General features: G+C 33.1%; 201 protein-coding genes, 3 tRNA genes, 6 pseudogenes and 1 riboswitch (2 of these 211 only partly in view). Of the genes and pseudogenes, 47 read left to right on the top strand and 163 right to left on the bottom strand.

Going from position 1 to position 230,686, the window contains the following annotated elements:
* The 7 genes from smc to fapR all read right to left on the bottom strand — a co-directional run.
* Positions 1-3,226, bottom strand: the 5' portion of a protein-coding gene (gene smc / locus KA900_RS03220) for a chromosome segregation protein SMC (RefSeq protein WP_103373754.1). 344 nt of this gene lie to the left of the window's left edge; only the first 3,226 of its 3,570 coding nucleotides appear in the window; the start codon lies at positions 3,224-3,226; its stop codon lies beyond the left edge, outside the window.
* 531 nt (positions 3,227-3,757) lie between these two features.
* The gene (rnc, locus tag KA900_RS03225) at positions 3,758-4,474 is read right to left on the bottom strand and encodes a ribonuclease III (RefSeq protein ID WP_369967697.1); all 717 of its coding nucleotides are present in this window, start codon (positions 4,472-4,474) and stop codon (positions 3,758-3,760) included.
* 310 nt (positions 4,475-4,784) lie between these two features.
* Positions 4,785-5,018, bottom strand: coding sequence for an acyl carrier protein (locus KA900_RS03230; RefSeq protein ID WP_019467939.1), 234 nt, complete (start codon positions 5,016-5,018; stop codon positions 4,785-4,787).
* A 240-nt stretch (positions 5,019-5,258) separates the two neighbouring features.
* Positions 5,259-5,996: a 3-oxoacyl-[acyl-carrier-protein] reductase gene (gene fabG / locus KA900_RS03235; RefSeq protein WP_096810124.1), complete on the bottom strand. Its 738-nt coding sequence runs from the start codon at positions 5,994-5,996 to the stop codon at positions 5,259-5,261.
* The gene (gene fabD / locus KA900_RS03240) at positions 5,989-6,915 is read right to left on the bottom strand and encodes an ACP S-malonyltransferase (protein ID WP_096810125.1); all 927 of its coding nucleotides are present in this window, start codon (positions 6,913-6,915) and stop codon (positions 5,989-5,991) included. Before fabD ends, fabG begins: the two co-directional genes overlap by 8 nt.
* Positions 6,908-7,894 carry a phosphate acyltransferase PlsX gene (plsX, locus tag KA900_RS03245; RefSeq protein ID WP_096810126.1) on the bottom strand — a complete coding sequence of 329 codons (987 nt, stop codon included), beginning with the start codon at positions 7,892-7,894 and terminating at the stop codon, positions 6,908-6,910. Before plsX ends, fabD begins: the two co-directional genes overlap by 8 nt.
* Positions 7,887-8,456 carry a transcription factor FapR gene (gene fapR, locus KA900_RS03250; RefSeq protein WP_096810127.1) on the bottom strand — a complete coding sequence of 190 codons (570 nt, stop codon included), beginning with the start codon at positions 8,454-8,456 and terminating at the stop codon, positions 7,887-7,889. The genes plsX and fapR overlap by 8 nt, the downstream gene beginning before the upstream one ends.
* Positions 8,457-8,756: 300 nt before the next feature.
* Here fapR and KA900_RS03255 point away from each other — a divergent pair, with 300 nt between their 5' ends.
* A complete protein-coding gene (locus tag KA900_RS03255; protein ID WP_210139301.1) occupies positions 8,757-10,316 on the top strand; it encodes a M4 family metallopeptidase in 1,560 nt (519 codons plus the stop codon).
* Positions 10,317-10,419: 103 nt separating this feature from the next.
* Here KA900_RS03255 and recG read toward each other — a convergent pair whose 3' ends face one another.
* The 5 genes from recG to KA900_RS03280 all read right to left on the bottom strand — a co-directional run bounded on the left by recG (position 10,420) and on the right by KA900_RS03280 (position 16,426).
* Positions 10,420-12,465: an ATP-dependent DNA helicase RecG gene (gene recG / locus KA900_RS03260; RefSeq protein ID WP_096810129.1), complete on the bottom strand. Its 2,046-nt coding sequence runs from the start codon at positions 12,463-12,465 to the stop codon at positions 10,420-10,422.
* A gap of 1 nt (position 12,466) precedes the next feature.
* Positions 12,467-13,336: an L-serine ammonia-lyase, iron-sulfur-dependent, subunit alpha gene (gene sdaAA / locus KA900_RS03265; RefSeq protein WP_096810130.1), complete on the bottom strand. Its 870-nt coding sequence runs from the start codon at positions 13,334-13,336 to the stop codon at positions 12,467-12,469.
* A gap of 13 nt (positions 13,337-13,349) precedes the next feature.
* Positions 13,350-14,015, bottom strand: a complete 666-nt coding sequence (gene sdaAB / locus KA900_RS03270) for an L-serine ammonia-lyase, iron-sulfur-dependent subunit beta (protein WP_096810131.1) — start codon at positions 14,013-14,015, stop codon at positions 13,350-13,352.
* A gap of 366 nt (positions 14,016-14,381) precedes the next feature.
* A complete protein-coding gene (gene fakA / locus KA900_RS03275; protein WP_115342214.1) occupies positions 14,382-16,040 on the bottom strand; it encodes a fatty acid kinase catalytic subunit FakA in 1,659 nt (552 codons plus the stop codon).
* Between the two features lie 14 nt (positions 16,041-16,054).
* Positions 16,055-16,426 (bottom strand): Asp23/Gls24 family envelope stress response protein, encoded by a 372-nt coding sequence (locus tag KA900_RS03280; protein WP_096810143.1) that lies wholly within the window; start codon positions 16,424-16,426, stop codon positions 16,055-16,057.
* Positions 16,427-16,662: 236 nt separating this feature from the next.
* On the opposite strand from KA900_RS03280, the gene rpmB reads away from it, so the two are divergent.
* Positions 16,663-16,851, top strand: a complete 189-nt coding sequence (rpmB, locus tag KA900_RS03285) for a 50S ribosomal protein L28 (protein ID WP_002483503.1) — start codon at positions 16,663-16,665, stop codon at positions 16,849-16,851.
* A gap of 80 nt (positions 16,852-16,931) precedes the next feature.
* On the opposite strand, the gene KA900_RS03290 is transcribed toward rpmB, so the two are convergent.
* From KA900_RS03290 to gmk, 21 genes are all read right to left on the bottom strand, one after another.
* Complete coding sequence (locus KA900_RS03290) at positions 16,932-17,567, bottom strand: thiamine diphosphokinase (RefSeq protein WP_103372970.1); 636 nt, start codon at positions 17,565-17,567, stop codon at positions 16,932-16,934.
* A gap of 5 nt (positions 17,568-17,572) precedes the next feature.
* Positions 17,573-18,217 (bottom strand): ribulose-phosphate 3-epimerase, encoded by a 645-nt coding sequence (gene rpe, locus KA900_RS03295; protein WP_115342215.1) that lies wholly within the window; start codon positions 18,215-18,217, stop codon positions 17,573-17,575.
* Positions 18,218-19,093, bottom strand: coding sequence for a ribosome small subunit-dependent GTPase A (rsgA, locus tag KA900_RS03300; protein ID WP_107644159.1), 876 nt, complete (start codon positions 19,091-19,093; stop codon positions 18,218-18,220).
* Positions 19,094-19,296: 203 nt separating this feature from the next.
* Entirely contained in the window at positions 19,297-21,351 is a 2,055-nt protein-coding gene (pknB, locus tag KA900_RS03305; RefSeq protein ID WP_096810165.1) for a Stk1 family PASTA domain-containing Ser/Thr kinase, read from the bottom strand.
* Complete coding sequence (locus KA900_RS03310) at positions 21,348-22,091, bottom strand: Stp1/IreP family PP2C-type Ser/Thr phosphatase (RefSeq protein ID WP_096810170.1); 744 nt, start codon at positions 22,089-22,091, stop codon at positions 21,348-21,350. Before KA900_RS03310 ends, pknB begins: the two co-directional genes overlap by 4 nt.
* A gap of 4 nt (positions 22,092-22,095) precedes the next feature.
* Positions 22,096-23,190, bottom strand: a complete 1,095-nt coding sequence (gene rlmN / locus KA900_RS03315; protein ID WP_096810176.1) for a dual-specificity RNA methyltransferase RlmN — start codon at positions 23,188-23,190, stop codon at positions 22,096-22,098.
* 3 nt (positions 23,191-23,193) lie between these two features.
* Positions 23,194-24,501, bottom strand: coding sequence for a 16S rRNA (cytosine(967)-C(5))-methyltransferase RsmB (gene rsmB / locus KA900_RS03320; protein ID WP_229719049.1), 1,308 nt, complete (start codon positions 24,499-24,501; stop codon positions 23,194-23,196).
* A gap of 2 nt (positions 24,502-24,503) precedes the next feature.
* Entirely contained in the window at positions 24,504-25,436 is a 933-nt protein-coding gene (fmt, locus tag KA900_RS03325) for a methionyl-tRNA formyltransferase (RefSeq protein ID WP_096810179.1), read from the bottom strand.
* On the bottom strand, positions 25,429-25,917 hold the full coding sequence (locus KA900_RS03330; RefSeq protein ID WP_096810184.1) for a peptide deformylase: 489 nt from the start codon (positions 25,915-25,917) through the stop codon (positions 25,429-25,431). Before KA900_RS03330 ends, fmt begins: the two co-directional genes overlap by 8 nt.
* A gap of 711 nt (positions 25,918-26,628) precedes the next feature.
* Positions 26,629-27,318 carry a GNAT family N-acetyltransferase gene (locus KA900_RS03335; RefSeq protein WP_107644156.1) on the bottom strand — a complete coding sequence of 230 codons (690 nt, stop codon included), beginning with the start codon at positions 27,316-27,318 and terminating at the stop codon, positions 26,629-26,631.
* A 529-nt stretch (positions 27,319-27,847) separates the two neighbouring features.
* Positions 27,848-29,122, bottom strand: a complete 1,275-nt coding sequence (locus KA900_RS03340) for an amidohydrolase (protein WP_096810192.1) — start codon at positions 29,120-29,122, stop codon at positions 27,848-27,850.
* A gap of 12 nt (positions 29,123-29,134) precedes the next feature.
* Positions 29,135-30,649, bottom strand: a complete 1,515-nt coding sequence (locus KA900_RS03345) for an AbgT family transporter (protein WP_096810193.1) — start codon at positions 30,647-30,649, stop codon at positions 29,135-29,137.
* A gap of 62 nt (positions 30,650-30,711) precedes the next feature.
* A complete protein-coding gene (locus KA900_RS03350; RefSeq protein ID WP_115342217.1) occupies positions 30,712-32,154 on the bottom strand; it encodes a M20 family metallopeptidase in 1,443 nt (480 codons plus the stop codon).
* A gap of 427 nt (positions 32,155-32,581) precedes the next feature.
* A complete protein-coding gene (locus tag KA900_RS03355) occupies positions 32,582-32,779 on the bottom strand; it encodes a hypothetical protein (RefSeq protein ID WP_096810197.1) in 198 nt (65 codons plus the stop codon).
* 270 nt (positions 32,780-33,049) lie between these two features.
* Complete coding sequence (locus KA900_RS03360) at positions 33,050-33,520, bottom strand: GNAT family N-acetyltransferase (protein WP_096810200.1); 471 nt, start codon at positions 33,518-33,520, stop codon at positions 33,050-33,052.
* Positions 33,521-33,830: 310 nt separating this feature from the next.
* Complete coding sequence (locus KA900_RS03365) at positions 33,831-34,022, bottom strand: hypothetical protein (protein WP_210139302.1); 192 nt, start codon at positions 34,020-34,022, stop codon at positions 33,831-33,833.
* A 117-nt stretch (positions 34,023-34,139) separates the two neighbouring features.
* A complete protein-coding gene (locus KA900_RS03370) occupies positions 34,140-34,322 on the bottom strand; it encodes a CsbD family protein (RefSeq protein WP_096810203.1) in 183 nt (60 codons plus the stop codon).
* A 372-nt stretch (positions 34,323-34,694) separates the two neighbouring features.
* On the bottom strand, positions 34,695-37,103 hold the full coding sequence (gene priA / locus KA900_RS03375; protein ID WP_115342218.1) for a primosomal protein N': 2,409 nt from the start codon (positions 37,101-37,103) through the stop codon (positions 34,695-34,697).
* 1 nt (position 37,104) lies between these two features.
* On the bottom strand, positions 37,105-38,307 hold the full coding sequence (gene coaBC, locus KA900_RS03380; protein WP_115342219.1) for a bifunctional phosphopantothenoylcysteine decarboxylase/phosphopantothenate--cysteine ligase CoaBC: 1,203 nt from the start codon (positions 38,305-38,307) through the stop codon (positions 37,105-37,107).
* Positions 38,308-38,693: 386 nt separating this feature from the next.
* Positions 38,694-38,894 (bottom strand): DNA-directed RNA polymerase subunit omega, encoded by a 201-nt coding sequence (gene rpoZ, locus KA900_RS03385; RefSeq protein ID WP_096810311.1) that lies wholly within the window; start codon positions 38,892-38,894, stop codon positions 38,694-38,696.
* Positions 38,894-39,517 (bottom strand): guanylate kinase, encoded by a 624-nt coding sequence (gene gmk / locus KA900_RS03390; RefSeq protein WP_096810313.1) that lies wholly within the window; start codon positions 39,515-39,517, stop codon positions 38,894-38,896. The genes rpoZ and gmk overlap by 1 nt, the downstream gene beginning before the upstream one ends.
* A 159-nt stretch (positions 39,518-39,676) precedes the next feature.
* Between gmk and KA900_RS03395 the strand changes: the two genes are divergently transcribed.
* Positions 39,677-41,377 carry an Rqc2 family fibronectin-binding protein gene (locus KA900_RS03395; RefSeq protein ID WP_119488210.1) on the top strand — a complete coding sequence of 567 codons (1,701 nt, stop codon included), beginning with the start codon at positions 39,677-39,679 and terminating at the stop codon, positions 41,375-41,377.
* Between the two features lie 542 nt (positions 41,378-41,919).
* Here the strand turns inward: KA900_RS03395 and KA900_RS03400 are convergent.
* From KA900_RS03400 to bshC, 31 genes and pseudogenes are all read right to left on the bottom strand, one after another.
* A complete protein-coding gene (locus KA900_RS03400; RefSeq protein WP_096810316.1) occupies positions 41,920-42,327 on the bottom strand; it encodes a VOC family protein in 408 nt (135 codons plus the stop codon).
* Between the two features lie 121 nt (positions 42,328-42,448).
* On the bottom strand, positions 42,449-43,303 hold the full coding sequence (locus KA900_RS03405) for a YitT family protein (RefSeq protein ID WP_096810317.1): 855 nt from the start codon (positions 43,301-43,303) through the stop codon (positions 42,449-42,451).
* A gap of 812 nt (positions 43,304-44,115) precedes the next feature.
* Positions 44,116-44,301 carry a hypothetical protein gene (locus tag KA900_RS03410; RefSeq protein ID WP_096810318.1) on the bottom strand — a complete coding sequence of 62 codons (186 nt, stop codon included), beginning with the start codon at positions 44,299-44,301 and terminating at the stop codon, positions 44,116-44,118.
* A gap of 22 nt (positions 44,302-44,323) precedes the next feature.
* Positions 44,324-44,935, bottom strand: coding sequence for an orotate phosphoribosyltransferase (pyrE, locus tag KA900_RS03415; RefSeq protein ID WP_103372934.1), 612 nt, complete (start codon positions 44,933-44,935; stop codon positions 44,324-44,326).
* Positions 44,928-45,632, bottom strand: coding sequence for an orotidine-5'-phosphate decarboxylase (gene pyrF / locus KA900_RS03420; protein ID WP_210139303.1), 705 nt, complete (start codon positions 45,630-45,632; stop codon positions 44,928-44,930). Before pyrF ends, pyrE begins: the two co-directional genes overlap by 8 nt.
* Before the next feature lie 101 nt (positions 45,633-45,733).
* Complete coding sequence (carB, locus tag KA900_RS03425) at positions 45,734-48,907, bottom strand: carbamoyl-phosphate synthase large subunit (RefSeq protein ID WP_210139304.1); 3,174 nt, start codon at positions 48,905-48,907, stop codon at positions 45,734-45,736.
* Positions 48,900-50,000, bottom strand: a complete 1,101-nt coding sequence (locus KA900_RS03430; RefSeq protein ID WP_115342221.1) for a carbamoyl phosphate synthase small subunit — start codon at positions 49,998-50,000, stop codon at positions 48,900-48,902. Before KA900_RS03430 ends, carB begins: the two co-directional genes overlap by 8 nt.
* On the bottom strand, positions 50,000-51,274 hold the full coding sequence (locus KA900_RS03435; protein ID WP_115342222.1) for a dihydroorotase: 1,275 nt from the start codon (positions 51,272-51,274) through the stop codon (positions 50,000-50,002). The genes KA900_RS03430 and KA900_RS03435 overlap by 1 nt, the downstream gene beginning before the upstream one ends.
* Positions 51,258-52,172: an aspartate carbamoyltransferase catalytic subunit gene (locus tag KA900_RS03440; protein WP_096810324.1), complete on the bottom strand. Its 915-nt coding sequence runs from the start codon at positions 52,170-52,172 to the stop codon at positions 51,258-51,260. Before KA900_RS03440 ends, KA900_RS03435 begins: the two co-directional genes overlap by 17 nt.
* Before the next feature lie 31 nt (positions 52,173-52,203).
* Entirely contained in the window at positions 52,204-53,511 is a 1,308-nt protein-coding gene (locus tag KA900_RS03445) for a uracil-xanthine permease family protein (protein WP_115342223.1), read from the bottom strand.
* Positions 53,512-53,802: 291 nt separating this feature from the next.
* The gene (gene pyrR / locus KA900_RS03450; RefSeq protein WP_107644081.1) at positions 53,803-54,330 is read right to left on the bottom strand and encodes a bifunctional pyr operon transcriptional regulator/uracil phosphoribosyltransferase PyrR; all 528 of its coding nucleotides are present in this window, start codon (positions 54,328-54,330) and stop codon (positions 53,803-53,805) included.
* A 530-nt stretch (positions 54,331-54,860) separates the two neighbouring features.
* Positions 54,861-55,778 carry an RluA family pseudouridine synthase gene (locus tag KA900_RS03455; protein ID WP_115342224.1) on the bottom strand — a complete coding sequence of 306 codons (918 nt, stop codon included), beginning with the start codon at positions 55,776-55,778 and terminating at the stop codon, positions 54,861-54,863.
* 12 nt (positions 55,779-55,790) lie between these two features.
* Positions 55,791-56,267, bottom strand: coding sequence for a signal peptidase II (gene lspA / locus KA900_RS03460; protein WP_096810328.1), 477 nt, complete (start codon positions 56,265-56,267; stop codon positions 55,791-55,793).
* A gap of 137 nt (positions 56,268-56,404) precedes the next feature.
* The gene (locus tag KA900_RS03465; RefSeq protein WP_096810329.1) at positions 56,405-57,199 is read right to left on the bottom strand and encodes a VOC family protein; all 795 of its coding nucleotides are present in this window, start codon (positions 57,197-57,199) and stop codon (positions 56,405-56,407) included.
* Between the two features lie 334 nt (positions 57,200-57,533).
* Positions 57,534-60,284, bottom strand: coding sequence for an isoleucine--tRNA ligase (gene ileS / locus KA900_RS03470; RefSeq protein WP_096810330.1), 2,751 nt, complete (start codon positions 60,282-60,284; stop codon positions 57,534-57,536).
* 241 nt (positions 60,285-60,525) lie between these two features.
* On the bottom strand, positions 60,526-61,155 hold the full coding sequence (locus tag KA900_RS03475; RefSeq protein ID WP_119487923.1) for a DivIVA domain-containing protein: 630 nt from the start codon (positions 61,153-61,155) through the stop codon (positions 60,526-60,528).
* Positions 61,156-61,298: 143 nt separating this feature from the next.
* A complete protein-coding gene (locus KA900_RS03480) occupies positions 61,299-62,072 on the bottom strand; it encodes a YlmH family RNA-binding protein (protein WP_115342225.1) in 774 nt (257 codons plus the stop codon).
* A 118-nt stretch (positions 62,073-62,190) separates the two neighbouring features.
* Entirely contained in the window at positions 62,191-62,481 is a 291-nt protein-coding gene (locus KA900_RS03485) for a YggT family protein (RefSeq protein ID WP_096810333.1), read from the bottom strand.
* A 12-nt stretch (positions 62,482-62,493) separates the two neighbouring features.
* Positions 62,494-63,087, bottom strand: a complete 594-nt coding sequence (locus KA900_RS03490) for a cell division protein SepF (RefSeq protein ID WP_119487924.1) — start codon at positions 63,085-63,087, stop codon at positions 62,494-62,496.
* Positions 63,088-63,092: 5 nt separating this feature from the next.
* Positions 63,093-63,767 (bottom strand): YggS family pyridoxal phosphate-dependent enzyme, encoded by a 675-nt coding sequence (locus KA900_RS03495; RefSeq protein WP_119487925.1) that lies wholly within the window; start codon positions 63,765-63,767, stop codon positions 63,093-63,095.
* Positions 63,768-63,785: 18 nt separating this feature from the next.
* Positions 63,786-64,574, bottom strand: coding sequence for a peptidoglycan editing factor PgeF (pgeF, locus tag KA900_RS03500; RefSeq protein WP_115342227.1), 789 nt, complete (start codon positions 64,572-64,574; stop codon positions 63,786-63,788).
* A gap of 223 nt (positions 64,575-64,797) precedes the next feature.
* On the bottom strand, positions 64,798-65,973 hold the full coding sequence (gene ftsZ, locus KA900_RS03505) for a cell division protein FtsZ (protein WP_096810337.1): 1,176 nt from the start codon (positions 65,971-65,973) through the stop codon (positions 64,798-64,800).
* A 29-nt stretch (positions 65,974-66,002) separates the two neighbouring features.
* The gene (gene ftsA, locus KA900_RS03510; RefSeq protein WP_103372924.1) at positions 66,003-67,409 is read right to left on the bottom strand and encodes a cell division protein FtsA; all 1,407 of its coding nucleotides are present in this window, start codon (positions 67,407-67,409) and stop codon (positions 66,003-66,005) included.
* A 105-nt stretch (positions 67,410-67,514) separates the two neighbouring features.
* A pseudogene (locus KA900_RS03515) lies at positions 67,515-68,369 on the bottom strand (cell division protein FtsQ/DivIB); the annotation flags it as partial.
* A 51-nt stretch (positions 68,370-68,420) separates the two neighbouring features.
* A complete protein-coding gene (gene murD / locus KA900_RS03520; protein WP_119487927.1) occupies positions 68,421-69,770 on the bottom strand; it encodes a UDP-N-acetylmuramoyl-L-alanine--D-glutamate ligase in 1,350 nt (449 codons plus the stop codon).
* 1 nt (position 69,771) lies between these two features.
* Positions 69,772-70,737, bottom strand: a complete 966-nt coding sequence (mraY, locus tag KA900_RS03525) for a phospho-N-acetylmuramoyl-pentapeptide-transferase (RefSeq protein ID WP_210139306.1) — start codon at positions 70,735-70,737, stop codon at positions 69,772-69,774.
* A 206-nt stretch (positions 70,738-70,943) separates the two neighbouring features.
* Complete coding sequence (locus KA900_RS03530) at positions 70,944-73,277, bottom strand: penicillin-binding protein (protein ID WP_210139307.1); 2,334 nt, start codon at positions 73,275-73,277, stop codon at positions 70,944-70,946.
* Positions 73,258-73,662 carry a cell division protein FtsL gene (gene ftsL / locus KA900_RS03535; RefSeq protein ID WP_096810343.1) on the bottom strand — a complete coding sequence of 135 codons (405 nt, stop codon included), beginning with the start codon at positions 73,660-73,662 and terminating at the stop codon, positions 73,258-73,260. Before ftsL ends, KA900_RS03530 begins: the two co-directional genes overlap by 20 nt.
* A gap of 14 nt (positions 73,663-73,676) precedes the next feature.
* Positions 73,677-74,612, bottom strand: coding sequence for a 16S rRNA (cytosine(1402)-N(4))-methyltransferase RsmH (rsmH, locus tag KA900_RS03540; RefSeq protein WP_119487928.1), 936 nt, complete (start codon positions 74,610-74,612; stop codon positions 73,677-73,679).
* 14 nt (positions 74,613-74,626) lie between these two features.
* Positions 74,627-75,058, bottom strand: a complete 432-nt coding sequence (gene mraZ / locus KA900_RS03545) for a division/cell wall cluster transcriptional repressor MraZ (protein ID WP_096810345.1) — start codon at positions 75,056-75,058, stop codon at positions 74,627-74,629.
* Between the two features lie 149 nt (positions 75,059-75,207).
* Positions 75,208-76,821, bottom strand: coding sequence for a bacillithiol biosynthesis cysteine-adding enzyme BshC (gene bshC, locus KA900_RS03550; RefSeq protein ID WP_115342232.1), 1,614 nt, complete (start codon positions 76,819-76,821; stop codon positions 75,208-75,210).
* A gap of 284 nt (positions 76,822-77,105) precedes the next feature.
* On the opposite strand from bshC, the gene KA900_RS03555 reads away from it, so the two are divergent.
* Positions 77,106-77,546, top strand: coding sequence for an N-acetyltransferase (locus tag KA900_RS03555; protein WP_096810347.1), 441 nt, complete (start codon positions 77,106-77,108; stop codon positions 77,544-77,546).
* Between the two features lie 280 nt (positions 77,547-77,826).
* Here KA900_RS03555 and KA900_RS03560 read toward each other — a convergent pair whose 3' ends face one another.
* The 5 genes from KA900_RS03560 to KA900_RS03580 all read right to left on the bottom strand — a co-directional run bounded on the left by KA900_RS03560 (position 77,827) and on the right by KA900_RS03580 (position 82,514).
* Entirely contained in the window at positions 77,827-78,513 is a 687-nt protein-coding gene (locus KA900_RS03560; RefSeq protein WP_107644582.1) for a YjjG family noncanonical pyrimidine nucleotidase, read from the bottom strand.
* A 159-nt stretch (positions 78,514-78,672) separates the two neighbouring features.
* Positions 78,673-78,807 carry a beta-class phenol-soluble modulin gene (locus KA900_RS03565; protein WP_096810349.1) on the bottom strand — a complete coding sequence of 45 codons (135 nt, stop codon included), beginning with the start codon at positions 78,805-78,807 and terminating at the stop codon, positions 78,673-78,675.
* Positions 78,808-78,844: 37 nt separating this feature from the next.
* The gene (locus KA900_RS03570; protein WP_096810350.1) at positions 78,845-78,979 is read right to left on the bottom strand and encodes a beta-class phenol-soluble modulin; all 135 of its coding nucleotides are present in this window, start codon (positions 78,977-78,979) and stop codon (positions 78,845-78,847) included.
* A 42-nt stretch (positions 78,980-79,021) separates the two neighbouring features.
* Positions 79,022-79,156, bottom strand: a complete 135-nt coding sequence (locus KA900_RS03575) for a beta-class phenol-soluble modulin (protein ID WP_096810351.1) — start codon at positions 79,154-79,156, stop codon at positions 79,022-79,024.
* 1,735 nt (positions 79,157-80,891) lie between these two features.
* Positions 80,892-82,514, bottom strand: coding sequence for a BCCT family transporter (locus KA900_RS03580; protein WP_210139308.1), 1,623 nt, complete (start codon positions 82,512-82,514; stop codon positions 80,892-80,894).
* 271 nt (positions 82,515-82,785) lie between these two features.
* Here KA900_RS03580 and KA900_RS03585 point away from each other — a divergent pair, with 271 nt between their 5' ends.
* A complete protein-coding gene (locus KA900_RS03585) occupies positions 82,786-83,217 on the top strand; it encodes a GNAT family N-acetyltransferase (RefSeq protein ID WP_103373263.1) in 432 nt (143 codons plus the stop codon).
* Between the two features lie 1,230 nt (positions 83,218-84,447).
* A pseudogene (locus KA900_RS14750) lies at positions 84,448-84,615 on the top strand (transposase); the annotation flags it as partial.
* A gap of 228 nt (positions 84,616-84,843) precedes the next feature.
* Here the strand turns inward: KA900_RS14750 and KA900_RS03590 are convergent.
* The 13 genes from KA900_RS03590 to zapA form a co-directional block, all read right to left on the bottom strand.
* Positions 84,844-84,917, bottom strand: a tRNA-Arg gene (locus tag KA900_RS03590).
* A 239-nt stretch (positions 84,918-85,156) separates the two neighbouring features.
* Positions 85,157-85,666 (bottom strand): metallophosphoesterase family protein, encoded by a 510-nt coding sequence (locus KA900_RS03595; RefSeq protein WP_096810353.1) that lies wholly within the window; start codon positions 85,664-85,666, stop codon positions 85,157-85,159.
* Positions 85,666-86,247: an XTP/dITP diphosphatase gene (locus KA900_RS03600; RefSeq protein WP_096810354.1), complete on the bottom strand. Its 582-nt coding sequence runs from the start codon at positions 86,245-86,247 to the stop codon at positions 85,666-85,668. Before KA900_RS03600 ends, KA900_RS03595 begins: the two co-directional genes overlap by 1 nt.
* A gap of 17 nt (positions 86,248-86,264) precedes the next feature.
* The gene (gene racE / locus KA900_RS03605; protein WP_096810355.1) at positions 86,265-87,059 is read right to left on the bottom strand and encodes a glutamate racemase; all 795 of its coding nucleotides are present in this window, start codon (positions 87,057-87,059) and stop codon (positions 86,265-86,267) included.
* 261 nt (positions 87,060-87,320) lie between these two features.
* Positions 87,321-88,133, bottom strand: a complete 813-nt coding sequence (sdhB, locus tag KA900_RS03610; protein WP_096810356.1) for a succinate dehydrogenase iron-sulfur subunit — start codon at positions 88,131-88,133, stop codon at positions 87,321-87,323.
* A gap of 2 nt (positions 88,134-88,135) precedes the next feature.
* Positions 88,136-89,899 carry a succinate dehydrogenase flavoprotein subunit gene (gene sdhA / locus KA900_RS03615; RefSeq protein WP_210139309.1) on the bottom strand — a complete coding sequence of 588 codons (1,764 nt, stop codon included), beginning with the start codon at positions 89,897-89,899 and terminating at the stop codon, positions 88,136-88,138.
* A gap of 40 nt (positions 89,900-89,939) precedes the next feature.
* Positions 89,940-90,551, bottom strand: a complete 612-nt coding sequence (locus tag KA900_RS03620; protein ID WP_096810358.1) for a succinate dehydrogenase cytochrome b558 subunit — start codon at positions 90,549-90,551, stop codon at positions 89,940-89,942.
* Between the two features lie 337 nt (positions 90,552-90,888).
* Positions 90,889-92,673, bottom strand: a complete 1,785-nt coding sequence (gene uvrC / locus KA900_RS03625; RefSeq protein WP_096810359.1) for an excinuclease ABC subunit UvrC — start codon at positions 92,671-92,673, stop codon at positions 90,889-90,891.
* 229 nt (positions 92,674-92,902) lie between these two features.
* A complete protein-coding gene (gene trxA / locus KA900_RS03630; RefSeq protein WP_019469293.1) occupies positions 92,903-93,217 on the bottom strand; it encodes a thioredoxin in 315 nt (104 codons plus the stop codon).
* Positions 93,218-93,299: 82 nt separating this feature from the next.
* Positions 93,300-95,648, bottom strand: coding sequence for an endonuclease MutS2 (locus tag KA900_RS03635; protein ID WP_119487804.1), 2,349 nt, complete (start codon positions 95,646-95,648; stop codon positions 93,300-93,302).
* Between the two features lie 9 nt (positions 95,649-95,657).
* Positions 95,658-97,370 carry a DNA polymerase/3'-5' exonuclease PolX gene (gene polX / locus KA900_RS03640; protein ID WP_096810361.1) on the bottom strand — a complete coding sequence of 571 codons (1,713 nt, stop codon included), beginning with the start codon at positions 97,368-97,370 and terminating at the stop codon, positions 95,658-95,660.
* A 112-nt stretch (positions 97,371-97,482) separates the two neighbouring features.
* On the bottom strand, positions 97,483-98,004 hold the full coding sequence (locus tag KA900_RS03645) for a CvpA family protein (protein ID WP_103373526.1): 522 nt from the start codon (positions 98,002-98,004) through the stop codon (positions 97,483-97,485).
* Positions 98,004-98,270 carry a cell division protein ZapA gene (zapA, locus tag KA900_RS03650; RefSeq protein ID WP_096810363.1) on the bottom strand — a complete coding sequence of 89 codons (267 nt, stop codon included), beginning with the start codon at positions 98,268-98,270 and terminating at the stop codon, positions 98,004-98,006. Before zapA ends, KA900_RS03645 begins: the two co-directional genes overlap by 1 nt.
* Before the next feature lie 305 nt (positions 98,271-98,575).
* On the opposite strand from zapA, the gene rnhC reads away from it, so the two are divergent.
* Complete coding sequence (rnhC, locus tag KA900_RS03655) at positions 98,576-99,514, top strand: ribonuclease HIII (RefSeq protein WP_107644530.1); 939 nt, start codon at positions 98,576-98,578, stop codon at positions 99,512-99,514.
* A gap of 87 nt (positions 99,515-99,601) precedes the next feature.
* Here the strand turns inward: rnhC and pheT are convergent, their stop codons facing one another.
* The 6 genes from pheT to KA900_RS03685 form a co-directional block, all read right to left on the bottom strand.
* A complete protein-coding gene (gene pheT, locus KA900_RS03660; RefSeq protein WP_119487805.1) occupies positions 99,602-102,004 on the bottom strand; it encodes a phenylalanine--tRNA ligase subunit beta in 2,403 nt (800 codons plus the stop codon).
* Complete coding sequence (gene pheS, locus KA900_RS03665) at positions 102,004-103,062, bottom strand: phenylalanine--tRNA ligase subunit alpha (protein ID WP_210139310.1); 1,059 nt, start codon at positions 103,060-103,062, stop codon at positions 102,004-102,006. Before pheS ends, pheT begins: the two co-directional genes overlap by 1 nt.
* A gap of 333 nt (positions 103,063-103,395) precedes the next feature.
* Complete coding sequence (locus KA900_RS03670) at positions 103,396-104,136, bottom strand: TrmH family RNA methyltransferase (protein WP_096810367.1); 741 nt, start codon at positions 104,134-104,136, stop codon at positions 103,396-103,398.
* A 17-nt stretch (positions 104,137-104,153) separates the two neighbouring features.
* Positions 104,154-105,095, bottom strand: coding sequence for a M23 family metallopeptidase (locus tag KA900_RS03675; RefSeq protein ID WP_115342293.1), 942 nt, complete (start codon positions 105,093-105,095; stop codon positions 104,154-104,156).
* Positions 105,096-105,221: 126 nt separating this feature from the next.
* Positions 105,222-105,395, bottom strand: coding sequence for a 50S ribosomal protein L32 (gene rpmF, locus KA900_RS03680; protein ID WP_096810369.1), 174 nt, complete (start codon positions 105,393-105,395; stop codon positions 105,222-105,224).
* A gap of 80 nt (positions 105,396-105,475) precedes the next feature.
* Positions 105,476-106,012 carry a YceD family protein gene (locus KA900_RS03685; protein ID WP_096810370.1) on the bottom strand — a complete coding sequence of 179 codons (537 nt, stop codon included), beginning with the start codon at positions 106,010-106,012 and terminating at the stop codon, positions 105,476-105,478.
* 126 nt (positions 106,013-106,138) lie between these two features.
* Between KA900_RS03685 and KA900_RS03690 the strand changes: the two genes are divergently transcribed.
* Positions 106,139-107,272 (top strand): nucleotidyltransferase, encoded by a 1,134-nt coding sequence (locus KA900_RS03690; protein WP_210139311.1) that lies wholly within the window; start codon positions 106,139-106,141, stop codon positions 107,270-107,272.
* A 256-nt stretch (positions 107,273-107,528) separates the two neighbouring features.
* On the opposite strand, the gene KA900_RS03695 is transcribed toward KA900_RS03690, so the two are convergent.
* From KA900_RS03695 to rsmD, 3 genes are all read right to left on the bottom strand, one after another.
* Entirely contained in the window at positions 107,529-108,089 is a 561-nt protein-coding gene (locus KA900_RS03695; RefSeq protein ID WP_348634573.1) for a MepB family protein, read from the bottom strand.
* A gap of 182 nt (positions 108,090-108,271) precedes the next feature.
* The gene (gene coaD, locus KA900_RS03700; protein ID WP_096810373.1) at positions 108,272-108,757 is read right to left on the bottom strand and encodes a pantetheine-phosphate adenylyltransferase; all 486 of its coding nucleotides are present in this window, start codon (positions 108,755-108,757) and stop codon (positions 108,272-108,274) included.
* Between the two features lies 1 nt (position 108,758).
* Entirely contained in the window at positions 108,759-109,301 is a 543-nt protein-coding gene (gene rsmD / locus KA900_RS03705; RefSeq protein WP_096810374.1) for a 16S rRNA (guanine(966)-N(2))-methyltransferase RsmD, read from the bottom strand.
* Between the two features lie 67 nt (positions 109,302-109,368).
* Between rsmD and KA900_RS03710 the strand changes: the two genes are divergently transcribed.
* A complete protein-coding gene (locus KA900_RS03710) occupies positions 109,369-109,758 on the top strand; it encodes a DUF7147 family protein (protein ID WP_103373004.1) in 390 nt (129 codons plus the stop codon).
* A 93-nt stretch (positions 109,759-109,851) separates the two neighbouring features.
* On the opposite strand, the gene KA900_RS03715 is transcribed toward KA900_RS03710, so the two are convergent.
* A complete protein-coding gene (locus KA900_RS03715; RefSeq protein ID WP_096810376.1) occupies positions 109,852-110,103 on the bottom strand; it encodes a YlbG family protein in 252 nt (83 codons plus the stop codon).
* A 128-nt stretch (positions 110,104-110,231) separates the two neighbouring features.
* Here KA900_RS03715 and KA900_RS03720 point away from each other — a divergent pair, with 128 nt between their 5' ends.
* A complete protein-coding gene (locus KA900_RS03720) occupies positions 110,232-111,149 on the top strand; it encodes a glycerophosphodiester phosphodiesterase family protein (protein ID WP_096810377.1) in 918 nt (305 codons plus the stop codon).
* A gap of 79 nt (positions 111,150-111,228) precedes the next feature.
* Here the strand turns inward: KA900_RS03720 and KA900_RS03725 are convergent, their stop codons facing one another.
* The 4 genes from KA900_RS03725 to cyoE all read right to left on the bottom strand — a co-directional run bounded on the left by KA900_RS03725 (position 111,229) and on the right by cyoE (position 115,048).
* Entirely contained in the window at positions 111,229-111,663 is a 435-nt protein-coding gene (locus KA900_RS03725; RefSeq protein WP_096810378.1) for a YlbF/YmcA family competence regulator, read from the bottom strand.
* Positions 111,664-111,674: 11 nt separating this feature from the next.
* Positions 111,675-112,724, bottom strand: a complete 1,050-nt coding sequence (locus KA900_RS03730) for a CAP-associated domain-containing protein (RefSeq protein WP_096810379.1) — start codon at positions 112,722-112,724, stop codon at positions 111,675-111,677.
* Between the two features lie 926 nt (positions 112,725-113,650).
* Positions 113,651-114,112: a DUF420 domain-containing protein gene (locus tag KA900_RS03735; protein ID WP_096810380.1), complete on the bottom strand. Its 462-nt coding sequence runs from the start codon at positions 114,110-114,112 to the stop codon at positions 113,651-113,653.
* A gap of 24 nt (positions 114,113-114,136) precedes the next feature.
* Positions 114,137-115,048 (bottom strand): heme o synthase, encoded by a 912-nt coding sequence (gene cyoE / locus KA900_RS03740; RefSeq protein ID WP_096810381.1) that lies wholly within the window; start codon positions 115,046-115,048, stop codon positions 114,137-114,139.
* A gap of 286 nt (positions 115,049-115,334) precedes the next feature.
* On the opposite strand from cyoE, the gene KA900_RS03745 reads away from it, so the two are divergent.
* A complete protein-coding gene (locus KA900_RS03745; RefSeq protein WP_096810382.1) occupies positions 115,335-116,243 on the top strand; it encodes a COX15/CtaA family protein in 909 nt (302 codons plus the stop codon).
* A gap of 252 nt (positions 116,244-116,495) precedes the next feature.
* Here the strand turns inward: KA900_RS03745 and KA900_RS14980 are convergent.
* From KA900_RS14980 to KA900_RS03760, 4 genes and pseudogenes are all read right to left on the bottom strand, one after another.
* A pseudogene (locus KA900_RS14980) lies at positions 116,496-116,708 on the bottom strand (IS5/IS1182 family transposase); the annotation flags it as partial.
* A 557-nt stretch (positions 116,709-117,265) separates the two neighbouring features.
* Positions 117,266-120,721, bottom strand: a complete 3,456-nt coding sequence (locus KA900_RS03750) for a pyruvate carboxylase (protein WP_210139312.1) — start codon at positions 120,719-120,721, stop codon at positions 117,266-117,268.
* Positions 120,722-121,088: 367 nt separating this feature from the next.
* Positions 121,089-122,324: a cell division peptidoglycan polymerase FtsW gene (gene ftsW / locus KA900_RS03755; RefSeq protein WP_103373728.1), complete on the bottom strand. Its 1,236-nt coding sequence runs from the start codon at positions 122,322-122,324 to the stop codon at positions 121,089-121,091.
* Positions 122,325-122,672: 348 nt separating this feature from the next.
* On the bottom strand, positions 122,673-122,948 hold the full coding sequence (locus KA900_RS03760) for an Fpa/YlaN family protein (RefSeq protein WP_096810385.1): 276 nt from the start codon (positions 122,946-122,948) through the stop codon (positions 122,673-122,675).
* A 343-nt stretch (positions 122,949-123,291) separates the two neighbouring features.
* Between KA900_RS03760 and KA900_RS03765 the strand changes: the two genes are divergently transcribed.
* Both KA900_RS03765 and KA900_RS03770 read left to right on the top strand, forming a co-directional pair.
* Positions 123,292-123,774, top strand: coding sequence for a hypothetical protein (locus KA900_RS03765; protein WP_119487808.1), 483 nt, complete (start codon positions 123,292-123,294; stop codon positions 123,772-123,774).
* A gap of 1 nt (position 123,775) precedes the next feature.
* Complete coding sequence (locus KA900_RS03770) at positions 123,776-123,949, top strand: DUF2197 domain-containing protein (protein WP_096810387.1); 174 nt, start codon at positions 123,776-123,778, stop codon at positions 123,947-123,949.
* Positions 123,950-124,816: 867 nt separating this feature from the next.
* Here the strand turns inward: KA900_RS03770 and typA are convergent.
* Positions 124,817-126,664: a translational GTPase TypA gene (typA, locus tag KA900_RS03775; protein ID WP_207606617.1), complete on the bottom strand. Its 1,848-nt coding sequence runs from the start codon at positions 126,662-126,664 to the stop codon at positions 124,817-124,819.
* 100 nt (positions 126,665-126,764) lie between these two features.
* On the opposite strand from typA, the gene KA900_RS03780 reads away from it, so the two are divergent.
* Entirely contained in the window at positions 126,765-126,956 is a 192-nt protein-coding gene (locus KA900_RS03780) for a DUF5325 family protein (RefSeq protein WP_096810389.1), read from the top strand.
* A 201-nt stretch (positions 126,957-127,157) separates the two neighbouring features.
* Here KA900_RS03780 and KA900_RS03785 read toward each other — a convergent pair whose 3' ends face one another.
* A complete protein-coding gene (locus KA900_RS03785; RefSeq protein ID WP_107644347.1) occupies positions 127,158-127,979 on the bottom strand; it encodes an inositol monophosphatase family protein in 822 nt (273 codons plus the stop codon).
* Between the two features lie 251 nt (positions 127,980-128,230).
* On the opposite strand from KA900_RS03785, the gene KA900_RS03790 reads away from it, so the two are divergent.
* Entirely contained in the window at positions 128,231-128,842 is a 612-nt protein-coding gene (locus KA900_RS03790) for a YktB family protein (protein WP_210139313.1), read from the top strand.
* A 100-nt stretch (positions 128,843-128,942) separates the two neighbouring features.
* Here the strand turns inward: KA900_RS03790 and KA900_RS03795 are convergent, their stop codons facing one another.
* On the bottom strand, positions 128,943-129,455 hold the full coding sequence (locus KA900_RS03795; RefSeq protein ID WP_103372888.1) for a DUF4064 domain-containing protein: 513 nt from the start codon (positions 129,453-129,455) through the stop codon (positions 128,943-128,945).
* Positions 129,456-129,673: 218 nt separating this feature from the next.
* Here KA900_RS03795 and KA900_RS03800 point away from each other — a divergent pair, with 218 nt between their 5' ends.
* Positions 129,674-131,017 carry an Nramp family divalent metal transporter gene (locus KA900_RS03800; protein ID WP_210139314.1) on the top strand — a complete coding sequence of 448 codons (1,344 nt, stop codon included), beginning with the start codon at positions 129,674-129,676 and terminating at the stop codon, positions 131,015-131,017.
* 43 nt (positions 131,018-131,060) lie between these two features.
* Here the strand turns inward: KA900_RS03800 and auxB are convergent, their stop codons facing one another.
* The 11 genes and pseudogenes from auxB to KA900_RS03855 all read right to left on the bottom strand — a co-directional run bounded on the left by auxB (position 131,061) and on the right by KA900_RS03855 (position 143,150).
* Entirely contained in the window at positions 131,061-132,236 is a 1,176-nt protein-coding gene (auxB, locus tag KA900_RS03805) for a lipoteichoic acid stability factor AuxB (RefSeq protein WP_096810394.1), read from the bottom strand.
* A 74-nt stretch (positions 132,237-132,310) separates the two neighbouring features.
* Positions 132,311-133,377, bottom strand: a pseudogene (locus KA900_RS03810) (ABC transporter substrate-binding protein).
* A 2-nt stretch (positions 133,378-133,379) separates the two neighbouring features.
* A pseudogene (locus KA900_RS03815) lies at positions 133,380-134,184 on the bottom strand (ABC transporter permease).
* Positions 134,185-134,189: 5 nt separating this feature from the next.
* A complete protein-coding gene (locus KA900_RS03820; protein ID WP_103372890.1) occupies positions 134,190-134,993 on the bottom strand; it encodes an ABC transporter permease in 804 nt (267 codons plus the stop codon).
* Positions 134,980-136,079, bottom strand: a pseudogene (locus tag KA900_RS03825) (ABC transporter ATP-binding protein). The gene KA900_RS03820 and the pseudogene KA900_RS03825 overlap by 14 nt, the downstream one beginning before the upstream one ends.
* A gap of 704 nt (positions 136,080-136,783) precedes the next feature.
* Positions 136,784-137,062, bottom strand: coding sequence for a UPF0223 family protein (locus tag KA900_RS03830; protein ID WP_115342299.1), 279 nt, complete (start codon positions 137,060-137,062; stop codon positions 136,784-136,786).
* Between the two features lie 251 nt (positions 137,063-137,313).
* Positions 137,314-138,720, bottom strand: a complete 1,407-nt coding sequence (gene lpdA / locus KA900_RS03835) for a dihydrolipoyl dehydrogenase (protein WP_096810397.1) — start codon at positions 138,718-138,720, stop codon at positions 137,314-137,316.
* 3 nt (positions 138,721-138,723) lie between these two features.
* A complete protein-coding gene (locus tag KA900_RS03840) occupies positions 138,724-140,013 on the bottom strand; it encodes a dihydrolipoamide acetyltransferase family protein (RefSeq protein WP_115342300.1) in 1,290 nt (429 codons plus the stop codon).
* Between the two features lie 150 nt (positions 140,014-140,163).
* Positions 140,164-141,141 carry an alpha-ketoacid dehydrogenase subunit beta gene (locus KA900_RS03845; RefSeq protein ID WP_210139315.1) on the bottom strand — a complete coding sequence of 326 codons (978 nt, stop codon included), beginning with the start codon at positions 141,139-141,141 and terminating at the stop codon, positions 140,164-140,166.
* 3 nt (positions 141,142-141,144) lie between these two features.
* Positions 141,145-142,257, bottom strand: a complete 1,113-nt coding sequence (pdhA, locus tag KA900_RS03850; RefSeq protein WP_096810400.1) for a pyruvate dehydrogenase (acetyl-transferring) E1 component subunit alpha — start codon at positions 142,255-142,257, stop codon at positions 141,145-141,147.
* A gap of 266 nt (positions 142,258-142,523) precedes the next feature.
* Complete coding sequence (locus KA900_RS03855) at positions 142,524-143,150, bottom strand: YkyA family protein (protein WP_096810401.1); 627 nt, start codon at positions 143,148-143,150, stop codon at positions 142,524-142,526.
* A gap of 123 nt (positions 143,151-143,273) precedes the next feature.
* Here KA900_RS03855 and def point away from each other — a divergent pair, with 123 nt between their 5' ends.
* A complete protein-coding gene (gene def, locus KA900_RS03860; RefSeq protein WP_096810402.1) occupies positions 143,274-143,825 on the top strand; it encodes a peptide deformylase in 552 nt (183 codons plus the stop codon).
* 50 nt (positions 143,826-143,875) lie between these two features.
* Here def and KA900_RS03865 read toward each other — a convergent pair whose 3' ends face one another.
* The gene (locus KA900_RS03865; RefSeq protein ID WP_096810403.1) at positions 143,876-144,148 is read right to left on the bottom strand and encodes a hypothetical protein; all 273 of its coding nucleotides are present in this window, start codon (positions 144,146-144,148) and stop codon (positions 143,876-143,878) included.
* A gap of 487 nt (positions 144,149-144,635) precedes the next feature.
* Here KA900_RS03865 and KA900_RS03870 point away from each other — a divergent pair, with 487 nt between their 5' ends.
* Positions 144,636-144,851 (top strand): DNA-dependent RNA polymerase subunit epsilon, encoded by a 216-nt coding sequence (locus KA900_RS03870; RefSeq protein WP_096810404.1) that lies wholly within the window; start codon positions 144,636-144,638, stop codon positions 144,849-144,851.
* Positions 144,851-146,722: a ribonuclease J1 gene (gene rnjA, locus KA900_RS03875; protein ID WP_096810405.1), complete on the top strand. Its 1,872-nt coding sequence runs from the start codon at positions 144,851-144,853 to the stop codon at positions 146,720-146,722. Before KA900_RS03870 ends, rnjA begins: the two co-directional genes overlap by 1 nt.
* Positions 146,723-146,837: 115 nt before the next feature.
* Here the strand turns inward: rnjA and KA900_RS03880 are convergent, their stop codons facing one another.
* The 3 genes from KA900_RS03880 to KA900_RS03890 all read right to left on the bottom strand — a co-directional run bounded on the left by KA900_RS03880 (position 146,838) and on the right by KA900_RS03890 (position 149,953).
* Complete coding sequence (locus KA900_RS03880) at positions 146,838-147,497, bottom strand: potassium channel family protein (protein WP_096810406.1); 660 nt, start codon at positions 147,495-147,497, stop codon at positions 146,838-146,840.
* 87 nt (positions 147,498-147,584) lie between these two features.
* Positions 147,585-148,601 carry a cytochrome d ubiquinol oxidase subunit II gene (locus KA900_RS03885; protein ID WP_096810407.1) on the bottom strand — a complete coding sequence of 339 codons (1,017 nt, stop codon included), beginning with the start codon at positions 148,599-148,601 and terminating at the stop codon, positions 147,585-147,587.
* Entirely contained in the window at positions 148,601-149,953 is a 1,353-nt protein-coding gene (locus tag KA900_RS03890; RefSeq protein WP_115342301.1) for a cytochrome ubiquinol oxidase subunit I, read from the bottom strand. The genes KA900_RS03885 and KA900_RS03890 overlap by 1 nt, the downstream gene beginning before the upstream one ends.
* A gap of 199 nt (positions 149,954-150,152) precedes the next feature.
* Between KA900_RS03890 and KA900_RS03895 the strand changes: the two genes are divergently transcribed.
* Positions 150,153-150,386 (top strand): glutaredoxin family protein, encoded by a 234-nt coding sequence (locus KA900_RS03895; protein ID WP_096810409.1) that lies wholly within the window; start codon positions 150,153-150,155, stop codon positions 150,384-150,386.
* Between the two features lie 539 nt (positions 150,387-150,925).
* On the opposite strand, the gene ptsP is transcribed toward KA900_RS03895, so the two are convergent.
* The 5 genes from ptsP to auxA all read right to left on the bottom strand — a co-directional run bounded on the left by ptsP (position 150,926) and on the right by auxA (position 156,539).
* Entirely contained in the window at positions 150,926-152,641 is a 1,716-nt protein-coding gene (ptsP, locus tag KA900_RS03900; protein ID WP_108909419.1) for a phosphoenolpyruvate--protein phosphotransferase, read from the bottom strand.
* A gap of 1 nt (position 152,642) precedes the next feature.
* The gene (locus KA900_RS03905; RefSeq protein WP_096810411.1) at positions 152,643-152,909 is read right to left on the bottom strand and encodes a phosphocarrier protein HPr; all 267 of its coding nucleotides are present in this window, start codon (positions 152,907-152,909) and stop codon (positions 152,643-152,645) included.
* 164 nt (positions 152,910-153,073) lie between these two features.
* Complete coding sequence (locus tag KA900_RS03910) at positions 153,074-153,616, bottom strand: DUF697 domain-containing protein (protein ID WP_096810412.1); 543 nt, start codon at positions 153,614-153,616, stop codon at positions 153,074-153,076.
* A 57-nt stretch (positions 153,617-153,673) separates the two neighbouring features.
* Positions 153,674-154,843 (bottom strand): class I SAM-dependent rRNA methyltransferase, encoded by a 1,170-nt coding sequence (locus KA900_RS03915; RefSeq protein ID WP_119488110.1) that lies wholly within the window; start codon positions 154,841-154,843, stop codon positions 153,674-153,676.
* Positions 154,844-155,237: 394 nt separating this feature from the next.
* Complete coding sequence (gene auxA, locus KA900_RS03920) at positions 155,238-156,539, bottom strand: lipoteichoic acid stability factor AuxA (RefSeq protein ID WP_115342302.1); 1,302 nt, start codon at positions 156,537-156,539, stop codon at positions 155,238-155,240.
* 239 nt (positions 156,540-156,778) lie between these two features.
* Here auxA and graF point away from each other — a divergent pair, with 239 nt between their 5' ends.
* From graF to KA900_RS03940, 4 genes are all read left to right on the top strand, one after another.
* Entirely contained in the window at positions 156,779-156,913 is a 135-nt protein-coding gene (gene graF / locus KA900_RS03925; RefSeq protein ID WP_194445642.1) for a glycopeptide resistance-associated protein GraF, read from the top strand.
* Positions 156,914-157,549: 636 nt separating this feature from the next.
* Positions 157,550-157,651: riboswitch (TPP riboswitch) on the top strand.
* Between the two features lie 75 nt (positions 157,652-157,726).
* A complete protein-coding gene (locus KA900_RS03930) occupies positions 157,727-158,302 on the top strand; it encodes an ECF transporter S component (RefSeq protein ID WP_119488078.1) in 576 nt (191 codons plus the stop codon).
* Between the two features lie 12 nt (positions 158,303-158,314).
* Entirely contained in the window at positions 158,315-159,730 is a 1,416-nt protein-coding gene (locus KA900_RS03935) for an ABC transporter ATP-binding protein (RefSeq protein WP_210139316.1), read from the top strand.
* A complete protein-coding gene (locus KA900_RS03940) occupies positions 159,723-160,529 on the top strand; it encodes an energy-coupling factor transporter transmembrane component T family protein (protein WP_107644373.1) in 807 nt (268 codons plus the stop codon). Before KA900_RS03935 ends, KA900_RS03940 begins: the two co-directional genes overlap by 8 nt.
* Before the next feature lie 437 nt (positions 160,530-160,966).
* On the opposite strand, the gene purD is transcribed toward KA900_RS03940, so the two are convergent.
* The 11 genes from purD to purE are packed head-to-tail and all read right to left on the bottom strand — an operon-like array spanning position 160,967 to position 172,198.
* Positions 160,967-162,205: a phosphoribosylamine--glycine ligase gene (purD, locus tag KA900_RS03945; RefSeq protein WP_115342304.1), complete on the bottom strand. Its 1,239-nt coding sequence runs from the start codon at positions 162,203-162,205 to the stop codon at positions 160,967-160,969.
* A 23-nt stretch (positions 162,206-162,228) separates the two neighbouring features.
* Positions 162,229-163,707 carry a bifunctional phosphoribosylaminoimidazolecarboxamide formyltransferase/IMP cyclohydrolase gene (gene purH, locus KA900_RS03950; protein WP_119488080.1) on the bottom strand — a complete coding sequence of 493 codons (1,479 nt, stop codon included), beginning with the start codon at positions 163,705-163,707 and terminating at the stop codon, positions 162,229-162,231.
* Positions 163,708-163,722: 15 nt separating this feature from the next.
* Positions 163,723-164,289 carry a phosphoribosylglycinamide formyltransferase gene (gene purN, locus KA900_RS03955; RefSeq protein WP_119488081.1) on the bottom strand — a complete coding sequence of 189 codons (567 nt, stop codon included), beginning with the start codon at positions 164,287-164,289 and terminating at the stop codon, positions 163,723-163,725.
* A gap of 2 nt (positions 164,290-164,291) precedes the next feature.
* The gene (purM, locus tag KA900_RS03960) at positions 164,292-165,320 is read right to left on the bottom strand and encodes a phosphoribosylformylglycinamidine cyclo-ligase (RefSeq protein WP_096810421.1); all 1,029 of its coding nucleotides are present in this window, start codon (positions 165,318-165,320) and stop codon (positions 164,292-164,294) included.
* Complete coding sequence (gene purF / locus KA900_RS03965; RefSeq protein ID WP_096810422.1) at positions 165,313-166,800, bottom strand: amidophosphoribosyltransferase; 1,488 nt, start codon at positions 166,798-166,800, stop codon at positions 165,313-165,315. Before purF ends, purM begins: the two co-directional genes overlap by 8 nt.
* Complete coding sequence (gene purL / locus KA900_RS03970) at positions 166,779-168,968, bottom strand: phosphoribosylformylglycinamidine synthase subunit PurL (protein WP_119488082.1); 2,190 nt, start codon at positions 168,966-168,968, stop codon at positions 166,779-166,781. The genes purF and purL overlap by 22 nt, the downstream gene beginning before the upstream one ends.
* A complete protein-coding gene (purQ, locus tag KA900_RS03975; protein ID WP_096810424.1) occupies positions 168,961-169,632 on the bottom strand; it encodes a phosphoribosylformylglycinamidine synthase I in 672 nt (223 codons plus the stop codon). Before purQ ends, purL begins: the two co-directional genes overlap by 8 nt.
* Positions 169,632-169,892, bottom strand: coding sequence for a phosphoribosylformylglycinamidine synthase subunit PurS (gene purS, locus KA900_RS03980; protein ID WP_096810425.1), 261 nt, complete (start codon positions 169,890-169,892; stop codon positions 169,632-169,634). The genes purQ and purS overlap by 1 nt, the downstream gene beginning before the upstream one ends.
* A 2-nt stretch (positions 169,893-169,894) precedes the next feature.
* Positions 169,895-170,596: a phosphoribosylaminoimidazolesuccinocarboxamide synthase gene (gene purC / locus KA900_RS03985; RefSeq protein WP_096810426.1), complete on the bottom strand. Its 702-nt coding sequence runs from the start codon at positions 170,594-170,596 to the stop codon at positions 169,895-169,897.
* Positions 170,596-171,729: a 5-(carboxyamino)imidazole ribonucleotide synthase gene (gene purK / locus KA900_RS03990; RefSeq protein ID WP_096810427.1), complete on the bottom strand. Its 1,134-nt coding sequence runs from the start codon at positions 171,727-171,729 to the stop codon at positions 170,596-170,598. Before purK ends, purC begins: the two co-directional genes overlap by 1 nt.
* Entirely contained in the window at positions 171,716-172,198 is a 483-nt protein-coding gene (gene purE / locus KA900_RS03995; RefSeq protein ID WP_119488084.1) for a 5-(carboxyamino)imidazole ribonucleotide mutase, read from the bottom strand. The genes purK and purE overlap by 14 nt, the downstream gene beginning before the upstream one ends.
* A gap of 204 nt (positions 172,199-172,402) precedes the next feature.
* Between purE and folD the strand changes: the two genes are divergently transcribed.
* The 7 genes from folD (at position 172,403) to rihC (ending at position 179,512) form a co-directional block, all read left to right on the top strand.
* A complete protein-coding gene (gene folD / locus KA900_RS04000; protein ID WP_096810429.1) occupies positions 172,403-173,260 on the top strand; it encodes a bifunctional methylenetetrahydrofolate dehydrogenase/methenyltetrahydrofolate cyclohydrolase FolD in 858 nt (285 codons plus the stop codon).
* A gap of 607 nt (positions 173,261-173,867) precedes the next feature.
* Positions 173,868-174,185 carry an immunoglobulin-like domain-containing protein gene (locus KA900_RS04005; RefSeq protein ID WP_119488085.1) on the top strand — a complete coding sequence of 106 codons (318 nt, stop codon included), beginning with the start codon at positions 173,868-173,870 and terminating at the stop codon, positions 174,183-174,185.
* Between the two features lie 267 nt (positions 174,186-174,452).
* A complete protein-coding gene (gene qoxA, locus KA900_RS04010; protein WP_210139317.1) occupies positions 174,453-175,574 on the top strand; it encodes a cytochrome aa3 quinol oxidase subunit II in 1,122 nt (373 codons plus the stop codon).
* Positions 175,574-177,562, top strand: a complete 1,989-nt coding sequence (qoxB, locus tag KA900_RS04015; RefSeq protein ID WP_096810432.1) for a cytochrome aa3 quinol oxidase subunit I — start codon at positions 175,574-175,576, stop codon at positions 177,560-177,562. The genes qoxA and qoxB overlap by 1 nt, the downstream gene beginning before the upstream one ends.
* Positions 177,552-178,157 (top strand): cytochrome aa3 quinol oxidase subunit III, encoded by a 606-nt coding sequence (qoxC, locus tag KA900_RS04020; RefSeq protein WP_096808058.1) that lies wholly within the window; start codon positions 177,552-177,554, stop codon positions 178,155-178,157. The genes qoxB and qoxC overlap by 11 nt, the downstream gene beginning before the upstream one ends.
* Entirely contained in the window at positions 178,154-178,444 is a 291-nt protein-coding gene (gene qoxD, locus KA900_RS04025; protein ID WP_096808059.1) for a cytochrome aa3 quinol oxidase subunit IV, read from the top strand. The genes qoxC and qoxD overlap by 4 nt, the downstream gene beginning before the upstream one ends.
* 159 nt (positions 178,445-178,603) lie before the next feature.
* Complete coding sequence (gene rihC / locus KA900_RS04030) at positions 178,604-179,512, top strand: ribonucleoside hydrolase RihC (protein ID WP_096810433.1); 909 nt, start codon at positions 178,604-178,606, stop codon at positions 179,510-179,512.
* Positions 179,513-179,581: 69 nt separating this feature from the next.
* Here rihC and KA900_RS04035 read toward each other — a convergent pair whose 3' ends face one another.
* Positions 179,582-180,760, bottom strand: coding sequence for a serine hydrolase domain-containing protein (locus KA900_RS04035; protein ID WP_210139318.1), 1,179 nt, complete (start codon positions 180,758-180,760; stop codon positions 179,582-179,584).
* Positions 180,761-180,779: 19 nt separating this feature from the next.
* Positions 180,780-182,438, bottom strand: a complete 1,659-nt coding sequence (locus KA900_RS04040) for a phospho-sugar mutase (protein ID WP_103373093.1) — start codon at positions 182,436-182,438, stop codon at positions 180,780-180,782.
* A 485-nt stretch (positions 182,439-182,923) separates the two neighbouring features.
* Between KA900_RS04040 and KA900_RS04045 the strand changes: the two genes are divergently transcribed.
* The 4 genes from KA900_RS04045 (at position 182,924) to KA900_RS04060 (ending at position 190,136) form a co-directional block, all read left to right on the top strand.
* Positions 182,924-184,237, top strand: coding sequence for an LCP family protein (locus KA900_RS04045; RefSeq protein ID WP_103373569.1), 1,314 nt, complete (start codon positions 182,924-182,926; stop codon positions 184,235-184,237).
* Between the two features lie 22 nt (positions 184,238-184,259).
* Positions 184,260-184,730, top strand: a complete 471-nt coding sequence (locus tag KA900_RS04050; RefSeq protein ID WP_096810437.1) for a DUF2538 family protein — start codon at positions 184,260-184,262, stop codon at positions 184,728-184,730.
* Positions 184,731-184,809: 79 nt separating this feature from the next.
* A complete protein-coding gene (locus tag KA900_RS04055) occupies positions 184,810-185,232 on the top strand; it encodes a GNAT family N-acetyltransferase (protein ID WP_096811227.1) in 423 nt (140 codons plus the stop codon).
* A 221-nt stretch (positions 185,233-185,453) separates the two neighbouring features.
* Positions 185,454-190,136, top strand: a complete 4,683-nt coding sequence (locus KA900_RS04060) for a glucosaminidase domain-containing protein (protein ID WP_210139319.1) — start codon at positions 185,454-185,456, stop codon at positions 190,134-190,136.
* A gap of 369 nt (positions 190,137-190,505) precedes the next feature.
* On the opposite strand, the gene KA900_RS04065 is transcribed toward KA900_RS04060, so the two are convergent.
* The gene (locus KA900_RS04065; protein WP_096810439.1) at positions 190,506-190,928 is read right to left on the bottom strand and encodes a MarR family transcriptional regulator; all 423 of its coding nucleotides are present in this window, start codon (positions 190,926-190,928) and stop codon (positions 190,506-190,508) included.
* A gap of 202 nt (positions 190,929-191,130) precedes the next feature.
* Between KA900_RS04065 and KA900_RS04070 the strand changes: the two genes are divergently transcribed.
* Complete coding sequence (locus KA900_RS04070) at positions 191,131-192,135, top strand: acyltransferase family protein (RefSeq protein WP_096810440.1); 1,005 nt, start codon at positions 191,131-191,133, stop codon at positions 192,133-192,135.
* Between the two features lie 120 nt (positions 192,136-192,255).
* Positions 192,256-193,413, top strand: coding sequence for an aminotransferase class I/II-fold pyridoxal phosphate-dependent enzyme (locus tag KA900_RS04075; RefSeq protein ID WP_096810441.1), 1,158 nt, complete (start codon positions 192,256-192,258; stop codon positions 193,411-193,413).
* Positions 193,414-194,253: 840 nt separating this feature from the next.
* Here KA900_RS04075 and menB read toward each other — a convergent pair.
* Genes menB through KA900_RS04095 form a run of 4 tightly spaced genes read right to left on the bottom strand, consistent with a single transcriptional unit; the run spans position 194,254 to position 198,885 of the window.
* A complete protein-coding gene (menB, locus tag KA900_RS04080) occupies positions 194,254-195,072 on the bottom strand; it encodes a 1,4-dihydroxy-2-naphthoyl-CoA synthase (protein ID WP_096810442.1) in 819 nt (272 codons plus the stop codon).
* The gene (gene menH, locus KA900_RS04085) at positions 195,065-195,871 is read right to left on the bottom strand and encodes a 2-succinyl-6-hydroxy-2,4-cyclohexadiene-1-carboxylate synthase (RefSeq protein ID WP_210139320.1); all 807 of its coding nucleotides are present in this window, start codon (positions 195,869-195,871) and stop codon (positions 195,065-195,067) included. Before menH ends, menB begins: the two co-directional genes overlap by 8 nt.
* Positions 195,858-197,540 (bottom strand): 2-succinyl-5-enolpyruvyl-6-hydroxy-3-cyclohexene-1-carboxylic-acid synthase, encoded by a 1,683-nt coding sequence (gene menD / locus KA900_RS04090; protein ID WP_096810444.1) that lies wholly within the window; start codon positions 197,538-197,540, stop codon positions 195,858-195,860. The genes menH and menD overlap by 14 nt, the downstream gene beginning before the upstream one ends.
* Positions 197,533-198,885: an isochorismate synthase gene (locus KA900_RS04095; protein WP_103373399.1), complete on the bottom strand. Its 1,353-nt coding sequence runs from the start codon at positions 198,883-198,885 to the stop codon at positions 197,533-197,535. Before KA900_RS04095 ends, menD begins: the two co-directional genes overlap by 8 nt.
* Positions 198,886-199,069: 184 nt before the next feature.
* Between KA900_RS04095 and KA900_RS04100 the strand changes: the two genes are divergently transcribed.
* Entirely contained in the window at positions 199,070-200,008 is a 939-nt protein-coding gene (locus KA900_RS04100) for a 1,4-dihydroxy-2-naphthoate polyprenyltransferase (RefSeq protein ID WP_103373398.1), read from the top strand.
* Positions 200,009-200,088: 80 nt separating this feature from the next.
* On the opposite strand, the gene KA900_RS04105 is transcribed toward KA900_RS04100, so the two are convergent.
* Positions 200,089-200,646: a GNAT family N-acetyltransferase gene (locus tag KA900_RS04105; protein ID WP_096810447.1), complete on the bottom strand. Its 558-nt coding sequence runs from the start codon at positions 200,644-200,646 to the stop codon at positions 200,089-200,091.
* A gap of 175 nt (positions 200,647-200,821) precedes the next feature.
* Here KA900_RS04105 and KA900_RS04110 point away from each other — a divergent pair, with 175 nt between their 5' ends.
* The 3 genes from KA900_RS04110 (at position 200,822) to KA900_RS04115 (ending at position 202,408) form a co-directional block, all read left to right on the top strand.
* Complete coding sequence (locus KA900_RS04110; RefSeq protein ID WP_046208085.1) at positions 200,822-201,034, top strand: TM2 domain-containing protein; 213 nt, start codon at positions 200,822-200,824, stop codon at positions 201,032-201,034.
* Between the two features lie 110 nt (positions 201,035-201,144).
* Positions 201,145-201,234 (top strand): SAR1012 family small protein, encoded by a 90-nt coding sequence (locus KA900_RS14875; RefSeq protein WP_249776154.1) that lies wholly within the window; start codon positions 201,145-201,147, stop codon positions 201,232-201,234.
* 550 nt (positions 201,235-201,784) lie between these two features.
* Positions 201,785-202,408 carry a DUF4352 domain-containing protein gene (locus KA900_RS04115; protein ID WP_103373396.1) on the top strand — a complete coding sequence of 208 codons (624 nt, stop codon included), beginning with the start codon at positions 201,785-201,787 and terminating at the stop codon, positions 202,406-202,408.
* 260 nt (positions 202,409-202,668) lie between these two features.
* Here the strand turns inward: KA900_RS04115 and KA900_RS04120 are convergent.
* The 3 genes from KA900_RS04120 to KA900_RS04130 all read right to left on the bottom strand — a co-directional run bounded on the left by KA900_RS04120 (position 202,669) and on the right by KA900_RS04130 (position 203,553).
* A tRNA-Ser gene (locus KA900_RS04120) sits at positions 202,669-202,757 on the bottom strand.
* A 2-nt stretch (positions 202,758-202,759) separates the two neighbouring features.
* A tRNA-Asn gene (locus KA900_RS04125) sits at positions 202,760-202,834 on the bottom strand.
* Positions 202,835-202,989: 155 nt separating this feature from the next.
* Positions 202,990-203,553: a competence protein ComK gene (locus KA900_RS04130; protein WP_096810450.1), complete on the bottom strand. Its 564-nt coding sequence runs from the start codon at positions 203,551-203,553 to the stop codon at positions 202,990-202,992.
* Between the two features lie 251 nt (positions 203,554-203,804).
* On the opposite strand from KA900_RS04130, the gene KA900_RS04135 reads away from it, so the two are divergent.
* Positions 203,805-204,023 (top strand): IDEAL domain-containing protein, encoded by a 219-nt coding sequence (locus KA900_RS04135; RefSeq protein ID WP_096810451.1) that lies wholly within the window; start codon positions 203,805-203,807, stop codon positions 204,021-204,023.
* 84 nt (positions 204,024-204,107) lie between these two features.
* Here the strand turns inward: KA900_RS04135 and lplA are convergent, their stop codons facing one another.
* Positions 204,108-205,097, bottom strand: a complete 990-nt coding sequence (lplA, locus tag KA900_RS04140; protein WP_115342310.1) for a lipoate--protein ligase — start codon at positions 205,095-205,097, stop codon at positions 204,108-204,110.
* 197 nt (positions 205,098-205,294) lie between these two features.
* On the opposite strand from lplA, the gene KA900_RS04145 reads away from it, so the two are divergent.
* Positions 205,295-205,480: a YkvS family protein gene (locus KA900_RS04145; RefSeq protein WP_002508073.1), complete on the top strand. Its 186-nt coding sequence runs from the start codon at positions 205,295-205,297 to the stop codon at positions 205,478-205,480.
* Positions 205,481-205,484: 4 nt separating this feature from the next.
* Positions 205,485-206,087: a CPBP family glutamic-type intramembrane protease gene (locus tag KA900_RS04150; RefSeq protein WP_096810453.1), complete on the top strand. Its 603-nt coding sequence runs from the start codon at positions 205,485-205,487 to the stop codon at positions 206,085-206,087.
* A 166-nt stretch (positions 206,088-206,253) separates the two neighbouring features.
* Here KA900_RS04150 and KA900_RS04155 read toward each other — a convergent pair whose 3' ends face one another.
* From KA900_RS04155 to KA900_RS04185, 7 genes are all read right to left on the bottom strand, one after another.
* Entirely contained in the window at positions 206,254-207,762 is a 1,509-nt protein-coding gene (locus KA900_RS04155) for a bifunctional metallophosphatase/5'-nucleotidase (RefSeq protein ID WP_119488129.1), read from the bottom strand.
* 210 nt (positions 207,763-207,972) lie between these two features.
* Entirely contained in the window at positions 207,973-209,331 is a 1,359-nt protein-coding gene (locus KA900_RS04160) for a TrkH family potassium uptake protein (protein WP_103373095.1), read from the bottom strand.
* An 18-nt stretch (positions 209,332-209,349) separates the two neighbouring features.
* Complete coding sequence (locus tag KA900_RS04165) at positions 209,350-211,110, bottom strand: S1C family serine protease (RefSeq protein ID WP_210139321.1); 1,761 nt, start codon at positions 211,108-211,110, stop codon at positions 209,350-209,352.
* Between the two features lie 406 nt (positions 211,111-211,516).
* The gene (locus KA900_RS04170; protein WP_096810457.1) at positions 211,517-212,314 is read right to left on the bottom strand and encodes a TerC family protein; all 798 of its coding nucleotides are present in this window, start codon (positions 212,312-212,314) and stop codon (positions 211,517-211,519) included.
* 365 nt (positions 212,315-212,679) lie between these two features.
* Complete coding sequence (locus KA900_RS04175) at positions 212,680-214,242, bottom strand: peptide chain release factor 3 (RefSeq protein WP_115342313.1); 1,563 nt, start codon at positions 214,240-214,242, stop codon at positions 212,680-212,682.
* 12 nt (positions 214,243-214,254) lie between these two features.
* Positions 214,255-214,494, bottom strand: a complete 240-nt coding sequence (locus KA900_RS04180) for a YueH family protein (protein WP_103373097.1) — start codon at positions 214,492-214,494, stop codon at positions 214,255-214,257.
* Complete coding sequence (locus tag KA900_RS04185) at positions 214,484-215,968, bottom strand: UDP-N-acetylmuramoyl-L-alanyl-D-glutamate--L-lysine ligase (protein ID WP_210139333.1); 1,485 nt, start codon at positions 215,966-215,968, stop codon at positions 214,484-214,486. Before KA900_RS04185 ends, KA900_RS04180 begins: the two co-directional genes overlap by 11 nt.
* 353 nt (positions 215,969-216,321) lie before the next feature.
* On the opposite strand from KA900_RS04185, the gene KA900_RS04190 reads away from it, so the two are divergent.
* A complete protein-coding gene (locus tag KA900_RS04190) occupies positions 216,322-217,497 on the top strand; it encodes a diglucosyl diacylglycerol synthase (protein ID WP_115342314.1) in 1,176 nt (391 codons plus the stop codon).
* Complete coding sequence (gene ltaA, locus KA900_RS04195; protein WP_182478052.1) at positions 217,475-218,677, top strand: lipoteichoic acid biosynthesis MFS flippase LtaA; 1,203 nt, start codon at positions 217,475-217,477, stop codon at positions 218,675-218,677. Before KA900_RS04190 ends, ltaA begins: the two co-directional genes overlap by 23 nt.
* Before the next feature lie 129 nt (positions 218,678-218,806).
* Here the strand turns inward: ltaA and KA900_RS04200 are convergent, their stop codons facing one another.
* From KA900_RS04200 to KA900_RS04210, 3 genes are all read right to left on the bottom strand, one after another.
* Positions 218,807-219,316 (bottom strand): YjcG family protein, encoded by a 510-nt coding sequence (locus tag KA900_RS04200; protein WP_096810462.1) that lies wholly within the window; start codon positions 219,314-219,316, stop codon positions 218,807-218,809.
* A gap of 85 nt (positions 219,317-219,401) precedes the next feature.
* The gene (locus KA900_RS04205) at positions 219,402-220,148 is read right to left on the bottom strand and encodes an esterase family protein (RefSeq protein ID WP_096810463.1); all 747 of its coding nucleotides are present in this window, start codon (positions 220,146-220,148) and stop codon (positions 219,402-219,404) included.
* Between the two features lie 99 nt (positions 220,149-220,247).
* Positions 220,248-221,819, bottom strand: a complete 1,572-nt coding sequence (locus KA900_RS04210) for an alanine/glycine:cation symporter family protein (RefSeq protein WP_115342316.1) — start codon at positions 221,817-221,819, stop codon at positions 220,248-220,250.
* Positions 221,820-222,152: 333 nt separating this feature from the next.
* Here KA900_RS04210 and cozEa point away from each other — a divergent pair, with 333 nt between their 5' ends.
* Positions 222,153-223,238 (top strand): lipoteichoic acid biosynthesis protein CozEa, encoded by a 1,086-nt coding sequence (cozEa, locus tag KA900_RS04215; RefSeq protein WP_103373248.1) that lies wholly within the window; start codon positions 222,153-222,155, stop codon positions 223,236-223,238.
* An 848-nt stretch (positions 223,239-224,086) separates the two neighbouring features.
* Here cozEa and fabI read toward each other — a convergent pair.
* From fabI to KA900_RS04250, 7 genes are all read right to left on the bottom strand, one after another.
* A complete protein-coding gene (gene fabI, locus KA900_RS04220; RefSeq protein WP_096810466.1) occupies positions 224,087-224,857 on the bottom strand; it encodes an enoyl-ACP reductase FabI in 771 nt (256 codons plus the stop codon).
* A 216-nt stretch (positions 224,858-225,073) separates the two neighbouring features.
* Positions 225,074-226,912 (bottom strand): monovalent cation:proton antiporter family protein, encoded by a 1,839-nt coding sequence (locus tag KA900_RS04225; protein WP_096810467.1) that lies wholly within the window; start codon positions 226,910-226,912, stop codon positions 225,074-225,076.
* A gap of 8 nt (positions 226,913-226,920) precedes the next feature.
* Entirely contained in the window at positions 226,921-228,249 is a 1,329-nt protein-coding gene (gene mgtE / locus KA900_RS04230) for a magnesium transporter (protein ID WP_369967584.1), read from the bottom strand.
* A gap of 83 nt (positions 228,250-228,332) precedes the next feature.
* A complete protein-coding gene (locus KA900_RS04235; RefSeq protein WP_210139322.1) occupies positions 228,333-229,187 on the bottom strand; it encodes an RluA family pseudouridine synthase in 855 nt (284 codons plus the stop codon).
* Positions 229,187-229,996: an NAD kinase gene (locus KA900_RS04240; RefSeq protein ID WP_096810470.1), complete on the bottom strand. Its 810-nt coding sequence runs from the start codon at positions 229,994-229,996 to the stop codon at positions 229,187-229,189. Before KA900_RS04240 ends, KA900_RS04235 begins: the two co-directional genes overlap by 1 nt.
* Positions 229,997-230,007: 11 nt before the next feature.
* The gene (yjbM, locus tag KA900_RS04245; RefSeq protein WP_096810471.1) at positions 230,008-230,643 is read right to left on the bottom strand and encodes a GTP diphosphokinase; all 636 of its coding nucleotides are present in this window, start codon (positions 230,641-230,643) and stop codon (positions 230,008-230,010) included.
* A 16-nt stretch (positions 230,644-230,659) separates the two neighbouring features.
* Positions 230,660-230,686, bottom strand: the final stretch of a protein-coding gene (locus KA900_RS04250; RefSeq protein WP_096810472.1) for a UPF0738 family protein. Its footprint extends 321 nt past the window's final position; only the last 27 of its 348 coding nucleotides appear in the window; the start codon falls outside the window, past its right edge; the stop codon is at positions 230,660-230,662.

The following is a 230,686-nucleotide window of genomic DNA, read 5'->3' on the forward strand; positions in this document are numbered from 1 at the left end:
GTACGATAATATCTACACCTGCTGATAAATAATCATCATCTGTCAGACGTAATTCCGCCTGTCCACCACCGAATAATGATTTAAATACTTCTGAAAAATGGCTTTGTACTGCATGAAAGGTAGTTTTAAATCTATCTTTTACCTCTTTATCCATTTCTTCTATTAGCTGTTCTAAAGTTGCTTTAGCAGCTCTTAAATCTGCACGTTGATCATTCAAGAATGTGTAACGTTCATTAATTTCTTCAAACTGCTCAATTGCATTTAAATTTACAGGACCTAATTCTTCGATTGACATTTTAGTTAATTTAACTTTTTTACGCAACGATTCAATGTCTTCTTCTAAAGTGTATAATGTGCTTGCACGTTCATATGTCAGATGGTATTGCTCACTGAGATGATCAATCGCATGGTTAATTAATACATCTAAACGAGATTGCTCAGCTTTAATGTCTTGGTAACGATTTTCGATTGATAAAATATCTTGGTTTGCTTCTTGTAATTTCTGTTCTGTCACTTCGATTGTATCATTCAACGATTGTCTTTGTGATTTAACAGTTTCTAAATCTTCCGTTAATTGGTTCTTATCACTTTTACTTTGTTCAATGTTGTTTTGAATTGTTTTAAAAGCTTTTTCCCCGGTCATTTCATCCGAATTAAATAATTCAATCTGTTCTTTTAGTTTTTGCTTTTGATCTGTGAGTTGTGTCAGTTGATTATTTAATCTCTTTTCAGATTGTTTTTGAGCGCTTAATCTCTCTTTAATCACTGCTAAATCAGATTGTTTTTGATGTAATTTTTGTTGTATTTGCGTTGTGCTTTCTTTACCTTCTTTAGACAGTTTTGTATAAAGATGGATGTCGCCTTCTAATTTTTGCAATTGTTTTTTAATGATTGCTAACTGTTCTTTTTTTTCATTTAATGTTTGCTTACTCGTTTCGCTTTGGTAGCCATCATTTTTTTCAAATTCAAATTCTTCGTGTTCATTTTTTAAATGTGCTTCTTGTTTACGTAATCTATCCAGTTCTAAATCATACTCATGAGCACGCTGTTTTATGGCATTATAATGTTGACTTGTATCAAAATAAGTATTACTTAACGCCTCAGATTCTTCTTTAATAGCTTGAAATTGCTTTTCAAATGTAACAGTTTGTTGCTGGTAATCCTCTAATTGGGCACGCATAGTCGAAAGTTCATCTTTTTGAGATAGTATGCTCTTTGTTTTACGTTCGCCACCACCAGTCATTGAACCTCCGGGATTTACGATATCTCCTTCGAGCGTTACAATGCGTGTGCGATAACGAATTTGTCTCGCTAATTCATTGGCATTTTTTAAATTATCTACAATTATTGTATTACCAAGCAGGTTTTGGATAATATGTTTATAATCCGCTTCAACTTGTATCGCGTTTGATGCAATATTGATAAACCCAGTAGCGTTTTCCGTTATATTTAAAATATCATGTGCTACGTGACGTGGTTGAATAACATTTAATGGTAAAAATGTCGCTCTACCGAGTCCGTTCTGTTTTAAATATTGTATTGCTTGTCGGCCATCCTTTTCAGAATCTACAATAATATGTTGTAAAGAAGCACCAAGTGCCGTTTCGATTGCTTTAGTTAAATTGGATGGCACATTGATTATTTCTGCAACTGCGCCTCGTATACCAGATAATTTATTGTTTTTAGCCTTCAATATATGTTTTACGCCATTAAAGAAATAACTATATTCTTCTTGTTGTGTTGCTAAACTATCAATACGTGATTTTAATTTCTCATTAAACCTATAAGCTTGGTGTAGCTTTTCTTCATGCTCGTTTTGTTGATTCTTTAGTCGTGTTAATTTCTTTTCATATTCGGCCAAATGATTTTCCGCTTTTTTAAAATCTTTATGCGCGATCATACTTTGTTTCTCTGTTTCGCTAATTTGATTTTGAATGTTTTTTAATTCTTTATATGCATCTAATAGTCGAGAATCAAGTCGAGATTGCTTATTTTCATTTTCTTGAATTGTATGTTCTAAAAAGCGAATGTCATTATTAACATCTGATTGTTCTGATATAAGTTGGTAATACTCATCTTTAATTGCTTCTAATTTTTCGTCATGTTGTTCATCAGATACATAGAGTTGTGATTCATATTGTTGTATTTCTTCATTCAACGCTTTTTGTTTCTCTTTTAACTGCGTAAGTTGTTCTTTCGCATCTACTTGCTCTTGTTGGATATTCGTAATTTGAATCTCGAGGCTTTCTTGTTCTTCTTCAAAACGCGCGTTGGTTTGTGATTGATTTTTTTTACGTTCTTCCAACACATTTAATTGACCAGCAAATTTTTCGACTTCTTCTGTTGCCTTAACGAGTTGGTAATTCAATGATTCTATTTTTTCATCTAATTGCTGTCGTTCAGATTTATATTTATTTAGTGCTTGTGTGTGTTGTACTTTTTCTGCATCTTTTGCAGCTTGTTGACTTTTCAAATGATTTAAATTTTCATCGAGCTCATGAATATTTTGGCTATATTGTTCAATATCATAAACCGTTACTAATACATCACTTTTTTCCATTTCATTAGATAAATGTTTGTATTCTTTTGCAATTGCCGCTTCCTCTCGTAAAGGTTCGACGCGACCTTCTAAATCATACAAAATATCTTCTACACGTGTAAGGTTATCTTCTGTTTGATCTAATTTTTGAACAGAATTAGCTTTTCTTTTTTTATATTTTAAAACACCCGCAGATTCTTCTAGTATTTGTCTTCTATCAATTGGCTTAGCATTGAGTATTTCATCAACCCGACCTTGAGATATAATACTAAATGCTTCTTTACCTAATCCTGAATCTAAAAATAGTTCGATAATGTCTTTGAGCCTTGCACGATCGTTATTTAAATAATATTCACTTTCTCCACTGCGGTATAAACGACGTGTCACAGCCAGTTCTTGTGTATCAACATTTAACTTACCTGAACTATTGTCTAATTTTAATCTTACTTCAGCAAAATTTTGAGCTTTTCTATGTTCAGCACCGGAAAAAATAATATCTTCCATTTTAGCACCACGTAGTGATTTAGCAGATTGTTCGCCTAACACCCACTTGATTGCATCCGTAATATTACTCTTACCACTACCATTAGGTCCTACTATTGCTGTGACGCCTTCATCAAACTGTACGTTGGTATGTTCAGCAAATGATTTAAAGCCAAAGGCATCAATTGATTTCAAATATACCATGCTATTCTCCTTTAAAGTGTTTCTTAGGTGCGGGATAGAAACTGGGGCTTATATATGCAAATATAAAATTAGTAATTGTGACTAGTTTGAAGCACTTTATATCAAACTTTAAAGTACTATTGTAAAAGAATGCCTTCTATAGCTATCCATCTTAAAGTTAGCATCGTTTATGTGTATACTTAGAACTATGTAATACTCTTAGCTTAAGCGTTTTTCCTAGTCATCAATGCCTCAGGAAGACAACGAATTTTTTAAAAAGTTTAAATTTCTGTCTTAACCCCATCTACTCATCCTCGCATAATTAACGTGTCAATAAATTTGGTACAAATACGCTTAAATCTCAACATCTATTGTACAGTTATAATTTAATATTATATTCCAGTATTTATAACAAGTTCATTATGGTTCGTCTTTTAGAAATACTTATACATTCGTTTATTTTTACTAATGTTTAATTAAATTTTATTTATCATATATTATGAAAGTTTGCATTAATGTTGTATAGTTCACACAATGCTTTACTATTTGTTATTATAATTCTTTATTTTTCAGAAGTTTATAAGCACTTTCTGCAGCTTGTTGTTCTGATTCTTTTTTCGTTTTGCCTTTGCCTAATGCTACAGGCTTGTTTTCTAAAATAACTTCAGAAGTAAATAAACGGTGATGTGCTGGTCCTTCCTCATTTACTAAACGATAAGTTACATCACCTTTATTTTGTCGATGCACAAACTCTTGGAACTGCGTTTTAAAATCGACGACGCCATCTAACTCATCTTCTTCTACAAATGGGAATATAACATTCTCTGCAAATTTCCACACCGACGTTAATCCTTGGTCTAAATATAGTGCACCTACAAATGCTTCAAAGGCATCTGATACAAGAGAGGGTCTTGTTCTGCCTCCTGTTTTTTCTTCCCCTTTACCCAATAAGATTAGGTCATGCAATTCAATTTTATTTGCGAATATTACAAGTGAGGGCTCACAAACAATTGTCGCACGCATTTTCGTTAAATTACCTTCAGGCAACTCTGGATATTTATCAAACAAATAGCGTGAAACCGTCAATTCTAATACCGCGTCTCCTAAAAACTCTAAACGTTCATTATGTTCTAATCGATTCATATTAAAATCATTAATGAAGCTCGAATGTGAAAAGGCTTGTTGGTATAAATCCACCTTATCAAAGGGTAAATCTAATTCTTGCATTTTTTTAGAAAATTTTTCTTGGAATGCTTTAACCATTTCCATTTTTTTATGATTCGCCAATACATTTCCTCCTCAGTCAATCTTAATTTTGATTGTACTTATGCATTTACATTTTACGTGAATTTATTATAAAACTAAAGGAAAAACTGTTAATGATGCGCTATTTTATCCATAAATAAAAAGCCCAACAGGTGTTATATTTTCTAGTAAGCAATTTTGCCTAAACTTCCTATGCTAACCTCTAAATCATACAGAAATAGGTGGCAACGTTTCAAAAACAACAAATTTTTACTAAATTCTTTTTAAAATAAAAAATCTGAGCCGTAAAATCCACGACTCAGATATTTGCTCATTATTTTTCCATACTATTGATAAAGTTAACTGCATCACCAACAGTGTTGATTTTTTCTGCTTCTTCATCTGGAATTTCAGTACCAAATTCATCTTCTAATTCCATAACTAATTCAGCAATATCAAGTGAGTCAGCGCCCAAATCATCTTTAAATGAAGCATCTTGAGTTACTTTTTCAGCGTCAACACCTAAGCGGTCAACGATGATATCTTTTACTTTGTCGAAGTTTTCCACGTCGATTCACCTCCTTTAAAAAGTCTATAATAGACTTTTATATTTTCCCATGTTATCAATCGAAATACAAGTAGTATTTAATGAAATGGGGTTGTTATAAATATAATTTATTGAACCACAATTTTTTAGATGCTTTTCAATTAAAAATGAGTATTGAATGCATCATATACCTTAGAGCATGCCATACATTTTCAAGTCACTTCAAGTGATACAAAAATGATTTTCACGTCGTCTGGTATATTATTCCATAAACATGCCACCGTTAACGTGTATCGTTTGACCAGTGATATATTTCGCTTTATCTGATGCTAAAAATGACACAGTATTAGCGATATCTTTATCCTCTCCGAATCTTGATAATGGAATTTGTTCAAGCATTTGATCTTTAAGATCTTCACTTAACGCATCAGTCATATCAGATACGATAAATCCTGGCGCGACAGCATTCACTGTAATATTTCTTGAAGCAAGTTCTTTGGCTGCTGATTTTGTTAAGCCAATCACACCTGCTTTTGTCGCTACATAATTAGCTTGTCCAGGATTTCCTACTGCACCAACTACGCTGGATAAATTGATAATTGATCCGCTTTTTTGTCTTAACATTTGTGGCGTTACTTTTTGGATACAATTAAATACGCCTTTTAAATTAGTATCAATAACGTCATCCCATTCACTTTCTTTCATGCGCATTAATAAATTATCTCTTGTTATACCAGCATTATTAACAAGTACATCCACTGTACCAAACTGACTAACAACTTCTTTAATCATTGCTTTTACTTCATCACCATTTGCAACGTTAGCTTGAATCGCAAAACTTTCTACACCTTTTGCTTTGATTTCTTCTACCACAGCATCTGCTTTTGCTTTATTCCCAGCGTAATTAACAACAACATTGTAGCCTTCCTCAGCTAATTCAACTGCTATACTACGGCCGATACCTCTAGATGCTCCAGTTACTAATGCATTTTTAGTCATTTTCATTCCACCCTTTTACATCTTCTAATGTTTGAATTGAAGTAAGTTTTACATCTTTACTTAGCTTTTTAATTAAACCTGAAAGTACTTTACCAGGCCCAATTTCGATAAAATGATCAACGCCTTGGTCGATTAACCATTTTGTTGAATCTATAAATTGAACTGGAGAATACAATTGTTTAATCATATTATCTTTAATTGTTTTAGCATTCGTTTCACCTTTAGCGTTTACATTTTGAACGACTGGAAATGATGCATCACGCCATTCAAATTGTTCAATATAGTTGGCAAAGTCTGCTTCAATCACTTGCATCATTGATGAATGGAAAGGACCAGATACTGCTAAAGTCATCACGCGTTTAGCACCCATGGACTTCCCTTCAGCAGCAAGTTTATCGATCAATGTTTTATGGCCTGAAACAACAATTTGTCCAGGCGCATTTATATTCGCTGGTTCAATGATTTCATCATCTGTCGAAAGTTCTTTACAAATTTCATCCACCTCATTGTAGTCGAGACCCAACACAGCTGCCATACTACCTACACCATCTGGAAAAGCAGCTGCCATGAGTTGCCCACGTTTGCGAACAATTTTCACCGCATCTTCAAAATTCAATACACCACTTGCTACTAAGCTTGCATATTCTCCTAAGCTATGTCCCATCGTATAATCTACATCAACGTGCTCTAACGCGTTTAATAATGCTATACTGTGAGTTAATAAAGCAGGTTGTGTATTTTCAGTTTGGCCTAATTTGTCTTCAACATCTTCAAACATAGTTTCTAGAATATCAAAGTCCATTTGCGCTTGAGCTTCATTAAGAATAGACGTAGCTTTTTCATCATTGTTAAATAAGTCGTTAGCCATACCAACTTTTTGTGATCCTTGTCCTGGGAAAATAATTGCTGTTTTACCCATTTTCTGTCCCCACCGTTTCTCTCATTGTATTTACAATGTTTAATTCTCCAGCAACTTTAGCTTGACGAATCGCTGAATAAAATGCTTTTGCATTTGAACTACCATGCGCTTTCACGACAATACCATTTAACCCTAACAATACTGAACCGCCATACTCGGCATAATCCATTTTCGAAGTTAAATCATTCAAATCTTTACGCAACACAAGCGCTGCTAATTTGTTTTTAAAACTACTCAAAAGCGTAGATTTAAGCATTTTTCCTATAGATTTTGCTACACCTTCTAGATTTTTTAGAATCATATTTCCAGTATAACCATCTGTTACAACTACGTCTGCAGCATCATCCATTAATGCTTTAGCTTCAACATTTCCAGAAAAATGAAAACCTTGTTGTTCTTCCATTAAGTGATATGCTTTTTTAGTTAATGTATTTCCTTTTGCTGCTTCTGTACCAATATTAAGTAATGCAACAGAAGGTTGTTCAATATTTCGGATTTTTTGTGCATAAATATTACCTAATTGTGCATATTGTAATAAATGCTCTGCTTTTGCATCAGCATTTGCACCTACATCCATAAATACGAAACCTTTACCTGAAACAGTTGGTAAAGTTAATACTAATGCTGGTCTTTCAACACCTTTTATTCTACCTACGATAAATAATCCAGCAGACATTAAAGCGCCCGTGTTTCCTGCTGAAACACAACCGTCCGCTTCACCAGATTTCACCGCTTCTGCCATACGCACCATTGAACTATCTTTTTTTCTTTTGATTGCTCTAACAGGTTCGTCTTCCATTGTTATCGCTTCTGTACAGTGACGCACTTCCACGCGTCCGTGGTTAATGTCACATTTATTTTGGTCACCGAATAATATTATTTCTAAATCTTTAAAATCTTTGACCGCTTTTTCAACAGCTTCAAGAACGATGCCAGGCGCATCATCGCCACCCATCATGTCGATAGCTATTTTAACCATTTTGTTCATCCTCACTTGTATAATACATTTTAAAAGTACCCTTAAATACCAAAGTATCTTTGACGTACGAACATACTTTTATCATGAAATATTTATCTGTTATTTCAACAGCCTTTGCTTCTGCACGTACTGTATCATTTAACTTAACTTGTTTTAAAAATGTAACGTTACTTTCTTTAGTTAACACAACTGGTTTATGTATAAGTGCCACACATAGTGAATTAGCTTGAGCAAATAATACATGCCCTCTAGCAATCTCATTTCTAGTAAATACTGAATCTTCATCAATATTAATAAGAGAGATCGCTTGATGATCTGGTTCTACGTTGATCACATCACCTATGATTTCACTTCCATCAATAGATCGAATACTTTCGTGATTTTTTCTAGCAACAGATTTAATTCTTTTTCTTAACTCGGGAATATTTAAGTATGTACGATCCAATCTAATTGTTTGAATACTGACCGAAAAAAGAATACTCAAATCAAGATCCGTAATAAAGGGGTTTTTTTCTATTTCTTTTTTAATTGCCTCACGACGTTCCTGTTTTTTTAACTTCATAGTATTCTATCTCCCTATTTTTAGTACCAAGTCTTAAACATTCCTAACATATCATAACACTTTCTATTTCAATTGCTCAACTAAAAACGTACTACTTTTTATCATTCTATTTACTCAATTCTCAGTTCTTTCATTTCAAGCTTTATTTTAATAATTTCAAAAATAACATACAAACCACAAAGTTTTTATGTTAAATTAAATAAAAATATAATGTTTAATTAAAAAAGATGTATTTTATATATTAAATAATTTCATTAGAAATAATTGATTATTCATTTTATAATAAAGGGGTTAAGAACAATGAAAAAAGCAATAACAAGCACGCTACTCTCTGCTACATTATTCACATCTACTTCGGCCTTTAGTTTTGCAAAAGAAACAAATAGTGTGGTGCCAGAACAATTGGAATCATCAGACTCAACACATATTTCTAACCATACTGATGTAGAAAATTACTTACAAAATAACGCCTCATCTATCATTAATCGAAACCAGAAAACTAAAAATGAATCAATCAGTAAAAATGCGTTTAAACAATACAAAGTAATCAATAAAAACGTTGACACCACTGGCGCTTCACATTATGAGTTAAAACCAAAAATCAATAATATATTAGCGAATGATAGCACCATTAAAGTACATGTGAATCAACAAGGCAACGTCTCACTTATAAATGGGCATATCCATAGACAGCACATTGACATTAAAAACAAAGCTAACATATCACCATCCAAAGCTGAAAATTTAGCTTTTCAAGCAATTGGTAAACAAAAAAATGAAGTTAAAAATCTAAAAGGTTATAAAATTGTAACTCAAAATCAACTAGATATTAATAGTGAAAAAGGCAAATTAATACATAATATCGAATTAAATTATTTATCTCCTAAAGCCGCGCATTGGAAGATACAAGTCGATGCGAGCACCGGAGAGATTATAAAAAAACAAAACCTAATAAAACATGCAACAGCAGAAGGTTCTGGCACAGGCGTTAATGGTGATAAAAAATCTCCACTTTACTTAAGCAATGACAACGGACAATATTCATTAAACGACACAAGCAAAGATACTCATATCGAAACCAAAACAGCGAATGAAACTACAGATCAGTTTTCACAAATCACCCATGATTCAAATAATTTTGACAAAGATATTCAACGCGCAGGCGTCGACGCACATTTTTATGCAAACGAAGTTTATGATTATTATTTAGACAAATACGATAGAGAAAGCTATGACAATAAAGGCGCAAATATTAACTCTGTCGTACATTATGATAAAAATTATAATAACACTGCATGGACTGGACAATATATGATTTATGGCGATGGTGATGGTAAAACATTTAACCCACTATCAGGTGCTAAAGATATCGTAGGGCACGAATTAACACATGCCGTAACAGAAGAAACTGCTAATTTAGAGTACACAAATCAATCAGGCGCTTTAAATGAATCATTTTCAGACGTATTTGGCTATTTCATCGATCCAGATAACTGGCTAATGGGCGAAGATGTTTATACACCGAATCAAGATGGAGATGCTTTAAGAAGCTTACAAAATCCAGAAAAATATGATCAACCAGCACACATGAATCAATTTTATACTGGAACTGATGATAACGGGGGCGTACATATTAATAGTGGCATTCCAAATAAAGCTGCGTATCTTACAATCCAATCTATTGGCAAAGATAAAGCAGAACAAATTTACTACCTAGCATTAACGCAATATCTATCATCAAATGCTGAATTTACAGATGCAAAAATAGCATTAAAACAAGCTGCCAATGAACTATATGGCAAGAATGGTAACGAATCAAAAGCAATTGAACAAGCTTGGAATGATGTCGGCGTTAAATAAATGAATATATTTTCATTAAATAATAAACAGCAGTGTAGCGCTTTTAAAGCGTTTCTACACTGCTGTTTGAAATATATGAACTTACTACATGCGCATTGAACGCTTAATCAAAACTCGTATATAGCAAATTATTCTCGACAAATGTTCTAAGTCGTTCATATTCAGGTTCAAAAAATGTACCTGACTGAATAAGTTCTGCTGCTTCATCTCTAGCTACTTCTAGCATTTTATAATCTTCTACTACATTCGCTACCAAGAAATCTGGCAACCCGCTTTGTTTAACACCAAAGAAATCACCAGGACCTCTCATTTCTAAGTCACGCTCACTTAACTCAAAACCATCTGTAGTTTGTGTCATTATATTCATGCGTTCAATACCTGTTTCAGTCTTTGGTGAAGCAATTAATACACAATAACTTTGTTGTTCACTTCGTCCAACACGACCTCTTAACTGATGCAACGTTGATAACCCAAAACGATCTGCATCGTAGATCATCATAAATGTTGCATTTGGTACATTAACGCCAACTTCAACGACTGTAGTAGAAACTAAAATATCAATCTCATGATTACTAAACTGTTGCATCACATGATCTTTTTCTTCAGAAGTTAATTTACCATGAAGTAAGCCTACTTTATTTGAACCATAATAAGCTTGCATAGATTCAAATAATGCCACGACATTTTGTACGTCTTCCAAATGTTCGGAACTCTCTATTAAGGGGCATATCACATAAGCTTGTCTACCTTTGTGCAATTCAACGGTCATTTGGTGCAAGACACTTTCATACGCCTCATGCTTAGACCAAGACGTAATAATAGGTTTTCTTCCTTTTGGTAATTGCTTAATTGATGAAACATCCATTTCTCCAAATACAGAAATTGCTAAAGTTCTAGGAATAGGCGTTGCAGTCATAAATAATACGTTAGTCATAGCGCCTTTTTCTCTCAATAGTTGACGTTGGTTAACGCCAAATCGATGTTGTTCATCTGTAATTACAAGCCCAACGTTGTTAAATACAACATCGTCTTGTATTAACGCATGTGTCCCAATGATACAATCTATTTCATTGTTTTCGAGTTGTTCCAATAATAATTTCCTTTTTTTACCTTTAACTGAACCTGTTAATAAGGCAATGTTCATTCGATCACCAAATATTTCAGCTAAACTTTCAGCATGTTGCTCTGCAAGGATTTCAGTAGGTACCATCAATGCAGATTGATAACCAGCTGTTTTTAATGCATACATACAAATAGCAGCCACTACTGTTTTGCCTGAACCTACATCCCCTTGTAAAAGCCGATGCATACGAAGCGGAGCTTTTAAATCTCTAAAGATTTCATTTACACTTTGTTTCTGGGCATCAGTCAATTCAAAAGGTAAATCTTCTATAAAATTTTTAACTAAATGAATATCATAATCAATTTCAATTGCTTCATCCGATGTTTTCTCGAGTCGATTTAACCATTGCATTCTTAATTCGAACATAAATAATTCTATAAACGCATATGTTCTTCTTGCCCTTAACAATGATTTCTTGTCAGGTGCCATATGCAATGTTTTAATTGTATCTTCAAGCGTTTCAAGTTTATATTTCTGTCTTAATGTTTTAGACAGCCACTCATGGATAGTCACATGATCTAACACTTGACGAATCATATCGCGAAGCGGTTTTTGTTTAATACCTTCTTTAATGCGGTAAACAGGTTCAAATTGCGCACCCTCTATGACTTGTTGGTTAAAGAACATTCGGTTCCCATTAATTTCTTGTTTGTTTCTATTCCATTTCCCTTTAATTGTAATCGTTTGATGTAGCTCAATTTTCTTTTTTAAATAAGGTTGATTGAAGAATACGCATTTTACAGCAATATTATTAACCATTAAATGGACAGTTAGCTTAGATTTGTTTCTACCAAAAAAAGCGACAGTAGGTGTGGAATAAACTTCCCCAACAACTGTCACCATCGCTTGATCTTCTGCCTCATTTAAGTCAACTACAGTATTATCTTCATAACGCGTTGGTAAATATAAGATTAAATCCTCTACTGTATAAATATTTAATTCATTTAATACCGATAAGCGTTTTGGACCTAAACCTTTTATTTCAGCTAAAGGAAATGGACTTTCTATTAAATTGACTTTTGACATTTTAATCACCAAATATTTCTTGTTTTAAACGCTGCCCTGTTGGTGTGCCTGCTAAGCCGCCACGCCCAGTTTCACGTAATGCAGAAGGCATTGTTTGACCAATCTTATACATTGCTTCAATAACTTCATCCGTAGGTATTCTAGAAGTTACACCTGCTAACGCCATATCTGCTGATACAATAGCATTAGACGCGCCAGCAGCATTTCTTTTAACACATGGTACTTCTACTAAACCTGCTACTGGATCACATACTAAACCTAGCATATTTTTCAAACAAATTGCAAAAGCTTCAGAAGATTGTTGAGGTGTGCCACCTGCTAGTTCAACAGTTGCACCTGCTGCCATGGCAGCTGCCGAACCCACTTCCGCCTGACAACCTCCAGCTGCGCCTGAAATAGAAGCATTATTTGCAACTACAAATCCAAAGGCGCCAGAGCTAAGTAAGAAGTTCAACATATCTTTACGTGTAGGCTCAAGACGGGGTTTTAATCCAAATAAAACACCTGGAACCACACCTGCAGAACCAGCCGTTGGTGTAGCACAAATTTTACCCATTGCAGCATTGACTTCATTTGTTGCCACTGCCTTACTAACAGCATCTAATAATGTAGGCCCTGCTAAAGATTTTCCTGTTTTTAAGTATGCTTTAATTAATACCGCATCCCCACCGGTTAAACCAGTCGTGGATGTTACACCTTCTAATCCTTCATCTAAAGCATTTTCCATCGTTTGTAAGTTTTTATCCATATGTGCATATATTTCATCTTCTGATAATCCTGTAACTTCCATTTCTTGCTCTAGCATCACTTCATAGATTTTTTTATTTTCTGCCTCACATTTTTCAATAAGCTCTTTCACGCTTTTAAACATTGATATCCCTCCATTAAGCGTCGCCCATGAGTGAGACTGTCACTACACCATCGACGTTTTTAATTTTTTCTATTATTTCATCATTTATAGCATCGTCTAATTCACAAGTCATCAAGGCTTGGTCACCTTTTTCTTTTCTTGAAACTTGCATACTCCCCACATTGATACTCGAATCACCTAATATATTAGCTACGCGACCAATCGTGCCAAATGTATCTTTATGGAATACTAAAAGTGCTGGGTAATTGCCACTAATTGCAATACTAAATCCATTAATCGCGACAACTTCTATTTTGCCACCACCGATAGATACGCCTTCTACAGAAATTTCTTTATCTCCATCTCGCATATTAATCATAGCAGTATTAGGATGAGAACGTTCTTCTGTCATTTCAATAAAATTAACTTTCATTCCAATGTCCTCAGCAGTTTCTATGCTTTTTTGGATTCGATCGTCATCTGTATCATAACCTAATAGACCACCAACAAGAGCAACATCGGTACCGTGGCCTTTATATGTTTCCATAAATGAACCATAAAGGTATATATCAACTTGTTTTGGTGTTTCATTGAATAAGTCTCTAGCCACTAATCCAATCCTAACTGCACCCGCTGTATGTGACGATGATGGACCAACCATTGTCGGTCCAATGATATCGAAAACTGTTTTATATTTCATAAATTATACCCCGCCCTTATTTTTAATTGTTCTAAAGTGTTGCGCTTACATTTTATGGCATCTATATTATTATAACAAGTTAACTTAACATAATAAACTAATTCTGGTTGTGCTGCTTTTAATTTAATATTACCCAAAATGGCACACCATTTTGAACAAAAATTATATATAAGTAAAGTTTCAAAATCATTTATCTTTACTAGCGAATTTTTCAAATGAAATGCACCGATTTATTATACACTTTTTTCAACAAGATAGGTTAAATATGGCAACAATGTATTGCAAAAAGAAAAATATACGCAACTAGATATGATTATCTAATTACGTATATGGATTAAAATGTTATTTTTATCGACTCACTTAAAGCTATTCAACTGAAAACAGATATTGGTAAACGGGTTGATTACCTTGATGTTGGTCTATTTCTATATCAGGATATGTCGCTTCAATCCACGATTCAACGCTTGAAGTGATATCAGCATGCGCATCTTCTCCAACAATCATAGTGATAATTTCACTTTCATCCGTTATCATTTCTGCTAATAAGTTTTTAACTGTTTCAATCTGATCCTCATTACTTGTAATAATTTTATCTTCGACCAAGCCCATAAATGCATCTTTTTTAATCTCAACGCCGTCCACTTTTGTGTCTCTTACAGCATATGTAACAGAGCCTGACGTGACTATTTCTAATGATTCAATCATTCGCTTTTTATTGTTTGTCAACGTGTCTGCTACATCAAAGTTAAATAGTGCAGCAATACCTTGAGGTATCGATTTGGTTGGAATCACAACTGCTTCTGCTTCAACTATCGTCGCAGCTTGTTCACTTGCCATCATAATATTTTTATTATTTGGCAAGATAATTGCACGTTTACACTGAGATTGCTCAATTACTTTGACAATGTCTTCTGTAGATGGATTCATTGTCTGTCCACCACTGATGATATGCGTAGCGCCCATCGATTTAAACAACTCTGATATACCTTCACCCATAGAAATAGCGATAACTGCAGTATCTACTGTTGTCATATCTTGATTTGAATCAACATTTTGTCCTTTTTGTTCTTTTTTAACAACTTCTCGGTGTTGTTCGCGCATATTTTCAACTTTTAATTTAATTAATTCACCATATTGTTGTCCGTAATTAAACACATCTCCAGGTTTTTCAGTATGTACGTGAACTTTTACAATTTCATCATCATTAATCACTAATAATGAATCACCGTATTGACTCATATCTTCTCTAAAAGTATTTTCATCAAAGAATTTTTTATTTTTACCAAAACGGACCATCATTTCTGTACAATATCCATAAATAATATCTTCCGTATTGATAACGCCATGGAAATCATGCGCTTCGTTCACTAAAGTATCTGTATCTAATTTTTGTGTTTCTGCACTTATTGTTTCTCCTTTTAAAGCTTTAAGAAAGCCTTCATATACTACTACTAACCCTTTACCACCACTATCTACTACACCAACTTCTTTTAATACTGGTAATAAATTAGGCGTATTTTCTAGAGAAATTTTAGCTTGCTCTATAATATAAGTCACTAATTCAATACAATCTTCTGTTTCTGGGGCTTTTTCTAGACCTGCATCTGCTGCATCTCTAGCCACTGTTAAGATTGTACCTTCTACTGGTTTCATAATTGCTTTATATGCTGTTTCAACGCCAGCCTTAAAACTGTCTGCTAGTTGTTGTGTATTAATTTCATTATACTCTTCTAAATTTTTACTGAATCCTCTAAATAACTGCGATAAAATAACACCAGAATTGCCTCTCGCTCCCATTAACAGACCTTTGGAGAATGTTTTGCCTAGTTCACCTATATGTTGTGACAAATTCTCTTCTACTGCTTCTCTACCAGATGTCATTGTTAAATTCATATTTGTCCCTGTATCTCCATCTGGTACTGGATATACATTTAATGAATCTACTAAATCTGCATGATTAGATAAATTTTGTGCCCCTTGAATTATCATTTCGGCAAATAATTTACCATTTATTTTGCTAACCATTACGTTATGTCCTCCTAGTTTTTCGTGCCATTATCCACTCGCACACCTTGTATAAATATATTAATTGAATTTATTTTTACTTTTAATGTTTGTTCTAATGTATATTTCACTGTTGACTGAACATTGCTTGCTACTTCTGATATTTTAGTACCATAACTGACAATAATATACATATCAACATCTAACACGCCATTTTCTTCTCTGACAACAATGCCTTTTGCATAATTTTCATAGCCTAATATTTCAGCAATGCCATCTCTCACTTGTTGTCTAGAAGCCATACCAACAATGCCATAACATTCTACTGCTTTACTACCAACCACTGAAGCTATTACTTCGTTCGAAATATCAATACTACCATAATCATTTGTGATTTCTAATGTCATTTTATTGGGCCTCCTAGTTTATGGTTCTTATTTTAGCTTTGATACTTATCGTTTTTAAATTTAAAAAACACAATATTTATCCACAGTTTAGAATTATACCATAAAATGAGTGTAACAAAAGCATAAGCATTGTAAAGAAAATTTTTTCATTTTATTGCCATATCCTTTTATATGTGGTACATTATTCAGGTATGTAGTAGATACGTGTATTTATATTTATTAAAGGAGGTACTTTCATGGGCAAACAATGTTTCGTAACAGGTCGTAAAGCTTCAACTGGAAACAATCGTTCACACGCTTTAAATTCTTCGAAAAGAAGATGGAATGCTAACCTTCAAAAAGTTAGAATTCTTGTAGACGGAAAACCTAAAAAAGTTTGGGTTTCTGCACGTGCTTTAAAATCTGGTAAAGTAACTAGAGTTTAATAAATATAATGCACGAAAAAGACCAATCCTTATGTGGAGGATTGGTCTTTTTTTATTTCTTTAAAATGACTTTTTTCATATTAATCTTTACTTTTTATCATTAGCACACTACCCTTAGTAATTGATACAATCCCTTGTGCCTTAATCAGCTCATTAGATATGGTTAAGGTTGATCCTAATTGTAGGGACGCATGCTTCAATTCATATTTAAAGTTGGTTAATGAAATCATTGTAGGATACATTATAGGTATAAATGATATATACGGGTAATTAATATCTCGTTCAATATGATGCTCACCTGTAGATAAATATGAAATTTCATTTTGGTGATCGATTATTTTAATGGTAATTTGTTGTTGTGTATAGGCTGGTTTTTCTAGTATTTGTAAAGCGCCCATAAAATGATCTAAACGGCCGCCTGTTGCACCATATATATCAATCTCATTATAACCACAATCAATTGCTTGGCCGATACCTAGCGCTAAATCAGTATCGTCTTTTTCAGAAGCGTAAGGATTAATCGTGAGCTTATCTGATAAATAAGCTTTTTCCTCTTTCGTGATTGAATCAAAATCGCCAACTGCAAATGTTGGTATAATACCTGATTCGATTAAATTTAATGCACCTCGGTCAATACCTATCCAAGCTTCGTCTTCTTTTTTTTGTAAAATATTTTTGGGCAAATTTCGTTTACCACATAATAAATTGACTTTCATCGATTTCAACCTTTCAATATCTGAGTCGCTGATTGATAATCATCTTGTTTGAAGAAATAGGAACCTGCAACCAGCATTGTTGCGCCATGTTCTATTACAGATTTAACGGTTTCATCATTAATACCACCGTCTACTTCGACCTCAAATGTTAAATCAAGTTCTTTTTTGATGTTCGAAAGTTGATCAAGTTTGTCTAAGCTTTCTTGAATAAACGATTGTCCTCCAAAACCAGGGTTAACTGTCATTACGAGTACATAATCTACCATTTTCAACACAGGCGCAATGGACTCTACGGGCGTACCTGGATTAATCACTACACCCGCTTGCACATTTGCATTTTTTATTTGTTGAATTACTCTATGAATATGCGGTGTCGCTTCAACATGTACAGAAATCATATCTGCGCCCTGTTCTGCAAAAAGTTCTACGTATTTTTCTGGTTCTTCTATCATTAAATGTACATCTATTGGCAAACACGTACCTTTTCTTACAGCTTCTAATATAGGTAAACCAATTGAAATATTTGGAACAAATTGTCCATCCATCACGTCAAAGTGCACGCCATCCACGCCCGCTTTTTCTAAAGCTTTTAATTCTTCTTGTAGCTGTAAAAAATTTGCTGATAATAATGAAGGATATAATTTTGCCACTTAATATCTTTCCTTTCTATTTGAAATTTCATTGAAAATTTGTAAATAATGTTCATATCTAAACTGCGCTATATTACCATTTTCTAATTCATGCTTCACATTACATTTGGGTTCATTGATATGATTACAATCTCTAAATTTACATTGTTCACCATATGTATTGATTTCCATAAAATAATGTTTTACTTCTTCTTTTTGAATATGATTAAAATCTAATGCACTAAATCCTGGCGTATCAGCTATATAGCCATTGTTTCGTTCAAATAATTCTACATGTCTTGTCGTGTGTTTACCTCTATTTAAAGCTTTAGATATATATTGTGTTTCGATATTCAAATTTGGGAAGTATTTGTTTAATAATGTTGATTTCCCGACGCCTGATTGACCGCTTAATACAGCAAGACCGTCGCCCCATTGTGTAAAAACTTGATTAATATCCTCATCAATGCTAATAAATTGTGTTTTGTATCCCATATCTTCATATACTTTTAATAATTCTAAAATATTATCTTCTATTTTAGCTGATGTGATATCTCGCTTCGTTACTAAAATACGTGGTCTCATATGATAAGAATGAGCAATAACTAAAAACCTATCTAATAACTGAGTCGAAAAATCAGGCTCTACCGCACTCACCACTAATATGAGATGGTCTACATTACTGACTGGTGGTCTTTTCAATTCATTCTTTCGTTCATGAATATGTTGGATATAACCTTCTGTTATATTTTCAACATCGAAATCTACTACATCACCAACAATAGGAGAGATTTTATTTTTTCTAAATAAACCACGTGGTTTGGTATCGTACATTTCTCCACTGACGTCTACACGGTAAACGCCACTTAACGATTTTATGATGCGTCCTGTTTTCACTTAGGCACCCCTTCTTTTTTAAGCTTTACTTTTTATATTATATCAAAGGCCTTTTAATTTAAATACGATTTAAGACTAATTCAGTTAAAAATTAAAATTTCAAATAAATAACAAAGCACTATTTCTACACAGTATCAGTAGAAATAGTGCTCTGTTTTTGTTGGTTAATATGCTAAATCTTTTTGCTCACATGTTTCAATTCACTAAAAATCGTAAGGGATATCTTTATCTGCAACGACTTTACCATCCACACGGATCGTATAACCCGCCGTTTCACCTTCTTCGATTGTCATAGGAATAGTGACTGTCTTGTCATCTTTTATTTTGAAACTTTGCGCAGCTGACGTCCCTTCATCATCTTTATCACGTACATATACCTTTACTTCTTGACTCTCATCATCATCACCAGTATATGACACTTGGTATGTTTCTGTATATTCCTTGGTTTCTTTTTTCTCATCCTTATCAGAATCTGATGAGTCATCATCTTCCTTTTTCTCTGAATCTTTGTCCTCTTTTTTCTCTTTGGATTCAGGCTTGCCTGTAGAAACTACAAATTCTATAGTAGATCCTTCGTCAACTTCTTTATCTTTCGGTGATTGGCTAATTACGCTATCCTTATCGACCGATTTGTCTGAACGTTTTTCTACAGTCACTACTTTAAACCCTTTTGATTCTAATTCAGATTTAGCAGTTTTAAATGATTTGTCCTCATAGTCATCTACATATATCTGTTTTATACCTAGTGATTCTGTCAATTTAATATTGCTATTACTGATTTTCACTCTTTCGCCTGGTGAGATATTTTGTGTTTCAATTAAACCTTTTGACACATTTTGTTTGGTATAAGATTGATCGACTTGTGCGTCATCGATTCCTAAATCTTTTAATTTATCTAACGCTTCTGATTTAGGTAATCCATATAAATTAGGCATTTCTGCTGTTTTAGGGCCTTTAGATAAAACAATATCAACTTTGCTGTTTTGTTCTAAACGTTCACCTTTACCTGGCGTTGTTTTAATAATTTTATTTTCAGGATATTTATCACTATATTCACGTGACGTTTTACCTAAATCTAATTTATTTTCTTTTAGAATGCCTTCTGCTTCTTTTTCAGTTTTGCCTATCAAATTGGGAGTTTCTAAATATTTATTACCAAACATGCCCATAGCCATAAATCCAAAAAGCCCAAATAAAAGTAACACAATGATCAAACCATAGAAAAACTTTTTCTTTTTAGACCTCTTTTTAGGAGGTACTGCATATAATTGCTCTTCATTCGTTTGAAAATATTGTTGGTTAACAATTGGAATTTGCATTGTTTGGTGCATATTTTTCGATTTATCTTCTTCGCGTGATTGGTTGGCAATTTCTGCTTTATTAATAGGCACAGTTTTAGTATCCGCATCCACAGAATAGTATCTTGCTTCATTCATGCGTTCTTGTGATAACACCGTTGATAAATCTTCTAGCATTTCTTTAACAGATTGATAACGTTCTGCTTTATTTTTTTCTGTAGCTTTAAGTACGACATTACTTAACGATTGTGGTACTTCTGGTCGTTTATCTGTAACGTTAGGCATAGGATCTTGAATATGCTTTATGGCAATACTTACAGCCGTCTCACCAGAGAATGGGGGATGACCTACAAGCATTTCATATAAGACAACACCTATGGAATAGATATCAGTGCCATTATCTGTAGAGTCACCACGAGCTTGTTCTGGAGAAAGATATTGAACAGTACCTAAAACATGGTTAGTTTGCGTCATTGTTGTTTCACTCAAAGCTTTTGCAATACCGAAGTCTAATATTTTTAACGTTTGATCACTATTTATCAATATGTTTTGAGGTTTTATATCACGATGTACAATCTTTGTATCATGCGCATGTTTTATTCCCTCTATAATTTGTTCCGTAAAATTGATAACAGTTTGGATATCTAAAGGACGATGTTGTTGAATATATTCAGACAAAGTGGGGCCTTCTATACATTCCATGACTAAGAAGAAATATTCATCATTTTCAGTAACATCAAAAACGTTCACTATATTTTTATGTGAAAGTTGTGTTAAATTATGAACTTCACGCTCAAAACGTTTAATCGTTTCTTCTTTCTCACCAGAAGGTATTCTAATCGCTTTAATTGCTACCTTTCGATTCAAAATGGTGTCATCAGCTAAATACACTATACTCATGCCACCGCCGCCAAGTTTTTTAATCACTTTATAACGTTCACTTATTAGTTTTCCAATCATACCTTATCTCCTTCGATTTCTGCTAAAACAATGCTCACATTATCATTTGTATCTTGAGACAATGCCAATTCAATAAGATTTTGACCATGTGTTTCTAAATCTGTTTCTTGCATTAATGCTTCTTGTATCATGTGGTTTCTTACAAAATCTGTCAGTCCATCTGAATTCAGAAGTAGAAAATCATAAAAATTCGTTTTTTTAACAAAAATATCTGGTGTAACAACTTTATCCGTTCCCATCACTTTTGTAATAATATTTCTTTGAGGATGGTTAAATGCTTCTTCAGCACTAATTTGACCTAACATAACTAAATGATTGACGAAAGAATGATCATTTGTAACTTGTTCAATCTCTCTGCTATTTACTAAATAGCCTCTTGAATCGCCTATATTAGCTACAACAACATATTCATCAAATACAAGTGCACACACACAAGTCGTCCCCATACCTTGATATTCAACATTTTCCGTTGACATTTCGTACAGTTCGCGGTTAATAGCTTTTAATGTAGTTCTTAGCCAGTCTTCAGCTTGTTTAGGTTCAATTAAATTTTCCTCTTCAAAACGACGTTGCAATTCGTTCGTCACAAATTGACTAGCTACTTCTCCTGCTAAATGTCCACCCATACCATCACAGAGTACAAGTAATTGTTGTTCTGTTTGGTTATAGAACACACCACCTGCATCTTCGTTCTTATCACGATATTGACCTGTGTTAGTAAAAAATTGTGCTTTTAGCATACTATTACCTCGTTTCTACTTTTCGTTCCTTAGCTCTTAATTGACCGCATGCTGCATCGATGTCAGCACCTTGTTCTCTTCTTATTGTGGCGTTGATGCCTAATCGATTTAATTCTTTTTCAAATTTAAAAATATCTTCTTTTGGTGTCTTAACGTAATTTCTTTCTGGTACATGGTTTACAGGGATTAAATTGACATGACAGTTTAGTTTTTGAATCAAGTGTGCTAACTCTCTTGCATGCTCAACTTGATCATTGACGCCTCCAAATAATCCATATTCAAATGTAATACGTCTATTCGTTTTTTCCTGATAATAAGTAATAGCTTCCATTAATTTTTCAACATTATAAGCTCTATTTATAGGCATTAATCTAGAACGAATTTCATCGTTTGCACCATGTAAGCTGACTGCAAAATTAATCTGGATATCCTCATCAGCAAAATCATAAATTCTTGGTATGATACCAGAAGTTGACACTGTGATATGGCGTGCACCAATATTTAAACCATTATCATTATTTACGATTTTCAAGAAATCCATCATTTCATCATAATTTTCAAATGGCTCTCCAATCCCCATAATAACGATTTGTGATACACGTTCCCCAGTTTCGTCTAATGCTTTCTGAACGGTGAGTACTTGAGATACGATTTCTCCAGCTTCTAAATTACGCTTTAAACCACCTAATGTAGAAGCACAAAATGTACAACCAATACGACAGCCAACCTGAGTCGTGACACATACAGAGTTACCGTACTCATGTCTCATTAGTACGGTTTCAATAGTATAACCGTCTTGTAATTCAAATAAAAATTTGATTGTTCCGTCTCGACTCTCTTGCTTAACTACTGTTGTCATAGCTGTCATTGCAAAGTTATCTGCCAATAATACTCTTAACGCTTTAGATAAGTTTGTCATTTCATCAATGCTATTCACTCGTTTTTCATATAACCATTCAAAAATTTGCTTAGCTCTAAATTTTTGTTGGCCGTGCACTTTTAACCAATTTTCCATTTCATCATATCTAAGTGAATAAATTGATTGCTTTTCGAAATCAGGAAGGAATTTATTTTTCTTCTTCTTTTCTGTAGTAATCATCGTCTATTGTTCCTTTCTTTTTATCCTAGTAATAAAAAAGCCATCAGAGTTAAAGTGCTGCGGCAGTACTTGTAAAGTTTTTACCTTTTCTCCACTGATTGGATGTTCAAATAGGTCAAATTCAAAATCTTTATTTTCTTTTAAAAATGTATAAATAACATTTTCATTTTCTAACTGTTCAATGGTACACGTAGAATAAACTAATGTGCCCCCTGGGCGTAAACTTTCTTTAACATTATTCAATATCTCTAATTGCATATTTACTAATGATTGAATACTTTGCTGACTCTGTTCATATTTTATTTCTGGCTTGTGTCTCAATACACCTAAGCCACTACATGGTGCATCCACTAAAATCTTATCATACACTTTATCATATTTTTGGGTTGCATCGTGATCAAAAGCAGAAATGTTAGATAATCGTAATTTTCGAATATTAAAATCAATTAAATCTATTTTGTGCTCATGAATATCAGTAGCGTCTACGTGTCCACTCCCATGAAGTGTTTCTGCTATATGGCAAGCTTTTCCACCTGGTGCACTACAAGCATCTAATACTAAATCTCCTTCTTGAAGATTCATGATTTCTGCTACAAACATAGAACTTTTATCTTGAATAGATACTAAGCCATCTTTAAACATTCGAGACTCAATAATCGGTTTCCCACTAATATGTAAACAAACCGTAATATCTTCGTCTTGCGTCACCGTATAACCATCATTTTCTAAACGCTGTATTGCTTCTTCAACTGTAATTCTAGTTAAGTTCACTCTAACTGTAGTAGTAACTTTAGTTAAAAACGATTGAGCAATTGCTTCTGTTTTATCAATACCGAAGTGTGTCGTCCAATGGTCAACGAGCCATTTAGGCAAACTATATTGAACGGCAATGCGTTTCTTTTCATCTTTAATTTCACTAAAATCAGGTAACTCACTGCGCATTAAATTCCTTAAAATGCCATTCACTACATTCCCGTTATGTGGACCACCTTTAAACTTTGCAATGTTAACAGCTTCATTGATAATCGCATGCTGAGGTACTTTATCTAAATAAACATATTGATAAATACTCATCCACAATAGCTGTCTAACCCATCCTTTAAGTTTTGTCCGTAGAAATGGTTTCAACAGATAATCAAGTGTATATTTTCTTTTTAAAGTACCATATACAAGCTCGGTAAATAAATTTTTATCTGCTCTGTTTAATTCATTATTTGATAATACTTCATTGATAATAATATTACTATACGCTTTATCATCGATAATATCTTGTAGTGTTTCAAAAGCTAATAATCTAACATTTGTTTCAATTGTCATGACAATACCTTCCCAACGAGCGTGCCTTGCACACCACTTAAATAATTAGCTGTAAGCATTCTTTTTTTACCTGCAACTTGAATATCCGTTAATGCGATTGCATCATTTGAACCAGTAGCAACGATGATAGCCTTCTTAGTCGTTTCTATAATTGTGCCAGGTTCACCATTTTTATCTTTTTCAATGCGAGAAGCATATATTTTTAAATTTTCACCATCCATGATTGTATGTGCAACTGGCCATGGCGATAAGCCTCTAATTTGATTGTAAATTGCTTCTGCAGACATTGACCAATCAATTTTTTCATCTTCACGACGTATATTGGAAGCAAATGTCGCTTCATCATCATTTTGGGCAATACTATCATTTGTGCCATTAATGATGGAAGGTAGTGTTTCTTTTAATAAATCCGCACCTAAAAAACTAAGTTTATCATGCATAGAGCCAACGTCATCTTGCACTTCAATATCAATTGCTTGTTGGGAAATGATGTTCCCAGCATCTAATTTTTTAACCATATACATAATAGAAATACCAGTTTGTTTTTCACCATCAATGATAGCTTGGTGTATTGGCGCACCGCCTCTATATTTTGGTAATAGTGATGCATGAACGTTGATTGCACCTAATTTTGGTGATTGTAATAATGACTCTGGCAGTAATTGACCAAACGCTGCAGTCACGATTAAATCAGCATTTAATCCAATTAATTCTTCCAATTCTTGAGATTGTGATAATTTTTCTGGTTGATAAACCGGGATTGCATGTTCAACTGCCACTTGCTTTACGGGCGGCGGTGTCAATTTGCGTTTTCTACCAACTGGTCGATCTGGTTGTGTAACCACTGCTATCACATTATGTTCAGCGATTAGCATTTCTAATACTTTTGTTGAAAATTCTGGTGTTCCCATAAAAATAATTTTACTCATAATCGAAATACGCCTCCATTTCTACCTCATTCAAAATTTTATTGGCACGTGCTGTAAATAGCTTACCTTCAAAATGGTCAATCATGTGCAATATCATGCGCGCAATATCATCATATGCAGTCATTTCTACTTCATTTCCATTTTTGTCATTACTTTTTATTACAATCATTTCACTTCTTTTTACTTCACCAAACACGCCGGGTAAAGAAACAGAGCCTTCTAAGTCAGTTACTGTTTTATCCGATTCACTTATTATTCTAGGATTGATAAGTTGTAATAAACCGTCTGCTTCCATATCTATAATAGCTACTTTTTGAGAAATACCTATTTGAGGTGCACATATTGCAGATGCTTCTACTTCATACAGAGTATCTTCTAAATCAAGTAATAATTGTGCTAAACTTTCATCAAACAATGACACATCGGGTATCTTTTTTTGTAATATTGGGTTTTTTCCCGAAACAAGTTGCTTTATTGTCATTTAATTAACTCCTCATAAAAATTCATCACATCATTATAACTTATTTTAGTTGAATTTGCATCAAGCTTCGTTAAAATAACAGTTGCGTTAAAAACATATTTTTATAAAATGAGTTCGTTGCGCTGGCCCTCAAGGATGACTAGAAAAAATAATATAAATGATATGGGACTTGCACAAGAACTAATAAGGCTAAGTGAATTACATGAGTAAACTCATGTATAAAACCCTGGGACTTAAATATCCATCCTCAAAATAAAGGACTCATCTGTATTAAAATGGAGGAGTCCTTTTTATATAAAAATCTGACGATTTTAACCGTGCATGCATACCTGGGCGTGGTTCGTGCCTGTAGTCTCTCACTCATACTATTCCCCAAGCGTGAGCACGTTGAAAATCGTTACAAAATATGTGTTTTAGCACAAAAAAATAAGGCCCTTTCGTATAATTTAATAAACACTACTAAACTAAATCAACGAGGTGCCTTATGTATAAAGATTATAATATGCCTCAACTTACACTACCAATGGCATTTTTCATAAACGATAGCATTGAAATCATGTGGCTTTCGCAAAATCTGCCTCTTTCTTATAAAACGATTAATCGTTTTCGAATTCAGAGCTGAGACGTTATTTACGTTTCATTCTCTTTTTAACACTATAAAAATAACCGTAGGCGTTTTACACAAAACAAGCCCTCGGTTAATTAAATGGATCATAGTGATAATTTATTAATTTGTATGCCAAACTCGTCATAGTTAAATGGATCCAACCAATTTTCAAATTTCATTCTATACTCGGACCATTCACTCGCTAACATGGAAAGCCAACACGTATCCCTACTTCGCTTTTTATAAATAGTATGGTTTCTAAATATCCCTTCATATTTAAAGCCAAGCCGTTTTGCCGCTTTAATAGAAGCTTCATTCAGCGCATCACATTTCCATTCGTATCTTCTATAACCTAAAGTGCCAAAAATATAATTTGCTAACAAATAATGTACTTCTGTCGCAACGCACGTTTGCTTCATTTTATTAGCATAATGTATATGGCCAACTTCAATAGAAGCATTTTTCTCGTTAATTCTAAGTAGAGATAACATACCAACTACATCTTGGTCACTACGATTAATGATAGCAAGAAAATACGGATCTTTCGTTTGTATTTTAGCATGAATATAAGATTCAAAAGCCTCATAGTTTTGGGGTTGTTCATCAGGTAAATAGGTCCAATTAGGTGCATCTTCGTTTGCCTTAAAGTGATGATATAACCGTTTAATATGGTGTGAAGATAACTTTTCTAATCTACAATATTTCCCTTCTAATACATCAATTGTCGGTGCTTTTGGTAATTCAAACTCTTTTAAATCTTCTCCAATAGGTTGATTAAATTCATTAACTCTCATTTTTATACACCCCACTAAGCATATTTAAATTATTAAAAGTATAACATTTATGAGGAGCAGTAGGATTATAAAATATTAAAGGCAATCGCGATTACTAAAATGAAATATTTTAAGATAATAAACATAAAAAGTTATAATAACTTCAAAGTCATAAAGGGCGCCGCTTATAATACATCTGACTACCGCTATAAACTCATATTAAAAAGGTTTTATTACGTTCATTATTCTATATTAGACAAAATCGATTTCAATAAACCAGGAAATTGTTGTTCTAATTCTTTAGATTGAAGCTGACTTAATCGCTTTGTTCCTTTTATAAATAAGTGGTATACAGACTGATGCATTACACATTGAAGCTGAGACATTATATTTTGGGCTCAACTCCTTTCTGATTCAACTATTTATCATGATACGTTAATAAGTTACATCTTACTTATTAACAGCATTAGCTATTTCACTATGCATTAAACATTTCATTCTCTTTTAAATCCAAAACAATACCCTAATTTCTTGATATATTTACGATTTTTCACCCATTAAAATGCTTTGCTATTGTATATAAAACATCAATACCATTAAAAATATCTTGTTCGACAATATCAAATTGAGGGTGGTGGTGGTTGAATTGATGATCTGAACCTACATTTAAATAAAGTCCTTCGTTTCCTAGCTCTTGCACTCTTTCAATAAAATAAGTTGCATCTTCGCTGCCGGAAGGGGTGGTTTCATCTTTAGTAATATTCAACTCACTCATTACATTTGAAATTAATTGATATACCGTTTCTTTTAATTTTTTTGAAGGTAGAATACTTGGCGCTTCCCCCACTTTATTTTGAACGATGTTAACGTTAAACATATTTTCAATACCTTTAATGATATCGGTCACACGGTCGTTCATAAATTGGTTAACTTCGTTATTCATACCTCTTACTTCAATTTCAAGTTTCACTTCATCCGCAATAATATTTCTACTCGAACCCCCATTAATTTTACCCACATTAATTCGAGAGTCACCTTTTTCATGTCTTTGAATCGCATATAATTGTTGAATAAGTGTTGCTGCTGCCAATATCGAATTGCTACCATCTTGTGGGTTAGCACCTGCATGACTTGATTCACCATATATAAATAAATCATATTTCGTCGAAGCCATAAATCCTTCTATTGATGTAATGATCTCATTGGATTTTCCATTTAGACCAATGTGCGTCGCAAAAAAGTGATCAACATCATCTACAACGCCTTTTTTTACCATAGAAAGGGCCCCACGCACACCTTCTTCAGCAGGTTGAAATATAAGTTTAATACGGCCCTTGTTTAAATGATTCAAATTTATTAATTGCGCTAAACCAATACCCATGGTCATATGAGCATCATGGCCACAAGCATGCATAAACCCTTCATGCTTTGAAATAAAATTTGCTTTATATGGCTGATGATGATTAGAATCACTTTCTTTAATGGGGAGAGCATCGATATCAAACCGGAATGCCAGCGTTGGTCCTGGTTCTTCAAATTCTTTTGTCGCAACAATACCAGTTAAACCATCTTTAAATTTTTCAATTGTAAAATGATTTTGTTCTAAAAACGCAATGTGTTCATTCAATACGGTGTCATTTGGTCTTCCCATCATATATTGAGTATCCATCACTGCTTCACCTATCTCCAAATCAAAATTTAATGATTTTAATATATGATATAATTCATTTGCTGTATTGATTTCCAAAAAACCTGGTTCAGGCAAAGCGTGTAATTTCCTTCTTAATTGACTTAAATATAATCTTTGATGATCGTCTAATAACATTCAATCACTCCTTTATTTCAATTCTCTTGTAACGCCGGGCCCTACTGGTAAACCAGTTATATAGAAAAACGCGACTAAAACAATCCATGTGGTTAAAAATGATACAGTGTAAGGTATCATTAATGATATTAATGTACCAACACCTGCTTTTTTATCATATTTATTTAAAAACGATAATATGACAACAAAATAAGGATTTAGCGGTGTGACAGTCGCAATAGAAGAATCAGCCACTCTATACGCTACTTGCGTGAAACCGGGATGTATACCAAGCTGCATAAACATCGGAACAAAAACTGGCGCTTCTAATGCCCACTTTGCTGAGCCAGAAGTGATTAAAAAACCAAGAAAAGCAGTAAATATAATATACATAATAATTAATGGAAATCCCGTTAAATTAATACTTTTTAGAAACTCTGCACCATTAACAGCAATCCAAGTAGCCATATTAGACCATTGGAAAAAGCTAATAAATTGAGCTGCAGCAAATGCTAAAACAATATAACCCGATAAGTCTCGAACAGCATCTGTCATATATTTACCAATATCATGTGTAGTATTAATTTTTCTATCAACAATACCAAAGGTAATACCTAATATTAAAAACAGGACTAAAATAATGGGGACGATACCATCTATAAATGGCGAATTTATGATTGAACCATCGTCGCCCCGAAGCGGGCTGTTGGGTATAAATAATGTAATAATGATTGCTAATATATAAATTGAAGCAGCAATCAATGCACTAATCAACGCTTTTTTAGCAGTTGGAGATGATTCATCTACTTCCAAATCTTCGACTTTTTTATTATATTTACCTAACCGTGGTTCAATGATTTTAGTCGTTACCAAGCCACCGACAACCGTGAGCGCAAACGTAGATACAATGTTAAAATACCAATTTGATACTGGTGAAACACTCATACTTGCGTCAATAATCGATGCCGCTTCTGTACTAATACCTGATAATAGCGCATCTGTTCCTACCACTAATAAATTTGCAGTAAAACCCGCTCCTGCTGCGCCAAATCCAGCTGCAAGCCCTGCAATTGGATGTCTACCAAGTTTATAAAATACAATTGCAGCTAATGGAGGGACTAAAATCATTGCTGCATCTGATGCAATATTTCCCATAATTCCAACAAATACGACAACATATGTCACTAATGAAGAAGGAGCTTTTGTAATTGTTTTCCTAATTACGTATTCTAATAGTCCTACCTTTTCTGCTAAGCCTACGCCTAACATCATAGCGATAACAATTCCTAAAGGTGCAAATCCAGTGAAGTTTGTTATTGTATTTTTCAACATGTATTGTAAACCATCGCCTGAAAATAAATTTTTAACTTCTAACGTTTTTTCACTACCTGGTGGTTTCACAGTTGCACCGAACATATTAAAAATAAAGGATAGTATAACTACTATGACTGCTAAATATATGAATAGAAAAAATGGATGCGGTAATTTATTTCCTAAATATTCTACTTTATTTAAAAATTTACTTTGCTTTTTCACTTTCTCTGCCATTCAAATTTCCCCTTTGTTTGTCAGAATATTCTGAAATATATCACTATATTTCAATGATTAAACTATAACGTCGACGGTTGGACGTGATCTGGTATAGGATTTTTATAAGGATGTTTTTCTAATTTTTCCTTATGTTCTTTTTGAATAGATTTTAAAAGATTTTCATCTTTTAAAATATGCAAAGCCGTATTAGCCATAATCCTTGCAGCCCGAAACATCCCTTTAAATGCATAGGTAGATGTCCCTTGCGAAACCATTTGCCAAGTATGTAATGGTGTTCCCATTGCTTCAGTAGTACATGTACATTGAGCTGTTGGTACGACCCAACTCACGTCCGCTACATCAGTAGAGCCCATCATCGGTTTATCAGAAATAACGTAATCGTTAACGATACGACTTAGTCTTTGGTGGTCTAATTTATTACTGTCGCTTATAACCCCGAAACTTTGCAACATATTTTGCGCATTATCTTTTTCTGCTTGTGTTAAAGATTGCCAAATGTTTTCAGCAAAATTTAATTCATTTTCAGAATATACAATTTCTGATTCTTCTTCTTTTAAATAGTGGTACATAATTTCTTCCATTTTTCTATTAGGAGAATAATCAGAACATGCTTTATCAATTTCTATTTCACACTCAGTACCTGTCATTAAGGCTGCACCTTGAGCAATATTTTTCACTCTTTCTAACAATTCATTGGCCCCTTTTAAATTTTCAGCACGAATCAAATATAAAACTTCAGCGTTAGCTTGAACTACATTAGGCGAAATGCCACCTGTATTTGTCACAGCATAGTGTATACGATTAGTATCAGGCATATGCTCTCTTAAATAATTCACACCAACATTCATTAATTCAACAGCATCTAACGCGCTTCTTCCCAATTCTGGTGAATTTGCTGCATGTGAACTGATACCTTTAAATCGAAAATAAATTTGAAAATTAGCTAGTGATTTGTTGCTCATGATGGCATTGGCTGGTGAAGGGTGCCAGCAAAAAGCATAATCTAATGAATCAAATACACCTTCTCTAGACATAAATGTTTTACCAGAGCCGCCTTCTTCACCCGGACAACCATAATAAATGACAGTACCTGGCAAGTTATGCGACTTTAGGTACGCTTTGGTTGCAATAGCGGCCCCTAATGAACCTACACCGAGTAAATTATGACCACAGCCATGACCGTTGATTTGTCCATCAATAGATTGTTCTTCATCAATAAGCGGTTTTTGACTTAAACCCGATAAAGCGTCAAACTCACCTAAAAAACCAATAACTGGTTTTCCATTACCATATTCTCCTTTAAAAGCAGTTTGAATGCCACCTAAATTTTGTTCAATTGCAAACCCTTCTGCTTCAAGAACCTCTAACAATTTCCCTGAAGATAAATACTCCTCAAACCGAGTTTCTGGATGTGACCATATGTATTCACTAGTTTTTGTTAACGTTGATTCTTTTTCTAAAATAATATTATTAACAAACTTTTGATGATTTGTATTATTCATAAAACCACTCCCTTTTATAAATTAATAATATGTTATCATTATAATTTATAAATAGAAAGCGTTTTCAAATACGATTTATGTCATTATCATATAGTTTAACTAAAAATAAGGGGGGATAAAAATGAAAATACATAACAACGCTTGCTTCTCACTTTGTATTTCTTAACCTCAATCTACTTTAAAATCTATTATAATAACGTAAGTTGCTCCAATTAAAAAATGAAAAAGACGAGACAGAAATCAGTTTTTGTTAAAAGATTTCGCCATCTCGTCTACGTATTGTTGGCTAGAAATAAATGGTTTTGTTATAAATACACACTATGTCATTCGTCAACGCTCAATGTTATATATAAGTCTGGAAAACGGTTGATATACCTCAGACTATTTTACATACCTTTAAAAATTAGAGGGGACTTGAATTTGATGCTTAACCAAGTAAGTCTTCTGATGTTGTATTAAAAAATTCTGTTAAAATTTTAACATCATGTTCTGATAACTTGGCTTGCTTGCTTTCTACACGTGCGATTAATTCAGTGCTTAAACCAGTGTTATAAATAGATGTTAAGCGATTCACTAATTCATCTACGCTTAAACCAATTGCTTCTCTATTACTTATTAAACTCATATCAAGACCTCCAACCCGTTTGTATTCACACTGTAAAATGATGATTCATTATGCTTTTATAATCATATGGAACCACATTACATATACGATTATCTATGCTGCCATTTTATATTGAGCTCCTTAGTATTCAATATAACTGTATTATCTATTAAAAGCAAACACAAATTAATTCCATAATTGAAATATTTTATATTTTTATAAAAACGGTGTAAATACTTTTTGTTATAAGTTGTAATAAGTCATTTTTGTAATCATAATCAAAAATGGATTTTAAAATTGATTTACTTCACTATTTTCTAATTCAATTGTCATTGAAGATGCGTTTTTAATAAAACCGATTTTTGAATATAATGGCGCTGCTTGGCTAGAAGCTTTTAAATTTACTACACTTATATTTTCTTCTTTACATTTCGTAAGCAATTGATCTAGTACATGTTTCCCTAAACCTAATCCTCTATATGATTTAATCGTGTATACATTAGTAATGTATCCCTCAACACCAGTATAATTATCATAAGCTGGTGGGATTTGTTGAAATACAACTGCTCCTGTTGATACAATTTGTTCATTCTCTATTAAAAAAACTTGGTAAATATTATTTTGCTCAAAAACATTTTCAAAATATGCTCTCATATTATCATCAATATTTTCAGTTGCTGGCATACCTTGATCTAGTAATTGTTCTTTTCTTAATTTAATAATTGTTTCTATGTCTTTTTGATTTGCAATACTCATCTCCATATCTATTACTCCTTTATAAAAAAATATGAGCAAATAAATTTACTACATATAAAAGCTATATTCAACCATTAAATTTCAAGTTTAATAAATAAAAGAATGGAGTAATCAACCAAATTAAAATTTTGTATTAAAACAAACTTAATTTAAAATAGCCATATGCTTTATAAATATATATTTATAAAGCCATTTAATATTTCACAAGCAGGGGTTTTAAGCATAGGGCAAACCTTTTATTTTATCTCAATGAACCTAAATCATAGATAGGGTAAAGCATTTAGACATATCTAAATTAAAATTTTATCTTAAACGTTCAATAGAAGGGTGTTGTATTACTTGCTTTTTGAATATCTTTCGTATAAAAATATTGCTTACCTTTACCAGTGAAGGCAGGCATTAATATCAAATTCGCTTTTGCGTTGTATAACCATTCTGGGTTGACACCAGAATTTAAAATTTCTTGAAATTCTTGAAATTCTTTATTCCAATCCAAATTTACTTTCATTATATCACCTCGATTCCCATCACGGAACACTTGTTCTATTTTTAAAATTTAAAAAACAGAGCAAACGCTAAAATATTTACTCTGTTTATGACATATACATATTAAAATTTTCACAAATTATTTTTTAACTTTATCGACTAAATCGTTAAATTTATCTTTGGCGTTTTCTGCCGCTTCTTTCACTTTACCAGAAGTTTTATCTTCTTTACCTTCTTGTTCTAATTTTTCATTACCAACTACATTACCTGCTGTTTCTTTAAGGTTGCCTTTAACTTGTTCAAATTTACTTTCATCTGCCATGTTTCATTACCTCCTAAAAAATAATTTTGTAAACAAGATTAATTAAAATCTACCACATAAATATATAATCTAAACATAAAACAATCCAATTTCACACAATTGACAAAATTCATAAAATAAATGTACGCATATTATATTGAGTTCGTCTATACTTCGTTTCAGTTTTTATATACATATTTATATCCTTAACATTATCTTTTACTTCTTTAAAAAAGGGTTAGTTATCATATTATTATCAAATGGACAAACTGCTAACTAAGAAGTAAAAGCATAGTTAGTAAAACAGTCTATCCTTTTGTTTACCCTTAATTAAATTTTAACAACCTTAGAAACCCTTGAAAATACTGTGATTGAACTGCTTACACCGCTAAATCACATCATCATTTGAGGGTTGATATCTATCTTAAGTGATAATTTATCTTTTAAATATTGATCATGATAATAGTCATCTAAATATGTTAATGCTTCATGTAAAGCAGGTTCGCTTTTATATTTAATTAGTATTTGGAAACGATATTCATTGTTAATCCGCGATAGTGCCGCCGGAGATGGACCTAATACTAACGCTTTATCTGTTAAATGTTGTAACAGAATTTTATGGATGTGCTTAGATGCTTCCATAACTTTCTTCATATCTTTGTGGGCAATCGTAAAATTAATTAAAAAGAAGTATGGCGGATACTTACCTAATTTTCTGTAATTCATCTCTTTTTCAAAAAATGATGTGTAGTCGTTATCTTGAACATCTTTGATTGCATAATGCTCTGGGTTGTAAGTTTGAATGATGACTTCACCTTCTTTTTCATGACGACCCGCACGCCCTGAAACTTGTGTTAATAATTGATACGTACGTTCACTTGCTCTGAAATCTGGCAAGTTTAACATAGTATCTGCGTTTAACACTCCGACTAATGTAATATTAGGAAAATCCAATCCTTTAGCAATCATTTGTGTGCCTAATAAAATATCGCCTTTACCTGAACCAAAGTCATCTAACAATCGTTCATGCGCCCCTTTTCTAGAAGTCGTATCCACATCCATACGAATAATCTTGGCTGTTTCAAAATTTTCTTGTAACAACTCTTCCACTCTTTGCGTCCCAGTACCGACTTGTCTAATATGTTCACTTTCACAGTTTGGACATTTATTAGGTGGAACTTCTTGATGACCACAATAATGACATTTTAATTGGTCAGTCGATTTATGGTAAGTTAACGAAATATCACAATTAGGACATTGAGGGACATGACCACAATCACGACACAGCATAAATGAAGCATAGCCACGTCTATTTAAAAATAAAACAACTTGTTCTTTTTTATCTAATCTATCTTGAATCGCACTACGCAACCCTTCTGAGAACATAGAACGATTGCCTGAAGTGAGCTCTGCTCTCATATCTACAATTTTAACTTCTGGTAAGGCTTGTTGATTCACTCTATTTGGTAACGATAAAAGTTCATAAACACCTTTATCTGCACGAGCAAATGATTCTAAACTAGGCGTCGCACTACCTAAAATTAATGGACACTGATGATATTGACTTCGCCATTGCGCGATGTCTCTAGCATGATACCTTGGATAATCCTCTTGTTTATATGAAGATTCGTGCTCTTCGTCAATGATAATCATGCCTAAATCTTTAAATGGTGCAAATACACTTGAACGCGCGCCAACGCTCACGCTTGCTTTACCATCTCTAATTTTTTGCCATTCATCATAACGTTCACCCTTGGATAAACCTGAATGTAAAACAGCTACTTCATCACCGAATCTACGTTTAAATCTTAATACCATTTGTGGTGTGAGTGCAATTTCAGGTACTAACATCATTGCTTGCCTACCTTGCTTTAGTACGGTTTCGATTGTTTGTAAATAGACTTCTGTCTTTCCAGAACCAGTCACGCCATGTAATAAAAATGTCCGTTGTTCTTTTTTGTTAATTGTATCTATGATTGTTTCATACGCTTGTTGTTGTTCATTAGTCAGTGATTGTTTCTCATCTTGCTCAAACACACGTGTCGCAAAGGGATCGCGTTCTATAGTAGTGTCATATTTTTCAATAAAGCCTTTCCGTGATAACGTATCTATACTCGACTTTGAAAAGCCCATTTCTTCTAATTGTTTTAATAACACGACATGGTGATTTTCATCCATTAAATAGGCATATAGCTCATATTGTTTTTTAGACTTTTCTAAAGAACCTAATACCATATCGTAATCGAAACCTTCAACAATACGCACAGCACGTTGTTTCTTTTTATTTAAAGATTGAGATAATAGTGTTTTTTCAGTAATTGCTCCTTGCTTTAAAAATGGCGCAATAGTTGTTAGATCTTCATTTTTTTGAGCTTCTTTATATGCATAATGACCTTCAGCATTGAATCGTTGCAACAATGTATTGGGTATATCTGTAGCGTCTTTAATAGCAAATACCTTGGTATATTTAGCTTTGATAGCGCTTGGAAGCATAACCTCTAACATTGAAATTCGTTTTGTAACAAAATACGTATGATACCAGTCTGTCAGTTCAATTAATTCTTTCGTCAATTCTGGTTTGATATCTTGAATTTCTTTAACTTCTTTTAATTTTGATATGTCCATACTCGCATCTGATTGATCTGTTATATTCATTACATAGCCTTGAATTGTTCTTGGCCCAAAAGGGACAATCACGCGCATACCAATATCTATCATCGATTGGAATGTTTGTGGAATGATATAATCAAACGTAAAATCAACACTTTTAGAAGGTATATCCACAATTACTTTTGCTATCATTTTATTGCCACCTTGTTTCTAAACTGTCCAATATATGCTCCGCTAATACGACTTTTTTATGTTTACCTAACTCTACCGCCTTGCCGTTTTTATAATACATTGTATAAGCGTTATCATCTGAACTAAACCCAATCGTTCGATCTCCGACATTATTGGCTATGATGACATCGACATTTTTACTTTTTAATTTTTTTTGAGCATATGTTTCAATATTTTGAGTTTCTGCTGCAAAACCAACTAAAAATTGTTTATGCTTATTTTCTCCAAGATATTTTAAAATATCGGGCGTTCTTTTAAATGTTACCGTTAAGTCCCCTGCTTGTTTTTTTAGTTTATGATCTAACATTTCAGCTGGCGCATAATCAGATACTGCTGCAGATTTAAATACAATATCCGTACTATCAAACCGTAATTTAACCGCTTCAAACATTTGTTGAGCGCTTTCTATTGGTATAAGCTCTACATTTTTAGGAGCGTCTAGATGTGTTGGACCGGATATAAGTGTAACTTTAGCGCCTCTTTTTGATAATGATTCTGCTAAAGCATAGCCCATTTTACCTGAAGAACGATTGGATAAATAGCGAACTGGGTCTAATTCTTCAATAGTCGGACCAGCTGTTACTATCGCATGGACGCCCTTAAATTTACTATTTTTTTTATTCGGTAGATCATTATTAAAATATTGGTTTAATCTTTCTAAGATCTGCAATGGTTCTTCCATTCTTCCTTTAGCTACATAACCACAAGCTAAGAAGCCTTCGCCAGGTTCTAAGAAATAATAACCATCAGCACTTAAAGTAGCTAAATTATGTTGTGTTCTTTTATTTTCATACATATGAACATTCATTGCTGGTGCAATAAATTTAGGCGTCTCTGTAGCTAGTATGGTAGATGTCACCATATCATCTGCGATGCCGTTTGCTAATTTTGCTATTGTATTGGCAGTTGCAGGTGCCACGACAATAGCGTCTGCCCAATCTCCTAGAGCCACATGTTGAATTTCCTCAGGGTTTTGTTCTATAAAAGTATTTGTATAAACAGGATTTCTTCCTATAGCTTGAAAAGCTAAAGGCGTTACAAATTCTTGTGCGTGATCTGTTAACATAACTCTGACCTCATAATCAGCTTGTGTTAATTTACTTGTTAAATCTATTGCTTTATATGCAGCGATACCACCAGTTACAGCAAGTAATATATTTTTCATCGTAGTTCTCCTCCAAATAATTTATGTCTTCCCATCACTATCTTAAAATGATTTCGAACAATTAAATATATTCAATCATCAACCTATCTAAATAAATATTTGGTATTAATTTATTATAGCTAGGATAACTAAGCTTTTATCAATATGATTTATAGTTTCTCTAACAAATATATAAATCATTCTATTTAAAGAATGAGGTACTCGTATTGAGTAAAAATATGATTACTGTTTATTATACACAAATTAATATACAAATTAAAAAAGCACACCTCAATGATGTGCTGAACCTTAAAGCCAGATTTTTAGTGAGACTTTAAGATACACATAGTTTACTCGGTGTACTTTTCAAAATTTCAATTTTTTATTGATCATTTGCTTAGAATATTTTATTTTGTTTTTTCAGGATAAACTTCGCCGCCAGCAATTTCTTCTAAGGCTTTGCCTACTGCTTTTTTAGAACTATATCTATTTAGTAATGCACTACTTGGATGTTCGTCTAATTCACGCGCACGTTTTGCAGCTGTAGTTGCAATTAAATATTTTGATGTAATTTTAGATGTTAAATCATTTAATGGTGGATATAACATTATTTTTTTGCCTCCAATATCATTTTTCTATATTTTGCTTCAATACGTTCTCTTTTCAAATGCTCAGCTTCGACAATGGATTGAATACGTTGTTTAGCTAATTCTACTTCGTCATTAACCACAACATAATCATATAAGTTCATCATTTCAACTTCTTTACGTGCTTCGAGTACACGGCTTTGAATTTTTTCATCTGACTCTGTGCCACGCCCTACTAAGCGTTCACGTAAATGGTCTAAACTTGGCGGAGCTAGAAAAATAAATAATGCGTCAGGGAATTTTTTGCGCACTTGTTTGGCACCCTCTACTTCAATTTCTAAAAACACGTCATGCCCTTGATCCATAGTATCCTTTACGTATTGCACCGGCGTCCCATAGTAATTACCCACATATTCTGCATATTCTATAAATTGGTCTTGTTTAATTAATTCTTCAAACTCTGCTTTTGTTTTGAAAAAGTAATCTATACCATCGACTTCGCCTTCACGTATACCACGTGTCGTCATCGAGATAGAATATTTATATGATGTGGTTGGGTCATCAAATATTTTCTTTCTAACTGTCCCTTTACCTACTCCAGAAGGTCCAGAAAGTACAATCAACAAACCTTTCTCATTATCCATGACTTACTACCTCTCTAAGCTATTCTTCTATTATTAGACTATGATACCATAAGGAACGTTTAATTGTATAGCATACGTTCATACAATCTTTGTTCATGACCAAATCATTTCATCATGTTACAATATGTTGAATGATTAAAAATAAGGTGGCTGATAGTAATGGCATACGATGGTTTATTTACACGAAAAATGATAGAATCTCTACAATTTCTCGTTGACGGAAGAATCCACAAAATCAATCAACCAGAAAACGATACGATTATTATTGTAGTGCGTCAAAATCGTCAAAATCATCAACTTCTACTCTCTATCCATCCTAGTTTTGCTAGAATGCATCTCACAAATAAAAAATATGATAATCCTTTTGAACCACCAATGTTTGCACGTGTTTTTCGTAAACATTTAGAAGGTGGTTTTATTAAAGCAATTAGACAAATTGGTAATGATAGACGCGTAGAACTAGATGTTCAGAGTAAAGATGAAATTGGTGATACGATTCACCGTACCATTATTTTAGAAATTATGGGTAAACATAGTAATTTAATTTTAGTAGACGAACAGCGGAAGATTATTGAAGGGTTTAAACACTTAACACCTAATACAAACCAATACCGTACAGTAATGCCTGGTTTCCAATATGATGCTCCGCCGACTCAGAATAAAATGAACCCTTATGATACAACGGGTGCTGAAGTTTTAAAATATATAGATTTTAACAGCGGCAAAATAGCAAAACAATTACTCAATCATTTTGAAGGTTTCAGTCCTTTAATAACGAATGAAATGGTTAATCGCAGACAATTTATGACAACAGAAACCTTACCAGAAGCATTTGATAGTGTGATGGGTGAAACGAAAGAAACACCTACACCTGTTTTTCATAAAAATCATGAGACAGGAAAAGAAGATTTCTATTTTATGAACTTAGAACAGTTTTATGACGATGTTGTAATATATGAATCTTTACATGATTTATTAGACAGATATTATGATGCTAGAGGCGAAAGAGAACGTGTCAAACAACGTGCCAACGACTTGGTTAAATTTGTACAACAACAATTGCATAAGTACCAAAACAAATTAAGCAAATTAATCGATGAGCAAGAAGGCACCAAAGATAAAGAAATGCAACAACTTTTTGGGGAATTAATCACTGCTAATATTTATAGAATCAAACAAGGTGATAAATTTTTAACAACAATCAATTATTATAATGGTGAAGAAGTTACAATTCCATTAGATACAACAAAATCCCCAGCGACAAACGCTCAAAATTATTATAAAAAATACAATAAACTAAAAACAAGAGAACACGAATTGGCACGTCAAATTGATTTAACCAAAGAGAATATCACTTATTTTGAAAATATAGAACAACAACTTACTCATATTTCAGTTGATGATATTGAGGATATAAGAGAAGAACTTGCTGAACAAGGTTATATGAAACAACGTAAACAAAATAAGAAGAAAAAGAAATCGACAATCCAGCTACAAACATATATATCTACAGATGGAGATACTATTCTTGTCGGTAAAAACAATAAGCAAAATGATTATTTAACTAATAAAAAAGCAAGTAAAAACCATCTCTGGTTTCACACTAAAGATATCCCTGGATCTCATGTAGTTATCTTGAACGATAACCCGAGTGAAAACTCGATTAAAGAAGCGGCAATGTTATCCGGTTACTTTTCAAAAGCAGGTAATTCAGGCCAAATACCAGTAGACTATACTCAAATCAGGCACGTTCATAAACCTTCTGGGGCTAAGCCAGGATTTGTTACTTACGACAATCAAAAAACGCTTTACGCGACTCCCGATTACGACCATATTCAAAAAATGAAAATTAAATCATGATAATGAACGTATGGCTAAATTCTATTTTTTATAAAGCGTTATTTAACCTAGTTGATAAAAAGTTGACTACACAAACAAACATTGGGTTTTTTTGAAACCGCTCCTTCACCCCCCTCTGTTATATTTAAGGTTTAACTGTTATTTATATTCATATCTTTCTATAGTGAGTAATTAGTTCTAATGCTTAAAATTAACAACGACAAAAAGAAACCGAGACAAACCTATCTCTGGATAAAAACAAACGTCAATTTCTATCATTTCAATAGAAATTGACGTTTTCTTTACTTTTTTAAACTTTTCCAAGGCCTTAACACATTATTTTCTTTACATTCAGTACATTAGTCAAACCAAGTATTTTGGTTGCAACACATCTGCAGGGATAGCATGTACCTTGAATCTACAGGATCTGGACAGAATAGCGGCAACGGGATAAAGCAATACAAAATATCAATATAATATGAGCCCCTAAAAAATTGCTTAATTTTGAAATTTTTTAGGGGCGCTATCGTGGAATTCACACCTCAACCTCTGTTTACTTTACGTTACTTTTTATCGGGTAATGCAAGTTGAAAATTCACACCGTATTTATCTATAATCCATGTAAATTCTCTAAATGGCGGCATCTCGGTTCTGGGCATTAGAATTGCGCCACCACTTTTTAACTTACTAAATAACCGTTCCATTTCTAATGGGCTATCTACTGTAACGTATAATGACATTGCTGGATTCATATCAATATCAACACCATTCATGTTATCAATTGCCATAAAGACTTGATCTTTTAATCGAAAAATAGCGTGTTGCACTGCCCCAGTCGGTTCCTCATCATTTTCATCATATTTTACCATTGCTAATATTTCGGCATCTTCAAACGCTTCTATATATAAATTAATTGCTTCTTCTGCTTGACCATTAAACATTAGAAACGTCGTTATTTTTGGAACTACCATGTACTTGCCTCCTTAAAACATCTTAATTATAGAATAAAACAAATTCACTCAAAAATCGAACTAATGCAATTTTAAAATTCAATAACATATCAAATTTAAATAACTATAGGTTTACTTTTAATTAAGATAAATTCATAAATCCATTACCTAAAACATCTCTCACATCATGAATAACTAAAAATGCATTTTCATCTTCTTCATTGATTAGTTTTTTAACTCTAGTCACTTGAGATTGTGGCACAACGACGTAGAGCATACTCGTTTCATTTTTACCGTAACCGCCTTTACCTCTTAACAATGTTGACCCTCTACCAGTAAAACGATTGATTTTATCACTGATTATTTCATTTTTACTTGAAATGACAGTAACTGCCTTTTTAGGGTTAAATCCTTCAATGATAAAGGAAGTTGCACGTTCTGTTATAAAAATCATAATAATGGTAAATAATACATTCTCTAATGGTAATACAAATAAAAATGATAAAACGACTAATCCATCTAAGACAAAAATACCTTGTGATGTTTTGATATCAAAATATTTATTCAACATTTTAGCAATTACAGATGTACCACCTATGACACCACCAGCCGCAATGACTAAACCGATGCCTACACCTACTAATACCCCGCCAAACGAAGCATTTATGACAAAATTATCAATACCTGTCTTAAAATTTTCCGTTAAATCTAAAAAGATAGAGATAGCCGTATTCGCAATAAAGGTATAAACAGCTGTTCTAGTACTTAAAAACCGCCATCCGATAATAATAACTAATGTGTTAATAATCAAAGAAGAAATTGCTGGTGAAAAGCCAAAAGCATATTTAAGCGCTAACGCTATACCCACCGTGCCACCGTCACCTAAATTAGATTCTAATATAAACGAATTAACTGCAATCGCACTAATGAAAGCACCAATCAAACAGATAATCACATTTTTAGTATGATCTTTAAATAATTGTTTTGCTAATCTCATATCATTTCCCCTTACATAAAAAATATAAAATAAAGGAAGCAGGTTAGAAATATAAAAATTAAATATCATTTTCCTATACCCACTTCACAAACTCATTTATTTTTTATTATTCGTGTTTATTTCAATCAACCAAGTGATATTGTATTTTAGATTTACTTTCAATAAGACACATTGCACAGCAATTGCATATCATGCTTATAACAACAAATTATTTTACTTTTAAACAATTATAGTTAAAATAAATATAAATAACATTGGAGGTATTTCATGTCTTTTTATATTATTCCGCTTCTTATTGCAGCTTTAGTTTTGATTATCGGTTTTATTATTATAAAAATTATGATTCGTTGATGTATTAACTATAGCATATTGCATTTTTTATTTTTTGAAAACTTTTCAAACGCATCAACCAAAAAAGTTAACAAGGTTTATATATGATTAAAAAAATAATAGAGACGTTTTAATTAAATTTTGATTTCTTTATTGCGCTTGCTTAATTTTGACACTACTGAACCATTTCATTTAAAAATGAGTTAGATTATGTCACCCACAAGTTGCATTTTCCACTCAATTGCACGATACGCTATCATAACCCCTCGTCGAGAATTAATTTCTAGAAGGTATAGTGATTTTAAATGCTTGTTATAAAACTTTTCATTACAGACACCTATATGATGTTTGAGGCCGAGGCATAATTATGCCCCGGCCTCAGTTCTATTTTGAGCATGGGCCATTACTGCCCAGCCTTCCATAGGATAAAAACATATATCGTCATTTCAAGTTTAATTACACGCAATCACAAGGTAATCATACTATTTGATATGACCTTTTTGCTTAATGTTTGATTTTGATTTTTTATAAATATCTGATTCAGTAGTATTTAATAACCCTTTATTTTCATCTTCTGAAGTTGATTGATGTCTATAATCTTCTGATTTTTTAAGAAACTTATTTAAATGCGCAAAATGATTATATGCTACATTTGGGTCTTCTGTCATAACATCCCCTCCATTTAATATATTATGACAAGTTATCTCTCCAATCAACTAATGTACTAATATCATTTTCAGAAATTTCTCCATTTTCCCTAGCTACTTCAATAAGTTCATTATAATCGCTTAAAGTATAAAATGGTATATTGACTTGTTCAAATAAGGTTTCAGCTTTTTTTAAACCATATGTAAAAATCGCCACGACGCCCAATACATTTGCGCCTGCAGCTTTTAAAGCATCCACTGCAGTGATTGAAGATCCACCGGTTGAAATTAGATCTTCTACAACTACCACATTTTTACCGTGACTTATTGCGCCTTCGATTTGATTTTGTTTTCCGTGACTTTTACTTTTTGATCTAACATAGTTCATTGGTAAGTCCATTACTTCAGATACATAAGCTGCATGCGGTATACCAGCTGTTGCTGTACCAGATACAATATCTACATTTTCAAAATGAGACTCAATTAAATCACGCAAACCATCTCTAATATGTCGGCGTACAGTTGGATAACCTAACGTCACTCGATTATCACAATAAATAGGCGATTTAATACCTGAACTCCACGTAAATGGATTGTTAGGAGACAATGATACTGCCTCTATGTCTAATAATGATTTTGCAATTGTTTTAGTCATGTGATTTAAACCAACTTTCTTTAATATTTTGGTAACTCGTCACCGGCGTTTGACTCTTAGTAATTGGACGTCCGACAACAATATGGGTAGAACCTAAGGCACTCGCTTTTTCTGGTGTAGTGATTCTGTGTTGGTCATCTGATGTAGCATTTTCTGGCCTAATGCCTGGTGTGACTTTTAAGAAATCATCTCCTAATTCACGCGTTAACAATTCAGCTTCAAGTGGCGAGCATACAACGCCATCTAGACCCGCTGACTTAGCCAAATTGGCATAATTAAGTACCGCTTCATCTATTGTACTTTGAATATTTTGTTCATTGTTCAACATGGCTTCGGTAGTGGATGTTAATTGTGTGACAGCCACAATTTTCGTATGTTGATTATATTTTCTAATGCCTTCTAAAGCACGTTTCATCATTCCTGAACCACCTGCTGCATGCACATTGACCAAATCAACATCTAATTTACTTAAACCTTCCATTGCTTTACTTACTGTATTGGGAATATCATGTAATTTTAAATCTAGAAAAATGCGATGCCCCCGTTCCTTAATTGATGCTATTAAGGAAGGTCCAGTTTGATAAAATAGTTCCATGCCTACTTTAACGAATAAAGGTTCATCAAATTGATCTAAAAACTGTTCAACCGTTTCTATAGAATCAAAATCTAAAGCAATGATAGGTAAATTATTTTGCATATCTAACGCCTCGCACTTCCTTTTTTTATATCATGTGCCAAAGCCGAGTTTAAGATATTAATAATATCAAAGCTCGAGTCCTTAGCTTATAAATGATTTATTTACATATTTTTCATTGTAAAAGTCATACTTTCTATTACACTGGTCAAAGCTTCTGCTGTGTCTAGTGATGTTAAACAAGGCACACCATTTTCTACTGAAGCACGTCTGATTTGGAAACCATCGCGCTCAACCGCTTTACCTTTTGTCATGGTATTAATCACAATTTGTACATTGTTATTTTGAATTTGAGTTAACAAATCATTCTCTCCACCGATTTTACCAACAGTTTCAGCGTTAATATGATAATCTTGTAATGTTTTAGCTGTACCTTCTGTGGCTAATACGTTGTAACCAACTTCTTTCAAACGAGCAGCAACATTTACAATTTCGTTTTTATCTTTATCACTGACAGTCATCAATACAGTACCACAATCTTTAACTTCCATACCGCTTGCTGTTAGCCCTTTATATAACGCTTTTTCCATAGTTTGGTCTTTGCCCATTACTTCTCCAGTTGACTTCATTTCAGGCCCTAATGTGATATCAACATTTTTCAATTTATTAAAGCTAAATACCGGCACTTTAACAAAGACACCTTCAGCATAGGGTTGGATACCTTCTTTATAACCAAGCGAAACTAAGTTTGTACCTATAATGGCTTTCATAGCCAACTGCGCCATTTGTATATTTGTAATTTTACTTAAAAATGGTACTGTACGACTCGCACGTGGATTAACTTCTAAGACATATACACCATCATGTGCAATAACAAATTGAATATTAATTAACCCAACAATATTTAATCCTTTAGCTAATCGAATCGTAAAGTCTTCCAATGTTGTGATTTCTGCTTGTGTCAACGATTGAGGTGGGTAAACTGCTATCGAATCACCTGAATGTACACCAGCTCGCTCTATATGTTCCATTATGCCAGGGATAATCACTGTCTCGCCATCTGATATAGCGTCTACTTCGATTTCTTTTCCTGTGAGGTACCGATCTACTAATACGGGATGATCTGGACTGGCTTTAACTGCTTGATTCATATAGTTTTCTAATTCTGTATCACTATTCACGATTTCCATCGCGCGCCCACCTAATACATAAGATGGTCTAACCACCACTGGATAACCAATGTGTCTCGCATTTTCCAGTGCTTCTCCAGGCGATGTTGTTGTCTTACCATTCGGTTGTGGTACACCAATTGTATGCAACAATGCTTCAAATTCTTTACGGTCTTCAGCTCTGTTTAAATCTTCTAATGATGTCCCAAGGATGTTAACTTGATGTTTTGCAAGTTTATCTGCTAAATTGATTGCTGTTTGACCGCCAAATTGAACGACTACCCCTTTAGGTTGTTCTAAATCAATAATATTCATTACGTCTTCTTCTGTTAAAGGTTCGAAGTACAATTTATCTGAAATGGAAAAATCTGTAGATACAGTTTCAGGGTTATTATTGACGATAATTGCTTCATAACCAGCTTGTTGAATCGCCCATACAGCATGTACCGTTGCATAATCAAATTCAACACCTTGGCCAATTCTGATTGGTCCTGAACCTAAAACTAATATTTTCTCTTTGTCAGTTATTATAGATTCATTTTCTGTTTCATACGTACCATAATAATAAGGTGTCGCTGACTCAAATTCTGCTGCGCACGTATCTACCATTTTATAGACAGGGGTTATGCTATATTGTTTTCTTAATTCATAAACTTCTGGTTCTGTCATATCAAAACGGTGTGCGATGACGCGATCACTAAATCCATAACGCTTAGCACATGCTAAGTAGTCAACATCGCCTTTATGCGCTTTTAAACCATGTTCGATTTGGATAATGTGTAAAAATTTATTTAAAAAGAAATAATCAATCTTAGTCAATTCATGTATCTCTTCTAATGTTGTGCCACGACGTATCGCTTCGCCTATAAAGAATAGCCGTTCATCATCTTGGTCTTTAATACGTGATTTGATATATTCTAAATCATAAGATGCGCCATTGGGCAAACCTAAGTGATGGACACCGTATTCTAGCGAACGAATCGCTTTTAATAATGATTCTTCATACGTTCTACCAATGGCCATCACTTCACCAGTTGCTTTCATTTGCGTCCCTAAAACACGCTCGCCCTTTTCAAATTTATCAAATGGAAAACGTGGAATTTTAGTAACAACATAATCTAACGCAGGTTCAAATGCTGCATATGATGTTTTGGTAATAGGGTTTAACATTTCATCTAATGATAAACCAACAGCAATTTTTGCAGCTAGCTTAGCAATGGGATAACCTGTCGCTTTAGAAGCTAAAGCTGATGAACGGGAAACACGCGGGTTCACTTCTATGATGTAATACTTCATCGAGTGTGGATCTAATGCCAGTTGTACATTACAACCACCTTCAATGCCTAAAGCACGTATTACTTTTAATGAGACATCTCGCAACATTTGGTATTCAACATCTGACAGCGTTTGGCTTGGTGCGACCACGATTGAATCACCAGTATGTATACCCACCGGATCGATATTTTCCATATTACATACAACCATTGCATTACCATTTTTGTCACGCATCACTTCATATTCAATTTCTTTGAAACCAGCAATTGATTTTTCAATTAAACATTGTGTCGCAGGGCTATAATGTAAGCCATTTGAAACGACTTCTTTAAATTCTTCATCGTTATAACAAATACCTCCGCCTGTGCCCCCCATAGTAAACGCAGGTCTAACAATTAACGGGTAACCTACTGCTTCTTTAAATTGGAATGCTTGCGCTAATGTATTGACAATATCACTTTCTGGTACAGGCACATCCAAATCATTCATCAAGTTTCTAAATAATTCTCTATCTTCTGCTTGTTGAATGGACTCTAATTTAGTACCTAATAATTGAACATGGTTGTCTTCTAAAACACCACTCTCATGTAATTCTATAGCCATATTGAGCCCAGTTTGTCCCCCTAGTGTAGGTAGTAACGCGTCTGGCTGTTCTTTACGAATAATACGTGTGATAAAATCATGCGTTAATGGCTCAATATAAACTTTGTCCGCAATTTCATTGTCTGTCATAATTGTAGCTGGATTTGAGTTCACTAAGATAACACGATAACCTTCCTCGCGTAATGCTAAACAAGCTTGCGTACCTGCGTAGTCAAATTCTGCTGCTTGACCGATGATAATAGGCCCTGATCCAATAACTAAAATTGTCTTTATATCGTTACGTTTAGGCATTTGTCAAAAACTCCTTTGTTTTAAAATAATGCATCATTTCAATAAACTCATCAAACAAATAATTGGAATCGGTCGGTCCTGGCGCGGCTTCGGGATGGTATTGTACTGAAAATGCCGGCAACGATTTATGTTTCAAACCTTCAATAGTGCCATCATTAATTGCAATATGTGTTATCTCTAACTCTGTGTTTACCAATGAATCTTTATCGATTGCATAGCCATGATTTTGGCTCGTTAATGCCACTTTGCCACTCTTTAAATCTTTGACTGGGTGATTGGCCCCTCTATGTCCAAATTTCATTTTAAAAGCGCTCGCTCCCTGAGAAAGTGCAAATATTTGGTGACCTAAGCAGATGCCGAAGAAAGGCATTTTTCCTAAAATGCCTTTCAGCATTTCAATTGCCACCTCTATTTCTTCAGGGTTCCCTGGTCCGTTAGATAACATAATGCCATCCGGCGACATTCTAATGATTTCTTCGGCTGTTGTATTATAAGGTACAACTATCACATTGCAACCTCGTGAATTAAGCTCTCTAACAATGTTTTGTTTCTTTCCAAAATCTACAAGCACAACGCTCAAATCATAACCAGTTGATACATATGGCGTTTTAGTAGAGACTGCTTTCACTTCGTCTCTTGGTAATTCTATCACTTTCAAATCCTCTGTCAGCCTTTGTATATCTTCCTTATTATCAGTAAACGTTGCTTTTAAAACGCCATAGTTTCTAATTTTACGGGTAATACTACGCGTATCTACACCTGAAATTCCGGGTATTTCATATTCTATTAATACATCGTTTAATGTTTTTTGCTTACGAAAATGACTTGGATAATCACATGCTTCTTTAACGACTACACCGTTTAATGTTGGTATTAATGATTCAAAATCATCTCTATTAATACCATAATTTCCTATTAAAGGGTACGTGAATGTAATAATTTGTCCAGTATAGGAAGGATCTGAAATTGTTTCTTGATAGCCTGTCATAGCTGTATTAAACACAATCTCACCTTTTGTTAATTTATTTGACCCTAATGCGTAACCTTCATAATATGAACCGTCTTCTAGAACTAAATAGCGTTTTTGCAACATTACTTTTCCTCCTTAAATTTAACTTCCCCTTCTACTATTGTTAATATAGGAGTTCCATATACTTTCTCACCTATAAAAGGTGTGTTTTTGCCTTTAGAAGCGAAGTCTTCTGCTTTAATTTCTCTTTCTTCATCTAAATTAATGACAGTGAGGTCAGCTAAACCACCTTCTTCTAAATTGCCATATGGTAAACCAAACGTCTTGGATGGTTTAATTGTTAAATAGTCAACAAGTTGTTGTAATGACCAATCACCATTTTTCACAAAATGTGTATATAATAATGGAAATGCAGTTTCGCTACCTACGATACCAAATGGTGCTTTAGTCATTGGTTGTGCTTTTTCTGCTTCTGCATGTGGTGCGTGGTCTGTCGCAATACAATCTATTGTTCCATCTAATAATCCTTCAATTAACGCTGCTTTGTCTTCTTGGCTTCTTAATGGTGGATTCATTTTATAAATTGCATCGTCTCCTGGCACATCATCTTCTGTTAGTAATAAATGGTGTGGTGTAACTTCAGCAGTAACATGAATACCTGCTTTTTTAGCATCCCTAATCGTTCTGACACTTTCTTTAGTTGATACATGACACACATGGTAATGCGCGCCAGCTGCTTCTGCTAATAATACATCTCTCGCAATTTGTACTGCTTCACATATATTAGGAATACCAGGTATACCCAATGCTTTACTTCGCTCTCCTTCATGCATAGCGCCGCCATATATCAAGCTGTTATCTTCACAATGTGCAACGACCGCCTTATTCACTTTAGCTGCTTGTTGCATTGCTTCATACATCATATTAGCTTGTTGTACACCTACGCCATCATCTGTAAATGCGAACGTATTTTGATCTGCTAACGCTTTAAAATCAACATGTGATTCGCCAGCTTGTCTTACAGTAATAGCACTGTAAGGCAAGACTCTTACCTGTGCATTTTTTTCAATTAATTGATTTAAATGTTCTAAATTCTCTACAGAATCAGGTACAGGACGTGTGTTAGGCATTGGGCATATAGTAGTAAAACCCCCTCTTGCTGCTGCTTTAGTACCGGTAACAATGGTTTCTTTATGTTCTCCGCCTGGCTCTCTTAAATGAACGTGTACATCAACCAGGCCAGGGGATACAAATTGTCCATGTACATCAATGATTTCGATATTATTGTCTACCTCAATTTGTGGTGCAATTTTCTTGATGTATTTACCTTCAATTAATATAGAGGCTGATTTAAGTTCACCCTCTTGTAGTATTTTTGTATTAGTTAGCAATTTCATTTAATTTTGCCCCTTTCGCTTGTAAAATGTATTCAATAACAGCCATACGCGTGTACATACCGTTTTCCATTTGTTTAAATATACGTGACTTATCTGCTTCAACCAAGCAATCGTCAATTTCTACACCGCGATTGACAGGTGCAGGGTGCATGACGATGGCTGAGGATTTTAAGCGATTATAGCGTTGCTTAGTCAATCCGTAATTTTGATGGTAGTTTTGGTTTTCAAAATCAGCTACCTCACCATCATCATGTCTTTCATGTTGCACTCTTAACAACATGACAATGTCTATATCTTCAATTTTTTGATCAATATCTACATATGGTGCTTCTAAAGTTTCGTCTCTCCATGTTTCAGGGCTTGAGAACATTACATTTGCACCAAGCGCAGTCAAGCTTTGATAATTACTTCTTGCTACACGAGAATTTTTAATGTCTCCGCATATCAATACATTTAAACCTTTAAAAGTTTTATATTCTTCGTAAATTGTCATGAGATCTAATAAACTTTGTGTTGGGTGTTGGCCACTCCCATCACCTGCATTGATAATCGGCAAGTTCAGTGAATTTAATTCATTATAGTATGTGGTATTTGAATGTCTAATTACAAGAACATCTGCACCGACCTGTTCTAGCGTTTTACATGTATCATATAAACTTTCACCTTTTTGAACAGAAGAAGTGCTCGTTTCAAAATCAATTAACTTCAATCCTAATTTTTGTTCTGCTACTAAGAAACTACTTTTTGTTCGTGTTGAATTTTCGAAAAATAAATTTGCTACGAACTTATCTTCATATCTATGTGGCTTAAAGTTACCACTTTTAATACCGCTCGCGATTTCTATTAGTTCATAAATCTCATTTGTAGTTAGATGTTCCATTGATAGTAAATTATCCATTTTTCCAGCCTCCTAATAATGAAATACTTGTTTATTTAATCGTTGCAGATGCTTTGGGTAAAATTAAATTTAATATGATACCTGCTAATGCTGCTAAGGCCATACCTTCGATTTCTAAGTTGATACCTACGCCATTTAAGTTAAAGACCAAATTACCTATCCCGATAACCAATATGACTGATGCAATAACAAGGTTTCGGTTACTTGCAAAATCTACTTCACTTTCTACTAACATCCTCAAACCACTTGCTGCAATGATACCGAAAAGTAATATTGATACGCCTCCCATAACAGGTGTTGGTATAGACGAAACGAGCGCTGTAAATTTTCCAACAAAACCGAGGATAATTGCTATCACTGCAGCCCCTCCAATTACGTATATACTGTAAATCTTTGTGATTGCTAAAACACCAATATTTTCACCGTAAGTAGTACTCGGGGGGCCACCTATGATACTTGCAAATATCGTTGACACACCGTCACCAATAATCGATTTATCTAATCCAGGATCTTTAAAGAAATTTCGTCCTACTATTTTATTAATAACCATTTGATGTCCAATATGTTCACTTACAGTTACAAAAACAATCGGTATTAAGACAAGTATCAATCCAAGATGTATCGACGGTGTATAATCTTTAAATGGCAAATATACTTCTGGAAATTGTAACCATTTCGCTTCAGCTACGGGCTTAAAATTAACAAGTCCCATAAATATCGATACCACATATCCCGTTATGATTCCTATCAATACCGGTATCAAAGACAAGAAACCTTTAAAGTAACCTTGGACAATAATAGTAACAAACAAAGTAATCATCGCTACCACTAAATAACTTAAGTTATAACCTTTCATCTCTCCAGAGTTTTCAAACATAGCCATATTAACTGCGGTTGGTGCAAGACTCAAGCCAATGACCATAATTACTGGTCCTACTACAACTGGTGGCAACAAGTGCATAAGCCACCCCGTCCCACTTAATCTAATTGCTAACCCTATAAGCACATACATAACGCCGCTCATAAATAATGCCATTAACATGTCTCCAAGGCTATGCGAATTCAAACCAGTAATAATCGGTGTGATAAACGCAAAGCTTGATCCTAAATAGGCTGGTATTTTCGCTTTTGTAATCAAAATATATAGTAAGGTTCCTATACCAGATGCTAATAATGCAGAAGATATAGGTAATCCTGTTAAAAACGGTACTAATACTGTTGAACCGAACATTGCAAATAAGTGCTGTGTACTTAAAAATGCCCATTGTCCTAATTTAGGTCGTTCTCGTACATCTAGTACTGGTTTGGCTGTTCGTTCGAACATTGTTTCGTTCTCCATGTTTTTACGCTTCCTCTCATAAAAAAATCTCTTTACATTATATTCATGTAAAGAGACTAAAAAGTATCTACCCTCTGCCTTGAACTAAAGTACCTCACACTTCAAACTACTTAAGTAGTTTGTCATATGCGTATACTTAAACATCCAATCAAATGGTATGAAGAGAATGTTATAGCGTGTGCTTTATCGCTATAGTATCTCATGTGGTTAATTATTTTATTTCACTATCATAGATTACCACAGGATTCCCTCCCTTTTTCAGTCTCTCGTACTGAATTAAAAGGTTTTAAATTATTCAATTACTACTGCATTTCGGCTATCAATTTCACTAAGAAAAACCGAAACAGCTTCTTCTCTAGCAGTAGGGATATTTTTCCCAACAAAATCTGCGCGTATAGGCAATTCTCTATGCCCTCGATCAATAAGCGTGGCAAGCCCAATCTTTTTAGGTCTCGCGTACTGCAATATTGCATCTAATGAGGCTCTTACTGTACGTCCTGTGTATAAAACATCATCAACAATGATCACGACTTGATTTGTAAGGCTGACGTCGATTTCGTATGTTTTTTCGTTTGCCTGTTCTGTCGTTTGCTCAAGATCATCTCTAAATTGAGTGACGTCAATCGTACCAGTTGGCACGGTTATCTCCTCAATTTGTTCAATTTTTTGCTGTATACGATGTGCTAGAAACGCACCTCTTGTTTTAATACCTAGTAAAATCAAATGATCAGTACCTTTATTATATTCTAAAATTTCATGAGCGATACGTGTAATTGTTCTTTGAATGGCTGATTCATCCATGATAACGCGTTCTGACATTTTTAGGCACCTACCTTAATCTTAATAATATAAAAAACCTCATATCTTTAGAAGACATGAGGTTAACTAATAAAATATTACAAACAAAGTATCAAGAGACGTATCTGTGCGTTTAGATGATTTCTCCTGCATAACATGGTGTCAATCTACTGTTATGCTTTTATCGTGTTATTTCGTAGACTACGAGAATTTTTAGCAATTAACTTACTAAAATTTTTGTTTGTATATTCTATTTTCATTACATGCCTTCGAAGCCTCTCTGGACTTTCATTTAAAGACGTTCGTTCTTTATTAAACTGTCACTATATTATCACGAATCACCTATCGTTGCAAGCACTATTCGAAGATGCACCTTCTTTTTGTTAATTTAAATATTTAATTATATTAAAAAAACTTTAAGCGGGCCATATATGGACTGCTTTGCCGTTAACCAAATAGCATAACTATAGTAAAAACCCCTCACTATTCGTTTAGTAAGGGGTCGATTCATCATTTTTCAAATCCGAGAGGACAGAAATCTTATTTTTAATTTAATTATCTGATTTTCGTATATCATTTAATAACTGTTCAAAATCATCTGGTAATGGCGCACTTTTTTCTATATATGCCTGTGTCACAGGATGCTCAAAACCAATTACTGCAGCATGCAATGCTTGACCACCAATGTCTAGTGTTTTCTTCTGACCGTATTTTGGATCGCCGACTAAAGGGTAGCCAATATATTTCATATGCACACGAATTTGGTGTGTACGACCAGTTTCTAATTGACATTCGATTAAAGTGTAATTGTTAAAATGTTCGAGAACATTAAAATGCGTAATTGCGTCTTTGCCATCGTCCACGACTGCCATAGATTGACGATCGTTTTTATTTCTACCAATCGGTGCGTCCACAGTACCATAATCGTGTGGAATATTACCGTGAACTAATGCAATGTATTTACGCGTCACTGATTTATCTACCAATTGCTCTACTAATCCGCGATGTGCCACATCATTTTTAGCTACCATTAATAAGCCAGATGTATCTTTATCAATACGATGCACGATACCTGGGCGTATCTCCCCATTAATATCTGATAAATTTTGCATTTGATACATTAAACCGTTGACTAATGTATTCGTATAATGCCCTGCTGAAGGGTGAACAACCATACCTTTAGGTTTATAAACAACCGCTACATCATTGTCTTCATAATATATGTCAAGATTTAAATTTTCTGGTTTAATATCTGCTTCGACTACTTCTTTTTCAGTGACTACAATGCGGTCATTTAATTTTGTTTTATAATTAGATTTAATTACTTTATCATTAACTTTAACAAGCCCCTCTTTAATCCAATCTTGCATTTGGGTCCGTGACCATTCATTGTTAAATTCGGGCAACACTTTATCAATACGTTGTCCTGCGTTAACAGCGTTTTCTATTTTAAACTCATGCATCTCCATACATTACCTCTCCTATTCTTCTGTTTTCATATCTTTCAATAAAGCGATTATAATCAATAATACGCCTATAGTTAAACTGGAATCAGCTACGTTAAATATTGGAAAATTATAACTAAATATATAAGTATCTACGAAGTCTACAACTTCACCATTTAATACACGATCAATAAAGTTGCCTAGAGCGCCAGCAAACAATAAGCTTATAGCAACTTGCATTAATAAATTATGTTTCGCTTCTTTTATATAAAAAACAATAAGCACGATGAGTATGACTACAGTTATAATATAGAAAAATGCCATTTTACCACTTAAAATGCCCCACGCTGCGCCACTATTTCTATGTGAGGTGATGTTCAAAAAATTAGGAATAAGTTCAAATGAATCACCAATTTGCATTGTTTTAGTAATGATGTATTTTGTGATTTGGTCTAATATTAATATAACGATTGTTATAAATAAAGAAATACCAATATAGTACTGACGTTTCATGTCTGTACCTCCTATTTATTCTACGTGCGATCGCTTTTGATAACAACTCTCATTATATCCTAATCAAACCTATAAAAAAAGTTACAGTTTCAATAATGTTCTAACTTTTTAAAATCGTTCTTGTGCTATTTTTCATTTTAAAGCACAGAATAATAATTAAATCTAAATTGAATACCATCAGGTCCAGTTAATAATGTATGTGTCGTTTCTGGAAAATGAAAATCTACGCAAGCTAAGCCATATGTTCTGTTATTTTCTATTCTTTTTATGCTTGATAACCAATTATTAACTACAAGATGCTGATGATATCCATTTGAAGCTAAATAAACAGCACTATTCGTTTCTTCAGATGATGGTTCTAAACCAAAATAGTTTTTATAATATTGTTTGACTCTGTTGAGTCGAACCGTTTTTAAATTAATATAACCTATGATGCTTTTATCAGGAATACCTTGCCATTTATCATCTGATACATGTGTTAATAATTTAGGTACATTTAATGGCTTGGTTTCTAAAATTGCCTTTTCATTTTCAATAGACCAATCTTCAATCGGATTATCTACATAAAACTCCAAGCCATTCCCTTCAGTATCTTCCAAATATAATGAAGTTGAAATGTCGTGTTCTCCACCATTGATTGGTATTTTATATTCACTCAATTGTACAAGTAAGTCAGCTAAATCTGTTTTAGATGGTAATTTAATGGCTAAATGAAATAAACCAGCTTCTGAAATTAATGGTTCTCTGCCCATATCAATCTGGTTTAATGTTACAAAATGATTGAGATTACCAATTTCATATTGCATGGTAGAATATGACTCATTGACTACATTCAGCCCAATGATATCACCATAAAATTTCTTCATTTCTTCTTTATCTCTTACATTTAATAAGATGCCATTTACAAAATGTGCACTTTCGTTATGGAACATATTTAACACCTTTCTAATTGCTTATTGTTTCTATTATATACGAATCACTAGATTAAAAATTTTAATTTGCTCACTTAAAATAAAATTTTTCAGTTTAGATAAATTTTTAGTTAAATGCTTATATAAGCGAAAAAGAGAGTCTGAAACATAAGAAATGTCTCAGACTCATCTTTGTTATTAGCAATAGTTGTTTGGTATGAAAATAAGCTTATATCAAGCTATATTTCTTTCAAGGCATCTATGCTAGGAACATATCGAAACCTTTTTAAACACTGCGTTTTCTATCCTATTCCTCATTTCACATATTATAAAATAAATGTTATTTGAATAACACTTAAACAAGTGTTTTAACTACTGCTTGGCAACGTGGACATAGATTATCTAACTCGCCTACAGCGCCTAATGCTTCACTATAATTCCAACAACGTTCACATTTTTCACCATGTGCATGTTCAATACGGATATCTCCATATGGATATGATTCGCCATTTTCAACTTTATCTACTACTTCTGCTTGAGAAGTAATAAACAATTGCTGTAAGTCAGAAAATTGTTGTAAGAATGATGTAGCATCAAATTGATCGTTATTGCCGATAATGACTTTTGCTTCTAATGATTTTCCAATGACTTTCTCATTACGCGCAACTTCTAAAGCACGATTCACATCATCACGTAATTTCATAAATGTATTCCATTTTTCCATAAATTCGGTGTCTACTTCTACGCGTTCTGGCATACGGCTTAAATGAACACTTTCTTCCTCAACGTGTGGAATATGAGACCATACTTCTTCAGATGTATGCGCTAAAATAGGCGCTAATAATTTCGTCATATCTACTACGATTTGGTATAACACCGTTTGCATACTACGACGTTTATGTGCATTTTGCGCTTCGATATATAAAATATCTTTACCATAATCTAAATAGAAATTACTTAGTTCAACATTGATAAAGTTTTGTAATTCTTGATAAATATCTAAATAATCATAGTTATCATAGTTGTCTAATGTATGAGCAGTAAATTCGCGTAATCTATTTAATAAATATTTATCTACTTCTAATAAATCTGCTTCAGCTATTGCATCCGTTACTGGATTATAATCATTTAAGTTACCTAACATAAATCGTAATGTATTTCTAACTTTACGATATACGTCAGACGTTTGTTTTAAGATTTCATCCGAAATACGAACATCTGATAAATAATCAACACTACTTACCCAAAGACGTGCGATATCTGCACCTTTTTGTTTCACAATTTGGTCAGGCACAATAACATTACCTAATGACTTACTCATTTTTTTACCTTCCCCATCCATAACAAATCCGTGAGAAAGTAACATTTTGTATGGTGAAATGCCTCTTGTTGCAACAGAAGTTGTAATTGAAGAGTTAAACCAACCGCGATATTGGTCACTACCTTCGAGATATAAATCTGCAGGATAAGATAGTTCAGGACGTTCTTCTAATACACCGCGATGTGACGAACCTGAGTCAAACCAAACATCCATGATATCTGTCTCTTTCGTAAATTCACCATTAGGGCTACTTGGATGTGTAAATCCTTCAGGTAATAAATCTTTTGCATCGCGTTCAAACCAGACGTTTGAACCATGTTCTTGGAATAAATCTGCAACATGATTAACTGTTTCTTTAGTCATAATGATGTCGCCATTTTCTGCGTAAAATACCGGTAATGGCACGCCCCAAACACGTTGACGTGAAATGACCCATTCACCACGATCTCTTACCATGTTGTAAATACGCGTTCTGCCCCAATCAACTTTAAAGTGCGTATTTTCGATTGCATCTAAGATATCTTGACGTACTTTATCAATAGACGCAAACCATTGTGGCGTTGCACGGAAGATTACAGGTTTTTTAGTACGCCAATCATGAGGATAACTATGTGTCATAAATTCTAATTTTAATAATGAACCGTTCTCTTTTAAGAGATCCGTAATTTCTTTATTCGCTTTATCATAGAACATACCTTCAAATTGTCCGGCTTCTTCAGTAAATACGCCTTTGTCATCCACAGGACTAATAACTGGTAGATTATATTTTTGTCCAACAACAAAGTCATCTTCCCCGTGGCCAGGCGCTGTATGAACACATCCTGTACCAGCATCTGTTGTAACGTGTTGTCCGTTTATCACTAGTGAAACTCGATCAACAAATGGATGTTGCGTTTCAACGTATTCTAGTTCTTTCCCTGTGAATTCTCTTTCTAATACAATGGCATCTTCATCCCACTCTAACGCTTCAGCAACACTAGCTACTAAATCTCTGCCGATAATGTATTTTTCACCATTTACGTTATATTGACCATAAGCTAAATCTGGATGCACTGTGATTGCTACATTGGATGGTAATGTCCATGGTGTTGTAGTCCAGATTACAAATTTTGCATCTTCATCTACAATACCTTTGCCATCTTTAACATCAAATGCCACGTAGATAGAGGGTGAACGCTTATCTTGATATTCAATTTCTGCTTCTGCTAGTGAAGATTCACTGGATGGTGACCAATAAACTGGCTTTTTACCTTTATAAATAAGACCTTTGTCCGCCATTTCACCAAATAAACGAATTTGAGCAGCCTCATATTCAGGTTTTAATGTGATATATGGATTCACAAAATCACCTTTAACGCCAAGTCGTTTAAAATCTTTTTTCTGATTTTCAATTTGTTCTAATGCGAACGCTTCACATTTTCTTCTGAATTCAGCAATTGACAACTCTTTACGTTTAACACCCTTTTTAGTAAGTGCTTGCTCAATTGGTAGACCATGTGTATCCCAACCTGGAACGTAAGGTGTATAGAATCCTTGCATTGTTTTATAACGCGTAATAAAATCTTTTAGTATTTTATTTAGCGCATGCCCCATGTGTAAACTTCCATTCGCGTATGGTGGACCATCATGTAAAATATAATGTGCGTTACCTTTATTTTGTTCTAGTGCTTTTTGATAAATATTTTGAGCATCCCATTCTTCTTGGATTTTTGGTTCTTTATTTGGTAAACCTCCACGCATTGGAAACTCCGTTTTTGGCATTAATAACGTATCTTTATAATCCATTTCCTACACTCCTTATGACAATATTCTGGCTAAATTTATTTTTAACAATAAAAAGAACTCTAAGTTCAATTAACAGGGACGATATTCACCGCGTTACCACCCTGATTAACTCAACTTAGAGTTCTCTCATTGCTTATATTTGGTTAAAACACCAGTGATGTAAGAAACAAACATATATTAGGCTCACACTATCCCTAACTCGCTTTGATATATTGACTGTTTCTTACGCGTCTGCTGTTCATTATTTATTCTCTTTATCATTTGATGTTCCATCAGCTGTTGCTTGCGCATCTGCCTCTGCTGTACTATCGGCTTCTGCTCTTGCTTTCATAGCTTTTTCTTCATCAGTTAATTCATTTTCGTTTAAATGGTTAATATTTTCTTGAGTTACTTGTTCAGAATCAAGATCATAATTTAATAAATAATCCCAATCGTCATTTTTGAGTAAATCTAATTGTGCTTCTACTAACATGCGAAAACGGGATCTGAATATTTTTGATTGACGTTTCATATCCTCTGTTTGGAAAGAAAGACGACGTGCCTTTTCAACTGCATCATTGACAATGCGATCAGCTTCACTCTTAGCTTTAGCAATTGTTGCGTCAGCTTCTTTGTTTGCTGCTTCTTTTGTTTCTTCTCCAGCTTGTTTTGCTTGAATTAAAGCATCACTCACAGATTGATGTACATCTTTATAAGATTGAATATTCGTTTCTTTATCTTCGATTACTTTTTCTAATTGTGCTTTATCTTCTTTTAAACGTTCAATTTCATTGCTAAGTTGTTCTAAATAACTTTCAACTTCAGTTGGTTCCAAACCCGTTTTCACACGTGTAAATGTTTTGTTTTTTATTTCACTTGGTGTAAAAGCCATGCGTCCGTGTCCTCCTTCTATAATACACTATTTTAGTATTTCATTAAATATAATAAACAAAATTTCAATTTTTATACATTCGGTTTCATATTTTTCATTTGTTATTCATTAGATAATTTCATTTTACGTTCTATAAGTATAACTTATTTAAATAAAGTTTTGTAGGAAATACGAATTTTATCTTTTTTTGTTTTTCCACCAATATCGGTAATCATTGCTCGCCCATACCCTTGAACAGATAATAAATCGCCTTGATCTAATTGAAAATCAACTGAATCAATAATGGTATGATTGACTTTGACACGCTTTTTCTCTATTAACTGTTTACCAATAGAACGAGATTTACGAATAATTTCTTTTAATACAACATCTAATCGCAAACCGCTCACAGTCGTATCAAATGAGCGCCAATGCTCTTTTGATTGTATCATATTTTTTACAGGTATAGCATTTAGTTTGACTGTAGCGCCTTTGATTTTATTTAATTCTAACATAATATAAGATTCCAACTGTTTTGTCAAAGTAAATTGTATACGATCGTCTATCAAAATATCACCTAGTTGGTCTCTTTCAATACCTAACGACATAATAGTACCTAATATATGTTGATGCTGTAGCGTAACAAATTTTTGAGGATAATCGATTTCAAATAAACTAATCTCAAAATCTTCAGCTTCTGGTCGGAAATATTCTGGTGCGATAATAGCTCTTTGCCTCTCTGCAAAAGGCCCACCGTAAAAAGTAACTTCTAAATCTTGAAAACTGCCGACAATCACATTGAGAATATATTGTCCGCGTGGATCTAAAAAAGATGTTAAAACAGGAGCATATTGTTCATTTGCTTGCTTAGACTTATCTATAAGTTGATCTATTAATTCATGTTCTTCTTTTCTAAAATGTTGATAAATATCGATGATACTTCACCCCAAATATAATATAAAGCACCTCGCGTTTTTAACGTTAGGTGCTTGGCATTCATTTTATACATTAGTTTTCATAAAACGCTTATGTTTCAATAGTCATTTATAGAAGAGATTACGCTAAAGAATTGATTATAAAGTTAAAAATATTTGCCAATCCCATTCTAAATAAAACTAAAACAACAATCGCCACAATGGATGAAATATCAATCATGCCAATTGGCGGGATAATCTTACGGAAAGGTTCTAAAAACGGTTCATATATTTTTGTTAAAAATTGACCGAATTTATTTTCACGTGCACCCGGTAGCCATGACATAAAGAAATATACAATCATTCCATAATAATAGATTTGAACCAAGAATAAAATAAATTGAAATATATTTGCTAATAAACTTAAATCCATTATTATTTACCTCTATTCGCCTTGGTATTCCATATTTTCAATCTGGTCTGTGATACTTCCTGCAACTTCAACATTATCTGGCGTACATAAGAATATATCAGAGCCAACACGTTGAATATCTCCACCAATTGCATAAACAGTACCACTTAGAAAATCAATAATTCTTTTTGCAGACACTTTATCAATACGTTGCAAGTTTACTAAAGTTGCTCTGCGATTTTTTAATTCATCTGCAATATCTTGTGTATCTGAAAAGACACGTGGTTCAAATAAACACATTTTAGAACTTTCTTGGGCAAAGTCATAATTGTTTTGATCTTGATTATTCATGTTCACCACGTTCCTAGTATTATTTTTAGGTGCACTGTTATTCATCTGATACTTCCTTTCACTCGTTGATTGTTGTAATCTTGTTGGTTGTTTTTTGGGCACGGACTGTAATCGTTGTCTTTCTGTATTATCAGTTTGTTGGTTATTATAATTTGTCTGAGACTGTGCTTGTTGTTTATTTTGTTGATGATTCTGTTCTTCTTCTGGTGGCGCTTTTAAATCGTCATCTTCTTCTTCAACTACGAAAAAACCACTAAATAAATCTTTTAAAGCCACGGGGCTCACTCCTCTTTTCCTACAAGTTTAGTCCCAATTCTCACAAATGACGCACCTTCTTCAGCTGCTAAATGGAAGTCGTTACTCATCCCCATCGAGAGCTCAGTACACGGCGCATGATTTAAATTGAGCGCTTTAATTTCATCTCTTTTTGCTCTTAATAATTTAAATAATTTTTTAATATACGGCGCATCATCCGTAAATGGTGCCATTGTCATAAGACCAATTACTTCAATATTTTCAAATTGCTCTAAACGCTTGATAAATGTCTCAACTTCATCTAAAGCAATACCTTGTTTAGACGTTTCTCCGGAAACGTTCACTTGCACAAAACATTTCACTCTATGTTCTGCTCTTTTATTAATTTCTTTAGCTAATTTCAGACGATCTAATGCATGGAAATAATCTATCTCGTTGATGACATCTTTTACTTTTCTTGTTTGTAATGAACCGATGAAATGCATGGTAACATCGTCTGGTAAAGCTGATTTTTTTTGTTGAAAACCTTCTAAACGGTTTTCACCAAACTGTCTAATTCCTGCATTATAAGCATCCTTAGCTCGCTCTATTGTAACATACTTTGTCACTGCTATCACGTCTGGCAATGTTGAAATATTACCTTTTTTACAATGCATTTCTAACTGCTCATTAATCTGTTTTAAACTTTGTTGTACGTCCAATTTCTACACACCTCTTTGTTATTGACCAATATAAGCTAACATACGACCTGTATCGCCTTTTTCAACTCTATATGAAAAGAATAAAGATAAATCTTCTGATGTCGCATAATTTGTAATATAAATATTATCTTTTGGAACACCGTCATGCTCTAATAACATAGCATTTGCTTTTTTCAAATCAATGCCATGACGATTTTTACCTCTTGTCTCTATATACTGATGGATATCAATCGGTAAATCCTCAAACTGATGCTTGATGTCATCATTGATTTCATAAGAATTAGAGGTCGCTGGCCCAACAACAACTTTCAAATCATTTAAATCAAACGGTATATGTTTCACCATTTGATTAACAATTTGTCCAACTGTGCCTTTCCAACCTGCATGTGCTAAACCTATATATTGATGTTTTTCACTGTAAAAATAAATAGGTACACAATCTGCATAGCACATTGTAAGTAAAACGTCTTTTTCAAAGGTATAAAAACCATCTACGCCATGTAACTCATGAGTAAGACAGTCGATGTTGGCGCCTCTGTCTTCTTGATTAACTTCAACCACTCGATTTTCATGTGTTTGAATCGGAAAAACCCATTGCTCTCTTGGAAATTGAATTATAGAAGCTAATAATTCTTGATGTTTTGTAATGTTATCTTGATTATCGTCAATATATCTTGCCATATTGAATGCATTTCTTGGATAATCACTTAATCCGTCTTCTCTTGTTGTTATACCCAATTTCACATGATTTAATTGTTCATCGTCATATTTGAGTATATGACGATCTTTGATAAATTTATCTTGCATGTTATAAACCTCCAGCTGTTCCAACACTTACTTCATTTGGGCGACTTTAAAAGTTTAAAATAGCATTTCCCCCAATAATATATATCGCTTAAATAATATGACAATCTTTTAATTCAAAAAAGTCATCAGATCTTTGGACCTGATGACATCTTTATATTTTATGTTGTCTAAATAAATATTAATAATTATGAAAAACTAACAAGAAGAAGAAGTCAATCTATTATTAACGTCTAGTTCTTCTAGAACGTCTCTCTTCTCTGTTTCTGATAAAGCTAGGAATATCATCTTCATTTGTAGTATGTGTTCTGCTTTCATTTGCATTATCTGCTGGTTGAGAAGCGCTTGATGAACTTGACGCATATGTGTCTTCTTTTCCAGAAGTATTTCCAGATGTTGCGCTGCTACCAAATCCAGTATTTGAAGCTTTGCGACCTTGAGATGAAGGTTTATCTTCAAAGCCTGTAGCAATTACAGTTACTACAATTTCATCTTGTAATTCTGGGTTAATTACAGTACCGAAGATCATGTTAACATCTTCATCAGCCGCATCTTGAACAATATCTGCTGCTTCTTGTGCCTCGAATAATGATAGTGATTCTCCACCAGTAATATTCATTAACACGCCTTGCGCACCAACGATAGAAGTTTCTAGTAATGGTGAAGAAATGGCCTTTTTAGCAGCTTCTACAGCACGGTTTTCTCCTGAAGAAACACCGATACCCATTAGAGCAGAACCTTGGTTAGACATAATTGTTTTAACGTCTGCAAAGTCAAGGTTAACTTCACCTGAAACTGCGATAAGGTCTGAAATACCTTGCACACCTTGACGTAAAACATTATCTGCTTCTTTAAATGCTTCCATCATTGGTGTAGATTTATCAACAATATCTAACAAACGGTCATTAGGGATGACGATTAATGTATCTACTGCAGCTTTCATTGATTCTACGCCAGCAGCAGCTTGCGTTTGACGTTTGCGACCTTCGAAACCGAACGGACGCGTCACAACACCAACTGTTAACGCTCCCATTTCTTTTGCAATTTTTGCTACAACCGGCGCTGCACCTGTACCAGTACCGCCACCCATTCCAGCTGTTACGAATACCATGTCAGCACCTTGAATGGCATCTTCGATTTGTTCGCGGGATTCTTCTGCAGCTTTTTTACCAATATCAGGGTTTGCACCAGCACCTAAACCACGTGTTAACTTTTCACCAATTTGGATTTTAGACTCAGCTTTAGATAAGTTTAAAGCTTGTCCATCCGTATTGATTGAAATAAATTCAACATTATTCATACCATGGTCAATCATTCGGTTAACAGCGTTATTTCCGCCGCCCCCTACACCGATGACTTTTAACGTCGCTAAATGATTAAATCCTTGTTCAAATTCTAACATTTAAATTTCCTCCTAGTTTTAGTGGCCAATCAATCGAATAGAGATTTCATAAGTTTTTTGAACTTACCTTCTTCTTTGTCTTGAGGTTTACGATCTTCGTCTTGTTCAACATTGACTTCTTCTTCGTATGCCTCAGACGCTTCTGGTTCTTCTAAATCAGAAGTTGATGTATGTGGCTCTTCTTGTTTGTTTGATTTCTTTTTGAACCAATCAAATCCGCTTGACTTCGTACTATTTTCTCGATCATTTGATTCGATGACTTCTTCTTCGAATTCTTCACTGTCATGATTATTAATTGTAACATAATCTAGTAATTCGTCGAAAGTAATGCTACTAGAAATCGTTGAAATCGCTGAAGAGAACTCAGGTTTTCTGATACCCATTTGAGATGGAGTATGAATTCTCACTTTTTCACTCACCATATCTTGTAACAATTCCTTAACACCTAATAAATTAGCTGAACCACCAGTTACAACAAAACCGCCATTCACTTTCGTTAACCCTAATTCTTGTAACACATCAAAGACATTAAAGAATATTTCTTCAACACGTGCTTCGATTATATCTGCCAAATCTTTTTGAGTGAATTGTGCTTCTTCTTCACTATTCACTTGATCAACTGTGAATACATCATGGTCAGATGCTGATTCAAAGAAAGCATGCCCGTATTGATGTTTGATTTTTTCAGCTGTTTCATATGATGTATTTAAGCCTTTCGCTATATCTTCTGTTATATCTCTTCCAGCCATTTCTATAGCATCAGCATCAACAAGCTCTCCTCGCTCATAAAATGCCAATTGTGTTACATCTTCGCCAATATCAATCACACATGCGCCAAGTTCTTTTTCAGTTGCTGAAAGAACTGAGCCATAGTTATATGCATCAGAATAAACATCTAATACATCTACACCACAAGATTCTACACATTTAATCATATTTATTAAGATTGATTTTTGAATCGCAATGACACCAGCTTCGACTTTCAAACTATGTCTTGCAATCAGTTCTTTAGGATCTGATACTTCATTATCTCCATCTACTATAAATTTAATTGGGAAAGCGTTTATAATTTCTGTTTCAGGCACGTCATTTTTTTCACGAATACCTTCAAGCACACTTTCAATATGTGTACCGTCAAGTTCTGTATCTTCATAAAATTCTATTTCATTTGATTCATCAAATACTTCAGTTCCTATGATAGGAAGTTTTAAAAATACTTCTTTCACATCGACACCTGAAGCAATAGAGGCTTTTTTAATTGTGTCTTTGACCGCTTGTTTTGCAATATCAAAGTCATCAATGAGACCGTTTTTAATCCCACTTGTGTAGGTCTGTCCTGTACCTATCACATTTATTCCATTGTGAAATTTCTCGCCTACTATCGCTTTAACGCTTGACGAACCGATATCTATACTTACATAATAATGCTCTTCCATAGATAGGCACCTCCTGACAATAACTTATTCATGTTCACACTATTAACAGTTTACAATACGTTTTGATGCTTGTGAACTATAAACACATGTATTTGTCTAAATTTTTTAATTATTTTTGTCTGATTCTTTATTAATCTTATTTAATGCACTTTGTAACTCATCTTTTGACTTATCTTCTTCTGAATTTCCTTTATCTACATTTTGATCACTTGTTGATTTAGTCGTACTTCCTCCACTATACGGTATGAAAGATGCTCCTACTGACAAATCGATATAACCTGATTTTTTTAATTTGCCTGATTCATCGCGTTCTAGTGATTGTGACATTTGTGGGTAATACTTCATTTTATTTGCGATTGTGTTTAGATTCCCTACTATCTGAATTTCATCTGTTGTAAATAACTTAATTTGGTTTTGCAAATTTTCTTGTGGGTCATATTTTACTTCTGCAATCATACCTCTTACATTTGCAGACATTTTTGCGAGTTCTTGAATAATTTTATCTTTTTTCTCTTTTTTAAACCCTTCTAAAACCGGTCCATCATCTGTCACATTGCCATCTTCGTAATTTTCTAATTCTGTACCATCTTCAAGTATGGGCACGTATTTATCTTTCTTTTTGGTCAAGGCAACAATTTGATTCTCAGTCACTTTGACATTCAATTTATTTGGTAGTTGCTTAGTAACTTCTGCGTCCTTAATCAATTCATTTTTCTTTAAGTTTTTTATCGCTTTTGAAGTACTATAAGTATACATTCTAGAATCGTCTTTAACGTTAATTGCTTTTTCAATTGAAGTTTGAGATACATTATCATTTCCTTCAATTTTCACTGAATTAATTTTACTTAATGGAGTGAACATATAAATAAGAATGAGCAGTATCACAAACAACAATAAACCAAACACTGAATATTGAATTTGTTTTTGTTTTTTGCGACGTTTTGCTCGCTTCTCTTTTAAATATTCAGAGTCAAATTCACTTACTTTATCTGACATATATTTTCACGCCCTTTAAAGTGAAGGTAAGTGCGCTTGAAAACGTTTAATAAATCGATTTCCGCGCTCTTCAAACGTATTATATTGATCCCAACTTGCACAAGCTGGCGATAATAATACAACGTCATTAGGTTCAATAACCGATTGTACTCTATCGACTGCATCTTCTACATCTGTTGCTTTTATTACATATTTCCCTTGGTTTTCACCTAATTTCACAAATTTATCTTGTGTTTCCCCAAAGGTAACCAACACTCTGACGTTGTTCATGTATGGAATTAATTCATCAAATCCATTGCCTCTATCCAAACCGCCACACAACCAAATAATAGGTTGTTCGAATGAATTTAACGCAAACTGTGTGGCTAATGTATTAGTAGCCTTGGAATCGTTATAATATTTATTTGTTTTATTTGACCCTACATATTGCAGCCTATGTTCAATTCCTGAGAATGTTGTCAAGCTTTCAATGATTGCTCTTACAGAAACACCGGCTAATAAAGCGGCTAATACAGCAGCTAAAATATTCTCTAAATTATGTTCTCCAGGTAATACTAAATCATCTTTATGAATGAGGCGAAAACCTTTAAAGGTAATATAACCTTCTTTCACATAAATGCCATCAACCTCTTGGTGGGGCGAAAAATAATATGCTTTGGCTCTTAATGATTCGGATTCAATAAGGTGTCGCTGATGATAATTACATATTAAATAATCATTTTCTGTTTGATTTTTGTATATTTGTTTTTTCGCATTTTGATAATTTTCTAAGGTTTCATGATAGTCTAAATGGGCAGAATAAATATTCGTTATAATAGAAATATGTGGCTTATATTGGTCAATACCTAATAACTGAAACGAAGATAGTTCTGTTATTAGATAATCATTTGCCTTTACTTCTTGCGCAACTTTTGAAGCGACATAACCAATGTTTCCTGATAATTTACCAGTTATCCTACTTTTTTTAAACATATCTCCAATTAGTGACGTCACCGTTGTTTTTCCGTTTGTACCTGTGACTCCTATGATTGGCGCTTCAGAAACTAAGTAACTCAATTCTACCTCAGTAAGTATTTTCAACCCTCTGTGTTGCGCCTCTTGGATCAGAGGCACAGTGTAAGGTATGCCGGGGTTTTTGAAAATTAACGGCTCGTTATCAAGTAAAGATAATGGGTGTTGACCACCAACTACTTTGACACCCATATTTTCCAAATCAATTGCATGTGCATCTTGACTTAAGTCTTTACCATCGTTAACGACGACGTTGGCCCCCAGTCCCTGTAATAACTTAGCAGCTTCATAACCACTTTTCGCTAACCCGATTACTAATACATTTTCATCTTCTAAACCTGTATATTTCAGCAATTTAATTCACTCCAATCCATAAACCAATAAGACCTGAAATAATACCAACTGTCCAAAATACAGTAACCACTTTTCTTTCGTTCCAACCTACGAGTTCAAAATGATGATGTAACGGTGACATTTTGAAAATTCGTTTGCCTGTAAGTTTATATGATGTAACTTGAATCATCACTGATAGTGTTTCAGATACAAATACAAAACCAATAAATATAAGAGATAATTCTTGATTTAACATAATTGAAATTGTAGCGAATATCCCACCAAGCGCTAGACTACCTGTGTCCCCCATGAATACTTTTGCAGGGTTCAGGTTAAACGGTAAGAAACCTAGCAATGCAAAAATCATAATGACACAGAATAAACCAATAGAAGTAGCACCTTGAATATAAGCCATTAACGCATACATAATAAATCCAATGATAGAAAGACCCGTTGATAGCCCATCTAATCCATCTGTTAAATTAACCGCATTTGAAAAACCTACTTGCCAAAATACTATGAAAATGACATATGCAATAGAAAGCGGAATTTCTACATCAGTAAATGGAATATGAATTCCAGTTGAAAAATCCGTTAAATTAAACACTTGGCTTAATATAAAGAAAACAACTGCAATAGCAATTTGTGCAAGGAACTTTTGTTTACTAGTTAAACCTTGGTTGTTCTTCTTAACAACGATGATATAGTCATCAATAAAACCGATTAAACCAAAACCAATAGTTACAAATAACAATAATATTATTGGATTTGCATTATCCATAAAGATAATAGCTAATATAGAAGTGATGATAATACTTAATAAAAAAGTCAATCCTCCCATAGTTGGTGTACCCGTTTTTTTCATATGACTTTGAGGACCTTCTTCTCTAATGCTTTGTCCAAATTTCATTCTTTTAAGTGTTGGTATCAAAACAGGGACTAATATAAATGTTATTAGTAATGCAATGATTGCTAGTAAATAAACCATATTATGCTCCTTTAAATATTAAATTGGATTAATTTCGTTAATGCTTAGTGCAGCTTATATATTATGTAACGAGATAGCAGTATTATCGGTTAAACAGACGCACAATACCACTGTTATTACCGATAACCTATCATACTACCTCGTGCTAATTTCAAATTAAATATTTTAACATGTTTTTTAATTGAAGTCAGACATCAAGAAAGTATTTATTCATTTTGACTGTCACTACTTGAATCAGAAGTTTTTGAATCATCACTGGATTTGTCTTCTGATTTATCTTTTGATTCATTCTTATCATCTTTGTTCGAATCGTCTTTATCATCATCTTCAGAGTCATTGTTGGATGACGAGCTTGAAGACTCACCATTGACTTTTTCGGCAGTGAAGGTTACTTCAATCTTATCGTTTTTGCTAACTTTTTGACCTTTTGCTTCTGATTGTTCTGAAACAAAACCACTACCTTTAGTTGTGATTTTTGTATTAGTTAATGTCTCAAATGCAAGTACTTCTTCTTTCGTCCAACCAGTCATGTCTGGCATAGTGATATCTCCATCAGTTAATAGTAAGACTTTGCTGTTTGGCAGTACTTCTTTATCTGATGTTACAGATTGTTTTACAACCTTATCACCACTTCCAATCACAATTGGTTCAAGTGACTTACTATTCATCTTGTCTTGTGCTTTTTGGGTTTCCTGACCTTGTACATCTGGTACTTTACTATATTTAACATCAGAGCCATCTTTTGAATCCTTTTCCCCTACATTTAAATATTTTAAAGTATTTTCCATAATTGGGTTGAAAGCCTTACTTACACCCATTTCATATGCTTCTTGATCATTTTTTTGAGCTAAACTCATGCCCGCATAAACAATGACTTCAGGGTCATCTTTAGGCGCATCACCAATAAAACTTACAAAGTATGGATTTTCACCTTCAACATAACCACCATTGTCAGAATCCGCCACTTGTGCTGTACCTGTTTTACCAGCAACATCATAACCATCTATTTGATAGTTTTTAGCGTGGCTATCTTCACTATTAACTACTTTATCTAATTCAGTTCGCACTTTCTTAGCTGTATCTTTTGTAATAGGTTTTCCTGCGTATTCCTTCTTACCTTTATAAAAAGTATCTTTAGTAACAGGATTACTTACGCTGTCAACGAACCACGGTTGAAGCATATTCCCATCATTATGAAAAGCTGACTGTGCACGTAACATTTGTACTGGTGTTACTGTTGTAGACTGACCAAATGCAGAGGTTTTTTGCTGTGCTTCATTATCCCAAGCAATATCACCAGTTGCTTCACCATCAAACATACTATTTGTAGATTTACCAAAGCCGAATTTTTCATACCATTCTTTCATCTTATCTGAACCAACTAAATCTTGTAAGTGCATCATAAGTGTGTTGGATGAATATGTGAAACCAAGTGACATTGAAATTTCACCCCAACCTACTTTGTTCCAGTCAGATATTTTAGACCCCATAACTTCTCGAGGTTCGGCTGTATATTTTTTATCTGGTTTAAATTTACCTTCTTGGATTGCTGCTGCTAAACCATAAGATTTAAATGTTGAACCAGGTTCATACGTATTTTGATATAAATCGTTAGCCCATTTTTTACCAAAGTCTTTACCTGTTTCTGGGTTAAATGTTGGTCTTTGACTGAACGCAAGTATTTCACCAGTCTTAGCATCCATCACGACAGCAAATAAATCTTTCGGTTTATAGTGCTCAACCATGCCATCAAGTGCTTCTTCTACGAACACTTGTATATTGGAATCAAGTGTTAAATGAACATCATCTCCACGTTTAGGCATTTTTTCTTTTTTAGTATTCGGGGCAATATAACCCCAAATATCATGAATATAAGATAAGGCACCTTTTTGACCCGAAAGATAACTATCAAAGATTTTCTCAACACCTAACGCACCTTTTAATTCTCCACTGTCAGGGTCTTTTTGAGCGATACCTAGTAAATGTGATGCAAAGTTTCCATTAGGATAAAATCTTTCAGTCTCTGGATATAACATCACACCAGGAAGATTCATTTTCTCAATTTTTTCTTTTTCTTGGTACGTTAAATCTGTACCTTTTTGACCAAATTCAACCTGAAATGCTTTTTTGTTATTTAATTTTTCTTCAATATCTTTGGCCGACATATCTATAACAGTAGCAAGTTTTTTAGCGGTTTCTTTTTTATCCTTTACGTGTTTAGGTTTGTCGCTACCTTCACTTGCTTTTTTATCTACTACAGCGACCACTTTATACCTTTCAACATCTTCAGCTAAAACTTTGCCGTTCCTATCATAAATCTTTCCTCTTTCTGGTTGTTGTTGACTATTTACTAAGTACTTTTCATTTGCTTTCATAATTAAATCTTCACCAGAAGAGTGTCCTGTCAACATAATATATGAATATCTTAAAACCAACGTAAAAAAGAGCAGTCCTAATCCAAGGATGAGTAGGACTGCCCCTATTTTACTTTTTTTGATTGAAAATTTTGGCTTTTTTAATTTAATTCTTCGCTTCGCCATTATTACGCACTACCTTTACATTATCGTTCTTAAGGCTCATTCCATCATTTTTTGCCTTTTCGTAAATGCGTTCATATGAGGAGTTCTTTTTAATTTCAGATTCTATTGCACTGTTTTCACTTGATTGTTTTTCAATTTTTGTATCTAAATCTGCAATTTTTTCTCGAGTTTCATACGCATCCATTTTTAAAGATAGCATATAAATACTTATTAAAGCAATTACTGTTATAAGTCCTATGTATAACATCTTTTCAAACTTAGTTAGCTTAACAATTACTTTACGCTTGACTGTCTTGGGATGTCTCTCTGGGCGGGTCGATGGTTGTGATTCTGGAATATGCTGCTCCGCTCCATTATATGGTTGGTATATCTTCTCTACTGCCACTCAATATTCACTCCTCATTTTAATATTTCTGCTACGCGTAACTTCGCACTACGTGCTCGGTTATTTTCTTCTAAATCTTCATCTGTAGCTATAATCGGTTTTCGATTAACACGTTTCAATTTAGGTGTATAAGCCTCCGGTATGATAGGCAGTCCTCTTGGGACTTCTGGGCCTTTTTCATATTCTTGAAACATTTGCTTACAAAGTCGATCTTCTAATGAATGGAAGGTAATAACAGAGATTCTTCCATCTACGTTAACTAAATCAATTGCTTGTTCTAAAGAATCTTCAAAAGCAGATAACTCATCGTTAACTGCGATTCTAATTGCTTGAAAAACCCTTTTCGCAGGGTGCCCACCTTTTCTTCTTGCTTTAGCTGGAATACCTTCTTTGACAATATCTACAAGTTCTAATGTTGTTTCGATAGGCTTTTGCGCTCTGTTTTGTTCAATGCGTCTTGCAATTTGTTTCGAAAATTTTTCTTCTCCATAACGATGGAAAATTCTAACTAATTTTTCGAACGGCCACTCATTTATCACTTCATAAGCTGATAATGGTTGAGATTGGTCCATACGCATATCCAATTTGGCATCATTATGATAACTAAATCCTCTTTCAGGTACATCCAATTGGGGGCTAGACACACCTAGGTCATAATAAATGCCATCTACTTTTTCAATATTTAAATCATCTAAAATTTCAGTTAATTTTCTAAAGTTGTTATGGACGAAAGTAACTTTATGTATGTGGTCTTTCAATACTTCTTTCGCATTTTCAATCGCTGTTGTATCTTGGTCAATTGCGATCAGTCTACCTTCGTCACCGAGTTGATTTAATAAATAGAGTGCATGTCCTGCTCCACCTAAAGTACAGTCGACATATATGCCATCTTCTTCAATATTTAACTCATCGATAGTTTCTTTTAGCATTACGCTGACATGATGAAACAATTTAACGCCTCCATTTAAAATTCAAAATCAATTAAGTCTTCAGCAATATCTTCAAAACTGTCTTCTGATTCATCATAAAAATCGTTCCAAGTTTCTCTATCCCAAATTTCAATACGATTTGAGACACCTATTACTGTACATTCCTTATTTAAGTTGGCATATTTCCGCAGATTTTGTGGAATATTAATACGCCCTTGTTTATCCAGTTCTACTTCAACAGCACCTGAAAAGAACATACGCATAAACTTACGCGCGTCTTTCTTAGTCATCGGTAAAGTCTTCATCTTCTCTTCAATTACTTGCCATTCTTCCAAAGTGTAACCAAATAAACATTTATCAAGGCCTCGGGTGATTATAAATCGTTCATTCAAGTCATAACGAAACTTGGAAGGAACTATCATACGTCCCTTTGTATCCAATTGATGCTCGTATTCACCCATGAACATTTATAATCACCTCACCTTCTCATATATATAATTTACCACATCTCACCACTATCCTCCACTAATTATACAATTTTCACCAAAATTTCTTGAATTATAGAAAAAAACACCCGATTCATCTAGTTGATGAATCGGGTATTCCCCTTGTCGCTCTAAGGCTTAATTAATATATGATCAAATGTGTAAGAAAGTGGTGGATAGGTGGAGGGACTGAACACATCTATCCCAAAATCGTTCATAATTTGAAGTGGATTCCAAATTCTTTCTTGGAGCCCACCCATAGGATGGAGAGTCTCACTGAGTTCTTCAAAGTGTTTCATGCTAATATCATTTTCTCTCTCAATATTTAATAGGTATCTCTTCAGTAAATAATCAAATTGGTTTTGATGAATCTCATTATTTTTACTCAATAGCACTTCGTTATCGTGATTTCCTTTTACTTCTGTTTGAAGAGACTGATATATAGACTTTTGCTGTTCACTCAACGATTTAATTTGGTCAATAAATGATTGAGAAGCTTGCGCCCTTATAAATTTATCTTTATCTTCAGTAACGCCCTTTTCAATAATATTATTTTTATCCAAATGGTATTGATCTAACAACTTTTCAATTCTAGTGTTTAAATAAGTGATTCTTAAACGTGGTAATACGATAGGCATAGAAACTTCTAATATTCGAAAGGCTTCACTCAATTCAGTCCAATACTTAATTTCACTTGGTCCGCCGACAAACGCTACTGTGTTAAATAGCCATTCTTCCATGATTGGCCTAGTAACCACATTATTTGAAAATCTTTCAGGTTCTTTTTCAACTATATCGAGCACTGCTTGTTTCGATAACACCTTCTCCGATTTATTTAAATAGAATTGACCATCTTTAACAGTCAGCAACTGTCTCATGTTATCTTCGTGGATAAACAAATGTACATTTGTATCAGTTTGGATCATTTGCTCCAAACCGCTATCAATCGTTTGAGCTTGTGTTTGTCTGAATGCGTCGTCCACATCTTGGTGATTTTCTATCATTTTTTTGAAAAGTGGCTGTTCTAACTGACGCAACGCTTTATAATCAGCGTCAATCAACAACACACCATAAGCCTTAAAAACTTCATGCAATAACGCTTTAAACATATCCGTCCAACCATCATAGTTATCGATGATATTTCTACACATGTTTAATAATTGCTTAGAAGATGATGTTTCTTTTAATTCTTTAAAAAACTGATTCAACGCTTTATGTAATTCTGCTTTGTCTGGCGTGTACTTTGAGACACTAGATTCTGGTGGCGTCATAGTACTATACTTAATTTTTTGTAACTTCGCCTTTTGTTCATTAAATACATAAGTATGATTGATTTCTTCAAAATCGTGATCTTCACCAGCAATCCAAAACACAGGCACGACGTGTGTATCATAATCATTTGATAATTTTTCACTTAATGTAATGATTGAGAATATTTTATGAAATGTGTATAAAGGACCTCCAAACAAACCAGCTTGTTGTCCACCAATCACAACTTTCGCACCGTCACTAAGCGCTTTTAAATTTTCAACTTGTTGATTATCTAATGATAAATCACTCATATAGCGTTCAATAATATCAGCAAGCGCTGTTTCTCTACCATTACTTTCTGAAAATAATCTTTCTTCATAATGCTTTTTATCCATTGCATCAAAGTGGTAATATTTAGCTAAAGTGGAATCACTATTTTTTATTTTTGGTATAAATTGATCTTTTTCATTAAGTTTCGTTGTTATACAATCCATTCGTAATTCTCCTTATGTTACTCTATTCCTATTTAGTATAAAGTTTATATTCAACGTTGACAATTTTACGGCTTATAATATTAATAAAATTCAAGTTATTTTGCTATTAATAGTAGATATTGTTCGAAGTTATTGTTCATGTAACAAAAATAATTTTACTTTGCGTAACAGACGATAACAATTTGATTTTAATAATAAACAAAATGTTTTAAGCATTCATTTTTGTGAAATATCTATTAAAATAAGGTATAATAATAAGTAATAACGCAAAGGGGGAAGCTACAGTGAGTAATGTAAAACGTCTTGATATTAATTATAAAACAGATGAATTATTCGAAGATTTCAGAAACTTCGGAAATGAAGATTTATATTTAGTAGATGAGCTGCGTGGAGAAATGATTGATGCTAGTTCAGACTCACCATTTTATGGTATATACGTTGGCGACAGGTTAGGCGCACGTATGGCTTTATACCGTAAAGGGGAAGTCGAAGAAGTATATTTCTCTGATTTTGATGACTATAACGTACTATGGAAATTAGAAGTATTACGCGATTTCCAAGGACGCGGTTATGGTAAGGCACTTTTAGATTTTGCTAAGGAACAAGGCCAGCCTATTAAAGTAATTGCACGTAACCAATCAAAAGACTTCTTTATTAAACAAGGATTCAAAGATATTGAATTACAAAATAAAGACGGCCATGATGTACTGATTTGGACACCATAGCCATGCTGTATAACATAAATAAAATATAACAACATATATAAATTTAAAGTAACACGTTAAAAGTTATTAACCGCTTAAATGGATTATTTCAATCTTTGGGAGGTTAAGTAAACCTAAATAAAAAATATGACAAAAATCGCAATTTTATAAAATGATTTATCGTCACACTCAGACTATGGTGACTAAAAAAGGAAGTAAACGTTAAAGCACATCTCCAGGTTTAGTTATCCATAGTCTATTTATTTTTGAAGCTTAGGGTATCATTGATATCTCAGCTTTTTTATTTTGTCAGTTTCAATAATTGATCGAGCGAATCAATTGTGAAATCAGGATTGATATCAGTTTCATTCAACTTATTTCTTGGATTAAACCAACACGTTTTAATATTAGCGTTGATGCCACCTAATATATCTGATGTGATCGAGTCACCCACAATCATTGCACACTCTCTTTTTTCTTCACCAATCTCATTAAACACGAAATCAAAGAATTCTGGCATTGGTTTTTGATAACCTGTTTGTTCTGAAACAAATACACCTTTGAACCAGTTACCTAGTTCAGTTCTTCCTATTCTCCTTTCTTGTGTTTCTAAAACGCCGTTTGTAACGATATACATATCATGTGTGTCTTTAAGGGCTTTAAGCGTTTCTACAGTATTCATAAAATACTTTATTGGTGCACTTGCGAGTTCATCTCTAAAAATCACATCCGCTTCTTGGCCATTAACGTTAATGTGATGTAAACCAAAATACGCTTCAAAGCGTTTGCTTAACACTTCTTCCTTAGTTAATCGATTTTGTTGAAAAGCTTCCCAATGAGCTTGATTAACAGACATGAATTTTTTCAAATCATTAGAATCCGTATGTAAGTTATATTTTTTTGTTAACGCGTGAAATGCATAAGCTTCTGCATCATGAAAATCGACAATAGTATCATCAAAATCAATAAGTAAACAATTGTTTTTCATTTTATCCCTGCTTCCTGTATTTCAAATTCTTTGTTTAATTACTTATTACCAAATCTTCAATATAATAATAGAATTCGATTACATCTTACCATAATTAGACAAGCACAAACAAAAAAGGCCAAGGTTATTACCCTGGCCAGTCCATATGAGTGATTAAATTTAAAATCCGAATAATTTACTTACTAAACCTACGCCATTTTCTACGATGCTTACAATACTTGTACCTAATTTTGCACCATCTCCTGCGATACCTGCTTGTACTGTTTCTTTAATTGCGTTAAATAAACCTTCCATTTAAAATCTCTCCTTTAATTTTTCCAAAATCTATATATTAAAATCCGAATAATTTACCTACTAAGCCTACTCCGCTCGATACAATGTCAACAATGCTTGATCCTAATTCTGAACCATTACCTGATTTTGCTGCTTGTACTGTATTTGCGATTGCTTCTGCTAATTTAGCCATGATTGAGCTCCCCTTTATATTTATAATTTTTTTATGTTAAAACTAGAATCCAAATAATTTACTTACTAAACCTACGCCATTTTCTACGATGCTTACAATACTTGTACCTAATTTTGCACCATCTCCCGCAATACCTGCTTGTACTGTTTCTTTAATTGCGCTAAATAAACCTTCCATTATAAACACTCCTTACTTAAGATACATGCTTATGACTGATTATTATGTTTTAAACGATATTGTTATTTTTTGAATTAAGTATCGTTTGTTATCTATACTATAGAACAATTAATAATCTCATTGGGTTTTTATTCATACTTCGTTGAAAAGAAGTAATAACTGTATTTAATTATATTTTTCGAGACAGTTTTGACTGCCTAATTGAATTTTTCGCAATTCAATTTTGTAAAATCATTATCCTTATTATTAATCATTTTCACTACTTTTAACTTTATTTTATGTAAAAACTGATTGTATTCAATCTCAATTGAAGATATTAAATACGCGTACGAACGATATAGAAAATGATTTTATCCCTTTTGAAAACCAATTATTAAAAATATATAAACTAGCACTTGATTCACAAATAAACTAATAATACTATAATGCTTATAAATTAATCAGAAATATAAATAATAATCCAAATGCACGAGCTGCTATTTATAAAAAACAATTTACAAGATAGCTATGACACATTAATTAATAAAGATAAATTTGTGATTGCTATTTTGGCTCAAACTTATAGTGTTAAAATACAGGTACACAAACTACATAATCAAATGACGTTATATGTATCCACGTATTGGATCCCCGCCAAATTATATTTGTAAGCGTTTTCGCACACTAAAATAATAGTTAATACTTATACAAAAATGATTTGGTTGCTGGAGACGAAGATGGGTGGGTTGCTCAGCGGCAAAGTTAAAATAGGCTTTTATACGAGAAGTTTCAAAGATAAATTGTTTAATAAAAAATTAAACGCCCAAAATTCAAATTAAAATTTCATAAAAAAGCGCCACTTCAAACTGAAGTAGCGCTTGCGCAAATTAATCATCGAATCAAGTGACCTTATAGTTATTTAATATATACCACTTATCACTAGAGTAAAACATATATTTTAAATCTACATAACATATTTATAGCTTGAATACTATGCAATTTAAATTATGAACTATAAATAATTAATCATCTATGCTATGACTCTTATATTATATTTCCTGTGTATTTATTTTAATTTACTCACTTCATTTTATAATAAAACACTGCTAAATCAGCAGCAATAGTATGTCAAAACAGCAGACTTTTTAGTTAGTATCCTTGATTTATTGATTAACCAAAATATTTTAATATATGGTATACAAGTATCAGTCACAAAAATATATCTGTAACAACTGGCGCCCAGTAATTTTATTAAACTTAGCTTAGAAGAAAGAAACAAAAAAGCCATTGGTATAATTAACAGCGCATAAATATAGAAATCTGTATTCTAAAAATTCTATGGAATTATTTATAAAAAGCCTCAAAATAACAAGAAGTATATTAAATCAATTTTCGGGACGTGTACCCTTCTTGGTTAAAATTTGTAAAATACAAAAACATAATTTTAAACAAAGTAAAAAGAACACATATTTTTAAATTCTATGCACGGCTTACTGGGGCTATAAACCATAGTTCATCCTCAAATATACAAATATACAAATATACGACACATTTGAGTGATAAATAAGATTTTTTACATACAAAATAAAATAAGCAGCCGAATTAACGACTGCCTTTATTTCATATTATAAAGAAATGCTCATATCAAGAAAACAAACCAATAATACCAAATTATATTAGCATAACAATTTATTAATTTGTTCAATTATCCTTAGGGATGTAAATAATACGCCTATTTATTATAGAAAGATAGTTATCATTCTGAATTCCTAGTTGCTTTTCTTCTTTCAATAATTTCTTCTTCGTAGCCTTCTTGGTTCCTTTTCAAATAACTTTCCATACGTTTTTTGTTAGGTTGTAAAGTCAACCCTAAAAACTTCCGTTCCTTGTTAGCATCTTTATAGAAGGATATCATCATCAGTATAATTATAACTGAGAAAGGCAATGCAGTCATAATCGCCATATTTTGTAATGCGCTCAATCCATTGTTTCCACCTGAAAAGAGTAATACAAACGCAATTAAGGCTTGGGCTAAGCCCCAAATAATTTTTATTGTCACTGATGGATTTAATGATCCAAACGTAGTTTGCATACCTAAAACAAATGTCGCTGAATCAGCTGATGTGACGAAAAACGTAACAATCAATATTAATGTAATAATTGATAGTACAAATCCTAATGGTACTGCATCAAAAACACCAAACAGCGCTGTTTCAGAAGGCATATCAAATATTTTCGGATGACTTTTAGCTGTTTCAATACCAAGTACACCAAAAGCAGAAAACCAAACTATACTCACTAACACTGGCGCTAATAAGACACCTGAAACAAATTCTCTTATTGAACGTCCTTTAGATACACGCGCTATAAATATACCTACAAAGGGACTCCAACTAATCCACCATGCTAATTGGAAAAATGTCCATTGTGACATCCACTGATGTTTTTGACCATTTAATGGCGCTGTATCAAACATATTATATAAGAACGTGTTTAAATATTCTCCAGTTGAAGTAGTTAACATATTTAAAATCAAAACGGTAGGTCCAATAATCAATACAATGATAAGTATTATTCCTGCAAGTCCAATATTTATGTTACTAATATATTGCATCCCCTTATTCAAGCCTGACCATGCGCTGCTAAGAAATAAGAATGTCACTATGACAATTACAATACCTTGCGTAGTAATATTGTTGGGAATATCAAATAAATAACTAAGTCCCCCTGATATTTGTAAAGCACCTAAACCTAATGAAACAGCTACACCGCCTATAGTTGCAAATACTGCAATCACATCAACAACTGTTCCTATTGGTCCCTCTACTTTATTACCAAAAATAGGTCGTAAAGTTCTCGAAATGAGACCAGGTTCATTTTTTCTATATTGAGAATAAGCTAAAGCGAGTGCTACTATACCGTACACGCCCCATGCATGGAAACCCCACTGCATAAATGAACCTCTTAAAGCTTCAGTATAAGCATGTGTTGTTTTAGGGTCGCCTGTAGCTGGGTTAGCAAAATGACTGATCGGTTCTGCTGCACCATAAAAAACAAGCCCAATACCCATACCTGCACTAAATAACATTGCAAACCACGAGATAGTATTAAAAGCTGGTTTATCTCCTGGTTTTCCTAATTTTAATTTTCCAATCGGGCTAAAAATTAAAAATATACAGAAAAATATCATTACTGCTACTATAATCATGTAATACCAACCAAAATATTCAGTTATCCAAGATGTAATACTTGATCCAAGTTTATTAAATTGGTTAGGAAATATTGCGCCTAGTATCACAAAAACTGCAGTTATAATTATACTAAAAATAAAAACTGCAGATAGTTTTCTATTATTTAAATTTGGATTTTTTTGTTCCAAATTTATGAACCTCCTTTAAACTTAACGGTAAAAAACGACAAACCCCATAATACATTAAATTTACTTCCAAAAAAATACCAACGCTTTATAAAATAGGGATTTATAACAAAAAAGATACCCCGAAAAAAGGCCCCCATTTATTTTTATTAAAACGTATTTCGAAAGCGCGTGCGATTTAACACTTTCTTACCTTGATTTATGGGTTTGCTTATTAAGTTAATTTTATTATAATGAATATCAAAATAAAAAGTAAAAACAAGGAGCCAGAAATATGCATTTATCCAAAATAAAACTTCAGGAAAAAGATTATCCAAAAGCATTAGAAATATGGGAAAAATCTGTAATTGCAACACATGACTTTTTAAAAGAAAAAGATATTTTGGAATTAAAAAATGAAATTCCAACTTATTTCAAATATGTAAAAGCTTATTTATGGTTCAATGATAAAGAAGCAATTGGTTTTTCAGGCACAAACGAAAAAAACTTAGAAATGCTTTTTATAGATCCTAAATATTTTAGAAATGGGTATGGAACAGAAATACTTCAATATCTCATTCAAGAAAACAAAGTACATTACGTTGACGTCAACAAAGACAATCATAACGCTGTAAAATTTTATGCCAAAAATGGATTTAAAAAATATAAAGAATCTCAAAAAGACGGTCAAGGTAGAAACTATCCTATTTTACATCTTAAATTATAATTTTTCACTTATTAACAATAGGCTCTGACCCCTCTTAATTTAGTAGTTTATTCTAATAATTTTAGTTTTATTTTTGATTTTACTCTCTAATGTAATGTTAGTTAATTCTATCTTTTCTAATCTTGTCAAAGCACCTAACTTTTTGAAAATTCGTATGTTTTCTTTTTAATCTCTTCTTAACTTTCCCCATTACATCTGATAGTTCATCATATAATATTCCATTATTTTTTAATTTAGTAACATTTTCACTTTGAATATTTATCGAGACATAATAAAGTCCTGTTATATCAACGTTTTATTTAACGATATATAATGGGGGAGAGCCATACACTCTCCTGAGAAGGATTTAGCAAATAGCTTTATAGTCTTTGTGAATGTGTTTTTGTAGCCGTATTGTGTCCATTATTTTTACGCACATTAATCGGTAGATTTATTTTATCTCCACAGTATCTTTTAAATTAATCTAGTTTTATATGTAATAATTTTTTGCACACTAAAACATCCCCTAATTATTAATAAAAGCGGGATACTTAAAAAATAATAAACAGAAGATATGGTAATCTGATTAAGTGTAAATAATATTTGGAGATGTAATTGTAGTATCCCCTGCCATTTTTTCTCAAACTTAAAGGTGAAAAAATCAATAAACAGAAATAAAAAATATACTTTTTTAGAAATATCTATACTATTACAAAAGATAGCGGAACCTAAAGTAATAGCAGGGATTTAGAGGTGTCGTTTAGGATATTATCAATTAATGATTCAATAATAATGTTCTACTTACTTTACAATTAAACTTAAAAAACAATAACTTTTTATACAAATTTTTATTGAACGTAAAAATGATACTTAAAAATTAAAAAAGGCCCCCAATTAAGAGGACCTCAGGATTATAAGGAGTTGCGTTCTCCTCCACGCCAAAGGGCATGTAAGAGAAGAAACTCATTATTTCCTTAACGCCCTAAGGCGTGTACCCTAAGTTTAACTTATTAAATTTAATAAGTAAATTAAAAATAGTAATTTGAGATTTATTCATATTACTCTCTATTTTATCTCCATAATATCTTTTAAATTAACTTTACGTAACACAGTTTGTTCATATAAGTATAGTAATTATTCATAGCTATCTACTTTGTGAATGTGCCCTTCTATATTAGGGTCCTTTTCGCTACAGGTTATGCAAAAAGTGGCGAATGCCATTAAAATTATCAATTATCATTAAAATACCCTAATATGAGCAATGCTCCAATAGAAGGTATCAATAATAAAGTTAAACTTATTAAATGAATATCGTTTGGATATAAAAATCATGATAATTTGCGTAATCGTATCTTACTAACTTCACGGCTTTATACTTCTTCAATCAAAAAAGAGATTAAGCAACCTAATATTGCCTAATCTCAAAAATGGTATCAGTCCTCTTTGACAAAGAGTCTAAAAAATTAAGAAATGCAAATATGTCGTAACCATATTTGTGGCCACGCATACAAATTTTGTAACCACCATGTGACCAAAAATTATAAAACATATAAAAATATAATTTTAGACAAAATAAAAAGAACGCTGACATATCAACGTTCTTGGTTAAGTATATGTTATAGAATTTGGTGTAATTCTATGCATTAGTGTCCTGGGAGGGATTCGAACCCCCGACCGATGGCTTAGAAGGCCATTGCTCTATCCAACTGAGCTACCAGGACATCATTCTTTTGAACACAAGAATTATTATATCTAACTTATGCCAATAAAGCAATACTCTGGCCATTAAAAATAAATATGATTTTTCACTATTGTAAACTTTTTATCATATTATTGCCATTTTATTTTTTATCAAATTATTTTTCGAAAACGCGTCATTAAACTTTCAAATACAGAAACAAGGAAGCGTTACTAAAATGAAAGATGTCACCATTTTATAAGCACACTCCCTCTTATCTAATTAAATTGTAAAATTTTCGCTATTAATAATTTTATGGTCTCGATTGCGGAAATTTAACGTTGCAGATTGATTTGTTTCATCAATTAACAATTCTGCATAAGTTTCTTCTATATCGCTTCGAGATTGTGAAATGCTTCCAGGATTTATAACATGCACGCCGCTAATGACTTCATGTTTAGCTACATGTGTATGGCCATAAAATGCAAATTGGCAATCTGAAGCTTTTGCTTGTTGGGCTATATTCATTCTTGTGCGATTAACACTGTATAAATGGCCGTGCGTTAAAAATGCTTTTATTCCACGTATATCAATAGTTTGTTCATTTGGAAATTCTGGATAAAAATCAGTGTTTCCTTTTACTTTATAGAAATGACTCAATTCACTATCGTCATATGCAAGTTCAGAATCTCCTAAATGTATTGCAACATCTATATCATCATGCTGATTAATGACATTGAATAAAATACCTTGTTCTGTATGATTATCACTAACAATTACCCATTTCGTCATTATTGATCACCTTCTAGATATTGTTGTAGTTGTTCTATTGCTCTCCCTCTATGACTAATTGCACCTTTTTCTTCAGCTGTTAATTGTGCCATCGTTTTATTTTTATCTTCAACATAAAAGACTGGATCATAACCAAAACCATATTCACCAATTTTGTCTAAAGTAATTTCACCTTGTACTGTCCCTTTAAATTGAACCGTTTCTTCGCCAGGCGCACTCATACTAATGACACAAACAAACTGCGCGCTGCGATCAGTTTCATCGCCTAATTTAGTTAATAATTTTTCAATATTGGCATTATCATCTTTGGCTTCACCTGCATATCGTGCTGAATAAATGCCAGGTTCGCCATTTAAAGCAAAAACTTGTAAACCACTGTCATCAGCGATTACACGTTTATTCAACGCTTTAGCAGCAGCTTCAGATTTTAATTTTGCATTTGCTTCAAAGGTATCGCCTGTTTCTTCAACATCAAAACCTTCAATAATTTCTGAAATGCCTATGACGTTATATTCAGGAAAAATAACTCTAAAATCATTTATTTTCCCTTTATTATTTGATGCAATAACAATATCTTCCATTTTGTTTTCTCCTCACTTTAAACTTCGATTTTTTCAACTGTTGTTTTCATATTTAACCATTCTTCAATAATACGTTCGATATGTTCAGTTTCTCCGGTAGCAAAAAATCTATGTTTAGGTTGGCTTTTATAGCCAGCATGTTCATTGCTAAAGGTTAATAATGCGCTTACTTCTCTAGCAGTTTCTAAACCTGAAGAAATAACAATTTTTTCTCCCCCAAAATAATCGTTTATTGGTTGATACAACAATGGGTAATGTGTGCAGCCTAAAATAACAGTATCTGCTTTACTATTTCTCCATTGTTTTAATGTTTGATGAATCACTATGCTAGTAATTGTCGGATCTTTATACCTCATTTGTTCAACAAGAGGCACAAAACCTGGACAAGCTACGCCTGACACTTCTACATTCGGATTTATCTTCTTAATATGGTGTCTATAAGCCTCCGATTTAATAGTACCTTCTGTTCCTAAAATTAAAACATTTTGATTTTTAGTAGTCATAATTGCTGTTCTAGCGCCTGGCTCAATGACGCCAATAACAGGTATAGCAAATAAGCTCTGCAGATGTTTCAAAGCTACTGCTGTTGCGGTATTACACGCAATAACTAACATTTTAATATCAAAAGCCATTAGTTTTTCAGCTAATTCAGTTGTGAATTGTCTAACTTCTGAACCTTCTCTAGGTCCATAGGGACATCGTTTAATATCTCCTAAATAGTAGATTGTTTCATTTGGCAATTGGCGCATAATTTCTTTTGCTACTGTTAAGCCACCAACGCCAGAGTCAATGACTCCAATTGGTTTCTCCATATTTTGTTCATCCTTACATGTTTACTTGTCTTTTATTGTAGCACAGCCACGTTTTCAAAATCATTTTACAAGACCTAAAATATAATAAATATATCGCTTAAAAACATAATAAATAGCTATGTTTCAGAATAAATGAGCCATTAGATAAAGCAGTTTTTAAACACTTGAATAACCGCTTTTTCACACAGACACCCACTACCACAATATAGAAAAGCCTGAGATATTTATATCCCAGACTCTTTGTTAATTTATAATATTTAATTAATTTACTTGATGATCTGAACCAAAGAATGATTTAAACATGTGGAAAGAAGTTTCTCTGTTTAATGCTGCTATAGATGTCGTTAGTGGAATACCTTTTGGACATGCATTAACACAGTTTTGAGAGTTACCACATTCTTGTAAGCCACCTACGCCCATCAACGCATTTAAACGCTCGTCCTTAGTCATTGAGCCTGTTGGGTGTAAGTTAAATAATCTAACTTGTGAAATGGCTTGTGCGCCTATAAAATCATTATCTCTTGTAACGTTTGGACAAACTTCTAAACACACACCACACGTCATACATTTTGATAACTCATATGCAGTTTGTCGTTTTTTCTCAGGCATACGTGGTCCAGGACCAAGGTCATACGTACCGTCAATCGGCACCCATGCTTTCATACGTTTCAAGTTATCAAACATTCTACTACGATCAACTTGCAAGTCACGGATAACTGGGAAGGTGCTCATTGGCTCTAATTTAATTGGTTGTTCTAATTGGTCAATGATTGCCGTACAAGATTGTCTTGATTTACCATTGATAACCATCGAACAAGCGCCACAGACTTCTTCTAAACAGTTCATATCCCAAATGACAGGTGTTGTTTTTTCACCCTTGCTATTAATTGGGTTACGTCTAATTTCCATTAAACAAGCGATGACATTTAAATTCTCTTTATAAGGTATTTCAAATTCTTCCTCATAAGGATTTGATTCTGCGTCATCTTGACGTTTAATAATTAATTTAATCGTTTTTTGGCTTTGTTGTTCGTCTTGTGCTTGCGCTTCATTTACTTCTTTAGTATCTGCCATAATTATTTACCTCCTTTAGCACTACTTGTATAGTCACGTTTACGAGGTGTGATTAAACTTACATCGACTGGTTCGTATGTAAATTTAGGCGCTTCTGTTTTTCCTTGATATGATGCTAAAGTTGTTTTCAACCATTCTTCGTCGTTTCTCTCAGGGAATTCTGGTTTGTAATGTGCCCCACGAGACTCATTTCGGTTATAAGCACCGATTGTGATAACACGTGCTAGAACTAACATATTCCATAATTGACGTGTGAAGAATACTGCTTGGTTACTCCATGTTTGCGTATCTTCAATGTCAATATTTTGATAGCGCTCCATCAATTCTACGATTTTCTTGTCTGTTTCTAATAGTGATTTATTTTCTCGTACAACCGTTACATTTGCTGTCATTACTTCACCAAGTTCTCTATGAAGTTTATACGCGTTTTCTGTACCGTTCATTTTTAATAGATTATCGAATTTTTCTTGCTCTTCTTTGACACGTTTTTCATAAATGCTATCATCTAAATCTGTATAAGAATTTTCAATATTTGAGATATATTTGATCGCGTTCGGTCCTGCAACTGTACCGCCATAGATTGCCGATAACAATGAGTTAGCACCTAAACGATTACCGCCGTGTTGTGAAAAATCACATTCACCAGCTGCAAATAAGCCTTTAATATTCGTCATTTGGTCATAGTCTACGTATAGGCCACCCATTGAATAGTGTACCGCTGGGAAGATTTTCATTGGTACTTTACGTGGATCATCACCAGTGAATTTTTCATAAATTTCAATGATACCACCTAATTTTACATCTAATTCATGTGGGTCTTTATGTGAAAGGTCTAGATATACCATGTTTTCACCGTTAATACCTAGTTTTTGGTTTACACATACATCAAAGATTTCACGCGTTGCAATATCACGCGGTACTAAGTTACCGTAATCCGGGTATTTTTCTTCTAAGAAATACCATGGTTTACCATCCTTATATGTCCAAATTCGACCACCTTCACCACGGGCAGATTCACTCATTAATCGTAATTTATCGTCTCCAGGGATAGCTGTTGGATGAATTTGAATGAATTCTCCATTCGCATACATCGCTCCTTGTTGGTATACGATTGAAGCTGCAGAGCCTGTATTAATCATTGAATTCGTTGTTTTACCAAAAATAATGCCAGGGCCACCAGTTGCCATGATAACCGCATCTGATCCAAAAGATTGAATTTCTGCGCTAGTCATATCTTGTGCTACAATCCCTCTAGCCATGTTGTCATCATCTTTGACAATGCCTAAGAATTCCCAACCTTCATATTTTGTTACTAAACCATCTACTTCGAAACTACGAACTTGTTCATCTAGGGCATACATTAATTGTTGTCCAGTTGTCGCTCCAGCATAAGCTGTTCTATGATACATCGTACCACCAAAACGTCGGAAATCTAAAAGTCCTTCACTTGTTCTATTAAACATTACGCCCATACGGTCCAGTAAATGAATAATTTTAGGCGCTTCTTCTGCCATTGCTTTTACGGGTGGTTGGTTAGCTAAGAAATCGCCACCATAAACTGTGTCATCAAAGTGGACCGCAGGTGAGTCACCTTCACCTTTCGTATTTACCGCTCCGTTTATGCCGCCTTGGGCACATACAGAGTGTGAACGTTTAACAGGAACTAATGAGAACAAGTCTACATGAGCGCCTTGTTCCGCTGCTTTAATTGTTGCCATCAGACCGGCAAGTCCTCCACCGACAACAATAATTTTTTTCTCTGCCATAAATAGTCACTCCCCTAAATATATCTGAAACATTTTTAAATTATACGAACGCAAGAATAGCACTTAATCCAATATATGAAACTACGATAAATACAATAAGTGATACCCATGTAAAAATTTGTTGTGATCTTTTTGATTGTAAAACGCCCCAAGTTACTAAGAACGACCATAAGCCATTAGCAAAGTGGAATGTTACAGCTAGTAAACAGATGATATAGAAAATTAACCAACCTGTATTTGATACAATGTCATGTACCATATCAAAATTCACTTCATCACCTAATGCACGTTGAATACGTGTTTGCCACAAATGAATCGCAACAAAAACAAACGTAATAACACCTGTGACACGCTGTAATAAGAACATCCAATTTCTAAATTGGGAATAATGTCCTACGTTTTCCTTTGCCGTAAAGGCAATATGTACACCATATACCGCATGATAAAAAATTGGAATATAAATAAAGATAAACTCCAATGCAATCAAAAATGGCAGTGATTCCATAAATCCAGCTGCTTTGTTAAACGCCTCAACACCTTTCGTTGCTTGGTGGTTAACGAGCAAATGGATTAATAAGAATCCGCCTATCGGTATCACGCCTAGTAAAGAATGTAAGCGTCTTAAATAGAATTGATTTTTCGAGTATGCCAAAAGGAAGTCCCCCCTGTGAAACAATTAATTTTTTGGTATCTTTCATTAAAGTAAAGAAGCGATGACACTTATCAACTAAAACTAAGCTACAACATTTTATAATATCGCTTTATATTTATAGCAATGTAAAGTGCAACATACTTTTGTTAAACATTGAAGTATTACCCCTAGTTGGTTTTGACAGTTGTTTAACAACTTAGATTTAAGTGATAATTTTTCTCAATTAGAAAACGCTTCCATATACTTTTAAAAAAAGAATCCCTGTTATTTGCTATTGTAACACTAATTAGTAAGATTTTGGGCATGAGAATGATTCTCATCCCCTAATCTTTTTTTCTTACTTGTTGTATAACGCCTGATGAAGATTCTCAGCAACATTTTGAGGTAACCCCGCTGATTTTAATTCTTCAACGCTTGCTTCTTTCATTTTCTTGATTGAACCGAAAGTACGCAATAATTTTGTTTTTCTTTTAGAACCGATACCGTCTACAGTATCCAATACTGATTGTAAACCTGTCTTCTGACGTGTTTGTCTGTGAAATGTAATTGCGAATCTATGAACTTCATCTTGAATTCTTTGTAATAAGTAAAAAGCTTGGCTATTCTTTTTCAGAGGAACCACTTCCGCACTTTCCCCGTATAAAATTTCTGATGTTTGATGCTTATCATTTTTACGTAAGCCAGCTACTGGAATGTCTAGTCCTAATTCATTTTCAAGTACATCAATGACGCCGGTCATGTGACCTTTACCACCATCTACAATAATTAAATCAGGTAAAGGTGAGCCTTCATTCAGCACCCGCGTATAACGTCTTCTCACAACTTCTCTCATAGATTTATAATCATCTGGACCATCTACTGTTTTAATCTTATATTTGCGGTAGCCTTTTTTATTAGGTTTGCCATCAATAAATGAAACCATGGCTGAAACAGGGTGCACGCCTTGAATATTTGAATTATCAAAAGCTTCAATTCGTATGGGCGTCTGTATACCCATGCAATCTCCCAACTCTTCAATCGCTTTAACTGTACGTGACTCATCTTTAGCAATTAATTCGAATTTATTATCTAATGTCACTTCTGCATTATGATTGGCTAAGTCTATCAATTCTTTTTTCTTACCTTTAATTGGCTGCACAATTTTAGTGTCGACCACTGATTGAATAATTTCTTTATTTAAATTTTTAGGGATATGCACTTCTTTAGGTAATATATGTTGGTTCAAGTCATAAAATTGACCTATAAAGGTATAAAATTCTTCTTCTTCTGTTTGTTGCAAAGGAATCATTGTAGCGTCTCGTTTAATCATGTTTCCTTGCCTAATGAAGAACACTTGAACACACATCCAGCCTTTTGAAACAGTGTAACCAAAAACATCTCTAATAGTATTATCAGAAGTTGTAATTTTTTGTTTTTTAGTTAAATTATGAATGTGTTGAATCAAATCTCTATATTCTTTCGCTCTTTCAAAATCTAGTGCTTCACTTGCTTCGCCCATTTTTTGTTCTAAATTATTCAGTATAGTCTTATCTTCTCCATTTAAAAAATCAGAAATTTCTTTTGTCATTTCAGCGTATTTATTTAAATCTACTGGATAGACACACGGCCCTAAGCACTGCCCAATATGGTAATATAAGCACAATTTATCTGGCATTTTATCACATTTCCTAAATGGATAAATTCTATCGAGTAGTTTTTTCGTTTCTTGAGCCGAATACGCATTAGGGTACGGTCCAAAATATTTTCCAGTCCCCTTTTTTACCGTGCGTGTCACAAGAAGCCGAGGATATTTTTCTTTTGTAATTTTGATAAAGGGATAACTTTTATCGTCTTTTAATAAAATGTTATACCTAGGTTGATATTGTTTAATCAAGTTAAGTTCTAACAATAAAGATTCAGTCTCACTTGATGTTACAATAAATTCAAAATTTCTAATTTCTGAAACGAGCCTTGTTGTTTTAGCATCATGTGCACCAGTAAAATAAGACCTTAATCTGTTTCTTAACTTTTTTGCCTTACCTACATATATAATTTGATCATTGCGATCTTTCATTAAATAACAGCCTGGTTCAGTAGGTACTACAGTCAATTTTTGCTTAATATCTTCTTGATATGCTTCCATTTCATTTTCCTCCTTTCTATCAAATTTCTATATTCTTTATTGAAAAGTAAATGTATATATATAAACTTACACTGAAAATAAGTTATACTTCATTTTTATCCTTCTTTGTAAGATTAAAATGCTAATTGTTATTATAAAACATTATTTATAATTAAACCAAAGTATTCGTTTTATTTACAAATTTAAAAGCTGAGACATTAAATTAATTAATGTCCCAGCTTGGTTGTTTCTATAAGTGTTTTTCGATTACTTCTGCTAAGTTTTCTTTAGGTTGGAAACCTACAACTTTATCAACAGGTTCTCCATCTTTAAATAAGATTAAAGTTGGGATACTCATTACTTCAAATTTAGCAGCTGTTGATGGATTTTCATCTACATCAAGTTTTAAAATATTAGCTTTTCCATCATAATCACCAGCTAATTCTTCTAATACTGGAGCAATCATCTTACATGGTCCACACCAAGTTGCCCAAAAATCTACTAAATTGACACCTGATTGAATATTTTCATCAAAGTTTGAATCTGTTACTTTTACGATTGCCATAACTGCCAATCCTCCTTAAATTATCAAATGATGAAGAAATTATAACAGAGTTTTTATAATTCTGCATATCTCTTGCTCACATTTATTTTAATTCTACAACGGTCACGCCAAATCCGCCTTCACTTGGCATACCGTTCCTATATGATGACACATTTTTATGTCGTTTTAAATGTTTTTGCACACCTTTTTGCAATGCGCCTGTTCCTTTACCGTGAATAATGTAAACTTGCTCATAGTTACTCAACACAGCTTGGTCTAAATATTGATCAACTGCGACCATCGCTTCATCATAACGATAACCGCGTAAATCCAGTTCCATCTTTATGCTTTGGCGATTTTCACGCTTAACCATTTTAGTAGGCGTTTCTTTCGTTTTTTTCGTTTTTTCTAAGTCACTGATTGGCAGCTTCATTTTAATAATACCCATTTGGACGACTGCTTCATTTTCGTCCAATAATTCTAAAATCTCGCCTTTTTGCCCATAAGTTAGCACTTTCACTTCATCGCCGACTTTAATTTCATCCCATTTTTTCTTTTGTATATTTTGTTTTAATGATTTCGCTTCATACTGATCGTCAAGCTGTTTCTTTTTATTAATGAGTTCATGCTCTTTTACATCTGCACCTTTTTTGTCTCTAAGTTCACGTAATTCTTTAATAATATCCTCAGCTTCTTTAGTTGCAGCTTTCACCCGTTGATTTGCTTTTTCTTTAGCTTCGCTCATTAATTGTTTCTCATGATTTTGATACTGTTCGTATTGTTTCTCAAGATTATCATGTGTCTCTTGTGCTTCACGTAGCAATCTATCTAATTCAATACGTTGTTCATCTACACGTTTAGAATTTTTTTCTAATGACGCGATCATTTCATTTATTTCTTGTTCGTCTTGACCAATCATTGATTTCGCTTTTTGAATTACTTTCATATTTAAGCCTAATTTTTTAGAAATGTCAAAAGCATTTGAACGTCCTGGCACGCCCATTAACAATTTATACGTCGGGCTCAATGTATTAATGTCAAATTCAACACTCGCATTCATCACACCAGTTCTGTTATAACTGTAAGCTTTAAGTTCAGGATAGTGTGTAGTTGCCATGACGAGAGAACCAATGTCATGTACATAATCTAAAATACTCATTGCTAATGCAGCACCTTCACTAGGATCTGTGCCAGCGCCAAGTTCATCAAATAAAATCAAACTGTGCTTAGTTGTATTTTGTAATATTTCAACAATATTTTTCATATGAGAAGAAAATGTTGATAGTGATTGTTCAATAGATTGTTCATCCCCGATATCACAATAAACATTCTCGAAGATGCTCAGTTTACTGCCATCTAATGTAGGAATCAGCATACCGGATTGTGCCATAAGAATAATGAGTCCTAGTGTTTTAAGTGTTACGGTTTTACCACCTGTATTCGGCCCAGTAATAATCACCGCTTCAATATCTTCTGCGAATTCTATCGTATTCGCTACAACTGTATCTTGATCTAATAAAGGATGGAATGCTTTTGGTAGATAAACTGTGCGTTCACTTGTAAATTCAGGCTTTGTACCTTTGAACGAACGTGCATAACGTGCTTTAGCAGTTAAAAAATCTATCTGGCCCATTATAGATTCTGAAATTAAGCATGCATCTGCTTCTGCAGCCACATAGCCGGTTAGTTCAGTTAAAATACGTTCACTTTCTACTGCTTCATCATTGCGTAGTCGGCTAATTTGGTTATTCATTTCAACAATAGAAGATGGTTCAATATAAAGTGTTTGACCGGATGCGGATTGGTCATGCACAATGCCGTTAAAATCTTGACGGTATTCAGCTTTGACTGGAATAACGTTACGTTCATTACGAACTGTGATAATAGCATCAGACAATTTTTTCTGATTCGCTTGGCTCTTAACAATTTTATCTAAATTTTGTTTTATACGTTGCGTTGTTCCAGATATTTTACTGCGAATACCTTGTAATTCATAACTTGCATTGTCAAATAGATCATTTGCATCACATTTTTGGTGAATATTTTGATATAAACCTGAAAGTACAGGTAATTGTTCCATTCTATCGTGGAGGATAGTATAATTCACTTCCTCTTCTTCTTCCAACAAGTTATTATAAAATGTTTTATATTGGTTTTGAATTTGTATTAAGCGTTTAATTGCATTGAGCTCTTTAACACTTAATACGCCACCAATTGTTGCTCTATGGATGAGTGCAGATACCGCTGATAGACCACTCAAACTCGGCAATCTATATTTATTATAAATTTGAGCAATTTCATCTGTTTCATTAATTTGAAATTCTACAGTTTCTATATCAGTTGCTGGCACCATTCCAACTACTTTTTCTTTACCTAAATCACTCATTGTTTCTTTTTCAACGAGTGCTTTAATTTTATCGAATTCTAAGACATTTAATGATTTCTGTCTCATATAATCCCTCTATTTCTTCAATTTAATATTGTTTTCGATAAACGCTTTAAAAGCCTCTCGATCCATCGTATTAATTACGCTATCTTTTTTAACAAATCCTTTTTGTGCAGTAGCCACACCATATTTCATAAATTCTAAATGATCGACATGATGCGCATCTGTGTTAATCGTCAATTTAACGTTTGGATGCTTTTTAACTATTTCCGCGTTTAAATCTAAGCGTTTTGGATTTGCATTGATTTCTAAAATCGTATTTGTTTCTTCAGCAATTTTACATAATTTATCAATATCTGGTTCATATCCTGGTCGTTTACCTATAATACGTCCTGTAGGGTGCGCAATATGTCTTATATAGGGATTCCGACATGCTTGTTCCAATCTATACATAATTTCATCTTGCGATTGATTAAAACTTTGATGTATTGCTGCAATAACGTAATCTAATTGTGCTAAGATTTCATCACTATAGTCTAATTGACCATTAGGTAATATGTCCATTTCAATGCCTGAATATATATCAATTTCATCGTATTTTTTATTTAAAGCTTTAATCGCTTCATTCTGGCGTAATAAACGTTCTACAGAGAGACCGTTTGCCACTTTTAAACTTTGAGAGTGATCAGTAATAACCATAAATTGATAACCTTTAGCAATATTTGCTTCAATCATATCTTCAATGCTAAAAGCACCATCACTGTATGTTGTATGCATATGAATATCACCGTTGATATCATTTAAAGTGACAATGTTAGATAAATCTTTATCAAACTCGCTTCCATCTTCACGTATCGCTGGTTCGATCCAATTCACACCAAAGTGTTCATAGATTTCTTTTTCACTATGGTATTGGAGTAATGAACCATCGGCTTTTTCTATACCATATTCACTTACTTTTTCATCTTGTTCTTTTGCTAATTGGCGGATGCGAATATTATGATCTTTCGAACCAGTAAAATGCTGTAGCGTATGATAAAACGCTGAAGGTTCAATCAATCGGAAATCTACACCTATCGTTTCATCATCATAGGCTAATTCTAATGAAACTTTTGTCGAACCAACTGCAATTTCTTTCACCTTGTTTGGAATGTTCAATAATGCTTGCTGTACTTCCGTTGGTTGTTTTGTACTTATAATATAATCTAAATCTTTACTCACTTCTTTAAAGCGACGAAAGCTGCCTGCAACTTCGTATTTTTCTATGGCTTCAACTGTCGCTAAATAGTCGTCAATGTCTATATTTAAACCTCTCATTTGATCAATAGGATAATGTTCTTTTTTCGCGCCCAATGCTTTCACTGCTTCAAGTATATTCTGTTCCGTTTTCTTAGCGAAACCATTTAGTTCACTTACTTTTCCTTCTTCGCATGCTTGTTGCAAAGCTTCTTTTCCATCTATATTAAGTTCTTTATATAGTTTAGCTATTTTCTTACTACCAAGTCCTTGAATTTTTAGTAAAGGTATAAGTCCTTCTGGCACTTCTTCTTGTAAAGCTGCTAATGTTGTCGAATGACCGTTTACAAGGTATTCATTGATCACTTCACCAACACCTTTACCAATTCCTTTTAATTCAGTGACATCTTCAATTTGATCCAAAGGGCGTTCGTCGATTTCTAAACTCTGAGCTGCTTTTCTATAAGCTGAAACTTTAAAAGTATTTTCACCTTTGATTTCCATATATACAGCTATTTTTTCTAATAATTGAACAATTTCTTTTTTTGTCATTAAGTTTCACTCCATAAAAAAAGACCAAGACAACATACCCTAGTTATTTCGGTATATCAGTTATGTCTTGACCTCCTAGTTTTTAAAATCACTGTATTCCACACGAATATATTTAAAGTTGTGTGATAAAAGTTGAGATAAACGGAATATGTAATAATATGTATTCTGTTATGATTGAATGAGATAGTTGTTGTTGGATTAAGCCATTAGGATATATGGCTATACCATATAACAAAATAGCACTAATAATTGACGATGAAATCAAACTCAATACCATTCCAGATACCCTGCTTATCATATTCGGCCAGCTTTGTTGAACAATGTTATCAAATAGTACAACAACACCATAACATATAGCTTTCGTAAGGGTTGCAATAATTACAAAAGCAACCACGTGCTCAAATCGTTGCTGCAGATGAGCGAATTGAAATGCAAAATCCAAATCATAAGCGCGCGTTTTAGGATAAGGTACAAATAGTTCTAAGCGTTGTGCAACATGCCTATAATAACGTTGAGCTAACCATAAAGCAAACATTGTAGTGCCTAAATGTAAAGTTGTTAACCAAAGCCCTCTTCTAAATCCAATCATACCAATATATATGAAGAGAAGAACAACTAGTATATCAATTATCATTAGTCTTCACTATTTTTTAACTGGTTTATTTCTTGTCGCAAACGTTCATTTTCCTCTTCTACTTGCACTTTTTCATGCATAATATTAACAGCGGTAAGGATTGCTTTTCTTGTAGTATCTAGTCCAGCACTCTTACTCGCAAGTTCTTTGAGTCTTTCATCTACTAAGTGTGCTACATAACGGATATGCTCTGGATTATCCTCTCCTACGATTGTATAATGTTGATCATTGATAGTTACGTTAATCCGGTTTTTAAACTCACCCATATAATAACTCCTGACTTTAAAAATATATATTTCCAATCTTGCTGTTATATACCTTTATTTATATTTATATGTTCGTAATTTATAATATTTATCACGAACTATTATACACGACAAAATATTTTTTTGTAAGAGGTGTGATTTGTTATATTTGAATTATTTAATAATTACATATATTTAACTTTAACACCTTTTAATTCAAGCTATATTGCTACTTATAACATAAAACATTCAAATATTAAAAATTATGATATGATATGCATTGTCTCATTTTAAAATAAGTAATATGAACAAAGCGAGGTCACTCAATGACGAATGTAGTACATAAATTAACAAATCAAGAAATCCAAGAATTAATGACTAAAATACGTTTTGATACATCTAATCTTTCACAAGGTATGAAAGCACGTACAAAATATCAAAATACTTCCATCACGATCTATAATTCAAATAAGATAATGTTTCAAGGGAAAAACGCAGAAGCTGTAGCCAATACTTTACTACCATCTAAATCTACGGCTACTCAAAATAATACAAAAACCTCCAAAATCAAACAAGCTAAGCAACACATATATTATAACCAATTTCAATGTATAGGGAGCGATGAAGCAGGTAGTGGTGATTATTTTGGTCCCCTTACGGTATGCGCCGCCTATGTATCTAATAAGCATGCGCAAATCTTAAAAACGCTTGGCGTAGATGATTCCAAACGGCTTACTGATTCAAAAATTGTTGAGCTTGCTGAACAGATTATAACGTTTATTCCGCACTCTTTACTAACAATGTATAATGAAAAATACAATGAAAAGCAAAAGTCTGGTTGGTCTCAGGTTAAAATGAAAGCTGTTTTACATAATGAAGCGATTAAGAATGTCGTTGATAAAATCGATCAAGAAGAATTTGACTACATCGTTATCGATCAGTTTGCAGAGCCCGGTGTTTATAAAAGGTATGCACTTAGTCAAATGCCTTTCGAAAATAAGACGAAATTTGAAACTAAGGGTGAATCAAAATCAATTGCAATTGCAGCAGCCAGTATTATTTCTCGTTATGCATTTGTAAAAAATATGGACCATTTATCAAAAAATGCAAAAACTGATTTACCTAAAGGAGCTAGTAATAAAGTAGATTTAGCAGCAGCAAAAATCATTGAAAAAAATGGCATTGACTATTTAGATACAATCACGAAAAAACATTTTGCTAATAGAAATAAAGCTATCAATTTAGTAAACCAAAAACATCGCTGAATTTGCACTTAAAACAGTTATGCTTAATACATAAATTAAAACCTTGAACTGTAGGCTAATAAAGCTACAATTCAAGGTTTATTTTTATTATCTAATTGTCGCGCCTTCTGCTTGTAAAGCTTCTAAAATACGGTTATGCACTCCGTTCACTTTATCATCCGTAAGCGTTTGGTGCATATCTAAATATGCTAGACGAATAGCAATTGATTTTTCATCTTCTGCAACATGTTCACCTTCGTATACATCAAATACTTCAGCATGTTGTAAAATATCTCCGCCATAATTTTGAATGATTTTTACAATTTCAGCGGATGGCGTTGCTCGATTAATTACCAGTGCAATATCTCTTGATACGCCTGGGAATCTTGGAATTGGTTCATAATTAATATAACCTACAGATACTGACATTAATTTATCATAATTCAACTCAAAAACGTAAGTACGTTTTAAATCATAGTTATTTTCAGTTTGTGGATGTAATTCTCCAACAAAACCAACTATTTCCTCATTTAATTTAACCCATGCCGTTCTGCCTGGATGTAAACCATCTATTTCGCCGGCTTCATATTCAAATTGAATATCTAATATTTCTGCAATACGATCGACAATACCTTTGGTTACAAAGAAATCTATTTCTTCTTTTTTATTTTGCCATGTATTTACAGTATAGTCCCCTGTTAAAATACCACTCAAATATTCAACCTCATCTGGTAATTGATTCTCTTCATTGCCAAAGAATACACGCCCTAACTCGTACAATGCTACATGATGATTACTACGTGCAACATTGTAAGATACATCATCAATTAGATGCGGGATTAAACTTTGTCTTAAAGTAGAGTGTGCTTCGCTCATAGGCATCAACAATGATATCGTTGAACGGTCTTGCAAAGCAAAATCAGTTGCGCGTGTTTTATCGACAAGGGAATAATTAATCGCTTGGTTTAATCCAGCGCCTTCTAGCGTCGCTTTAACAACACGTGTTTTTGCTTGTCTATCCGTTAATGTGCCCGGTGTGACTTGTTTAAATACAGGCAATGTTGATGGTATTTCGTCGTAACCATAAATACGTGCAATTTCTTCTATAAGGTCTTCTTTAATGGTAATATCTTTACGGCGCGACGGCACCATAACAGTAAGTGAATTACCTTCCCTAGTCGTCTCGAAGCCTAATCGAACAAAGACAGCTTCAATCTCTTCTGGTGATAAGTTAAAACCAATTGTTTCGTTAACATTTTCCACAGTAATATTCACTGGTGTAACAAATTGGCCTAGTTGGCCTTCAGCAATGCGGCCTTGAAGCACTGTTCCCTCTGCGTATTGCTGTAATAAATAACAAGCTCTATCGACAGCTTCGTCTACAAATTCAGTTGCAATACCTTTTTCAAAACGACTTGAAGCTTCGCTCCTTAAATTCAAGCGTCTTGATGTATGTCTGATTGAAACTGAATCAAAAATGGCACCCTCTATAACAACATTTGTTGTACTTTCGGTTACTTCTGAGAAGTCTCCACCCATAACGCCGCCAATAGCAATTGGTGTATCCCCGTTAGTAATGACAATATCGCTATCTTTTAAGGCTCTTTCTTGATTGTCTAATGTAGTCATTTTTTCGCCTGTTGTCGCTTGACGAACTTCGATATGTTTAGATCTGATTTGGTCTTGGTCAAACATATGAAGTGGTTGACCATATTCTAATAACACATAGTTTGAAATATCTACAACATTATTAATCGGGCGAATACCTGCTTTAATCAATCTCATTTGCATCCATTCAGGTGAGGGTTGTATTTTCACATCGTTCACTATTCTAGCACTATAATATGGTACTTTATCTTTATTTTGAACACTAATACGCATTTCATCAGTAGCTTGTTTTGTAGATTCTTGACTTTGTGTCTCTGGTCTAATCATTGGTACATTATAAAGCGCTGCTGTTTCATAAGCCGTACCCACCATACTTAAAGCATCTGCTCTATTTGGCGTTAAATCAAACTCCATGACCTGATCATCTAAGTATAAAGCTTTCAATGCATTTGTACCTGGTTTGATATCTGATGTAAAATTATAGATACCTTCTTCAAATTGTTTAGGCACAAGGTTACTTGGAATACCAATTTCTTGTAATGAACAAATCATACCTTCAGAACGTTCACCACGTAGTTTCGCTCTCTTTATTTTTACACCGCCAGGTAAACGTCCACCTACAGTAGCTACAATGACTGTTTGTCCAGCATCAACATTAGGTGCACCACAAACAATTTGTACTGGTTCTGCTTCACCAATATCAACTTGACATAAACTGAGTTTATCAGCATCTGGATGAGGTGCTTTCGTTTGGATATGCCCTACCACTAAATTTTTAATATCTTTTGTATAATCAATAATATCATCAACTTCGATACCTGTGCGCGTAATTCTTTCTGCAAGCACATTGACAGGTTGATTAATTTCTACAAATGTCTCTAACCATTCTTTTGAAATAAACATTATGCTTCACCTCTATCTTCTACTGCTTTAAATTGATTTAAGAAACGGACATCATTCGTATAGAAATGGCGGATATCTTCAATGCCATATTTTAACATTGCGATTCTATCTGGCCCCATACCAAAAGCAAACCCTGTATATTTAGAGGCATCGAATCCAGCCATTTCAAGCACGTTAGGATGCACCATTCCAGCACCTAGAATTTCAATCCAACCTGTATGTTTGCACACATTACAACCTTCACCTTTACACTTAAAGCAAGATACGTCGACTTCGACTGAAGGTTCTGTAAAAGGGAAATAACTTGGACGGAGTCTAATTTCTCTGTCTTCGCCAAATAATTGTTTAGCCAACAATTCTAAAGTCCCTTTTAAATCGCTCATTTGAATATTTTCATCTACCACAAGACCTTCAATTTGAGTAAATTGATGACTGTGTGTTGCGTCGTCAGAATCTCGTCGATAAACTTTACCAGGGCATAATATTTTAACTGGTCCTTGTCCATTTCGTTGTTCCATTGTTCTCGCTTGTACGGGTGACGTATGCGTTCTCATTAAAATATCCTCTGTAATATAAAAACTATCTTGCATGTCTCTAGCTGGATGTGATTTAGGTAGGTTTAACGCCTCAAAGTTATAATAGTCTTTTTCAACTTCAAATCCGTCTACAATTTCATAACCTAAACCTAAGAATAAATCTTCAATTTCTTCAATTGTTCTAGTTAAAGGATGCTTAGCGCCTATTGAAATTTTTCTACTAGGTAACGTAACATCAATTTTTTCATTTTTTAATTGTTGTTCTAGTTTTTCGTTGGCTAAAATTTCACGTCGTGATTCAATTTCTCCTTCGATTGCTTGTCTCACTTCGTTTATTTTTTGACCATACGCTGGTTTTTCTTCATTAGACAATTCTTTCATGTGTTTCATCAAACCAGTGACAGAACCTTTTTTTCCTAAATATTTAACTTTAACATCTTGTAACTCTTTTTCATTTTGAGCTTCATTTATGTCTACTAATGCTTGTTGTTTAATCTCAGACATTGCTTCTGTTTGAGTCATAATTTTGCCTCCTATTTAAAATGTATACTGTAAAACAATAGATAATCGCATATAAAAAAAGCTTTCATCCCCTGAAACTGGGACGAAAGCTTTCCGTGGTACCACCCAAATTTATGCATACGCATACACTTGTTGTCATTGATAACGGAAATGATTTCCGACTTAAATTTCTTTAAGTAACCAAAAAGGTGAAAAAAACTAATAGCAGCGGATTATCTTTCAGTCTTTGGATAATCTCCCTTAGACAACTGGGTTAAATTAGTTTACGTCTTTTTATTGGTTAATATTTTTAATCAGTATTAAATCTATTATATACGAAACCTAACTAAAGGGTCAACCTTTCAAATGGTACAACAATATACTGCCGGCTATAGCGACATTTAAGCTTTCCGCTTTGCCATAAATAGGAATGTTTAAATTTTGTGTTGTTTGATCTAATAACTCAGGGTTGACCCCTTCTCCTTCATTTCCTAACAGTAACGCAAACTTTTCTTGACTTGTAATTTGATTAAAAGCAACTGCATTTTCAAGTGCAGTACCATATACATTCCCATTAAATTTACGGATAAATGTGCTTAAATCCTCAGTGACAATTGGGAGATGGAATACACTGCCTTGACTCGCCCGTAATACTTTATCTTGATACGGGTCTGCTGTCCCTTTTTCTAAAACGATTAAATCGATACCTGCAGCGTCTGCAGTACGTATCAAAGTCCCCATATTTCCTGGATCTTGAATACGATCTATTAATAACACTTGTTGTGCTCCTGTAACATCAATATGTGCTTTTTCTATAATTGCGAAAAATCCTTGTGGTGTGACTGTACCGGAAAGTGCTTCCGCTACTTTTATATTTATTTCATATACTTCTTCAACATAATTCACCAAATTATCATCTAATCTTTCAATATCAACAGCAAATAATTGTAATATTTTTAAATGACTTTTATACGCTTCTTCAATGAGGTGTGCACCTTCAATTAACACCTGACCTGTTTTATCTCTTTCACGTTTCTTTTTTAATTTATTTGCACTTTTAATTTTATTGTTTTGTGCAGAAGTTATCATTTCCATACTATAGCCTCTTCATTTTAATTTTTAAAGATATGAATCATATTTGAACTTAATTTCTTAAATTTAGTAGCAAAATTGAACTTATTTTTTAATATCATATTATCATCAGTATAACTTACTATATCACCTTTTTCAGGCGAAGTACCATTGATTAACTTAATTTTGTAAGTTTTAGCGAATTGAGTATTACATTGGTTCATAATCTGAAAATGTACATGTGGTTCCATTGCGTTACCCGAATTACCAATTCTAGCAATAAATTGCCCTCTCGTAACACAATCTCCAACGTTAACTTTAAATGAATGTGGTTTAATATGCGCAATCATACTATATTCATTATTTGCATGTTTCATAATAACGTAGTTACCTTCGGGATGTTTCATGTTATTTTCTCCTGGCGTTGCATCTGGTATACCATCTATGATTTTGACGACAATGCCGTCAGCAGGAGCAACAATAATTTGGTTGTAACTATAGTAACTTTCACATAAATTAGGATTACCGTGGTAGCTACGATTTGCCTTTGTTAAAACCAAATCAAGTGCATAGCGTTGGTTTTTGTATGGATAATGATGATTGAGCAATTCATTTTCACCACCAGCGTATACAAACCAAGCATTTTGAACAGGAATCGTATAATAACATTTTGATTTTTTAATTCCTTTTATATTTTTAATTGGGGTAAGAACAAAACCAATTATTTCATTATATTTATTTAGCGTTACGCTAATACCGGTGGCCATCTTTTCGTCAAACCATATGTATTCCTCTCTATAATTGAGTTGAATATGTTTAAATAATTTATTTTTATATCTAATTGCGTTATACGATTTCAACAATTTTTTTAACTCATCATAAGAAGAAACTTCTTGAAAATAATCACTAAAATGCTCATATAACCAATCAATTTCATTGTTTTCAATTTTTGCCAGAATCATTTGAGCATTTATTTGCGTCAACAGTCACACAACCTATCAATTGAATATAGTGTCTATAAGTATTAAAAAAATCGCTCAAAAATTATCATGTGAATAATTAATGAACGATTAATTTTCGGCTATCAATAAGCCCATAAATAAATGAAATTATTTAGATACTACTTCTTCACCTTTGTATGAACCACAGTTCTTACAAACGCGGTGGTTTAATTTGTACTCACCACAATTTGGGCATTCTGTCATACCAGGTACTGACATTTTGAAATGCGTACGACGTTTATTTTTTCTAGTTTTTGACGTTCTTCTTTTTGGTACTGCCATGATATATCCTCCTTATATACATACACTAATAATTGTTTTCAGACTCAATAACCTATTATACTATAAATTATTTAAATCCGCTATTGCTCTTCGTCATATAATTGTTGTAGTTTTTGAAGCCTAGGATCGATCTGCTTAGTTTCTTCTTCAGCAAGCTCAACCGCTTCTTCTTCGTCAATAACTTCCCAACCATTACCTTCACGTAACATCTGATCGCTATCATTAGCAAAAGCACGCATTGGCTTTTCTACAATAACAAGTTCTTCAGCAATATCTTTTAGATTAATCATGCCGTCTGAAGCATCATGATAATGCTCATCATTTTCTTCGTCATCACTTAAATACTCATAACCTTCTAAATCAAAAATTTCTTGTGATTTAATATCGATAGGCACTTCAACTGGCACTAATGTACGTGCGCACGCCATCGTATACGTTCCAGTAATATGCATGTCTGCAATGACTTCATTTGATTTGACAGTTAGCTCACCTTCAACATCAATATCAGATAGATCTATTAAATCTAATGATTTTACTAAATGATCAAAATTCACCGTTTGATTGAACTCAAATGGTTTATCTTGGAATTTTCTTAATTGTGTTATTGACCATTTCATATGGCTTCACCTCTAACAAGCACAAAATTTATTTTAACTTTATAGACAAAAGTTGTCAAGATTTTTTCTTAACACGGTTTAATCTGATACAATATCTATAATGAGTTCTGAAAGGGAGAATTGCAAATGAAAAGCGTTGCACTAATCACTGAATATAATCCTTTCCACAATGGTCACTTATACCATGCCCAGACATCAAAGTCAATAACCGACTCTGAAGTCTCTATTGCGATTATGAGTGGTAACTTTGTAATGAGGGGACAACCAGCTATATATAATAAATTTATTCGCACACAGATGGCGTTAAACGTTGTAGATTTAGTAATTGAATTACCTGCCCTTGCTGCACTATCAGCTGGCCAATATTTTGCAACGTCAGCTGTTCAAATTGCAGATTATGTTGATGCAGATCACTTATCTTTTGGAAGCGAATCAGGAGACATAGATTCATTTAATGCGTTTTTACGAGATATCAATCAAGTTGAACAATCTTCCCTGTTTCTTAAAAAGATAAAAGAAGGTAAGAGTTATCCTAGGATATTAAGTGAACTTGTAAATGATAATACGCTGTTATCTTCCCCAAATAATACTTTAGGCATTTCTTACATGCGCGCAATTCAAAAGATTGCACCTCATATTAAAGCTTGGACAATTTCAAGAGAAAACAGCCATCATCATGATCAAGATATCTCAAATTTAAATTTTGCTAGTGGTACGTCAATTCGTAATGCAATACAAGCATATGACGAACAATGGAAACATGTCGTCCCTCATTCAATACACCATCTTTATCAAGAACCACACACATCTGTTGACGATACATTTCCATATATTAAATATGCGATTTTAAGTCATACCGCAGGCTCCTTAAAAAACATCTATACCATGAGCGAGGGCCTAGAAAATCGAATATTAGAAAAAATTAAACATGCCACATCATTTGAACATTTGATGTCATTAATAAAAACAAAACGTTATACATATACGCATATCCAGCGCTTATTAATGAATATCTTACTCAATTTTCAAAAACAACATCAATTCGATACCATTTCTGCTGTCCGCGTTTTAGGCATGTCTCAAAAAGGACAACACTATTTAAAATACTTAAAACAAAAATTTCCAAATCGTAATTATATAACGCAAATAAACCAACAAAATGCGCGTTTATTTGAACAAGAAATACATACTACTGAAATTTATAATTTGCTTTCTCATCGATCAGAAACAGATTTCAACACCCCAGTGATACGTATTTAAAATTAAGCTAACAACACTATGAAACGATTAAGTGTTCATACGTTCGTCGTTTTTTTAATAAATTATAAAAAAAGGGAGATTTTATATAAAAACCAGAACAAGAGAGATGTCACATTTTCGGAAACAATTCCATATCTCCGAAATACTAATAACTTAAAAACACAATATATCAAGCGCTTACATTAAATGTCGTCTTTATAGAAATTGATATAAATACACGTTTTGGTTTAATCGAAGATATTGCTAATGTCAACAATTATTCTAAATATTTATTTACGTTTTGTGCCTTTATTTCTTGTTCACTTAATCCATCAGATAAGTCAATAAAATATTGAGTTTGCCATTTTTGGGTTAACGTTGCAGCCTTATTTAAATTAGTTTCCCAATCTGGATATACACGAAAGGCCATTTTACCTATAGAATAATCAGTACGAATAATACTTTTTTTCGCAAGGATCTCTTTCGAAAAAATAAATTGTCCTTTTTGATTTCCATCTAATATATTAACGATTAATTTATCTTTCATTTCATAAAAATCGAAAGGTTCGTTTTCATATTCGCTATTTTTATGCCAGACTGCCACAAAATAACCGCTTTTTTTTGGTGTTTTTTTAGCCATTCTACTTTTAAATGAAACGCGGTTAAATATAAAGTTAAAGCTTTCATAGCTTTGATTCCATTCTTCTAATTCTACCTCATCTAGAGAAAGTCGAGGTAGAATTTCACTTATCTTTTTAAATATGAAATACGAATTATAATTCGAAATGATATTGTTCGTAATAGTTCGTCTCCCCCTTGTTTTACGGTTACGCCAAATTGCGTGTTTCTATATCAAAGTATAAGGAACAAAGCCAAATTACCATGTTACGCGTCACATTTCATTATACTCCAGACATTAATATTTTGTTTCAAAAGCTAATTTACAAATGCTTTCTATAAAATGATTATTAGACAGACTATATTTAAAGCTGAGACATACTTTTACGCCCCAGCTTTTCATTATTTTTTGAATTTTTTATTTAATGCTTTTTCGACATGTTCTGGTACAAAGTCTGAAACATTAGCTTTATATGCAGCCACTTCTTTTACCACACTAGAACTAATAAAGGAATAGTTTGTACTTGTCATCATATACATTGTTTCTACGTTACTGTTTAGTTTTTTATTCATCGAAGTAAGTCTTAATTCATACTCAAAGTCACTTACAGCTCGCAACCCTCTGATAATAGTTTGAGCACCGATTTCATCACAAAAATCAACCAGCAAACCGTTAAAATGATGTACAGTAACATTATTTAAATGCTTCACTGATTCTTCAATCAATTCGATACGTTCATCAATTGAAAAAGTTCCTGATTTATTACTGTTTTTCAAAACGCAAATGTGCAACTCATCAAAACGATCCGCGCTTCTATCAATAATATCAATATGACCATATGTAATTGGATCAAAACTTCCTGGAATGACTGCTTTAGTTGTAGACATTTTAATCTCCTTTTTCTAATAACAAAGTGTCTGTTAATCCATAATGATATCTTTTTATCATATGAAATGATTTTGTATCAATCTTTTCTTTATGATTGAACTCACAAACGATAATACCATTTTCTTTCAATAAGTTAAACTTTGCAATTCCATCTAATGCTTCATCAATCAAACCTTTTTCATAAGGGGGATCTAAAAAAATAACATCAAATTGGATTTCTCTTTTTGAAAGTGCTTTAAGAGCCCGATCAGCATTATTTTTATATACTTCTGCTTGATTGGAAATTTTTAAATTTTGAAGATTAGATTTTATAATTTTTATAGCCTTGAAATTTTGGTCTACGAAAATCATTTTTTCCATACCGCGAGACAATGCTTCAATACCCAAAGCACCGCTTCCAGCATATAAATCTAAACCGACGCCAGAGACCTCGTGCAAACTATTAAAAATGCCTTCTTTAACTTTATCCATAGTAGGCCTTGTATTACGTCCTTCTAAACTTTCTAAGGGTTTACTTTTATGAATTCCAGAAATCACTCTCATTTTACAAACACTTCCATTCTAGATTTTATTTTTATATAATACATATTGCATGATAAGGAGGAGCAAGATGAAACAATCATTTATAAAATTAGGTGAAGGTCTTACAGATTTATTTGAATTTATAACACTTATTGAATATAACCATACACGGATAGATTATATTGTCTATTTTCATACCCCTACTTTTGATAAAAAATTATCTTCAGTCGCTATTATTATGAAACCAACGAGCGACAAACATTTTCAAGCTATGTATATTATGGTAAATGCATTAAAATATCCATATCCTGAGCCTAACAAAAAGTTCGATATGATTAACAAACAAGCAGCACAATTTAATCTTGAGATAAAAGAAATTGATGTACAACCACCTGAAAGATTTCACTCTCATAGTATTTATTTCAATTATTTAATCAGTGTATTAAGAATAGAAAGATGGATTCCTCCACTAGAATAATAGTAAACAAAACAAAGTCACCTTACTGGTTCTTAAACCTATTGTGACTTTGTTTTGTTTATAAAATAATTCAATTAATTTAATAACTTATTCTTATGTAAATTCATGTTGTTCTTTTGGGTATTCTTTTTTTAAATACTTATAAGGAGAGCCAACAATATTTTTAACATATTTTAATTTCATTAGTTTGTCTACAATACTATCAGCTTCTTCTTCATTTATATACATAATAACATAACGTTGTTGTTTATTTGTACTTACAATATGGCCAAATTTTCTAATTTGGCGTTCATGTTTCATATGTTTTAAATATATGATTAAACTTGTTCTAGATACAATATCCATATTATCACTCCATCTATTAGCCACTTTATAATATCACGACTAATTCAATTAATAAATAACAATTATTTTGAAGTAAAGCTAACATTTGCTATATTACTTAATATACTTAAACCAAGGAGGATTTGCGCATGACAACATTTAATAAATTAATTAAAGGTGCGTTTTTAGCTACAGTTGGTTTAGTCGGCAGTGCTATTTTCGTTTCTAAATATAAAGGTATGCCAAATAATCAGGCAGTCCCTTCCTTCTTCTCTAAACCGGCGCCTTATATATTTGCGCATCGTGGTGGCATGGCAGTTATGCCAGAACATACCAAACTTGCATTTGATAACGCGATTAACCATAAAATTGATGGATTTGAAATTGATGTTAGATTAACCAAAGATCAACAACTGATCGTTTTTCATGATGCAGAAATTGATCGTACTACAAATGGTTCAGGAAAAGTAGCAGAACATACTTTAGATGAGTTAAAACAATTGGATGCTGGTTACCATTTTACAGATGTGAATGGTTTAAAGCCCTATCGTAATCATTTAAGTGCCAAGGTCTTAACATTTGATGAGTTGTTAAAATCATATCCAAACTCACTCGTCAATGTAGACCTTAAAGATATGCCACAAAGTAGCGAAGGCAAGCTTGTACCTCACATCATTTATGACATAATTGTTAGAAATAATGCGCAAAATCGTGTTTTAGTTACTAGTTTTCATAGTGAACAAGTGAAACGTTTTAAAAAAGGAAGTAACGACACAATTGCTATAGGTGCAAGCCAAAATGAAGTTGCTGAAGGTTTCTTAAAATTCAGTTTAGGTCTTGGTAATATGTTCCAACCACAAGCCCATACCTTCCAAATGCCAGTCACATTCAAAGGTATCAAATTGACTTCTCCTAAATTTATTAGCTGGTTAAATGAACGAAATATTGTACCTGGATATTATGGCATTAACAATTTAGATTTAATGAATGATTTAATCGTAAACGGCGCTCACACTTTAGTCACTGACAGACCGGATTTAGCAGAACGTTTTAAAAACACATACTAAAATAAATTATATAAAAGCTGGGTTACCTGTTTGGTTTCCCAGCTTTTATCGTCATTAATAGATACACAATGTCTTACGTTTACAAAGAACAGCTACAAGAACCACCTGTAGCACAACCACTCGCATCTTTTTGGAAAAACGGATTTCCTGTTTCAATTTTTACATTTTCAGATACTGCATACGCAATTTTAACGATGACTTCATCAATTAAATCTTGTAACGCTACTTCTTTTTGTTTATAGTCCATAACGACTGGCAACATTTCATAAGCACGTTTACGTTTACGTGTTTCTAACATAACTTTTTGATAGTCCGGATGATATTTCCCAAACCTCATAATTTCATCGTATGCTTCTTTTGATTTTAAAAAAGCTTGGTATAGTAAATGAGCCTCATCATTTTCCATTAAATACTTCTCAGCTAATTTGAATGCTTGATATAAACGTGAGTCAAGTATTTTATCACTTAAACTCTCGATATCATCAAGTACAGTCAATGTTTCTTCTGTTATCATAGTGACACTCCTTACTTATCTTCAATGAAAATAATCGTATAGTAACCATTAGATACTTCGCCGCCCATTTCATTGTATTTGGAATTTAACATTCTCGATCTATGAATATCTGAGTTTAACCAACTGTGAATTAATGTTGGCACTTCATTGAAATCATAACCAACATTTTGACTTGTCGAAACGAAAGATATATTTTGTTCATCAAGTTTCTGTTTTAATGCTTCTTCTGTAAATTCTACACTATCAGTGTCGATTGCTTCGTACAAGTTATATGAAGCAATATGTGCTAAATCATTATTAACTTTTAAAGTTTTTGCATCTTTTAATGCTCTCATTTCATTTGTTATTTCATATAATGTCATCAATTGATTAGCATTTTGTTCATAAGGTATTTCTTTATAATTATTTTTTACTTTTTTATCTTCTTTTGCAGTGATCATTTGGTATGGTTTAAACGCCATTAATGCCTCACTATCTAAATAGCGTACACCGACAATTTCATTGTCTTGTTGGTCAATATAGATTTGAGCATAAACGTCATTAAATTTGATAAGCGTCTGTGTTTTCATATCTGCATCAGAAAGCTCTAATTCATATGCTTTGCCATCTACTTTGATTGTTGGTTCTGGATTTATACTGAATTTTTCAAATACATTAGAAGCTTTGTCTCCAATTTCCACTGGATTAACGCTAGCGTTTTTACCAGTTGCATAAACAGATTTTATTTTGTTTTTTCTAGTCGTCACCAGATAATATTGATCTTTTTGTTTAAATACGTAGTTTTTAAAACCTTTTTTATATGAATAAACCCTATCTGCTTGTCCATATTTGTCAGTTAAACTATGTAAATCTTGCCCCACCCATGTACCTACACCTTTTTCAAGTTTTGGATTTTCACTTGTCGTTTTTTGCTTTTGAAAATCTTTATTTTGAGTTGTTTTTGGCGTGTCCTTATTCGGATTTTCCAAAACATCAAATTTTAAACGCGGTGAGTAAAATAAATAAATTATAAAACAAATTAATAACAATACACCAATAACTTTAATTATTAGTTTTTTCATCGCTCATCCACCTATAGTATTCTTTGGTTCATTGTACATGTTTATGATTGATTCAAGCAAGGCATCTCCATAAATTTCTCCTTTTGTAATAATCTCTTTACAATGAATTGAACCAACTTTCAATATTTAGGTATTAAATGATACACAACCAAACCTTGGGTATAGTGCTCACTAAGGAGCGATGCATATATCAATGACTCGTATATATGGGGCAAAAAATAACTTAAAAAACATTTCAGTAGGTGTTCCTATTATTTTAGCTTGCTTTGATCATTTAATTGGGTAAAATAATACTGTAGTTATTACTGAACATAATTTAATAATGATGACTAAACCAGATTGGATTATTGTTATTGGGCTATATTCAGGCCATAAGGGCAGTGAATTACTTTATCAAGGTAATTCCTTATGGTTTATTAAGTATCGATGACTCTTTAACTGCTAAGCGTTTAAAACGGTATTTATCTTAAGTGGTTATTGACACTCATTATTTCTGTTTTGTATGAAGGATTACTATCCTTTAACCCGTCTTACCAACACCTTTTATGAGAATAAAATATTGACTAAATTGTAACTGACGCCTTAAGTTAATGTTCAAATAAAATCTCATAACCTAAAAAAAAGCCGAGACATCAATGATGTCTCGGCCACAAATATGATATATACAATAAAGAACTAGTAATACTTATCCAAGTATTTAACTCGTGTAATAATTTTAATGCTAATGAGACTTATACATAATCTCGTGCCAGATAACCTTTTAGCCTAAGCTCTGCACTTTTAACCATACTTGTATTTATCAGAGTAGGATAACAAAATTATTCTAGAAAAGTATGATTTCTATCCTGTCCCCTCTTATTATGAGTATGGATGACTAAGTCCAAACTCTTTTATTCCCGAATAACTAACGCTTAATATAGTATGCTTTATAACCCAAAAGTTGCTTTAAGTAACGACGTTGTTTCTCCGCCTGGATATAAAACGTAAAGTAGCATATATACCGCTACACCAGTGATTGCGGTGAAAAACCAAATAATTGATGCAATTGGTCCTACAAATCTATGAATTTTAAATTTCTCTTTGAAAGCAGTTATAATTTGTACAAGACCCAAGATACCACCAATTGTTGCCAAATTAATATGGAAGATTAAAAAGATTGTATAATAAATCTTAATAGAATCTGGACCACCAAAAGCAGTATTCCCAATAAATATTGTTCTTGAAGCATAGATAATAAAGAACGCAAGTGCAAAAAAAGCTGCCGTTAACATCACTTTTTTATGGCTTTCGATTTTTCTCTTCCAAATTTTACGCCATCCTATTGCAACAAGGATCGCACTAATAACTATAAAACTTGTGCTGATTGTAGGTAAGATTGGTAAATTCATACATTCCATCCTTATTTTTATTTATTAGAACATTTTTATTAACGAGACAACAACAACGAGTACAAAAAATACTACTAAATAATTTAAAGAGTAGATAAACATTTTTGTAGCCCATTTTGTTTGGTCTGAATCTTTTTTAAAGCTTGTTAAACCTAAATATAGCCAACCAAGATTCAATAGTGAGGCCAATATAATAAATGTTGTACCAAGATTACTTAATAATAATGGTAATGGCAATAAAAATACGAGCCAAATAAACATACTGACTCTTGTCCGTTTAAACCCTTTAACAGAAGGAAGCATTGGAATATGAGCCATACTATATTCATCTTTACGCTTAATCGCTAAAGCATAGAAATGTATCGGTTGCCAACAGAAAATAACTAAAAATAATGCAACTGCGACCATGCTAATATTACCTTCTATTGCTGTCCAACCAATTAATGGCGGAACGGCACCAGGGAAACTCCCGATTACTGTGTTCCAAACCGTATGGCGCTTAGACCAAATGGAATAAAATGATACATATCCAACAATACCTAGTAATCCAATTACGCCTGATGGTACATTTAAAGCAAATAAAAATGCTTCCCCTACGAGCATCATTCCAAAACTAAGTAATAATAAATTTCTATTTGAAATTCTTTCGTTCACCGTTGGTCTTTGTTGTTTGCTTGGCATGATACTGTCAATATCTTGATCATAGTAATTATTTAAAGCGCAAGCGCCCCCCATAATTAACGTCGAGCCTACCAACATCATTAAAATCTGTGGTATTGACGAGAGGAAGGAATGATTTGCCAACACAATTGCAAGCCATGAACCAGCAAAAGCTGGTATTAAATTACCTTGAACTAGCCCCATTTTAATAATTTGTTGTAACTCTTTAAAAGTTACACGGCTAGAATTATGCGACAAAGTTTGTTCTTTGTTCATAATTTCCCTCCTAATTTTTCCATATAATACAATGATATATCAATTTATGGTCATTGACTACATTTATATAAAGTTATTTGTGACACTTTATCGACATTCACAAATAGTCATTTTTGTGACACAATTAGAAGTGCATTTCTTGTTATAATGATAATTAAGTTTTATTTAAAAAGAAAGAAATCAATTTCAAGAGATTATGAATAATAGTGAAATGTTGTGCTTAACTTTCACTTCAACTCTATTCCATCTCTTATTTGAGTTTTATTTATATGTGGGGGGTTAATTCTTGTTTAACAAAAAAAACCTGAAATGGTTATCTGTGTTAGCAGCCATAATTATGGCATTTGTACAACTCGGAGGAGCTTTAGTAACCAAAACTGGTTCAGCAGATGGTTGTGGTTCAGACTGGCCATTATGTCATGGCGCTTTCTTACCACAAAATTTACCTATACAAACGATAATTGAACTAAGCCATCGCGCTGTATCTGGATTATCTTTAATTATTGTTTTATGGCTAGTAATCGTAGCTTGGAAACACCTCGGTTACATCAAGGAAGTTAAACCTTTATGTATCATCAGTGTTGGTTTCTTACTCATACAAGCACTTGTTGGTGCAGCTGCGGTAATGTGGCAACAAAATGCTTATGTTCTTGCATTACATTTTGGTATTTCATTAATTTCGTTCTCTTCAGTATTTGTCTTAACTTTAATCATCTTTGAAGTAGACCATAAATATGAAGCTGATGAATTATTTATTCGTAAGCCTCTAAGAATTTATACATGGATAATGGCTGTCATTGTTTATCTAACAATTTATACTGGTGCCTTAGTTAGACACAAAGAAGCAAGTTTAGCTTATGGGCAATGGCCTCTACCGTTTAATGATTTAATACCTCATAATGTGCAAGATTGGGTAAACTTTACGCACCGAGGCATGGCTTTAATTGCGTTTATATGGATATTAATTACATTTATTCATGCAATTAATAATTATAAAGAGAATCGTACCATTCGATTCGGTTATACTGCTGCCTTTATTTTAATTATTTTACAAGTAATTACAGGAGCTTTATCTATTATTACTGAAGTCAATTTATTGGTTGCTTTACTACATGCTTTATTTATCACACTATTGTTTGGCTTGATTGCATACTTTATTGTATTGATGTTACGAACAATTCGAAGTGCTAAATAAATGAAATGAATAACCTTAAATAAGTGTTGAAGACATAGGTAGCTCCAACTAGAAACAAACGTCAATTTCTATTGAAATCATATAGAAATTGACGTTTTCTTTGTTTTTGTGTAATTTTGCATCTCGTTGAGCTCTTATTTTTCTCATATCCAGCGCTACTAAGATAAAACTAAATTTTCGTTTAACCTTATTCATTTTTAATCCAGTTTTCATAAATTAAATTTTTCATGAACAATTGCCGTATGCATATCATTTAAAATTTCTCTTAAATTCATATTTATCTTCTCGATTTACATAACTTTTAAAGTCGACTCTTTTGTGTTTTAGATAAATAAATTTATCGTATTTCAAATTCTGTGTATTGAAAAGATTACTTTTATATTTTTTAACCTTACCTTTAAGAAACAAAAAATAATATGTAATGAAAGACATGCTATTAAAATGATCTATGATTGACGCCATATATCATGATTAGTGATTGATACTTGAGTTCAATTAGTAGCGAAAGTTGAGTCATGTTATCATCTCAGATATAATACGCCCCGTTAATTTAGTTTAGTGAGGTTTATTGAATTATATGAAAGTGTCTTATTTTTAGTAAAAACTTATGATAATGATATTAGTCTAAAACATAGTATTGATTGTGACACGCTGTAGGAATAGCATGCGTATTGAGCATTTAGTCTCAATATTCATTGATTTATTCAACATACAAACGCCACTACTGTATAATCTATATAATATGCTATTTTTTAAAAATAACAGTAGTTTCGCCTGATTTTTGTGAGAAAGTACTAAGCAAAGACTATAAGATAATACATTACCCGCGAAAAAGTGCGCATAAAAAACTGTCAACAAAGTCAAAGGCTTTGTTGACAGTATGAAGCGTTCCAATTAAGTCACTCATTAACTATAAATCAGTATTTTCTAATTATAAAAATAAATGATGTCTATGCAAGGAATGCAACGAGTATATGTTTGATTTTAGTCATACTCACATTTTTTATTTGATTAATTCTTATTTAATCTACTGGTTCTTTTTCAATTTCTATTAATAAATCTCCAGTTTCGATCGCTTCTCCATTTTGAACGGTTACTTTCTTAACCACACCATCAAATGGCGCTTGTATCGTTGTTTCCATTTTCATTGCTTCTGTGATTAATAAGGCTTGTCCACTTGTTACAGACTCCCCTTCTGAAATTTTAACTTCTGTTACTGACCCAGGCATTTGTGCGCCAATATGATTTGGATTTAATTTGTCAGCTTTAGGTTTAACACTTGCGTTTGCTTTTACATTTTCATCCTGTATGAAAATACGTCTCGCTTGACCATTCATATCGTAAAATATTGTACGAACCCCTTTTTCATCAGGTTCAGTAATTGTTTTAAGCGTAATAATCAATCGTTTACCAGTGTCTATCTCAATTTCTACGGTTTCATTTGCTCTCATACCGAAGAAGAATGTTGGTGTATCTAAAAGTGACACATTACCATATTGTTCTTGTGTCGTAATAAATTGTTCATAAACTTTTGGATATAATACATAACTAATAATGTCTTGTTCAGTGACTTCTTTTTGTTGTTTTTCTTCTAATTCTTTCCTTATTGCTTCAAAGTCGACTGGTTCTAAATACTCACCTGGTCTGTCAGTTAATGGCTGCTGTCCTTTCAAAATCACTTTTTGTAGTTCTTTATTAAATCCGTTTACTGGCTGACCAATTTCACCTTTAAAGAACGAAACAACCGACTCAGGAAAATCTAATTTATAACCATCTTTAATTACAGTTTGTTCATCTAAATCGTTTTGGACCATATACAACGCCATATCTCCAACTACTTTTGATGATGGTGTAACCTTAACGATATCCCCAAATAAGAAATTGACACGTTTATACATGTCTTTAACTTCATTAAATCGATTACCTAACCCTAAACTTTTGGCTTGTTGACGTAAATTAGAATATTGTCCGCCCGGCATTTCATGTTGATAAATCTCTGTATTTGGTGACTTAATATCACTTTCAAAATCACTATAATATTGACGTACTGTACTCCAATAATGAGATAACTCTTCCATGCCATCAATATCTGCACGCATACTTCTTCCAAATCCATTTAGTGCATAATATAACGAGTTGCCACTTGGTTGACTTGTTAGACCGCTCATTGATGCAATTGCTGTATCTATAACATCTACACCGGCATCTATAGCTTCTTTATAAGTTAAAAGACCGTTACCACTTGTATCATGTGTGTGTAAGTGAATTGGTAAATTAACTGCTGCTTTTAATTCACCGATTAATTCGTATGCTGCTTTAGGTTTTAATAAACCAGCCATATCTTTAATAGCAAGTATGTGGAAACCTTCAGATTCTAGCGTTTTCGCCATATTAACGTAGTAGTCTAATGTATATATATTAGAACGATTTGGATCCAAGAAATCACCCGTATAACAAATCGTTCCCTCTGAAATTTTTCCTGCTTCTTGGACTGCTTCGTTAGCAACTTTCATCTGGTCTACCCAGTTTAATGAATCAAAAATTCGGAATACATCTATACCTGCTTCAGCACTTTCTTTCACGAACTTTTTAATTACGTTATCTGGATAGTTTTTATACCCTACTGCATTAGAAGCCCGTAACAACATTTGGAATAAAACATTTGGAATAGACTTTCTTAATCTTTCTAATCTTTCCCATGGGTTTTCTTTCAAGAAATTATAAGCGACATCAAACGTGGCGCCGCCCCACATTTCTAATGAAAAACTATCTTTCATTACTTCCGATGTTTTAGAAGCAATATTCATCATATCTTTTGTTCTAACACGTGTTGCCAGTAAGGATTGATGTGCATCTCTAAATGTCGTATCTGTAATCAATACGTCTTCTTGTTCTTTCAACCATTGAGCAACTGCTGTAGGTCCCTTACTATCCAATAATTGTTTTGTACCTTCAAACTTATCCACTACTTTTTTAGGCACTTGTGGAATAGGTGATGTTTCATATACCGGTTTCGGTCGTTTTTCAACGTTTGGAAATCCATTAATCGATACATTACCGATATATTCTAATGTCTTTGTCCCTCTATCTAAAGTCGGTTCAATATCAAATAATTCTGGTGTACTTTCAATAAATTTGGTTGTATAATCGCCAGTTTTAAACTGTGCATTTCGCATAACGTTAATTAAAAATGGGACATTGGTTTTTACACCACGAATTCTCATTTCTTGCAATGAACGATCCATTTTTTCGTTTGCTTGTTTAAATGTCATACCGTGTGTAGATAATTTTACTAGTAAAGAATCATAATATGGCGTGATTTCGGCACCTTGGAATCCATCACCAGCATCCAGCCTCACACCAAAACCACCACTTGAACGATACGCAATAATTCTACCTGTGTCTGGCATGAAATCGTTAGTTGGATCTTCCGTGGTGATACGACATTGGATAGCATAGCCTAGTGTTTTAATATCTTTTTGTTGGGGCATACCAATTTCTGCATCAAATAACTTTTCACCGTCAGCTACAAGAATTTGAGTTTTAACTACATCTACGCCTGTTACCATTTCAGTAATCGTATGCTCAACTTGAACACGTGGGTTTACTTCAATGAAATAGAAATCTTCTCCAGAAACTAGAAATTCAACAGTACCAGCGTTAACATAGTTGATGTTTTCCATTAATTGAATCGCAGCATCACAAATACGCTCTCTTAAATCATCAGGTAAAGCGACAGAAGGTGCAACTTCAACAACCTTTTGATGACGTCTTTGTACAGAACAATCACGCTCGTATAAATGGACTATATTTCCGTGCTCATCACCAATCACTTGTACTTCAATGTGTTTTGGATTATCTATATATTTTTCAATATAAACTTCGCTATTATCAAATGATTTCTCTGCTTCGGATTTTGCACGGTGAAATGCATCTTCTAATTCATCTTCCGAACGGACAATACGCATGCCTTTACCGCCACCACCACTCGTTGCTTTGATCATCAACGGGTAACCAGCTTCATTGGCAAAAGCGACTGCATCCTCTTGGTTGTCAATCGGTCCATCTGTCCCTGGGATAACACTTAAATTAGCATTAATTGCCGTTGTTCTCGCTTTAACTTTATCTCCAAACATATCTAAATGTTCTACTTGTGGACCAATAAATTTAATGCCTTCTTCCTGACACCGTTTAGCAAATGTTTCATTTTCACTTAAGAACCCATAACCAGGATGGATCGCGTCCACACCTGCGCGTTTAGCAACATCTAAAATACGTTCAATATCTAAGTATGATTCTGCTGGTCCTAAGTCATTTCCTACCAAGTAAGATTCATCTGCTTTATATCTATGTAAAGAGCCTTTGTCTTCGTTGGAATAAATTGCTACCGTTTTAATATTTAACTCAGTTGCTGCTCTAAAAATCCTTATTGCAATTTCCCCACGATTGGCTACTAGTAGTTTGTTTATTTGTTTCAAATCATGGTCCCCCTTAAATTTTGAATTTTCTAAAAAGTTTAATATAGATTTTATTATAGCAAAATACGAACTATGTATACAGTAAAACATTTTTGACACTTTTTTGTTTAGTAATAAAATTAATAATGTAATTTTCATTAATATACCATTAGTTTTAATATAATTATTCACCAAAAGCATGGTAGCTATCGGATTTAAAACACATTATATCATACCAATTACATAACATAAAGTTATCACTGACAATAACTAAACGTTATCATTCATACTATATTCGCTAAGTTTTTCAAAATTAAAATGAGTAAATTGAAAAAAAGCAAACGTTTTCAATCATTTAAGGTTGAAATGTTTGCCTTTATAGCCATCTTTAATATCTACTTGAGATATCAAATTTTTTAGTCTGTTTGCGTTGTTGTTTTCTTTTATACGCGTCCACTTTAATTTGTTTAGCAGTGATTAATAATAATCCCATCGCGATACTCAAACTTATCATGGAAGATCCACCAAAACTAATAAAAGGTAATGGGACCCCTGTTAACGGGATTGTACCTGAAATACCACCTAAATTAACAAAAGTTTGACTTCCTATATAACTTGCGACCCCTACACAAACAAGTTTATAAAAATATGAACTTGTTTTACTTGCGAGTTCAAACGCTCTATAAACAATAAAGAATAACAAGCAGATTACGATAAGCCCGCCAACAAGTCCCAGTTCTTCACAAATTATTGAAAATATAAAATCTGTGTGTGGTTCAGGTAGGTAACCTAATTTCATAATACTATTACCTAAACCACGACCTAACAAGCCTCCATTACCAATTGCTATTAATGAATTAGAAATGTGATACCCTGTGCCTGATTCATTGCTAAATGGGTCTGTCAGTGTACTAAACCGAGCTGTTAAATAATCTGGGACGAGGCCAATGAGTAAAAATAAACCACCAATTAAGACCACACCTGTCGCTATGATTAATCCGTATTTTAATGATTTATGAACCCCAATACCCGCGTAAAATAAAATTGAAAAGAAAATAATTAGTATTAAAAGTGTCTGACCAACGTCGCGTTGTAAAAATACAAGTGCAATACAAATAGCAGCTAAAACAATCGGAGACAGCATCACTTTTGGCTCTTTAAATACCCTTGGTCTTTTCTTTTCTATCATATACGGTATATATATAATTATTGCGATTTTTAATAATTCTGAAGCCTGTAAGTTCATAAAGCCTAAATTAAGCCAACTTTTTGAACCATTAATATTACTTCCTACTAATAACGTGGCTAGTAGTAATAAAATAATGCCTAACATCATCCATTTCTGAAACCTAATTGTTTCTAACAATTTAACATTCATCACGAAGGCCATAAAAAACACGAGAATGATACTCATGATTACGTACATCAACTGCCTAGTATAAAAATAAGTCCCTGCTACTGAAACGCCACCAGTTAAAGATCCTTTTGTAGCTGCCACCATACTTGCACTATATACCATGACTAAGCCAATGAGACATAACAATAAATATGTAATTACTAATGGATAATCAATATATTTAGCATTTTTACCAATATATCGAAAAAATTTTTTTATGTTATTCATTTGACATATCATCCAATTCTATTTTTTATTCTTTACAAGCTAATAAAAATTTCTTTCAATACTTCAACTATTACAAATGGGTGTTATTTATAAATTTAATTGTACTTGAACATTATATCAAATAACACAAGCATATTTCGAACAAATGTAACGCAATATTTCATATTTTGAAATCATCATTTTAGCTCATTTAATATCAAACAAAAAAGCGGCTACGATACAATCAATAAAATATTGATATCTTAGCCACTCCAAATCATTTATGTAGTTTTATTTCACTACTTTATTTTTTATAAGGTTCTATTTACTAAAAATAAATTAAGTCTTTACTAAATATATTTATTCCAATTAAACGTTAGTGAATGCTTCATGCAATTTAGATAATTCTTTCTCTAAACGAAGCATTAAATCTTTGCCCGCTTCTCTGTCAACTAACCCAAGTTCTACAGCAAAATCTACTTCTTTTTGCAAACCAAACATTTGAGTATCCAGAACTTCTTCATATAATGGGCACTGAGGTAATGTTAGATTATCCATTTGAACTTTAATCAATTGAAGAATCCTATCCGCATCTTTATTTAATTGGTCATATGCCGCACTATTTAATTTTTGACTCTTTACCATGACATATTCCCCCTATCAATAGTAACTTTATATGTAAAAGTTTATCTTACTGATAAATAAAAAGCAAGAGAATTCAGTAATATACTAATCATAGTTATTTGTGATAAAATTATAACCAGCGATATATTTAAACCAGTTATATATTTAATTTAAAAACGAAGTACATAAAACATTGTGACATAAGCCTTTAATACAATTTTTCAACTTTTAATTTTTGATTTGTAAAAATTAAACTTAGCTGTTCATTGATTTTAAATTCACAAAAATGTCATTTTTAGGCATGTACATACTTTTTGTAGTATCGTTTATTTAAAAATATTTAAAATGCATTAGGAGTGGGATTATGATTCAAATTAAGGGTGAAGTTAAATTTCCGATCACTTTAGATAGTACGACTTGGATTTTTGACGATAGAAAAGTTCAATTAGAAGATTTAGAAAGCGGCGTATTTGATGGCACAAAACCAATCAATTTCAATGATAATCGTGAATGGAACCGCGCTATTCTCGAAGGACAAACAAATCCACCAACGCTAAATTCAGAAATAAAATACAGAAAAAGAGCTGTTTTAGAAAATTCATTTGTAATTAATATGGCACCATTTTTTAAAAACGCGGAACCGTATGATAACGCAACAGCAATTCGTTTATTTAATGATAAAGATTCAATTGAAGTACCGATGGAATTATTACCGTATCTTTTTTTCCAATTTGCGCGTGATGGCAAAAGACTTTACGACGATAACTTTGTAGATAGTTTTGTTTATATTCCAGAACAAGGTTATTCATATGAGTTTAAGTATGTTACTCATATTGAGGTGATTTAAGTTGATTAAAGTTCAATGTATTATTTGTGATACCGAGGTATTTATTGATCGAAATACATTAGAAGCTAAAAGGTTAAGAAATGATCCAATGCATACATTTATGTGCGATGAATGTAAAAGTCGACTAGATACACCGAAACAAAGAAATCAAGAAACGACTTTCGATCATCGTTAAACTATACCGACGCTATGTGTTGCTTAATTTTATTATTGCCTTTTTAAAAGTAGATTAATGAAGCTGGGATATAAATCCCACAATGCAGCCCCAAAAAATGCTTGACTTAGGGATCTTTTTGGGGCTCATTTTATATTTTTATTTCGTATCGTTTTGCTCGCTTGTCTCAGAGATGTCCTAGACCTATAATCTCAACACACATGCTATCCCTATCGGCGTGTTGTTACCAATACTATGATTCAAATTATATATAATTGTCATAGATTTTTTATTGATGGTATTAAAGTAGTAGCTAACGTTAATAGATATACAATCGGAAAATTATAATTTAAAATATTTCAATTCTCAAATCAATCAAAATCTTTCAGAATTAGAAGTTAAAAATGCTTCAGTCAACGAACTAAGGATATAGAACCAGCTTTTAGAGTTAGTAGTGCTATTTGGCGTTTCACTCGAATACCAGTTCGAGAAATAAATAAGGTCCAATGAGAATACCATTTTATCTTAATAGTGCTAAATAAAAACATAGTAGTCCAACGAGCTACAAAAATTCACAACAACAAAGAAAACGTCAATTTCTATATAATTTCAGTAGAAACTGGCGTTTTACGCTTTATCCGAGATGTTTATGCTCCAGAATTGTAATACTCAAAATCAGCACGATTTAAATACAAAAAATGTCCCTTCATTTTAAAATGAAGGGACATTTTTTGTACACATATACTATATCACAAACTCTAATTAATTCTATATTATAAGAAACTTTTGAGTCGAACTGTCTCAAATATAAAAACAGGATTAGAACAAAACACTAAAATCTTTTAAGAATTATAGGTTTCTGTTCCGCTTCTGTCTTCAATATAATTATTAGTCTTCTTCTTGCATTAATTGTTTGATGCGTTTAGCTTCTTTCTCACGAGCTGATTTTTCTAATATTGTTTTTCTAATACGGATCGTTTGAGGAGTAACCTCTACTAATTCATCATCATTAATAAATTGTAACGCTTCTTCTAAAGTTAATTTTCTTGGTCGTTTCATTGTTACTGTTTGGTCTTTTGTAGCTGAACGTACGTTAGTTTGATGTTTTTCTTTTGTGATATTAACTGTTAAATCATTCTCACGGTTATGCTCACCAACAATCATACCTTCGTATACTTCAGTTCCTGGTTCCATAAAGTTTGTACCGCGATCTTCTAAGCCCATAATTGCGTATGCACTAGCTTGACCTTTATCCATAGAAACAAGCGCACCATTTCTTCTGCCGCCAATACGTCCTTTAACACGAGGTTTGAACTCTTCAAATGTATGGTTAATAATACCATAGCCATGTGTTTGTGACATAAATTCAGTTGTATAACCAATTAAGCCACGAGCTGGAACCATGAAAATAATACGCGTTAAACCATTGTCAGTCGTAACCATATCTAGCATTTCACCTTTACGTTGACCTAATGATTCGATAACTGCACCAGTGTATTCTTGTGGTACTTCGCATTGTACACGCTCAAATGGTTCACATTGGACGCCATCAATCTCTCTCAAGATAACTTGAGGTTTAGAAACTTGTAATTCATAACCTTCACGTCTCATATTTTCAATTAAAATTGATAAGTGTAATTCACCACGTCCTGCGACAATCCATCTATCTGGTGATTCAGTTTGTGTTACTTTTAATGACACGTCTGTTTCTAATTGTTCATCTAAACGTTCTTGGATTTGACGAGATGTTACAAAATCACCTTCACGCCCAGCAAATGGTGAATTATTAACTTTAAATGTCATTTCTAATGTTGGCTCATCAATTCTAAGTACTGGTAATGCTTCTTGATGATCAGAAGGCGTCACTGTTTCGCCTACGTTAATATCTTCCATGCCTGAAACAGCTATTAAATCTCCAGCATGTGCTTCTTCAATTTCTTCGCGTTTCAATCCGAAATAACCAAAGATTTTAGATACTCTGAAATTCTTCACAGAGCCGTCTAATTTTAATAAAGATACACTATCACCAACACGCATCGTTCCTCTGAACACACGTCCTACACCGATACGTCCAACATAATCATTATAATCCAACAATGCAATTTGGAATTGTAATGGTTCATCTCTGTTATCAATAGGTGCAGGTATATAGTCAATAATTGTTTCATAAAGTGATTGCATATTCTCATCTTGTTTTTCAGAATCTAAACTTGCTGTACCGTTAACAGCTGACGCATAAACAACGGGGAAATCTAATTGTTCATCATTAGCTTCTAATTCGATAAATAAATCTAATACTTCATCTACTACACCTTCTGGTCTAGCTTCTGGTTTATCAATTTTATTTACCACAACTACAGGTTTTAAATTTTGTTCAAGTGCTTTCTTCAATACGAAACGTGTTTGTGGCATTGTACCTTCATAAGCATCTACTACTAAGATTACGCCGTCAACCATTTTCATGATACGTTCCACTTCTCCACCGAAGTCAGCGTGTCCTGGTGTATCTAAAATGTTGATTCTGTTATCTTTATAATTAATTGCTGTATTTTTAGCAAGAATTGTGATGCCTCGTTCTCTTTCTATGTCGTTAGAATCCATTGCTCTTTCATCAACATGCTCGTTCTCACGGAAAATTCCTGATTGTTTTAATAATTCATCTACTAATGTTGTTTTACCATGGTCAACGTGAGCGATGATGGCTATATTGCGAACATCTTCTCTTAAATTAGTCATTTTATACTATTTCCTTTCTCGAGTAAATTCCCACTTTTCTTTGCAACTTTTTTATTATATCATATAATTGATTAAAGAAAACTATAAAGGTGTGGTCGGGATGCAACAAAAAAAATCTAAATCAATATTTTGGGTACTCGCTATAATTGCTATCGTATTTTTACTATTATTTAGCTTTAGTATCGCTGCTACAAATGTTCCAATGATGATTTTAACATTTATACTGTTCATTGCAACATTTGGTTGCGGTTTCACATTAAAAAAGAAATATCGTGAAAATAATTGGCTATAGTTGCCCAAACAAATAACGTGTTTTATAGGGAGTGGGATAGAAATTATACTTTTACGGAATGATTTCGTGGCCCTATCCCGGCAAGCATGACTAGAAAAAAGTGTGCAAGCGCTAAAGTTCTTGTATCAGCACTACTAGCTATTGTTGTTCATATGATATTCGAGGCTGAAACATCAATGATGTTATCAGCCTTTTTTATTTTCATTTGTTATTTTTTAAGCGTTGTTGCAAGGCCTCTATTATTTCATTATTTTTTTGAAAATGAAATTCTAACAGTTCTGCATGTAATTGTGGATTTGCCATTACTATTGAGCTCGGTTCATAAATAGACAGTGCGTTCCCCATTAAATCAGTTCCTATACCACCAACCTCTTGCAATATAATTAACCCTCCAGCGAAATCCCAAGGTTGTAACCTGGGGGTAATATAACCACCTAACTTGCCTGTAGCGACACAAATAATTTCTAAAGCTGCAGAACCATATGCTCTCACACTTCTTGACTCCTCTACAATTGGTTTGAACATTTCTTCTAATCTTGGTTTTGTAAGCCAATTTGGGTTAAGTCCTATTACACTAGTGTTTAAAGGACTGGATTCAATACACGGTAATAAATTACCATTTTCATAAGCGCCTTCGCCTACTTTCGCGTGATATAGCACATCGTTCATCACGTCAAATACAAAACCTGCATATGGCTTCCCGTCATTAAATACACCGATAGAAATCGCAAAATTTTCCTTTTGATGCACAAAATTCAACGTCCCATCAATCGGATCAATGACCCATACAACGCCTGATTCATCTTTAAGATTATGGCCATGCCCTTCTTCACCAATTACTAGATGCTCTGGATAGGTTTGCATAACATTGTCAAAAATATATTTTTCTGTAGCTTTATCAACATTTGTTACGAGATCATTAGGATTAGACTTAGTTTCAATTTCTATATCTTGTTTCATGATTTTTTTTACATTGATGCCTGCTTCTAATATAAGGCCTTTTGCAAACTCATAAACAGTCATTGTTTCCATCTCCTTTTTAGCGAATCATTATACCTTAATATGTGGTTAAAAAGATATAGAAGTATATATTAAAATAAATAATTATATGTAATCTTATGCTAGTTCATAATACTATTTTTTTACCCTAATTCATAGGTTTGTACACGTGATACGCATTTTATATAAATATTACAATCCAAGCCAAACGCAATGTTTAACGTGCTACGTTATGCTACAATACAATCGAATAAATAAATAACAGGAGGCTAAATATGACTAAATATACATTTACAACACAAGATTTTAAAGCATTTGCAGTTGACGGCTTAAATGCAAGAATGGAAGCATTAAATGAACATATTCGACCACAGTTGAACGAACTTGGTGAATATTTTTCCCAATATTTAGAGACAGCAACAGGTGAAATATTCTATCCACACGTTGCAAAACATGCGAGAAGAAGCGTTAACCCGCCAAAAGATACTTGGGTTGCTTTTGCTACAAATAATCGTGGTTATAAAATGATCCCCCATTTTCAAATCGGTCTTTTTGAAAATCAACTTTTTGTTATGTATGGTGTGATGCATGAAGCAAAAGATAAAGCACAGCGTGTAAAAGTATTTGAAGAACAATTCGATACACTTAAAAATTTGCCTACTGATTATAGTTTGAGTTTAGACCATATGTCTCAAGAAAAAACATACATAAAAGATATGTCAGATGAGGCTATACAAAGCGCCATTAATCGTGTCAAAAAAGTTAAAAAGGGTGAATTATTTGTTGCACGCACACTTACACCTAATGCAAGAGAATTAAAAAGCGATAAAGCCTTTTTAAACTTTCTTGAAGAAACTTTTGAACAATTATTAAAATTCTATCAATAAAACTATAATATAAAACCAGGTTGAGACCTTTATTTCTATCTCAACCTGGTTTTATACTGGAGTCATTTAAACGTATATCCTTTTGTTACCAAAGGGTATTTTAGTATATATATGGATCATCCTCTTTTTTCTTTTTTAATTCATCTTCCGGGTTCATGTCACTGTTCTGACGCTGTTGAATATCTTTATCATTATTTCTCTGTTGCTCTTGATAACTTGCATGGTTATATTGTTGTTTCTTTTTATCTTTTTTGACTAATAACATAATACCCGCAATCATCCAAAGTATAAGTGCAATAAAATTACCTGTAAAAATACTAACTAAAGCAGCAGCAACTAAAAGACATCCTGCTAAAATCCTATTGCCTTTAATTGTGAAGACACCTAAGAATCCTAGAATCGTTGCAAATAATAAAAATCCACCTTGCATTATTATTGAAGCTTTAAGCGCATCTGCAGATACTGACATGCCTTGTTGTTGATATATTTGATTTAAAGCTTCTTTAGATTCTGGGAAATTTAATAAAATTAGCCCTAAAATCATAATTACTAAAAATAATAAACTAAGACCATTTGCAATCCAAGCAAGGATTTTTTCAGCTTTCCGATTCATACTTTTCCTCCTAATATTTCATTAATACCATCATAGCAAATTTTTTAAAATTTAAAAATCACAAAGTATCATCCCTTAATTACCAAAATATTAATTTTTGAATATAAAGTTAAAAACAGTAAAATTTGGGACAAAAAACCTTTTATTTTAGGTTGACCTAATAAAAAATTCGGAGTAACCTATAAAATATTAATTGTGAATATAGGAGGTGTCTTTTAATGTCTAAAAATATTAAAATGCACAATAAAAGTTTAGAAGAAATCAACAATACGCTTTCTATCAATACTAATGGCAAATTTAGCCAAAAATTATTATCTTATTTAGGGCCAGGTCTATTAGTGGCTGTTGGGTATATGGATCCAGGAAATTGGATCACTTCAATGCAAGGCGGTGCTCAATTTGGATACATTTTGCTATTCGTAATTTTACTCTCTAGCCTATCAGCCATGTTACTTCAAAGTATGACAGTAAGATTAGGAATAGCAACAGGTATGGACTTAGCACAAGCAACAAAATACTACTTGAATAAACCACTATCTTTTGTATTTTGGATTATTGCTGAGCTAGCAATTATTGCAACCGATATTGCTGAAGTTATTGGTAGTGCGATAGCGTTAGATTTATTATTTGGAATCCCTTTACTCGTTGGTGCACTCATCACTGTACTAGATGTATTTTTATTACTCTTTATTATGCGTTTTGGTTTCAGAAAAATTGAAGCTATTGTCGGTACTTTAATTTTCACTGTATTAGTTATATTTATATTTGAAGTATTTATTGCTTCTCCTCATGTAAGTGAAGCTTTAAACGGTTTTTTACCAAGTAAAACAATCATTACTGATAACGGCGCTTTATTTATTGCGCTTGGTATTATTGGAGCTACAATCATGCCACATAATTTATATCTACATTCTTCAATTGTGCAGTCAAGAATGTATGATAGAAATAATTTGAAATCTAAGGCTCATGCAATTAAATACGCTACAATGGATTCAAACATTCAACTTTCAATAGCATTTGTTATTAATTGTTTATTATTAGTTTTAGGCGCAGCTTTATTTTATGGTGTTAACAGTGATCAATTAGGTGGTTTTTATGATTTGTATCAAGCCTTGCAAAATCAACCTATATTAGGGGCTTCTATGGGCGCAATTATGAGCACGTTATTTGCAGTTGCATTACTTGCTTCTGGTCAAAATTCTACAATTACTGGGACAATGGCAGGACAAATTGTAATGGAAGGGTTTTTACACTTAAAAATTCCAAACTGGTTGCGTCGACTTGTAACACGTCTAATTGCAATTTTACCAATCATATTCTGTATCGTTATTTTCAAGAGTGACGAAGGTAAAATAGAGCAATTGCTTATATTCTCACAAGTATTTTTAAGTTTAGCTTTACCCTTCTCTTTAATACCATTACAGTTAGCTACAAATAATCGCTATCTAATGGGACAGTTTAAAAATAAAATGTGGATTAACACAATTTCTTGGTTATTAATTATTATTTTAAGTATTTTAAATATTTATTTAATAATTGAAACTTTCCAAGAATTAGGATAAAAAAGGCCGAGTGCACAATATAATTTGCACTCGGTCGTTTTTGTTACTTTTCATTTTCTGAATTTGTTTCTTCAGATTGCTCATTTTTATCTGACGACTTATTTTGATCATTTATATCTTTTTCTTCAGATTGTTGAGTTGTGATTTTTTTTCGCTCTTCAAAATTCATTCTTCGTTGATTCACCGCACTCGGTTGTTGCTTACGTCTTTCCTTTTCACGCTGTTTACGTTCTTTCTTTTCTTGTTTGATTCTAGCTTTTTCCTCTGCCTTCTCTTGTTTCAATCTAGCAGCTTCTTCTGCTTGTTCTTGTTTAAGACGTTGTTGTTCTTCATATGCTTCTTGTTTGCGCTGTTGTTCTTTTTCGAATGCTTCTTGTCTATATCTAGCTTCTTCTTCAGATTGTTGGTTAGCAAAATCTTGCGCCTCATTATCGTCTTGAGCATTTTCTTCTATATTATTTGGTTGTTTTTTAGATTTATAATTATATTTCGCTTGTCTTGATAATACTTGAGGTTCTTCATCTGTTGCATTTACATCCGCATTTACTTTATCTGCAACTTCAGAACTGTACCCACCTCTTCTTAATTGATGTTCATCATCTGATGGTCGTTCTACGTCAGAAGTTTCTTGTTGTACATTGTATTGTGGATTTGGTTGAGATTTTGGTTGTGGTTCTGGATCTGGTTGTGGTTCTTGCTCATATCTTTGGTCATTATAACCGCCTTGGAAACCACCAGTATAATACGTTGGTATGGTTTCTACTTTCTCTTTACGTGCAAACATCATGATTGCTACTATTAAAAAGAGAATTGGTATAATTAATGGCACGAACAATAGTACTAAAGGCAATGTTACAATCATAGCTATTAAAAATAAGAAACCAGATAAAATTCTGATATTCATTGAAATTAACGCTAAAAATGATATTAATAAGCAAACAATAAAGTATACAATAACAGCCCATATCCCATTTTGTAACCAAATGACAAATTGAATTGTATTTAATCCATTATTCGTTAATATTTGTTGAATAAAATCATTACCATTTAATGATGTTTCTAAATTTTGAATAGAGCTTTCACTACTAAAAGAGACTAATGCAATAAACATTGTTACTATAGTTAATAAAAGTAGGAATATCCAGCTCAACCAACCCAATACTTTTTCTGCTAGTCGACTCACTGGACGCCTAACTTGAGTATATTGTTCTCCTGACATTTCTATACAACTCCTTATACTACTTATCAAACTATTATATCGAATAAACGATAAAATAACTACTATACTACGTTTTAATTTAACGACATTTTAAAATTTAAAAACCGCTCATTATACTCACTTAATGTATCTTTACCCAAATTTTTATAAATTTCTAAATGGCTTTGTACAGATTTTGAGGGATAAAATCGTTCATCATTTTTTATATAGTTTGGCAATTGATCTCTTGATGATTTATTTGGCGTGGCGTAGGCTACCCATTCTGTATTTTGTTTACTATTTTGTGTATTAAGTATAAAATTAATGAATTGATGTGCGCCTGCTTTGTTTTGTGCAGTTTTAGGGATAACCATGTTATCAAACCATAAATTGGGCCCTTCTTTTGGAACAATATAGTCAAAATCACTATTATTTTGTATGATAGATGCTGCTACACCGCTCCATACCACTGCTATATTTGCCTCGTGCTGTTCAAGCATCATCGAAATTTCATCGCCTACAACACCTCTCACATTAGGGCTTAAAACCTTCAAGTCATTCTCTGCCTTTTTTAAATGTTGGGTTTGTGTATCATTTAAACTGTAACCTAATTTATTTAAACTTAAACCAATAATTTCTCTAGCACCATCAATTAACAATATGTCATTTTTATATTTTGTATGATACAAACTTTTCCATGAACTAAAATCGTCATCGGGGTAAACATCTTTATTATACAAAATGCCGACCGTTCCAAAAAAGTATGGAATTGAATAACGATTACCTTTGTCAAATGGCATATTCATATAATCTTTATCTAAATTTTTTATATTGGGTATTTTCTCATGATTTAACGGTAATAACAAATTTTCATTTTTTGTACTGTATATTCGCTGGGAAAAGCAACATCATAGTGGGTACCACCATTACGAATTTTTGCTTCCATCGCTTCATTAGAATCAAAAGTCTCATATACCACTTTTATCCCTGTTTCTTTTTGAAAATTTTTAATTAATTTAGGATCAATGTACTCTCCCCAGTTATATACATAAATTTTTTTACCTGTACCCGATTGGTTTTTGGCAGTAAATTTTTGGCTTAAAAAAAGACACAATAATCCAATAGCAACGGATAATATGATTAATTGTAAAAACCGTTTCATTGCTACATCACCTGTTTCAATTGCTTATTGCGTTTAAATAATTTTCTCATTATAAAGTAGCCTAATATACCTGATATAATTGTTATAAAGAGCATCGTGGATATCGCATTGATTTCCATACTTATACCTTTCCGAGCCATAGCATAAACGTCTACTGACAATACGCTAAATCCATTTCCTGTAACAAAAAAATTACTGTAAAATCATCTATTGAATAAGTTAATGCCATGAAAAAACCGCCAATTATTGAAGGAAATAAATATGGTAACATCACTTTATTTAAAACTTGGAAATCACTTGCTCCAAGATCTCGTGCTGCATCTAATATATAAACATTCATTTCATGTAATTTAGGTAATACAATAATAACCACAATAGGAATACAAAAAGCAATATGAGATACTAACACCGTTATAAAGCCTAGCCCCAACCCTGTAAAATGACCTATTGCTGTAAACATAATTAAAAAAGAAGCGCCAATAACAACATCTGAAGATACCATTAATACATTATTTAAAGTTAACAATGATATTTTTAATTTTTTGTTACGTAAATGGTACAACGCAATAGCACCCATTGTTCCAATCATAGTGGCAACTGAAGCTGCTAATAATGCAACTGCTACCGTATTAAATATAACTGCCATGAGTCTTTCATTTTTAAATAGAGACTGGTAATGCGCTAATGTAAATTGATCAAAATGGATCATATCGCCTGCTGAATTAAATGAATAAATCATTAAAATAATATTGGAATATACAACACTGTGATTAACATACCGATATATAATTTGCCATACCATTTCATATGATTCATCCTTTTACAATTGTATTTTTTGTATTAGTTATAATTAAGACAAATGCCATAAAGAGAATCAGAAACAATGCTATCGTTGACCCCATGCCATAATTTTGAATAACTAAGAATTGTTCCTCAATAGCTGTACCCATATTAATCACTTTATTACCTGCAATTAATCTTGTAATCATAAATAGTGAAAGCGCAGGGATAAAAGTAACTTGGACACCCGTTAATACACCTCGTTTCGTCAAAGGAGCAATCACTTTTCTAAATATTATTAACCGACTAGCACCGAGATCACTTGAAGCTTGTAACAAGTTGTTAGGAATGTCTTTCATACTATTAAAGATAGGTAGAATCATAAATGGAATGTAAATATAACTGGCAACGATTAAAAAAGCAGGCACAGTAAATAATAGTTCCAATTTAGGCAAGTGCAAACCATATAATATTCGGTTGATAATACCATCATGACTGAACAAACCAATAAATGCATAGGTCTTCAGTAGTAAATTAATCCAAGTAGGTATAATTAGGATAAGCAACCAAAGACTTTGATATTTAGATATTCGAATGAAATAAGCTGCTGGATAACTAATGCATAAAGTCATTATTGTGATCGCCGTAGCATACATGATAGAATCCCAAATCATTCTAAAATATTTTGTGGTCATGATTTGTTTATAATTATCTAAATTGAAATGACCATGAATATCAATCATTGAAAAGTAGATAAGCAGAATCACAGGAATAACAACAAAAAGAAGCATCCACAATATATATGGTATAAATAAATAACCATTAATTTTGCGCATTGTTACCATCCTCATAACTTTCAATTCGTTTTTCAAATGCTTCTTCAGTCTCACCAGGTACCATGATATGAATGGCTTCAGGTTCGAAGTATAAACTTACTTTACTGCCAACCTCAGCTTTTTTAGTAGAATGAATCAGCCATTCATAGCCTTTTTTATCAACACAATTCATCTCATAGTGGACGCCCCTAAATAACATAGAATCGACAGTGACTTCAAATAACCCATGATTAGGCGGTTCCAAAGATATGTCTTCTGGACGAATGATGACATCGACTTGTTGTTGTGTAGGGATGCCTTTATCAATACAATTGAATACTTGTCCGTAAATATCTACCACAAAATCTTCAACCATTGTTCCTTTTACGATATTAGATTCTCCAATAAAGTCAGCAACAAATCGATTCACTGGTTCATCGTAAATATCTATAGGCGATCCAAATTGTTGTATTTTTCCATCTTTCATTACAAAAATATAATCACTCAATGCTAATGCTTCTTCTTGATCATGTGTGACAAATATAAAAGTAATACCTAACCTTGATTGTATATCCCTTAATTCATATTGCATCTCAGTTCTTAACTTTAAATCTAATGCAGACAACGATTCATCTAGAAGTAAAATCTCAGGCTCATTCACTATAGCCCGGGCGATTGCAATACGTTGTTTTGTCCACCACTCATGCCGTCAACCATTCTATTTTCAAACCCAGTTAATTTCACTAATTTTAAAGCTTCTTGCACTTTAGCCTTAATTACTTGTTTGCTTAGCTTTTTAATTTTTAAAACAAATGCGATATTATCAAAAACATTTAAGTGTGGGAATAACGCGTAATCTTGAAAAACAGTATTTACTTTTCTCTTGTTAGCAGGAATGTGATTAATCGTTTTACCTTGGTATATGATTTCACCACTATCAAATTGTTCAAAGCCTACGATAAGTTTAAGTATTGTAGTTTTCCCGTAACCAGAAGGCCCTAATAATGTGTAAAAATGACCAGAGTCGATATTCAAATCTATATCATTTAAAACTTGGGATTCTTCATAGGATTTACTAACGGATTGGAATGTTAATAAGGGGGTCATACTTTATCCTCCTATAAATATAATACTGTTGTAATAGCTATCATTTTTACGTACCTTGACACCATATTTTTTAATTTATGTATTTAGTTTGACTTGATTTAAATTATAATAAGTCTCTTTCTTCAGCATATCGATTATCACGCCTATCCAATAAAAATAACGCTTTGCCTTAGAGACAAAAATTCAATGTACCAGAATCAGAGGTACCAAAATTTTATATAAAGTATTAGGTTTCAAAGTAACTAATAGCGCCTCTGTTTAAAACCATTTGGTTGTGCGGCTTCAATTTAATTGATCATCTCTTCTCAAGTTTTTCATAATGAATTTTATACCTCTTTTATGTCTCACTTTTTAAACACTAGGTTTTTAAAATTTTAGTATGTATTGTACTAAAACTTATAATATATTAAAAAATTTTTCCATATTGGTAGTGCACATTCACTTTCAATACTGAAAAACGTTTGATAAATTAAATTTTCTACGATTTTTTCTTGAACGCACTGTTTTACCCTTCTTAGACTTTTGAGTTTTCCCTTATATTCTTAATGACAAATCAATTAATTTATTCATATTTATTATCGTTTACAATCTATTTTGACACACACACTTTAAATTACTTCAAAAAAGGCTATACTTTATTTACTTTTATTAAACGTTTTTTAGCGCTTAATAAAAATATCAAAGTATAGCCTGTATGACAACAATTATTTTTCTTTTGAACTGAAATATTTTTGGTTAGGCGATGTTTGAACGGACTTTACTGCTTGATAACTATTATAACCACTTTGTTTTTCAAATGTTTTTAAAATTTGTTTTTCTTCAGCCTTGCTTGGGACAATATTTTTAAATTGCTGATAACGATTTAAAAGGTCTTCGCCTTCAACTTGCGATTCGTAATACTTCTCTATTGCATTAAAAAAAGCCACCACCTGCAACATTTCTTCATTAGACCAATCAAGGTCTAAGGGGTATGAATACTCCATATACTAACCCACCTTTATGTTACCTATTATATGCCGAATTTTTAAGATTTAATTTAAAAAAGGACGGAACAGAAACCAAATTTAAGAAATTGATTTCATATGCCCGCCCCTACAAAGATGCTATATTGCTTAAAAGTGCACATTAAATTATTTAAAATGAATCATCTACTATGATATGCCGATTTCTAAATAAGTTGAAATGGAAACAATTAATCACTAGCACTTTGTCTTTTATATAAAAATTGCTTTAATTACATAGTATGAACTGGTAATCCTAAAGCTTTCTCAGCAGCTTCCATAGACATTTCACCTAATGTTGGGTGCGCATGTACAGTTAATGCTAAGTCTTCTGCGTTCATACCAGCTTCAATTGCTAAACCTAACTCAGAGATAATATCAGAAGCGCCAGTACCAACTACTTGAGCACCTACTAATGTATTATCTTCTTTAAGTGTTATTAATTTAACAAAACCGGTTGTGTCATCTAATGATAATGCACGGCCGTTAGCTGCATAAGGGAATTTAGAAGCAGTAACTTCTAATCCTTCTTCTTTAGCTTGTGCTTCAGTATAACCTACTTGTGCAAGTTCTGGTTCAGTGAAACATACAGCTGGCATACCGATGTAATCAACTTCAGATGCTTCACCGGAAATAACTTCAGCAGCTACTTTCGCTTCATAACTAGCTTTATGTGCTAATGGTAATCCAGGAACGATATCACCAATTGCAAAGATATTTTCAGCAGAAGTACGGCTTTGTTTATCTACTTCTAATAATCCACGATCAGCAAATTTAAGACCAATTTCTTCTAAACCTAACTCATCAGTGTTTGGACGACGACCAACAGTTACCAGTACATAGTCTGCATCGATTGTTTGTTCTTCGCCTTTAACTTCATATGTTACTTTAACGCCATCGTCAGTTTCTTCAGCAGATTTTGCCATCGCTTCAGTTACAATTTCAACGCCTTTTTCTTTCATACCTTTTTTAACAGGTTGCGTCATTTGTTTTTCAAAGCCACCTAGTATGTCTTTTGCACCTTCTAAAATCGTAACTTCTGAACCAAAGTTAGCAAAAGCAGTACCTAATTCAGAACCAATATAACCGCCACCAACGACAACTAATTTACCAGGAACTTCTTGTAAATTTAAAGCGCCAGTTGAATCGATTACGCGGTTACCGAATTTGAAGTTAGGGATTTCAATTGGTCTAGAACCAGTTGCAATAATCGCGTTTTTAAAGTTATAAGTTTGAGCACTTTTTTCGTCCATAACGCGTAAGCTGTTATTATCTACAAAATAAGCTTCACCTTTAACGATTTCTACTTTATTACCTTTTAATAGTCCTTCAACACCACCAGTTAATTTTTTAACAACTGATTGCTTGAATTCTTGAACTTTATCAAATTTAAGTGAAACACTTTCAGCAATAACACCTAAATCTTCAGAGTTTTGAGTTTCATTATAACGGTGAGATGCATGTAATAATGCTTTTGATGGGATACAACCAACGTTAAGACATACGCCACCTAATTCGCCTTTTTCAACGATTGTTACTTTCTGACCTAATTGAGCTGCGCGAATTGCTGCAACATATCCTCCAGGTCCGGCTCCGATTACAATAGTATCTGTTTCAATTGGGAAATCTCCAACTACCATGTTTTACCCCTCCATTAATAATAATTCTGGATTATTTAATAAACGTTTGATATGGTTCATAGCATTTTGTCCAGTCGCACCATCAATTTGTCTATGGTCAAAGCTTAATGATAATGATAATACTGGAGCAGCTATAATTTCTCCGTCTTTAACAATAGGTTTTTGGGCAATACGACCAATACCTAAGATAGCAACTTCTGGGTGATTTATAACAGGAGTGAACCATTGACCACCAGCTGAACCAATATTACTAATTGTACAAGTCGCATCTTTCATTTCATCTGAAGTCAATTTACCATCACGTGCTTTCACAGCTAATTCATTAATTTCATCTGAAATTTGGAACATAGATTTACGGTCAGCATGTTTAACAACAGGTACTAATAAGCCTCTGTCAGTATCAGCTGCAATACCGATATTCCAATAATGTTTTTGTACAATTTCGCCAGCTTCTTCATTGAATTCTGTGTTAAGTGCTGGGTATTTTTTAAGTGCAGAAACAAGTGCTTTCACTACATATGGTAAGAAAGTTAATTTAGTACCTTGCTCAGCCGCAACTTCTTTGAATTTTTTACGGTGATCCCATAATTCTTGAACATCGATTTCATCCATTAAAGTCACGTGAGGCGCAGTGTGTTTAGAATTAACCATTGCTTTAGCAATTGCTTTACGCATTGCAGGAATTTTTTCAGTTGTTTCTGGGAATTCTCCTTCAGTAGCAACTGGTGCTGATTGTGCAGAACTAGCTGTAGTTTCTTCAGTAGCTTCTGATGTACTTTCAGCTGAAGCTGTACTTGTCTCTCCATTTAAGTACGCATCAATGTCTTCTTTAGTTGTGCGACCATTTTTACCAGAAGCTACAACTGCTTTAATATTAACACCATTTTCACGTGCATATTTACGTACTGAAGGCATTGCTTTAACGCGTTTATTTTCATCTACATCTTCATCATTTGATGATTGAGCAGGTGCTTCAGTTTTTTCTTCTTTTTCAGATTCTGATTCGCTTGCAGATTCATCACTGTCGCTACCTTTAAATTCCATATCTTCTGCATCAGGCGCGTCGATTTTAACGATTGTGTCACCCACAACTGCTACAGTACCTTCATCTACTAGTACTTCTTCAATTGTTCCTGAAACAGGTGATGGGATTTCTACTACTGATTTGTCATTTTGTACTTCAGCTAAAACATCATCTTCTTCGATGTTATCTCCAGCTTTAACAAACCATTTTACAATTTCACCTTCGTGGATACCTTCACCAATATCGGGTAGTTTAAATTCAAATGCCACGTTATTATCCTCCTAAAAAGTTCATATTTAGTCACAAATGATAAAATGAGAGTTGAATTTATTATTCACTATCTCATGCTTTCTTTTAATAAAAACAAATGAAGTTGGGATAACATTGTGACAGATATCCCAAACTTTTTTATTTATAAATTAGAATTCTAATGTTGCTTTTGCTTTTTCAATGATATCATTTTTGTTTGGTAACCAAACGTTTTCAGCTTGAGTAAACGGATAAACCGTATCAGCAGCTGCTACACGCGCAATTGGTGCCTCTAATGAAAGAATAGCACGTTCAGCTAATTCTGAAGCAACTGTTGCACCAACACCAGCTTGACGTTGCGCTTCTTGAACAACAACTGCGCGACCAGTTTTCTCAACTGAAGCAACAAGCGTTTCTATATCAATAGGTTGCACCGTACGTAAATCGATAACTTCTACTGAATAGCCTTCTTTTTCTAATTCTTCTGCAGCTTTTAATGCTTCTTGTACCATTGCACCATAAGCGATTAAAGTAAGATCATTACCTTCTTGTTTAACGTTAGCTTTGCCGATTTCAACTGTATATTCTTCCTCTGGGACTTCTTCACGGAATGAACGATATAATTTCATATGTTCTAAATATACAACTGGATCGTTACTTCTAATTGCAGAAATTAATAAACCTTTAGCGTCATAAGGGTTAGATGGAATAACTACATTTAAACCTGGTGATTGAGCTAAAATACCTTCTAAATTATCTGCGTGTAATTCTGGTGTATGCACGCCGCCACCAAATGGCGCACGAATTGTTACTGGTGCTTGTTTTGAGTTACCAGAACGGAAACGTGTACGTGCGATTTGACCTGCAACAGAGTCAAATGCTTCAAATACGAATCCTAAGAATTGGATTTCCATAACTGGACGATAGCCTTGTGTAGTTAAACCTAAAGCTAAACCACCGATTCCAGATTCTGCTAACGGTGTATCAAACACACGGTCTTCACCGAATTCTTTTTGTAATCCTTCAGTTACACGGAATACACCACCGTTAACGCCGACGTCTTCACCGAAAAGTAAGACATTTTCATCATTTTGTAATTCGGTTTTAAGCGCGTTATTAATCGCTTGAACCATTGTCATTTGTGCCATCGGTTACTTCGACTCCTTCTCTTTATAGATTTCATATTGTTCTGCTAAATGTTGAGGCATTGCTTCATACATATTTTCCATCAAGTCTGTAACTTTTTGTTTTTCTGTATTGTCCGCTTCTTTAATAGCAGTTTTAATTTCAGCTTTCGCACGATCGATTACTTCGTTTTCTTTCTCTTCAGTCCATAGACCTTTACCTTCAAGATATTTTCTGAAACGAACTAATGGATCTTTTTTCTCCCATTCAGAATCTTCATCTGAAGTTCTATATTTCGTTGGGTCGTCACCAGCCATTGTATGCGGGCCATAACGATAAGTGATTGTTTCAATTAGCGTTGGTCCCTCACCGTTCACAGCACGGTCACGCGCTTCTTTAGTTGCTTGATACACTGCTAATGCATCCATACCGTCCACTTGGAGTCCTGGAATACCAACTGAAATCGCTTTTTGTGCTAAAGTTTCAGCAGCTGTTTGTTTACTACGTGGTGTAGAAATCGCATAGTTATTGTTTTGGATTACAAAGATTGCAGGCGCTTTGTAAGCAGAAGCAAAGTTGATACCTTCATAGAAATCACCTTGTGACGAACCACCATCACCAGTGTATGTGATTGCTACAGCTTGCTTGCCGCGTTTTTTAAGTCCTAGTGCAACACCAGCCGTTTGTACATATTGAGCACCGATAATAATTTGTGGGCTTAATGCATTAACACCTTCAGGCATTCTATTCCCTTTAAAGTGACCTCTAGAGAATAGGAACGCTTCAGTTAATGGTAAACCTTGCCAAATTAATTGTGGTACATCACGATAACCTGGTAAGATAAAGTCTTCTTGTTCTAAAGCATATTGAGAAGCTAATTGAGAAGCTTCTTGTCCAGCTGTAGGAGCATAGAAACCTAATCTACCTTGTCTATTTAGTGAAATAGAACGTTGGTCAAGGATACGTGTCCAAACCATTCTTTCCATTAATTCTACTAATTGCTCGTCTGATAAATCTGGTACTAGATCTTTATTAACGACATTACCGTCTTCATCCAAAATTTGGATCATTTCAAATTGAGATTCAGTATCTTTCAATACTTTCTCTGCATCGAATTGGGCTTTCAATTTCGGAGCCATTCAATTCACCATACCTTTCCCGTATAATAGAAATTCATTTTATCCTTTCATATTGTACCACAAAACTATTCCGCTGTTAAACAAATAAGAAAAGTTCTGTAGTACTATAAACCGGTACAGTTTTTAATCTGTACTACTAATTTTCGTCATGCTGTACTACCTGTATTTTTAAAATATGGGTTGTAATATCCCTTAAAAATGTAAGCGCCCTCATTTATTATGCTATAGTTAAATAAGCAAAATTTCAAATTTATAGCACTATAGATTTAATTTAAATTATCTACGTCCTGTTTTTCTTTATTTACTTTTTCCATTGCGTCTTTGTATTTATTAAATGATTTATCCATATCTTTATATGATTTGGATACTGCTTCCGTTTTTTGATTCATTTCTTCTTGATTTGCTTGGTCTCCAGCCCCATATTCAAATAAATCTTTTTCTTTGCTCATAATGTTTTTATATGACTTAGCATAATCGTCGTGTGCTTTATATTTATCCTTTAATGCATCATTTAATTCTTTCACTTCTTTTTTCTTATCTTTATCACTGATATTATCTAAATGCTTTTGTGCCTTTTTAAATTCTTTTTCTGAATTATCTAAAGCTTGTTCTTCTTTTTCAAATGCTTCTTGTCTATCTTTAACGTTACCTACAATTTTTTGAGAAGTTTCTTTCGCCTCTTGTTGATCTTTTCCATTTATTTCTTCAACTAATTTTTGTTTTTCTTGTTCAAGATCGTTAAGTTTTTTTCCTACAGAAGAAACTGGTTTTTCTTTATCAAAAGCTTGTTGTATTTTTTCGTTGTAATCTTTTATTTCGTCTTTATCAGTTGTACATCCAGCTACAAGTACTGTTGAAGCAAGTAATGCACCTATACCGAGTTTTAATTTCATTTTTGAGTAATCCTCCTTTTCCGTGTGTTATATTATATAATGAATTTTAATAAATCAAATTTATCACTGTATTTCAACTAGTAATCTTTGGTATATTTTATATTAAGGAAGGTGTATGAACAAATGTTAACAATGAAAGATATTATTCGCGATGGTCACCCTACACTTCGTGAAAAAGCTAAAGAAGTCGAAGTTCCTTTATCAAATGAAGATAAAGAAACCTTAAAATCTATGAGAGAATTTCTAATCAATAGTCAAGATGAAGAAACAGCTAATAAATATGGTTTACGTTCTGGCGTCGGGTTAGCAGCACCACAAATTAATGTATCTAAAAAAATGATTGCTGTGTATTTACCTGATGACGGAGAAGGTAAAAGTTATGACTTAATGTTAGTAAACCCTAAAATCATGAGCCACAGTATTCAAGAAGCATACTTACCAACTGGAGAAGGTTGCTTAAGTGTAGATGAAAACATCCCCGGGCTCGTTCATCGTAAATTTAGAATCACAGTTAAAGCTAAAGATATAGACGGCAATGATATAAAATTACGTTTAAAAGGCTATCCAGCTGTTGTCGTACAACACGAAATTGACCATATTAATGGTATCATGTTTTATGATCATATTGACCCCAATCATCCGCTGCAACCACATGAAGATGCAGTAGAAGTATAAAAAAGAACTGTTAGTAAATGTGTTAATCCACATGCTTACTAACAGTTTTTTTACATAAAGTCGTCTCTTCTCTCATGAAATGAAATATTTAATGCTGTTAATTCTTTTTTCAATGTATTCAGTTCTTGAATATCAATGAATTCAGGGTCATGGTTATGTTTTAGATAATTTTGGTCTTCATTTACTGTATCGATAATTTCATTATAATTAAAAAACATAATAACTTGTTCTGCACGCACTTCAAATGTAATATCTTGAAATACTTTGTCAGTTCGTTGTTTCTCATTCTTGATATCTTCTAAAATACGTTTTACTTTGTCCATAGCAATCACCTTCACCTAATATCTATGTTTCTTTCTATATTAAACACTTTGCAATTATGTATCACCCTTTCATCATAATTAATTTTCACCATTGACTCAAGCTTTATGATAGATAGCTTTTAAATTTAAATACATCTAATTAAAACGACTTTCTTGGACTTCGTATTAACTTAATTACTTTATGTAATATAATAAGTACCCTTAAAATAAAACTGCTTTATTTATTCGACTACATCATGTAAAATGAGAAATAACTGAAAACATACAAAATAGTGAAATTTGTATTTTTCTAATCGAACGAATTTAAAATGACCCTAGAAACATACTGGGCGTATGCTCGTATGTTCTCTTTATATATATGAACGTAGTTTCAATTCACTGTTTTGAGTGACTTTATTTTTATTTAATATTAAGAAACTCACAAAAAATATACAATCCAGGGTTTATATAAATAATTTAAACAAAAACTTAGGAGGAAATAGATATAATGGCAGTATATAAAGTATTTTTTCAACATAACAAAGATGAAGTAGTTGTAAGAGAACACACACAAACGATTTATGTTGAAGCACAATCAGAAGAACAAGTAAGAAGATATTTGAAAGATCGTAATTACAATATCGAGTTTATCACTAAACTTGAGGGCGCACATTTAGAATACGAAAAACAATCAGATCACTTTAATGTGGAGCAAGCAGAATAATGAAACAAATTCACAAAAATGAAGTTGCGGTTTATGCTCTCGGTGGCTTGGGTGAAATAGGTAAAAACACTTACGCTGTAGAGTATCAGGATGAAATCGTAATCATTGATGCAGGTATTAAATTCCCTGATGATAACTTATTAGGTATTGATTATGTTATCCCTGATATTACTTATTTAGAACAAAACCAAGATAAAATTGTCGGACTGTTTATCACTCATGGCCACGAAGACCATATAGGTGGTGTGCCCTACCTATTAAAACAAATTAATGTACCTATATATGGTGGACCATTAGCTTTAGGCTTAATTAGAAATAAACTGGAAGAACATCATTTGTTAAGAACCACTGAACTTATTGAAATTGAAGAGAGCAGTGTTATTAAATCTAAACATTTTGAAGTTTCTTTCTATCTAACAACGCATAGTATCCCGGAATCGTATGGTGTGATTGTTAACACACCAGAAGGTAATATCGTTCATACTGGTGACTTCAAATTTGATTTTACTCCCGTTGGAGAGCCTGCTAATATGGCGAAAATGGCAAAACTTGGAGAAGAAGGTGTGCTTTGCTTACTTTCAGATTCCACAAATTCACTCGTTCCAGATTTCACATTAAGTGAACGTGAAGTTGGTCAGAACGTTGAAAAAATATTCCGTAATTGTAGTGGTAGAATCATATTTGCTACTTTTGCGTCAAATATTTATCGTGTTCAACAAGCCGTCGAAGCTGCAATTAAATACAATCGTAAAATTGTGACATTTGGGCGTTCAATGGAAAATAATATCAAAATTGGTATGGAGTTAGGCTATATCAAAGCGCCACCTGAAACATTTATCGAACCTAATAAAATTAATAGTGTACCTAAACACGAGCTACTCATTCTATGTACAGGTTCACAAGGTGAACCAATGGCTGCGTTATCAAGAATTGCTAATGGAACACATAAGCAAATTAAAATTATTCCTGAAGATACAGTGGTGTTTAGTTCTTCACCTATTCCAGGTAATACCAAAAGTATCAACCGCACGATAAACGCATTGTATCGTGCTGGTGCTGAAGTTATTCATAATAAGGTATCAAACATTCACACATCTGGTCACGGATCTAAAGGCGATCAACAACTTATGTTACGTTTATTACGTCCAAAATTCTTCCTTCCCATTCATGGTGAGTACCGTATGTTAAAAGCGCATGGTCAATCAGGTATAGAATGTGGCGTTGACCCAGACAATGTGTTTATCTTTGATATTGGAGATGTATTAGCTTTAACGCACAACTCTGCTAGGAAAGCTGGAAGAATCCCTTCTGGAAATGTCTTAGTAGATGGTAGTGGTATTGGAGATATCGGAAATGTGGTTATCCGCGATCGTAAATTATTGTCTGAAGAAGGTTTAGTCATCGTAGTTGTTAGCATAGACTTTAAGACAAATAAACTTTTATCTGGTCCGGATATTATCTCTCGTGGTTTTGTTTATATGCGCGAATCTGGACAATTAATTTATGATGCGCAACGAAAAATAAAAACAGATGTCATTACTAAATTAAACCAAAATCCAGAAATTCAGTGGCATCAAATTAAGTCATCTATTATAGAGACATTACAACCGTATTTATTTGAAAAAACGGCTCGTAAACCTATGATTCTACCCGTAATCATGAAGGTAAACGAAGGTAATTCACCCTCTTCAACTAAAAAAACACAAAATAAACCTAACAATAAAAAGGATAAATCAAAAAAGAACAACACGAAACCTCAAAATAAACATACAAATCCTAAACCGAACAACAAAGATAATAAAAAGCCAAATCAGAAATCAAAATCAAAAAAAGATGATAACAAAGCCAATCAATCAACTGAGTCAAATTAAAATAAAAGCACACGGTTAANNTTAACCGTGTGCTTTTATTTTGTTTACTATAATGTTATGAAAATAGGCTGAGACGTATTTAAGTCTCAACCTTTAATATACTTAGGTGCATTTATTATCTAACGACCTTCTTCTCAAAACGATTTAAATCATTATCATGGCCAATCATAATTAAAATATCGCCAATTTCAATATTGATATGGGGATCTGGTGAAACAATAATTTCTCTTCCTCTTTTCACAGCTATGATACTTATCCCATATTGTGCTCGAATATCTAATTCAATAATCGTTTGACCTGCCATTTTTTCACTGACTTTAATTTCAACAATAGAATGTTCATCTGCTAACTCTAAATAATCTAAAACGCTCGCACTTGCTACATTATGCGCAATTCTTCTTCCCATATCTCTTTCTGGATGAACGACTGTATCTGCACCTATTTTATTTAAAATTTTAGCATGATAATCATTTTGAGCTTTAGCAGTTACTTTTTTAACACCTAATTCTTTTAAAATTAAAGTGGTTAACGTGCTTGACTGGATATTTTCACCAATAGCTACAATAACATGGTCAAAATTTCTAATACCTAAACTTTTCATTACTGCTTCATCTGTTGTGTCAGCAATTACAGCGTGTGTAGCAATATCACTATATTCATTCACGCGTGCTTCATTCATATCAATTGCCATAACATCCATATCTAAAGCATTCAATTCTCTGACAATACTGCCGCCAAAACGGCCTAAACCTATAACCACATATTCTTTGTCCATATGCGTCCTCCAAACAGTAAGATAATTGAAATGTATCAAATCTAAATAATTTAAACAATTATCATTACAGCACTTTAATATATGAGTTTATTTTTTACCTTTGACATATTCTTTATCAAAAACAAACAATCTCAATAATAATATTAGCGATGGAATAAGTAAAAGTAAACCTAAAATAAATGCAATAATCAAAGCAATTGCCATACTACTATTAACCACGTGTTCATCTATACGTATATAAGGATATAAGATATATGGTAATTTACTTACACCATATCCAAAGAACGCAAAGCCCATTTGTAAAATAACTAATATAAATGCGATACCGTGCCATTTTTTCATTAAAGTAAGCAACATGGCACCTGCAAAACAAATGAAGCTAAGTGCAAACATCCACCAATAATCAAATACTGCCGTATAGAAATGGGTCTCGTTTTGTATTCTTAATGATAAAAAGACAAATAATGAAATGGCTATCATAGGAGGCCCCCAGAATAAGAACCAATATCTCAACAAACTATATGCTGGTTTATCATTTGCTTTCGAAGCGTAGTATGTTAAAAATCCAGACGAAATATAGAGCACTGATATAATTGCTAAAAATACTACTGACCATGAATATGGACTTAAGAGTAACTCAAACCAATTTAAATCTAAATTGTTGTTTGATCCAGTGATATATCCCCCTTCTGAAATTGTTAACGTAGTAGCTAAAGCAGCCGGTATAAATAACCCAGCTAGACCATACATTGCTAACCAAGGTAATTTTGTATCTGGCCCATAATTTTCAAAAGCATAGAATCCACCTCTAATTGACAATAATACAAGTGCAATTGAAGCAGGTACTAACAATACTGTACCGAAATATTTAGCTGAGTCTGGAAAAAATCCAACCATACCTACGAAAAAGAAAACAAAGAAAACGTTAGTTACTTCCCAAACAGGGTTAAGGTAACGTGCAATTAAATGATTAATTTTTTTATCTTGCTTTGTTATTTTCGCATGTAATGTAAAGAAACCAGCACCAAAATCAATTGAGGCAACAATAATATAACAAAATAAGAATATCCATAAAACTGCGATCCCTATATATGCGAATACCATTATGCATCACCTCTTTCTGATGAATGTTCTTCAAACTCTTTATAGGCTGGTTTATTCTTAAACATTCTTAATAATACATACGAAGAAGTTACAATCAATATGAGATATAATATACCAAATAATACTGTCACGAGTGTTATGCCGCCTGCTTGTGTTGCAGCGTCAGCTACTTTTAGATAACCACGCACAATCCATGGTTGACGTCCTTGTTCTGTCAGGAACCAGCCAAACTCTATAGCAAGCATAGCTGCTGGCCCAGTTAGTAAGGCACCATATAACATTGGTTTGGAATAAGTGAATCTCCGTAATTTTTTAAAGCATAGCGTTAATATAAATGCTGCTGAAATAATTAAACAGAAGACACCCATAGAAACCATTAAATCAAAGTAGTAGTGTACGATCATTGGCGGATGTAATTCTTCTGGAAAATCATTTAATCCTTTAACTTCAGTATTTACGTTATTATCTGCTAAGAAACTGAGTATACTTGGTAACTTAATTGCACCGGAAACTTCTTGAGTTTCTTCGTCTAAAGTTCCAAAAAGCACTAAATTAGCATTTGATTCTGTATCAAAATGCCATTCATATGCAGCTAACTTCTCTGGTTGTTCTTGATGTAAAAACTTAGCTGATAAATCACCGGCTAGCATAGAACCTAAAGTAAAGACGATTCCAAGAATCATTGTTAGTTTTAATGCTTTTTTATGATATTCTGTGTCTTTTTTAAATTTATTTTTCATTAACTTAAATGCAGCAATCGCAGCTAATACAAATGCCATTGTCATAAATGCAGTAGCTACAACGTGAAATGATCTTACAAAAAATGAATCATTAAACATTGCTACCCAAGGTTCAACATTAATCATTTTTCCCTTACTCATTTCAAAACCAGCTGGCGTATTCATAAATGAATTGACTGCAGTAATAAAGAATGCGGAGAAAGAACCTCCAATAATGACTGGTATGCTAATTAAAAAATGTGTCCATTTACTTTTAAATCTATCCCAAGTATATAAATAAATACTTAAGAAAATTGCTTCAAAGAAGAATGCAAATGTTTCCATAAATAATGGCAACGCGATTACATGACCACCCATTTGCATAAATGTTGGCCATAATAGGGATAACTGTAATCCTATGATTGTACCAGTCACAACCCCTACAGCAACTGTAATCGTATAACCTTTAGACCATCTTTTAGCTAATGTTATATAGTGAGGATCATTCTTCTTAATCCCCAAAAATTCAGCAATAGCAAACATTAATGGCACGCCTACACCAATTGTTGCAAATATGATATGAACTGCAAGTGTCATTGCAGTTAGAAAACGCGCTAATTCAACTGAATCCATAATATCACCTTTTTTAATTATTTGTGACAAAAATCACAACGTCTATTCATTATAACTAGAATATCTATGATTTAAAATTAGTTAAACTCAAATTTAAGTGACAAATTAATGACCAATTGCATGTAATTTTAATAACTTGAATTATTATTAAAAGTAATTTATATTAAAGTAACTTAATTATCGAAAGGATTGATGATCAATGAACGATGTTATTATTTACACACAGAATGATTGCCCACCTTGTACTTTTATCAAAAACTATTTATCAGATAAAGGCATTACTTACACAGAGAAAAATATTGCTCATTCACAATTTCGAAATGAAATGATAGATTACGATGCATTTGCAACACCATTTATTTTATTAAATAATGAACCAATGTATCAAATTGATATGGATAAAATTAACCACTCATTAAATATAGAGGTATAATATCAGGATTTTAACTGATTGAAAGCAAAACAAAGCCAAGTGCCCCATTGACGTTACACACTATATCAATATGTGATTAATCGAACCAGGAACCAGCAAAAGCAAATCTTATTGCTAACCAATGACATTATTTTAGTTTAATGTATATATTCAATCTAACACTAAAACAAATAAATAAACATTTTTTTACTCAAAAGATGTTTATTTACTATGAATTAAAAAAGTTTAAGACACCCATACTGTTTTGACTTCTACTAGCATATCAGCAATAACTAACTCTCATGAGAACATGAACTCCCTTTTTAAGCATAGTTTCTTAACTCATTGATTTAATAGTACTTACGCATGGGCTTTAGTCATGTAAGCCATTCAATCCTCTTTGACAAAAAGCCTAAAAAAAGAGACCCATTTGGGTCTCTCATAGCCTTTAAAAATGACTTCTTAATTGCTATTTATCTATTTATGAAGACAAACCATTTTAGCCAGAGCGAGATTACGAAAACATTTTAAGAAACGTAGTTTCTCTCCCGCTTTTTTTATTATTTAGTATACTCGCTTACCAATGCTTGTACTTCTTCAGAAGTAGCACAGTTAATTGCGCTTTGTGCTAGTTCTTCCATTTCATTTTTGCTCAAACCTTTAATTTGACGACGTGCTTTAAGAATCGATGTAGCACTCATAGAGAATTCATCTAAACCTAAACCTAGTAATAATGGGATAGCAGTTTCGTCTCCAGCCATTTCTCCACACATACCAGTCCATTTACCTTCTTTATGAGAAGCTTCAATAACTTGTTGCACTAAACGTAATATTGCAGGATTGTATGGTTGGTACAAGTATGATACGCGTTCTGACATACGGTCAGCTGCCATTGTATATTGAATTAAATCATTAGTTCCAATGCTGAAGAAATCTACTTCTTTAGCAAAAACATCTGCCAATGCAGCAGTTGAAGGAATTTCTACCATGATACCAACTTCGATATCATCTGAAACCTCAATACCTTCATTTGTTAAATTTTCTTTTTCTTCTAATAATAATGCTTTAGCATCCCGGAATTCTTTAATCGTAGCAACCATTGGGAACATAATACTTAATTTACCGTAAGTTGATGCACGTAATAATGCACGTAGTTGCGGTCTAAATATTTCGGGTTGATCTAGGCACAAACGTATTGCCCGGTAACCTAAGAACGGATTCATTTCTTCAGGTAAGCTTAGATATGGTAACTCTTTATCGCCCCCGATATCTAAAGTACGCACAACAACGCGTTTATCTTTCATAGTTTCTAGAACTTTTTTATAAGCTTCAAATTGTTCATCTTCAGTTGGCATTTCATCTCTGCCCATGTATAAGAATTCAGTACGGTATAGTCCGACACCTTCAGCGCCATTCTCAATAACACCTTTTAAATCATTTGGTGTACCAATGTTGGCAGCTAATTCAGCATGTTCTCCATCCACTGTTGTTGTTTCTTCATCACGTAATTTCTGAAGTTCTTTTTTATCTTCAAAGAAACGTTCCCGTTTATTTTGGTATGCAATCACTTCATCTTCTGTAGGGTCTATAATTACCTCGCCAGTCAAACCGTCAACAATAATCATATCACCTTGTTTAACTTCTTGTGTAATTGATTTTGTACCTACTACTGCAGCAATTTCAAGTGAGCGGCTCATAATCGCTGAGTGAGAAGTTCTTCCACCAATATTTGTAACAAAGCCTTGTACAAACGCCTTGTTTAATTGAGCCGTATCTGAAGGTGTTAAATCGTTTCCAATTATAACAACGCTTTCATCAATCATACTCGGATTGGGCAATTCCACACCTAAAATGTGCGCTAATACACGCTTAGATACATCACGAATATCTGCAGCGCGTTCTTTCATGTATTCATTATCCATCGATTCAAAGATGGTAATGAATTGTCCAGTTACATCCGAAAGTGCAGTTGGTGCGTTAACTTGTTCATTTTTTATTTTTTCTTCAATCGGTTGAATTAACTCAGGATCATCTAAAACTAATAAATGCGCATCGAAAATAGCTGCTTTATCAGCACCAAGATTTTCCTCAGCGTTATTTCTAATTTTTGTTAATTCAACTTTAGATGTTTCAATAGCTTTTTGAAACTTAGCAATTTCTGCGTCGACATCTTTGACCTTTTCGCTGTTATATGAAAGGTCGGGTTCAACTAATAAATATGCTTTAGCAATAGCTACACCATCTGATGCAGCAATACCATTAATGTAGTTAGACATATTATTTAGTTAATCCTTCTTTAGATAAGATATCTGTAATAGCTTCCATTGCGTCTGCTTCATCGCTACCATCAGCATAGATTGTGATTTCAGCATCTTTACCTACGCCTAAACTCATAACACCCATGATTGATTTCAAGTTAACTTTTTTACCGTTATATTCTAATTGAATATCTGAATCAAATTTTGATGCAGTTTGAACAAGCATTGTAGCTGGACGTGCATGAATCCCTGTTTCGTCAATAATTACATATGATTTTTGTTCCATAATATAATGTCTCCTTCGTATAGTTAGAATCGTTAGTTTATTATAAAACCTAGCATAGTTTTATATAATAACATTACCAAATTATATATATAAATTCAATTCGTTGCACCCATGACATGACAATAATCCGTGAATATTGTCTCTTTTTTGAAAACGCTACACTATCACATTAAAGATTTAGCAACTTTTTCACATTTCTCAATATGATCGTCCCCTATTTTTTTCATAAAATAATAACTAATAGAGGCAGAAATAGCCTGTCCAACAAGTGGAAACCATTTCGTTTGTTTAGCAGCCATACGCTTTGCAACATCTTTTATAACAACCTTTAAGATTGCATTAGATACTTTTCTACCAATGAATTGGCTGCCTTGAATGGCTGCCGATGCAAAAATGCGCTCTTTTACATCTTCTCTCATTGAATTAACTTGTTTATGATCTAAACCATAGATTTTATTAACGTCTTCAATTATATCTCTCATCAGCTTAATATCTACACCGAAATTCAAACCTGGTATGGGTACAACACTAACACTCGATGATAATACTGATTTTTTTCTAACAATTGCTTGAGCGCGTTCGCGGCGCTCTTCAAGTTCAATATGTGTAGTGGGTAAATTATTTTTATTTTTCACATCTTCAATGTTTAACACTTTATTTCCAACTTTTTGGGTCACACTATTTGTAATTTTATTTTTAATACTCATGATATTCACTCCTTGTAAATGCTAGTATATTAAAAACATTACCCTATTTTTAGTGATCTATTGTACATTTACAAAAATAGCTTTTAAATATTTTGATGGTTTGTAGTGAGGATGTGTTTTAAAATCTTTTGGTAAGCCCATTACTTCTAAAAATTCAAAATCAACTTCTGCACGGTTTAAAGTATCTTTAATAACTTTTTTAAAGGCTTTTAATGAAAATGTGCTGTTATTCGTACATAATAATAGCGTCCCGCCTGGCGAAAGTATTTCTAAGGCGCCTAATATTAATTTATCGTAATCTTTTAACACTGAAAAAGTTTTCTTTTTATTTCTAGCAAAGCTAGGTGGATCAATAACAATCGTGTCATAAATTAAATCATGACGTCGTGCGTAGTTAAAGTAATCAAATGTGTCCATAACAAAAATGTACTGTGTTTTTGGATCAATTGCATTCAATCCAAAATTTTCTTCTGTTAAAGATCGAGAACGGTTAGCTAAATCTACACTAGTAGTCACTTTTGCTTTTTCTGCTGAAACAACTGAAAAAGCACCTGTATAACTAAACATATTGAGTAAGTATCTATTATCTGCAAATTGATCTCTTAATTTCTTTCGTACTTCTTTTTGATCTAAGAATATACCTGTCATAGGTCCATCGTTTAAATCTACGTTATAAAAAGTATGGTTCTCTTCGATTACAATTGGAAATTCAGGTACTTCTCCATCAACAAAACCGCCCTCTATATGAGCGTCTTTAAAACGCATTTTTTCAAAAAGTGAAGTATATTTAAAAACATTCTTTAATGCATTTAAAATTTGGTAGCGATACTTATAAATGCCCTTAGAATACCACTGAATTAAAAAGTGGCCGTTATAATTATCTATAGTTAGCCCTCCAACGCCGTCACCTTCACCATTAAAAACTCTAAAAGCGTTAGTTCCTTCGATATTATAAAAATATGACCTTTCCTCTTTAGCTGTCTCAAAAAGACTTTCAAAAAAGCGGATATTAATTTCTTCGTCTTTATCATAACTTAATACCCAGCCAAGCCCTTTATGCTGTCTTCCTACATATGCAGTTGCAATAAATTGGTGTTTATCATTTACTAATAAGAACAAATCTCCTTCTTTTAAATGATCATGAGCAAAAACATCCTCATCATCAATCAGCGGGTAACCATTTAAATATTTCATTTCTTTACCTTTATTTAATGTGGCAGTTTTCATAAATATATGTCAGCCTTTCTAATGTTTTGTAATTAATGCTTTCTTATTCTATCATCTCAATAATTATAGTAACATCATTTATATTTAAATAAATATTAACTATATGCAATGCTTAATATAATGTATTACATGTAAACTTACCTCATTAGTTATTTAAAAATAATAAAAGTAAGACAAAAAATCGCGTTAATCGCGTTTTCACTCTATTTCTCTAGAAATTCCTTTGCTTCAGACTTGTAAAGATGGCTGAAAAGGCACGCAGGATTCAGGATGCTTGCATAGATGACTTGTTATAATCACAATTTTAATTCAATTCTTCACTATGCATACCGTAGAAGAACCTGAGATATTGATTAATATCTCAGGTTCCCTATTTAAAGTTATATTTTGTTTGTTAATCTCTTGAAGGTTCACGTAATTTAATAATAAATGATACTGTTACTGCAATTAACATAATTAATAATATTGGTGTAATGAAAATTGATAGTAATAGACCATGAACCATAATATTCATAAATTCTGTTACTAATTTGAAAAATAATAGACTTATCATAAATAACTGTAGATAATAGAATTTATTTCTCAAGAAGTTCGTTATAGTAGTTAATATATAGGCAATGATAATAAACATCAACAATAATAAAGTAATCCATTCGATTACATACTGTGTTTGAGAAATTTCCCAATTACCTGATACAAATAATGCGTTTCTATTATTAAATTCTATAATTGTAAAGAACAATAATACAACACCACAAAATATTTCTACATACGCCGATTTAACCCATTTTGGTATTTTCATCCAATTTGGAATATCATCTTCTTGAATATCAATAATATTCTTCCATTTTTCGATAAATTTATCTTTTTTATCTCTTAATTTTTGAATATCGACACTTCTACGGGTTTTGCGTGTGAACTCAGTTGTCTTATCTTGTAAATTTTTCAAATGTTCTTTTGTTTGGTTTGTAACTGTATCTTTGCTCGCTCTAGATAATTCAGGTTCTTCTTCACCTAATTCTTGTTTTGTCAACGGTAATGATCTTCTTAAAAATAAGAAGTTCCAAATTGACATTTGCCCTAGTAACCACATTAATATAAAGAATGTGTTTACACTTAATATATCTATTGGAATAATTTCATCACTGTCAATTCTTCCATATAACACAATTTGTGTAATTAAATAACTCATGCCGTAACTGAAAATAATAAGTAAATAGTGATATTTTCTGTGTTTTGGATTTAATTCATCTTTATACACGATATACCCAATGTGAATAACAAACGGGATGATAAAAATGATAGCAAAAAAGCTATAAACTTGTGTCATTAGAATTAACGTTATAATAAAGAAAAGAATACCTATAACTAAAAAGAAGATTGAAACATCATAATCATATTTCGTTGTTCTTAAAAGGGCAAACCCAATTAATATAACTGCAACACCAAATAAAATAATTAATATCGCACTTATAACAGGAAAATTCCCTATATAATTACTCATAACTCTTATGATTTCTGCAAAAAATGCATTTATAAAATCCCAAACATTATGAATATGTAATTCTATTTTACCCTTATCCTTTAAATCATGGACCATGGGTAAATTTATTAAAATGATGAGACCTGTGAAAAGCGAAACGATGCCTATTATATAACTATATAATATCTCAGCGTGTTTCTTAAAAAAAGACATACCATTCACCTCAAAGTTATTATATATTAACATTTTGTTCTTGTCTTTAATAAATCCATAAATAAGTCTATAGTATGATAGAAAAAAGTGGTATAGTCAACTTTCCACTAAATTTAAATTACTAAACAAATATTTTACAACCAAAGAATTAAAGTTTCATCTATACTTATTGTTTACGTTTCATTTCATGTGGTAAATAATAACTGTAAGTCATGTTTACTGTGAAGGAGTGTTAAATTATGAGTAAAGAAGAAGCAAATAAAAAAGCAGCTGAAAAAGCAAAAGAAGCTGAAGATAAATTAAAAGATAAAAAAGAAACTGCTGAAAATAATACTGAAGAAACAAAGAAAAACGTTCAGGACAGTTTAGATTAAAATTCGGTATAACGCTTTAAAAAATGTGTTGATTCAAAGATACAGAGGTTATATCGTTACTAAAGGTTGGACTTTCAATATAGACTTCTATTGAGACACTATATATGGCTAGGTTGTTGACTTCTTTCTACGATGAGGATTAGCAACCTAGTTTTTTATGTATTTTGTTTACCTATGGCTCAACTACTTCTATTAACTTTTGTAAAGAAATAAGAAACATATTTATACATATATAATTAGTGTGTATCAGTAGATAATTAAAACTAAAGTATAAAGTTTCGCTTCTTAATTCTGTTGAGTTAGTGATGCTTAGACGTGAAGATGAGCATACACTCACACGATGGTTTTACCCTTATCGTTCTTGTATATTTTCTAGTCATCTTTACCAGAGTTGAACAATGAAATCATTTTTGAAAATCTGGTTTCTGTTTTCTTCTTTATGATGAGCCTTATATGATATAATGCTTTTTATAAACAATATGAGTTCTATCCGGTTTAGGATAATGCAATATTTTCGAAATCGCAACGTCTATTTTGCACCTAATGACTTTAACATTCGTGAATCTTTAGTTTATTCTCGATACGTCTTGACATAAGTGGTGAAAAATCATACATTATAGTTAAATTTAAAATTAATATTCGCACTAGGGGTGTTTAGTGACTGAGATGAGGTATACCCTCAAACCCTTTGAACCTGATCTAGATTAAGCTAGCGTAGGAAAGTGTATTGCGATACAATATTTTTTGTATCCATATGCCTATGTTTAGCGCGCAACTTCTAGAAGGTTGTGCGTTTTTTTTGGAGGAGAATTTATGTCAAAAGGTTTAAAGCTATCAGAAATTTTAGTAACTGTACTTATAGCAGTTGTCTTTGCGCTTATTTATAATATATGGACTTTAGTTTATAAAGCTGTGCAGGTTTCAGGTCTTCATCTTGAAGAGCTCACATATGGCGCCTGGTTTATGGCAGCTATTGTGGCTTATTTAATTATACCGAAAGCTGGGATTGCTTTATTAGCTGAATTTGCTGCAGGCGCTGGAGAGACGATTGTTATGGGTAGATTTGATATTCCCACAATGGTATATGCGTTGCTTCAAGGATTAGCATGTGAAGTTATTTTCGCTATTTTTAGATATAAATCACGTTCTGCTATGGTAGCAATATTAGCAGGCCTTTTAGCCTCTATCTCTACACTTCCACTTGATTTTGCATATGGATATTTAGGAGAAATTGTTGGGTGGAATTTAACACTATATATCGCCTTTCGTTTAATTAGTGGTATTGTAGTTGCTGGATTATTATCTTATTATATCGTAAAAATATTAGATCAAACCGGTGTAACTAAATTATTTAGACCTGCAACCCAAAAAGATTATGACAATTTATAAGGAGCATGAAAGTTGATAGGAATTGAAAATCTACGATTAAAATACCCAAATGGGATTAAGAAAATATTCGACCATTTTTCACTAAATATACAAGATAAAGAAAAGCTACTTATACTTGGTCCATCTGGTTCAGGCAAAAGCACCCTACTTAATGTTTTAAGTGGTATTGTGCCGAATCTAATCGACTTACCCATGAAATACGATAAATTAGAAATTGATAGTAATTGCGGAGTTATTTTTCAAGACCCTGATAGTCAGTTTTGTATGCCAAAAGTATATGAAGAACTCGCTTTTGTTCTAGAAAACTTGCAAACACCTCGTCAAGAAATGGATGCGCTGATCGAATCAGCACTTGACTCTGTTGGTCTGAGTGTCAACAAAAATCAATATATCAACAATTTAAGTGGTGGCATGAAACAAAAGTTAGCTATTGCAGAAACATTACTTCAACAAGCAGATACACTCTTTTTAGATGAGCCTACTGCAATGTTAGATGTAGAAGCAACTGTTGAGTTATGGGATAAAATTAAATCGTTGTGGCAAAACCAAACAGTTATCATAGTAGAACATAAAGTAGAACATATATGGCAACACATAGATCGTGTCATATTATTAAATTATGATGGAGACATCGTAGCTGACGCGATGCCAGCTGAAATACTTAACAACTACGAACATCTATTATCTGAGTATGGCGTATGGCATCCTAAGGCATGGGATAGAGCACCCAAACCAATCGAGCTCGATCACAACCCAGAAACAAATAATAAGATATTCACTTTTGAAAAAGGCATCATTAAAAGAAGAAAACAATCACTTATCAATATTCCTAAGCTTGAGATTACGCAAGGAGAATGGATTACCATCACTGGTCCAAATGGTACAGGTAAAACATCACTATTAGAATCAATGATGCAACTAATTAAATATGATGGTAATATGTTTTTCAATCACAAAAAGCTCACTAAAATTAAAGACGCTTCCAAAAATATGTACTTAGTATATCAAAATCCAGAGCAACAATTTATTACACATTCAGTTTTTCAAGAAATTTTAATTCAAAACAAATCAAATTATCGTTCAAAAGCAGAGGCTGACGAAAAAACCAACACACTGCTCCGTTTGTTAAATTTAGAAGCTGTTAAAACGCAACATCCTTATGAATTATCTATTGGCCAAAAAAGAAGGCTAAGCGTAGCAATTGCTTTAAGTTCTTCATCCGATTTTATTTTATTGGATGAGCCTACTTTTGGTTTGGATAGTCACAATACCTTTAACCTAGTCAAATTATTCCAACAACGTGTGAAAAATGGCCAATCTATTATAATGGTGACACACGATTCAGAAATTATTTCACGCTACCCTTCACGAAGATTATATGTGGAAAATAAGCGAATACTTGAAATCGAAGGTGATAAACATGTTTGAAATGTGGAAAAACCATTATTCCTTCATAGATGACGTGAATATCATTACTAAATTAACATTAGCCATTATTTTGTTTTTTTATATTATTTTTGTACATCAATTTGATTATATGGTTTACATTTGTTTATTAATGTTTATATTTTTATTACTTTTCAATGGTATAAAATTCAAAATTACATTAGCGTTTATTTTATTTACGATTATCTTTAGTTTAATTTCAGCACTATTTATGATTTTTTATGGCGACGGCACCCACATTCTATTTAAATTCGGATTTATTCAGATTAGTGTAGAAAGTTTAGTTAGAGGGCTTCATTTAGCATTACGTACAACAACCATATCATTCTTTGGTATTTTAATAGCATTTACATCAGAAATTGTTATGGTTTTTTATAGTCTCATGCAACATTTAAAAGTTAAACCAAAAGTTGCGTATGCTTTTATGGCTGCTATTCGAATGGTGCCATTAATGATTAGTTCTCTCGTACAACTTAGAAAATCCCTAAAAATGAGATATCAAATCATATCTAAACAAAATTATAATTTTTTAAATCGAATGAAACATCTTATTATCCCACTTTTAAGCCAAAATATTAGAAAAGCACATCAATTAGCTGTAGCAATGGAAAAAAAAGGGTTTAAAGATGGACCACGTACGTATTATTATTACGCGCCTTTCTCGTATAAAGATATTCTATTAATTATAATTGTCATCATTATTTTAATTGTTGCTTATTTTTTAGCACAACAATTACCTATTACAGGTATAAATGATGTCAGAATAACAAATATTTATTAACCATTACCTTTACTAGATCCAAAATTCGTTATTATCCAATTTTTAAAGCTAAGACAAAACTTAAACCACTTTGTCTTAGCTTTTTTCAATCTAACTACTTGGGTTAAATAATACATTTTTAATAAATTGCTATTCAGCCCTTTATATATTATATGTATTCATTTTAAAATAAATTGTCCAATCATAGCCATTGTAAAACAACATTTAACGTTTTAATAAAATCAAAACGAGACTACTCATCTCCTTTAGAATATAGGAAATCAGTAGCCTAGCTTATACTCTAATTTAATAAAGATATCAAAGCGCTCTAGTCGATAAATAGACTTGAATATACTGCGATATTATCAATAGATAACTGGTGTAAAAATGTGCTTATACTAAACCTTGAAGTTAATTTAGATTTCAGTATACGTCTATTTTAATGTGATAACATCTGCTTATTTAATTGCTTTATTACTAATGTCTTTGCGATAAAATAACGCTTCACTTTTTATTTTTTCTACAGCCTTATATGCATTTGCTTTCGCACTAACGATATCATGGCCCTCTCCGAGTGCTAATATAACACGGCCACCACTTGTAACGAAGTTATCTTTATCTTTTTTTAGACCACTAACAAAATAATTTCCATCTAAATTAAATCCAGACACTATTTTACCTTTTTCGTATTTACCTGGGTAGCCCTTTGAAGCAAGCATTACACCTACGATAGACGCATCTTTCCATTTAAATGTAATTTCTCTTTTAGCTTCTAAATCTAAAATATGTTGCATTAAATCGCTTTCCATTCGGGTTAGCAATACTTGCGCTTCTGGATCACCAAACCTTGCATTAAATTCGATTACTTTTGGGCCTTCATTTGTTAAAATCACGCCAATATAAAGTACACCGAAGAATATGTACCCTTCTTTATACATTGCTTGTGCGATAGGTTGAGCAATCTCTTGATTTGTACGTTCAAGTATCTTCTGATCGATATGTGGTACTGGGCAATACGCGCCCATTCCACCAGTATTTGGCCCTTTATCTTCATCAAATGCGCGTTTATGGTCTTGTGCAATACAATCGAATGGCACGACATAATCGCCGTTTACAAACGTCATTAATGAAAATTCTTCGCCTTCTAGGAATTGTTCAAAGACCACTGTACCTAACTCTTGTGAGTACAATAAATGAACCGCTTCAACCGCTTCCTCGTAATTTTCTGCAATAATAACACCCTTGCCTGCTGCTAAACCATCTTTCTTTAATACAACTGGGTATTCGCATGTTTCAATATATTGTAATGCATCAAACTTATTCGTGATTTCTTTATATTCTGCAGTAGGAATATTATATTTTTCCATTAACTGCTTTGCGAATAATTTTGAACCTTCAATCTGTGCTGCTGCTTTATTTGGACCAAACACTTTGATTTGTTTTGCCTGTAATTTGTCAGCTAAGCCATCCGTTAAAGGTTGTTCTGGTCCTATAATAACCCATGAAATGTTGTTTTCGTTAGCAAATTCGACAATTCGGTCATGTTCTGTTTCTGCTATTTCACTATGAACCTCTGCAATGTCTGACATTGCATCATTACCTGGAATTGCAAAAATTTTATTTACTAGTGAAGATTGGTTTAACTTATGCACTAAGATATGTTCTCTTCCACCTGTGCCAATAACTAGTACTTTCATAAATGGTTTTGCCTCCAATGTATTTAGTGTTTAAAATGCCTAACGCCAGTAGTTACCATTGCTATACCATGTTTATTTGCCATATCAATTGAATCTTGATCTTTAATAGACCCGCCCGGTTGTATGATTGCTTTAATACCATGTTGTGCTGCAAGTTCAACTGTATCATCCATTGGGAAAAATCCATCTGATACCATAACGACTTTGTCATTTATCTCAATCGCACGCTCAATAGCGATTTTAGCTGAACCTACACGATTCATTTGACCAGCGCCAATACCAACTGTTTGTTTATTGTTACATAAAATAATTGCATTACTTTTAACAGATGCGATGACTTTCCATCCAAGTAACATCGCATCCCATTGTGCCTCAGTAGGAGTGGCTTCAGTAACAACAGTCAAATCATTACGATGAACCACGACATTATCTTTATCTTGTACTAAATAACCACCAGAAACAGAAACAATCTCTTCTTCATTATTGTCAATTGTCATGTTAATTTCTAATAGCCTTATATTTTTCTTCTTACTTAAAATTTCTAACGCTTCTTGTGTGAAATGAGGTGCAATAATCACTTCTAGGAATATGCTGTGTAACGTTTCTGCCAATTTAGTATCAACACTTCTATTTAAAGCTACAATACCGCCAAAAATAGATTGGCTATCTGCTTCAAAAGCATATTGATATGCTTCAAATATTGTTTCACCAACGCCTACGCCGCAAGGATTCATATGTTTAACTGCTACGGCTGCTGGCGTTTCAAATTGCTTAACAAGTGAAAGCGCTGCATCAGCATCTTTGATATTATTGTAACTCAATTGTTTGCCATGTAATTGCTTAGCGCCACCTAGTGTGTGATTAGCTTCAGACGTGCGAACAAAAGATGCTTTTTGTTGTGGGTTTTCACCATATCTTAAACTTTCTTTATTATTTTTAAAGAAGTCAACTATTGCAGTATCATATTGATTTGTATGTTCAAACACCTTAATCATTAATGATTTTCTATAAGACTCATCTAATTGATTTACTTTCAATTTTTCGATAACTTCATTATAGTCTGCTGGATGTACAACAGTAGTTACATGTTTATAGTTTTTAGCTGCCGCACGCAACATAGTAGGACCACCAATATCTATATTTTCGATTGCCTCTTCTTCTGTAACATCTGGTTTAGCAACCGTTTCTTTAAATGGATATAAGTTAACCACAACGATATCTATCAAACCAATGTGCTGTTCTCTGAGTTGTTCTAAATGTTCTGGTTTATCACGATCTGCTAAGATACCACCATGAACAGCCGGGTGTAGTGTTTTTACTCGACCATCCATAATTTCATCGAAATGCGTTAATTCAGAAATAGATTTGACTGTAATATTCGCTTCAACTAAAGTGCGCATTGTACCACCAGTTGAATATAACTCATATCCTAATTGTTGTAATGATTGAGCAAATGCGACAATGCCCGTTTTATTAGATACACTTAAAATTGCCTTTTTCATTTTTATTGGCACCTCTTATTGAATAATTTTCGAAATAACTTCTGGATATAATGTATGTTCTAATGCTTTAATTCTTGTTTCTAATTGCTCTTTTGTGTCGCCCGGTTTAATATCACATATACGTTGTTCAATAATTTCTCCTGTATCCATCCCACTGTCTACATAATGTACTGTCGTACCTGTAATACTTTCTCCACTATTTAAAGCTTGCCCAACCGCATCTTTGCCACGATATTTGGGCAATAGTGAAGGATGAATGTTAATAATACGTTTTGGATACGCGTTTAAGATGTTTGCGCCGATTAATTTCATATATCCCGCTAAAACGATCCATTCTACCTTTTCAGCAGTTAACCATTCTATTATTTTACGTTCATAATCTGCTTTAGAATCAAAATTTTTAAGTTCGTTAATATGTACATCTAAATTGTACTTTCTTGCACGCTCTATACAATAAGCATCCACTCTATCTGTATATAAAGCAGTCACTTCAATTTGAGGTAATTTGCCTGCTACAACTTGCGACATGATACTTTCAAAATTACTTCCTGATCCTGAAGCAAAAATGGCTATGTTAGTCACTTTTATACCCCCATTAAGCGAATTGGCTCTTCGCCTTTAACTATTTCTCCGATTTTATAAGCATTTATCTGTTCGGCTTTTAATGCATCCAACACTTTAGATTCATCCTGAGCATCTACAATTAATGTAAAACCGATACCCATATTAAACACGTTATACATTTCTTCTTTTGTTATATCACCCTGGTTTTGTAGCCATTCGAATATTTTCGGCGTCGGGAACTGCGTTACGTCAATCATTGCAGTTACACCGTTTGGCAATGCTCTAGGTATATTCTCAATAAATCCGCCACCAGTGATGTGTGTCATGGCATGTATTTGTATTTGTTTTTTTACTGTTAATACAGGTTTGACATACAAGCGTGTAGGCTCTAGAAAAACATCTAAATACGTGCGATCTACATCAAATTTATCTTGTAAATTAACACCAGATTTTTTAATGATATTTCTAACTAAACTGTAACCATTTGAATGTATCCCACTCGATTCAAGTCCAATAATTACATGACCTGGTTTTACCGTAGAACCATCTATATAAGCCTCTTTTTCAACTGCACCTACTGCAAAGCCAGCTAAATCATATTCACCTTCGTGATACATTTCTCCCATTTCTGCAGTTTCACCGCCGATAAGCGCTGTATTCGTTTCTTCACAACCGTCGCTAACCCCTTTGACGATTTGTTCTATCACTTCTGGAATTACTTTGTTTGTAGCAATATAATCTAAAAAATATAAAGGTTCTGCACCAGTCGTTAAAATATCGTTAACGCACATCGCAACTGCATCGATACCAATCGTATCGTGTTTGTCATTATCAATTGCTAACTTTAATTTAGTACCAACGCCATCGGTACCTGAAACGAGTAACGGCGCTTTCATATTTAATTGAGATAAATCAAACGTAGCACCAAAACCGCCCAATCCACCTAATACTTCTTTTCGCATTGTTCTTTGAACGTGACTTGACATACGTTCAACTGCTTCATATCCTGCGTTAATATCAACACCTGCTTGTTGGTATGCTTTAGACATTTAAATTACCCTCTCTATCAAAGTATTGTTTATGATTTGCTAAATATTCTTTTTGGCGTTCGCTTAAATTTTCAAGATAATCTTTTTCATAATCATAAAGACCAGCAGGGTAATCACCAGTAAAGCTTTCCACACATAGCCCCTTGTATGGCGCGTCTACTTCAAGGCCGATAGAATCGATTAAGCCATCTACTGTTAAATAAGCTAAAGAGTCAGACCCAATGTGATTACTAATTTCTTCTGGTGATTTGTTCGCTGATATAAGTTCAGCTGTTGTTGAGACATCTATGCCATAAAAACTTGGAAACATAAACTCAGGAGAAGCGATACGTACATGCACTTCATTTGCGCCAGAATCTTTAAGCATCTGAACGATGCGTTTACTTGTAGTACCTCTTACAATTGAATCATCTACCAGTACAATATTTTTGCCTTGCACAATATCTTTTACAGCTGATAATTTAACTCTCACGCCTTGTTCGCGTAACTCTTGTGTCGGTTGAATAAACGTGCGTGCTACATATTGATTTTTCACTAAGCCCATTTCATAAGGTAAACCACTCTGCTCAGCATAACCTGAGGCTGCTGAAAGCGAGGAATTGGGGACGCCAATAACCATGTCTGCATTTTCAACTGGGCTTTCTAAAGCTAATTGCTTACCTGATTGTTTTCGGATTGCATGAACATTTTTTCCTGCGATGGTAGAATCTGGTCTAGCAAAATAAATATATTCCATAGCTGATATTGCTGTATTTGTATGTCTCGTATATGATTCCACGCGAATACCTTCGTCGTCGATAACAACATATTCACCAGCATGAATATCTCTCACAAACTCTGCACCTAAAACATCAATAGCGCATGTCTCACTTGCAAGGATATATGAGCCTGTTTTCATCTTGCCTACTACTAATGGTCTGATAGCATTTGGATCAACAGCACCATATAAAGCATCTTTTGTTAACAATGCAAATGTAAAACCACCTTTGATTTTACGTAAACTCTCTTGTAATGCCGCTTCAAATGTAGGCGCTTTACTTCTACGAATTAAATGCATAATTACTTCTGTATCTGATGAAGAATGGAAAATAGAACCTTGATGTTCAAGCGATCTTCTTAAACTTTGTGCGTTAATTAAGTTTCCGTTATGACAAACTGCAACGCTCATATCGTAAAAATGATATAAAAATGGTTGAATATTTTCTATACCTTTATTACCTGATGTTGCATATCGTACATGGCCAATCGCATGTTGATAGGATTTAAATGATTCTAATTGTGTGTCTGAAATAGCCTCAGTCAAAAGACCAAGTCCTCTTTCTCCAATAAGTGTCTCTCCATTTGAACACACCATTCCTGCGCCCTCTTGACCTCTATGTTGTAAACTATGTAGCCCCATATAAGTCAGTTGTGCTGCTTCATGGTGATTCCAGATGCCAAAAACACCACACTCTTCGTTTAATCCGTTGTAGTCATACATTTAGGAATAGCTCCTTCCCATAGTTCATTCAATTCATTAACATCACGTGTTACTTTAGTATTTTTGTTAGAAACTACAAATTTTCCATCTTGTGTAAATGACCCAACCTTGATTGCGCAATCAAGATCTAATGATTGGTTCTCTTTTACGGAAACAATATAACGTCCTTGCGTTTCGCTGAACAGTTGTTCATTCGTAAGCGCTAGTTCTACTTCTAGCCCTAATTGATAATGCGCACTTAAACGAGCAAACGTCATTAATAATCCGCCTTTTCCAACTGTTTGAACATGAGAAGCTACACCGTTACGAATTGCAGTTTTAATTGCTTCACCTTTATGTACCTCACCTGATAAATCTATCGCTTCAAATTCATGATTCACTTTACTATATAGCAATTTCTCAATTTGACTGCCACCAAAATCATCATTTGTATCACCCACGATATAAAGTGTGTCGCCTGCTTTTGGTGAGAAATCAGTTAAATAATCAATGTCTTCAATTAATCCAACCATACCAACTACTGGTGTTGGGAATATTGACGTTTCTTTTGTTTCATTATAAAGTGAAACATTTCCAGACACTACTGGCGTACTCAATATTTCACAAGCTTCTGACATACCTTTTGTAGAATCAGCTAATTGTTGATAAATTTCCTTTTTCTCTGGCGAACCGTAATTTAGGCAATCAGTCATAGCTAAAGGCGTAGCACCAACAGAAATTAAATTGCGATACGCTTCTGCAACAACCATTTTCCCCCCTTCATAAGGGTTGTTGAACACATAACGCGCTTCACCGTCAATCGTAGATGCGATTGCTTTATTAGTGCCTTCTACTCGAACTACAGATGATTGTAATCCTGGTTTCACAATTGTATTAGCACCGACTTGTTGATCATATTGTTCATATAAATATCGCTTTGAAGCAATCGTTGGATGTTGTAATAAACGTTCAAATACATCTTCTACATCAATATGACTGTAATCATTCTTACTAGCATTATATTGTGGCGCTACTCCTTCTAAGACATAAACAGGCGCTTCATCAGATAAAGGTTGAACAGGTATATCAGCGAAAACGTCGCCTTCATATGTAAGTACAAAACGATCTGTATCTGTCACCTCTCCAATTACAGCGCTATCTAATTCATGTTTATCAAAAAGGTCTAAGAATTTGTCTTCCGTACCTTTTTCTACTACTAAAAGCATGCGTTCTTGTGTTTCTGATAACATCATTTCATACGGAGAAATACCTTGTTCTCTCGTTGGCACCTTCTCTAGTTGTAAATGTAAACCGCTACCACCTTTTGCTGCCATTTCTGAAGAAGATGACGTCAAACCGGCTGCTCCCATGTCTTGGATACCTACCAATTCTTCGAAAGTTATCGCTTCTAAAGTTGCTTCCATTAATTTTTTACCAACAAATGGATCACCAATTTGTACTGAAGGTCGCTTACTTTCACTATCTTCACTTAATTCTTCAGATGCAAAAGTTGCCCCGTGAATACCATCACGTCCTGTTTTTAATCCAACATAGATAACTGAATTTCCGTTACCTTTAGCGGTGCCTTTTTGAATTTTATCGTGGTCAATAATACCTACACACATAGCATTTACCAATGGATTACCATCATATCTGTCGTCAAACTCTATTTCACCAGCTGTTGTTGGTATGCCAATACAGTTACCATAACCACCAATGCCAGCTACCACACCACGTAATAAGCGACGATTTTGCTTTTCTGTTAATTCGCCAAAACGTAAGCTATTTAACAAATTAATTGGTCTAGCGCCGATTGAAACAATATCTCTGATAATACCCCCAACACCAGTGGCAGCACCTTGATACGGTTCTACAGCTGATGGATGGTTATGAGATTCAACTTTGAAAACTACCGCTTGATTATCCCCGATATCAACGACACCAGCACCTTCACCAGGCCCCATTAATACATGTTCCCCTGATGTTGGGAATTGAGTTAAAAACGGCTTAGAATGTTTATACGAACAATGTTCACTCCACATTACAGAAAAAATACCAATTTCAGTAAAATTTGGTTCACGTCCTAAAATTTCACAAACTTTGTCGTATTCTGCCTCTGACAAGCCCATATCTTTGTATAATTTTTCTAATTTAATTTCTTCAACACTCGGTTCGATAAACTTAGACATTTTGTTCCCTCCAACTATTCACCATTGCTTCAAATAATCTTACGCCACTGTCTGTTCCTAATATAGTTTCAATTGCACGTTCAGGATGAGGCATCATACCACAAACATTACCTTTTTCATTTACAATTCCTGCAATATCATTATACGAACCATTTGGATTATCCATATATTTTAAAATAATTTGATTATTCGCTTCTAATTTGTCATACATTTCAGATGTGCAGTAGTAATGTCCTTCGCCATGTGCTACTGGATAAACAACAACCTCATTCTCACTATATAAATTTGTATATGGCGTTTGGTTATTAACCACTTTCAAAGACTCATTTCGGCTTACAAATAAATGTGAATCATTGTGCAATAAAGCGCCAGGGAGTAAACCAATTTCAGTAAGTATTTGGAAACCATTGCAAACACCTAATACTGGTTTACCTTCTTCTGCAAAACGTTTCACTTCTTCAGTAATAGGAGCAACACTTGCCATGGCACCTGATCGTAAGTAGTCACCAAATGAAAAGCCTCCAGGAATAAGCACACCATCATACCCCTCTAACGATATATTCCTATAATCTACATACTCCGCTTGGACTCCTGATTTTACTGCTGCATTATACATATCTCTATCACAATTGGAACCTGGAAATTTTAGCACTGCAAATTTCATTATGCTTTCTCTCCTTCTTCCAATACTTTATAGCTATATTCTTCAATTACTGTATTTGCAAATAGTTTTTCACTTAAAGTAGTAACAACGTTATGTACCGCAGCATCTGTCGCTTCATCTACTGTCATATATAGTACTTTACCAACACGAATATCATTCACTTGTGTGTAGCCTAAATCATGTACTGCACGATTTAACGCTTGTCCTTGTGTATCTAAAACCTGTGGTTGTAATGTGATATGCAATTCAATTGTCTTCATTTTTAAAGTTCCTCCAATTTATTAAGAAAAGTTTGATAAGTTTCTATGATTGAGCCAGTATCCTCACGATAAACATCTTTATCGAAGTTAGTATCACTGTATTTATCCCAAATACGGCATGTGTCTGGTGAAATTTCATCTGCTAAAATAATTTGACCACTTTTATTTCGACCAAATTCTATTTTGAAATCGACCAATCTCAATTCCATTTCATCCATTAATTGAACTAACACAGCGTTTATTGCTTTTGCTGCATTTTTTAATAATTCAATATCTTCTTCACTTGCTAAATGTAATAATTGGATATGATCTTCTGTAATTAAAGGATCATTTAAGTTGTCATTCTTATAGAAGAATTCCACAAGCGGGCTTTCAAATTCATGTCCTTTTTCAAACCCTAAACGCTTAGTGATAGAACCTGCAGCGATATTTCTCACTACTACTTCCAAAGGGATAATATCAACTGATTTTACAAGTTGCTCCGTTTCTGATGTCTGCTCGATAAAATGACTCTCTATACCACGTGCTTTAATAAAATTGAAGATTCTAGAAGTAATTTGATTATTCAAGCGTCCTTTACCTTCTATATAATCTTTTTTTGCACCATTACCTGCTGTCACTTCATCTTTATATTCGACACGAAGTACACCAGGTTGCTCTGTTGAAAAGATTCGTTTAGCTTTCCCTTCATATAATAAAGACATTATTTATGTCTCCCTTCAAAATGATTTAACAAAGCCTGTTCAGTTTGATCTACATCATTCGTTAGCATCGTGAGATGTCCCATTTTTCTATCAGGCTTACGGTTTATTTTTCCATATATGTGTACATGCCATTCAGGATGGTCCCCAAACTCATTTTCTAGTAAATCTAAGTCTCTACCTAATAAGTTCATCATTACGCTAGGTTTTAATAAATTAATCTTTTCTGGTAGGCGTTGACCTGTAACCGCCAATATATGTGTATCAAACTGCGAATAATCACACGCTTCTATGGAATAATGTCCAGAATTATGCGGTCGTGGTGCAATCTCGTTTACAAATAAATGATTGTTTGAATCTATGAAAAATTCCACCGTAAATGTCCCAATAAAGTGTACATGTTCAATTATTTTTTCAACTTCATTTCGCGCCTCTTGTTCTTTTTGGACATCGACACGTGCAGGAACAATCGTCTTAAATAATATTTGATTTTGATGTTCATTCTCTTGTAGAGGAAAATAAGTAATTTGGTTATTATTACCAATTGTTACTGTAAGCGAAACTTCCTTTTGCAAATCTAAAAATTGTTCAGCAACACATTCTTGCTTTTCAACTAATACTTTTGCTTTATTCAAATCTGATTCATTAGTAATAAGTGCTTGACCTTTGCCATCATAACCACCAAATCTTGTTTTTATGATAAATGGAAAACCAATTTCTTCTATAGCACGAGTTAAATCATTTGGGTCTGATAACTTTATAAATGGCGCTATTTGCGTTTGAGCATTTTGCAACGTTTGTTTTTCAACTAATCTATCTTGTAATAATTGAATCGCTTGGTAACCTTGAGGAATATTATATTTAGAGACTAGCGTTTGTAATTGACTAGCCGAGATATTTTCAAATTCATAAGTGATCACGTCAGACAATTCACCTAATTGCGCAAGTGATTGTTCGTCATCATAGTTGGCATTTATAAATTGATGTGCTACATATTGACACGGACAATTTTCATCAGGATCTAGCACAATGACTTTATAACCCATCTTCTGTGCTGATTGTGCCATCATTTTCCCTAATTGTCCTCCACCGATAATGCCAATCGTTGATCCAAATGGTAATTTACTGAAGTTCATGTTGCATTTCACTCACTTTCTCAATCAGTGATTTTTCGTAATTTTCCAAATTCTTTTGGATATATTTATTACCAATACTGAGCATTCTGGCAGCTAAAACACCTGCATTTTTAGCTCCTGCTTTACCTATAGCTGTTGTCGCAACTGGAATACCGCCTGGCATTTGTACAATAGACAAGAGAGAATCCAAACCTTTTAAACTTTTAGATTCAATTGGCACGCCTATGACTGGTAATGTTGTCATTGATGCAACCATACCTGGTAAATGTGCTGCACCACCTGCTCCAGCAATAATGACGTCGTAACCATTATCTCTGGCTCCTTTAGAAAACTCATACATTAATTGAGGCGTACGATGTGCTGAAACTACTTTCTTTTCGTACGGTATTTCTAGTTGTTCTAACATTTGGCAACTTTCTTTCATAGTCTCCCAATCGGAAGAACTACCCATTATGACTACCACTTTCAAAATGAACACCCTTTCAGAAATTTGAAATGTTATGACTATTAGATGTATATTACAGATATAGCATAACAACTAAAAAACGCTTTTTCAATCAAAAATCGAACTTTAAAGTCAAAAAAACATTAAATTTACGTCTTTTGGTTGAAAAACGTGGTGTTATTTATGTTAAAGTTAAGTAAAGTTCATACATTGGAGGAGGATTTTTTCATGGTCGCAAAAGTTTTAGACGGGAAACAAATCGCAAAGGATTACAGACAAGGTCTAAAAGACCAAGTCGAAGCTTTACAAGCGAAGGGTTATACACCAAAATTATCAGTTATTCTTGTAGGTAATGATGGCGCAAGTCAAAGTTATGTGAATTCTAAAAAGAAAGCAGCAGAAAAGATCGGTATGATTTCAGAAATTGTACATTTAGATGAATCTGCTTCAGAAGAAAAAGTTTTAAGCGAACTTAAACGCTTAAATGAAGATGACAGTGTAAGTGGCATTTTAGTTCAAGTACCACTACCAGAACAAGTAAGTGAACAAAAAGTTTTAGAATCAATTAATCCAGCTAAGGATGTTGACGGGTTCCACCCTGAAAATATTGGTAAACTTTATATCGACCAACAGACTTTCGTTCCTTGTACCCCTCTAGGTATTATGGAATTACTAAACCATGCTGATATTGATTTAGAAGGAAAAGATGCAGTCGTCATTGGCCGTAGCCACATTGTTGGTCAGCCAGTATCGAAATTATTATTACAAAAAAATGCTTCAGTTACGATTCTTCATTCAAGAACTAAAGACATGCATCAACATTTAAAAAATGCTGATGTTATCGTTAGTGCTGTAGGTCGTCCAGGGCTTGTAACTAAAGATGATGTAAAAGAAGGCGCAGTTGTTATCGACGTAGGAAACACACCGGATGAAAATGGCAAATTAAAAGGTGATATTGCATACGATGAAGTTAAAGAAATAGCAGGTGCTATTACACCAGTTCCAGGTGGTGTTGGCCCTATGACGATTACAATGGTATTAAATAATACACTTATTGCAGAAAAAATGCGTAGAGGTATCGAATAATACGCTTTTTATTTGAATAAAAATAAATGGGCCCGGGTCATAAATAATGCTTGGGCTCGTTTATTATATAGACAATAGATAATATACAAAGTGTCACTTCTAAATAACACTTTTAAAACATTAATTCTCTAAAGTGCGTTTTCTTTCATATCATTTTAAATTCTTATATGTTTAGATAACAGAAGTATTACAAATAAAAAATGTCAATTAACATATAATAAATGATTGGCTTCTAACTAATTGATAATGAATATAGCAAAATGGCTTATAATTATAGCCAGCGCAACTTTATATAAATTTACAGTAACGCATCTTGAAATATCTTTTTATAATAAATTCACTTCTATCTACTGAAAACTTACTAACATTACAACACAGTTTTATAAACAGAATAATTATTTTCTTCTTATTAGATTCATATATGAACGTTTGCCAATTTCTATCACTATATGCGAATTATTACATTTAATTGAATTTTTTCTGAAAATTATAACTGAATTTACACTTCTACGTTATATTAGGACTATAGTACGATGTTTTATCATCTAAAATAAAATATAGTGTAATTAAGATAAAATTAAATGACGCTCATACGGAGGTTTACGTTATGAACAAATTACTACAGTCATTATCAGCATTAGGTGTCTCTGCCACACTCGTTTCACCTAACCTTAGCGCAGAAGCTACAGAAAATTCTATACCTGAGTTAAAAGGAACGAACGATATAGTAATAGATAAAGGGAATAACTACAATCTATTAAATGGTGTACGTGCGTATGATAAAGAAGATGGTGACTTAACGCATAAAATCATAGTAGATGGTCAAATTAATACAGATAAAAAAGGAAAATATAAAGTTGAATACAAAGTAGAAGATTCAGAAGGCGCTATAAATAAATCTGTAAGGTATATCGAAGTAAAATAAACGAGTCTATTCATACATATCTGATTACAATATTGAGTGCTAATCAGTAAACAAATAGTGTGAAATTATCCTATTGCCTTAAATATGACACTTTTCACAAAATGTACACATAATTTTAACAAATCTTTAAAAGCCCGTCAGACGTTGAGTTTGTTGGGTTTCTTTTAATTTTACAATATTTTTTTTTACACAAACACTTGTAAATATTGCGTAATATCTTAAAATTGATGGTAAGCCCTACAATTGTAGTATTAGGAGGTCAAAAAAGTGTCAAAATTTAAGTCTTTGCTTCTACTCTTTGGCTCACTAATTGTACTTAGTGGCTGTTCCAATGTAGAAGTTTTAAACCCAAAAGGGCCGATAGCAAGTGACTCGAAGTTCTTGATTATTTACTCAATCATCTTCATGCTTGTTATTATTGCCGCCGTGCTTATCATGTTTGCTCTGTTTCTATATAAATATAGATTACACAAAACAGACGAATCTGGTAAGATGCACCACAATTCTTTAATTGAAACAATTTGGTTTGTTATCCCGGTAATCATTGTTATCGCTTTAGCTATTCCTACAGTAAAATCACTTTACATGTATGAAGAAACGCCGGAAAAACAAGACGATCCCCTTGTTGTCTATGCAACAAGCGCTGGTTATAAGTGGTTCTTCAGCTATCCTGAAGAAAAAGTTGAAACTGTTAACCACTTAACCATACCTAAAGATCGACCTGTTGTCTTCAAACTCCAATCAATGGATATGATGACAAGTTTCTGGATTCCACAGTTAGGTGGTCAAAAATATGCGATGACTGGAATGACAATGGATTGGACTTTAACTGCTAGCGAAGAAGGAACGTTCAGAGGACGTAACTCAAACTTCAACGGTGAAGGATTCGCTCGCCAAACATTTGATGTCAATTCAGTTAGCCAAAGTGAATTTAAGGATTGGGTAAAAGATGCTCAAAGTCAAAAGGAATTAGATCAAGATACTTTTGATAAACAACTTTTACCAACTACTGAAAACAAAAACTTAACTTTCAGTGGTACGCATATGGCGTTTGTTGATCCAGCAGCTGATCCTGAGTATATTTTCTATGCTTATGATCGTTTCAATTACGTACAGAAAGATCCAAACTTTAATACACCAAAAGAAATAAAAGAGGACGTATTAGATAAACCTAATAAACCTGCACGTAAGCCACAAATCACAAACGCAAACTACGAACGTCATGGTATGAAAGCTATGATTCTAGGCAATAATGAACCATATAATAGTGAGTTTAAAGATGAAGAATCACATAATATGGACGAAATGGAAAAAATCTCAGAAGGTGCTAAAGACGAACAAGCATCAGAGTCTGAGAAAAAAGACCATGAACATGGAGGTGGACATTAATGAATTTCCCATGGGATCAATTGCTCGTTCAAGGTAACTGGATGATTACAATGGCACAAATTGGTGCACCGTTCGCTATCATCGCAGTGATCGCAGTAATTACTTACTTTAAATTGTGGAAATATCTATACAGAGAATGGTTCACATCTATTGACCATAAAAAAATCGGCGCTATGTATTTAATCTGTGCTGTATTAATGTTCGTGCGTGGCGGTATTGATGCCTTAATGATGCGTACACAATTAGCAATTCCAGATAATACATTTTTAGAAGGAAACCATTATAATGAAGTCTTTAGTACGCATGGCGTAATAATGATTATCTTTATGGCAATGCCTTTCATTTTTGGTTTATGGAATGTTATTGTACCTTTACAAATTGGTGCAAGAGACGTTGCATTCCCTGTATTAAATAACGTAAGTTTCTGGTTATTCTTCTCAGGTATGTTGTTATTCAACTTATCATTTATAATCGGAGGCTCACCTGCAGCTGGTTGGACGAACTACGCACCACTCGCAGGAGAATTCAGTCCAGGACCTGGGGTCAACTACTACCTTATCGCAATACAGATTTCTGGTATAGGTACCCTAATGACTGGTATTAACTTCTTTGTAACAATACTTAGATGTAAAACACCTACAATGAAATTTATGGAAATGCCAATGTTTACGGTTACTACTTTCATTACAGCATTAATCGTTATCTTGGCTTTCCCAGTACTAACAGTGGCATTAGCACTGTTCACAACAGATAGAATCTTCGATACTGCATTCTTTACAGTCGCAAATGGCGGTATGCCAATGTTATGGGCTAACTTCTTCTGGGTATGGGGGCACCCCGAAGTTTATATCGTTATCCTGCCTGCATTCGGTATTTATTCAGAAATTATTCCAACATTTGCTCGTAAACGTCTGTTCGGTCACCAAAGTATGGTATGGGCAACAGCAGGTATCGCATTCCTTAGTTTCTTAGTTTGGGTTCACCATTTCTTCACAATGGGTAATGGTGCATTAATTAACTCATTCTTCTCAATCACAACCATGCTGATTGGTATCCCAACCGGTGTTAAATTATTTAACTGGTTATTCACTTTATATCAAGGTAGAATTACGTTTGAATCGCCAATGTTATTTGCACTAGCATTCATCCCTAACTTCTTACTTGGTGGTGTAACTGGTATCATGCTTGCAATGGCAGCAGCTGACTATCAGTACCATAATACGTACTTCTTAGTAGCACACTTCCACTACACGTTAGTAGCTGGTGTTGTATTTGCTTGTTTAGGTGCGCTCATATTCTGGTGGCCTAAGATGACTGGATTTAAGTTAAACGAAACATTAAACAAATGGAGTTTCTGGTTATTTATGATTGGATTTAACGTTTGTTTCTTACCTCAATTCATCCTTGGATTAGATGGTATGCCACGTCGTTTATACACTTATATGCCAGAAGACGGCTGGTGGTTGTTAAACGCAATCTCTACTGTCGGTGCGCTCATGATGGCATTAGGCTTTATGTTCTTAGTTGCTAGTATCGTATATAGCTTCTTCAAATCACCACGTGAAGCTACTGGTGATAACTGGTACGGTTTGGGACGTACATTAGAGTGGTCAACTGCTTCAGCGATGCCACCTAAATACAACTTTGCTGTTACACCAGACTGGAATGACTATGATACATTTGTAAATATGAAAGAACACGGTAGACACTACTTAGATAATCACAACTACACTGATATCCATATGCCAAATAATACGCCAGTTGGTTTCTGGATGGGAATTTTCTTCACAATCGGGGGCTTCTTCCTTGTCTTTGAAACAATTATTCCAGCTGTTATTTGCTTAATAGGTATCTTTGGCACTATGATTTTCCGCAGTTTCCAAGTAGACCACGGTTATCATATCCCAGCTTCTGAAGTAGCAGAAACCGAAAAACGTTTACGTGAAGCACGTATAAAAGAAAGGGAGGCTGTAAGTCATGAGTCATGATGCAAACACTATTGATCAACGTTCGCATGAAGGTAATTTAAATAGACTTGGCTTTTGGATATTCCTTACAGCAGAAGTCTCACTATTCGGTACGCTATTTGCAACCCTATTAACACTTCAACATGGCGGAGACTATGGCGGTAAAATGACGACTGAAATGTTCGAATTACCCCTCGTTTTGATAATGACATTTGCGTTATTAATTAGTTCTTATACTTGTGGTATTTCTATTTACTATATGAGAAAAGAAAAAGCAAAATTAATGACGATTTGGATGATTATCACTTTATTATTTGGTGTTGTCTTCGTAGGATTTGAAATTTACGAGTTTGCACACTACGTATCAGAAGGTGTTAACCTAACAATCGGTTCTTATTGGTCTAGTTTCTTTATACTTTTAGGAACACACGGCGCCCACGTCTCATTAGGTATTATTTGGATTATTTGTTTATTAATCCAAGTTGGCATGCGTGGACTAAATAAAGACAATGCGCCTAAGTTATTTATAGTAAGTTTATACTGGCACTTCTTAGATGTTGTTTGGATCTTCATCTTTACTGCCGTATATATGATAGGGATGGTGTTTAGCGGATGAATACAATTGTAAAACACACAGTAGGCTTTATTGGCTCAATCGTTCTGACTCTTTTAGCAGTATTCGTAACCCTATACACATCAATGGCACTTAATGCTAAGATTACAATCATCTTTGGCTTTGCTTTTATACAAGCTGCAGTACAATTATTAATGTTCATGCACTTAACTGAAGGTAAAGACGGAAACGTACAAGGGTTTAAAGTTATATTTGCGCTTATCATTACTTTAATTACTGTTATCGGTACTTATTGGGTAATGCAAGGTGGACACTCAAGCCACTTATAGCTCAAGCAAAGGCTTCTCGAAAGAGAAGCCTTTTTTATTTTATTTATTAACCTCCCTTTTCATTTTTGGATGATAGTTTGCTTTTTAACATTTTATTCGAGAAAAGTTGTAGAATATAATTAATAAGGTAACTTACGCAATAGGAGGATTAAAAATTTGATGAAACAACCAATTATTATAGATACAGACCCAGGCATTGATGATGCAGCAGCAATAAGTATTGCTTTAAATCATCCCAACTTCGATTTGAAAATGATTACTACAGTTAACGGTAATGTAGGAATTGAAAAAACAACTGCCAATGCGTTAAAACTCAAACAATTTTTCAATAGTAATGTCCCTGTACATAGAGGTGCATCTCAACCACTACTTTCAGAAATAGTTGATGCAAGCGATGTACATGGTGAATCAGGTATGGAGGGTTATATTTTCCCTGAAATAGCGGAAAGTGATTTAGCATCTACGCATGCTGTTGAAGCTATGAAAAATGCTTTGCTAAATAGTGATGCGCCGATTACGCTTGTCCCTATTGGACCTTTAACAAATATCGCATTGTTACTTACGACTTACCCAGAAGTAAAAACATATGTTAAGGAGATCGTATTAATGGGCGGTTCGGCATCTCGAGGTAATGTGACCCCTTTAGCTGAGTTTAATATTTACTGTGATCCCGAAGCTGCTCAAATTGTCTTTAATTCTGGATTGCCATTAACAATGGTAGGCTTAGATGTAGCAAGAAGTTCTAGTTTAACGCACGATACTATAAATGAATTACAATCCATAAATGACACAGGTAATATGCTACATCAACTGTTCAAACACTATAGAGGAGACGATTTTGAAAAAGGTATTAACGTTTACGATGCATATACCATCCTATATCTTCTTCATCCTGAAAATTTTGCGGTTCAAGAAGCTGATGTGCAAATTGAAACAAACGGCAAACTGACTAAAGGTGCTACAGTAACAGATTTCAAATCACATTTCCCTAATACATCAGTAGTTCTGTCAGTACAAGCAAATATCTTTAAACAAATGTTTATCGATGCCTTACAATACTGTAAATAAATTCGTATTAATAAAAAAAGCATCCAACGATTCATTTTATTAGAATCATTGAATGCTTTTTTTATTTTTTTAGTATGGTTGCTTTACTTTATTATATGACCCACCCTGTTGAAGTATATCAAAGTAAATATGCTTCATTTTCTGCTCGTTACTTGTTTTTCCGTTTTCGTAATTTGTAGCTAAAACGATAATATAATTATCATTAAAATATACAGTAAATATATTTCCATAAAAAATACCATTAATTCGATTTTTATCTGCAAAAGAATAAAAACCATAACGATATGCTTGAGGGTATTGTATAGTTAAACTTTCGTGGATAAAAGGTCTCGTAATCGTCGCATTAAAAATTTTATTTTTTTGTAGATTTAAAACGACTTTCCCCATGTCGTAAGGCGTCATATAAAGGTTGCCTGCCCCATCATATTGACTTAAAGTGTTAGGATTCTGTTTGACGCGCTTTCCAGTACTTTTATCCTTTTTATAACCAGTAGCCATATATTTTTTAAAATTTGAATCATTATACCGGCCCGTATATTTTAAATTGTAAGGCTTCACTATTCTATCGTTTAAATTTTGAGTATACGATTGATATGTAACTGCTTCTATAACTTCTGACAATACTAGATAATTGGCATCATTGTATTGATATTGATTATAATATAATGGGTTAATACCTCTTTTTATTATTGCGTGTATAGCTTCGTCTAAGGTTTTTAATTTTGGGTGAGCTTGATATTTATATAAACCGCTTTGATGTAACATCAACTGCTTTAAAGCGACAGGGTATGCTAATTCAAAATATGGTAGATATTGCTTCACGGGTGCTACCATACTAATTTCACCTTCAGTTTCTAATTGTTTTAACATAAGCCCTGTCATAAATTTTTGTGCGGAACCTATCAAAAACATTGTATTAGCCGTATTAGTTTCATTTTTTTCAAAATCTTTAAACCCATAACCCTTATTTAGACTTAATTGACCTTTTTTAAAAACTGTTACAGTACCATTAAATTGGCCTTCCTCTAAGTATTGATCTATTTGCTTCATTTGTGAATCACTGCGATCAACCACTGTTTTTAATTCTTTTTCCTTTTTAGTTGTTTGTTTTTTATTTACCTTTTGTGAAGCATGAGTAGGATGCATACCGTCTTTAGTCTGTTTATCATGTCTGTAACTATACACCCCTACTATTATAAAAATAAAAATGATTATAACAATAATTAATTTGAACTTGTTGACTTTCATCTAGCTGCCTCTTTATGTTTTATTTAATATTATTAATAAATTCATCTTTAAATTGATCTGTTAAAGCAGTCATATGCTCTATATTTAATGAAAAATATAGTTTGATTTTAGGTTCAGTACCGGATGGTCTTAATGCTATAAAACCATTTTCAAAAATAAATCTAATTAAATTAGTTTTAGGTAACGTCAGTGCTTCTGTTGTACCTTCTTTAATATTTTTAATTGTACCCAATTCATAATCTTCAATTTGTTTTACTTCAAGACCACAAATTGTTGATACTTCTTTATTTCTAAATTGGTTCATTATTTTCGAAATTTTTTCAACGCCTTCTGCCCCTTCAAACGAAGGAGACAATGTTTTATCTTTATATGAACCGATATGAGCATAAATATCTTCCATAGTATCTTTAAATGTCATACCATTATTTGCTAATAAATTTTTATATTTTATTAATAATGGGATCATTTGAATTGCATCTTTATCTCTTGAAAAAGGTTTTGCTAAATAGCCATGACTTTCTTCAAAAGCAAGTAATAGTTGCTTTTCTTGTTCTGAGCTTTCTTGTTCTAGTAAATCAGAAATATATTTAAAACCAGTCAAGACATTTTTCACTTCGACATCTAAAGCTATAGCTAACCTCTCAGCTAGTTCGCTTGTGACGATTGATTTAACCATATACAGTGGTTTACCTTCATCTGCTAAATCTTGAAATCTTAATTTAGTTAATAATATACCAATTTCATTCCCATTAAAATATCTATACTCATTATCATTATAACGTTCAATAAAACCTAATCTGTCCGCGTCTGGATCTGTTGCTATAATAAGTTGTGCATCTGTATCATTTGCCAATTTTAGCCCTCGTTCAAAAACTGCTTCATCTTCAGGATTCGCAATTGCTACAGTCGGAAAATTGCCATCTGGCATTGATTGTTCTTTTTCAATTACAAAGTTATCATAATTTAATTCAGTTAAAATTTCAGATGCTAAAGGTAAACTCGTACCATGTAAACTTGTGAGTACCACTTTTGCTTCTTTTTCCGGAATTGTATCTACTAAGGATTTAACTTCATGTTTGTATGCTTCAGTGACTTCATGGGACATATATTGAATTTGGTTTTTTTGTAGCAATGCATTAAAATCACCTCGATGAATTTGTAATGGATATTCTATCGCATTGATATAATGACTTAAGCGCTCTGATTCATCTGGCAACAATTGACCACCGTTTTGGTCATATATTTTGATACCATTATAATGCTTAGGGTTATGACTAGCAGTAATCATCACACCTGCATCTGTTTTTAAATGTCTTACTGCAAATGATAATTCCGGCGTAGATTTGTAATTTTCTGATAAAATTGTTGTCACATTATTTTCAGCTAAGACAGATGCCATTTCTTCAGAAAATGCTTTAGATAGCAATCTAGTATCAAAATGTATCACTATTGAAGGTTCACTAAACTTTTCATTCAAATATTGTGCTAATCCTAATGCAACCTTGCGTATTGTAAATGCATTTAAACGACCAGGCCCTAATCCAAAAGTACTACGTATGCCAGCAGTGCCAAATGTTAATTCGTCTTTAAATCCTTCTTCTTTTTCTTTTTCAGTTTGTGCTTCATAAAACGTTTTTACCAAACTTTCGTCTATTCTATCCAACCATTCTGACTTCATGGCTAAATCCTCCTTGTTTCTTTAATGTGTTAGAATTCATTAATAAGCATCTATTATAATGATTTAAAAAGGATTATGCTTTATGACACCTTTTATAAGTTATTTTAAAATTTCAAACTATGCTATCCACTTTATTTTTAATCTTTGAACTTATTTTTTAAACATCATCTCTTTAACCATCAATAACATTTATCATATGCTAATTATATCGTATGTTTATAAATAAATCATTTTTAGCTACATGTCTTTTTTATAATTATTTTTAATTGTGATTGACGTCGTTTCTATCAGTGATCATATTCTATGATATACATTTCAAACTTTAGTTGGATAAATTCTTTGTTGATATTTTATTATGTTAGATATAAAATTATAAGTTATAGTACAAATTTCTCTTTACAATAATTTAATGAAATTAGCGAAATTTTAACATTAAACCAATATTGTAATATAAACCAAATCATATACAATGGGGAGCTTCTTACATGAATAAATTTTTTAAATACTTTTTAATATTTCTATCTTTAATTCTTGTAGTTGTTCCAGTTATATTTGCCATTTTATTACTTAAATCATCGCAAGGTGCTTTTGAAAATTCATTGAACACAAGTGATACGTCCAGAGAATCAAGTATTCGTGAAACAAAAGTCAACCCTTCTGAAGATCCAATTTCTATTTTGTTTTTAGGTATCGATGATAATAGTGGTCGTCAAAAAAATGGTCAAAGTGCTGAACAATCAAGAACTGACGCAATGATACTATCAACATTTAATGCAGATAAAGAACAAATACGAATGTTAAGTATTCCACGTGATACTATCAGTTATATTCCAGAAGTTGGGTATTATGATAAAATTACACATGCACACGCCTATGGCGGCCCTACAGCATCAATGGATTCTGTAGAAGCAACGATGAATGTTCCAGTCGATTATTATGTAAGAATTAATATGGAAGCATTTGTAGATGCTGTAGATGAACTAGGCGGTATTGAGTATGACGTTCCATACGATATCTCCGAGCCAAATACAAATGATACTGGCAAGATTAAAGTTAAAAAAGGTCATCAAAATTTAAATGGTGATGAAGCTTTAGCAGTTGCTAGAACACGTCATCAAGATTCAGATTTAAAACGTGGTCAAAGACAAATGGATTTAATCAAGAAACTATTTGTCAAAGCTCAAAAAGCAGATTCATTTAGTAAGTTAGACGACGTTATTGAAATAGTTGGTAAAAACGCCAAACATAATTTAAGCTATAAAGATGTTAAGGCATTAGCTACTTCTTACTTAAAAGACGACGTTGAAATTAAAAGTAAACAACTTGAAGGTGAAGATGATTACTTAAACGGTGTATATTACTACAATCCTAATATTAAAAATATACAAGATACTGCTAATATTTTGCGTGGTGATTTAAATTTACCTAAAATTACAGACACAAATGATTTCTTAAATAAACGTGTTATTGATTTTTATGGTACACTCGTACCACAAACAGAAATTGATAGTAGTTTATTAAGAAAAAACCAAAAGAGCAGTTCTGACCAAAAAGATGATAACTCAAACGAAGATAATTCAGGAACGTCTTCCGAAGAAAATAATATGAACCAACAAGAAACTGAAATGCCAAATGGAAACCAACAAAATAATAATCAATCAATGCAACAACCAAATGAATCAAACCAACAAATGGATCCAAATCAGCAACAAAATCCTAATCAACAACCAAACCAAAACCAACAACCAAATCAAAACCAACAGCAAAATACGCAAGAATTAGAAACAAATTTATATTAGGCTGTAGAAAGGAGCACGTGGTATGTCACGAAAAACATATGAAAAATTAGTAAACATAAACGGCATGTTCAATGTTTTAGAACAACAATTAATCCATAGCCAAGATATGGCACATTTTAGAAATGAATTTTTCTATGTTAATCACGCACACCGTGAAAATTATGAAGCTTTGCGGATATACTACAAAGATAGTGACCATAATCCAGTTGTGGATGGTGCGTGTTATATCGTTGCACTTCCAGAAATTTTTGAAAAAGTTGATGTTTTCCAATCAGAATTGCCCTTTTCTTGGGTTTATAACCAGAATGGCATCACGGAAACTATGAAACAAATCAGTGTGCCCTTACAATATTTAATTGCCGCAGCTTTGGAAGTAACAGACGTCAATTTATTTAGACCGTCAGGATTTACTATGGGGATGAACAATTGGAATATCGCCCAAATGAGAATTTTTTGGCAATACACTGCCTTGGTTAGACAAGAAGCTCAATAATTCGTAAAATAACTACCCTATCACACTATAGTTGTGATAGGGTAGTTTTATTATATTAATAGAAAAGAGGCTATTTATGATTTTTAAAATTGTTAATACATCTGATATGTTAAACGATGCATATGAAATTAGAAAAAAAGTTTTTGTGCTTGAACAAGGCGTCCCACTCGAAAATGAAATAGATCAATTTGAATCTTCTTCCACTCATGTTATAGGTTATGACAATCTTCAGTCCCCTTTTGCTACTGGAAGATTTAGAACCTATAAAAATGGCGCAAAAATTGAAAGAGTGGCTATTTTAGCTTCTCATAGAAAACTAGGATACGGTAAATCTCTAATGCAATTTATCGAAGCAGCAGCAAAAGAAGCAGACTATCATACTTTAACTTTGAATGCTCAGTGTCATGCACAACACTTTTATGAAACATTGGGATACACAACGTTTGGTGATGTTTTCTTAGAAGAAAATATAGAACATATCGTTATGACGAAAACAATCTAAATAAATTATATTTAAAATGCATCTTTATTATGTAACATTCCAAAGGGTGTAATATTTTAATACCAAAAAAATAAGGCGTGTTTACGCCTTTTTTAAATGTTTTATACTTTTCCCCCGGCTTAATAAGATTAATTTTATATTACAAATCAATGAAATCAATTTATTAAAACTATAGTCGTATTATAATGGTATTAAATAATAACAGTAAAAGGGGCAGTTAAATGACTAAGAAAAAATTAACTTATAAAGTACCTTCAATCGTTGCATTAACATTAGCCGGCACAGCTTTGACAACACATCACGCACATGCGGCTGACAATAATCAAAACCAAACGTCAAGTAAGAATGTGTTAGACGATGGAAATACTTTAAAACAAGGCGAAGAAATAAAGTCTGAAATTAGCAAACCAACAACCAATATTTCAGGCACTCAAATTTATAATGACCCTACGCAAGTTCAAGCACTTTCAACAGATGAACCTGAAAATTATGACGCTCAGTTAGATGAACTAGATAAAAACACATCAAGTCAAAATACATATAATGCTCAAAATCAAGAAGAACAAATTAATTCAGAGCAAAAAGAAACTGAAACTAATGAAACTTCAAAACAATCATTAGAGAAAACTTCAACTACTGCTGAACAAATTCAACAAGATCTAGTTGAACCTACTTCTGAAAATGAAACTGCTACTCAAGCAGAAAAAACGAGCGATACTCAATATGACCAAGTGGATAATATTACAACTGGTACAGAAGACAATAACGCTTCTCATGAAAATACTGAAACAGAATCTGACAAAACATCTACCAAAACGGGAAATATTAACGATGCTCAAGTTAATGGAAACACAGCTAGTGTAGCAAATAGCAACGCTTCTAATAATGATGCAGAAACTCAATCTGAGGACACAACTCCGTCTAATCAATCAGTAAACAATGATAACAGTGGCGAAGTGGAAACGGATGATTCTACTACTGTCGCTAAAGATAATGATACTGCTAATGATGAAACTGAGGCAAAATCTGATGAAGTGGCTTCTCAAAAAGAAGATACGAACGATGCTAAACATGCGCAAGACAATGACACAACAACTAACGTAAAAGACAACAACACTTCTAACGATGCAGAAACTCAATCTGAGGACACAACTCCGTCTAATCAATTAGTAGACAATGATAACAGTGACGACGTAGAAACGGATGATCCTACTACTGTCGCTAAAGATAATGATGCTGCTAATGATGAAACTGAAGCAAAATCTGATGAAGTGGATTCTCAAAAAGAAGATACAAGCGATGCTAAACATGCGCAAAACAATGACACAACAACTAACGTAAAAGACAACAACACTTCTAACGATGCAGAAACTCAATCTGAGGACACAACTCCGTCTAATCAATTAGTAGACAATGATAACAGTAATGAGGTAGAAACGGATGACCCTACTACTGTCGCTAAAGATAATGATGCTGCTAATGATGAAACTGAGGCAAAATCTGATGAAGTGGCTTCTCAAAAAGAAGATACGAACGATGCTAAACATGCGCAAAACAATGACACAACAACTAACGTAAAAGACAACAACACTTCTAACGATGCAGAAACTCAATCTGAGGACACAACTCCGTCTAATCAATTAGTAGACAATGATAACAGTGACGACGTAGAAACGGATGATCCTACTACTGTCGCTAAAGATAATGATGCTGCTAATGATGAAACTGAAGCAAAATCTGATGAAGTGGATTCTCAAAAAGAAGATACAAGCGATACTAAACATATACAAGCAGTTAATAACAAAACAACTAATGTAGCAGACAGCAAATTTTCTAACGATAAGGTTGAAACAAAATCTGATAAAGTATCTACACCTTCTCCATCTGTCAGTACAGATATAGAAGAAAATGATTCAACAAACTCAGATAATAATACATCACAGGAAATTGCACATGTATACAGTAATACATCTGCGCCAAAACTAAGAATGGCAAGATCTGTAAGTAGCAGCCCAACAACAGCAACAAGGTCTGCTGTTAGCACTAAATCTGCAACTAAAAGTGCATTACCAAAATATACACCAAAAGTAAATTCATCTATTAATAATTATATTCGTAATAATAATTTCCAAGCGCCAAATTATGAGCAAGATATTGCAAGTTATTTACCAAAATATCAGTATCGTTATGGCAAACCTGAAGGTATCGTTATGCATGATACAGCCAACGATAATTCAACAATTACTGGCGAAATTAATTATATGAAAAATAATTATAATAGTGCATTTGTACATGCCTACGTAGATGGTAACCGTATTATTGAAACAGCAAATACTGATTATTTAGCATGGGGCGCTGGCCCAGCTGCAAACGACCGTTTTATACACGTTGAGTTAGTTCATACGCATGATTACGATTCATTTGCACGTTCAATCAATAACTATGCTGATTATGCAGCTACAAATTTACAATATTATGGTCTCGCACCTGATAGTGCTGAGTACGATGGTGTTGGTACTGTTTGGACGCATCAAGCAGTCAGCAAATATTTAGGAGGATCTGACCATACTGATCCTCATGGTTATTTGGCAAACCACAATTATAGTTATGACGAACTTTACGATTTAATTTATGAAAAATATTTAATTAAAACTGGCCAGGCAGCTGCTTGGGGCTCAAGTTCATCAGGAAGTACAAGTGGCAGTAAAAATGAATCAAATAATTCTACGACGAAACCAAACACTGGTAAATTAACTGTATCTAAAAATGATGGTGTTGGACGTATAAATACTAATAATAATGGTTTATATACGACAGTTTATGATCAAAATGGTAAGAAAACGAATCGTACAAACCAAACATTAAAAGTTACAAAATCAGCTACTCTAGGAGATAAAAACTTCTATTTAGTTTCTGATTACAATAATGGTAATTTAATTGGTTGGGTGCACCAAGCTGATGTGGATTATAATACAGCTAAAACAGTTACAAAGCATAATCAAACTTATAAAATAAAACCTGGTGAAGTTGTTTACACAGTACCTTGGGGCACAAGTTCTCAAAAAGCAGGCACAGTTTCTGGTACTTCTAACCAAACTTTTAAAGCAACAAAACAGCAACAAATAGGTAAAACAAATTACGTTTACGGTACAGTTAACAATTTATCTGGTTGGGTAAGCGTGAGCAAGTTATCTTCAACAAATAATACAGCTACCTCCCCTACTACAAACACAGGACAATTGACTGTAAATACACTTACAAACAAACAAGGTACTGTAGCTAAATCGAATCATGGCGTTTATACATCTGTGTATGATAAACAAGGTGTTCAAAAATCTTATGTTAATGGCAATACTTACAAATTAAGTAAGAAAGCTACGTTAGGAAATAATTCATTCTATTTAATTACTGATAATAAAACAAATACAAACTTAGGTTGGATGCAGACACGAGATATCACAGTTAAAGAGGCAGCTACACAAGCTACTTCAACGCCGACTAAATCAGTTAGTAAGATTGGTCAATTAAATACAAATAATGCAGGCATCAAAACGACTGTTTACGATCAAAAAGGTAAAGATGCATCTAAATTTGCTGGACGTACATTTACAGTTACAAAGCAACGTACTCAAGGCAACAACACGTATGTTTTAATCCAAAATTCGAAACAGAATACGCCTATTGGTTGGGTCAATACCAAAGACATTAATACTCGTAATTTAAGTAAAACTAAAGCTACAAATGGACAATACACAGTGAAAGGAACTAATAATGGCTTATATGCAATCCCATGGGGAACTAAAGCACAGCAATTAGATACCCAAAATAATATTAAGCATAACAACTTCAATGCCTCTAAATCTGTATTCGTTGATAAAGATGAATACCTTTACGGCAACGTTAATAATAAAACATGTTGGGTTTCTGCTAAAGATTTAAATGCAGTTCAATCGCAATCGGATATCACACCACAAAAATTCGATTATATCATTTACAACGCTAATGGAAGTTACTATCTTGATCCAAATTCTACAAAAGCAGCTGGCTCATTAAAAGATTTCCATGAAAGTATCTTCACGGTTTTTGAAAAACAAATCATTAATGGTGTAACTTGGTATCATGGTAAATTATCTAACGGCAAGGTCGTTTGGATTAAAGAAAATGATTTACGCAAAGAACTTGTGAAATACTATAAATCTAATTTAACTTTAGATCAGGCAGTAGCATTACAACATGGTTTAAAATTCAAGCCTCAAATTCAGCGTACACCTGGAAAATGGGAAGATGCTACAGCTAATGAAATTAAAAACGCTATGGATAGTAATAAACTTGCTAAAGATCCAACTCAAAAATATCAATTTTTACGCTTAGACAAAGCACAAAATATTTCTGGAATGGATTTAGATAAATTACTTGTTGGTAAAGGAATTTTAGAAGGTCAAGGGGAAGCATTTAGTGAAGCTGCACAAGCTTATAACATTAATGAAGTTTACTTAGTTTCACATGCACTTCTTGAAACAGGTAACGGCACTTCAACGCTTGCTAATGGCGGCGATGTTGTAAATAATAAAGTTGTTACTGATGGATCGAAAAAATACTATAACATGTTCGGTATAGGTGCAGTTGATAGTGACGCTGTTAAACAAGGCTTTGTCACAGCTAAAAACAATGGTTGGGATACTGTTAAAAAAGCAATTGTAGGCGGCGCTAAATTTATTGCAAATTCGTACATCAATCAAGGGCAAAACACTTTATATAAAATGCGTTGGAATCCGGACAACCCAGGGGTACATCAATATGCAACAGATGTTGCATGGGCATCTCATAATGCTACACGTATCAAAGGTTTCTATGATTCAATGGATAAATTAGGTAAATATTTCGACGTAGATACGTATAAATAATTCAATTTAATTGGCTCTTTGTCAAAGAGAACTGATACAAAATTTTGAGATTAAGCAACCTAAGTTGTTTAATCTCTTTTTTTGATCGAAGAAGCGTCAAGTCTCGGAATTAATATGATATGCAGTATATATAAAAAACAGGTCTGACTTTTATATCAGCCCTGTTTAATATAGAATCTTAAAAAGCCTTAGCCATAGAAAGTGTCTACAACCTTTATAATATTGGCAGAAGTTGATTAGAATAAGCTTAAACTATTATCGAACTAGTTCATTCCCTTTCGTTCATATATAAATCAAGATAGCGAAATACTACTCATAAAGTTGATTTATATTAGTGAATAATTCTAAGTGTATGATTTTGAATCTTTTCTATTGGACGTAGGTATGCCGATTATTTAGTTTATGTAATAAGTTATTTAAACACTCAATATCCGTTGAGGTTAAATTTTGACATCTCGCTTCAATTAAAGCTACCCTTACTTCATTGATTTGTTGCACAAGCGCTTTGGTTTTTTCTGTAACCATTAAATCTTTACATCTTAAATCTTTGCTTGATTGTTTACTCGTAATATAGCCCATCTGACAAAGTTTTTTAATCCATCGAGAGACAATAGACTGTTCTTTATTAATTTTCATAGTTAAATCATATTGCGATAACATGTTGTAATGGTGTAAAATACGTAACATTTCTAATTGTTCTGATGTCAGATCAGTGCGCTGCCCAAACCTTCTGCTAACTAAATTTAAATCGTTACTTGTAAGTGTAATTAATTGCTCAAGTTGTTTATACATGTTGTTTCATCTCCACTACTTTAATTAAAATGTTCAATAGCATTTAAATTTATTATTTTATTTTCTAATATTATAATGTTATTCTTCCTAATATACAATGATAATCTACAAATCAGTCGATTTTGTTGCATTTGTCATATGTTTTATAATAAATTAGTAACAGTGATTATATTTTCACCTGCATTATAAAAGGAGCAACCACATGGCACAATTAAAAGAAAGAGACTTTTTCTTTGATAATGCAAGGATGATATTAATATTTCTTGTTGTATTTGGTCATTTATTACAACCATACACGGAAGAAAGTAAATATCTATCATCGCTTTATTTAACTATTTATAGCTTCCATATGCCGTGCTTTTTATTTATTTCAGGTTATTTTGCTAAAAAAGCAGGCCAAGCTGGTTATTTAGAAAAAGTTTCTAAAAAATTATTAGTACCTTATTTTATTTTCTTTGTATTTTTTACTTTTTATTATTATTTCACTGGAAAGGAAGATAGCGTTACATTTGATCCTTTTGATCCGGTGTTCGCATTATGGTTTTTACTTACCTTATTTTTCTTCCATGTCATATTAGTCATAGTAAAAGATTATAAACCTTATTATGTCTTACCTATTGCTATAATTATTTCTTTATTTGCAGGTTATTCTGATAATATTGACAATTATTTAAGTTTTTCAAGGACAATCATGTTCTTCCCTATATTTTATTTAGGTTATTTATTTACAAGTAATCACACACTTACATTAAGAAATAAAAAGTTTGCCCCTATCGCTATGGGTGTACTTGTAATATTTTTCATCATCTATACTATACATCCAATTAATTCTGATTGGCTTTTAGGCCACTCGCCTTATATGTCACTCGAAGGTAAACTTGACCTTTATAGTCCAATAAAACGTTTACTATTATACTTTATTATTTTAATAACGATGTTTTCTTTTCTAAACTTAGTTCCAGAGAAAGAAAGATTTTTCACTTATATTGGACGAAGAACAATGTATGTTTATCTATTACATGGTATCGTTATTGGCGTTATACGTGGGTTTGGTGTCTATCCTTTTAAAGAGCATATTTCTGTGATGACTTATATATATCTTATCCTGCTAACAAGTATCATTGTATACGTGTTATCAACAAAATTTATTTCGAAATGGACTAACCCAGTGATTAACTTGCAAGCCCCTTCTAATTTTAAAGAGTAATGTTATATTAATCCGATTTGTAGTGCATACAAATATGTTATGATAGTAGTAATTTGATAAATTAAGCTATCCGTACCTATTTTAACTACAAATCGGTATTTCTATTTTGAGGTGAAAACGATGAAACTATCATTAAATGACAATTCCAAATTTTTAACAGCGCCAAGTATTAGACAATTTTCAAATAAAATAAAAGACATTGATGATTGTATAAACTTAACTATTGGTCAACCAGACTTTCCTATGCCTGACGTAGTGAAAAATGCTTATATTAATGCTATAAAAGAAGACCAAACGAAATATTCACATAATAAAGGCTTACTTGAAACAAGAAATGCAGTTAGTCAATATTTCAAACAGCGTTATGGTTTTCAATATAGTTCAGAGGAAATTATTATTACTAATGGGGCGAGTGAAGCATTAGACACAGTTTTAAGAAGCATTATAAACCACGGAGATGAAATATTAATCCCTAGCCCTATTTACGCTGGATACATACCACTGATAAAAACACTTGGTGGCATACCTGTGTTTATTGATACAACTGAAACGAACTTTAAAATTACACCCCATGCCATAAAAAAACATATAACATCTAAAACTAAAGCCATTCTATTAAACTATCCTACTAACCCAACAGGTGTAATTCTAACTTATGACGAAGTTCAAGCGATTACTAATGTACTAAAAAATGAAGCAATCTTCATCATTAGTGATGAAATTTATGCCGAAAATACGTTTAATAACAAACATACTTCCTTTGCCGAATTCGAATCTATTCGTGATCAATTGTTACTAGTAAATGGTTTAAGTAAGTCGCATTCTGCAACTGGCATTCGCATTGGCTTTTTACTTGGTCCAGAATATTTAATAGAAAAATTAACTTTTATGCATGCGTATAATTGTATTTGTGCTAATGTGCCTGCTCAAATTGCATGTATTGCTGCTTTAAACGAAGGCCTAGATGCTCCACAATATATGAATAAAGCCTATATGGAAAGACGCGATTTTTTAATTGATAAACTTCAATCTCTCGGCTTTAAGTTAGATGCTAAACCAGAAGGTGCATTTTATATCTTCCCCAATATTGAAAACTTTACAGAAGATGATTTTACATTTTGTGTCGATGTGCTTGAAAAAGCCCATGTTGCAATGGTTCCTGGTTCTTCTTTTACAGATATTGGTAAGGGGCATGTACGTATTTCATATGCTTATGAACTCGATGCTTTAAAAGAAGCTATGAGAAGGTTAGAGCAGTATCTTATAGAACGATATTAATTGTATAACGGTGATGCTTTGTTATAGTATATTAAAACTTAGCGTCGCTGTTATAGTTTATTAATAAGGAAAACTGTAACGAAAAGAAAACGCATACATAAACAGTTAATAAATATTTTTCTGCAAATTTTTGTATTAATTTATAAAACATTTCTATATCTTCTGGATTTATATAAAACTGTTGTAACATGTCACTGCAATTTGTTTAAAATGATCTTTTAATGCTGTGCCTCTTTCTGTTCATTTTACTTTAATGCTACGTTCGTCTGCCTCTATTCTTATTCGTTCAATCAATCCTTTCTTTCCTAGACTTTTATAATCGTGCTAATTATTCCTGAAGCTAAATAGCGTTTGTCGCTTAAAGTTTTAATATATACAGTAACTTTATTTTCAATATATAGCATTACCGCTCAGTTCGGAAAGCTAGTATCATACTGCTTTAGATGTCTATTAAACTTGTTTACTACTTCTTTACTTGGTACATAAAATAGAAAACACATTTCTTTCATTATATGGTCCTTTGTATTTTATGTCATACATACGCTCCTCTAACCTTTCGCAATTATATTAATAGAATTTTTATTTGCTGTAAAATATAATAATAAACTACTCAAAACTTTTAAAAATACTAGCGTTTATCAACGTAATGTCACCGAAACCCATTTTATTCTAATCATTTTCTAGTTTTACAGGTAACCCAAAAAATATTAATAGTATATTACGCATATATTTAGTGCCAAAACTTAGATTTGCAATTAATTTTCTCATTATAAAGTATTTTTCGTAAAAAAATAAACCAAACGAATCGTCGTTTGGTTTACCAAATCTTTATTGATTCAATTATGGGAATTTAGGAAATTGATCGAAATCAGGGTCGCGTTTTTCTTTAAACGCGTCTCTACCTTCTTTAGCTTCGTCAGTTGTATAATACAGTAATGTAGCATCCCCGGCCATCTGTTGTAACCCAGCTAAACCGTCAGTATCCGCATTCATTGCAGCTTTTAAGAATCTTAATGCAGTAGGTGAATGTTGCATGATATCTTCACACCATTTAACAGTTTCATCTTCTATTTCATCTAATGGCACTACTGTATTTACTAAGCCCATATCTAAAGCTTCTTGAGCATTATATTGTCTGCACAAGTACCAAATTTCACGTGCTTTTTTATGTCCTACAATACGAGCTAAGTAACCTGAACCATAACCAGCATCAAATGATCCTACTTTTGGACCGGTTTGGCCAAATATGGCATTATCAGCAGCGATTGTTAGGTCACAAACAACATTCAATACATTGCCTCCACCGATTGCGTATCCTCTAACCATAGCAATAACTGGTTTTGGGATGATACGGATAAGTCTTTGTAAGTCTAATACATTAAGACGAGGGACTTGATCATCGCCTACATAACCACCATGGCCACGCACTTTTTGGTCTCCGCCTGAACAAAATGCTTTATCGCCTTCACCAGTTAAAATAATAACTGAAATACGTTGGTCATCGCGCGCTCTTGAAAATGCATCCATCATTTCTTGGACAGTGTTCGGTGTAAATGCGTTACGTACTTCAGGTCTATTAATGGTTACTTTAGCGATTCCATTATAAAATTCATACTTAATCTCTTTATATTCTTTGATTGTTTCCCATTGTCTAGTCATTTTGCTCCTCCTTATAAATAAAGCCTAATACTATTTTATCAAATTCTGCCATTTCTTCCACATGTACTGTATGTCCACTATCAGCAATTTTGAACAAACGGTTATTTGGTATCAATTGACTCATTTTCTGACCAATGCTTACAAACTTTTCATCTAAAGCACCTACAAGGATACATGTGGACACGTTTATATCCTTTATTTTTGGCCATAAATTGGACATTTGTCCAGTTCCATAATCTCGCAATGCTTTTGCTAAACGCATTGGCGCTTGCTGCATTCTCATCTGACGCATTTTTTGTCGCTTTGTTTTGCTCAAATCATATTGTGTTTGAAATAAAGGTAACTTTTCCCAGTCATTGACAAAAATTTCTAAACCTGCAATTTCCAAAACTTTTGCACGTGCTTGGTCTACCTGAATCCTTTCAATACGATCTTCTTCTTTTTTAATACCGGGCGACGTACTTTCTAAAATCAATCCGTTTAATTTATATGCTCCATATAGTGCATAGTATAATGCTATTCTACCACCCATGGAATAGCCATGTAAAAATAATTGATACGTATTAAATAACGATAGTGTATGATTTATTTCTTCACAAATAAACTTAAAACACCATGTATAATTTTGATTTGATTGGTCGTGGCCGTGACCAGGTAAATCAATCGTTAATACATTGACTTCTTCAGTAAACAGACTGATATGGTCATCAAATGTAGTTTGGTCACTGATAAAACCATGCAATAAAATCAATAGTTGATTCGTATCTTTCTTTGATTGGTGAAACTTATAATGTAACATTAATGATATCACTCAGTTTCGTATAAAGATTTTGATGCTGATTTAAATTCTCGTCACGATTTGTCATAATCTCATAGATATGAGATCCAAATTTTGATAGTTCTGCATACTTAAACATTTCTATTGACTCAAAGCGCTTAAATGTAAAATCATAGAGTAACGCAGCGTGTTCGAAGTTCAGGCCTGTCGGTGTACCAAATAGTCTTTCAAAATAACTATCTGCTGCTGTTTTCTGTGGTAAGTAAGAGAAAATACCTCCACCATCGTTATTTAACAGGACAATATTTAAATTAATATCATTTAATTTAGACATTAGCAATCCATTCATATCATGATAAAATGCTAAATCACCAATTAATAATGTTACACGTTTATGCGCTGCCATACCAATCGCAGTAGAAACCACGCCATCTATACCATTAGCACCACGATTAGAATAAACTTCCGCTTCACAATCAATAAATAAATTGTCAACGTCACGGATTGGCATACTATTACTTACAAATAGTGCATCATCTTTTGTCAATTTATCTAATACATTAGCTACAAATGCTGATTCGTCAGTTGCTGTTCTTAAATGGTCTTTTATTTTGATATGTGCTTGTTTTTCTAATGATTGCCATTTTTCCAACCAATTTTTTCGTTCAACCGCAGGTATTTCAGATAGTTGTCTAAAGAAATCATTAGCAGACATTTCATAAGATACATGAGGCACCTTTGGAAATGCATCTGGACGATCATTATTTTGCACTAATATCTGAAATGCTTCAGTCGCTTTTAACCATTGATTTACTTTTTTAGAAATGACTGGTTTACCGACTCGTATTATAAAATCAGCATTAATTGATAATCCGGATCTATACAATAAATCATACGTCGTCACCACATTAGGATGATGTTCCCTACGCAATTGGCTTAAAGGATCGGCTAAAATTGGCATATCATGTATCGTAGCAAATGTAAGAATTTGGTCTACATCTTGATGTTGCATATCACCAACAATAATGAGCCCTTTACGCTTTTGCATAATTGTGCTTATCTCATTAATACTCGTTGTTTTTTGATAATGTGGCAAAATTTTGTTATCTGAAGTTAGCCACTCTACTTTTTCTAAGTTAGGCGTTAAAGGTTCTCTAAATGGTAAGTTTAAATGTATCGGGCCTCGGTGTGGGCCGTATAAATATTGACTCGCTTTTTGCATTTGAAATTTTACAGTATCAGCCATATAATCTTGCACTTCATTAGCATCTGCTATAGGAAAATCAAATTGGTAATGTATATAATTTTCAAACATATTTGTCTGATTAATCGCTTGCGGTGCGCCTATACCCCTTAATTCATGTGGTCTATCACTTGTTAAAACTACTAAAGGTAAATGACTTAAATTACTTTCTGCAATCGCTGGGGTATAATTTGCAGCAGCCGTGCCAGATGTACATAAAACCGCAACTGGTCTTTCACTGCCTTTCATTAAACCCATAGCAAAAAAGGCAGCACTACGTTCGTCTGGATGAATCCAAGATTTTAACTTAGGGTGCGCCTCAATTGCGATTGCTAAAGGCGTTGAACGAGACCCTGGGCTAATTACGATTTCTCTTATGCCATATGCATATATTTCCGAAACAAGTGTGAAAACTTGTTTTGTTAAAGCATCTGTATGATTATTCATATTTCTCTACTCCTAAAGCTTTCATCATTGGACTAAATTTAACAGCAGTTTCTGCTACTTCACTATCAGCATCAGAATTATGCACAATGCCACACCCCGCAAATAATGTTGCTTGGTTCTTTTTAATTAACATAGACCTAATAGCTACAATAAATTCGCAGTTATCATACATATCTATATAGCCAACTGGCGCACCATATAGACCTCTTGTACCAAATTCATACTGCTCAATATAAGAAATTGCTTCGTCCTTAGGGTAACCACCTAATGCTGGCGTAGGATGTAAGTTATCTAGTAAGCCAATATAAGATGTCTTGGTTAAGCGGCCCTTAATTTTAGTGTATAAATGATATAAATGATCATTCGTTAAAATTTGTGGTTTTTCATTGAAAGTAATTTGTTCTACATAAGGTTTAATATCATTTAAAATACTTTCAACTACGAAACGATGTTCATTTAAATTTTTTTCATCATTTAAAAATGCATCTATATTTGCTTTATCTATTTCTTCTTGATGTGTTCTCTTAATTGTACCAGCAACTGCTTTTGTAGATAAAACATCATCGCTTACTTCCATTAACTGTTCAGGTGTCTGTGAAAAGAACACACTATCTTGCGATTCTAATACAAATAAATAACTATTATGTTCACCCTGTATTGCTCTGTTTAAGATGTATGAGATATTGACGTTCTTATCAAATATAATCAGTCGTTTTCTTGCAAGTACAATTTTTTTATTTTCGTCTAAAATATCAATTGTGTCTTTAACTAGATCACGCCATTCATCTTTATAAATGTCATCGATCCGCTTAATATCTCCTATTTTGTCATTTAGCTGTATATCTTTTTGAGTAAGCTTATCAATAATTGCTAAGAAAGCATCTATTTCAAAGTTCTCGGATTCTACAGTATATGTGATAAATGTTTTTCCTTGTTCCATCGTCACCAACACTTCTGGTAAGACAAAATGATTAATACCAAATTCGCGCCATTCATCCCCTGATTTATGTGATGAAAATTGAAAACCACCACATATTTTCAAATGATGTTTCTCGGAGCTTGGATGTATTAATTCAATATCATTCTTATATTTTTCCCACTCGCGGAAAATAGATTGCTTATTTTCAAAATCATTTTTAAATCTCTTAATAGCATGATAGCCAAAGAATGAAGTTTCGTTGTCATTTTTCTTGAAATAGAAACGGTCTCCTGCACAATCTTCGGTTACATGAAATAATATTGTAGGATCTAATTCATAATCTAATTTTGCTTCTACAGAAACCCAAGTTTGGTTACTTTCGTATACCGCTTCGACAATTTCACTTTCCTTGACATCTAAAGTCATCTATTTCACTTCTTTCATTATCAGTTTACACTCATTATAATATTGTACCACTTTTCAAAATCCATGTACGCTTTTCAGCTTATTTCATACAGACATTTTTACGTAATTTGACCTTTACCCCTTCTTCTATTAAAATAAATTTGATAAAAATTTATTACATTAAAAGGATTCGAGGTAAAAAATTATGGCATCTCAATACCAACAATATTCAACTGTCAGAAAATACTGGCATTTAATGAGACCACATACGTTGACCGCTGCAGTTGTACCAGTATTAGTAGGTACTGCTACCGCAAAGATTTTCTTGTTAGGCAGTGAAGATCATCTAAAACTTAGTTTATTCGTGGCTATGTTAATTGCTTGCTTACTTATACAAGCAGCAACAAATATGTTTAACGAATATTATGATTTTAAAAAAGGCTTAGATGACCACACTTCGGTAGGCATAGGCGGCGCCATTGTGAGAAACGGCATGAGTCCAAAACTCGTCATGAATTTAGCTATTGCCTTTTATATTATCGCTGCGATACTTGGCTTGTTTATTGCAACGCAAAGTTCTTACTGGTTGCTACCAATCGGCTTAATATGTATGGCTGTAGGTTACTTATATACGGGCGGCCCTTTTCCAATATCATGGACACCTTTTGGTGAGATTTTCTCTGGTTTGTTTATGGGAATGATTATTATCCTAATTTCATTCTTTATCCAAACTGGAAATGTACAGAGTCTAGCGATATGGATAAGTATTCCGATTGTAATTACGATTGGTCTGATCAATTTAGCAAACAATATCCGTGACCGCGTTAAAGATAAAGAAAGTGGTCGCAAAACTTTACCTATTTTATTAGGAAAAAATAATGCTGTGCGCTTTTTAGCATTAATGTATATCATCGCTTATTTGCTAGTTATCTATATTACATTCTTTAAACCAGGCGGTTCAATCTTTTTCTTAATTGCTTTACTATCCTTCCCAATGCCAATAAAAGCAGTTCGTAGATTTAAAAAGAATGATACCCCTACATCAATGATGCCTGCAATGGCAGCAACAGGAAAAACCAATACATTTTTTGGTGTCCTTTATGCTTTAGGTATCTATATTAGCGCATTGCTAGGCGGTATCTAATATTAAGACACTAAATTGAATAGCTTGAATTCAAAGTCGTTCTTCATTCATTTGAAGAGCGATTTTTTATTACAATTATTTTAAGATTGAGTATATACTAAGTGATAATGCATATGACCATATAAATCAAATTCACTCATGATTTGGAACCCTAATTTCTCATATACATGCAACGCTGCTATATTTTCTACATCACAATTTAAACTCCATTTTTCGTTTGGATTATTATCTAATACATGTTTAATTAATTTTGTTGCTACACCATTTCCACGATATTGAGGGAACGTTGCGACAGTTTCAATATACCATTCGTCATCATTAGCTTCTTTCATTGGCATAGGCGTGCCATAAGCTTTAATATCTTCATCTACGTTTAGTTCTAACCACGCTTGCTCAAGTTCTAATTCTTGATCCCCTGGATAGGCTATCAAACACCCTGCAATATGACCATCTATTTCATATACCCAAACATTACTAATGTGCCCCCTATATTTTACGTCGACCATACTTTGTTTCATTATATTAAGTAAGCGAGACTTTTCTACTTCCTTTACCATATCTATATCTAATTGACTCCAGATGATATAACATAATTCTGCTATTTCTTTTTTATCATAAGGCTTCGCTTTTCTAATCATTTTAATTTCTCCTTTATGTTAATCCAACTATTAATTCTATTATATACGAATCCATGTGAAAATTCGAAGTAATCATAACGGTGCCCTATATACTTTTTCATATTGTTTTATTTGTCCTAATGCGTGATATAAGAGATAATTAAATCAATCAATTAAAGGAAAGGATATTATACTAATGAAAGTAAATAAAGTTATATATGTTGTACTCGCATTTTTGTTAGGCTGGTGTGGTATACACAAATTTTATTCAAATCAATTACTACAAGGTATTATTCATTTAATATTTTTCTGGACTGGCATCCCTTACATTATCGCTATAATTAGCGGTATACTAACGATTTTCTTCAACAAAGCAGATGAAAACGGTCTAATCACGCTTGAAAAGTAACCCGCATTTAACTTTCTAAAAAATTCCCTATCTTTATTTACGCTGTCTTAAACAGGGTATAGTAGTTGTATATAAATGAGTGATTTTTTATTTGCTAGGAGGTTAAACTTATGAACATTATTAAACGCATTTTTAGAACCCTTATTGTAGGCTATATTGTTAAAGGAATTAGAAATTTAATCAAAAATAAATCAAAATAAATTTACGAAATAAATTGCACGAAACTTCAAGAACAAATGTAGGCAACCGCTTATACCCTGTTGGCATAATCAATATGGGTACGAGCGGTTGTTTTACGTATAATCAGAGAAATAATCTTTCTATAATTGAATTTTTCAAACTTGGTTTTAATTATCTACGAGCATATTCGGAGTCAATTTAAATGCCACATTGCAATCTTGGATTAAAAGTGAAATTCTCAGTCTTAGAATTAACCATTTCTTTCTAACATATCATTAAGGCCTTTCAGCAAAATGTATATAACTTAAAATCAATTTAACAATACTTTGATTCTTCTGTAAAGTATAATTTCAAGACATTACGCTATTAAAGAATGAAATATAAATTATATTTATATGATGGTAGTTATTAATTAAACAACCTTTTCAATTTTATGTATATTAAACCCAATATTGTGTAAATGTTAAATAATATATTGCTATGCATACTACAAATAATTATTTATTTTTCGTATAATAATATTAATGTGTTTTTATAGCATAAATTTATTATTTGGGAGGAAATGACATAATGGCAAAGGAACAAAACGATATTTCTTTGGAAGAGCAATTAGCAAGGCAGCAGCAACAGTTTGAACAGTACAAAGAGGAGCAGAAGAAAGGCAAGAAAAAGAAATGGTTTTGGGGCTGTGGCGGTTGTCTAGTTTTCATAATTATTATGGGTATTATTTTTGCTGCATGTTCAGCAACCATGGTAAATGAAGTAGATAAAAATGTTAATGAAGAAAATACCTTAGATAAAGATGATGATACTGAAATCAAACATGTTGGAGATACTGTTAAAGTAAAAGATGTAGAATTCACTTTAAATGATGCATATTACACTGATGAAAGAAACGAATTTGCTGACGAAGATATTGAAGCAGATAAAATTTTAAAAGTTGATATGACAGTTAAAAATAATAGCGGTGACGATATCCCAGTTGGTGGAGATGTAAAAGTTTACACCGATGGAAAACAAGCTAAATCTTACCCTGTCGATGATGAGTTACTTGATGGCTTGTCGCCTGGAAGAAGTATAGACGGATCATCTGGATTCGCTATTAATGGCAACCCAGAAAAAATAGAATTAGAATATGAACAATTTTTAGATTTATCTAATGAAAAAGTTATTTTTGAATTAGACCCTAAATAGTTTTAAAAAGGCAGTCTTTACTGCCTTTTTTATTATTTAGTATATATGGTCGAGGTGCAGCACATCTAAGAAATACATAAAATATCTCTTTTAATAAAAATAATAGAAAAGCTTAACAATACAGAAAAATTTAAGATCTAAAATGAGTAAATTTAAAAACATCCAAATAGAGAATTTTAGACAAAATAAAAAGAACGCTGATATATCAACGTTCTTAAGGCATTCTGTAAAATAGAATTTTAAAGAATTTTGTGTTATTACGGAAACGGAGGGATTCGAACCCTCGCGCCGCTCTCGCGACCTACACCCTTAGCAGGGGCGCCTCTTCAGCCAACTTGAGTACGTTTCCAATGGCTCCACAGGTAGGACTCGAACCTACGACCGATCGGTTAACAGCCGATAGCTCTACCACTGAGCTACTGTGGATTAATTTGTATCTCTAATCAAGCACAAATATTATTATATCAATTAATAACAAATTTTCAAGTACTATTGCAAAAAAATATGCAGAACATTTACACTAAATTAATATAATATTCCGCATATCCTAATTTTACATTAATAATTTAAATAATTCTTAACTATTTGCTTTCAAACAAAGAGTATTTAGCTAATGCTTCGTATATATTAAGTTGTGGTTTCGTATAATCTATTGGAGATTCCGGATCAAAAGTTGCAACCCTAGCTGCTCTGTCCATCATATAATAATAATAAATACCATTTAAATATTGATGATGCATGCTATGTGCTGAAATACTGACAATGATAGACTGATTATCAACAAAGTTAACTCTACATTTTTTATCTTTTAATGATCTAATACTTTGAACATAATGGATGTTAATCCATGTATTTTGTGTTTTTCTATCAGAATGAGTTGGAAAAAAATAAGTGGGAAATAATGGAGTAAATAGAATTGGGGGTTTACTGCTAATACCAGTGATCCGAATGGTGTCTTCTTTCTTAAACACATAACTACTACCATAAAATCTACAGGAACGATCAATAATTTTATGTGTACGTTCTTTAATCACATCTTCATCTTCTTTATACCTTAGTACGCGCGTTCCTTCATATTGTCCAATAGCTAGATGGCAAGGTTGTAATGCCATATCACCTTTTTTAATAATGTACGGTTGATTCATAGTTGTGACCTCCTTGCAAAATTTGGTGATACTCAAATAATATACCAACACCAATTTAAAATCAACTTATATTATAAAATATTTTATAAATTTTCCGCAATTAAATTTTAGGTGCGAAACTTTTTCTATTTTTAAATTACTGAAAGTTGCATTTTACACTAATTTTTCCAGAAAAGTCAGAATATTCGTTGATTTAGGATTCAAAACCTTGTATACTATACGTAAATATAGATAGAGAGGTTGTGTTTTCAATGAAACATAATACACATGTAAAATACAATACATTAGAGTCTTTTGTATCAACAATTAACGACTTAGGTATTGAATTAATCATTGACGAATCATTAAGGAATGTACGTAAACAGCAACTAGAAAATCTGATAGATAACGCTCTTAAAAATAAAAACGAGAATGATTTCAAACGTTATACTGAAGAATACAAAAATTTGGAGGAATATCTCGTTGGCTAATTTATTAGAAGTTCATTTAAATTAAGGTCTATTCACTAATTATTTAAAGTTAGAGAATAGACCTTTTTTCGATGTTGTATTTATTTATGACATTAATCTAATCAGTTCGTGTCGGTCAATGTCACCGAAATAATGGAAAATATCATAATCTGCTAATGCTTCTTCAATACTGTCAAAATCATGTAATGTGCCTTCTAAAGCGTGTTCTAATTCAGTAACATCCCCCACGCCAAAGAAATCACCAAAAATTTTAGCATGTTCGATTCTACCTTTTTTAACATCTAATTTAATTTGTACAAAACCTTTTTCAAATTTTTCTTCTCGTTCGAAATTATATTTCGGGTTTCGACCATAATTCCATTCCCAAGTTCGATATTTCTCATTGCTTAACTTCTCAATATTCTCCCAATCTTTATCCGAGAGTTTATATTCTTCAACTTGCTTAGCTTCACCGAATATCGTTTTTAAAATAATTTCTTTAAATGTATCAATATCTAACGGTTCTTCTAAAAACTCTGAAATGTTTGCCACACGGCTTCTTACAGATTTAATGCCTTTAGATTTAATTTTAGCTGGGTTTACTCTTAAAGCATTTTGAACTTCGTTAAGCTCGCTATTCAACATTAATGTACCGTGGCTAAACATTCTATCTTTTACTTTGACCATTGCATTGCCTGATATTTTGGCGTTACCAACTTGAATATCGTTTCTACCACTCATTTCAGCATCTAAACCAAGAGATTTTAAAGCTTCTACAATAGGTTCAGTGAATTTTTTAAAATTATGAAAACTATTACCGTCATCATCGGTTATAAAACTAAAATTTAAATTACCCGTATCATGGTACACTGCGCCCCCGCCAGAGATACGTCTTACTACATCTATACCGTGTTCATCAATATACGGTTGATTAACTTCTTCAATTGTATTTTGATTTTTACCAATAATAATTGAAGGTCGATTTATATAAAAAAGAAAATAACTGTCATCATTCGGCATATTTTTTAAAATATATTCTTCCATTGCCAAATTTAAAGTGGGATCGGTAATATTATGATTACTTATAAATTTCATTTACTGCACTCCTTTTCCTCAATATACCCTTACCTTATTTATGCAATACTTTTATAAAAAATGCCAATCATTTAACTGATTTTCTCAATATTTTTCAAAAAAAGAAGGATAACAATATATTTAATGGTTATTTGTTTATTTGTCTTAAGATTTTTTGTATAATACTATCTAGTTAGCATTTCTAGGGAGGACTAAAAATGACTGTTGCAGAAGTGGGAAATATAGTAGAATTTTATGACGGTTTAAAAGGCCGCGTAGAAAAAATTAATGATAATTCAGTAATTGTAGACCTAACAATTATGGAAAATTTTAATGATCTAGACTTGCCTGAAAAAACTGTCATCAATCACAAACGATATACAATCGTCGAACAAGAAGGATAGTTATATGAATAGAATTTCAAACGCGTTAATCTGGTTTATCATAAGCTTTATCGTATTCCACATTATTTTGTATATTATGTGGGGCGAAAAGCAAGAATATTGGTACCTTTATACGGGCATTATGCTTATAGCAGGTATTAGCTATATATTTTACCAAAGAGATATTGAATCTAAAAGGTTATTAACTTCTCTTGGTATGGGTATAATTACAGGTATCGTACTTATAATTATACAGCTTATTATAGCAGCAATCTCGCCAGATATTAAATACGCTTCACTGATTAAAGAATTAACTCGTACGGGTGTATACTTTAAATGGCAGATGTTAGTTACTCTATTATTTGTGATACCATGTCATGAACTTTATATGAGAACTGTACTACAAAAAGAATTACTAAAATTAAATATTCCTATGTGGTTAAGTGTATTAATAACAGCAATCTGTTCTGCTTCATTATTTTTCTATTTAGATAAAATGTGGATTGTTTTCTTCGTATTTATAGTTCAATTAGTACTTTCATTAAGCTATTATTATACACGTAGAATTGCTACGACTGTAATAGCACAAATTGTTGCAGTTGTTATTCTATTAATATTCCATGGCTAATCCAACTTGGATAATCAAGTCTATTAATAATGATGTAGAGGAGCCTTAGACATTTTGAAATGTTTAAGGCTCCTCTTATTTTATTCATGTATTACTTTTTATTAAAAGTTTTGGATATTTTCCTTTATTTCATAACGCGTTGTCTATTAACAAAACATTTCACATGTCAAAGTTTCACATCGAATGTTTGCTTTTGCTGTATTTGATAATCATTATTTTTTAAATTTCGAGCGATTAATTCTACCATGGTAATTTCATCTGTTTCATGGATTACTGCATTTTCTAGATATTGTTTGTAATTCCTATAGCAGTAATCAGTCATGCTAACACGGTACATATGCTCTAATTTTATATTTTTTAACGTCACGCGGTTAAATGGTTCGGCATTCATATCGATAGTATAATCGACCCCTTGCCAAAAAGTACATAGCGTTTCATCTACAATTGTTAAACTTAGTTCACCGTGACTGAATTCAATGTGAGAATAACAATATTCTAATATAGCTTGAATTTGTTGGCCTTTCATTGTTAAATCAACTGGTACATCAGGATGTGGATACGCATTGAATAAATCTTCATTTGTGATAATGCCATTGAGCCCTTTTTCACCACTTGTAGGTAAATGAACGCAAGATATATCATAGTCATACGCCAAACGAATACTATCATGTAATAGCTGCGTAAATGGATGCGGTTTAGTAATCACATCTCCTAATCCATTGACCGATGCTGATACTGCCTTTTCGTTGATTACCTCTTCACTCCAGTGACAAACTGCTTTTCTATCATAAAATGTTAAATCTAATAAAGCTGCATCTTCTGGATAATCATTCAAATCCACAATTTTGGAATTTACATCTTCTAGTTCATATGAATTCGTACGTTTCTTAAAATTAATCATTACATGAATCAGCTGTTCGGCATTCTGCCCTGCTTGAACGTAAAGCGTTTGATCATCCCTACCAATAAATGTTTGATGTTGATGTCCAGTTATCAATAAATCAATAACACCTAAAGTTTGCATAATTTTTTCTGCTTCATTCACATGTTGCTCTCGCTCATTAGATGTTTTATTAAGTTGATTAAGTCCGCCATGATAAATAACAACTAAAAAGTCAGGCATTTCAGTTTCGTGAATAAATCGAATCCATCGCTTAGAAGAACGTAATGTTTTTTCAATACGTACATCGTTTTCCATCTCAAAATGTTCACGTTCCATCAATCCATCTGAAGTTAAACCCACAATTGCGATCTTAACGCCTTCTATTTCTTTAATTGTATATGGCGTGGAGAAGTATGGTTCTTTCGTACGTTTATATTCAATATTTGCAGATAGCCATGGGAATCTAGATAATGATACGGCTCTTGAAAAGAATGACAAGCCAAATTTAAATTCATTTGGACTAATACCACTTGCGTCATACTGCATGGCGTTCATTAATTTAATCATGGGATGACGCTTATAAGGTGCAACAATAGCGTAATAAAATGCTGCTAATGAGCCGGCTAAACTACCGCCACTATCTAATAAAATGACATGCTCATTCGTTTCTCTTACATCTTTAACATAGGAACCTGCTCTATAAATATTTGAATTATTTTCACCGCTTTGAAAATAACTATGCATATCGGAAGTAGTAATGATATCTATTGCAATTTTTTCACTTTTTTTCATACGCCTCTCCCCTCATTAACACTAGTCTAACACGTTTCTAAAATAGCTTGAAATAATAATGCTAGTATTTTTTCAAGTTATATATAGCAGTTTAATTTTCAATTTAGCCCACAATATAAAAGCGCCAATACATCAATGATGAGATGTACTGGCACTGATCATTATACAAACTGACACAATCCACTTTGCTCTTTAAAATAATTTTTATAATTAGCCGATTTGTATACGTTCTTTAGGATAATGAAATTTATCAGGTTCTCTACGTCCACCGATCATAATAATAAAACTAATTAAACCAACGCGTCCGATTAACATTAATAGCATTAACACACCTTTGGTCATATCATTAACATCATCTGTGATACCCAAAGACAGTCCGCATGTTCCAAACGCTGACATAACCTCAAAAAACGCTTGTAAAAATGATACTTTACCATTTTCTACAACGAGTATAAATATCATGCTCGCGAATGTCAGTATACTAGCCATGATAAATACAGCAAAGGAACGCTGAACATCTGTAATATGAATTTCGCGATTAAAGGCTTTGATAGATGTTTTTTCTGGTTGATTACTAAAGTTTAATAAAAACAATATTAAAATAGCAAAGGTCGTAGTTCGAATACCACCGCCAACCGAGCTTGGTGAAGATCCTATAAACATTAGGATACCCATCACTATATTAGTACCTTCACCAAATCCACTTACATCCAATGTCTGTAAACCAGCACTTCTTGTTGTTGCTGATTGAAATAATGCGTAAAATAATGACTTATGCCAACTCATATTTTGAAATGCTTGATTATGTTCTAATAATAATATGATTAATACACCAAAAATAAATAACGCAAAATAAGTTACCGTTGTAATCTTGGCAAATAATGAAAATCTAAAATTTGGTATTCTATTTTTAATATACGCTTTCACTTCTAATAGGACTGGAAAGCCTATGGAACCTAACATAATTAAAAACATTACTATTGTTTGCACAAAATAGTCATTTGCATACGGTATGAGTGATTGCCCAGTAATATCAAGTCCACCGTTTGTTGTTGCAGATACGGATACAAACATACCTTGCATAATTGCATATTGAATATCTGGCGTATCTCTGTAAAAATAAAATGCTAATAACGATGCACCCACAAGTTCTATGATTAGAATTGTACGAACGATATCTAAAATCAATTTTACAGTTCCACTCATTGTATGTTTATTATTATCTAGCATAATTAATTGACGCTCACGCATACCAATATGTTTACCTAATACAACCCACAACATGGTACCGATAGCCATAACACCAATACCGCCCATATTGAGTATAATCATTATAATAATCTGACCGAATGTCGTGTATGTATCGATTATATTAACAGGTGATAAGCCTGTTACACTCACGCCAGATACCGCAACAAACAATGAATCAATTGGGTCAACCGTTATATTGGATTTATGTACAAAAGGCAAATTAAGCATTAAAAATGCTACAATAATCGCCACTATATAATACATCACAATCCCTTGTTGAGGACTTGATTTTTTTAACAATTGATTGAAAATGGACAACGTTTCATCACCTCAACGTTATTTCAGTTTAATCTTAATATCCTTTTCTTTGCCATCTCTATATATTTTGGCTGGCAATGTTTTCAAATCATCTTTATGGCTAAAAATAATTTGTCTATATCTAAGGTTATCTTCTAATTCTTTACCATCTAATTCTACTATGACATCATTTTTTTGCAACCCAGATTTTTCAGCTAATGAATCTTTTTTTACTTCCCCTATAAATACACCTTTATTTACATCATCAGGTAGATTAATGGATTGTTTTGTCGAGTCATTAATGTCGCCTATATTGGCAATTGTGATACCCGTATTAGGATATTTAACTTCACCTTTATCTTCTAGTTGCTTAGCAATACTTTCAGCATCATTAATAGGAATCGCAAAGGCTATACCTTCCACATTGTCCATGTCTATTTTCAGAGACGCTATGCCGACCAATTTACTCTCTCTATCAATAACTGCGCCACCAGAATTACCTGGGTTGACTGGTGCATCCATTTGAAAAGCACTCATCAATACATCATATTGATTGTCTTTGTCAATATCAACTGGAATATGTCGATTTAGTCCTGAAACAATGCCATTTGATATACTGCCTTTAAAATCTACACCTAATGGATTTCCAACTACTATAATAGGTTCTCCTAACACTAATTTACTAGAATCTCCCATTTTAATTGGTTTAACGTCACTATCTGATTTAACTTTGGCTTTAACCACAGCGATATCTGAGTATTTATCTGCTCCAATCACCTTCCCAATTGAATAATCATCGTTGCCATATGTAATCTTTTGCTCTTTTTTATCTCCAACAACATGTGCGTTCGTCATAATAAAAATAGAGTCGCCCACTTTTTTGTAGACGACACCTGAACCTAATTCATTCTCTTTTCCTGCTTCTTGTGTCTCTTTTTCAGCAGAGGTTGTATCATTACTTGTGTCATTTTCAACAGTTACTACGGAATGAATTGCGTTATTTGCACTTTTCATTGTTGTTGTGTATGTTTTGTCTGTATCTTGAGTATCATTGAAAGCATTGTGATTTGAACTGCCATTATCATCAACATTTTTAAATATTGCTTGTATTAATATTAATAGCACAATAATTGCAACAATGATTAAAATTTTAGCCCAATGCTCAATAAAAAACGTCCTTACCTTTTCTGTAGTACGTTGTTCACCTTTAGTTTCAGTTTCTGATTTAGATTGATGCAGTTGCTCTGATTCCTCTAATTTTGGGTTATGAGGTTGAGTCTTATTTTCATCATCATTTAAATAATGATCAACTCTAGACTGTTGTGCATTTTCTGAATAAAAGTGCTCCTCTTGTTCTTTTTTTAGCTGTGTATCTTGTATGTTCGGTTCATCTTGATTCAAACCACTGCCTTGATTATCAACGGTAAGTTTTGATGGCTGTTTATCTGTTGCATGTTTATCCTCGTTGTCAATTTGCTTTGATGCTTCATTAAATGTATCATCTAAAGGGATTTGCTGATCAGTGGTTTCTCCTTGTGAATATGTTGAATTACGCGCAGCAGCAGTTGCTTGTTGTTGCTGAATTTCTTCTTGTGTAAGTTTTTCTATGCGTGCCTTTCTCAGGTTTTCTTTAACACGTTCTTCATTGTTTTTAGCAAGAATTTCAGCTCTTTCTTCACGCTGTTTTCTAGCTTTACGCTCTTGTTGGACACGCTGCTCCCGTTCCTCATTATGAAAATATTCGCGTCGCTTACGACCGTATTTCCCTTTTGGGATGACATGTTTTTTATTTTGCGTCACAATAATCCCCCCTAATACTTCTTTATTATAACTATATTATGACATATCATATATCATTTTTCTGCTCTATTTTGTCATATAAAAATAGCATACTACAGATTATAGACCCTTGTAACAAAAAATTCTAATTTTACTACATATATGTGATAAGAAAAACTACCGTTCTATTTTTCTTTATGGATGCATGATATTAAAAATGGCTGACCTCATAAATGATATGAAATCAGCCTCGCTAAAAACTTTAATTATTTAATTGTCCACTTGATCAGACACAGTTCCAAATAAATAGCTTCGTATCAAATAAGGTCTTTACCAGTGGTTAACTAAACTAAAATATGCTTAGTATAGATATTCACACCTATTTGATATGACACCCTATTATTGCGTTGTTTACAAGTTAAATATATTATTTATTTTCTTTTTTATTATTTTTGACAGAAGTCAACCAACCAATGATGACAAGTACAATCATAACTGTCCAGAAGATAGATTGCCATGCAATACTATGTGGGAAATGCTCTGGCAATATTTTAATATCAGGATGTGCGAGTACCATAATAACCAATTTAATACCTACCCATCCAACGATAGCAAATGCTGCACCTTCTAAGCCAGGATATTTATTAAGTAAGTTGACAAACCAAGTTGCTGCGAAACGCATAATGATTACACCTAACATACCGCCTAAGAACATCACAGCAAACTGGCCTAAGTCCATACCTCCAAAATGTATACCTACAGTAGGTAAAGTAACTGCGATAGCAAGTGCTGCTAACATAGAATCGATTGCAAACGCGATATCCGCAAATTCTACTTTTAACACAGTACCCCAAAATGCTTTTGGACTTGCATGTATTTCTTCTCCAGATTCATCAAAGTGGTGATCGTCTGTACCATCATCTACATGATGCTCTTTCTCTTTAAAGAAGGATATGAGATTTTTAATGGACATGTACAATAGATAAAGTGCGCCTAGCGCTTGTATCCACCAAAAATGCGCGATAATACTTATTAAGAATAAAGAAATGAAACGAAAAATAAACGCACCTAACAAACCATAAAATAAGGCTTTTTTACGTTGCTCTGGTGGCAAATGTTTAACCATAACTGCCATTACAACAGCATTATCTGCTGCTAATAAACCTTCTAAAAATACTAGTACGACAAGCACCCATAAATAAGGTAATATTAAACTCGGATCCATATAGGCCAACTCCTTTAGTTTTTAACATAAAAATAGAGACCTAAGCTAAGTAAATGCTACCCACATCGTCAATGATACAAACATACTAAAATATAATAAAACGTTAGTATGTTTGTAAATTTTTGGTGTTTGTAACATTTATAGCAAAGGTCTCACTCGACAGTATCATTCTGCCCATTTTACCGGAAACATTGCATGTTTCGTAATGACGATAAAATGACTATGTTAAAAAGATATATAAAACAGATATGTTCAAACGATATCGCTACTTCATATATCTCTTTAAAAAAGTTGAATTACTCCCCTCTGACTACAAAGTCATAGGTATTCTATTAATAATATAGTATTATACACAATTAATCACTTTATAACAAACTGTATAATTTAATTTCTGGAAATTTCTCTTCAAACCATCTCGTAGCAAATTCATTTTCAAATAAAAATACATAATTATCATATACGTCTTTGACTAAAATAGAACGCGATGAACTCATGTTATCTTTAATATCTGCTTCGTTTTCAACCCATCTTGCAATTTTTGGACCTACAGGTTCCATTACGACATCTACATTATATTCATTTTTAAGACGATGCTCAAACACTTCGAATTGTAGTTGTCCTACTGCACCAATGAGAATTTGGTTGGTATGCAATGTTTTATAATACTGAATTGCGCCTTCTTGAACTAATTGTTCTATACCTTTATGGAAATGTTTTTGTTTCATCACGTTTTTAGCAGAAACTTTCATAAATAATTCTGGTGTGAATTGTGGTAGTTCTTGGAAACTAAATTTTTGATTTCCTCCTACCAAGGTATCACCAATTTGATAATTACCTGTATCATACAATCCTATGATATCTCCAGCTACTGCATGATTGACTGTCGCTTTATCATCAGCCATAAACGAAGTTGAACGTGTTATTTTTTGTTTCTTTTTCGTACGTTGTAACGTGACGTCCATACCACGTTCAAATGCGCCACTGACTACGCGCATAAACGCAATTCTATCTCTATGCTTTGGATCCATATTCGCTTGTATTTTAAATATAAAGCCTGAAAAATCTTGGTCATATGGACTGACTTCAATGTCTTCTTTAGTTTGTCGTGCGCTTGGCATCGGTGCATGATCAACATAAGCATTCAAGAAATTTTGCACACCAAAGTTGGCTAATGCTGAACCAAAGAATACGGGTGTTAAATCACCTGTGCTTAATGCTTCGTTATCAAAAGTTTCTCCCGCTTCTTCTACAAGCATTAATTCTTCGATTGCTTGTGTAAACGCACTATCATCTTTAATGTGGTGATCTTCTTCTAGTTCATAATCTTCGTTTAAATGAAGCACATTTTGTTCATCTCTGAATGGCTCAATTGTGTGTGTACCGCGGTCAATAACGCCGAAGAAATTTTGTCCCATACCTACTGGCCAATTCATTGGGTAAGTTTCTATTTCTAATGTAGATTCAATTTCATCTAATAATTCAAATGGTTCTTTACCTACTCTATCTAATTTATTGATAAAGGTAAAAATAGGTATGCCTCTCATTTTACAAACTTTAAACAATTTTAAAGTTTGTGGTTCAATACCTTTGGCACAGTCGATAACCATTACTGCGCTATCAACAGCCATTAAGGTTCTGTATGTGTCTTCAGAAAAATCTTCGTGACCAGGGGTATCTAAAATATTGATTTTATAATGATCATAGTCAAATTGCATAACTGAACTTGTAACTGAGATACCACGTTCTTGCTCGACTTTCATCCAGTCACTTGTCGCGAATTTCCCACTTTTTTTACCTTTTACTGTCCCTGCTTCTCTAATTGCACCACCAAATAATAGTAATTTTTCTGTTAAAGTGGTTTTACCAGCATCAGGGTGAGATATAATCGCAAAAGTTTTTCTAGATTCTACTTCTTCCTTTATACTCATTTGTTCTCTCCTTTAATTCTCAAATATCCATTGACCAATAACATCAGCAATCTGTTCTGCTGTTGATTCATCAAGTAACGTAAACAAGTGTATCACAAGTTCCTCCTTGATATCATCTTCATTTAATGAAGATTCAATTTCTATTGACCAATTTAAGTCTGGTATAACGATCAGGTATAACCCATCGCTTTTATTCTCATAAATATAACTACGTATATTGACGCCATCATGTTCTATATATTTAATCTTCAACAGGACCACCACCAAATTTTTTATAAGCAGCTTCTAAACCAATCAAATCATCTCTATGTGGTACTTTTACATGGCCTGGCATAATTTGATAAGGTTCGCGTCCTTTTGAAGCTAATACGACTGTATCTCCAGGGTTAGCAATCTCAATAGCGTGACGAATACCTTCAGCACGATCCTCAAACTCTACATAATTGTTGTGTGTAGCCCCTTTAGCTAATCCTCTAGTTAATTTTTTTGGGTCATCATTGGCCGGATTATCCGGCGTGAATATAACATAATCTGCTCTACATGCAACTCGCCCCATTTCAGGTGTTTTTCCCATATCACGTTCTCCAGCCATACCACATAAGAAAATCAACCGTTGTTTCGCAAATGGTTTCACTGCATCGATCAGCTTATCCATACCGTCTGCGGTATGAGCATAATCAATAATTAAATCAATGGGTAAGGATGAGTCTAATACTTCAAGTCTTCCTTCAACTGGTTCCAAATGCTCAACTGCTTGAATAACTTCTTTGAGTGACGGGCCCTTACTCCAAACTGCAATCATTGCTGCCATAATATTAGATACGTTAAATAACCCAACGTACGGCGATTTCACAGTGAAAGCGCCTTCTGATGTGTTGAAATCAAAGGTCACCCCTTGTAAAGATTCATTGATATTTTCAGCCATAAATTGCGCTTCATTCTCAATTCCATAAGTAAACACTTCAAACGGCGTTACTGAAGCCAAGTACTCTGAAAAAGTATCATCTTGATTTAACACAACGTATTTTTCTCGTGATAAATCTTCTCCTAGTTGACTGAATAATAATGACTTAGCATGCCCATATGCTTCCATTGTGCCGTGAAAATCCAAATGATCTTGTGTCAAATTTGAAAAGATAGCTACATCAAAATCAACGCCGCTTAAACGTCCCAATGACAAGCCATGACTCGATACTTCTAGTGTCATCGCTGCTGCATCTTTTTCTACTGCTTCATGTATTTTTTTGGTTAAAGAAACTGTTTCTGGTGTAGTATTTGCACCTTTAGACTTCTCTTCATTAACTTGGAAGCCATTTGTACCTAAATAAGCACTACCTTTATTAAGTTTTCTATAAATGTGATGTATCATTGTTGCTATAGAAGTTTTGCCATTTGTTCCGGTAACACCATATGTAGTAAGTTGTTTACTTGGGTAGTTAAACAATACATTTGCAAGTAAACTTGCAACGCGCAATGTATCGGGTACAACGATTTGAGTTACTTCTCCTGCCAATAATTGCTCATGGCTTACTACAATGAGTTCACAGCCTTGATTTACGACATCTTGACAAAATTTATGACTATCAACTGTATAACCTTTAGAAGCAATAAAGATACTTCCTTGTCCAGCAGTACGCGAGTCCGTTGTTATATCAGTAATGTTTCTATCTAATGTTCCAATTACTTGTTTGACCCTTATTTTTTTAAACAACTCATTTGCATTCAACATTAATCGCTCCTTTATTTCCAATACTTCTATTATACACTTTTTCATTCGATTTTATAGAAACTAATATTGCCAATTAATGATTATTTGACTATTATTTCTTTCATGTTTCTTTTTCATGTATATTTATTTAATTTCTTAAATTCAGCTTATTTTGAAATAAAGCGTGGTATTGTGTATATATAGGACAACCTAAATTTACCAAAATATAATTTTTTAAATTAGTATGAATCATTTTCCATACATTTGTAAAATGATATAATCGCTATTCATTGTGTTTTTTCTTTCGCAAGACAATAAAATGCGTTAAACTTAGCATGAGCTAAATTTATACTATTGGAGGGTGACTCAAAATGGTTACTCGTAACAAAAAAATATTGATTATTACTGGTTCTTTTGGTAATGGGCATTTACAGGTTACTCAAAGCATAGTAAACCAATTCAATGAAATGAATCTAGACAATTTAACAGTTATAGAACATGATTTGTTTTTAGAAGCTCACCCTATTCTGACTTCTATATGTAAAAAGTGGTATATCAATAGCTTTAAGTATTTTAGAAATATGTATAAATCTTTTTACTATAGCAAACCAGATCAAATTGACAAATGCTTCTATAAATATTATGGCTTAAATAAATTAATTAATTTATTACTAAAAGAAAAGCCGGATTTAATTTTGCTTACTTTTCCAACACCAGTTATGTCTGTATTAACTGAACAATTTGATATGAATATTCCAATAGCTACAGTTATGACAGATTATAGATTGCAAAAGAACTGGGTTACACCTCATTCCCAAAAATATTATTTGGCTACCGAGGAATTAAAAGACGAGTTCGCTGCAATAGGAATTCCTAGAAATCAATTAAAAGTCACAGGTATCCCTATTTCTGACAAATTTGAAAAAGATATAGATACAACTTCGTGGTTACGTCAAAATAATTTAAATCCAGAAAAACCTACTATCCTTATGTCAGCAGGTGCATTTGGTGTATCTAAAGGATTTGGACAGATGATTTATGATATTTTAACTAAAAGTCCACATTCACAAGTGGTTATGATTTGTGGTAAAAATAAAGAGTTAAAACGCACATTGGCTAACCAATTTAAAGATTATGATAACGTACTTATTTTAGGTTACACAAAACAAATGAATGAATGGATGGCGTCCAGTCAATTAATGATTACAAAACCTGGAGGCATTACTATCTCAGAGGCACTAACACGCCAAATACCAATGATTTTCTTAGATCCTGCACCAGGACAGGAATTAGAAAATGCTATTTACTTTGAAGAAAAAGGTTACGGTAAAATCGCTTATACACCAAAGGAAGCGATTCAACAGGTCGCATCGTTAACTAATAATTCAACTTCATTAAAAGAGATGACTAAAGCAATGAGTGAATCACGCATCCCCTATTCAACATATAAATTATGCAAAGACTTATTAGAACTTCTAGATCATTCTACTCGATATGAAGAAGTATATGGAAAGGTTCCTTTATATGCAAAGCTCTTCGTTAAATGATATTAACTATAACTCAAATAAAAACTTTATAATTATGTTGATCATTTTATTTTTAATGGAGTTTGCTAGAGGTATGTACGTGCTTAGTTATTTAGCGTTACTTCCGACAGCAACTTCTATTGCGGTAGGTGTTACATCTATCGCTATTTCTATTCACTTTATTGCTGATGCGTCCACAAATTTTGTCATTGGATTTTTACTTAAACGCTTAGGCACCAAGCTTGTGTTAACACTGGGTTTCTTATTAGCTTTTGGTAGCTTATTTTTAGTGATTTGGTTCCCAACATCACCCATTGTATTAATCACGAGTGCTATCTTATTAGGTATTGCCGTTAGTCCAATTTGGGTAATTATGCTAGCAAGTGTAGATGAAAAAAATCGCGGTAAGCAAATGGGCTATGTTTATTTCTCGTGGCTTTTAGGTTTATTAGTCGGTATGGTCGGCATGAACTTGATATTTAAAATACATCCAACACAATTCGCTTTTATGATGTCACTCTTCGTACTCATAGCATGGATTTTATATTACTTTGTTAAAATACGGCTTACAAATTACAATACAAGACCTGTTAAACAACAACTAGGCCAAATTGTAAATGTGACTAAACGTCATCTCATCTTGTTCCCAGGTATTTTATTACAAGGTGCATCTATCACAGCCCTAGTGCCCATACTACCTACATATGCAACAAAAGTCGTCGGGGTTTCAACCGTTGAATATACAATGGCAATCATTATTGGCGGCATCGGTTGTACAGTCTCTATGCTATTTTTATCTAAAATTATCGATAAAAACGGGACATCTTTTATGTATGGCATTATATTTAGCGGATTTGTCTTATACACTTTAATGATATTTACATTATCTATTATCACAGACATTAAAATCGTTTGGGGTCTTGCGTTATTTATAGGGCTAATGTACGGCATCTTATTACCTGCATGGAATACATTTATGGCGAGTCATATTCATATGGATGAACAAGAAGAGACTTGGGGGGTGTTTAACAGTGTACAAGGGTTTGGATCAATGATTGGTCCACTTGTTGGAGGATTAATCACAGAATTCTCTAAATCAGTTAATAACACTTTCTATTTTTCAGCACTAGTATTTTTATTTTTAGCAATATTTTACGGCATATATTTTGTTAAAAATAAAAACAAACATCAGTATAGCTAATTTAAACAAACCATTCACAAGTAAAAAGGGGTCGCTATCCTTTTAGACATCCTCTAAAAGTTGATAGTGACTCCTTTTTAGTTTCAATATTATATTTTCGGTCATCGAAATATAAGTTCATCTAAAATATTATGCAAAATTGAAATTCTCTAATACTTTCCATTTTTCAGCACTTTCGTCATAATAAACTAAAGAAAGTTGCTCAATTGCTTCTTTATAGTCAATACCCGCTAAGTTCAATTGACCAAAGATGTCTTCGAACTCTTGACTCGTCAAGCCTTGTGCAATTGTAAAATGTGGCACAAATGGATGTTCCGGACGACCATAAAAATCACCACTGTTAAATTGGTTAAATAATTTTTCTAAAGTTTCAGTTTTTGCTACTTTAAAATAAATTACGTTTGTAATTGGCGCAAAGTTAGATGCCTTTGTCGCGTGTACTTCAACAGGTGGTATCCCCTCGATTCTTGATTTGATTGTCTCTTTGACAGCTTCAAGATCACTTTCGTTTATTTTGAAATGTTCTTTAATCGTAATATGTGGCATGATTGTTGCATAATGCGCATCATAACGTTTACGATATGCGTTCACTTCATCTTGAAATGCTTTTGACGGAATTAATGCTAATCCTAAAATCATTTAAATTCCTCCTTTGTTTAACATAACTACATTATATCAAATTTCATAAAAATTCGTTACTTTTAACTAAATTTCCTTCAGATAATCAAAAAGAAATATTATCTGATAAAAAATATTTTAATAAATCATCTAGTAAATTTTTCCACGATTTCCATCTATGTCCGCCTTCGAACTCTGTATAATGGTAGGTAATGCTACTATTTTCAATGATTGTCCTAAGCTGGCGGTTAGGCGTTAAAAAATCTGCGCTTTTACCTGTAGTTGGCAGAGCAAAATCGTCTTCTTCTAACCCAACTGTATGCCAAATTGTCAATTGTTCCTGAAATTGACAACGCTCAATCAATGTTTGTATTACATCATCATGTTGAGGACTTAAAAGGCCGACTTGACTAAATATTCTTGGATATGATAATGCTGTCATTAACGCTGCACTTCCAGCTAGACTATCACCTAGCACTACCCTACCATTACCTACCTTATAAGTTGGAAACTGAGCATCAATATACGGTAAAATTTCGTTAGCCATAGCTTTCACCGTCAAAGGCGTGCGAATTCCTCGTGGGTGAAATTCAGCTCTCCGTTTTTCGACATCTTCATAGTGAAATCCTACAAAGATAGCTCTTTCTATTTCATTTGCTTCCCATAATTTCTCGTATGTTCTGTGAATTTTCCCAAAACTGAAAAAATCTAAACCATCAAAACAAAAGATAACTTTATATTTAAACAGTTCTGTAAAATCTTTAGGTAAATAAATAGACAATGTTACATCTCTATCTAATATTTTACTAGGAAAATCTATCTTATTTATTCTTCCTGGTTGAAAATGATCCATAAAAAAATGCGCCCCCTCGTAGTCTTAATGACATTGTACCAAGAGACGCATTATTTTAAAATAAATCGATTAAAATCCATCTAATTTCCATATTTAGTTTTAATCATTTATGTTTTCTTTTCTTAAACGTTCCGGGTAATCTTTTAACCAAAATACAGCGTTAGGTACTTCCTCAGGATCTGGTTTATATATTGCTTTTTTACCAGAACCTAATTGTTTTTTCTGCATTTCATAATCTTTTAATGCATTAATGGCAGGCTTGTGTAATAACCAAATCGCAATAATATTAAGCCACGCCATCATTCCTACGCCTAAATCTCCCATTAACCACGCGATATCTGCTGTTTTGACAGCACCGTATACTGTAGCTAAAATCAAGACAATTCTTGTTATATTAATAAACATAAAAGAAGTTCTAAAATTTGCATTTCTTGTTAAATACGCAATATTCGTCTCTGCGATATAGTAATATGCCAAAATAGTAGTAAAAGCAAAGAAAAACAATGCTATAGCTATAAAATAAGAGCCTAATCCAGAGAATGCAGGGTCAAAGTGGTAACTGCCTCCTTGTAACGCTTTATCTATACCTGCCTGTGCATACATTGCTGTACCGGAATAATCTTTATCACCATTAGACATTTCCACAAAAATACCATTATCCTTAATTAAGCTTGCCTTATCACTCGGTGTATTGCCACCGTCAGTTACATTGTAAGTACCTGAAAGTAAAATGATCAGTGCAGTAGCTGTACAAACAAATAATGTGTCTATATAGACTGAGAAAGCTTGAACTAAACCTTGCTTAGCTGGGTGTGAAACTTCAGCTGCTGCTGCTGCGTGTGGTCCAGTCCCTTGGCCCGCTTCATTGGAATAGAGTCCTCTTTTTACACCAATTTCAATCATAGCGCCTACAATGCCACCAAACGCCGCTTCCATCCCAAATGCAGATTTAAATATTAATGCAAAGAGTGCAGGCACTGCTTCAATATTAATGATAATAATAATAACTGCCATTAATATATATATTATTGCCATAAATGGTACCACTGCAGTTGCAGCATTAGCAATCCACTTGATACCGCCAAATATAATTAGTCCAATAATGATTGCTAAGAAAATAGCAATCACCCAAGGATTTAACTGGAATGCATTTTTCATTGAACTAGATATTGCGTTTGATTGAACACCGGGCAACAATAATCCTACTGAAATAACAGTGACAATCGCAAAAATCAAACCATATATTTTCCCTGTTTTCCCCTTAATGCCATATTCAATATAAAAAGCTGGCCCGCCTCGGTACTGACCCTTTTCATCACGTTTATATATTTGGCCAAGTGTAGATTCAATAAACGCACTACTCGCGCCTAGAAAAGACGTAGCCCACATCCAAAATACTGCGCCAGGTCCTCCAATAAATATCGCTGTAGATACACCTACGATATTACCAGTACCTACACGACCGGCTAAAGATAATGCAATTGCTTGAAAACTTGAAATACCTGTTGGTGATTTTTCCCCTTGAAACATCAACCTTATCATTTCTTTAAAATGTCTTACTTGGAAAAATTTCATAAATAGTGAAAATAAAATCCCCGTGATAAGTAAACCGTAAACTAAAGGCTTGCTCCAAACAATGTCATAAAGCCAAGTTAAAAAACCTTCTATCATAACTTATCCCCCTTGTTTAACCATTATAGAAAATGATATTTTTTCATATTATACACATATATTAGGTTCCGCGCAACGCATTTTTTTAGTTATTATTTTCACAATTTATATATTAAGTTATGAAATTTTATAGAAAGTATATTAATAAATATTATATTTATTAAAACGAATACCACACTATTTATTAAAATTTCTTATATATTCATATTATGCGAATCCTTTATTATAAATATATTTTCTACGCGTAGATTCACAATTTTATCTTTTGTTCTATCTTTTTTTAAGATATACTGAATAGTAAATTCAAATAAAGTTTTTAGGAGGAACCGTCCTATGCTTAACAAGGTATGGTTTAGAACAGGAATCGCTTTATTAATCCTGTTTTTACTAGTCAAATTAGTAATGGAAGTACACACTATCTTTACACCTTTTATTATTATTCTTCAATCGGTGTTATTACCATTGTTACTAAGTGGCTTCTTATTTTATATTTGTTTACCTTTTCAAAAAATACTTGAAAAAAATAAAATCCCGCGCTGGGGTAGTATCACAATCATCTTTATAGGATTAATTATAATCATAGGTATTGTTATTGGCGTGTTAGCTCCGTTAATTGCCGAACAAATTGAAAACTTAGTAAATCAAATACCAGCTTTACAACATGAAGCTCAACACATTATAAACTTTGCGTTAGACCAGATGGAAAGATTACCTAATGACGTAACAGATAGAATTAATAAAATGGTTCAGTCTATGAGCGATAGCATCGCTGGCATTCTATCCAACTCGTTAGGATACCTTACATCATTTATTTCTACTTTGTTCTTACTAATAATGGTTCCGTTCTTCTTGATTTATATGTTAAAAGATCATGAACGTTTTATACCTTTTATCGCAAGATTGTTTAAAGGAGATAGAAAAGTATTTACTGTAGAATTATTGAAGGATTTAAATGAAACAGTTAAATCTTATATTCAAGGGCAAGTTACAGTTAGTATTATTCTCGGAATTATTTTATATATTGGTTATTCCATTGTAGGTCTAAATTATACACTTTTACTTGTTATGTTCGCTTGTGTAGCTAATATGATTCCTTTCTTAGGTCCTTGGATGGCTTTTGTTCCTGCAGGGGTCATTGCTATTATACAAAGTCCTACTATATTCATTTGGGTATGTATCATCACACTTGTTGCACAACAACTTGAAGGTAACGTGATTACGCCTAATGTAATGGGTAAATCTCTTAGCATTCATCCATTAACTATTATTGTAGTCATTTTAGCTGCTGGGAATCTAGGTGGATTCGGCCTTATCTTAATAGCTGTACCACTATACGCGGTAATTAAGACTGTAGTTCGCAACGTGTTCCGTTATCGACAAGATATTATCGCTAAAGCAAATAGCGATGTAAAAGAATAAAATAATTGGTAAACATTAACAAAAGCAATATGTAAATCTAATTAATTATAAAAAGTTGCTTGTCTTGCCTATAATAAAAAAGCTAGGATATCAATATCTCTGCCGCCTGATTAAAGAATAAACGTCCATTTCTATTGAAATAATATAGCAATGGACGTTTTACTTGTTTTTATGAAATTTTATCTCGTTGAGCTACTATTTTTCTTACATTGTATGATTTTAGGGCAAATACAAGTTTTTGTTTGTCTTTGTCCCCCACATTGCTCTGAATTTTAAATCATTCTTTTGGTTTGGTTCAATCTTCGTTCCTTTACGTAAATTGTGTTCTAAATTCATCCAACGCGTTATTGTGCCAAATCTGTATCAGTATTTTTAAATTTCTAATGCGGTTTTATCTTTCATAAGTCCATTGCAGCGTAATCTTATGTCTTGTTATAACCATTACCTATCATAAGTTTCCTTGTTAATTTAATTAAGTGGTGTTGATTAAAATGATATGTAAATGTAGTAGAAGTTGCGACATGCCTTCAACCAAAAGCAGTACATTAAAACTACAGGTTCAAGTTAAATCTACGCGAAGCGCGTAAAATAATACAAAGTGTTGTTATAAAATGAGCCCCAAGAAGATACTCTAAGTTAGAAATCTTTTTGGGGCTGAATGTTGGGATTTGTATCCCAAACATGTTCGCTTTTAAATAGTATTTGATAACAAACACAAGATAGCATTCAAACATTGCTACATTAATTTCTATCTTGCATTTTAATAAACATTTAATACGTGAAAATAGTTGAGATACATTGGTATTATAAAGCAATATTATTTTTTATCATATTGGTTTACTCACGAATTATTTAACGATATGATAGCCACTATCTACATGAATATTTTCTCCTGTAACACCGCTTGATAAATCACTTAATAAATATGCTGCTGTTTTACCAACTTCTTCTTGGTCTACATTACGTTTTAATGGCGCACGTTCTTCAATTTCTTTCATAATCGTATTAAATCCACCAACGCCTTTAGCGCTTAGCGTACGGATTGGACCAGCTGAGATTGCATTCACACGAATATTATCTTCACCAAGATCCAATGCTAAATAACGTACATTGGCTTCTAGACTCGCTTTTGCTACGCCCATTACATTGTAATTCTGTACTGCAAATTCGCCACCTAAATAAGTTGTAGCAACGATACTGCCGCCTTCGGGCATAATTTTTTTAGCTTCTCTTGCAACGATTGTTAATGAATATGAGCTAATATCTTGGGCTAATAAGAAACCATCTCGAGATGTGTCTGAAAAACGTCCTCTCAAATCTTCCATATTAGCAAATGCAATTGAATGGTAAACACCATCAATATGCCCCACTTCTTCACCAATTTTGGTAAAACCATCGATTACATCGTCATCGTTTTGCACATCTATTTGGTACATACGTGGCGTTTGTTGATCCAATTGTTCTACAAGTTTTTCCATTTCTTTTCTACTACGATCTTTACGATATGTAAAAACTAATTTCGCACCTAATTTGTCTAATACTTTAGCTACACCAAAACCGATACTACGTTTATTTGCAATACCCATAATGACGAATGTTTTATTTTCTAAATTTAACATGAAAATAACTCCTTTTTTAATTTTCATTTTAAATTGGCTCGAGAATTTATAATCAATACACTAATCATTTTGCTCAATGCCAATTCTAACAAACTTCATTTTAACATTGGTTTCATTATTTAAACAATTTATTTTACTAACTTCTATTTAAATTAAATAGGAGTAGGATTGAAATCATACCTTACTAATACGATTTCGTTGCCCACTCCCTTTATATTAATAATAAAATTCTAGTTCACGTTTTAATTCATCAACATATTCTTTTGAACCTGTCACAATAACTCGGTCTTTATAACGCAATTGTGTATCACCATGAGGTACGATAGATTCATTATTTCTAATAATTCTTACAAAAATAATGTCGCCATCAAATGGGAAATTACGTAATTGAATCTGATCATACTGATGGTTTAACATTGCAATTTCATATAATGATGTTTCCACGTTACTTAAAAGGTTTAGCATATTAGGTGTTTCTATTAAACCTTTCAATAGAATCTTGTTACTCATGAATCCACTAAACACTTCGATACCTTCGCTTTGTAAAGCTTCATCACCTGTACTTGCTTCTAATCTACAAATAACTCGGTTCACACCGTGGTTTTTAGCCATTAATGCAACTTTTCGGTTAATATCATCGTCGTTTGTAGAGCAAACCACGATATCTCTTTCAAATAAACCTAAGCGTTCTAATAAACCTTCTTCATAGTCGGCAATTTCAATCATTGAAATTGCATCGGATAATTTACGTTTATCACTTAAATCATTTCGATAATAAAGCGAAACTTGGTAAAGTTGCGATGTTAAATTTTGAGCGATCGGTATGGTTAATTGGTTTTTACCAATTAAGCTCACTTCAATTTGTCTCGTAGCTTCATCTGGCATTGGGAACATCTTTTTAAATATAATCGGTACAAAAACACATGTTATCACTGCGCTTAAAATTAAAATACCTGATATTTCTGAAGATATTGTACCTAGTTGTTCTGCAATCTTCGCCGAAGCAATCACTAAAGACAATGTAGAAGTTAATAGAAATGCTGAAGAAATCGTTGTTTTCATATCAAACCATCTACGTATATACACCACTGGTATTAATTTAGATATTAAAAATGCTAATATTAAAAATGGAATAATGATTAATAACGATGGTTCTTTTATTAACGTAGGTATATTTAAATCTACACCAACCATTATAAAAAAGATTGGAATAAAGAAGCCATAACCAAATGAATCTAATTTCTCTACCATGTCTTCATCTGGACCTAATAATGAAACGATTACACCAGCTAAGAAGGCACCTAAAATATTTTCTGCACCAACACCTTCTGCTAAAGCAACCAACATAATGATGAGTGCAAATACTGCACGAATACCAATTTGCGTCGTGCCATCCATTAACTTCTGCAAGAATTGCGCTTTTTTAAATATACCACCTAAGAAATAGAAGATAATCGCAAATACAACCAAGCTACCGATTAACCAAAGTGATGTGCCGCCTGAGGCATGTAAAGCACCATATACAGTTAATAATATCATCGTAACTAAGTCAGCTAAAACTGCAACAAGCAAGATAAATTGACCTATAGTCGTACGCATAATATTCATTTCTTTTAAAGTTGGTACAACAACGCCTAATGAAATAGTTGAAATAATAATAACCATAAGCAAGATATCGTCAATTAAACCAAACCATTTGAAAGCATATGCTAGGGCAATTGAGATAATCATGATTAACATAAATACAAAGAGCGCTAATTGTAAATGTCCTGGCTCTTTGCTTTTTTCTTTATCTTTAGTTACGTTTTTTTCTTTTTTAAAGGCTTTAAAATCAATTTCTAGACCACTTAAAAACATTAAGAAAATAAAGCCTAGCGTTGATAAAATATTTAACATCGCATCACGTTCAACAATATCTAAAAATGAATGACCGATGATGATGCCCATTAATATTTCTGCCACAACAACAGGTAAAAACGTAATTCGTAATCTATTTATTAAAATCGGTGTAAAGAACGCTGCCAATACAACGACGACAAGTGATAAAAATTCCATATACCCCCCTAAAGTAAATAAGACATGAATGAAGTTGCTAATCCAAAGTAAATCAGCATACTCACAATATCATTAATTGTAGTTATAAATGGACCACTAGCTACTGCTGGATCAATGTTTAATTTATTCATTACTAAAGGTATCATTGAACCTACTAATGTACCAACTGTCATGGCAATCGTTAAACTACTTGCAACGATTGTAGCTAATATAGGTTGTCCATAAAGGATGAGTATAATAATAAATAATAAAATTGCGCAAACTAAACCACTTAAAAAGCCACTGCCCGCTTCTCTTAATGCCACTTTAAAATTACTTTGTTCATCTATTTCACCTGTGGAAATATTACGAACAGAAACGGCAAGTGATTGTGTGCCAGAGTTACCAGACATACCACTAATAATCGGAATAAATGCAGCTAACAATGAAACTTGTGCCAACGTATCTTCAAATGACCCTAATATCGTTGCTGTTATCATTCCTAAAAATGTTAAAATGATAAGCCACGGCAGACGCTTCTTAGCAGTTTTAATGACTGAATCATTGGTAGCATCGACATCTGAAACCCCTGCTAAACGTGAGTAGTCTTCACTAGCTTCTTCATCTATAACGTCTAAAATATCATCAATAGTTATAATCCCTAATAAATGATCTTGATAATCGACAACTGGCATAGCAATAAAGTCATAATCACGCATTTTTTGAGCTACGTCTTCTTGGTCATCAGCTGCGTTTGCGCTGATAACACGTTCGCTCATAATATCTTCAATATAAGCATCATTTTCTGCCACTATTAAATCTCTTAAAGACAAGACGCCAGCTAATTGTTTATGTTCATTAACAGCAAATATGACATAAATAGTTTCTGCATCTGGCGCTTGTTCCTTAACATGCATCAAAGCCTCTTTGACAGGCATAGTTGACTTTAATGAAATATATTCCGTCGTCATGATACCGCCGGCAGTGTCTTCATCATAATGGAGTAAAGCTTTAATTTCTTTAGCTTCATCACGGTTCATGAGTGTTAATAAGCTTACTATTTTCTGTTTAGACAATTGGTTCATAATGTCAACTGCATTATCGTATGACATGTCCTCTAACACTTTACTAGCATATGTAGCATCCATGGTATCAAAGAGCTCTTCATAATCTTCTTCATCAATTTCTAATTGTTCGAAGAAATCTGCTACTTCTTCAGGGGACAATACTTCAAATATTTTTTGTCTAATCTCTTCGTCGCTATCTTCAAAGTATTCACTTTGTTCATATGTGTGCATCGCTAAGAATTCTTCTCTAAACGCATCTATATGATTTTCATGTAGCAAGTTATCCAACATTGCTTGATCATATACTTGTTCATCTTCTAAAACGATTTGATCTTTTTCATTTGCCAAAAGTCCCACCTCCATGGTTAGTCAAATTATATCATTTTAAATATATTTTCTATTGCGTCATATTTATCTTGAATTTCAAATGTTTCGTTGTAAATTGGGTGTATAAAGGACACTTTACTGCATCGTAATAATTGATGTTTATATATCGGATGTGTTCCACCATATAAATCATCGCCTACAATGGGGTGCCCTATATGTTGGAGATGTACACGTATTTGGTGTGTTCTACCCGTTAGTAACGTTATCTCGCACAAACTAGAATGATTTTCATATTGTAAGCATTTATATTTTGTTTTTGCTTGTTTTCCAGCAATATCTACGCGTCGCTGAATAATACTAGAAGGATCTCTACCGATTGGCGCATCTATCAGGCCTTGACTCCTTATTTTTCCATAACATATACATAAATAGGTTTTATCTATTACTGTTTTAGACATCAGATGATGTAGAAAACCGTGTTTTGCTAAGATCACAATTCCTGAGGTATTTCGGTCAATTCTAGTCACAATATGTGGGACCAACCATTGGTTTGTGTCTTTAAAATAGCCTAGCGCTTGTTCAACTAAACTAAAATGTTTATGGTCTCGTGATGGCGCACAATTTTGATTGGCTTCTTTAGATACAATTAATAAGTAATCATCTTCATATAAAATATTTAAAGGTTGATTAAATGGGTGTAAATTAGAACTTGCTGTTTCTTGACCTAATTGTACATTTAATATATCTCCTATTTCTAGTTGTTTTCGAACGGTTTCTGGTTGCCCATTAACTATTAAAGCGCCATTATGTTTAATGGCGCTAATTGTGTTCTTGGAATACTGACGTTCTTGTAAAAAAGTTTTTAACATACACGTGCTTCCAATAATATAAGTGAATTGCATTACTCGTCGTCCCCACTGGAAATAAACGAATCGTGCACTCTTTTCCAAAATGGAAATGGTCTAAATCTAGCGAATCTAATTTTTTCATTCGCTACTCTAAATTGAATTGCATTAACATTTTTATGTTTTATACTGACATGATCGATTGTTGTTAAAATTGTATCATGATTTACAGGTGTAATAAGACATGTGTGATGCTTCGGTAACACTAAAGGCGAACCAACTGTTCTGAAAACTCTATTGTTAATAGACGCTATTTCAGCAATTTGCATTGCTTCTAAAGATGGATGTATCAAAGCGCCCCCTAAAGCCTTGTTGTAAGCAGTTGAACCTGATGGCGTTGAAACACAAAGTCCATCTCCTCTAAAGCGTTCGAATTGATTACCTCTAATATTGACATCAACAACTAACGTTGAACCATTCTCTGTTTTCATCGTTGCTTCATTTAATGCTAAGTATCTTGTTTCATACCCATTGTTATTGTATCGTACAATAATTTCTAATAGTGGATATTCTATCACTTGGAATTCCGAATTATTAATTTCAATAATTAATTTTTCAACTTCATGTGGCAACCAATCAGCGTAAAATCCTAAATGACCTGTATGTACACCAACGAAAGCACACCGAGATAGCATATGGCTATATTGGTGGAATGCTTGTAATAATGTACCGTCCCCACCAACGGAAATGACAATTTCAGGATTTTCGGCGTCTTCAATCATTTTAAAGTCTTTCATATGATTAATCATCTTATGCTTTAAAGCGTTAGACTTGGAATCACCTTTAGACAAAATCGTATATCGCATGATTACACCCCCTAATCATTATTATGTTTTTTAGCGCGTTTTTTAGAATAATATTTTTGTGCTTCTTGTATTTCTTCTTTAATTTCTGACATTTCTTCATCAAGTAAAAATGCCGCTTCAGCCGCTCGTTCTAATCGGTGCTGAATTTCTGGAGGATAATCTCCATCATATTTATAACGTAAGGTGTGTTCAATCGTTGCCCAAAAGTTCATTGCTAATGTTCTGATTTGTATTTCAGCTAAAATTGATTTTTCGCCATTAAGTGTTTCGATTGGATATTCAATTATGACATGATATGAACGGTAACCACTTTGTTTCGTGTTACTAATATAGTCACGCTCTTCTACCACTTTAAAATCTTGACGTTGTCTCAAAAGATTAACAACAATATCAATATCATCTACAAATTGACACATTAATCTCAGACCTGCAATATCATACATTTCTTCGTGCAAACGGTCAAATGAAATTTGTCTTTTATTCGCTTTATCAATAATACTTGTCATTGGCTTAACGCGGCCTGTTACGAATTCAATCGGTGAAGCATTATCTTCTACATCGTATTGCTTTCTTAGGCCTTTTAGTTTAACTTTTAATTCATCAACTGCTTGTCTATATGGAGATAAAAACTGATCCCATTGATTCATTGTGCTTCACTCCGCTTCACTCTAATTCGAAAGTATCTTCCAC

Origin of the sequence: Staphylococcus sp. GDY8P120P (assembly GCF_017892065.1) — a bacterium.
Taxonomy (GTDB): Bacteria; Bacillota; Bacilli; order Staphylococcales; family Staphylococcaceae; genus Staphylococcus; species Staphylococcus nepalensis.

Bases quoted from the DNA above. Each gene is read 5' to 3' on its own strand.
- rnc (WP_369967697.1), bottom strand. From the start codon at position 4,474: ATGGAAATGGTTAAAGCATTCCAAGAAAAATTTTCTAAAAAAATGCAA.
- fabG (WP_096810124.1), bottom strand. From the start codon at position 5,996: ATGACTAAAAATGCATTAGTAACTGGAGCATCTAGAGGTATCGGCCGT.
- fabD (WP_096810125.1), bottom strand. From the start codon at position 6,915: ATGGGTAAAACAGCAATTATTTTCCCAGGACAAGGATCACAAAAAGTT.
- plsX (WP_096810126.1), bottom strand. From the start codon at position 7,894: ATGGTTAAAATAGCTATCGACATGATGGGTGGCGATGATGCGCCTGGC.
- fapR (WP_096810127.1), bottom strand. From the start codon at position 8,456: ATGAAGTTAAAAAAACAGGAACGTCGTGAGGCAATTAAAAAAGAAATA.
- KA900_RS03255 (WP_210139301.1), top strand. From the start codon at position 8,757: ATGAAAAAAGCAATAACAAGCACGCTACTCTCTGCTACATTATTCACA.
- recG (WP_096810129.1), bottom strand. From the start codon at position 12,465: ATGTCAAAAGTCAATTTAATAGAAAGTCCATTTCCTTTAGCTGAAATA.
- sdaAA (WP_096810130.1), bottom strand. From the start codon at position 13,336: ATGTTTAAAAGCGTGAAAGAGCTTATTGAAAAATGTGAGGCAGAAAAT.
- sdaAB (WP_096810131.1), bottom strand. From the start codon at position 14,015: ATGAAATATAAAACAGTTTTCGATATCATTGGACCGACAATGGTTGGT.
- fakA (WP_115342214.1), bottom strand. From the start codon at position 16,040: ATGGTTAGCAAAATAAATGGTAAATTATTTGCCGAAATGATAATTCAA.
- KA900_RS03280 (WP_096810143.1), bottom strand. From the start codon at position 16,426: ATGACATTAGAAATCACAAATGATTATGGTAGTATTGATATTTCGAAC.
- rpmB (WP_002483503.1), top strand. From the start codon at position 16,663: ATGGGCAAACAATGTTTCGTAACAGGTCGTAAAGCTTCAACTGGAAAC.
- KA900_RS03290 (WP_103372970.1), bottom strand. From the start codon at position 17,567: ATGAAAGTCAATTTATTATGTGGTAAACGAAATTTGCCCAAAAATATT.
- pknB (WP_096810165.1), bottom strand. From the start codon at position 21,351: ATGATTGGAAAACTAATAAGTGAACGTTATAAAGTGATTAAAAAACTT.
- KA900_RS03310 (WP_096810170.1), bottom strand. From the start codon at position 22,091: ATGCTAAAAGCACAATTTTTTACTAACACAGGTCAATATCGTGATAAG.
- rlmN (WP_096810176.1), bottom strand. From the start codon at position 23,190: ATGATTACTACAGAAAAGAAGAAGAAAAATAAATTCCTTCCTGATTTC.
- fmt (WP_096810179.1), bottom strand. From the start codon at position 25,436: ATGAGTAAAATTATTTTTATGGGAACACCAGAATTTTCAACAAAAGTA.
- KA900_RS03330 (WP_096810184.1), bottom strand. From the start codon at position 25,917: ATGACAATAAAGCAACTTGTTTCGGGAAAAAACCCAATATTACAAAAA.
- KA900_RS03335 (WP_107644156.1), bottom strand. From the start codon at position 27,318: ATGAGAGTTAATGAATTTAATCAACCTATTGGAGAAGATTTAAAAGAG.
- KA900_RS03340 (WP_096810192.1), bottom strand. From the start codon at position 29,122: ATGTTATTAGACGATCATCAAAGATTATATTTAAGTCAATTAAGAAGG.
- KA900_RS03345 (WP_096810193.1), bottom strand. From the start codon at position 30,649: ATGGCAGAGAAAGTGAAAAAGCAAAGTAAATTTTTAAATAAAGTAGAA.
- KA900_RS03350 (WP_115342217.1), bottom strand. From the start codon at position 32,154: ATGAATAATACAAATCATCAAAAGTTTGTTAATAATATTATTTTAGAA.
- KA900_RS03355 (WP_096810197.1), bottom strand. From the start codon at position 32,779: ATGAGTTTAATAAGTAATAGAGAAGCAATTGGTTTAAGCGTAGATGAA.
- KA900_RS03360 (WP_096810200.1), bottom strand. From the start codon at position 33,520: ATGGAGATGAGTATTGCAAATCAAAAAGACATAGAAACAATTATTAAA.
- KA900_RS03365 (WP_210139302.1), bottom strand. From the start codon at position 34,022: ATGAAAGTAAATTTGGATTGGAATAAAGAATTTCAAGAATTTCAAGAA.
- KA900_RS03370 (WP_096810203.1), bottom strand. From the start codon at position 34,322: ATGGCAGATGAAAGTAAATTTGAACAAGTTAAAGGCAACCTTAAAGAA.
- priA (WP_115342218.1), bottom strand. From the start codon at position 37,103: ATGATAGCAAAAGTAATTGTGGATATACCTTCTAAAAGTGTTGATTTT.
- coaBC (WP_115342219.1), bottom strand. From the start codon at position 38,307: ATGAAAAATATATTACTTGCTGTAACTGGTGGTATCGCTGCATATAAA.
- rpoZ (WP_096810311.1), bottom strand. From the start codon at position 38,894: ATGTTATATCCACCATTAAATGATTTAACATCTAAAATTACATCAAAA.
- gmk (WP_096810313.1), bottom strand. From the start codon at position 39,517: ATGGATAATGAGAAAGGTTTGTTGATTGTACTTTCTGGACCTTCTGGA.
- KA900_RS03395 (WP_119488210.1), top strand. From the start codon at position 39,677: ATGGCATACGATGGTTTATTTACACGAAAAATGATAGAATCTCTACAA.
- KA900_RS03400 (WP_096810316.1), bottom strand. From the start codon at position 42,327: ATGGTAGTTCCAAAAATAACGACGTTTCTAATGTTTAATGGTCAAGCA.
- KA900_RS03405 (WP_096810317.1), bottom strand. From the start codon at position 43,303: ATGAGATTAGCAAAACAATTATTTAAAGATCATACTAAAAATGTGATT.
- KA900_RS03410 (WP_096810318.1), bottom strand. From the start codon at position 44,301: ATGACAGAAGACCCAAATGTAGCATATAATCATTTTGCGCATTTAAAT.
- pyrE (WP_103372934.1), bottom strand. From the start codon at position 44,935: ATGACTAAAACAATTGCAAAATCATTATTAGACATAGAGGCAGTATCA.
- pyrF (WP_210139303.1), bottom strand. From the start codon at position 45,632: ATGCAAAATAATTTACCTATCATTGCTTTAGATTTTGATTCTATAGAA.
- carB (WP_210139304.1), bottom strand. From the start codon at position 48,907: ATGCCTAAACGTAACGATATAAAGACAATTTTAGTTATTGGATCAGGG.
- KA900_RS03430 (WP_115342221.1), bottom strand. From the start codon at position 50,000: ATGTTGCAAAAACGCTATTTAGTTCTAGAAGACGGTTCATATTATGAA.
- KA900_RS03435 (WP_115342222.1), bottom strand. From the start codon at position 51,274: ATGAAATTGCTAACTAATACAAAAATACTACAAGAGGGTGAACTTAAA.
- KA900_RS03440 (WP_096810324.1), bottom strand. From the start codon at position 52,172: ATGGATAATTTACTATCAATGGAACATCTAACTACAAATGAGATTTAT.
- KA900_RS03445 (WP_115342223.1), bottom strand. From the start codon at position 53,511: ATGGAGAACGAAACAATGTTCGAACGAACAGCCAAACCAGTACTAGAT.
- pyrR (WP_107644081.1), bottom strand. From the start codon at position 54,330: ATGTCAGAACGCGTTATCATGGATGAATCAGCCATTCAAAGAACAATT.
- KA900_RS03455 (WP_115342224.1), bottom strand. From the start codon at position 55,778: ATGGAGATGCATGAGTTTAAAATAGAAAACGCTGTTAACGCAGGACAA.
- lspA (WP_096810328.1), bottom strand. From the start codon at position 56,267: ATGAAACGTCAGTACTATATTGGTATTTCTTTATTTATAACAATCGTT.
- KA900_RS03465 (WP_096810329.1), bottom strand. From the start codon at position 57,199: ATGTTCCATAACGAAAGTGCACATTTTGTAAATGGCATCTTATTAAAT.
- ileS (WP_096810330.1), bottom strand. From the start codon at position 60,284: ATGGATTATAAAGATACGTTATTAATGCCAAAAACGGAGTTTCCAATG.
- KA900_RS03475 (WP_119487923.1), bottom strand. From the start codon at position 61,155: ATGGCTTTTACACCAAGTGAAATAAAAAACAAAACATTTACACGTGTG.
- KA900_RS03485 (WP_096810333.1), bottom strand. From the start codon at position 62,481: ATGGATTTAAGTTTATTAGCAAATATATTTCAATTTATTTTATTCTTG.
- pgeF (WP_115342227.1), bottom strand. From the start codon at position 64,574: ATGCAAGATAAATTTATCAAAGATCGTCATATACTCAAATATGACGAT.
- ftsZ (WP_096810337.1), bottom strand. From the start codon at position 65,973: ATGTTAGAATTTGAACAAGGATTTAATCATTTAGCGACGTTAAAAGTC.
- ftsA (WP_103372924.1), bottom strand. From the start codon at position 67,409: ATGGAAGAGCATTATTATGTAAGTATAGATATCGGTTCGTCAAGCGTT.
- mraY (WP_210139306.1), bottom strand. From the start codon at position 70,737: ATGGTTTATTTACTAGCAATCATTGCATTACTAATAACATTTATATTA.
- KA900_RS03530 (WP_210139307.1), bottom strand. From the start codon at position 73,277: ATGGCGAAGCGAAGAATTAAATTAAAAAAGCCAAAATTTTCAATCAAA.
- mraZ (WP_096810345.1), bottom strand. From the start codon at position 75,058: ATGTTCATGGGTGAATACGAGCATCAATTGGATACAAAGGGACGTATG.
- bshC (WP_115342232.1), bottom strand. From the start codon at position 76,821: ATGGATTGTATAACAACGAAACTTAATGAAAAAGATCAATTTATACCA.
- KA900_RS03560 (WP_107644582.1), bottom strand. From the start codon at position 78,513: ATGAAAAACAATTGTTTACTTATTGATTTTGATGATACTATTGTCGAT.
- KA900_RS03565 (WP_096810349.1), bottom strand. From the start codon at position 78,807: ATGGAAGGTTTATTTAACGCAATTAAAGAAACAGTACAAGCAGGTATC.
- KA900_RS03570 (WP_096810350.1), bottom strand. From the start codon at position 78,979: ATGGCTAAATTAGCAGAAGCAATCGCAAATACAGTACAAGCAGCAAAA.
- KA900_RS03575 (WP_096810351.1), bottom strand. From the start codon at position 79,156: ATGGAAGGTTTATTTAGCGCAATTAAAGAAACAGTACAAGCAGGTATT.
- KA900_RS03585 (WP_103373263.1), top strand. From the start codon at position 82,786: ATGCATTTATCCAAAATAAAACTTCAGGAAAAAGATTATCCAAAAGCA.
- KA900_RS03595 (WP_096810353.1), bottom strand. From the start codon at position 85,666: ATGACGAAATGGGTAATTGTTAGTGATAATCATACAGAACAAGGTATT.
- KA900_RS03600 (WP_096810354.1), bottom strand. From the start codon at position 86,247: ATGGAAGATATTGTTATTGCATCAAATAATAAAGGGAAAATAAATGAT.
- racE (WP_096810355.1), bottom strand. From the start codon at position 87,059: ATGGAGAAACCAATTGGAGTCATTGACTCTGGCGTTGGTGGCTTAACA.
- sdhB (WP_096810356.1), bottom strand. From the start codon at position 88,133: ATGGCAGATACTAAAGAAGTAAATGAAGCGCAAGCACAAGACGAACAA.
- sdhA (WP_210139309.1), bottom strand. From the start codon at position 89,899: ATGGCAGAGAAAAAAATTATTGTTGTCGGTGGAGGACTTGCCGGTCTG.
- uvrC (WP_096810359.1), bottom strand. From the start codon at position 92,673: ATGGAAGCATATCAAGAAGATATTAAGCAAAAATTGACTGTAGTACCT.
- trxA (WP_019469293.1), bottom strand. From the start codon at position 93,217: ATGGCAATCGTAAAAGTAACAGATTCAAACTTTGATGAAAATATTCAA.
- KA900_RS03635 (WP_119487804.1), bottom strand. From the start codon at position 95,648: ATGAGACAGAAATCATTAAATGTCTTAGAATTCGATAAAATTAAAGCA.
- polX (WP_096810361.1), bottom strand. From the start codon at position 97,370: ATGACAAAAAAAGAAATTGTTCAATTATTAGAAAAAATAGCTGTATAT.
- KA900_RS03645 (WP_103373526.1), bottom strand. From the start codon at position 98,004: ATGATAATTGATATACTAGTTGTTCTTCTCTTCATATATATTGGTATG.
- zapA (WP_096810363.1), bottom strand. From the start codon at position 98,270: ATGGGTGAGTTTAAAAACCGGATTAACGTAACTATCAATGATCAACAT.
- rnhC (WP_107644530.1), top strand. From the start codon at position 98,576: ATGACGAATGTAGTACATAAATTAACAAATCAAGAAATCCAAGAATTA.
- pheT (WP_119487805.1), bottom strand. From the start codon at position 102,004: ATGTTTATTTCAAAAGAATGGTTAGAGACATTTGTAGAAATTAATCAA.
- pheS (WP_210139310.1), bottom strand. From the start codon at position 103,062: ATGACTCAAACAGAAGCAATGTCTGAGATTAAACAACAAGCATTAGTA.
- KA900_RS03670 (WP_096810367.1), bottom strand. From the start codon at position 104,136: ATGGAAATGATAACTTCTGCACAAAACAATAAAATTAAAAGTGCAAAT.
- rpmF (WP_096810369.1), bottom strand. From the start codon at position 105,395: ATGGCAGTACCAAAAAGAAGAACGTCAAAAACTAGAAAAAATAAACGT.
- KA900_RS03685 (WP_096810370.1), bottom strand. From the start codon at position 106,012: ATGAAATGGTCAATAACACAATTAAGAAAATTCCAAGATAAACCATTT.
- KA900_RS03690 (WP_210139311.1), top strand. From the start codon at position 106,139: ATGAAAAGCGTTGCACTAATCACTGAATATAATCCTTTCCACAATGGT.
- coaD (WP_096810373.1), bottom strand. From the start codon at position 108,757: ATGTCTACAACTAAAGCAGTCATTCCAGGAAGTTTTGATCCAATTACA.
- rsmD (WP_096810374.1), bottom strand. From the start codon at position 109,301: ATGAGAGTGATTTCTGGAATTCATAAAAGTAAACCCTTAGAAAGTTTA.
- KA900_RS03710 (WP_103373004.1), top strand. From the start codon at position 109,369: ATGAAACAATCATTTATAAAATTAGGTGAAGGTCTTACAGATTTATTT.
- KA900_RS03715 (WP_096810376.1), bottom strand. From the start codon at position 110,103: ATGGATATTGTATCTAGAACAAGTTTAATCATATATTTAAAACATATG.
- KA900_RS03720 (WP_096810377.1), top strand. From the start codon at position 110,232: ATGACAACATTTAATAAATTAATTAAAGGTGCGTTTTTAGCTACAGTT.
- KA900_RS03725 (WP_096810378.1), bottom strand. From the start codon at position 111,663: ATGATAACAGAAGAAACATTGACTGTACTTGATGATATCGAGAGTTTA.
- KA900_RS03730 (WP_096810379.1), bottom strand. From the start codon at position 112,724: ATGAAAAAACTAATAATTAAAGTTATTGGTGTATTGTTATTAATTTGT.
- KA900_RS03735 (WP_096810380.1), bottom strand. From the start codon at position 114,112: ATGAATTTACCAATCTTACCTACAATCAGCACAAGTTTTATAGTTATT.
- cyoE (WP_096810381.1), bottom strand. From the start codon at position 115,048: ATGAACAAAGAACAAACTTTGTCGCATAATTCTAGCCGTGTAACTTTT.
- ftsW (WP_103373728.1), bottom strand. From the start codon at position 122,324: ATGAATAACATAAAAAAATTTTTTCGATATATTGGTAAAAATGCTAAA.
- KA900_RS03760 (WP_096810385.1), bottom strand. From the start codon at position 122,948: ATGGTAAAGAGTCAAAAATTAAATAGTGCGGCATATGACCAATTAAAT.
- KA900_RS03765 (WP_119487808.1), top strand. From the start codon at position 123,292: ATGATTCAAATTAAGGGTGAAGTTAAATTTCCGATCACTTTAGATAGT.
- typA (WP_207606617.1), bottom strand. From the start codon at position 126,664: ATGACTAATTTAAGAGAAGATGTTCGCAATATAGCCATCATCGCTCAC.
- KA900_RS03780 (WP_096810389.1), top strand. From the start codon at position 126,765: ATGCAACAAAAAAAATCTAAATCAATATTTTGGGTACTCGCTATAATT.
- KA900_RS03785 (WP_107644347.1), bottom strand. From the start codon at position 127,979: ATGACTGTTTATGAGTTTGCAAAAGGCCTTATATTAGAAGCAGGCATC.
- KA900_RS03790 (WP_210139313.1), top strand. From the start codon at position 128,231: ATGACTAAATATACATTTACAACACAAGATTTTAAAGCATTTGCAGTT.
- KA900_RS03795 (WP_103372888.1), bottom strand. From the start codon at position 129,455: ATGAATCGGAAAGCTGAAAAAATCCTTGCTTGGATTGCAAATGGTCTT.
- KA900_RS03800 (WP_210139314.1), top strand. From the start codon at position 129,674: ATGTCTAAAAATATTAAAATGCACAATAAAAGTTTAGAAGAAATCAAC.
- auxB (WP_096810394.1), bottom strand. From the start codon at position 132,236: ATGTCAGGAGAACAATATACTCAAGTTAGGCGTCCAGTGAGTCGACTA.
- KA900_RS03820 (WP_103372890.1), bottom strand. From the start codon at position 134,993: ATGCGCAAAATTAATGGTTATTTATTTATACCATATATATTGTGGATG.
- KA900_RS03830 (WP_115342299.1), bottom strand. From the start codon at position 137,062: ATGGAGTATTCATACCCCTTAGACCTTGATTGGTCTAATGAAGAAATG.
- lpdA (WP_096810397.1), bottom strand. From the start codon at position 138,720: ATGGTAGTTGGAGATTTCCCAATTGAAACAGATACTATTGTAATCGGA.
- KA900_RS03845 (WP_210139315.1), bottom strand. From the start codon at position 141,141: ATGGCACAAATGACAATGGTTCAAGCGATTAATAACGCGCTTAAAACC.
- pdhA (WP_096810400.1), bottom strand. From the start codon at position 142,257: ATGGCTCCGAAATTGAAAGCCCAATTCGATGCAGAGAAAGTATTGAAA.
- KA900_RS03855 (WP_096810401.1), bottom strand. From the start codon at position 143,150: ATGAAATTAAAACTCGGTATAGGTGCATTACTTGCTTCAACAGTACTT.
- def (WP_096810402.1), top strand. From the start codon at position 143,274: ATGTTAACAATGAAAGATATTATTCGCGATGGTCACCCTACACTTCGT.
- KA900_RS03865 (WP_096810403.1), bottom strand. From the start codon at position 144,148: ATGGACAAAGTAAAACGTATTTTAGAAGATATCAAGAATGAGAAACAA.
- KA900_RS03870 (WP_096810404.1), top strand. From the start codon at position 144,636: ATGGCAGTATATAAAGTATTTTTTCAACATAACAAAGATGAAGTAGTT.
- rnjA (WP_096810405.1), top strand. From the start codon at position 144,851: ATGAAACAAATTCACAAAAATGAAGTTGCGGTTTATGCTCTCGGTGGC.
- KA900_RS03880 (WP_096810406.1), bottom strand. From the start codon at position 147,497: ATGGACAAAGAATATGTGGTTATAGGTTTAGGCCGTTTTGGCGGCAGT.
- KA900_RS03885 (WP_096810407.1), bottom strand. From the start codon at position 148,601: ATGGTATTCGCATATATAGGGATCGCAGTTTTATGGATATTCTTATTT.
- KA900_RS03890 (WP_115342301.1), bottom strand. From the start codon at position 149,953: ATGGATTCAGTTGAATTAGCGCGTTTTCTAACTGCAATGACACTTGCA.
- KA900_RS03895 (WP_096810409.1), top strand. From the start codon at position 150,153: ATGAACGATGTTATTATTTACACACAGAATGATTGCCCACCTTGTACT.
- ptsP (WP_108909419.1), bottom strand. From the start codon at position 152,641: ATGTCTAACTACATTAATGGTATTGCTGCATCAGATGGTGTAGCTATT.
- KA900_RS03905 (WP_096810411.1), bottom strand. From the start codon at position 152,909: ATGGAACAAAAATCATATGTAATTATTGACGAAACAGGGATTCATGCA.
- KA900_RS03910 (WP_096810412.1), bottom strand. From the start codon at position 153,616: ATGAGTATTAAAAATAAAATTACAAATAGTGTGACCCAAAAAGTTGGA.
- KA900_RS03915 (WP_119488110.1), bottom strand. From the start codon at position 154,843: ATGAAAACTGCCACATTAAATAAAGGTAAAGAAATGAAATATTTAAAT.
- auxA (WP_115342302.1), bottom strand. From the start codon at position 156,539: ATGTCTTTTTTTAAGAAACACGCTGAGATATTATATAGTTATATAATA.
- graF (WP_194445642.1), top strand. From the start codon at position 156,779: ATGAGTAAAGAAGAAGCAAATAAAAAAGCAGCTGAAAAAGCAAAAGAA.
- KA900_RS03930 (WP_119488078.1), top strand. From the start codon at position 157,727: ATGTCAAAAGGTTTAAAGCTATCAGAAATTTTAGTAACTGTACTTATA.
- KA900_RS03940 (WP_107644373.1), top strand. From the start codon at position 159,723: ATGTTTGAAATGTGGAAAAACCATTATTCCTTCATAGATGACGTGAAT.
- purD (WP_115342304.1), bottom strand. From the start codon at position 162,205: ATGAAAGTACTAGTTATTGGCACAGGTGGAAGAGAACATATCTTAGTG.
- purH (WP_119488080.1), bottom strand. From the start codon at position 163,707: ATGAAAAAGGCAATTTTAAGTGTATCTAATAAAACGGGCATTGTCGCA.
- purM (WP_096810421.1), bottom strand. From the start codon at position 165,320: ATGTCTAAAGCATACCAACAAGCAGGTGTTGATATTAACGCAGGATAT.
- purF (WP_096810422.1), bottom strand. From the start codon at position 166,800: ATGTATGACTACAACGGATTAAACGAAGAGTGTGGTGTTTTTGGCATC.
- purL (WP_119488082.1), bottom strand. From the start codon at position 168,968: ATGTCTAAGTTTATCGAACCGAGTGTTGAAGAAATTAAATTAGAAAAA.
- purQ (WP_096810424.1), bottom strand. From the start codon at position 169,632: ATGAAATTTGCAGTGCTAAAATTTCCAGGTTCCAATTGTGATAGAGAT.
- purS (WP_096810425.1), bottom strand. From the start codon at position 169,892: ATGAAGACAATTGAATTGCATATCACATTACAACCACAGGTTTTAGAT.
- purC (WP_096810426.1), bottom strand. From the start codon at position 170,596: ATGTCTTTATTATATGAAGGGAAAGCTAAACGAATCTTTTCAACAGAG.
- purK (WP_096810427.1), bottom strand. From the start codon at position 171,729: ATGAACTTCAGTAAATTACCATTTGGATCAACGATTGGCATTATCGGT.
- folD (WP_096810429.1), top strand. From the start codon at position 172,403: ATGGTCGCAAAAGTTTTAGACGGGAAACAAATCGCAAAGGATTACAGA.
- KA900_RS04005 (WP_119488085.1), top strand. From the start codon at position 173,868: ATGAACAAATTACTACAGTCATTATCAGCATTAGGTGTCTCTGCCACA.
- qoxB (WP_096810432.1), top strand. From the start codon at position 175,574: ATGAATTTCCCATGGGATCAATTGCTCGTTCAAGGTAACTGGATGATT.
- qoxC (WP_096808058.1), top strand. From the start codon at position 177,552: ATGAGTCATGATGCAAACACTATTGATCAACGTTCGCATGAAGGTAAT.
- qoxD (WP_096808059.1), top strand. From the start codon at position 178,154: ATGAATACAATTGTAAAACACACAGTAGGCTTTATTGGCTCAATCGTT.
- rihC (WP_096810433.1), top strand. From the start codon at position 178,604: ATGAAACAACCAATTATTATAGATACAGACCCAGGCATTGATGATGCA.
- KA900_RS04035 (WP_210139318.1), bottom strand. From the start codon at position 180,760: ATGAAAGTCAACAAGTTCAAATTAATTATTGTTATAATCATTTTTATT.
- KA900_RS04040 (WP_103373093.1), bottom strand. From the start codon at position 182,438: ATGAAGTCAGAATGGTTGGATAGAATAGACGAAAGTTTGGTAAAAACG.
- KA900_RS04045 (WP_103373569.1), top strand. From the start codon at position 182,924: ATGAATAAATTTTTTAAATACTTTTTAATATTTCTATCTTTAATTCTT.
- KA900_RS04050 (WP_096810437.1), top strand. From the start codon at position 184,260: ATGTCACGAAAAACATATGAAAAATTAGTAAACATAAACGGCATGTTC.
- KA900_RS04060 (WP_210139319.1), top strand. From the start codon at position 185,454: ATGACTAAGAAAAAATTAACTTATAAAGTACCTTCAATCGTTGCATTA.
- KA900_RS04065 (WP_096810439.1), bottom strand. From the start codon at position 190,928: ATGTATAAACAACTTGAGCAATTAATTACACTTACAAGTAACGATTTA.
- KA900_RS04070 (WP_096810440.1), top strand. From the start codon at position 191,131: ATGGCACAATTAAAAGAAAGAGACTTTTTCTTTGATAATGCAAGGATG.
- KA900_RS04075 (WP_096810441.1), top strand. From the start codon at position 192,256: ATGAAACTATCATTAAATGACAATTCCAAATTTTTAACAGCGCCAAGT.
- menB (WP_096810442.1), bottom strand. From the start codon at position 195,072: ATGACTAGACAATGGGAAACAATCAAAGAATATAAAGAGATTAAGTAT.
- menH (WP_210139320.1), bottom strand. From the start codon at position 195,871: ATGTTACATTATAAGTTTCACCAATCAAAGAAAGATACGAATCAACTA.
- menD (WP_096810444.1), bottom strand. From the start codon at position 197,540: ATGAATAATCATACAGATGCTTTAACAAAACAAGTTTTCACACTTGTT.
- KA900_RS04095 (WP_103373399.1), bottom strand. From the start codon at position 198,885: ATGACTTTAGATGTCAAGGAAAGTGAAATTGTCGAAGCGGTATACGAA.
- KA900_RS04100 (WP_103373398.1), top strand. From the start codon at position 199,070: ATGGCATCTCAATACCAACAATATTCAACTGTCAGAAAATACTGGCAT.
- KA900_RS04105 (WP_096810447.1), bottom strand. From the start codon at position 200,646: ATGATTAGAAAAGCGAAGCCTTATGATAAAAAAGAAATAGCAGAATTA.
- KA900_RS04110 (WP_046208085.1), top strand. From the start codon at position 200,822: ATGAAAGTAAATAAAGTTATATATGTTGTACTCGCATTTTTGTTAGGC.
- KA900_RS14875 (WP_249776154.1), top strand. From the start codon at position 201,145: ATGAACATTATTAAACGCATTTTTAGAACCCTTATTGTAGGCTATATT.
- KA900_RS04115 (WP_103373396.1), top strand. From the start codon at position 201,785: ATGGCAAAGGAACAAAACGATATTTCTTTGGAAGAGCAATTAGCAAGG.
- KA900_RS04130 (WP_096810450.1), bottom strand. From the start codon at position 203,553: ATGAATCAACCGTACATTATTAAAAAAGGTGATATGGCATTACAACCT.
- KA900_RS04135 (WP_096810451.1), top strand. From the start codon at position 203,805: ATGAAACATAATACACATGTAAAATACAATACATTAGAGTCTTTTGTA.
- lplA (WP_115342310.1), bottom strand. From the start codon at position 205,097: ATGAAATTTATAAGTAATCATAATATTACCGATCCCACTTTAAATTTG.
- KA900_RS04145 (WP_002508073.1), top strand. From the start codon at position 205,295: ATGACTGTTGCAGAAGTGGGAAATATAGTAGAATTTTATGACGGTTTA.
- KA900_RS04150 (WP_096810453.1), top strand. From the start codon at position 205,485: ATGAATAGAATTTCAAACGCGTTAATCTGGTTTATCATAAGCTTTATC.
- KA900_RS04155 (WP_119488129.1), bottom strand. From the start codon at position 207,762: ATGAAAAAAAGTGAAAAAATTGCAATAGATATCATTACTACTTCCGAT.
- KA900_RS04170 (WP_096810457.1), bottom strand. From the start codon at position 212,314: ATGGATCCGAGTTTAATATTACCTTATTTATGGGTGCTTGTCGTACTA.
- KA900_RS04175 (WP_115342313.1), bottom strand. From the start codon at position 214,242: ATGAGTATAAAGGAAGAAGTAGAATCTAGAAAAACTTTTGCGATTATA.
- KA900_RS04190 (WP_115342314.1), top strand. From the start codon at position 216,322: ATGGTTACTCGTAACAAAAAAATATTGATTATTACTGGTTCTTTTGGT.
- ltaA (WP_182478052.1), top strand. From the start codon at position 217,475: ATGCAAAGCTCTTCGTTAAATGATATTAACTATAACTCAAATAAAAAC.
- KA900_RS04200 (WP_096810462.1), bottom strand. From the start codon at position 219,316: ATGATTTTAGGATTAGCATTAATTCCGTCAAAAGCATTTCAAGATGAA.
- KA900_RS04205 (WP_096810463.1), bottom strand. From the start codon at position 220,148: ATGGATCATTTTCAACCAGGAAGAATAAATAAGATAGATTTTCCTAGT.
- KA900_RS04210 (WP_115342316.1), bottom strand. From the start codon at position 221,819: ATGATAGAAGGTTTTTTAACTTGGCTTTATGACATTGTTTGGAGCAAG.
- cozEa (WP_103373248.1), top strand. From the start codon at position 222,153: ATGCTTAACAAGGTATGGTTTAGAACAGGAATCGCTTTATTAATCCTG.
- fabI (WP_096810466.1), bottom strand. From the start codon at position 224,857: ATGTTAAATTTAGAAAATAAAACATTCGTCATTATGGGTATTGCAAAT.
- KA900_RS04225 (WP_096810467.1), bottom strand. From the start codon at position 226,912: ATGGAATTTTTATCACTTGTCGTCGTTGTATTGGCAGCGTTCTTTACA.
- mgtE (WP_369967584.1), bottom strand. From the start codon at position 228,249: ATGTTGGATAACTTGCTACATGAAAATCATATAGATGCGTTTAGAGAA.
- KA900_RS04235 (WP_210139322.1), bottom strand. From the start codon at position 229,187: ATGCAATTCACTTATATTATTGGAAGCACGTGTATGTTAAAAACTTTT.
- KA900_RS04240 (WP_096810470.1), bottom strand. From the start codon at position 229,996: ATGCGATATACGATTTTGTCTAAAGGTGATTCCAAGTCTAACGCTTTA.
- yjbM (WP_096810471.1), bottom strand. From the start codon at position 230,643: ATGAATCAATGGGATCAGTTTTTATCTCCATATAGACAAGCAGTTGAT.